At 70.5% G+C, this 225,765-nt stretch carries 205 protein-coding genes, 1 tRNA gene and 3 pseudogenes (2 of these 209 only partly in view); 83 read left to right on the forward strand and 126 right to left on the reverse strand.

The features are described 5' to 3' along the window. From ACH4DZ_RS01390 to ACH4DZ_RS01410, 5 genes are all read right to left on the reverse strand, one after another. On the reverse strand, positions 1 to 30 hold the beginning of the coding sequence (locus tag ACH4DZ_RS01390; RefSeq protein ID WP_398284823.1) for an ABC transporter ATP-binding protein. 957 nt of this gene lie to the left of the window's left edge; the window shows 30 of its 987 coding nt (coding positions 1-30); its start codon is at positions 28 to 30; the stop codon falls past the left edge of the window. Next, positions 27 to 914, reverse strand: a complete 888-nt coding sequence (locus tag ACH4DZ_RS01395) for an ABC transporter permease (RefSeq protein WP_398284824.1) — start codon at positions 912 to 914, stop codon at positions 27 to 29. The genes ACH4DZ_RS01390 and ACH4DZ_RS01395 overlap by 4 nt, the downstream gene beginning before the upstream one ends. Further along, positions 911 to 1,849 (reverse strand): ABC transporter permease, encoded by a 939-nt coding sequence (locus ACH4DZ_RS01400; protein WP_398284825.1) that lies wholly within the window; start codon positions 1,847 to 1,849, stop codon positions 911 to 913. The genes ACH4DZ_RS01395 and ACH4DZ_RS01400 overlap by 4 nt, the downstream gene beginning before the upstream one ends. Before the next feature lie 40 nt (positions 1,850 to 1,889). Continuing rightward, positions 1,890 to 3,443, reverse strand: coding sequence for an ABC transporter substrate-binding protein (locus ACH4DZ_RS01405; RefSeq protein WP_398284826.1), 1,554 nt, complete (start codon positions 3,441 to 3,443; stop codon positions 1,890 to 1,892). A gap of 175 nt (positions 3,444 to 3,618) precedes the next feature. After that, positions 3,619 to 5,706, reverse strand: a complete 2,088-nt coding sequence (locus tag ACH4DZ_RS01410; protein ID WP_398284827.1) for a prolyl oligopeptidase family serine peptidase — start codon at positions 5,704 to 5,706, stop codon at positions 3,619 to 3,621. Between the two features lie 66 nt (positions 5,707 to 5,772). Here ACH4DZ_RS01410 and ACH4DZ_RS01415 point away from each other — a divergent pair, with 66 nt between their 5' ends. The 8 genes from ACH4DZ_RS01415 (at position 5,773) to ACH4DZ_RS01450 (ending at position 16,683) form a co-directional block, all read left to right on the forward strand. Next, the gene (locus tag ACH4DZ_RS01415; RefSeq protein ID WP_398284828.1) at positions 5,773 to 7,158 is read left to right on the forward strand and encodes an acyclic terpene utilization AtuA family protein; all 1,386 of its coding nucleotides are present in this window, start codon (positions 5,773 to 5,775) and stop codon (positions 7,156 to 7,158) included. Next, positions 7,159 to 7,548, forward strand: a complete 390-nt coding sequence (locus ACH4DZ_RS01420) for a hypothetical protein (RefSeq protein WP_398284829.1) — start codon at positions 7,159 to 7,161, stop codon at positions 7,546 to 7,548. Positions 7,549 to 7,552: 4 nt separating this feature from the next. Further along, positions 7,553 to 8,794 (forward strand): amidohydrolase family protein, encoded by a 1,242-nt coding sequence (locus ACH4DZ_RS01425; RefSeq protein WP_398284830.1) that lies wholly within the window; start codon positions 7,553 to 7,555, stop codon positions 8,792 to 8,794. A gap of 91 nt (positions 8,795 to 8,885) precedes the next feature. Continuing rightward, positions 8,886 to 10,307, forward strand: coding sequence for an aldehyde dehydrogenase family protein (locus ACH4DZ_RS01430; RefSeq protein ID WP_398284831.1), 1,422 nt, complete (start codon positions 8,886 to 8,888; stop codon positions 10,305 to 10,307). Beyond that, positions 10,298 to 11,584 carry a diaminopimelate decarboxylase gene (gene lysA, locus ACH4DZ_RS01435; protein WP_398284832.1) on the forward strand — a complete coding sequence of 429 codons (1,287 nt, stop codon included), beginning with the start codon at positions 10,298 to 10,300 and terminating at the stop codon, positions 11,582 to 11,584. The genes ACH4DZ_RS01430 and lysA overlap by 10 nt, the downstream gene beginning before the upstream one ends. 101 nt (positions 11,585 to 11,685) lie before the next feature. Beyond that, complete coding sequence (locus ACH4DZ_RS01440; protein WP_398284833.1) at positions 11,686 to 12,531, forward strand: hypothetical protein; 846 nt, start codon at positions 11,686 to 11,688, stop codon at positions 12,529 to 12,531. Next, positions 12,528 to 14,042, forward strand: coding sequence for a GMC family oxidoreductase (locus tag ACH4DZ_RS01445; RefSeq protein ID WP_398284834.1), 1,515 nt, complete (start codon positions 12,528 to 12,530; stop codon positions 14,040 to 14,042). The genes ACH4DZ_RS01440 and ACH4DZ_RS01445 overlap by 4 nt, the downstream gene beginning before the upstream one ends. A gap of 319 nt (positions 14,043 to 14,361) precedes the next feature. Then, positions 14,362 to 16,683, forward strand: a complete 2,322-nt coding sequence (locus ACH4DZ_RS01450; RefSeq protein WP_398284835.1) for a beta-L-arabinofuranosidase domain-containing protein — start codon at positions 14,362 to 14,364, stop codon at positions 16,681 to 16,683. Between the two features lie 75 nt (positions 16,684 to 16,758). Here the strand turns inward: ACH4DZ_RS01450 and ACH4DZ_RS01455 are convergent, their stop codons facing one another. The 6 genes from ACH4DZ_RS01455 to ACH4DZ_RS01480 are packed head-to-tail and all read right to left on the reverse strand — an operon-like array spanning position 16,759 to position 22,834. Beyond that, positions 16,759 to 17,634: a phosphogluconate dehydrogenase C-terminal domain-containing protein gene (locus ACH4DZ_RS01455; RefSeq protein WP_398284836.1), complete on the reverse strand. Its 876-nt coding sequence runs from the start codon at positions 17,632 to 17,634 to the stop codon at positions 16,759 to 16,761. Next, entirely contained in the window at positions 17,634 to 18,443 is an 810-nt protein-coding gene (locus tag ACH4DZ_RS01460; RefSeq protein ID WP_398284837.1) for a sugar phosphate isomerase/epimerase family protein, read from the reverse strand. Before ACH4DZ_RS01460 ends, ACH4DZ_RS01455 begins: the two co-directional genes overlap by 1 nt. Then, positions 18,443 to 19,222 carry a triose-phosphate isomerase gene (locus tag ACH4DZ_RS01465; protein WP_398284838.1) on the reverse strand — a complete coding sequence of 260 codons (780 nt, stop codon included), beginning with the start codon at positions 19,220 to 19,222 and terminating at the stop codon, positions 18,443 to 18,445. The genes ACH4DZ_RS01460 and ACH4DZ_RS01465 overlap by 1 nt, the downstream gene beginning before the upstream one ends. Beyond that, a complete protein-coding gene (locus tag ACH4DZ_RS01470; protein ID WP_398284839.1) occupies positions 19,222 to 19,713 on the reverse strand; it encodes a ribose-5-phosphate isomerase in 492 nt (163 codons plus the stop codon). The genes ACH4DZ_RS01465 and ACH4DZ_RS01470 overlap by 1 nt, the downstream gene beginning before the upstream one ends. A gap of 11 nt (positions 19,714 to 19,724) precedes the next feature. Further along, entirely contained in the window at positions 19,725 to 21,470 is a 1,746-nt protein-coding gene (locus ACH4DZ_RS01475; protein WP_398284840.1) for a dihydroxyacetone kinase family protein, read from the reverse strand. Continuing rightward, the gene (locus tag ACH4DZ_RS01480) at positions 21,467 to 22,834 is read right to left on the reverse strand and encodes an MFS transporter (protein WP_398284841.1); all 1,368 of its coding nucleotides are present in this window, start codon (positions 22,832 to 22,834) and stop codon (positions 21,467 to 21,469) included. Before ACH4DZ_RS01480 ends, ACH4DZ_RS01475 begins: the two co-directional genes overlap by 4 nt. Positions 22,835 to 23,091: 257 nt before the next feature. On the opposite strand from ACH4DZ_RS01480, the gene ACH4DZ_RS01485 reads away from it, so the two are divergent. Further along, positions 23,092 to 23,856, forward strand: coding sequence for a FadR/GntR family transcriptional regulator (locus tag ACH4DZ_RS01485; RefSeq protein WP_398284842.1), 765 nt, complete (start codon positions 23,092 to 23,094; stop codon positions 23,854 to 23,856). A gap of 298 nt (positions 23,857 to 24,154) precedes the next feature. Here the strand turns inward: ACH4DZ_RS01485 and ACH4DZ_RS01490 are convergent, their stop codons facing one another. Together ACH4DZ_RS01490 and ACH4DZ_RS01495 are read right to left on the reverse strand one after the other, a co-directional pair. Further along, the gene (locus ACH4DZ_RS01490; RefSeq protein WP_398284843.1) at positions 24,155 to 24,787 is read right to left on the reverse strand and encodes a response regulator; all 633 of its coding nucleotides are present in this window, start codon (positions 24,785 to 24,787) and stop codon (positions 24,155 to 24,157) included. Continuing rightward, on the reverse strand, positions 24,784 to 26,076 hold the full coding sequence (locus ACH4DZ_RS01495; RefSeq protein WP_398284844.1) for a sensor histidine kinase: 1,293 nt from the start codon (positions 26,074 to 26,076) through the stop codon (positions 24,784 to 24,786). The genes ACH4DZ_RS01490 and ACH4DZ_RS01495 overlap by 4 nt, the downstream gene beginning before the upstream one ends. A gap of 237 nt (positions 26,077 to 26,313) precedes the next feature. On the opposite strand from ACH4DZ_RS01495, the gene ACH4DZ_RS01500 reads away from it, so the two are divergent. Further along, the gene (locus ACH4DZ_RS01500) at positions 26,314 to 26,880 is read left to right on the forward strand and encodes a heme-binding protein (protein ID WP_398284845.1); all 567 of its coding nucleotides are present in this window, start codon (positions 26,314 to 26,316) and stop codon (positions 26,878 to 26,880) included. Between the two features lie 80 nt (positions 26,881 to 26,960). Next, on the forward strand, positions 26,961 to 27,452 hold the full coding sequence (locus ACH4DZ_RS01505; protein ID WP_398285439.1) for a nucleotidyltransferase domain-containing protein: 492 nt from the start codon (positions 26,961 to 26,963) through the stop codon (positions 27,450 to 27,452). 82 nt (positions 27,453 to 27,534) lie between these two features. Here the strand turns inward: ACH4DZ_RS01505 and ACH4DZ_RS01510 are convergent, their stop codons facing one another. From ACH4DZ_RS01510 to ACH4DZ_RS01535, 6 genes are all read right to left on the reverse strand, one after another. Continuing rightward, positions 27,535 to 29,151: a glycoside hydrolase family 13 protein gene (locus ACH4DZ_RS01510; RefSeq protein ID WP_398284846.1), complete on the reverse strand. Its 1,617-nt coding sequence runs from the start codon at positions 29,149 to 29,151 to the stop codon at positions 27,535 to 27,537. Positions 29,152 to 29,364: 213 nt separating this feature from the next. Further along, positions 29,365 to 30,240, reverse strand: a complete 876-nt coding sequence (locus tag ACH4DZ_RS01515) for a carbohydrate ABC transporter permease (protein WP_398284847.1) — start codon at positions 30,238 to 30,240, stop codon at positions 29,365 to 29,367. A 20-nt stretch (positions 30,241 to 30,260) separates the two neighbouring features. Then, positions 30,261 to 31,223: a carbohydrate ABC transporter permease gene (locus ACH4DZ_RS01520; RefSeq protein WP_398284848.1), complete on the reverse strand. Its 963-nt coding sequence runs from the start codon at positions 31,221 to 31,223 to the stop codon at positions 30,261 to 30,263. A gap of 74 nt (positions 31,224 to 31,297) precedes the next feature. Further along, a complete protein-coding gene (locus ACH4DZ_RS01525; RefSeq protein ID WP_398284850.1) occupies positions 31,298 to 32,716 on the reverse strand; it encodes an ABC transporter substrate-binding protein in 1,419 nt (472 codons plus the stop codon). A 233-nt stretch (positions 32,717 to 32,949) separates the two neighbouring features. Further along, entirely contained in the window at positions 32,950 to 33,963 is a 1,014-nt protein-coding gene (locus ACH4DZ_RS01530; protein WP_385832030.1) for a LacI family DNA-binding transcriptional regulator, read from the reverse strand. Positions 33,964 to 34,030: 67 nt separating this feature from the next. After that, positions 34,031 to 38,317, reverse strand: a complete 4,287-nt coding sequence (locus ACH4DZ_RS01535) for a discoidin domain-containing protein (protein ID WP_398284852.1) — start codon at positions 38,315 to 38,317, stop codon at positions 34,031 to 34,033. 524 nt (positions 38,318 to 38,841) lie between these two features. Between ACH4DZ_RS01535 and ACH4DZ_RS01540 the strand changes: the two genes are divergently transcribed. From ACH4DZ_RS01540 to ACH4DZ_RS01560, 5 genes are all read left to right on the forward strand, one after another. Then, a complete protein-coding gene (locus ACH4DZ_RS01540) occupies positions 38,842 to 42,288 on the forward strand; it encodes a CARDB domain-containing protein (protein WP_398284853.1) in 3,447 nt (1,148 codons plus the stop codon). A 227-nt stretch (positions 42,289 to 42,515) separates the two neighbouring features. Beyond that, a complete protein-coding gene (locus ACH4DZ_RS01545; protein WP_398284854.1) occupies positions 42,516 to 44,189 on the forward strand; it encodes a PP2C family protein-serine/threonine phosphatase in 1,674 nt (557 codons plus the stop codon). Next, the gene (locus ACH4DZ_RS01550) at positions 44,186 to 45,328 is read left to right on the forward strand and encodes a B12-binding domain-containing protein (protein WP_398284855.1); all 1,143 of its coding nucleotides are present in this window, start codon (positions 44,186 to 44,188) and stop codon (positions 45,326 to 45,328) included. The genes ACH4DZ_RS01545 and ACH4DZ_RS01550 overlap by 4 nt, the downstream gene beginning before the upstream one ends. Beyond that, complete coding sequence (locus tag ACH4DZ_RS01555) at positions 45,325 to 45,756, forward strand: STAS domain-containing protein (protein WP_398284856.1); 432 nt, start codon at positions 45,325 to 45,327, stop codon at positions 45,754 to 45,756. The genes ACH4DZ_RS01550 and ACH4DZ_RS01555 overlap by 4 nt, the downstream gene beginning before the upstream one ends. A gap of 55 nt (positions 45,757 to 45,811) precedes the next feature. Continuing rightward, on the forward strand, positions 45,812 to 46,345 hold the full coding sequence (locus ACH4DZ_RS01560; RefSeq protein WP_398284857.1) for a MarR family winged helix-turn-helix transcriptional regulator: 534 nt from the start codon (positions 45,812 to 45,814) through the stop codon (positions 46,343 to 46,345). 12 nt (positions 46,346 to 46,357) lie between these two features. On the opposite strand, the gene ACH4DZ_RS01565 is transcribed toward ACH4DZ_RS01560, so the two are convergent. After that, a complete protein-coding gene (locus ACH4DZ_RS01565; protein ID WP_398284858.1) occupies positions 46,358 to 47,023 on the reverse strand; it encodes a response regulator in 666 nt (221 codons plus the stop codon). A gap of 9 nt (positions 47,024 to 47,032) precedes the next feature. Then, entirely contained in the window at positions 47,033 to 47,974 is a 942-nt protein-coding gene (locus tag ACH4DZ_RS01570) for a HAMP domain-containing sensor histidine kinase (protein WP_398284859.1), read from the reverse strand. Between the two features lie 249 nt (positions 47,975 to 48,223). On the opposite strand from ACH4DZ_RS01570, the gene ACH4DZ_RS01575 reads away from it, so the two are divergent. The 3 genes from ACH4DZ_RS01575 to ACH4DZ_RS01585 are packed head-to-tail and all read left to right on the forward strand — an operon-like array spanning position 48,224 to position 49,807. After that, on the forward strand, positions 48,224 to 48,550 hold the full coding sequence (locus ACH4DZ_RS01575; RefSeq protein ID WP_398284860.1) for a TraR/DksA family transcriptional regulator: 327 nt from the start codon (positions 48,224 to 48,226) through the stop codon (positions 48,548 to 48,550). A gap of 46 nt (positions 48,551 to 48,596) precedes the next feature. Further along, positions 48,597 to 48,989: a TraR/DksA family transcriptional regulator gene (locus ACH4DZ_RS01580; RefSeq protein ID WP_398284861.1), complete on the forward strand. Its 393-nt coding sequence runs from the start codon at positions 48,597 to 48,599 to the stop codon at positions 48,987 to 48,989. Then, the gene (locus ACH4DZ_RS01585; RefSeq protein WP_398284862.1) at positions 48,986 to 49,807 is read left to right on the forward strand and encodes a hypothetical protein; all 822 of its coding nucleotides are present in this window, start codon (positions 48,986 to 48,988) and stop codon (positions 49,805 to 49,807) included. The genes ACH4DZ_RS01580 and ACH4DZ_RS01585 overlap by 4 nt, the downstream gene beginning before the upstream one ends. Here the strand turns inward: ACH4DZ_RS01585 and ACH4DZ_RS01590 are convergent. Next, positions 49,799 to 50,626 carry an MHYT domain-containing protein gene (locus ACH4DZ_RS01590; RefSeq protein WP_398284863.1) on the reverse strand — a complete coding sequence of 276 codons (828 nt, stop codon included), beginning with the start codon at positions 50,624 to 50,626 and terminating at the stop codon, positions 49,799 to 49,801. The two genes, ACH4DZ_RS01585 and ACH4DZ_RS01590, sit on opposite strands and share 9 nt — an antisense overlap. Before the next feature lie 301 nt (positions 50,627 to 50,927). Continuing rightward, positions 50,928 to 52,184: an MFS transporter gene (locus tag ACH4DZ_RS01595; protein WP_398284864.1), complete on the reverse strand. Its 1,257-nt coding sequence runs from the start codon at positions 52,182 to 52,184 to the stop codon at positions 50,928 to 50,930. Positions 52,185 to 52,350: 166 nt separating this feature from the next. On the opposite strand from ACH4DZ_RS01595, the gene ACH4DZ_RS01600 reads away from it, so the two are divergent. Continuing rightward, positions 52,351 to 53,271 carry a LysR family transcriptional regulator gene (locus tag ACH4DZ_RS01600; protein ID WP_398284865.1) on the forward strand — a complete coding sequence of 307 codons (921 nt, stop codon included), beginning with the start codon at positions 52,351 to 52,353 and terminating at the stop codon, positions 53,269 to 53,271. 157 nt (positions 53,272 to 53,428) lie between these two features. Here the strand turns inward: ACH4DZ_RS01600 and ACH4DZ_RS01605 are convergent, their stop codons facing one another. Further along, entirely contained in the window at positions 53,429 to 54,886 is a 1,458-nt protein-coding gene (locus tag ACH4DZ_RS01605) for an MFS transporter (protein WP_398284866.1), read from the reverse strand. Between the two features lie 181 nt (positions 54,887 to 55,067). Here ACH4DZ_RS01605 and ACH4DZ_RS01610 point away from each other — a divergent pair, with 181 nt between their 5' ends. The 7 genes from ACH4DZ_RS01610 (at position 55,068) to ACH4DZ_RS01640 (ending at position 62,476) form a co-directional block, all read left to right on the forward strand. Next, positions 55,068 to 55,520 carry a MarR family winged helix-turn-helix transcriptional regulator gene (locus ACH4DZ_RS01610; protein WP_398284867.1) on the forward strand — a complete coding sequence of 151 codons (453 nt, stop codon included), beginning with the start codon at positions 55,068 to 55,070 and terminating at the stop codon, positions 55,518 to 55,520. A gap of 466 nt (positions 55,521 to 55,986) precedes the next feature. Beyond that, positions 55,987 to 56,415, forward strand: coding sequence for a DUF485 domain-containing protein (locus ACH4DZ_RS01615; RefSeq protein ID WP_398284868.1), 429 nt, complete (start codon positions 55,987 to 55,989; stop codon positions 56,413 to 56,415). Further along, positions 56,412 to 58,022, forward strand: coding sequence for a cation acetate symporter (locus ACH4DZ_RS01620; protein ID WP_398284869.1), 1,611 nt, complete (start codon positions 56,412 to 56,414; stop codon positions 58,020 to 58,022). The genes ACH4DZ_RS01615 and ACH4DZ_RS01620 overlap by 4 nt, the downstream gene beginning before the upstream one ends. Positions 58,023 to 58,335: 313 nt before the next feature. Next, positions 58,336 to 59,280: a FecCD family ABC transporter permease gene (locus ACH4DZ_RS01625; protein ID WP_398285440.1), complete on the forward strand. Its 945-nt coding sequence runs from the start codon at positions 58,336 to 58,338 to the stop codon at positions 59,278 to 59,280. Then, on the forward strand, positions 59,277 to 60,398 hold the full coding sequence (locus ACH4DZ_RS01630; RefSeq protein WP_398284870.1) for a FecCD family ABC transporter permease: 1,122 nt from the start codon (positions 59,277 to 59,279) through the stop codon (positions 60,396 to 60,398). Before ACH4DZ_RS01625 ends, ACH4DZ_RS01630 begins: the two co-directional genes overlap by 4 nt. Positions 60,399 to 60,469: 71 nt before the next feature. Further along, the gene (locus tag ACH4DZ_RS01635) at positions 60,470 to 61,360 is read left to right on the forward strand and encodes an ABC transporter ATP-binding protein (RefSeq protein WP_398285441.1); all 891 of its coding nucleotides are present in this window, start codon (positions 60,470 to 60,472) and stop codon (positions 61,358 to 61,360) included. Positions 61,361 to 61,447: 87 nt separating this feature from the next. Further along, positions 61,448 to 62,476, forward strand: coding sequence for an iron-siderophore ABC transporter substrate-binding protein (locus tag ACH4DZ_RS01640; RefSeq protein ID WP_398284871.1), 1,029 nt, complete (start codon positions 61,448 to 61,450; stop codon positions 62,474 to 62,476). Positions 62,477 to 62,479: 3 nt separating this feature from the next. On the opposite strand, the gene ACH4DZ_RS01645 is transcribed toward ACH4DZ_RS01640, so the two are convergent. Together ACH4DZ_RS01645 and ACH4DZ_RS01650 are read right to left on the reverse strand one after the other, a co-directional pair. After that, positions 62,480 to 63,553: a dipeptidase gene (locus tag ACH4DZ_RS01645; protein WP_398284872.1), complete on the reverse strand. Its 1,074-nt coding sequence runs from the start codon at positions 63,551 to 63,553 to the stop codon at positions 62,480 to 62,482. Continuing rightward, on the reverse strand, positions 63,550 to 64,860 hold the full coding sequence (locus ACH4DZ_RS01650) for an amidohydrolase family protein (RefSeq protein ID WP_398284873.1): 1,311 nt from the start codon (positions 64,858 to 64,860) through the stop codon (positions 63,550 to 63,552). Before ACH4DZ_RS01650 ends, ACH4DZ_RS01645 begins: the two co-directional genes overlap by 4 nt. A gap of 175 nt (positions 64,861 to 65,035) precedes the next feature. Between ACH4DZ_RS01650 and ACH4DZ_RS01655 the strand changes: the two genes are divergently transcribed. The 4 genes from ACH4DZ_RS01655 to ACH4DZ_RS01670 all read left to right on the forward strand — a co-directional run bounded on the left by ACH4DZ_RS01655 (position 65,036) and on the right by ACH4DZ_RS01670 (position 68,756). Beyond that, a complete protein-coding gene (locus ACH4DZ_RS01655) occupies positions 65,036 to 65,827 on the forward strand; it encodes an IclR family transcriptional regulator (RefSeq protein WP_398284874.1) in 792 nt (263 codons plus the stop codon). Beyond that, positions 65,824 to 66,774 carry an ornithine cyclodeaminase family protein gene (locus ACH4DZ_RS01660; RefSeq protein WP_398284875.1) on the forward strand — a complete coding sequence of 317 codons (951 nt, stop codon included), beginning with the start codon at positions 65,824 to 65,826 and terminating at the stop codon, positions 66,772 to 66,774. The genes ACH4DZ_RS01655 and ACH4DZ_RS01660 overlap by 4 nt, the downstream gene beginning before the upstream one ends. A gap of 162 nt (positions 66,775 to 66,936) precedes the next feature. Next, positions 66,937 to 68,169, forward strand: coding sequence for an FAD-dependent oxidoreductase (locus ACH4DZ_RS01665; RefSeq protein WP_398284876.1), 1,233 nt, complete (start codon positions 66,937 to 66,939; stop codon positions 68,167 to 68,169). A gap of 128 nt (positions 68,170 to 68,297) precedes the next feature. Continuing rightward, positions 68,298 to 68,756: a hypothetical protein gene (locus tag ACH4DZ_RS01670; RefSeq protein ID WP_398284877.1), complete on the forward strand. Its 459-nt coding sequence runs from the start codon at positions 68,298 to 68,300 to the stop codon at positions 68,754 to 68,756. 24 nt (positions 68,757 to 68,780) lie between these two features. Here ACH4DZ_RS01670 and ACH4DZ_RS01675 read toward each other — a convergent pair whose 3' ends face one another. From ACH4DZ_RS01675 to ACH4DZ_RS01710, 8 genes are read right to left on the reverse strand one after another with little or no spacing between them, the layout of a single operon-like run. Further along, positions 68,781 to 69,419, reverse strand: coding sequence for a dihydrofolate reductase family protein (locus ACH4DZ_RS01675; RefSeq protein WP_398284878.1), 639 nt, complete (start codon positions 69,417 to 69,419; stop codon positions 68,781 to 68,783). Then, complete coding sequence (locus ACH4DZ_RS01680) at positions 69,416 to 69,892, reverse strand: SRPBCC domain-containing protein (protein ID WP_398284879.1); 477 nt, start codon at positions 69,890 to 69,892, stop codon at positions 69,416 to 69,418. Before ACH4DZ_RS01680 ends, ACH4DZ_RS01675 begins: the two co-directional genes overlap by 4 nt. Continuing rightward, entirely contained in the window at positions 69,889 to 70,227 is a 339-nt protein-coding gene (locus ACH4DZ_RS01685) for an ArsR/SmtB family transcription factor (RefSeq protein ID WP_398284880.1), read from the reverse strand. Before ACH4DZ_RS01685 ends, ACH4DZ_RS01680 begins: the two co-directional genes overlap by 4 nt. A gap of 54 nt (positions 70,228 to 70,281) precedes the next feature. After that, positions 70,282 to 71,232 (reverse strand): YihY/virulence factor BrkB family protein, encoded by a 951-nt coding sequence (locus ACH4DZ_RS01690; protein ID WP_398284881.1) that lies wholly within the window; start codon positions 71,230 to 71,232, stop codon positions 70,282 to 70,284. Further along, on the reverse strand, positions 71,222 to 71,812 hold the full coding sequence (locus ACH4DZ_RS01695; RefSeq protein ID WP_398284882.1) for a hypothetical protein: 591 nt from the start codon (positions 71,810 to 71,812) through the stop codon (positions 71,222 to 71,224). The genes ACH4DZ_RS01690 and ACH4DZ_RS01695 overlap by 11 nt, the downstream gene beginning before the upstream one ends. Then, positions 71,812 to 72,954: a DUF6286 domain-containing Asp23/Gls24 family envelope stress response protein gene (locus tag ACH4DZ_RS01700; protein WP_398284883.1), complete on the reverse strand. Its 1,143-nt coding sequence runs from the start codon at positions 72,952 to 72,954 to the stop codon at positions 71,812 to 71,814. Before ACH4DZ_RS01700 ends, ACH4DZ_RS01695 begins: the two co-directional genes overlap by 1 nt. Next, positions 72,951 to 73,136, reverse strand: a complete 186-nt coding sequence (locus ACH4DZ_RS01705; protein ID WP_398285482.1) for a hypothetical protein — start codon at positions 73,134 to 73,136, stop codon at positions 72,951 to 72,953. Before ACH4DZ_RS01705 ends, ACH4DZ_RS01700 begins: the two co-directional genes overlap by 4 nt. A gap of 42 nt (positions 73,137 to 73,178) precedes the next feature. Continuing rightward, positions 73,179 to 73,688 carry an Asp23/Gls24 family envelope stress response protein gene (locus ACH4DZ_RS01710; protein WP_398284884.1) on the reverse strand — a complete coding sequence of 170 codons (510 nt, stop codon included), beginning with the start codon at positions 73,686 to 73,688 and terminating at the stop codon, positions 73,179 to 73,181. 313 nt (positions 73,689 to 74,001) lie between these two features. Between ACH4DZ_RS01710 and ACH4DZ_RS01715 the strand changes: the two genes are divergently transcribed. From ACH4DZ_RS01715 to ACH4DZ_RS01725, 3 genes are read left to right on the forward strand one after another with little or no spacing between them, the layout of a single operon-like run. Next, a complete protein-coding gene (locus ACH4DZ_RS01715) occupies positions 74,002 to 74,586 on the forward strand; it encodes an RNA polymerase sigma factor (protein ID WP_398284885.1) in 585 nt (194 codons plus the stop codon). Then, a complete protein-coding gene (locus ACH4DZ_RS01720) occupies positions 74,583 to 75,206 on the forward strand; it encodes an Asp23/Gls24 family envelope stress response protein (RefSeq protein ID WP_398284886.1) in 624 nt (207 codons plus the stop codon). The genes ACH4DZ_RS01715 and ACH4DZ_RS01720 overlap by 4 nt, the downstream gene beginning before the upstream one ends. Beyond that, entirely contained in the window at positions 75,206 to 75,598 is a 393-nt protein-coding gene (locus ACH4DZ_RS01725; protein WP_398284887.1) for a hypothetical protein, read from the forward strand. Before ACH4DZ_RS01720 ends, ACH4DZ_RS01725 begins: the two co-directional genes overlap by 1 nt. Before the next feature lie 68 nt (positions 75,599 to 75,666). Here ACH4DZ_RS01725 and ACH4DZ_RS01730 read toward each other — a convergent pair whose 3' ends face one another. Both ACH4DZ_RS01730 and sigK read right to left on the reverse strand, forming a co-directional pair. After that, complete coding sequence (locus tag ACH4DZ_RS01730) at positions 75,667 to 76,419, reverse strand: anti-sigma factor domain-containing protein (protein ID WP_398284888.1); 753 nt, start codon at positions 76,417 to 76,419, stop codon at positions 75,667 to 75,669. Further along, positions 76,416 to 77,036 carry an ECF RNA polymerase sigma factor SigK gene (sigK, locus tag ACH4DZ_RS01735; protein ID WP_398284889.1) on the reverse strand — a complete coding sequence of 207 codons (621 nt, stop codon included), beginning with the start codon at positions 77,034 to 77,036 and terminating at the stop codon, positions 76,416 to 76,418. The genes ACH4DZ_RS01730 and sigK overlap by 4 nt, the downstream gene beginning before the upstream one ends. Positions 77,037 to 77,277: 241 nt before the next feature. Between sigK and ACH4DZ_RS01740 the strand changes: the two genes are divergently transcribed. After that, complete coding sequence (locus ACH4DZ_RS01740; protein ID WP_398284890.1) at positions 77,278 to 78,042, forward strand: alpha/beta fold hydrolase; 765 nt, start codon at positions 77,278 to 77,280, stop codon at positions 78,040 to 78,042. On the opposite strand, the gene ACH4DZ_RS01745 is transcribed toward ACH4DZ_RS01740, so the two are convergent. After that, positions 78,020 to 78,754: a VOC family protein gene (locus ACH4DZ_RS01745; RefSeq protein WP_398284891.1), complete on the reverse strand. Its 735-nt coding sequence runs from the start codon at positions 78,752 to 78,754 to the stop codon at positions 78,020 to 78,022. The genes ACH4DZ_RS01740 and ACH4DZ_RS01745 overlap by 23 nt on opposite strands. 365 nt (positions 78,755 to 79,119) lie before the next feature. Between ACH4DZ_RS01745 and ACH4DZ_RS01750 the strand changes: the two genes are divergently transcribed. Next, positions 79,120 to 79,311 (forward strand): hypothetical protein, encoded by a 192-nt coding sequence (locus ACH4DZ_RS01750; protein WP_398284892.1) that lies wholly within the window; start codon positions 79,120 to 79,122, stop codon positions 79,309 to 79,311. A gap of 201 nt (positions 79,312 to 79,512) precedes the next feature. Here ACH4DZ_RS01750 and ACH4DZ_RS01755 read toward each other — a convergent pair whose 3' ends face one another. From ACH4DZ_RS01755 to ACH4DZ_RS01775, 5 genes are all read right to left on the reverse strand, one after another. Continuing rightward, positions 79,513 to 80,061 carry a hypothetical protein gene (locus ACH4DZ_RS01755; RefSeq protein WP_398284893.1) on the reverse strand — a complete coding sequence of 183 codons (549 nt, stop codon included), beginning with the start codon at positions 80,059 to 80,061 and terminating at the stop codon, positions 79,513 to 79,515. 162 nt (positions 80,062 to 80,223) lie between these two features. Beyond that, positions 80,224 to 81,069 carry an ABC transporter ATP-binding protein gene (locus tag ACH4DZ_RS01760; protein WP_398284894.1) on the reverse strand — a complete coding sequence of 282 codons (846 nt, stop codon included), beginning with the start codon at positions 81,067 to 81,069 and terminating at the stop codon, positions 80,224 to 80,226. Then, positions 81,056 to 82,111 (reverse strand): ABC transporter substrate-binding protein, encoded by a 1,056-nt coding sequence (locus tag ACH4DZ_RS01765; protein WP_398284896.1) that lies wholly within the window; start codon positions 82,109 to 82,111, stop codon positions 81,056 to 81,058. The genes ACH4DZ_RS01760 and ACH4DZ_RS01765 overlap by 14 nt, the downstream gene beginning before the upstream one ends. 90 nt (positions 82,112 to 82,201) lie before the next feature. Beyond that, positions 82,202 to 83,068 carry an ABC transporter permease gene (locus ACH4DZ_RS01770; RefSeq protein WP_398284897.1) on the reverse strand — a complete coding sequence of 289 codons (867 nt, stop codon included), beginning with the start codon at positions 83,066 to 83,068 and terminating at the stop codon, positions 82,202 to 82,204. Between the two features lie 421 nt (positions 83,069 to 83,489). Further along, positions 83,490 to 84,251: an AraC family transcriptional regulator gene (locus ACH4DZ_RS01775; RefSeq protein WP_398284898.1), complete on the reverse strand. Its 762-nt coding sequence runs from the start codon at positions 84,249 to 84,251 to the stop codon at positions 83,490 to 83,492. A 54-nt stretch (positions 84,252 to 84,305) separates the two neighbouring features. On the opposite strand from ACH4DZ_RS01775, the gene ACH4DZ_RS01780 reads away from it, so the two are divergent. After that, complete coding sequence (locus ACH4DZ_RS01780; RefSeq protein WP_398284899.1) at positions 84,306 to 85,529, forward strand: MFS transporter; 1,224 nt, start codon at positions 84,306 to 84,308, stop codon at positions 85,527 to 85,529. Here the strand turns inward: ACH4DZ_RS01780 and ACH4DZ_RS01785 are convergent. After that, positions 85,519 to 85,812 (reverse strand): hypothetical protein, encoded by a 294-nt coding sequence (locus ACH4DZ_RS01785; RefSeq protein ID WP_398284900.1) that lies wholly within the window; start codon positions 85,810 to 85,812, stop codon positions 85,519 to 85,521. The two genes, ACH4DZ_RS01780 and ACH4DZ_RS01785, sit on opposite strands and share 11 nt — an antisense overlap. A 411-nt stretch (positions 85,813 to 86,223) precedes the next feature. Then, on the reverse strand, positions 86,224 to 87,144 hold the full coding sequence (locus tag ACH4DZ_RS01790) for an alpha/beta hydrolase family protein (protein WP_398285442.1): 921 nt from the start codon (positions 87,142 to 87,144) through the stop codon (positions 86,224 to 86,226). Between the two features lie 200 nt (positions 87,145 to 87,344). On the opposite strand from ACH4DZ_RS01790, the gene ACH4DZ_RS01795 reads away from it, so the two are divergent. Further along, complete coding sequence (locus ACH4DZ_RS01795; RefSeq protein ID WP_398284901.1) at positions 87,345 to 87,941, forward strand: TetR/AcrR family transcriptional regulator; 597 nt, start codon at positions 87,345 to 87,347, stop codon at positions 87,939 to 87,941. 171 nt (positions 87,942 to 88,112) lie between these two features. Next, positions 88,113 to 88,835, forward strand: a complete 723-nt coding sequence (locus tag ACH4DZ_RS01800) for a PH domain-containing protein (protein ID WP_398284902.1) — start codon at positions 88,113 to 88,115, stop codon at positions 88,833 to 88,835. Here the strand turns inward: ACH4DZ_RS01800 and ACH4DZ_RS01805 are convergent. Next, positions 88,753 to 89,484 carry an alpha/beta fold hydrolase gene (locus tag ACH4DZ_RS01805; RefSeq protein ID WP_398284903.1) on the reverse strand — a complete coding sequence of 244 codons (732 nt, stop codon included), beginning with the start codon at positions 89,482 to 89,484 and terminating at the stop codon, positions 88,753 to 88,755. The two genes, ACH4DZ_RS01800 and ACH4DZ_RS01805, sit on opposite strands and share 83 nt — an antisense overlap. Positions 89,485 to 89,743: 259 nt before the next feature. Between ACH4DZ_RS01805 and ACH4DZ_RS01810 the strand changes: the two are divergent. Continuing rightward, a pseudogene (locus ACH4DZ_RS01810) lies at positions 89,744 to 89,920 on the forward strand (ABATE domain-containing protein); the annotation flags it as partial. Positions 89,921 to 90,071: 151 nt separating this feature from the next. Next, positions 90,072 to 90,185: pseudogene (locus ACH4DZ_RS01815) on the forward strand (CGNR zinc finger domain-containing protein); the annotation flags it as partial. 173 nt (positions 90,186 to 90,358) lie between these two features. Here ACH4DZ_RS01815 and ACH4DZ_RS01820 read toward each other — a convergent pair. Then, complete coding sequence (locus ACH4DZ_RS01820) at positions 90,359 to 90,856, reverse strand: PaaI family thioesterase (protein ID WP_398284904.1); 498 nt, start codon at positions 90,854 to 90,856, stop codon at positions 90,359 to 90,361. Positions 90,857 to 90,957: 101 nt separating this feature from the next. Here ACH4DZ_RS01820 and ACH4DZ_RS01825 point away from each other — a divergent pair, with 101 nt between their 5' ends. Then, a complete protein-coding gene (locus ACH4DZ_RS01825) occupies positions 90,958 to 91,425 on the forward strand; it encodes a winged helix-turn-helix transcriptional regulator (RefSeq protein ID WP_398284905.1) in 468 nt (155 codons plus the stop codon). Between the two features lie 199 nt (positions 91,426 to 91,624). Here the strand turns inward: ACH4DZ_RS01825 and ACH4DZ_RS01830 are convergent, their stop codons facing one another. Next, entirely contained in the window at positions 91,625 to 92,230 is a 606-nt protein-coding gene (locus tag ACH4DZ_RS01830) for a GPP34 family phosphoprotein (protein ID WP_398284906.1), read from the reverse strand. Between the two features lie 205 nt (positions 92,231 to 92,435). On the opposite strand from ACH4DZ_RS01830, the pseudogene ACH4DZ_RS01835 reads away from it, so the two are divergent. Further along, positions 92,436 to 92,734 (forward strand): annotated as a pseudogene (locus tag ACH4DZ_RS01835) (LysR family transcriptional regulator); the annotation flags it as partial. Between the two features lie 170 nt (positions 92,735 to 92,904). Here the strand turns inward: ACH4DZ_RS01835 and ACH4DZ_RS01840 are convergent. Continuing rightward, positions 92,905 to 94,122, reverse strand: coding sequence for a glycosyltransferase (locus ACH4DZ_RS01840; protein WP_398284907.1), 1,218 nt, complete (start codon positions 94,120 to 94,122; stop codon positions 92,905 to 92,907). 107 nt (positions 94,123 to 94,229) lie between these two features. Here ACH4DZ_RS01840 and ACH4DZ_RS01845 point away from each other — a divergent pair, with 107 nt between their 5' ends. Continuing rightward, entirely contained in the window at positions 94,230 to 96,953 is a 2,724-nt protein-coding gene (locus tag ACH4DZ_RS01845) for a Tat pathway signal protein (RefSeq protein WP_398284908.1), read from the forward strand. Between the two features lie 221 nt (positions 96,954 to 97,174). Here the strand turns inward: ACH4DZ_RS01845 and ACH4DZ_RS01850 are convergent, their stop codons facing one another. After that, entirely contained in the window at positions 97,175 to 97,735 is a 561-nt protein-coding gene (locus ACH4DZ_RS01850; RefSeq protein WP_398284909.1) for an ester cyclase, read from the reverse strand. A 507-nt stretch (positions 97,736 to 98,242) separates the two neighbouring features. On the opposite strand from ACH4DZ_RS01850, the gene ACH4DZ_RS01855 reads away from it, so the two are divergent. The 6 genes from ACH4DZ_RS01855 (at position 98,243) to ACH4DZ_RS01880 (ending at position 109,123) form a co-directional block, all read left to right on the forward strand. After that, positions 98,243 to 99,007 carry a serine/threonine protein kinase gene (locus tag ACH4DZ_RS01855; RefSeq protein ID WP_398285443.1) on the forward strand — a complete coding sequence of 255 codons (765 nt, stop codon included), beginning with the start codon at positions 98,243 to 98,245 and terminating at the stop codon, positions 99,005 to 99,007. Between the two features lie 19 nt (positions 99,008 to 99,026). Further along, entirely contained in the window at positions 99,027 to 100,574 is a 1,548-nt protein-coding gene (locus ACH4DZ_RS01860; RefSeq protein ID WP_398284910.1) for a protein kinase, read from the forward strand. Positions 100,575 to 100,682: 108 nt separating this feature from the next. Beyond that, entirely contained in the window at positions 100,683 to 101,957 is a 1,275-nt protein-coding gene (locus ACH4DZ_RS01865) for a hypothetical protein (RefSeq protein WP_398284912.1), read from the forward strand. A 237-nt stretch (positions 101,958 to 102,194) separates the two neighbouring features. Then, complete coding sequence (locus tag ACH4DZ_RS01870) at positions 102,195 to 105,224, forward strand: family 16 glycoside hydrolase (protein WP_398284914.1); 3,030 nt, start codon at positions 102,195 to 102,197, stop codon at positions 105,222 to 105,224. 198 nt (positions 105,225 to 105,422) lie between these two features. Next, positions 105,423 to 106,859, forward strand: coding sequence for an erythromycin esterase family protein (locus tag ACH4DZ_RS01875; RefSeq protein WP_398284915.1), 1,437 nt, complete (start codon positions 105,423 to 105,425; stop codon positions 106,857 to 106,859). A gap of 227 nt (positions 106,860 to 107,086) precedes the next feature. Next, positions 107,087 to 109,123: a hypothetical protein gene (locus tag ACH4DZ_RS01880; protein WP_398284916.1), complete on the forward strand. Its 2,037-nt coding sequence runs from the start codon at positions 107,087 to 107,089 to the stop codon at positions 109,121 to 109,123. A 102-nt stretch (positions 109,124 to 109,225) separates the two neighbouring features. Here ACH4DZ_RS01880 and ACH4DZ_RS01885 read toward each other — a convergent pair whose 3' ends face one another. Continuing rightward, positions 109,226 to 110,185, reverse strand: a complete 960-nt coding sequence (locus ACH4DZ_RS01885; protein ID WP_398284917.1) for an alpha/beta fold hydrolase — start codon at positions 110,183 to 110,185, stop codon at positions 109,226 to 109,228. Positions 110,186 to 110,346: 161 nt separating this feature from the next. Between ACH4DZ_RS01885 and ACH4DZ_RS01890 the strand changes: the two genes are divergently transcribed. Continuing rightward, positions 110,347 to 111,087 (forward strand): GntR family transcriptional regulator, encoded by a 741-nt coding sequence (locus ACH4DZ_RS01890; protein ID WP_398284918.1) that lies wholly within the window; start codon positions 110,347 to 110,349, stop codon positions 111,085 to 111,087. Between the two features lie 25 nt (positions 111,088 to 111,112). Here the strand turns inward: ACH4DZ_RS01890 and ACH4DZ_RS01895 are convergent, their stop codons facing one another. The 6 genes from ACH4DZ_RS01895 to ACH4DZ_RS01920 all read right to left on the reverse strand — a co-directional run bounded on the left by ACH4DZ_RS01895 (position 111,113) and on the right by ACH4DZ_RS01920 (position 116,949). Then, a complete protein-coding gene (locus ACH4DZ_RS01895; protein ID WP_398284919.1) occupies positions 111,113 to 111,922 on the reverse strand; it encodes an SDR family NAD(P)-dependent oxidoreductase in 810 nt (269 codons plus the stop codon). 70 nt (positions 111,923 to 111,992) lie between these two features. Continuing rightward, a complete protein-coding gene (locus ACH4DZ_RS01900; RefSeq protein ID WP_398284920.1) occupies positions 111,993 to 112,520 on the reverse strand; it encodes a carboxymuconolactone decarboxylase family protein in 528 nt (175 codons plus the stop codon). A 41-nt stretch (positions 112,521 to 112,561) separates the two neighbouring features. Beyond that, positions 112,562 to 113,980 carry a carboxylesterase/lipase family protein gene (locus ACH4DZ_RS01905; protein WP_398284921.1) on the reverse strand — a complete coding sequence of 473 codons (1,419 nt, stop codon included), beginning with the start codon at positions 113,978 to 113,980 and terminating at the stop codon, positions 112,562 to 112,564. Beyond that, positions 113,977 to 115,224, reverse strand: a complete 1,248-nt coding sequence (locus tag ACH4DZ_RS01910) for an amidohydrolase family protein (protein WP_398284922.1) — start codon at positions 115,222 to 115,224, stop codon at positions 113,977 to 113,979. Before ACH4DZ_RS01910 ends, ACH4DZ_RS01905 begins: the two co-directional genes overlap by 4 nt. Beyond that, positions 115,224 to 116,069, reverse strand: coding sequence for a fumarylacetoacetate hydrolase family protein (locus tag ACH4DZ_RS01915; RefSeq protein ID WP_398284923.1), 846 nt, complete (start codon positions 116,067 to 116,069; stop codon positions 115,224 to 115,226). The genes ACH4DZ_RS01910 and ACH4DZ_RS01915 overlap by 1 nt, the downstream gene beginning before the upstream one ends. A 4-nt stretch (positions 116,070 to 116,073) precedes the next feature. Continuing rightward, positions 116,074 to 116,949, reverse strand: coding sequence for a fumarylacetoacetate hydrolase family protein (locus tag ACH4DZ_RS01920; protein ID WP_398284925.1), 876 nt, complete (start codon positions 116,947 to 116,949; stop codon positions 116,074 to 116,076). Positions 116,950 to 117,057: 108 nt separating this feature from the next. On the opposite strand from ACH4DZ_RS01920, the gene ACH4DZ_RS01925 reads away from it, so the two are divergent. Together ACH4DZ_RS01925 and ACH4DZ_RS01930 are read left to right on the forward strand one after the other, a co-directional pair. Beyond that, on the forward strand, positions 117,058 to 117,858 hold the full coding sequence (locus tag ACH4DZ_RS01925) for an SDR family NAD(P)-dependent oxidoreductase (protein WP_398284926.1): 801 nt from the start codon (positions 117,058 to 117,060) through the stop codon (positions 117,856 to 117,858). 145 nt (positions 117,859 to 118,003) lie between these two features. Next, complete coding sequence (locus ACH4DZ_RS01930) at positions 118,004 to 118,783, forward strand: SDR family NAD(P)-dependent oxidoreductase (protein ID WP_398284927.1); 780 nt, start codon at positions 118,004 to 118,006, stop codon at positions 118,781 to 118,783. Between the two features lie 60 nt (positions 118,784 to 118,843). On the opposite strand, the gene ACH4DZ_RS01935 is transcribed toward ACH4DZ_RS01930, so the two are convergent. The 3 genes from ACH4DZ_RS01935 to ACH4DZ_RS01945 all read right to left on the reverse strand — a co-directional run bounded on the left by ACH4DZ_RS01935 (position 118,844) and on the right by ACH4DZ_RS01945 (position 122,894). Continuing rightward, a complete protein-coding gene (locus tag ACH4DZ_RS01935; RefSeq protein WP_398284928.1) occupies positions 118,844 to 120,178 on the reverse strand; it encodes an NAD-dependent succinate-semialdehyde dehydrogenase in 1,335 nt (444 codons plus the stop codon). Between the two features lie 83 nt (positions 120,179 to 120,261). Further along, entirely contained in the window at positions 120,262 to 121,377 is a 1,116-nt protein-coding gene (locus ACH4DZ_RS01940) for an alcohol dehydrogenase catalytic domain-containing protein (protein ID WP_398284929.1), read from the reverse strand. After that, entirely contained in the window at positions 121,377 to 122,894 is a 1,518-nt protein-coding gene (locus ACH4DZ_RS01945; protein WP_398284930.1) for an APC family permease, read from the reverse strand. Before ACH4DZ_RS01945 ends, ACH4DZ_RS01940 begins: the two co-directional genes overlap by 1 nt. A gap of 202 nt (positions 122,895 to 123,096) precedes the next feature. Here ACH4DZ_RS01945 and ACH4DZ_RS01950 point away from each other — a divergent pair, with 202 nt between their 5' ends. Next, entirely contained in the window at positions 123,097 to 123,747 is a 651-nt protein-coding gene (locus ACH4DZ_RS01950) for a TetR/AcrR family transcriptional regulator (protein WP_398284931.1), read from the forward strand. A gap of 188 nt (positions 123,748 to 123,935) precedes the next feature. Here the strand turns inward: ACH4DZ_RS01950 and ACH4DZ_RS01955 are convergent, their stop codons facing one another. Beyond that, complete coding sequence (locus tag ACH4DZ_RS01955) at positions 123,936 to 124,385, reverse strand: DoxX family protein (RefSeq protein WP_398284932.1); 450 nt, start codon at positions 124,383 to 124,385, stop codon at positions 123,936 to 123,938. Positions 124,386 to 124,904: 519 nt separating this feature from the next. On the opposite strand from ACH4DZ_RS01955, the gene ACH4DZ_RS01960 reads away from it, so the two are divergent. Further along, positions 124,905 to 125,081, forward strand: coding sequence for a hypothetical protein (locus ACH4DZ_RS01960; RefSeq protein ID WP_384796837.1), 177 nt, complete (start codon positions 124,905 to 124,907; stop codon positions 125,079 to 125,081). A gap of 79 nt (positions 125,082 to 125,160) precedes the next feature. On the opposite strand, the gene ACH4DZ_RS01965 is transcribed toward ACH4DZ_RS01960, so the two are convergent. Next, positions 125,161 to 125,667 (reverse strand): CGNR zinc finger domain-containing protein, encoded by a 507-nt coding sequence (locus ACH4DZ_RS01965; RefSeq protein WP_398284933.1) that lies wholly within the window; start codon positions 125,665 to 125,667, stop codon positions 125,161 to 125,163. 108 nt (positions 125,668 to 125,775) lie between these two features. On the opposite strand from ACH4DZ_RS01965, the gene ACH4DZ_RS01970 reads away from it, so the two are divergent. Continuing rightward, positions 125,776 to 126,642 carry an alpha/beta fold hydrolase gene (locus ACH4DZ_RS01970; RefSeq protein WP_398284934.1) on the forward strand — a complete coding sequence of 289 codons (867 nt, stop codon included), beginning with the start codon at positions 125,776 to 125,778 and terminating at the stop codon, positions 126,640 to 126,642. Between the two features lie 58 nt (positions 126,643 to 126,700). Here the strand turns inward: ACH4DZ_RS01970 and ACH4DZ_RS01975 are convergent, their stop codons facing one another. The 5 genes from ACH4DZ_RS01975 to ACH4DZ_RS01995 all read right to left on the reverse strand — a co-directional run bounded on the left by ACH4DZ_RS01975 (position 126,701) and on the right by ACH4DZ_RS01995 (position 132,832). Next, positions 126,701 to 128,125 (reverse strand): glucoamylase family protein, encoded by a 1,425-nt coding sequence (locus ACH4DZ_RS01975; protein ID WP_398284935.1) that lies wholly within the window; start codon positions 128,123 to 128,125, stop codon positions 126,701 to 126,703. A 185-nt stretch (positions 128,126 to 128,310) separates the two neighbouring features. After that, positions 128,311 to 129,513 (reverse strand): glycoside hydrolase family 1 protein, encoded by a 1,203-nt coding sequence (locus ACH4DZ_RS01980; RefSeq protein WP_398284936.1) that lies wholly within the window; start codon positions 129,511 to 129,513, stop codon positions 128,311 to 128,313. Positions 129,514 to 129,687: 174 nt separating this feature from the next. After that, positions 129,688 to 130,575, reverse strand: a complete 888-nt coding sequence (locus ACH4DZ_RS01985; protein WP_398284937.1) for a carbohydrate ABC transporter permease — start codon at positions 130,573 to 130,575, stop codon at positions 129,688 to 129,690. Continuing rightward, positions 130,572 to 131,552, reverse strand: coding sequence for a carbohydrate ABC transporter permease (locus ACH4DZ_RS01990; protein WP_398284938.1), 981 nt, complete (start codon positions 131,550 to 131,552; stop codon positions 130,572 to 130,574). Before ACH4DZ_RS01990 ends, ACH4DZ_RS01985 begins: the two co-directional genes overlap by 4 nt. Positions 131,553 to 131,587: 35 nt before the next feature. After that, positions 131,588 to 132,832 carry a sugar ABC transporter substrate-binding protein gene (locus tag ACH4DZ_RS01995; protein ID WP_398284939.1) on the reverse strand — a complete coding sequence of 415 codons (1,245 nt, stop codon included), beginning with the start codon at positions 132,830 to 132,832 and terminating at the stop codon, positions 131,588 to 131,590. Between the two features lie 544 nt (positions 132,833 to 133,376). On the opposite strand from ACH4DZ_RS01995, the gene ACH4DZ_RS02000 reads away from it, so the two are divergent. Next, a complete protein-coding gene (locus tag ACH4DZ_RS02000) occupies positions 133,377 to 134,357 on the forward strand; it encodes an acetylxylan esterase (protein ID WP_398284940.1) in 981 nt (326 codons plus the stop codon). Positions 134,358 to 134,515: 158 nt separating this feature from the next. Here ACH4DZ_RS02000 and ACH4DZ_RS02005 read toward each other — a convergent pair whose 3' ends face one another. The 10 genes from ACH4DZ_RS02005 to ACH4DZ_RS02050 all read right to left on the reverse strand — a co-directional run bounded on the left by ACH4DZ_RS02005 (position 134,516) and on the right by ACH4DZ_RS02050 (position 144,791). Further along, complete coding sequence (locus ACH4DZ_RS02005; RefSeq protein ID WP_398284941.1) at positions 134,516 to 135,601, reverse strand: LacI family DNA-binding transcriptional regulator; 1,086 nt, start codon at positions 135,599 to 135,601, stop codon at positions 134,516 to 134,518. 131 nt (positions 135,602 to 135,732) lie between these two features. Continuing rightward, the gene (locus ACH4DZ_RS02010; protein WP_398284942.1) at positions 135,733 to 136,137 is read right to left on the reverse strand and encodes a VOC family protein; all 405 of its coding nucleotides are present in this window, start codon (positions 136,135 to 136,137) and stop codon (positions 135,733 to 135,735) included. Positions 136,138 to 136,140: 3 nt separating this feature from the next. After that, on the reverse strand, positions 136,141 to 137,208 hold the full coding sequence (locus tag ACH4DZ_RS02015; protein WP_398284943.1) for an ABC transporter ATP-binding protein: 1,068 nt from the start codon (positions 137,206 to 137,208) through the stop codon (positions 136,141 to 136,143). After that, positions 137,205 to 138,020 carry an ABC transporter permease gene (locus ACH4DZ_RS02020; RefSeq protein WP_398284944.1) on the reverse strand — a complete coding sequence of 272 codons (816 nt, stop codon included), beginning with the start codon at positions 138,018 to 138,020 and terminating at the stop codon, positions 137,205 to 137,207. The genes ACH4DZ_RS02015 and ACH4DZ_RS02020 overlap by 4 nt, the downstream gene beginning before the upstream one ends. Before the next feature lie 14 nt (positions 138,021 to 138,034). Continuing rightward, positions 138,035 to 138,889, reverse strand: coding sequence for an ABC transporter permease (locus ACH4DZ_RS02025; RefSeq protein WP_398284945.1), 855 nt, complete (start codon positions 138,887 to 138,889; stop codon positions 138,035 to 138,037). An 18-nt stretch (positions 138,890 to 138,907) separates the two neighbouring features. Next, positions 138,908 to 139,924, reverse strand: coding sequence for an ABC transporter substrate-binding protein (locus tag ACH4DZ_RS02030; protein WP_398284946.1), 1,017 nt, complete (start codon positions 139,922 to 139,924; stop codon positions 138,908 to 138,910). Between the two features lie 190 nt (positions 139,925 to 140,114). Next, entirely contained in the window at positions 140,115 to 141,527 is a 1,413-nt protein-coding gene (locus ACH4DZ_RS02035) for an FAD-binding oxidoreductase (RefSeq protein WP_398284947.1), read from the reverse strand. 99 nt (positions 141,528 to 141,626) lie between these two features. Continuing rightward, on the reverse strand, positions 141,627 to 143,012 hold the full coding sequence (locus ACH4DZ_RS02040) for an FAD-binding oxidoreductase (RefSeq protein WP_398284948.1): 1,386 nt from the start codon (positions 143,010 to 143,012) through the stop codon (positions 141,627 to 141,629). Continuing rightward, the gene (locus ACH4DZ_RS02045; protein ID WP_398284949.1) at positions 143,009 to 143,974 is read right to left on the reverse strand and encodes an amidohydrolase family protein; all 966 of its coding nucleotides are present in this window, start codon (positions 143,972 to 143,974) and stop codon (positions 143,009 to 143,011) included. Before ACH4DZ_RS02045 ends, ACH4DZ_RS02040 begins: the two co-directional genes overlap by 4 nt. Continuing rightward, positions 143,967 to 144,791, reverse strand: a complete 825-nt coding sequence (locus ACH4DZ_RS02050) for an SDR family NAD(P)-dependent oxidoreductase (RefSeq protein ID WP_398284950.1) — start codon at positions 144,789 to 144,791, stop codon at positions 143,967 to 143,969. Before ACH4DZ_RS02050 ends, ACH4DZ_RS02045 begins: the two co-directional genes overlap by 8 nt. 238 nt (positions 144,792 to 145,029) lie before the next feature. On the opposite strand from ACH4DZ_RS02050, the gene ACH4DZ_RS02055 reads away from it, so the two are divergent. Genes ACH4DZ_RS02055 through ACH4DZ_RS02070 form a run of 4 tightly spaced genes read left to right on the forward strand, consistent with a single transcriptional unit; the run spans position 145,030 to position 148,445 of the window. Continuing rightward, a complete protein-coding gene (locus ACH4DZ_RS02055) occupies positions 145,030 to 146,442 on the forward strand; it encodes a hypothetical protein (protein ID WP_398284951.1) in 1,413 nt (470 codons plus the stop codon). A 2-nt stretch (positions 146,443 to 146,444) separates the two neighbouring features. Then, positions 146,445 to 147,047: a carboxymuconolactone decarboxylase family protein gene (locus tag ACH4DZ_RS02060; protein ID WP_398284952.1), complete on the forward strand. Its 603-nt coding sequence runs from the start codon at positions 146,445 to 146,447 to the stop codon at positions 147,045 to 147,047. 13 nt (positions 147,048 to 147,060) lie between these two features. Next, positions 147,061 to 147,816, forward strand: coding sequence for a CoA transferase subunit A (locus ACH4DZ_RS02065; RefSeq protein ID WP_398284953.1), 756 nt, complete (start codon positions 147,061 to 147,063; stop codon positions 147,814 to 147,816). Next, positions 147,816 to 148,445 carry a CoA transferase subunit B gene (locus ACH4DZ_RS02070; RefSeq protein WP_398284954.1) on the forward strand — a complete coding sequence of 210 codons (630 nt, stop codon included), beginning with the start codon at positions 147,816 to 147,818 and terminating at the stop codon, positions 148,443 to 148,445. Before ACH4DZ_RS02065 ends, ACH4DZ_RS02070 begins: the two co-directional genes overlap by 1 nt. A 9-nt stretch (positions 148,446 to 148,454) precedes the next feature. On the opposite strand, the gene ACH4DZ_RS02075 is transcribed toward ACH4DZ_RS02070, so the two are convergent. The 3 genes from ACH4DZ_RS02075 to ACH4DZ_RS02085 form a co-directional block, all read right to left on the reverse strand. Beyond that, positions 148,455 to 149,531 carry an enoyl-CoA hydratase/isomerase family protein gene (locus ACH4DZ_RS02075; protein WP_398284955.1) on the reverse strand — a complete coding sequence of 359 codons (1,077 nt, stop codon included), beginning with the start codon at positions 149,529 to 149,531 and terminating at the stop codon, positions 148,455 to 148,457. 193 nt (positions 149,532 to 149,724) lie between these two features. Then, positions 149,725 to 150,081: a PRC-barrel domain containing protein gene (locus ACH4DZ_RS02080; RefSeq protein WP_398284956.1), complete on the reverse strand. Its 357-nt coding sequence runs from the start codon at positions 150,079 to 150,081 to the stop codon at positions 149,725 to 149,727. Positions 150,082 to 150,324: 243 nt separating this feature from the next. After that, positions 150,325 to 150,486 carry a hydrophobic protein gene (locus ACH4DZ_RS02085; RefSeq protein WP_210885851.1) on the reverse strand — a complete coding sequence of 54 codons (162 nt, stop codon included), beginning with the start codon at positions 150,484 to 150,486 and terminating at the stop codon, positions 150,325 to 150,327. A gap of 154 nt (positions 150,487 to 150,640) precedes the next feature. Here ACH4DZ_RS02085 and ACH4DZ_RS02090 point away from each other — a divergent pair, with 154 nt between their 5' ends. Then, complete coding sequence (locus ACH4DZ_RS02090; protein WP_398284957.1) at positions 150,641 to 151,264, forward strand: flavodoxin family protein; 624 nt, start codon at positions 150,641 to 150,643, stop codon at positions 151,262 to 151,264. Between the two features lie 29 nt (positions 151,265 to 151,293). On the opposite strand, the gene ACH4DZ_RS02095 is transcribed toward ACH4DZ_RS02090, so the two are convergent. From ACH4DZ_RS02095 to ACH4DZ_RS02130, 8 genes are all read right to left on the reverse strand, one after another. Continuing rightward, a complete protein-coding gene (locus tag ACH4DZ_RS02095; RefSeq protein WP_398284958.1) occupies positions 151,294 to 151,986 on the reverse strand; it encodes a response regulator in 693 nt (230 codons plus the stop codon). Next, positions 151,983 to 153,248 (reverse strand): sensor histidine kinase, encoded by a 1,266-nt coding sequence (locus ACH4DZ_RS02100; protein WP_398284959.1) that lies wholly within the window; start codon positions 153,246 to 153,248, stop codon positions 151,983 to 151,985. The genes ACH4DZ_RS02095 and ACH4DZ_RS02100 overlap by 4 nt, the downstream gene beginning before the upstream one ends. Before the next feature lie 74 nt (positions 153,249 to 153,322). Beyond that, entirely contained in the window at positions 153,323 to 154,927 is a 1,605-nt protein-coding gene (locus ACH4DZ_RS02105; RefSeq protein WP_398284960.1) for a SpoIIE family protein phosphatase, read from the reverse strand. After that, positions 154,924 to 156,378: a sensor histidine kinase gene (locus tag ACH4DZ_RS02110; protein ID WP_398284961.1), complete on the reverse strand. Its 1,455-nt coding sequence runs from the start codon at positions 156,376 to 156,378 to the stop codon at positions 154,924 to 154,926. The genes ACH4DZ_RS02105 and ACH4DZ_RS02110 overlap by 4 nt, the downstream gene beginning before the upstream one ends. A 15-nt stretch (positions 156,379 to 156,393) precedes the next feature. Continuing rightward, on the reverse strand, positions 156,394 to 157,461 hold the full coding sequence (locus tag ACH4DZ_RS02115) for an ATP-binding SpoIIE family protein phosphatase (RefSeq protein WP_398284962.1): 1,068 nt from the start codon (positions 157,459 to 157,461) through the stop codon (positions 156,394 to 156,396). After that, the gene (locus ACH4DZ_RS02120; protein WP_398284963.1) at positions 157,449 to 157,871 is read right to left on the reverse strand and encodes an ATP-binding protein; all 423 of its coding nucleotides are present in this window, start codon (positions 157,869 to 157,871) and stop codon (positions 157,449 to 157,451) included. The genes ACH4DZ_RS02115 and ACH4DZ_RS02120 overlap by 13 nt, the downstream gene beginning before the upstream one ends. Further along, the gene (locus tag ACH4DZ_RS02125) at positions 157,868 to 158,239 is read right to left on the reverse strand and encodes an STAS domain-containing protein (protein ID WP_398284964.1); all 372 of its coding nucleotides are present in this window, start codon (positions 158,237 to 158,239) and stop codon (positions 157,868 to 157,870) included. Before ACH4DZ_RS02125 ends, ACH4DZ_RS02120 begins: the two co-directional genes overlap by 4 nt. Beyond that, entirely contained in the window at positions 158,236 to 159,087 is an 852-nt protein-coding gene (locus tag ACH4DZ_RS02130) for an STAS domain-containing protein (protein WP_398284965.1), read from the reverse strand. The genes ACH4DZ_RS02125 and ACH4DZ_RS02130 overlap by 4 nt, the downstream gene beginning before the upstream one ends. Before the next feature lie 427 nt (positions 159,088 to 159,514). Between ACH4DZ_RS02130 and ACH4DZ_RS02135 the strand changes: the two genes are divergently transcribed. After that, the gene (locus ACH4DZ_RS02135) at positions 159,515 to 159,889 is read left to right on the forward strand and encodes an ATP-binding protein (RefSeq protein WP_398285445.1); all 375 of its coding nucleotides are present in this window, start codon (positions 159,515 to 159,517) and stop codon (positions 159,887 to 159,889) included. A 50-nt stretch (positions 159,890 to 159,939) separates the two neighbouring features. Here ACH4DZ_RS02135 and ACH4DZ_RS02140 read toward each other — a convergent pair whose 3' ends face one another. After that, complete coding sequence (locus ACH4DZ_RS02140; RefSeq protein ID WP_398284966.1) at positions 159,940 to 160,983, reverse strand: LacI family DNA-binding transcriptional regulator; 1,044 nt, start codon at positions 160,981 to 160,983, stop codon at positions 159,940 to 159,942. A gap of 296 nt (positions 160,984 to 161,279) precedes the next feature. Between ACH4DZ_RS02140 and ACH4DZ_RS02145 the strand changes: the two genes are divergently transcribed. The 8 genes from ACH4DZ_RS02145 (at position 161,280) to ACH4DZ_RS02180 (ending at position 172,856) form a co-directional block, all read left to right on the forward strand. Further along, entirely contained in the window at positions 161,280 to 162,428 is a 1,149-nt protein-coding gene (locus ACH4DZ_RS02145; RefSeq protein WP_398284967.1) for an ABC transporter substrate-binding protein, read from the forward strand. Next, a complete protein-coding gene (locus ACH4DZ_RS02150; RefSeq protein WP_398284968.1) occupies positions 162,429 to 162,596 on the forward strand; it encodes a hypothetical protein in 168 nt (55 codons plus the stop codon). 68 nt (positions 162,597 to 162,664) lie between these two features. After that, the gene (locus ACH4DZ_RS02155) at positions 162,665 to 163,549 is read left to right on the forward strand and encodes a carbohydrate ABC transporter permease (protein ID WP_398284969.1); all 885 of its coding nucleotides are present in this window, start codon (positions 162,665 to 162,667) and stop codon (positions 163,547 to 163,549) included. Between the two features lie 4 nt (positions 163,550 to 163,553). After that, positions 163,554 to 164,405 carry a carbohydrate ABC transporter permease gene (locus tag ACH4DZ_RS02160; RefSeq protein ID WP_398284970.1) on the forward strand — a complete coding sequence of 284 codons (852 nt, stop codon included), beginning with the start codon at positions 163,554 to 163,556 and terminating at the stop codon, positions 164,403 to 164,405. A gap of 78 nt (positions 164,406 to 164,483) precedes the next feature. Further along, complete coding sequence (locus ACH4DZ_RS02165) at positions 164,484 to 167,084, forward strand: family 78 glycoside hydrolase catalytic domain (RefSeq protein WP_398284971.1); 2,601 nt, start codon at positions 164,484 to 164,486, stop codon at positions 167,082 to 167,084. A 477-nt stretch (positions 167,085 to 167,561) separates the two neighbouring features. Then, positions 167,562 to 168,512 (forward strand): DUF4241 domain-containing protein, encoded by a 951-nt coding sequence (locus tag ACH4DZ_RS02170; RefSeq protein WP_398284972.1) that lies wholly within the window; start codon positions 167,562 to 167,564, stop codon positions 168,510 to 168,512. A gap of 266 nt (positions 168,513 to 168,778) precedes the next feature. After that, positions 168,779 to 169,639, forward strand: coding sequence for an alpha/beta hydrolase family protein (locus tag ACH4DZ_RS02175; protein WP_398285446.1), 861 nt, complete (start codon positions 168,779 to 168,781; stop codon positions 169,637 to 169,639). A 277-nt stretch (positions 169,640 to 169,916) separates the two neighbouring features. After that, positions 169,917 to 172,856: a LuxR C-terminal-related transcriptional regulator gene (locus ACH4DZ_RS02180; RefSeq protein WP_398284973.1), complete on the forward strand. Its 2,940-nt coding sequence runs from the start codon at positions 169,917 to 169,919 to the stop codon at positions 172,854 to 172,856. 46 nt (positions 172,857 to 172,902) lie between these two features. Here the strand turns inward: ACH4DZ_RS02180 and ACH4DZ_RS02185 are convergent, their stop codons facing one another. The 3 genes from ACH4DZ_RS02185 to ACH4DZ_RS02195 form a co-directional block, all read right to left on the reverse strand. After that, positions 172,903 to 173,697 (reverse strand): SDR family NAD(P)-dependent oxidoreductase, encoded by a 795-nt coding sequence (locus tag ACH4DZ_RS02185; RefSeq protein WP_398284974.1) that lies wholly within the window; start codon positions 173,695 to 173,697, stop codon positions 172,903 to 172,905. A gap of 577 nt (positions 173,698 to 174,274) precedes the next feature. Further along, positions 174,275 to 175,318 (reverse strand): SGNH/GDSL hydrolase family protein, encoded by a 1,044-nt coding sequence (locus tag ACH4DZ_RS02190; protein ID WP_398284975.1) that lies wholly within the window; start codon positions 175,316 to 175,318, stop codon positions 174,275 to 174,277. A 226-nt stretch (positions 175,319 to 175,544) separates the two neighbouring features. Next, a complete protein-coding gene (locus tag ACH4DZ_RS02195; RefSeq protein ID WP_398284976.1) occupies positions 175,545 to 176,507 on the reverse strand; it encodes a zinc-binding dehydrogenase in 963 nt (320 codons plus the stop codon). 111 nt (positions 176,508 to 176,618) lie between these two features. Between ACH4DZ_RS02195 and ACH4DZ_RS02200 the strand changes: the two genes are divergently transcribed. Continuing rightward, positions 176,619 to 177,251, forward strand: a complete 633-nt coding sequence (locus ACH4DZ_RS02200; protein ID WP_398284977.1) for a TetR/AcrR family transcriptional regulator — start codon at positions 176,619 to 176,621, stop codon at positions 177,249 to 177,251. A gap of 41 nt (positions 177,252 to 177,292) precedes the next feature. Here the strand turns inward: ACH4DZ_RS02200 and ACH4DZ_RS02205 are convergent, their stop codons facing one another. Beyond that, complete coding sequence (locus ACH4DZ_RS02205; protein ID WP_398284978.1) at positions 177,293 to 178,408, reverse strand: DNA alkylation repair protein; 1,116 nt, start codon at positions 178,406 to 178,408, stop codon at positions 177,293 to 177,295. A 126-nt stretch (positions 178,409 to 178,534) separates the two neighbouring features. Next, complete coding sequence (locus ACH4DZ_RS02210) at positions 178,535 to 178,987, reverse strand: ATP-binding protein (protein ID WP_398284979.1); 453 nt, start codon at positions 178,985 to 178,987, stop codon at positions 178,535 to 178,537. Between the two features lie 176 nt (positions 178,988 to 179,163). On the opposite strand from ACH4DZ_RS02210, the gene ACH4DZ_RS02215 reads away from it, so the two are divergent. From ACH4DZ_RS02215 to ACH4DZ_RS02225, 3 genes are all read left to right on the forward strand, one after another. Then, positions 179,164 to 179,529: an STAS domain-containing protein gene (locus ACH4DZ_RS02215; protein WP_398284980.1), complete on the forward strand. Its 366-nt coding sequence runs from the start codon at positions 179,164 to 179,166 to the stop codon at positions 179,527 to 179,529. A gap of 116 nt (positions 179,530 to 179,645) precedes the next feature. Then, a complete protein-coding gene (locus ACH4DZ_RS02220; RefSeq protein WP_398284981.1) occupies positions 179,646 to 180,827 on the forward strand; it encodes an epoxide hydrolase family protein in 1,182 nt (393 codons plus the stop codon). A 100-nt stretch (positions 180,828 to 180,927) separates the two neighbouring features. Beyond that, a complete protein-coding gene (locus tag ACH4DZ_RS02225) occupies positions 180,928 to 181,263 on the forward strand; it encodes a YnfA family protein (protein ID WP_398284982.1) in 336 nt (111 codons plus the stop codon). Positions 181,264 to 181,466: 203 nt separating this feature from the next. Here ACH4DZ_RS02225 and ACH4DZ_RS02230 read toward each other — a convergent pair whose 3' ends face one another. The 18 genes from ACH4DZ_RS02230 to ACH4DZ_RS02315 form a co-directional block, all read right to left on the reverse strand. After that, positions 181,467 to 182,621, reverse strand: a complete 1,155-nt coding sequence (locus ACH4DZ_RS02230; protein ID WP_398284983.1) for a DUF475 domain-containing protein — start codon at positions 182,619 to 182,621, stop codon at positions 181,467 to 181,469. A 259-nt stretch (positions 182,622 to 182,880) separates the two neighbouring features. Next, positions 182,881 to 184,581 carry an alpha-amylase family protein gene (locus tag ACH4DZ_RS02235; RefSeq protein WP_398284984.1) on the reverse strand — a complete coding sequence of 567 codons (1,701 nt, stop codon included), beginning with the start codon at positions 184,579 to 184,581 and terminating at the stop codon, positions 182,881 to 182,883. After that, complete coding sequence (locus ACH4DZ_RS02240) at positions 184,572 to 185,576, reverse strand: TIGR03885 family FMN-dependent LLM class oxidoreductase (RefSeq protein ID WP_398284985.1); 1,005 nt, start codon at positions 185,574 to 185,576, stop codon at positions 184,572 to 184,574. The genes ACH4DZ_RS02235 and ACH4DZ_RS02240 overlap by 10 nt, the downstream gene beginning before the upstream one ends. A 155-nt stretch (positions 185,577 to 185,731) precedes the next feature. Continuing rightward, a complete protein-coding gene (locus ACH4DZ_RS02245) occupies positions 185,732 to 187,093 on the reverse strand; it encodes an NAD(P)/FAD-dependent oxidoreductase (protein WP_398284986.1) in 1,362 nt (453 codons plus the stop codon). Positions 187,094 to 187,276: 183 nt separating this feature from the next. Beyond that, positions 187,277 to 188,215 (reverse strand): SGNH/GDSL hydrolase family protein, encoded by a 939-nt coding sequence (locus tag ACH4DZ_RS02250; RefSeq protein ID WP_398284987.1) that lies wholly within the window; start codon positions 188,213 to 188,215, stop codon positions 187,277 to 187,279. A 218-nt stretch (positions 188,216 to 188,433) separates the two neighbouring features. Then, a complete protein-coding gene (locus ACH4DZ_RS02255) occupies positions 188,434 to 189,015 on the reverse strand; it encodes a tellurite resistance TerB family protein (RefSeq protein WP_398284988.1) in 582 nt (193 codons plus the stop codon). Between the two features lie 150 nt (positions 189,016 to 189,165). Further along, positions 189,166 to 189,723: an NADPH-dependent FMN reductase gene (ssuE, locus tag ACH4DZ_RS02260; protein WP_398284989.1), complete on the reverse strand. Its 558-nt coding sequence runs from the start codon at positions 189,721 to 189,723 to the stop codon at positions 189,166 to 189,168. A gap of 63 nt (positions 189,724 to 189,786) precedes the next feature. After that, positions 189,787 to 190,575: an alpha/beta hydrolase gene (locus ACH4DZ_RS02265; protein WP_398284990.1), complete on the reverse strand. Its 789-nt coding sequence runs from the start codon at positions 190,573 to 190,575 to the stop codon at positions 189,787 to 189,789. Between the two features lies 1 nt (position 190,576). After that, positions 190,577 to 191,605, reverse strand: coding sequence for an LLM class flavin-dependent oxidoreductase (locus ACH4DZ_RS02270; RefSeq protein ID WP_398284991.1), 1,029 nt, complete (start codon positions 191,603 to 191,605; stop codon positions 190,577 to 190,579). A 52-nt stretch (positions 191,606 to 191,657) separates the two neighbouring features. Beyond that, positions 191,658 to 193,499 carry an FAD-dependent monooxygenase gene (locus ACH4DZ_RS02275; RefSeq protein ID WP_398284992.1) on the reverse strand — a complete coding sequence of 614 codons (1,842 nt, stop codon included), beginning with the start codon at positions 193,497 to 193,499 and terminating at the stop codon, positions 191,658 to 191,660. A 16-nt stretch (positions 193,500 to 193,515) separates the two neighbouring features. Continuing rightward, positions 193,516 to 194,856: an LLM class flavin-dependent oxidoreductase gene (locus ACH4DZ_RS02280; RefSeq protein WP_398284993.1), complete on the reverse strand. Its 1,341-nt coding sequence runs from the start codon at positions 194,854 to 194,856 to the stop codon at positions 193,516 to 193,518. 68 nt (positions 194,857 to 194,924) lie between these two features. Then, a complete protein-coding gene (locus tag ACH4DZ_RS02285) occupies positions 194,925 to 195,797 on the reverse strand; it encodes an ABC transporter ATP-binding protein (protein ID WP_398284994.1) in 873 nt (290 codons plus the stop codon). Next, on the reverse strand, positions 195,794 to 196,693 hold the full coding sequence (locus ACH4DZ_RS02290) for an ABC transporter ATP-binding protein (protein ID WP_398284995.1): 900 nt from the start codon (positions 196,691 to 196,693) through the stop codon (positions 195,794 to 195,796). The genes ACH4DZ_RS02285 and ACH4DZ_RS02290 overlap by 4 nt, the downstream gene beginning before the upstream one ends. Then, positions 196,693 to 197,580 (reverse strand): ABC transporter permease, encoded by an 888-nt coding sequence (locus ACH4DZ_RS02295; protein WP_398285447.1) that lies wholly within the window; start codon positions 197,578 to 197,580, stop codon positions 196,693 to 196,695. The genes ACH4DZ_RS02290 and ACH4DZ_RS02295 overlap by 1 nt, the downstream gene beginning before the upstream one ends. A gap of 2 nt (positions 197,581 to 197,582) precedes the next feature. Further along, complete coding sequence (locus ACH4DZ_RS02300) at positions 197,583 to 198,611, reverse strand: ABC transporter permease (protein WP_398284996.1); 1,029 nt, start codon at positions 198,609 to 198,611, stop codon at positions 197,583 to 197,585. A gap of 52 nt (positions 198,612 to 198,663) precedes the next feature. Then, positions 198,664 to 200,235, reverse strand: coding sequence for an ABC transporter substrate-binding protein (locus ACH4DZ_RS02305; RefSeq protein WP_398284997.1), 1,572 nt, complete (start codon positions 200,233 to 200,235; stop codon positions 198,664 to 198,666). A gap of 538 nt (positions 200,236 to 200,773) precedes the next feature. Further along, entirely contained in the window at positions 200,774 to 201,658 is an 885-nt protein-coding gene (locus tag ACH4DZ_RS02310; RefSeq protein WP_398284998.1) for a DsbA family protein, read from the reverse strand. A gap of 71 nt (positions 201,659 to 201,729) precedes the next feature. Beyond that, a complete protein-coding gene (locus ACH4DZ_RS02315) occupies positions 201,730 to 202,191 on the reverse strand; it encodes an RrF2 family transcriptional regulator (protein ID WP_398284999.1) in 462 nt (153 codons plus the stop codon). Between the two features lie 138 nt (positions 202,192 to 202,329). Between ACH4DZ_RS02315 and ACH4DZ_RS02320 the strand changes: the two genes are divergently transcribed. Continuing rightward, on the forward strand, positions 202,330 to 202,872 hold the full coding sequence (locus ACH4DZ_RS02320) for a cupin domain-containing protein (RefSeq protein ID WP_398285000.1): 543 nt from the start codon (positions 202,330 to 202,332) through the stop codon (positions 202,870 to 202,872). A gap of 57 nt (positions 202,873 to 202,929) precedes the next feature. On the opposite strand, the gene ACH4DZ_RS02325 is transcribed toward ACH4DZ_RS02320, so the two are convergent. Beyond that, positions 202,930 to 203,361, reverse strand: coding sequence for an ankyrin repeat domain-containing protein (locus ACH4DZ_RS02325; protein WP_398285001.1), 432 nt, complete (start codon positions 203,359 to 203,361; stop codon positions 202,930 to 202,932). Next, positions 203,358 to 203,759 carry a hypothetical protein gene (locus tag ACH4DZ_RS02330; RefSeq protein ID WP_398285002.1) on the reverse strand — a complete coding sequence of 134 codons (402 nt, stop codon included), beginning with the start codon at positions 203,757 to 203,759 and terminating at the stop codon, positions 203,358 to 203,360. The genes ACH4DZ_RS02325 and ACH4DZ_RS02330 overlap by 4 nt, the downstream gene beginning before the upstream one ends. 385 nt (positions 203,760 to 204,144) lie before the next feature. Between ACH4DZ_RS02330 and ACH4DZ_RS02335 the strand changes: the two genes are divergently transcribed. Continuing rightward, positions 204,145 to 204,711 (forward strand): AAA family ATPase, encoded by a 567-nt coding sequence (locus ACH4DZ_RS02335; RefSeq protein ID WP_398285448.1) that lies wholly within the window; start codon positions 204,145 to 204,147, stop codon positions 204,709 to 204,711. 118 nt (positions 204,712 to 204,829) lie between these two features. On the opposite strand, the gene ACH4DZ_RS02340 is transcribed toward ACH4DZ_RS02335, so the two are convergent. Further along, a tRNA-Met gene (locus ACH4DZ_RS02340) sits at positions 204,830 to 204,903 on the reverse strand. A 192-nt stretch (positions 204,904 to 205,095) separates the two neighbouring features. On the opposite strand from ACH4DZ_RS02340, the gene ACH4DZ_RS02345 reads away from it, so the two are divergent. Both ACH4DZ_RS02345 and ACH4DZ_RS02350 read left to right on the forward strand, forming a co-directional pair. Next, positions 205,096 to 205,695 (forward strand): cysteine hydrolase family protein, encoded by a 600-nt coding sequence (locus ACH4DZ_RS02345; protein WP_398285003.1) that lies wholly within the window; start codon positions 205,096 to 205,098, stop codon positions 205,693 to 205,695. A gap of 10 nt (positions 205,696 to 205,705) precedes the next feature. Then, positions 205,706 to 206,614, forward strand: a complete 909-nt coding sequence (locus tag ACH4DZ_RS02350) for a GlxA family transcriptional regulator (protein ID WP_398285004.1) — start codon at positions 205,706 to 205,708, stop codon at positions 206,612 to 206,614. Positions 206,615 to 206,746: 132 nt separating this feature from the next. On the opposite strand, the gene ACH4DZ_RS02355 is transcribed toward ACH4DZ_RS02350, so the two are convergent. Beyond that, positions 206,747 to 207,937, reverse strand: coding sequence for a hypothetical protein (locus ACH4DZ_RS02355; RefSeq protein ID WP_398285005.1), 1,191 nt, complete (start codon positions 207,935 to 207,937; stop codon positions 206,747 to 206,749). A 5-nt stretch (positions 207,938 to 207,942) separates the two neighbouring features. Beyond that, complete coding sequence (locus ACH4DZ_RS02360; RefSeq protein ID WP_398285006.1) at positions 207,943 to 208,959, reverse strand: STM4015 family protein; 1,017 nt, start codon at positions 208,957 to 208,959, stop codon at positions 207,943 to 207,945. 300 nt (positions 208,960 to 209,259) lie between these two features. Between ACH4DZ_RS02360 and ACH4DZ_RS02365 the strand changes: the two genes are divergently transcribed. The 3 genes from ACH4DZ_RS02365 to ACH4DZ_RS02375 all read left to right on the forward strand — a co-directional run bounded on the left by ACH4DZ_RS02365 (position 209,260) and on the right by ACH4DZ_RS02375 (position 212,211). Next, entirely contained in the window at positions 209,260 to 210,126 is an 867-nt protein-coding gene (locus ACH4DZ_RS02365; protein ID WP_398285007.1) for a GAF and ANTAR domain-containing protein, read from the forward strand. Positions 210,127 to 210,229: 103 nt separating this feature from the next. Further along, positions 210,230 to 211,018 carry a TetR/AcrR family transcriptional regulator gene (locus tag ACH4DZ_RS02370; RefSeq protein WP_398285008.1) on the forward strand — a complete coding sequence of 263 codons (789 nt, stop codon included), beginning with the start codon at positions 210,230 to 210,232 and terminating at the stop codon, positions 211,016 to 211,018. Beyond that, positions 211,015 to 212,211, forward strand: coding sequence for an FAD-dependent oxidoreductase (locus ACH4DZ_RS02375; RefSeq protein ID WP_398285009.1), 1,197 nt, complete (start codon positions 211,015 to 211,017; stop codon positions 212,209 to 212,211). Before ACH4DZ_RS02370 ends, ACH4DZ_RS02375 begins: the two co-directional genes overlap by 4 nt. A gap of 21 nt (positions 212,212 to 212,232) precedes the next feature. On the opposite strand, the gene ACH4DZ_RS02380 is transcribed toward ACH4DZ_RS02375, so the two are convergent. Then, positions 212,233 to 213,702: an ADP-ribosylglycohydrolase family protein gene (locus ACH4DZ_RS02380; RefSeq protein WP_398285010.1), complete on the reverse strand. Its 1,470-nt coding sequence runs from the start codon at positions 213,700 to 213,702 to the stop codon at positions 212,233 to 212,235. A gap of 184 nt (positions 213,703 to 213,886) precedes the next feature. Here ACH4DZ_RS02380 and ACH4DZ_RS02385 point away from each other — a divergent pair, with 184 nt between their 5' ends. Next, positions 213,887 to 214,282, forward strand: coding sequence for a ribonuclease domain-containing protein (locus ACH4DZ_RS02385; RefSeq protein WP_398285011.1), 396 nt, complete (start codon positions 213,887 to 213,889; stop codon positions 214,280 to 214,282). A 9-nt stretch (positions 214,283 to 214,291) separates the two neighbouring features. Here the strand turns inward: ACH4DZ_RS02385 and ACH4DZ_RS02390 are convergent, their stop codons facing one another. The 9 genes from ACH4DZ_RS02390 to ACH4DZ_RS02430 all read right to left on the reverse strand — a co-directional run. Next, the gene (locus tag ACH4DZ_RS02390) at positions 214,292 to 215,104 is read right to left on the reverse strand and encodes an ABC transporter ATP-binding protein (RefSeq protein WP_398285012.1); all 813 of its coding nucleotides are present in this window, start codon (positions 215,102 to 215,104) and stop codon (positions 214,292 to 214,294) included. Between the two features lie 141 nt (positions 215,105 to 215,245). Then, positions 215,246 to 216,265: a FecCD family ABC transporter permease gene (locus ACH4DZ_RS02395; protein ID WP_398285013.1), complete on the reverse strand. Its 1,020-nt coding sequence runs from the start codon at positions 216,263 to 216,265 to the stop codon at positions 215,246 to 215,248. Positions 216,266 to 216,288: 23 nt separating this feature from the next. After that, the gene (locus tag ACH4DZ_RS02400; protein ID WP_398285014.1) at positions 216,289 to 217,326 is read right to left on the reverse strand and encodes an ABC transporter substrate-binding protein; all 1,038 of its coding nucleotides are present in this window, start codon (positions 217,324 to 217,326) and stop codon (positions 216,289 to 216,291) included. Positions 217,327 to 217,429: 103 nt separating this feature from the next. After that, positions 217,430 to 221,791: an amino acid adenylation domain-containing protein gene (locus ACH4DZ_RS02405; protein WP_398285015.1), complete on the reverse strand. Its 4,362-nt coding sequence runs from the start codon at positions 221,789 to 221,791 to the stop codon at positions 217,430 to 217,432. After that, positions 221,778 to 222,035, reverse strand: a complete 258-nt coding sequence (locus tag ACH4DZ_RS02410; RefSeq protein WP_398285016.1) for a phosphopantetheine-binding protein — start codon at positions 222,033 to 222,035, stop codon at positions 221,778 to 221,780. The genes ACH4DZ_RS02405 and ACH4DZ_RS02410 overlap by 14 nt, the downstream gene beginning before the upstream one ends. A gap of 37 nt (positions 222,036 to 222,072) precedes the next feature. After that, positions 222,073 to 223,683: a long-chain-fatty-acid--CoA ligase gene (locus tag ACH4DZ_RS02415; RefSeq protein ID WP_398285017.1), complete on the reverse strand. Its 1,611-nt coding sequence runs from the start codon at positions 223,681 to 223,683 to the stop codon at positions 222,073 to 222,075. Between the two features lie 62 nt (positions 223,684 to 223,745). Further along, positions 223,746 to 224,273: an FcoT family thioesterase gene (locus ACH4DZ_RS02420; protein WP_398285018.1), complete on the reverse strand. Its 528-nt coding sequence runs from the start codon at positions 224,271 to 224,273 to the stop codon at positions 223,746 to 223,748. Then, positions 224,270 to 225,160 carry a TauD/TfdA dioxygenase family protein gene (locus ACH4DZ_RS02425; RefSeq protein ID WP_398285019.1) on the reverse strand — a complete coding sequence of 297 codons (891 nt, stop codon included), beginning with the start codon at positions 225,158 to 225,160 and terminating at the stop codon, positions 224,270 to 224,272. The genes ACH4DZ_RS02420 and ACH4DZ_RS02425 overlap by 4 nt, the downstream gene beginning before the upstream one ends. Positions 225,161 to 225,245: 85 nt before the next feature. Beyond that, positions 225,246 to 225,765 carry the final stretch of an MFS transporter gene (locus ACH4DZ_RS02430; RefSeq protein WP_398285020.1) on the reverse strand. 863 nt of this gene lie beyond the right edge of the window, so only the last 520 of its 1,383 coding nucleotides appear in the window; its start codon lies off the right edge, out of view — the gene reads right to left on this strand; the stop codon is at positions 225,246 to 225,248.

Consider the following 225,765-nt stretch of genomic DNA (forward strand, 5'->3'; position numbering starts at 1 on the left):
GATCTCGATCACGCGTTCTGTACGAGTCATGACTTGATCCGATCGTCCAGGCCGTCCCCGATCAGGGCCAGGCCCATGCCGATCAGGGCGATCGCCGCTCCGGGGGCCGCGATCAACCACCAGTTGGTCTGGATGACGCTGCGGCCCGACTGGATCATCGAGCCCCACTCCGGGGTTCCCACAGGGATGCCGACGCCCAGGAAGGACAGGGTCGAGATCGCGACGACGGCCAGCCCGACATCGACGAAGAAGTAGACGATGCTCTGGCCGATGGCGTTCGGCACGATGTGCCAGGCGATCACCCGCCGGCGCGGCAGGCCACCCAGTCGCGCGGCCCGGATGTAGTCCATGGAGCGCACCCTGCGTACCTCGCTGCGCAGCAGCCGGGCGTACACGACCCAGGAGATGACCGTGAAGCCGATGATGAGCGGCAGTTCTCCGGGGCCCAGGAACAGGAAGCCGGTGCCGGGGCCGAGCAGGCCGACCAGGGCGATGAAGAAGATGAACAGCGGGAGCGAGACGACGATGTCGGAGGTGCGCATGATCGCCGCGTCCAGCCACTTGCTGCCGAGGCCCGCCGCGATGCCGATCAGGCTGCCCAGGACGGCGGGGATGAGCGAGCCGAGCACCGCCACGCGCAGGTCGATCCGGATCGCGTGGACCAGTCGGGTCCATTCGTCGCGGCCGAGCTGGTCGGTGCCGAGGATGTGGGCCCGGGAGGGCGGGGCGAGCCGGTTCAGCAGGTCCTGGTCGGCGGGGTGTCCGCTGGTGATGAGCGGTGCGAAGACCGCGGCCAGGACGAACAGTCCGACGATGACCGCCCCGACGGCCAGCTTGCCGTCACCGCGTCGGCGCAGGCGGCGCGAGGGCTCGGTGTGCGGTGCGGCATCCTCGATGACAGACAGGTCGATCATGTGCTCACGGTCCTCGGATCGAGCAGCGAGACGACGGTCTCGCCGAGGATGTTGGCCAGCACGACCCCCGTGGCGAACAGCAGCGTGATGCCCTGGACCGTGTAGACGTCGCGTTTGGCGGACGCCTCCACCAAGGCGCTGCCCAGGCCGGCGATGTTGAAGGTGGCTTCCAGGATGACGACTCCGAAGAAGAGGTAGCCGACGTTGAGTGCGAGGAGGGTGAGGACCGGGCCGAGTGCGTTGCGCAGCACGTGCCGGACGATCAGGGTGCGACCGCCCACGCCGAGGGACCTGGCGACCGCGATGTACTCGGAGTCGAGCACGTCGATCAGGCTGGACCGCAGGCTCCGTACCAGGACGGGCGTGAGGATGATCGCTCCGGTCACGGAGGGCAGGACCAGCGAGCGGAGCAGTTCCGCCGGGCTCGTCCCCAGGTCCGCGACGGGGAACCAACCGGTGGGGATGGCCACCAGTCTGATCAGCAGGAAGCCGACCCAGAACGCCGGCAGGAACAGGGCCAGGAGTACGCCCAGCCTGATCACGTGGTCGACGGGGCGGTCCCTGAACCAGGCGGCGGTCCAGGCGAGTACGAGTGAGGTCGTGACCGCGAGCACCAGGGTGCCGAGCAGGAGCCACAGTGTGTCTCCGATGCGTTGGCCGATGATGTCGCTGACGCTCTGTCCGTCGATCGACGTCCCGAAGTCGCCGTGCAGCACCCTGGTGACGTAGTCCAGGTACTGGTGCGGGAGGCTGCGGTCGAGGCCCAGTTGATGGCGCAGTTCGCTCACCGCCTCGGGCGAGGCTCGTGGTCCGAGGCGCAGCCTGGCCGCGTCGCCGGGCGCGATCTGGGTCAGTACGAACACGACCAGTGTGACCGCGAGCAGGACCAGCAGCAGCTGTAGCAGCCGGGCGAGCACCGTTCTCGTCGCTACCACGAATTTCCCTCCCTTCCATGGAGAGTGCCGGACACGGTCGTCAGCTCCTGATGTTCAACTCATCCGCGCAGTACGCCTGATAGGGCGCCGCGACGAAGCCCTGCACCCGGTCGGCCACCGCGTCGAGTGCGTTGGGCACGGCCAGGGGAAGCACGGCGTGACCGGCGTTGGCGGCCGCTTCGAAGTCCTGGACGGCGGCGCTCACTTCGGACCGGTCGCTCGCCGCGTGCACTGCGGCCAAGGCCTTGTTCGCCGGTCCGGGGTCGGACTGGGAGAACGCGACGCCGGTCGCCCCGAGGAAGCCGAGAGGGTCGATCGGGGTGGGTGCGAGCGCGCTGTAGGTGACCATGCCGAGCTGGAAGGAGCCCTTGCCCAGATCGTCGATGAGCGAGCTGGTGGGGACCGGGCTGACGGTGGCCTTGATGCCCGCTTCGGCCAGCATCGGGGCCAGGGCCTGTGCGGCGAGTTTTCCGGGTCCGCCGTCGCTGGGCACGATCAGCTCGATGTTCCGGCCGTCGTAGTCGGACGCGTCGACCAGCTTCTTCGCGGCCTTCACGTCGGTGGTGGACCAGGTGCACTTGGGGCATTTGGTGACGCCGGGGACCTGTTGCGGCAGCAGTGATGTGGCCACGCTCGCCTCGCCGACGTATCCGCCGCGGACGAGCTTGCGGTAGTCGATGGCCAGCGCGATCGCCTTCCGGAGGCGGACGTCCGCCAGGGGTCCGGACTTCGTGTTCATGGTGAGGACGCTGACGCCGGTGGACGGCGCGCCGACGATGTCGTCCTTGGGGTACTGGGCGGCGGATTCGAGTTCCACGCCGTTGACGACATCCAGGGAACCGCTCTGGAACTGCAGGAGTTGCTGTCCCCCGTCGGCGACTACCTTGTAGTCGATCTTGTCCAGGTAGGGCAGACCCGAGCGGTAGTAGTGCGGGTTGCGGGTGAGGGCGATGGACCGTCCCACGGTCTCACCGCTGATCGCGAACGGCCCTGCCCCTACGGGCTTCTTCCAGTACGCGGCGGCGCTCCGGCCGCCGTACTTGTCGGGGAAGATCGCGGCGTTGGCGGTCGACAGGACGGCGGGAAGCGTCTCGTCCGGCTGGGAGAGGTGGAAGACGACGGTGGTCGGGGAGGGCGTGTCCACGGACTTGATGGAGGAGAAGTAGCTGCCGTACAGCTCTCCCTTGCTCCACAGGCCTTCCGAGAACTTGACGTCCGCGGACGTGACGGGTCTGCCGTCGCTGAACTTGGCGTCCGGGCTCAGGGTGAACTTCAGCGTCTTGGCCTTCGGATCCGCCTTGTAGGACGAGGCCAGGGCCGGCTGAAGGGTCTTGCCGTCGGGCGTGGAGCGCAGGAGCGAGGCGTAGACCTGGGGGAACACCCGGTAGCTCTGGGTCGCCAGCGCCTTCTGGGGGTTCCAGGTGTCGATCGCGCTGCTGAGCGACATCGCGAGCGAGCCGCCCCGCTTCGCGGGCGAGGAGGCGGTTGCGGACGAGGACGAGTTCGCCCCGTCGGCGCTGCATCCACTCAGGAGGAGGGCGGTGGCCATCAGCGCCGTACCGCACGCGGTGGTCCCGGCTGTCGACTTGCGCATAACTTCCCTCGCAGTTTCGTAAGTTATCTACCAAGTGACGCCCTCAATCTACGCCGGGTTCCGTCGCTCGTCTAGGTGGCTGGAAAAAGCGGGCGCCGACCGGGCTGACATCCAGTGAACACCAGCCGTCCACCTGCGGTTTTGCACAAGGTCAGACGATTTCGGGACCAGCACGTCAGTTGTCCGCGTCGTGCTGCCGGGCCTGATCGCATCCCTGCACATGCCGCACCATCCAGTCGACAAGCGCCTCGTTCTGCGCTCGCCGGGACGGCACAGGCCCCGAGATCGCCCCTTCGTGGGAGGCGTCCGGCAGCATCAGCAGCTCTGCGACGCAGCCGGCCCGTCGCAGCACCGAGTAGAACTGCTTGCTCTGCTCGGGCGGGCACCGGTGGTCGGCCTCACCCTGGATCAACAGCGTCGGCGTCGTGCAGGTGTGCGCCGTGGTGATCGGCGACAGCCGCCGGTAGCGCTCGAAGTCGGTCTGCGGCAGCGCCTCCAGCACCGCGGGCAGGAAACTGAGCCCGACGTCGCTGGTCCCGTACATGCTCCAGAAGTTCGTCAGGGGATTCTCGATCACGGCGGCCTTGAACCGGTGGGTGTGGCCGACGATCCAGCTCGACATGTAGCCGCCGTACGACAGCCCGGAGACCCCCAGCCGGTCCGGATCCGCCCAGCCCTCGTCCACCGCGAAGTCCACCGCGGCCATCAGGTCGTGGAAGTCCTTGTTGCCCCAGTCGCCGATGATGGCATCGGCGAAGTCCGTGCCGTAGCCGCGCGAGCCGCGGGGGTTCACCATGAGCACCCCGAACCCGGCACCGGCCAGGACATGGGCGTCCGTGACGTAGGCCTCGCCGTAGGCCGACCTGGGGCCGCCGTGGATGAGCAGGACGGTCGGCAGCGCGCCGACGGCGTTCGCGGGCCGCAGCAGTTTGGCCTGGACCGTCGAGCCGCCTCCGATGGGAACCCGGAAAGTGGTGACCGTGCACGGCACTGCGCAGGACCGGTTGTGGGCCGCGGTGTCGGTGACGCGTATGTCGTCGCCCGTATCCAGGTCACGGAGCCACAGGTCGGGCGGACCGGTGAGCGTGCCGTGGCCGTACAGCAGGCGCTGCCCGGCGACCGCCAGCGGGTAGAAGCAGCCCGTGCCGGCCAGCACCGGATCGGCCTTCGGCCCGCCGTCCAGCGCGATGCGGTGCACTTCCAGGCGGTCCTCGACCTGTACGCGCAGCACGGCGTCTCCCCCGTGCAGGAGCAGCCTCGTGTCGGGGTCCATGAACGGAACGGCTATGTCGCCCAGGACATCACCCTGGAGATCGAGATCCAGACCTGCGGCACGGTCGGTCCGCCGCCAGGGCGCGTGGTCCGCGACCTCACCGTCGGCGGGTCGCAGAGTCCACAACTGCCCCACCGAGTGCGGCTTGGCGCCGGAGGACGTCACCGCGATCCGTCCGTCGTCCAATCCCCTCACGGAAAGGATGTCGAGCGCGCGCAGGTGCTCGACGGGAGTCGCGTCGCCCCCGTCGGCGGCGACCGAGCGGACGGCGGCGACGCTCTGTTGCCACTGATCGGGCCCGAGACCCGCACGGTAGGCGATCCGCCAGGAAGACGAAGGGCCGGCCCCGTCCCCACCGGTGCCCGGGGCCGGCAACCACGTGGGCTGGCTGTTGACCCACTCGTCGTCCGTGAGCCGGGTGTGCGTCCCCGTGTCGAGGTCGTGGACGAAGATGTCCGCGGTCACGTCGTCCACGAGGCCGAGCCGGTCCACCCAGCCGATCACGCGGGTGATCCGGTACGGCGCCCCGGCAACGCGCGTCCGCCGCGTCGCCGCGTAGGCGATACGGCGGCCGTCGGGACTCCACGCCGGCTGTCCGAAGACCGAGCGGTCCGGCGCCTGAGGGTCGACGAGCACCTCGAACTCGAAGTCGGGCGCGTCGGCGGGACGGACGAGGACGATGCGCGTGACGGGCCCGTCCTGGGAGAGGAACGCCAGCCGGCTGCCGTCCGGCGAGAAGAGGGGGGTGTGGTCGGAGTCGCCGAACTCCACGGCGGCGGTCATGGCGGCGGAGGGCGCGGCAGCGGCGGCCGGGGCGCCCTTGGCCACTTCGGTGAGGCGCAGACCGCGCCGCTCGGTGTCCCCCTCGATACGGGACGAGGACCACGCCACGAGCGTGCCGTCCGGGCTCAGGTCGGCACTGTGCAGTAGCTCCATCGTCTCGACGGCCTGGGTGATCGCCCGGTGCGATCCGGTGTCGGTCGGGGACATGACTACTCCTCGGTCGAAGTTCGTAAAAATATTACCAGTTACAAAAAATGTATGTACACTCCGAACATGGTCAATCTTCAGGCCTCGGGCGGCGAGCGGGGCGCGTTGCGCATCGGCTCCGGTGCCGGTTTCGCCGACGACCGCATCGAGCCGGCCGTGCAACTGGTCGAGTCCGGCGACATCCAGTACCTCGTCTTCGAATGCCTGGCCGAACGCTCGGTCGCGCTGGCAGAACTGGAGCGGCGCCGCGACCCCGCCCGCGGATACAACCCCTGGCTCCCCGACCGCATGGCGGCCGTCCTGCCGGAGTGCGCGCGCCGGGGGATCCGCGTCATCACCAACATGGGCGCGGCCAATCCGCCGGCGGCGGGCGCGCTCGTCACCGAGCTCGCGCGGGGCAGGGGACTGCGTGGACTGTCGGTCGCCGTGGTGACGGGCGACGATGTACTCGATCGCATCCTTGAGCGACCCGATCTCCCGCTGCTGGAGCGTGAGGGAACCGTCGGCTCCCTCGGCGACCGCGTGGTGTCGGCCCACGCCTACCTGGGATGCGAAGGGATCACCCACGCTCTGAGCCAGGGCGCCGATGTAGTGATCACGGGCCGAGTTGCGGACCCTTCGCTCTATATTGCACCCCTTGTCCATGAATACGGCTGGGACACCAGCGACTGGAACCTGATCGCCAAGGGCGCCTGTGCGGGGCACCTGATGGAATGCGGGGCCCAGATCACGGGCGGCTATTTCGCGGACCCCGGCTACAAGGACGTTCCCGCACTCGCCGATCTGGGTTTCCCGATCGCCGAGGTGCACGGTGACGGGACCTTCAGCATCAGCAAGGTGCCGGGGTCGGGCGGCCTGGTGACGCCCGCCACGTGCACGGAACAGTTGCTCTACGAAGTGCACGACCCGTCCGCCTATCCGTCGGCCGACGTGGTGGCCGACTTCTCCGAGGTCCGGTTCGACGAGCGCGGCCACGACACCGTGCTGGTCCGGGGAGCGCGTGGCCGACGGCGCCCGGACGACCTGAAGGTCTCGGTCGGCTATCGCGACGGCTTCACCGGGGAGGGCCAGATCTCCTACGCGGGTCCCAACGCACTGGCCCGGGCCCGGCTGGCGCTGGACGTCCTGCGAGCGCGGATCGAGAAGCAGGGCATCGCCTCAGGGGCGGCGCGCTACGAACTCGTCGGGGTCGACTCCGTCAGCCGCGGCCTCGGCCCCGGTCCCGGCACGGGTGATCCGGACCGGCTGAACGAGGTCCGTGTCCGTGTCGCCGGCCGGACCGAGTCCGCCGACCAAGCCCGCCGGATCGCGCACGAGGTGAGCGCGATGTGGCTCAACGGCCCCGCCGGCGGCGGTGGAGTGGTCTGTTCCGTCACCGAGCGGATAGCCATCGCGTCGGTCTTCCTGCCCCGCTCCGACGTCACGCCGTCGGTCACGTTCGCGGAGGTCTAGATGCTCCTGCACGAACTCGCCCACGCCCGGTCCGGCGACAAGGGAAACATCTCGGACATCACCGTCATCGTCTACGACGCACGGGACTTCCCCTTCCTGCGGGGACTCGTGACCGCCGAGAGGGTTCAGCGACATTTCTCCGCCTTCCTCGAAGGTGGTGAAGGCGACGTCCGGCGGTACGAGCTGCCGCACCTGGGCGCGCTGAAATTCGTCCTCGAAGGCGCGCTGGACGGTGGGGTCACCCGCAGCCTCAGCCTCGACACACACGGCAAATGCCTCGGTTCCCTGCTCCTCGCCATGGACATCGGTGATGTCCTCGGCCCGGATCCGGGGTCGGGGCCGGCTCCGGAGTCGTCGGGAACCAGCACTTCGCACGGCACACGGAGGTAGCACGATGGGTTCGATCGAGCGTCCGGCAAGCCCGCGGCGGGTCCTGTTCCGGGGCGGCCTCGTCGCCGACGGCACAGGCGCGGAGCCGCGGCACAGCGACGTGGTCGTGGAGGGTGCCCGGATCGTCGACGTCGGGACCGGTCTGGACGGCGACGTGGAGGTGGACCTGGAAGGGAAGTCCCTCCTGCCGGGTCTCATCGACTGCCACGTCCACGTGATGATCGGCAGCATCGACACCGTGGACCGGCTGCAGACCCCGTTCTCCTATCCGTTCTTCCAGGCCGCCCGGCATCTGCGTACCCTGCGCCGGATCGGGATCACGCACGCCAGGGACGCGGCGGGCGCCGACCTGGGTGTCAGGACCGCGCTGGAGGACGGTCTGATCGACGGGCCCCGGCTGCAGATCGCCATCTCCATGCTCAGCCAGACCGGCGGGCATTCGGACGGCTGGCTGGCCTCCGGGAACTGCGTCGAGAACAGGATCGCCCATCCCGGGCGGCCCCGTGGAGTCGTCGACGGCGTCGACGAGATGCGCAAGGCGGTCCGCGAGATCATCCGGGCCGGCGCCGACGTCATCAAGGTCGCCGCCTCCGGCGGAGTCATGTCGCCGCGCGACAACCCCCACCACGCGCACTTCGGTCTCGACGAACTGACCGTCGCCGTCGTCGAGGCACGGGCGGCGGGTCTGCCGGTGATGGCCCACGCCCAGGGCTCCGTCGGCATCAAGAACGCGCTGCGTGCGGGAGTGCGGTCCATCGAGCACGGAATCTTCCTCGACGACGAGGCCATCGAGCTGCTGCTCGAACACGAGGCGTTCCTCGTGCCCACCCTGCTGGCCCCGAGGAGTGTGCTGGAGGCGGCGGCCAACGGCGCCCGGCTGACCGACGCCACACTCGCCAAGGCCCGCGAGGTCGCCGACACCCACCTCGCCTCGTTCAAGAAGGCGTGCGACGCGGGCGTCACCATCGCCATGGGCACCGACGCGGTCGGGCTCGCTCCGGGCCGCAATCTCGAAGAGCTGGAGCTGATGGCGGCCAACGGCCTGAGCCCCGCGAAGGTGCTGCGCGCCGCCACCCTGGACGCCGCCCGCCTGCTGGGTGTCTCGGACCGGTACGGCAGCATCGAGCCCGGCAAGCGCGCGGACCTGGTCGTCGTGTCCGGCGACGCCTCCGACTTCAGCTGCCTGGCCCACCGGATCGACGCCGTCTACATGGACGGCGCGCTGGTGGAGTCGCGGTCCGGGTGACCGGCCGCCGCCTCCGCGCGCAGGACCGACCGGTGTGCGCGGCAGTACCGACCAGTGTTCGAAGTACGAGCAGCACGACAGGAGTTCCCGTATGACCGACCATGTCGTCAACTTCATCAACGGCGCCCGCAGCGAGGCCGCCGGGCGGTCGCCCCTGACCGATCCGCGTACAGGACAGGTCCGCGGCACCGCCGTGGTCTCGCGGACCGATGAGGTGAACGCCGCCTTCGACGCGGCGGCCGCGGCCTTCACGGCCTGGAGACGCAGCACTCCCGGGGAACGCCAGACAGCGCTGCTCGCCGTGGCGGCCGAGATGGAGGCGCGGGCGGACGAGTTCGTCGCCGCCGAGTGCGGGGAGACCGGCAAGCCGACCGATCTCTTCCGGGCCGAGGAACTGCTGCCCATCATCGACCAGCTGCGGTTCTTCGCGGGTGCCGCCCGCATGCTGGAGGGGCGCGCCGCGGCGGAGTACGTGGCGGGCCACACCTCCATGATCCGCCGTGAACCGGTCGGTGTGATCGCCTCGATCGCCCCCTGGAACTACCCGCTGATGACGGCGGTCTGGAAGCTGGCTCCGGCCGTGGCGGCGGGCAACACGGTGGTCTTCAAACCTGACGCGGCCACCCCGTCCAGTGCGCTGCTGTTCGCCGAGATCTGTGGTCACCACCTCCCACCGGGCTGCGTGAACCTCGTCTGCGGGGACCGGGAGACGGGCAAGCTGGTGGCCGGGCATCCGCGCGCGGACATGGTCGCCCTCACCGGTTCGAGCCGCGCCGGGAGCGAGGTGGTCCGTGACGCCGCCCACGACCTGCGCCGCACACACCTCGAACTGGGCGGCAACGGCCCCGTCCTGGTCTTCGAGGACGCCGACGTGGCCCACTGCGCGGAGCTGATCGCCGAGGCCGCCTTCTACAACGCGGGCCAGGACTGCACCGCTCCGTCGCGCGTACTGGCGCACGCCGACGTCCATGACGAACTCGTACGGGCCCTGGCCGACCACGCCCGGTCGTTCGCGCGCGTGGACCGGGGGAACACCCGGGACGGCAGGAGCCCACTGATCAGCCGGGCCCAGCTGGAACGGGTGGCGGGGCTCGTCGAACGCCGACGCGGCACCGCCCTGACAGCCGCCGGCGGGAAGGTGGAGGCCGGTCCGGGCTTCTTCTTCGAGCCGACCGTCATCACCGGGGTCGAGCAGGCGGACGAGATCGTCCAGGAGGAGATCTTCGGCCCCGTGCTGACCGTGCAGACCTTCACCGACGAACAGACGGCGATCACTCTGGCCAACGGCGTACGCCAGGGCCTCGCGTCCAGCGTGTGGACGCGTGACGTGGGCCGCGCCCTCCGTGTCACCGGCGCGCTCGACTTCGGGATCGCCTGGGTGAACACCCACATCACGACGGCCGCCGAGATGCCGCACGGCGGCTTCAAGGAGACCGGCGAGGGCAAGGACCTGTCCCTGTACGGGCTGGAGGCCTACACCCGGATCAAGCACGTGATGCTCGCATGGGCGTGAACCCCGACATCCTGGAGCTGTTCCCCGAGGGGACGACCGTCGAGGCGGACCGCGGCCTGACCGTCGGCGGCGTCGCCCTGTCCGAGGTCGCCGATAGGTTCTCGACCCCCGCCTACGTCGTCGACGAGGCGGGCCTGCGCGCCCGGATCCGGCGTTACCAGCAGGCGCTGAGCGCCGGTTGGCCCGACTCGCGGCTCGTGTTCGCCTCCAAGTCCTTCCCGTGCGTGGCCGCGTACAGACTGATGGCGCAGGCGGGGATCGGCGTGGACGTGGCCGGGCTGGGTGAGCTGGCCGCCGCCCTCCGCGGGGGTGTCCAGGGCCGGAACCTGGTCCTGCACGGCAACGCGAAGACCGGTGCCGAGATCGAGATGGCGGTGGCCGCCGGCGTCGGCCTGGTCGTGGTGGACAACTTCGACGACATCGACCGCCTGGAACGCGCGGTGGAGCACGCGGTGGCCGGCCGCCAGGACGTCCTCGTGCGCGTGCTGCCCGAGGTCCGTGCGGACACCTACGAGGCGGTGGCCACCGGGCAGAAGGGATCCAAGTTCGGACTCCCCCTGGACCAGGTGCCGCGAGCCGTCGAGCGCATACGTGCCAGTGCGAAGCTGCGCATGGCCGGCGTGCACACGCACGTCGGCAGCCAGATCCTCGACGTGGAACCGTTCTCGGCCGCGGTCCGGGCCCTCGCCGGTCTCGGGGAGTTCGAGACCTACAACCTCGGTGGCGGCCTGGGAGCGCGCTACACCTACACCGACCACCCGCCCGAACCGGAGGAGTGGATCGGCGCGATCACCGACACCGCCCGGCGCCATCTGCCGGGTTCCTCGCGGCTGATGATCGAACCGGGGCGCAGTCTGGTGGCCCGCTCCGGGGTGACCTTGTACCGCGTGGTCAACGTCAAACGAGGTGACCGCGTCACCGTCGCCGTGGACGGCGGCATGGCGGACAACATGGAAGTCGCGCTCTACGGGCAGCGGTTCGAGGCCACCCTGGTCGACAGGGTCGGCGGCGGTGAACGCGTCGACATCGTGGGACGGCACTGCGAGTCGGGCGACCGGATCAGTTCCGGCGTGACACTGCGCTCACCACGGGTCGGCGATGTCATCGCGGTACCCGTGACCGGGGCGTACTGCCACACCATGGCGAACAACTACAACGGGGCGCTCAAGGCACCGGTCGTCTTCTGCGCCGACGGCGAGGCACGCGAGGTGGTCCGCCGCGAGACCCTCACCGACTTCTTCGCCCGCGACACCTCGGAGTGGATCGACGTGTCATGACGCGGACGCGCAGGTCCGGGTCGGTCCCGACAGCCCCGAACAAGCGACGAACCCCGATGGTAAAATTCTTACGATCTCGCGATACGGAGTACGCTGGCCGCATGGTGGATACCCCGAAGGATGGCGCGACGAAGTCGACGCGCACGAAGTCGACCGGCCCCAAGCGCCCTCAACGCCGGCACCGCCCCCGTGAGGAAACCCGAGCCATGCTGCTCGACGCGGCGACGAACCTCGCCATCGAGCGGACCCGCCCCGAGTCGGCGAAACGGCACAATCCCCTCGCGGACATCCGTATCTCCGATGTTCTCGTCGAGGTGAACCGGCGCAATCCCGACGACAAGAAACTGACAACGGGAGCCTTCTACCAGATCTGGCAGGATCAGGCCGCTTTCCAGCGGGAACTGATGAGCCATGTGATGGACGAGATCGCCACGCCCGGAGCAGGACAGATCCAGGCCCTCGCATTCGAGCTGGTCGCCGACGGGGAAGCGCCCGAGGAGATCTTCCGTCAGATCAGCGAGGCCGACTTCCGGTGGACGAGCGCGTCACCGGAACTGTTCCTGGCCCTCGGACTGGGGGCGCTGGCACCGGTCGACATGGTGCGGGACGCACAGGCCGGTGCGAACGAACGCTATGTCAACGCGACGAGTCACCTGCTGGGCATTCTGCTGCGGTACTCGCGCCGCCGCCTGAAGGCCGACCGCACCATGGAGGACCTGATCTGGGCCATCGAGGCCCTGTCCGTGGGCTACCTGCTGCGTTCGCGCACGCATCCCGACATTCCCGGGCGGACGGACCGTGACGGCTGGACCGTCCAGGCGAGCGCCTATCTCGGAGTGGTCCACGCGTTCAGCGAACCGATTCCCGACGCGATCGCCGCTGCCGGGCCCGACTCCAGGCGTGACGACATTCCCAACGGTACGGAAGAACCCGAAAGGTCCCGATGAACTCGGTCAGATCGCTGCCGGAGCGGACAGACACCATCGTGATCGGCGGTGGCACGGCCGGCTGTGTCATCGCGGCGCGGCTCGCCGCGGCCGGGCGGACGGTGCTCGTCCTGGAAGCCGGCCCCGACTACGGCCCGCTCGCCGACGGCGACTGGCCCGCGGAGCTTCTCGACGCGGCCGAACTGCCCACGACACACGACTGGGGATACCGGGGCGCGGGGGCCGCCGGGCAGCCGTTGGCGTACGACCGCGCACGGGTCATCGGCGGGTGTTCCGCACACAACGGATGCAGTCAGAGCGCCGGTTGGGCCGGTGACTACGACGCCTGGGCCGCCGCCGGCTGTCCGGGCTGGAGTGCCGCCGACCTCGCTCCCCTGTTCACGGCCGCCGCCGAGCTCCTGCGGTTCCGCCGCTACACCCAGGAGGAGATCCAGCCGTTCCAGCGCGAGTTCATCCGCGCCTGCCGGCAGTCGGGAGTACCGGCCCTGGACGACCTCGACGATCTCGGGGCGTCGCAGAGCGTGGGCTGCGCGCCCGTGAACGTCCGCGAACTGACCAGGATCAACACCGCGTTCGGCTACCTGGACGCGCAGCGCGCCCGGCCGAACCTCACCGTCGCGGCCGACGCGCTGGTCGAGCGGATCCGTTTCCTCGACGGCGCCGTCGAGTCCGTCCAGGTCACCCGGCACGGCCGGACCTCCAGGATCGGTGCCCGGGAAGTGGTCCTGGCTGCGGGCGCGTACGGAAGTCCGGAGGTCCTGCTGCGTTCGGGCATCGGGCCCGCGGCCCACCTGGAGGACCTGGGCATCGCCCTGGTCAGCGACCGTCCGGGAGTCGGCGCCAACCTGCACGACCACCCCGCGGCCCTGCTGGAGTTCGCCGGCACCGCCGAACTGCGACAGGATCTGGCCGCGTTCTCCGGGGGCGGCTGGCTGCCCCAGGAGCAGAGCATCGCCAAGCTCCGCTCCCCCGTCTCCGACGGACCGTACGACCTCCACGTCTATCCGTGGGTGGAGCCCGATCCGACGCAGGAGTACGGCTGGCGGTGCATCCTGCCCATCAGCCAGCTCCGTCCGCGCTCGCGCGGCACCGTACGGCTCGCGTCGCAGGCCTCCGGTGTACGGGCGACCGTCGATCCCCGCTTCTTCAGCGACGCGGCCGGCGCCGACCTCGAAAGTGTCCGCCACGGCCTGCGCTGGACGGCCGAGAACGTACTGCCCCGCATGGACCGCCACCTCGGCACTCCCCTGCACAAGCCGGTCCCACCGGACGACGAGGGCATGAACGACTGGATCAGGCGTCACCACTCGCACTACTGGCATCCCGCCGGTACGTGTGCCATGGGCGCCGCCGACGATCCGATGACGGTCGTCGACCATCAGGGAAGGGTCGTCGGAGTCACCGGACTGCGGATCGCCGACGCATCGGTGTTCCCCGACATCCCGCGGGCCACCCCGGCACTTCCGACCGTCGTGGTCGCCGAGCGGATCGCCGCTTTCATGACCGACTAGGCTACCCGGTCGGCCGCCGAGCGGCTCACGGTCTGCTGACGTGTCGCGTGAAGTGCCCGCAGCACGAGGCGAATTGACGGCCGTCGACGAAAAACGCGGTCCGAAGGGTGTTGGCGGCGTCGTCCGCACGCCTATCATCCGTGCTTGTCGAAGAGTCGACCATTGTTCGACATGACGAACAGCAGCGCACAGTGTGCGCGGGTGAGCCGCCCGCGAGAAACCGGAATCCGCTTCAGCGCCGAGGCGCCGCACCCGCGCGTACCGCATCCCGGCGCCCGCCGCCCCACCGGCCCATCGACCCATCCGGAAAAGGTGCAAGATGTCCTCTTCGCTCAGCAGACGACGCCTCCTGCAAGCGGCCGGGGCGACGGTCGCCGCCTCCACGGCCGGCCCGGTCGTCGGCGCCTCCCCGGCTCAGGCGGCCGTCCCTCCCGCCCGTGCCGACATCGGGGTCTCCGCGTACTCCTTCGGTTTCGGCCAGGTGCGGCTGACCGCGAGCCGGTGGCTGGACAACCAGAACCGTACGGCCGCCTATCTGCGGTTCGTGGACGTGGACCGGCTGCTGTACGTCTTCCGCGCCAACCACAAGCTCTCCACGGCCGGCGCGGCGGCGAACGGCGGCTGGGACGCGCCCGACTTCCCCTTCCGCAGCCATGTCCAGGGGCACTTCCTCACCGCCTGGGCGCAGTTGTACGCCGTCACCGGGGACTCGGTCGCCCGGGACAAGGCGGTCCGTACGGTGGCGGAGCTGGCCAAGTGCCAGGCCAACAACAGCGCCGCCGGATTCGGCGCCGGCTATCTCTGCGGCTACCCCGAGTCGGACTTCGCCGCCCTTGAACAGGGCACCCTGAGCAACGGCAACGTGCCGTACTACACGATCCACAAGACGCTCGCCGGGCTGCTGGACGTGTGGCGTCTGCTCGGCAGCACCCAGGCCCGGGACGTGCTGCTCGCCCTGGCAGGCTGGGTCGACACCCGTACCGGCCGGCTCACAGGTCAGCAGATGCAGACGATGCTGGGCGTGGAGTTCGGCGGCATGAACGACGTGCTGTGCGACCTCTACCAGCAGACGGGCGACGCGCGGTGGCTGACCGTCGCCCAACGCTTCGACCACGCCGCGGTGTTCACCCCGCTGGCCGCGAACTCGGACCAGCTCAACGGACTGCACGCCAACACCCAGGTCCTCAAGTGGATCGGCGCCCTGCGCGAGTACAAGGCCACCGGCACCACCCGCTACCGGGACATCGCCACCAACGCGTGGAACATGACCGTCGGGACGCACACCTACGCCATCGGCGGCAACAGCCAGGCGGAGCACTTCCGCGCGCCGAACGCGATCGCCTCGTACCTGAGACAGGACACCTGCGAGAGCTGCAACACGTACAACATGCTCAAGCTCACCCGGGACCTGTTCGCCGTGACCCCGAACCGGGCCGAACTGTTCGACTTCTACGAGCAGGCATGGCTGAACCACATGATTGGCCAGCAGAACCCGGCCGACGCCCATGGCCACGTCACCTACTTCACGCCGCTCGATCCGGGCGGCCGGCGCGGTGTGGGTCCGGCCTGGGGCGGTGGCACCTGGAGCACCGACTACAACAGCTTCTGGTGCTGCCAGGGCACCGGCGTGGAGACGCACACCCGGCTGATGGACTCCGTCTACTTCCACGACGGGGGCTCGACGCTCACCGTGAACCTGTTCGTGCCGTCGGTGCTCACCTGGTCCCAGCGCGGTATCACCGTCACCCAGACCACCACGTTCCCGACCGGCGACACGACCACGCTCAAGGTCACCGGCAGTGCCGCCGGAACGTGGGCGATGCGCATCCGCATTCCCGGCTGGACCACCGCCGCCACGGTCAGCGTCAACGGCGTGGCGCAAACCCTCACCACCACCCCCGGCACCTACGCCACCCTGACCCGGGCCTGGACCTCCGGCGACACCGTCACGGTACGTCTGCCCATGCGGGTCGTCGTGCGGCCCGCCCCCGACAGCGCGAGCACCGCCGCGGTCACCTACGGGCCGGTCGTGCTGGCGGGCGACTACGGCGACAGCACACCCGGCGGGCTGCCGCTGCTCGACACCGACACCATCACACGCAGCAGCGGCAGCGCACTCGCCTTCACCGCGACGGCGAACGGCTCCGCCGTGGATCTGGGCCCCTTCCACGACGCGCACGGCTTCAACTACACCGTCTACTGGAACACCAGCGGCATCGCCCCCGCGTATGTGCGCCTCGCCAACGTCGCCAGCAACCTGGTACTGGGCATCCAGGACATGTCCACCGCCGACGGGGGCCTCGCCCTCCAGTGGACCGACAGCGGCACCGCCGACCACGACTGGGAGTTGATCGACGACGGGGCGGCGGTCCGTATCCGGAACGTCAACAGCGGCAAGGTCCTCGGGGTGCGGGACATGTCCACCGCGGACGACGCGAGCGTCCTCCAGTGGGCGGACAACGGCACCTCGGACCACCTGTGGACACTGCTCGACCAGGGTGACGGCACGTACAAGATCCGTAACGTCAACAGCGGCAAACTGCTCGCCGTCGCGGGTGGCTCCACCGCTGCCGGGGCCTTCGCGGTCCAGTCGCCCGACGACGGCACCGCCGACAACCGGTGGCGCATCGTGCGGATATGACACAGGCTCTCGACGAGCCGGAGCCGGTGCGGGCCCGTCAGGTGGCCGGCACCGGCTCCGGTGGACCGGGACGCGTCAGCGGTTGATCTGCTTGATCTTCAGCATGCGCGTGATGACCTTGTCGAGCTCGTCGTCCTCGAAGACCTTCTTCCAGTCGTCGCGCACGATGGACTCGCGGCCGTAGTCCATGGCGATCAGGCAGGCGTCCGAGAACGGGTTGGAACCCTTGAGGGTGTTGGCCAAGGCGACCTGGGTGTGGCCCAGGAGCATCGCGCGGGCCGCCTTCTCCGGGACGCCGACGGTGTGGACCGTCTCGTGCAGCGCCTCGGTGAGGAGGGCGCCGACCATGCAGGCGATCGTCTCGACGAGCGTCGGCTCCAGGACGGCGAGCTGCTTGACGGTGACCCAGTGGACGTCGACCACGGGCGCGTACATCACGCGGATGACCGAGTCGGCCAGCTCCTGCTTGGCCTCGTCGCCGCCCTCGTACGCGGCGACGACCTCCTGCGGGGCGGCGATACCGCCGAAGGTGTCCTGCCACTCCTCCTTCGTCGTGCGCTCCAGGAACACCGACGGGTGGCAGGGGTGGGCACACGCGTAGTGGATGTCGGCGCGGTCGAACAGCAGACCCGCGTACGCGGCGGCCGGGTCGAGGGTGAGCACTACCGTGCCGGGCCTCATCAGCGGGACGAGTTCCTCGGAGACCTTGCCGAGGACGACGTCCGGGACGGCGAGGACGACCACGTCGGCCTCGGCGACGGCGTCGGCGGACCCGGTCAGTTCGCGGCCGAGGCCGCGGATCAGCTCCTGGCCCTTGGGCGAGGCCTCGCTGAAGAGCACCCGGAAGTCGCTCTCGACCAGGTTGTTGGAGACACGCTGGCCCATCTTGCCGGCGGCCCCGATGACGGCGACGGTCCTGACGTCGACCTGGGTCTGGATCTCGGTGGCCATTACTCGCTCCTCAGAAGGGTGTTGATGCTGTGCTGTGTCCACTGGTCTTCGAGCCGGGCGGTGGCGTCGAAGCCCTCGTCGTACCACGGGAGCCAGTGCTCCACGATCTGGTTGACGCCGTCCGCGTCCGGCCGGGCAGCCCGTACGGCGGCGATCATCGCGTCGTAGTCCAGGAGGCCTTCTCCGAGGGGGCAGCCGGCGTAGGTGAAGCCGACCCAGCCGTCCCTGCGGGTGAAGGCGAAGTCCTTGACGTGGATGTTCACCACGTGCGGCGCGGTGGCGGCCACCACGTCCGCGGGGCGTTCCAGGCGGGCCACGCTGTTGCCCGGGTCCAGGACGACACCGAGCCGCTCGCTGCCGACCCCGCGTACGACAGCCAGCAGGTCGTCGGTCGACACCTGCTCGTAGGTCTCCAGGCCGAGGGTCACGCCCGCGTCCTCGTAGCGGGGCACCGCCTCCTTGAGGAGGGATACCGCCTCGGTGGTGTCCGGCCGGTGGTCCGCCGTGTTGAGCATGGAGCGGACCAGTGTGACGTCCAACCGCCGTGCCATGTCGAGGTACTTGAGCAGATGGCCGGGGCGGACGCCGCGCGTGCCGAGTTCCAGGCGCAGGCCGAGGTCGTCCGCGGTCGCGCGTACGTCTGCCAGCTGTGCGGAGTCGTACGACTCGATGGGCGCGTAGTCGCAGATCTGGAAGACCTGGCCGCCCAGTCGGGCGGTGTCGCGCAGCATCTCGGGGAGCGTCATCGGCCGGGGTGCCCGGTCGGAGAAGCGCCAGAAGTACGCGTACGTACTGATGCCGTGGGCCATCACGCCACCGCCGCGTCGGCCGGGGCGCTGATCTCGTCGAGGATCGCGCGGACGTTCTCCGGGTCGTGGGCGAAGCGGCCGAGGAAGAGGCCGTCCGCCGTTCCCGCGAGGCGGGTGAGCAGGCCGGGGCCCGCGCTGCCGCCGTAGATGACCTGTGAACCGGCGTGCCGGGGGCGGGTGTTCAGCCAGTCGCGCAGGGCTGTGCAGACGGCGGCGATGTGTTCGGCCGAGGCCGGTTCCGGTGCGCCGATGGCCCACTGGGGCTCGTAGGCGAGGACGACCGTGCCTTCCAGGCCGTGCAGGAGGCGGGCGGCCTCGGCGACCGTGCGTTCGGCCGCTTCCCGGGGTGTCCCCCGGTCGCGTTCGCCGATGCACAGGACGGGGGTGAGGCCGTTGCGCAGGGCGGCGGCCGTCTTGGCGGCGACGACCGTGTCGCCCTCGCCGTACAGGCGGCGGCGTTCTGCGTGGCCGACCTCGGCGTAGCGGCAGCCGATCTCCTTGAGGAGGGGGCCGCCGACCTCGCCGGTGTACGGGCCGGTGTCCTCGGTGGCGATGTCCTGGGCGCCGAGCGCGATGCCGTACGGCGCGAGGATTCCGGCGGCCGGGATCAGGGTCGGGAAGGCCGGCAGGACGAAGAGTCGGGCCTCGCCGGAGGTCACGGCGGGGTGCTCGGCGGCCAGGGTGGCTATTTTCCGGGCCCAGTTGAGCGTCTGGTGGTGGCCGAAGTACATCTTCAGGCTCACCCCCAGCAGGAGGGGCGGCCGGGTCGGGGCGGGCATCAGGCCGCCGCCCCGGCGTCGGATGCCTCGGTGGCGTCCTCGTAGTCGCACATGAGCTGCACCTTCGCCGCGGACGCGGACGTCTCGTCGAAGCGGTAGGTGAGCCATTCGGCGGCGAGGCGGCGGGCGAGTTCGAGGCCGACGACGCGCTGGCCGAAGGTCAGGATCTGCGCGTTGTTGGAGAGGACCGCCCGCTCGACGGAGAAGGAGTCGTGGGCGGTGACGGCGCGGATGCCCTTGACCTTGTTGGCCGCGATGGCCACGCCCAGGCCGGTGCCGCACACCAGCAGGGCGCGGTCGGCCTCGCCGCGGGCGACCATCTCGGCGGCGGCGATGGCGACCTTGGGGTAGGCGGTGTGTCCGTCGGCGTCGACGCCGACATCGGTGACCTCGGCGACCAGCGAACTGCCCAGCAGGTCCTGCTTGAGGGCTTCCTTGTACTGGTGGCCTGCGTCGTCGGATCCGACGACGATACGGAGCTTGTCGGTCATGGCGGCTTTCCTCAGTGCTGGTCGAGCGGGTGGTCGGGCAGGACGCCGTGTACGGCGCGGGTGATGAGGGCGAGCGAGTGGGCGCCCGCGTCGGGGGTGCCCAGGGACTTCTCGGCGTGCGGCCGGGCGCGGCCCTTGCGGGGCAGCAGGTCCGCGGTGGCGGCGGCTGCCTTCTCGGCGGCGAGGGCGGCGCGCTGCCAGGACTCGGTGAGCGGCAGGCCCTCGCCCGCGGCCTCGCCGAGGGTGTCGGCGAAGGGTACGAGGACGTCGACCATCGTCTTGTCGCCGACCTCGGCCCCGCCCAGGCGGCGTACGGCGTCGGAGGCGTCCGAGGCTCCCCGGGCGACCGCGGTGGCGGTCGGGGCGTCCTGGTCACCGAGGCGCGTACCGAGAGAGCGCAGGATGGTGCCCCACAGGGCGCCGGAGGTGCCGCCCGCCTTGTCGGCCCAGGCGTCTCCGGCGTGGCTCAGGACGGTTCCGGCGCCGGCGCCCAGGTCGTGGGCGCGGACGGCTGCCCGCAGGGCGGCGGTGGAGCCGCGCCGCATGCCGATGCCGTGGTCGCCGTCCCCGGCCACCGCGTCGATGCGGCCGAGTTCGTCGGCGTGGGTGTCGACGGTGTCGGCCAGGGCGTTCAGGGCCGCCAGGACATGGGCGGCCGAGCCGCGGGACTCCTCGGTGGCGTCCGGGACACGGGTGTCGTCGATGTCCTCGACGAGGAGCACTGCCTCGGCCGCCGACTCCTGTGCGACGGGGGCGCCCTTGCGGTAGGCGGGGGTGTCGGCCGGGGCGCGCCACAGTTGCTCAAGTCGGTCGTCGAGCCAGGTCAGCGTGAGGGACACGCCTGCCATGTCGAAGCTGGTGACGAGTTCGCCCACCTCCGGGTCGACGATGTCCACGCCCGCGTCGCCGAGCAGGGCGGCGACCTTGCGGTAGACGACGAACAGTTCCTCGTACTTGACCGAGCCCAGGCCGTTGAGTATCACGGCGGCGCGCTGTCCGTCGGGCGTGTCGACGCCCTCGGGAAGTTCCTTGAGGAGGCTGGCGACCATGAGCCGTGCCGCCTCGTCGGCGGTCGGCAGGGATTCCTCGCCGATGCCGGGCTCCCCGTGGATGCCGAGGCCGACCGCCATCCGGGCCTCGGGGACGGTGAACAGGGGGTGGTCGGCGCCGGGCAGGGTGCAGCCGGAGAAGGCGATGCCGAAGGAGCGGGTGCGGGCGTTGGCGTGTTCGGCCACGCGCAGCACCTCGGCGAGCGGCAGGCCCTCCTCGGCCGCGGCTGCGGCGGCCTTGAAGACGGGCAGGTCGCCCGCGATGCCGCGCCGCTTCGCCGACTCCTCCGGCGCGGCGGAGGAGATGTCGTCGGTGACGGCGAAGGTACGGGCCTCGATGCCGTCGCCGGCCAGGCGTTCGGCGGCCTGTCCGAAGTGGAGTACGTCGCCCGCGTAGTTGCCGTACATCAGCAGGACGCCCGCGCCGCCGTCGGCGGACCGTGCCACGGAGCGGATCTGCTGGGCGGAGGGCGAGGCGAAGACGTTCCCGACGGCGGCGCCGTGCGCGAGGCCGCGGCCGACCAGTCCGGAGAAGGCCGGGTAGTGGCCCGATCCGCCGCCGACGACGACGGCGACCTGCCCGGCGGGGGTCCCGGCGGCGCGGACGACGCCTCCGGTGACGGTTCGCACCCAGCCGCGGTGGGCGGCGGCGAAACCTTCGAGGGCCTCGTCGGCGAAAGCCGCGGGGTCGTTGAAGAGCCGGGTCATCGAAGGGCCTCCATGGGCTTGTTCTCTGCAGCGGGGGCCGGCTCCGCGGTGCCGCCCCGGGCGGAGAGCCAGATCATCAGGACGGCGGACAGGAGCATGAAGAAGCCGACCAGGTAGAGCGGCACGTAGTAGTCACCGGTCCAGTCCTTGAGCCAGCCGGTGATGTAACTGGACGCGAATCCGGCGACGTTGCCCGCGGTGTTGATGAGGGCGATACCGGCGGCTGCCGCGGCTCCGGTCAGGAAGCGGGAGGGTACGGACCAGAAGACGGGCAGGGCCGCGAAGATGGAACACGCGGTCACGGTGATGACCGCGACCGTGGCGGTCGGGGAGCCCATGTAGAGGGCGAGCGGGATGGTGACACCGCCGACCACGGCGGGTCCGGCCACGTGCCAGACGCGCGTGCCGTGCTTGGTGGCGTGGCGCGTCCAGAAGAACAGGACGATCGCGGCGGGCAGGTACGGGATCGCGGTGATCCAGGCCTTGTCCATCACGCTGAACGTGGTGTCGTACTGCTCCTGGAAGCCGTCGATGATCGTCGGCAGGAAGAACGCGAGGGCGTACAGGCCGTAGACGAAGCCGAAGTAGACCATCGCCAGTACCCAGACACGGCCGTTGGTGAAGGCCTTCTTGAGGTCGCCCTTGGCGTGCTTGTCGTCGTGGCCCGTCTTCCGCGCGTTCTCCGCGGCGAGTTCCTCGGTCAGCCAGGTGCGTTCGGCGGGCGTGAGCCACTTGGCGTCGGCGGGCTTGTCGATGAGGTAGAACCACGCGATGACGCCCAGGAGGATGGCCGGCACCGACACGAACAGGAACATCACGCGCCAGCCCTCAAGGCCGAACAGACCGTGGTGGCCGATGAGCCAGCCCGCCAGCGGGGCGCCGAGGACGGTGGTCAGCGGCTGCGCCAGGTAGAAGAGCCCGAGGATCTTGGTGCGGTGCCGTGAGGGCACCCACTGGCTGAGGAAGAGGATCGCTCCGGGGAAGAAGCCCGCTTCCGCCACACCGAGCAGGAACCGCAGGGTGTAGAGCTGGCCCGTGCTGTCCACCCAGGTGAACAGGAGGGAGACGATGCCCCAGGTCACCATGATCCGGGCCAGCCAGCGGCGGGCGCCGAAGCGGTGCAGGGCCATGTTGCTGGGGACCTCAAGCACGATGTAACCGAGGAAGAAGATCCCGGACGCGAAGCCGAACTGGGCGGCGGTGAGCGCCAGGTCCTGGCCCATGCCGTTCGGCTCGGCGAATGAAACGGCTGTGCGGTCCAGGTAGTTCACGAAGAACATCAGTGCCACGAACGGCACGAGGCGGACTGAGACCTTCTTGATGGCAGTTCTTTCGACTGCCGCGGATGGCGTGTCGGCAACCATGGCGACTCCTCGGCTCGCCCGGACAGCTCCGTCCGGGGTGGGTCAGGCCGGACGGCTCGCCGCAGGGGTGGCCGACCGGAACGGTTTCACGCTATGCCGACTCCTCAAATTGGTCACCAATTTACCAATGTGAGGACGGTCTCATATTCGACCCTCTCGCAACTCTTGACAAATCCGTCCTTCGGCACGACTTCGACACGTCCTTGACACGGAGGAACCGGCTGGTCAGCCCGCTGGGCGGCCCATCTGGTTGACTGGTGACCGTGACCAGTCAGCCCGACGATCAGACCTCCGGGGCCGTCCCCGACCTCGCCCGACTCCTGCGCCCCGTGGTGCGTGAGTCCTCCGTCAGCGAGGTCGCCAAGCGGCTCCTCGACCACCTGTCGGCGGGCGACATCAAGCCCGGCACCCGGCTGCCCGCCGAGCGCCAGCTCGCCGAGGCGCTCGGCGTCGCCCGCTCCAGCGTCCGCGGGGCGCTGTCCGCGCTGGACGTGCTCGGCATCATCGAGATCCGCCCCGGCTCCGGCTCGTACGTGCGCGAGGGAACGTCGGAGTTCCTGCCCCGGGCGATCAACTGGGGGCTGATGCTGGGGCAGCGGCGTACGCAGGATCTGGTGGAGGTGCGCACGTATCTGGAGGCGGTGTCGGCCCGGCTGGCCGCGGAGCGCGCGACGGACGAGGACCTGGCACGTCTGGAGGAGCATCTGCAGCACATGCGGGCGGCCGGGGGTGACGCCAAGGCCTTCATCGATGCCGACATCGACTTCCACCTGGAGCTGGCCCGCATCGCGCGCAACAGTGTGCTGAGCGACATCCTGCACAGCATCCGGGCGTTGCTCCAGGTGTGGATGGAACGGGTCAGTGACATCGAGGGCACGGTCAGTGGGACGTTGTGTGAGCATGACGCGGTGCTGGGGGCGTTGCGGGCGCGGGATCCCGAGGGGGCGGATCGGGCGATGGCCGAGCACATGGTGATGGCCAGCCGGCGGCTCCGGGAGTCCGTCGACGCGGAGACCCCGTAGCCGGCTCCGGCCCGGCTGTGCCCGCCCCCAACGGCGCCGCCCGTTGTGGCAGGCGTACACGATTGCGCAGTTCCCCGCGCCCCTGAACAACGCCCCCTGCCCTTAGGGGCGCGGGGAACTGCGCGACCAGCCACCACCGGCCCACAGACAAAAGACAGCCGATCACCCCCCAGCCTTCAGGGGCGCGGGGAACTGCGCGGCCAGCCACCGTCGGCCCGCAGGCGAAAGACAGCCGGTCAGGTCCCTGTTCCGGCCGTCGCCGGTCGGCGGGCGGCAGGCGGTCGGTCGGTCCCCCCGGTCACGGGAGAACGCGGCGCTCCTTCGCGACGGACACCGCGCCCGCCCGCGTATCGACGCCGAGCTTCTCGTAGATGCGCCCCAGATGCGTCTTCACCGTCGCCTCGCTGATGAACAGCGCCCGAGCGATGTCCCGGTTGCCGAGCCCGTGGGCCAGCTGCCCGAGGATGTCCCGCTCGCGATCGGTCAGCGCGGCCCGCGGCGCCCGCAGATTGGCCATGACCCGGCCGGCGACGGGCGCCGACAGCGTCGTACGCCCCCGCGCCGCCGCACGGATCGCGGCGAACAGCTCCTCCGGCCGCTCGGCCTTCAGCAGGTAACCCGTCGCTCCGGCCTCGATCGCCCGGGTGATGTCCGCGTCGGTGTCGTACGTGGTCAGGACCAGGACGTGCGGGGCGGCCGAACCACTGGTCAGACGGCGGGTCGCCGCCACGCCGTCCATGCCCTCGCCGAGCTGCAGGTCCATCAGCACCACGTCGGGACTGAGCCGCGCGGCCAGCGCGAGCGCCTCCTCGCCGGTGCCCGCCTGGCCCACCACCTCGATGTCGGGTTCGCTGTCGAGCAGGGCGAGCAGCCCGGCGCGTACGACGGCGTGGTCGTCGCAGACCAGGAGGCGTACAGGCAGGTCGGTCATCGCGGTGTCTCCTCGGTGTGCGGGGCGACCGGGACGGTGGCGGTCAGTACGGCGCCCTCCCCCGGCGTGGACTCGATGGTCAGGGTGCCGCCGAGCTGCCGTACCCGGGCCCGCATCGCCCGGATCCCGTGTCCGCGCTCGCCGGACGGAGCATCCGAGACGGCGGCGGGGTCGAAGCCGCGCCCGTTGTCGGCGACGTCGAGGACCACCTGATCGTCGAGCCGGGTGAGCGTGAGCGCGGTGGCCGTGGCGCCCGAGTGCTCCCGGACGTTGGCCAGTGCGCCCTGGGCGATCCGCAGGAGCGCGGACTGCGCGCGGTCGGGCAGTGGGACCGTACCTCCGCCGCCGCCACCGCCGTCACCGTCGATGTGTACGCGGACACCCAGCCCGGCGCCGGACTCGCGCGCCGCGAGCGTGCGCAGCGCCGCTTCGAGGCCGCCGCCACTGGCGAGGTCGGCAGGCGCCAGGTCGTGCACGAAACGGCGCGCCTCGGCGAGGTTGTGCTCGGTGACGGACGTGGCGGTACGGACGTGCTCGCGGGCCTTGGCCGGGTCGGTGTCCCAGGTCCGCAGGGCGGCCTGGAGCAGCATCTGCTGGCTCGACAGCCCCTGGGCGAGGGTGTCGTGGATCTCCATGGACAGCCGCTGGCGCTCGGCGAGGACGCCCGCGCGGCGCTCGGTGGCGGCCAGTTCCCGGCGGGTGCCGATCAGGTCGTCGATGAGAGCGCGCTGTCGGACCGCCTGCCGCCGCATGTGCACGAAGACCGCGGTGGCGAGGGTGGCGACGGCCGCTGGGCCGACGACCAGGTCGAGGCTGAACCGCGGCGCCAGCGCGAGCTGCGCGGAGACGACGAGGAACGTGAGGAACGCGACGAGGAGGTACGCGGCGACGGGCGGCAGGGCGCGCAGCGCGGCGTAGAACAAGGGCACCGCCACCCACGCGAGACTCGGCGCGCCGACGACGAGCACCGCCCAGGTGGCGACGACCGCTCCCAGCCGGATCAATCGTGGCGCGGGTGGCCATGAACCCGGGTCGCGCGACGGGGGTGTCCCGCCGGTCACGACGGTGTCGATCGCGTAGAGGACCGCCAGTACGACGGCCAGGCCGACCACCCAGGGAGCGCGTGGCTCCTCGGCGTGGCGCTGGACGAAACGGGTCAGGGAGGTGGCCAGCAGCACGAAGAAGACGACATGCATGACCAGTGCCAGTCTGCGCTCGTCCGGATCGCCGGCGGGAACCGCGTCGCCATGACGCGGATCCGGGGGCGAACCGCTCTGATCGGACCGCACGTAAGCCTCCTGAACTGGGTAAACACCTCCATTGTTGCCCAACGGGACGGTCCGGGGGTCAACCGATCGGTTGATGCCCGTGTCGGCCGTTCCGCGCGCCGCGTGCAGCCGATGCACCGACCGCCGGGCGCCCTTCCCGGACCCACGATGGATGACGGGGAAGGGCGGCCCGCACAGCCGGGGCCCGCCATCTCCACCCCTACACATCCATCCGCGCACCTTGAGGAATGGGCAGCCATGAAGCACGTCGAGAAGGTCTCCCGCCGTACCCGCGTCGTCACCGGTGGCGCCCTCGTCGCCGCCGTCACCCTCGGCGGTTACGGCGCCTATTCGGCGAGCGCCGCTTCGTCGGTGCCCGCCGCCCAGGCAGCGGTGAAGGCCGACGCCTCGAACAAGAACCTGACGCAGTCCACCCGACTGACGGTCGACGCCGCGAGCCGGGCCGCGCGGGCGGCGCTCGACGCGGCGGGCAAGGACAACCAGCGCGTCTCCGTCGCCGTCGTCGACCGCGACGGCAACACCGTGGTGACCCTGCGCGGCGACGGCGCCGGCCCGCAGTCGTACGAGTCCGCCGAGAAGAAGGCGTACACGGCGGTGTCGTGGAACGCGCCGACCTCCGAGCTGGCCAAGCGCCTGGAGCAGGCCCCGAACCTGAAGGACATCCCGGGCACCCTGTTCCTCGCGGGCGGGGCGCCGGTCACCGCGAAGGGCGCGCCGATCGCGGGCGTCGGCGTGGCGGGCGCGCCGTCCGGCGACCTCGACGAGAAGTACGCCCGGGCCGGTGTCACGGTGCTGGACAAGTAGGTTCCCGGCTGCCGGCAGCTTGCCGACTGCCCCGAATCCATTCGTCCGCCCAGTCGTTGAGCGGCTACCGTACTCGCGTGATGACCGCTGACGACGTACTGTCCGTGCTCGCCGTGTTGCGTGAGGCAGCCGTCGATGTCTGGGTGGGCGGGGGGTGGGGTGTCGACGCTCTCGTCGGGGAAGAGACACGTCCGCACCGCGACCTGGACCTGATGCACCGGAAGGACCAGGAGCAGACCGTCGTGGCGGCCCTCGCCGGGGCCGGTTTCGCCGAGACGGTGGACTGGCGTCCCGTGCGGTTCGTGGTCACGGACCCGCACGGCCGCGAGATCGACCTGCACCCACTGGCCTTCGCGTCGGACGGGTCCGCGGTGCAGGCCTCCCCGGACCCGCACCGCCCGTTCGTCTATCCCGCCCCGTGCTTCGTCGGCGGCACGATCCGGGGGACCGCCGTCCCGTGCCTGTCGGCCGACCAGCAGGTCTACTTCCACCAGGGGTACGAGCCGACCGACCGCGACCGTCATGACATGGCTCAGCTCCGGCGGGTCTTCGGCGTCGCCACGCACTTCTGACCGCACATTTGACCGCACATTTGACCGGACTCCTGACCGGACTCCTGACCGCACTTGCGGCTTCGTACCGGCTGATGTGTTCTCAACTCCGCAGCCACACCGCCGTGTCGGAGGGCAGCCTGCCGTCGACGTCCAGTGGCCCGCTGGCGAGAAGCACCTCCGTGTGGTCCGGCAGGGCGGCCGGACTGTCGGCCAGGTTCACCACGCAGGTGAGGTCCGGGGCACGGCGGAAGGCGAGGACGCCGTCGGAGGAGGGCAGCCAGCGCAGGGGGCCGTCGCCGAGGGCCGGGTCGGCGCGGCGCAGTTCCAGTGCGGCACGGTAGAGGTTGAGCATGGAATCGGGGTCGTCGGCCTGGCGGTCGGCGGCGTACGCGGGCCAGCCGTCGGGCTGGGGCAACCAGGGTTCGACCGCTGAGCCGAAGCCGGCGTACGGGGCGTCGGCCGTCCATGGCAGCGGGACCCGGCAGCCGTCGCGGCCCGGGTCGGTGCCGCCGGAACGGAAGTGCATCGGGTCCTGGATGCGGTCCCGGGGGATCTCCGCCTCGGGCAGGCCCAGTTCCTCGCCCTGATAGAGGTAGACGGAGCCGGGCAGGGCGAGGGTGAGCAGGGCGGCGGCGCGTGCCCTGCGGGTGCCGAGCCGCAGGTCGGTCGGCGTGCCGTAGGTCTTGGTCGCGAAGTCGAAGCCGGTGTCCTGACGCCCGTAGCGGGTGACCGTGCGGGTGACGTCGTGGTTGCACAGCACCCAGGTAGCCGGAGCGCCCACCGGGGCGTGTTCGGCGAGGGTGTCGTCGATGGCCGCGCGGAGTCTGTCGGCGTCCCAAGGGCAGGACAGGAAGCTGAAGTTGAACGCCGTGTGCAGTTCGTCGGGGCGGAGGTAGCGGGCGAAGCGCTCGGAGTCCGGCAGCCACACCTCACCGACGAAGACACCCCCGTACTCGTCGGCGATCCGCCGCCAGGAGCGGTAGATCTCGTGCAGGTCGTCCCGGTCGATGTACGGGTGGGGGTCGCGGCCCTCCACGAACTCGGGCAGGTCGGGGTCCTTGGCGGGCAGTGCGGCGGAATCGATACGCACGCCCGCCACGCCGCGCTCGAACCAGAACCGCAGCACCTCCTCGTGTTCCTCCCGCACGGCGGGGTGGGCCCAGTTGAGGTCGGGCTGCTGCGGGGTGAACAGGTGCAGGTACCACTCGCCGTCCTCGACCCGGGTCCAGGTCTGGCCGGAGAACTGCGAAGGCCAGTCGTTGGGCGGCAGTTCGCCGTGTTCGCCGCGGCCGGGGCGGAAGTGGAAGAGCTTGCGCTCGGGGCTGCCGGGTCCGGCGGCGAGTGCGGCCCTGAACCAGGCGTGCTGGTCGGAGACGTGGTTGGGCACGATGTCCACGATGGTGCGGATGCCCAGCTCGCGGGCCTCGGCGATCAGCCGCTCGGCCTCGGCCAGGTCTCCGAAGGCCGGGTCGATGGTGCGGTAGTCGGCGACGTCGTAGCCGCCGTCGGCGAGCGGGGACAGGTACCAGGGGGTGAACCAGATGGCTTCGACGCCCAGTTCGGCGAGGTAGGGCAATCTCGACCGTACGCCCGCGAGGTCCCCGGTGCCGTCTCCGTCGCCGTCGGCGAAGCTGCGCGGGTACACCTGGTAGATGGCGGCTCCGCGCCACCAGTCGTCGGTGTGTCCGGGGGTCGTTCCGGGCTGAGGGGCTGCCACGTGTCGGTCCTTTCGGGGCAGGGGTGGTTCTCCGCCGCCGCCCCGGACAGCGAGGCGTCGGGAACGGGGCGGCGGCGGAGGATCGGTGGGGGCGCCTGCGTGGTGTTCACTGCGGGTGACACCCGGAACGCGTGTGCACCCGGTACTGCGGGTGACACCCGGACTGGAAGTGGTGCCCGGACTGGGAGTGGTGCCCGGACTGCGGACGCTCGGTCAGCCCTTGAGGCCGCCGGCCGTCAGTCCGCTCATGATGTTGCGCTGGAAGATGAGGAAGAGGATGAGCGTGGGCAGGGACGCGATGGTCAGGGAGGCGATCAGGACGTTCTCGGGCACGCTGGTCGCCAGGGAGTAGATGCCGACGGCGAGGGTCTGCTTCGACGGGTCGGGCAGGACCAGCATCGGCCAGAGGAAGTCCTTCCAGACACCGACGACGGCGAAGATGGACACCACGCCGAGGATGGGCCGGGAGACCGGCAGCACGATGGACCACAGGACGCGCAGGGGGCCGGCGCCGTCCATCGAGGCCGCGTCGAGCAGTTCCCTGGGGATCGAGTCGAAGAACCGCTTGAGCAGGAAGATGTTGAAGGCGTTGGTGACCGACGGGAGCCAGATCGCCCAGGGCGAGTTGAGCAGGTTGCGCTGGACGATGGGCACGTCCAGCGCCGTGAGGTACTGCGGTACGACGAGGACGGTCGCCGGGATCATCAGGGTGGCGAGCATCAGGCCGAGGATCATCTTGCCGAGCACGGGCCGCAGTTTGGACAGCGAGTAGGCGGCGGCGACGTCGAGCACCAGCTGGAAGGCGAGTGCGCCGAACGCGTAGTAGAGGGTGTTGAGGAGGAGTTTCGCAAGGTCCATCACCTCCCAGGCCCGCTTGTAGTTCTCCGCGTGGACGGAGCCTGGCACCCAGGTGGGCGGGGTCTGGACGGCTTCCTGGGTGGTCTTGAGTCCGCTGGTCACCATCCAGTACAGCGGGGCGAGGAAGGCCAGCGTGAACAGGACGACGACGAGCGCGAAGCACACCCAGTACACGGCCTTGCCGCGCGGGCGGGCCAGTTGGGCGGGCGAGATCAGCGTGCGAGTGGACATGTGCGTGTCTCCCCCGGGTCCTAGTCCTGGTCGGCGCGGTTGAGTTTGGTGTAGACGGCCGAGAAGCCGGCCAGCAGGACGAGCAGGACCAGACCGAGTGCCGCCGCGGCTCCGTAGTTGTTGAAGTTGAAGGCGTACTGGTAGATCAGGTACACGACGGTGGTGGTGGAGCCCTCGGGCCCGGCGCCGCCGGTGAGCAGGAACGGCTCGATGAAGACCTGCATGGTGGCGATGATCTGCATGAGGAGCATCAGCAGGAGGATGAGCCGGGTCTGCGGGACGGTGACGTGCCAGACCTTGCGGAACAGTCCCGCGCCGTCGAGTTCGGCGGCCTCGTACAGCTCGCCGGGTACGCCCTGGAGTGCGGCGAGGTAGATGAGTGTCGCGCCGCCCATGTTCATCCAGGTCGAGGCGACGACCACGGAGAGCATGGCGGTGTCCGGGTCCTGGAGCCACTGCTGCGCGGGGACGCCGAAGACGCCGAGTACCTCGTTGAACATGCCGTACCCGGGGTCGTACAGGTACTTGAAGAGCAGGACCGACGCCGTCGGCGGGAGCATCACCGGCAGGTAGACCAGCAGTCTCAAGTAGCCCTGTCCGTGCCGGAACTCATTGATGATCAGGGCGGTGACGAACGGTACGACGAAGCCGAGGAGCAGGGCCAGCACGGTGAACCACAGGGTGTTGCGCCAGGCCTGGCCGAAGGCCGGGTCGTTCCAGACGGTGACGAAGTTGTCCCAGCCCACCCAGCTGACGTCGCCGTCCTCGGTCTTCTGGAAGGCGAGGAGGAACTCCCGGACGATCGGATACCAGGAGAAGAAGGCGAAGCACAGCACCGCTCCGATGAGGAAGCCGTGGGCGGTGAGGTTGCGGCGCAGGGTCTTGCCGAACCCGCCGTCCGGCAGGTGCGGCGCACCCGTGCGGGACTTGCGGGGACGGCGGTCCTTGACCGCCGGGTCCTTGGTGAGGGTGGGGGCCGACATGCTCGCTCCTTGACGTGCTGCGGCGGCGCGCGGGCGGGCCGGGCGGTGATGTCACCCGCCCGGCCGCCGCACGGTCACTGGGTGGCCAGGACCTGGTTGACCTGGGACTCGGCGGTGGACAGGAGCTTGTCGATGTCGGCGTCCTTGTTGGTGAGGATGCCCGACATGACGTTGTCGAGGACCTTGTAGATCTCCTGTGCCTTCGGCGGTTCGGCCTTGCCCGGGACGGGGTTGTCGGTGAACGCCTTGAAGTTCTCCACCGGCATGGTGGCGAACTCCTTACGGGCCGCGTCGTCCTTGCTCTTGGAGCCGTTCAGCCACAGGTTGGGCTGCGGAAGCCCCACGGGCAGCGCGTCGGCCTTGGACCGCTTCCAGTCGTACTGACCCTTGCCCACTGTGGTGAACTTGAAGTTCAGCCAGGCGACGGAGGCCTTGACCTTGTCGGCCGAGATCCCCTGCTTGATCATGTAGTTGTTGCCGCCGGCGAGGGTGTTCTCACCGCCCGGGATCGGTCCCATGCCGAAGTTCTCGTACTTGGCGCCGAGTTGCTGGACCATGTACGTGACGTCGTCGGGCGCGGCGAGGAACATGCCCAGCTTGTCGGTGGCGATCTGCTTCTGGAGGTCGCCCCACTTCAGCAGCTGGGTCTTGCCCATGGAGTCGTCGTCCCAGCGCATGGCGTGCAGGTTCTCGGCGACCTGCTTGCCGGTCTCGTCGTTGAAGGCGGCCTTCTTGCCGCTCGCGTCGACGACATCGCCCCCGAGGCTGTACATCTGCGCGGTGAAGTGCCAGCCGCCGGTGTTGGCCGCGCTGTACTCGCCGAATCCGGCGACACCGCCGCCGAGGCCCGCGATCTTCTTGGCCGCGGTACGGACGTCCGCCCAGGTCGCCGGCGGGGCGTCCGGGTCGAGCCCCGCCTCCTTGAAGAGCTTGCGGTTGATGAGCAGACCCATGCGGTAGTTGCTGGTGGGCAGCCCGTAGAGCTTGCCGTCCTTCTTCAGCGAGTCCAGGACGTCGGGGTCGATGTCCTTGAGCAGCGGGACGCTCTTGTCGTTGACGTACGCGGTGATGTCCTGGGCGCCGTCGTTGTCGAGGACCTGCGGCAGGTCGGTGAAGTACGTGTAGAACACGTCGGGTTGGGACTTCGCCTTGAGCATCGCGGTGAAGCGCGGCGGTTCCAGACACTGGCCCGGTGTGGAACGTCCCTTGATGGTGACGTTCGGGTACTTCTTGTTGAACTCCTTGACGTCCTCGTTCCACTGCCTGAGCTCGGCCGCCTTCGCCGCGGGGGGCATGCAGTCGATGGAGATGGACACCTTCGTCTTCGGGTCCAGCGGTGCGGCGGGATCGGCTTTCGCGCCGTTGCCGGAGCCGTTGTCGCCGTCGTCGCCGCTGCTGCTCGTACCGCAGGCGGCGAGTGCCGTCAGCGTGAGCGCGGAAGCGAGGGTGACCGCGCCGGCGCGGCGGGTGCGGCGGAACCGAGCTCTTCTCATGGGTGGTCCCCTTCGGGCATGAACGTGGAAGGCGCCCTCATCGCCGGTGCGATGTGGGGCGCCGCACACTCAACCACCGCGAACAGATGACCGCAATATCTCGCGCAGCTTTCGTAAATGATTGACAGTACGACGCATATGGGTGATCTCGGAGAGAGGCGTGCGCGCAAGCAGAAGCGCGCCGGGGCCGGGTGTGCCTCGCCGCGCTTCTGTCGTGGGAATTGCCGTACGGGTTAGCCCCGGGGAGCCTGTGTCGTCGAGCCGCGGACCACCAGTTCCGGCTCGAACAGCAGCTCGCCGGGCTGGACTTCGGCGCCCTGGATCTGGGCGCACAGCAGGTCCACCGCGGCCCGCCCCATGGCCTCGACGGGCTGGCGGACCGTGGTCAGCGGGGGCTCGGTGCAGTTCATGAAGGCGGAGTCGTCGTAGCCGACGACCGAGACCTGCTCGGGCACCGCGAGGCCCCGCCTGCGGGCGGCACGGATGGCACCGAGGGCGAGCGGGTCACTGGCGCAGACGACACCGGTGACACCGCGGTCCAGCAGGCGGGTGGTCGCCGCCTGGCCGCCCTCCAGGGAGAACATCGACCGCTCCACGTACGCGTCGGGCAGGGACCCGCCGGCCGCCTCCGCGGCGACTCGGGCCGCGGCCAGCTTGCGCCGCGAGGGGATGTGGTCGCTCGGGCCGAGGACCACGCCGATGCGCTCGTGACCCAGCAGGGTGAGGTGGCGCCACGCCTGTTCGACCGCCACGGCGTCGTCGCAGGAGACACAGGGGAAGTCGAGCCCCTCGATCGGGGCGTTGATCAGCACGACCGGGATACGCCGTTCGGCGAGCTGCCGGTAGTGGTCGTGCGGCGCGTCCGCCTGGGCGAACAGGCCGCCGCCCGCGAACACCACGCCGGAGACGTGCTGCTGGAGCAGCAGCTCCACGTAGTCCGCCTCGGAGACACCGCCCTTGGTCTGGGTGCACAGCACCGGGGTGAGCCCCTGCTGGGCCAGCGCGCCACCGATGACCTCGGCGAACAGGGGGAAGATCGGGTTCTGCAGTTCGGGCAGGACCAGGCCGACCAGACGCGCCCGCTCGCCGCGCAGCTGGGTGGGACGCTCGTAGCCGAGGACGTCCAGCGCGGTGAGCACCGACTGCCGGGTGCTGTCCGACACTCCGGGCTTGCCGTTGAGGACCCGGCTGACCGTGGCCTCGCTGACTCCAACCTTCTTGGCTACCTGAGCAAGTCGTCGCGTCATGAGCGCAAGGCTAGCGCAAGCCGCGCAAACGGCTTGCGCCAGCCTTGTGGCCTCCTTCCAGGCTGCCTCAGGGGTTGATGTTGATCTTGAAGGTGGAGGTGGTGTTCCGTACGTCCACGGCGTTGCCGCTGAACCTCAGACCGTTGAAGGTGACCTCACCGACCGCCGGACCCTGACCCTGTTCCGGCAGCTCGTTGGCCCACAGTCCGAAGCCGGACTTCGCGTCGTAGGCGTCTCCGCTCCTGCGGGCACCCGTCACCGAGATGTCCGTGAGGATCGTGTCCTTGATCGGGTTGATGGGCCGCCCGCCGGCGTCGTACTGGGTCTGGAACATGATCCCGCTGTAGGTCGGGTCCACGATGTCCACGTCGTTGACGCGGATGCCCTGGAAGACCTTCGAGGCGGAGAACAGCCAGATGCCGGGGAAGGTCTGGTTGCCCCAGAAGTGACCGCCGGAGCGGACCACCGAGACGTTCTCGACGGTCGTCGGAGATGTGCCGAAGCCGTTCATGGGATACCCGAAGTCCAGCGAGCTGATGGTGATGCCCGAGTAGACCAAGGTGTCGGCGATGTGGATGTTGCGGAAGGTGTTGTCGTAGCCGCCGTAGACGGCGATGCCCGCGGCCCGCCAGGTGAGGATCGAGGTCAGGTTCTCGTAGAGGTTGTCCTTCATGTCGGCGCCGCCCGCGTCGATCGCGGAGAACAGCGCGAAGCTGTCGTCGCCCGAGGCCCGGGACTCGTTGTTGACCACGTGGTTGTCCGTCGACCCGTTGGTCATGTTGATCGCGTCGGCGAACGTGTTGCGGATCCGTGCGTCGCTGATCGTCACCCGGTCGGTGTTGGCTCCCCAGTAGAGGCAGACCATGTGCTCGGTCCAGGTGTTGTCGATGACCATGTCCGACACGTTCGCGAAGTCGAACACCTTGCCGGGCCCGTCGATACGGGAGGTGTAGTTGCCGAAGTAGGCGAAGTTCTTGAACGAGGACCCCTTGGCGGAGTTCTCCGCCCGGAAGCCGATGTCGGTGTTGTCCTGGCCCGAGGGGGCGTGGAACTGCGTGTACCAGGGCCCGGCTCCGACCACCTGCACGGCCTTGCCGTACACCTGGAACTTGCTCGACGTCTCGTAGTCACCGGGCGGAAGGTAGACACCGGTGAGCTTGCCGGTGGTGTCCATGCGCACCCGGTCCAGGGCGTTCTGCACGTCCTGGTGACCGAAGCCGGCCGGGACTGCGTACGCGGCCGGGTCGGGGTTGGCGACCGGTGAGACCTGCTCCAGGCTGACGAAGTCGATCGCGTACTTGGAGGTGTTGGCCGTGTCCTTCTGCAGCCGGATCCTCGCCCCCTCCGGGACGGTCTCGCCCAGCATCAGGTGCGCCTCGTCGTAGATGTGGCGCGGCGCGCCCGCGGACGGCGCGTTGCCGGGACCGGCCTCCGCCCCGTACAGCCAGGCGTACTTCGAGGTGAGCGGCAGTGCCTTGCGGAAGGTGCCGTTGACGTAGACGTTGAGGGTGGCGTCGATCCCGCCGCCGCCCGCGGAGTCGGGGATGGAGAAGCGGGTGACCAGCGTGTTGGTGGCGGCCTTGGTGGTGAACTCCACGTACTCGCCGGTGCTGTTGAGGGTGACCGCCTTGCGGCCGGACGCCTCCCCCGCGAGGTCGCCGACGGTCCGGTTGGGCCCGACGGTCGCCGCGCCGCCACCGGTGCTGCCGTCCTCCGCCTCGTACGTGTCGTAGGGCATGTTGGCGCCGCGTCCGACGAACAGGGACTGGCTCGCCGTGTTGTTCTCCCGCTTGACCGGGAGTTCGTTGGCGTCGGCGGCGACCGTGGTGCGTACCGTGTACGAGCCGTTGGCGGCGGTCCAGGTGCCCAGCGTGACGGCGCCGGTGGTGGCATCGGCGGCGATCGTGCCGTCGTACGAGCCGGTCAGGGTCCGTACGGTGGCGCCCTTGGAGTCGACCAGCGCGACGGTGAGGCCGTGTGCGCCGCCCGCCGAGGCGGTGGTGCCCTGGTTGCGCACGGCGACCTTGAAGGTGACGGTGTCGCCGTCCGCCGGGCCGGACGGTGTGGTGGTCAGCACCGGCACGAGGTCGGAGCTGGAGACCGGTCGCACGACGAGCGAAGTGGGGCTGGTGTAGGTGTTGTTGGTCTCGTTCTGCTCGATGACCGCACCGGCGTCGTCGGCCACGGCGCTGAGCTGGTAGGTGCCCGCGTCGCGCGCCCCGACGGAGGCGCCGACGGTCCGTGTCGCGCCGGCCGCGAGGGCGGGGACGGCCGCCGTGGCGACCTTGGTGCCGCCCAGGCGCAGTGCGACGGCGCTGGCGGGTGCGGCGGCCTCGCCGCTGTTGCGGACGGTGGCGGTGAGGGTGATCTCGTCGGACTCGACCGGTGAGGCCGGGGACGCGGTCAGCGCGGTGACCTCAAGGTCGGGGTTGGGTGCGGCGGTGCCGATCACCTGGAACTCGGCGATCTGCCCGGCCGGGGCGCCCGAGTTGGAGGTGAAGCGCAGCTGCACATCGGCCACGCGCGCGGTGACGGGCACGGTGACACTGTTGCCGCTCGACGGGTTGAAGGCGTAGTCCTTCGCGGCGACCAGACTCGTGAAGCCGGAGGCGTCCTGCTCGCGGCCGAGGACCTGGATGTTCTGGGTGCGGGCGCCCCAGGAGCTGTCCGGGTTGAGCTTGAGGACGAGCGACGTGACGTCGGCGTTGGCGCCGAGCTTCACGGTGAGGGTGGCGGGGTGTCCTGAGCCCTCCCAGTAGGTGGAGGTGCTGTTGTCGTTGGCGTTCTCGGCGGCGAAGGTGTGCACGGTCGAGGAGGCCGTGATCGCCTTGCCGACCGCGAGGTTGGAGCCGGGGCCCGAAGTGCCGTTGCGGGTCACGGTGTTGCTGTCGCCCGAGACGTTCCCGGCCGCGTCCTTGGCCCGCACGAAGTACGAGACCGTGGCACTCGCGGAACGGTTGTCGGTGTACGTGGTGACCGTGCCGCCGACCGTGGTGAGCAGGCTGTTGTTGGCGTACACCTCGTAGCCGGTGACGCCGGTGTTGTCGCTGGAGGCGTTCCAGGCGAGGCGGATCTGACCGGCGGCCGGTTCGGTGAGGGCCAGGTTCGCGGGCGCGGTGGGTGCCTGGGTGTCGCCGCTGTCGCCGCGGCGGGTGACGGTGTTGCTGTTCCCGGAGACGTTGCCTGCCGCGTCCTTGGCCCGCACGAAGTACGAGACCGTGGCGTTCCCGGGACGGTTGTCGGTGTAGGTGGTGACCGTACCCGCGACGCTGGTCAGCAGCTCGTTGTCTGCGTACACGTCGTAGCCGGTGACTCCGGTGTTGTCGTCGGACGCCTTCCAGGCCAGCCGGATCTGGCCGGTGGCGGGCTCGGTGTAGGCGAGGTCCGCGGGCGCGCTCGGCGCCTGGGTGTCGCCGGTCGCCGGGCCGTAGACCTCCAGCTCGGACAACTGTGCCGCGGCCTGCACGGTGTTGGCGGTGACCAGGACGCGTACGTACCGGGTGGTGGTCGCGTCGAAGGAGATCGTCACCGAGTTTCCGTCGCCCGGCGCGAAGGCGTAGGCCTTGGAGGCGGTCAGGTCGGTGAAGTCGGTGCCGTTGGCGCCGCCCTGGATCTTCAGGGTCTGGCTGCGGGCGCCCCAGCCGTCGGGCAGGCGCAGCACGACCCGGTTGACGCGCACGGAGGAGGCCAGGTCCACCTGGATCCACTGCGGCAGGTCGTTGTTGCGGCTCTCCCAGTAGCTGGCCTTGTTGCCGTCGGCCGCGTTGGCCGGCACATAGGTCTCGTTGTGACTGGCGGCGGTGAGGGTGCGACCGCGGGCCAGGTTCGCCGAGGTGTCACCGGCCTCGTGGACCTCCAGCCCGGAGAGCTGGGCGGCCTGCCACCCGGTGTTGGCGGTGATCTCGATCCGCACGTGCCGCGCCTGTGCGGCGGGGAAGGTCACCGTCACCGTGTTGGCGCTGCCGGGGCTGAAGGCGTAGGACGCGGAGGTCTTCAGCGTGGTGAAGCTCGTGCCGTCCGCGCTGCCCTGGACGGACAGGGTCTGGCTGCGGCTCTCCCAGCCGGCCGGCAGTCTCAGCACCACCTCGTCCACGCGGGCGGTGATGCCCAGGTCCGTCTGGATCCACTGGGGGAGGCTGCTCCCGGCACTCTGCCAGTACGTTCCCTGGTTGCCGTCGGTGATGTTGCTCGCGGCGTATTCGGCGTGGGCACTGCTGGCGGTGGCGGGCCGTCCGGCGGCGAGGTCGGGCCCCGCGGCCACCGCGGCGGCGGTCAGCGCCGGCCAGCCCAGCAGGAGCAGAGCGGTGGAGAGAACGGCGGCTATCCCCCGCCATCCCCGGCGTTGCGGTCTCATATGTCCCCGATCTCCGCCCCGGTCCGGAGGTGGGCGGCCCCGGGCGGCTGTGTGGGTGGGCTTCCGTGGGGGTCGGCGCATCGCGCTTCAATGTGCGGTGAAGAGCACTCTCTTTTGCGTCGATCGATCAGAGAGTTGCAGAGAGTTGACGGTACGTCTATGGCGTGAGCATGTCCGAAACGCAACCTCGCGCGGCGCTCGCACCTGCTGTGGCACCGGGCCAGCCGCTTTCGTGCGGACTGTCGAAAAACGCAAGTGGGACCGCAAGCGATGCAAGCGGCTTCCACGTCAACTACCGGTAGTACCGGGACCGTTGACAAAGTGGAGACAGGCTAGAAACCTGTGGGCGTAGTTTCCGCAAAGAATCGACTGAGCAGCTCAATTTACGCGCAAGGCCGGTGCATTCCTCGTCGGACACTCCCCTCCCTCTCCCGCACCCCCCGTGCCTGCCCCGGTGTGCCCAGCCCGACTGCCGTGCTCCCGCTCCCCCACGGAACAAACGGAACAACGGAACAGAGGACCCCATGAGATGGAGACCCCTCGGCCGCCGGTCACTGACCGGTGCCGTCATAGCCGCGCTCATGACGACCGGGCTGATACCCCTGGCCCTCACGTCGAGCGCCCGGGCCGCCACCGCCCCCGACACTGAGCGGACGAAGGCGGCGGCCGCCGTCAACCTCGCGCTCGGCCGGCCGGCCACGGCGGGCGGCTCCAACGGCTCGTACACCGCCGGAAACGTCACCGACGGTGCGCAGGCCTCCTACTGGGAGGGGCCGACCGGGTCCTTCCCGCAGTGGGTCCAGGTCGACCTCGGCGCGACCCGCACCGTCGACCAGGTGGTGCTCAAACTGCCCGCCGCCTGGGAGAGCCGCAGCCAGACGCTCTCCCTCCAGGGCAGCACCGACGGCTCCAGTTTCAGCACAGTCGCGGCCTCGACGGGCCGGGCGTTCAACCCCGCGCAGGCCAACACCGTCCCGGTCACCCTCGCCTCCCCCGCCACGGCACGGTACGTGCGCGTGAACATCACCGGGAACACCGGCTGGAACGCCGCTCAGCTCTCCGAGCTGGAGGTGATCGGCGACGACGGCGGCACCACCCCTCCGCCCACGGGCACCAACCTGGCCCGCAACAAGCCGGTCGAGGCCACCTCGTCGGTGCAGAACTTCGTCGCGGCCAACGCCACCGACGACTCCACCTCCACCTACTGGGAGGCGGCCGGGCACCCGTCCGACCTGACCGTGAAGCTCGGCGCCGACGCGGACGTCACCGCCGTCGTCGTCAAGCTCAACCCGGACCAGGTGTGGGGCGCCAGGACCCAGGGCATCCAGGTGTTCGGCCGGGAGAACGCGGCGAGCGGCTTCACCTCGCTGCGCGACCGCGCCGACTACGCCTTCAGCCCCTCCCGGGACAACAACTCGGTGACCATCCCGGTCACCGGCCGCTGGTCCGACGTCCGGCTCCGGTTCTTCTCCAACACCGGGGCGCCCGGCGGGCAGGTCGCCGAGTTCCAGATCGTCGGGACCGCCGCACCCGCGCCCGACCTGACCGTCACCGGCCTGGACTGGACACCCGCCTCGCCCTCCGAGCGGGACGCGGTGACCGTCAACGCCACCGTCCGCAACGCGGGCACGGCACGCTCGGCCGCCACGACCGTCGAGGCCAGTCTGGAAGGCGCGGTCGCGGGCAGCGGAAACGTACCCGCGCTCGAAGCTGGCGCGTCCGCCACCGTGGCCGTCGCCGCGGGCACCCGGCCGGCCGGCAGCTACGGCGTCTCCGCCGTGGTGGATCCGCGCAACACGGTCGCCGAACTCGACGACAGCAACAACAGCCGCACCGCCGCGGCCCGGCTGGTCGTCGGCCAGGCTCCCGGCCCGGACCTCGAAGTCAGCGGCATCACCACGAGCCCGGCCAACCCTGCCGTCGGCTCGCCCGTCTCCTTCACCGTGGCCGTGCACAACCGCGGCACCACCGCCGCCTCGGCCGGCTCCGTGACCAGGCTCCAGATCGGCTCCACCACGCTCAACGGCACCACCGGCCAGGTGGCGGCCGGGGCCACGGCGAACGTGGCCGTCAGCGGAACGTGGACGGCGACCGCGGGCGGGGCCACCCTCACCGCGACCGCCGACGCCACCGGAGTCGTCACCGAGACCAACGAGAACAACAACGTCCTCGCCAAGTCACTCGTCGTGGGCCGGGGCGCCGCCGTCCCCTACACCGAACTGGAGGCGGAGGACGGCCGCTACCAAGGCACGCTGCTCACCGCCGACGCCAAGCGGACCTTCGGCCACACCAACTTCGCCACCGAGTCCTCGGGGCGCAAGTCCGTCCGGCTGGGCTCCACGGGCCAGTTCGTCGAGTTCACCTCGACCGCCTCCTCCAACTCCCTCGTGGTGCGCAACTCCGTCCCGGACGCCGCAAGCGGCGGCGGAGCGCAGGCCACGATCAGCCTGTACGCCAACGACACCTTCGTGCAGAAGCTCGACCTGTCGTCGAAGCACAGCTGGCTGTACGGGACCACCGACGACCCCGAGGGGCTGACCAACACGCCCGGCGGTGACGCACGTCGGCTCTTCGACGAGTCGCACGCGCTGCTGGCGCAGACCTACCCGGCGGGCACCAAGTTCCGTCTGCAGCGGGACGCGGGCGACACGGCCGCGTTCTACGTCATCGACCTGGTCGACCTGGAGCAGGTCGCGCCCGCGGCAGGCAAGCCGGCGAACTGCACGTCCATCACCGAGTACGGGGCGGTCCCGAACGACGGGCTCGACGACACCGACGCCCTCCAGCGGGCGGTCACCGCCGACCAGAACGGCACGATCTCCTGCGTGTGGATCCCGGCCGGGCAGTGGCGCCAGGAGCAGAAGATCCTCACCGACGACCCGCTCGACCGCGGCCAGTACAACCAGGTCGGCATCCGGGACGTCACCATCAAGGGTGCGGGCATGTGGCACTCCCAGCTCTACACGCTCACCCCGCCGCACCAGGCCGGTGGCATCAACCACCCGCACGAGGGCAACTTCGGCTTCGACATCGACCACAACACCCAGATCTCCGACATCGCCATCTTCGGCTCGGGCACCATCCGGGGCGGCGACGGCAACGCCGAGGGCGGTGTGGGTCTCAACGGCCGCTTCGGCAAGGGCACGAAGATCACCAACGTGTGGATCGAGCACGCCAACGTCGGTGTGTGGGCCGGCCGCGACTACTCCAACATCCCCGAACTGTGGGGCCCCGGCGACGGGCTGGAGTTCTCCGGTGTCCGCATCCGCAACACCTACGCCGACGGCATCAACTTCGCCAACGGCACCCGCAACTCCACCGTGTACAACTCGTCGTTCCGCAACACCGGTGACGACGCGCTCGCCGTGTGGTCCAGCAAGTACGTGAAGGACACCTCGGTCGACATCGGCCACGACAACCACTTCCGCAACAACACCATCCAGTTGCCGTGGCGGGCCAACGGCATCGCGGTGTACGGCGGTTACGGCAACACCATCGAGAACAACGTCATCGCCGACACGATGAACTACCCCGGCATCATGCTCGCCACCGACCACGACCCGCTCCCGTTCACCGGGCAGACCCTCATCGCGGGCAACGCCCTGCACCGGACGGGCGGCGCGTTCTGGAACGAGGACCAGGAGTTCGGCGCCATCACGCTCTTCGCACAGGGTCAGGACATTCCCGGCGTGACGATCCGTGACACCGAGATCCTCGACTCGACCTACGACGGCATCCAGTTCAAGACGGGTGGCGGCTCGATGCCGGGCGTGAAGATCACCGACGTGAAGATCGACGGGTCGAGGAACGGCTCCGGCATCCTCGCGATGAGCGGCGCCCGCGGCAGCGCAATCCTGACCAACGTCACCATCACCGACTCCGCCGAAGGGAGCGTACTCATCGAGCCGGGCTCGCAGTTCACCATCACCGGCGCGCCCGTCGGGGCGTCCGCCGCCCGCCTCAACCGCTGAACCGCCGAACCGCACGAACCGCCGACCGACTGAGCGGCTGAACGGCTGAACGGCTGGGCTGAACAAAGGGTCTCCGGCTCCTGCGACAGGGGCCGGAGATCCTTCCTTTGCGGTGCGGTGGACACCACGCGTGGTTGCCATGAGCGACGACATGGGAGATTGTTGCCGTGAGGCAATGTTTTCCACGAGTTGTGAGGTGAGGGATTCGCCCAGCGGGTCCTCTATTTTTGGTCTCCACCCAAGCGCAAACCGGTGCCGGCACGCAGCAGGCGTCCCTGTGGGGCGATGCCCCGTATCCCGTCCTGGTCGCTGACGACCAGGGCGAGGTCGTGCTGCACAACGATGCCGCGCACGTTCTGCTGCCCGGGATCCGGCCCGGTACACGCTTCGCGGACGCGGTCCCGGCCTGGCTGTCGGCGGCGCACGACGCGTTGCGGACACCTGGACGGGCATCCGCACCTGGTTCACCCACCGGCCCGGAGGCGGACGCGCCGGTGACGGGTGAGATCGGAGAGCGCACCTTCGAGGCCCATCCCAGCCCGCGGGACGACGGCACGGTGGCCTGGTGGCTGGTCGACGACACCGATCACCTGCTCGCGCGGAAGGCTCTGCGCATGGAACGGAAGCGGACCGCGTTCCTGTCCGAGGCGTCCAGCACGCTGCTCTCCTCCCTCAACCTGGGACGCTGCATGGATGTGACCGCACAGCTGGCCGCGGAGCATCTCGCCGACGCGGCACTGGTGATCGCGCCGACACACGGGCGACGGCTGCCGGTGGTGACCTGCCTGCGCGGGGGCACCCCCGTGCTGGCCCACGAATCGGTGGACCCCGACGACGTGCCGGGGCTCGGTGAGGCACTGCGCGGATTCCCGCCGGTGCCCTCGCGGTGGATCGATCCGTCCACCGCGCCGGTCTGGATGGTGCCCGAGGGTTTCGGCACGGTCGGCTCGATAGTGATCACCCCGCTGCCCGGCCACGGCGTCCCGGCCGGTGCCCTCGTCCTGCTGCGCCGATCGGGCGGGGCGGCGTTCACCGACAGCGAGGAGGTCTTCGCCCGGCTGTTCGCCGCGCGTGCCGGGGCCGCGATGTCGGCCGCCCGCCTGTACGCGGAGCAGACCTCGATCACCGAGGTGCTGATGCGCGAGCTGCTGCCGCCCTCGCTCCACCAGATCTCGGGCGTGGACTACGCCGGCGGCTACCGGCCTTCGGCGGACCACGAACGGGTCGGCGGCGATTTCTACGACGTGCACCCGGCCGCCGTCGAGGGCGAGGCGTCACTGGTCGCACTGGGGGACGTGTGCGGCAAGGGGCTGGAAGCGGCCGTACTGACCGGGAAGATCCGCAACACCCTGCACGCGCTGCTTCCCCTGGCCGACGACCATCAGCGGATGATCAGCCTGCTGAACACCGCGCTGCTCAACTCCCACCACGCCCGGTTCGTGACCCTGGTCCTGGCCTCCGCCGTACGGGAGGGCAACGCGGTGAGCCTGCGGCTGACCAGTGCCGGACATCTGACCCCGCTGATCGTGCGCGCCACCGGCACGGTGGAGGAGGCCGAGACCCGCGGCACCCTGGTGGGCGCCATGCCGGAGGCCCCCGCCCACACCACCGCCCTCACCCTCGCGCCCGGGGAATCGTGCGTGCTCTACACCGACGGGATCACGGAGGCCGAGGGCGGGCCGATGGGCGGCGTCCAGTTCGGCGAGGAACGGCTCAAGCGCGTCCTGTCGGAATGCGTGGGCATGCCGTCCGAGAGCATCGTGGAACGCGTCCAGATGCTCGCCGCCCAGTGGGTCGGCAAGGGACGCCACGACGACATGGCCGTCGTCGTCATCTCCGCGCCTCGAACGCACCACCTCAGTGCGGTGAACGGCCACACCCGGGGCAGGTTCACCGCATGAGCACCCGTACGCCGCACCGGCCTCCCACCACCAGGACCGTCAGCGAAACCGCCGCCGGGACCGTCGCAGCGACGGGTGAACCCGCCGTCGAGCAGTTGGCCGACGAGCTGTGGGACGCCGTCTCCGTGGCCGACGAGTACACGGCCGTCGAGGTGGTGCTGGGCGCCCTGGAGCGCGGTGTCGACCCGGAGAGCGTACTGCTGGACGTCATCGCCCGCGTACAGGGCAAGGTGGGTGAGGAATGGGCCGCCAACCGCATCGGCGTGGCCCAGGAACACGCGGCGACCGCCATCAACGAGCGGGCCGTCGTCGCGCTCTCCCTGCATCCTGCCGCGCGCACCACGCCCACTCGCGGCAGGATCACGGTGGCCTGTGTCGACGGCGAATGGCACGCATTGCCCGCCCGCCTCCTCGCCGAGGTGCTGACCCTGCGCGGCTGGCAGGTGGACTACCTCGGCGCCCAGGTGCCCGCCCCGCACCTCATCGCCCATCTGCACCGCACCGACTCCGACGCGGTCGCCCTCTCCAGCTCCATCGCCACCCGGCTGCCCACCGCGCACGCCGCGATCACCGCCTGCCAGGCCATCGGCGTTCCCGTACTCGTCGGAGGCGCCGCCTTCGGGCCGGACGGCCGTTACGCCTCTCTGCTGGACGCCGACGCGTGGGCGCCCGACGCCCGCGCCGCGGCCGACCGGCTCGCCCTGGGGCCGCTGCCCCGTCCGCGGGGCGACCACCAGCAGATGGACGACCTGCCCCACCTGGCCGACCAGGAATACACCCTGATCACCCGCAACAGCGCCTCGCTGGTGCGCGGCGTCTTCACGGCCCTCCAGGACGCGTTCCCCGCCATGCGTACGTACAGCGAAGTGCAGCTTGAGCGCACAGCCGAGGACCTCGCGCACATCGTGGACTTCCTCGCCACCGCCCTGTACCTCGGCGACGAGGACCTCTTCGCCGGGTTCATCACCTGGACCGCACAGATCCTCACCGCCCGCGGCGTACCCGCGAGCAGCCTGCCGCCGACCCTGGCCGTCCTGGCCCGTGAGCTCAAGGACTTCCCGCGGGCCACCCGCATCCTCGAACGCGGCGCCGAGGCCTTCACCCCTGTCGACCACAGCACCGCCGAGAGCCGCTCATGACCATGCTGCCCCCCGCCCATCTGCGTCTCACCACGGTCGACACCGAGGACACGGTCCGGATCGAACTCGACGGAGAGCTCGACTACGAGACCGCCGACAGTCTCCTGACCGCCGTCATCGCCGTCCTCACCGCGCACCCGCGTCTGCACGACCTGCATCTGCACTGTGGCGGGCTCGACAATGTCGACTCCATGGGCCTGTCCGTCCTGCTGATGATCCGCCGCCACGTCGATCAGGCCGGTGTCCGGCTCCATCTGGACGACCGTCCGACCACGTTGGAGCGGCTGCTGACCATCACCGGTAGCCTGGAGTACCTCACGACGTCCCCCACCGGCACCGCGAACTCCTCCCTCGGTACGGGAGAGGATCCCCGCACGAGCGGGGAAGCGATGACGGCCCGCCCCACCGGACCGGACAGCACCACCTGACGTCCTTCCCCGCCGGCCGTCCGCGGCGCGGAAGCCGCACACCGACGGGGAGCCCATGCCAACACCAGACTTCGCCTCGCGCGAGGCCGCCCGGTCCGCCGGGGGCGTCACCGAGCTCCTCGACCTGATGTGGGAGCGGACCGGACGAGCCACCGCCGGGGCTCCGGCCTCTCCCTCCCAACTGCGCCTTATGTACCTCGTCGAAAGCGAGGAGGGGGTACGGATGCGGGTCGTGTGCGAGCAGCTCGCCGCCGCGCCTCCTTCGGTCAGCCGGCTCTGCGACCGTCTGCAGGCCATCGGCTTTCTGGAGCGGCTGCCGTGTCCCGCCAGCGGACGGGAGGTCACCCTCCGGCTGACCGCGGCGGGAAGAACCCATCTGCGGCGCGTACGTGAGCAGCGCGAGACCATGCTCCGCCAGGCCATGGACGCCATGTCCGACGCCGAACGGCACGCGCTGGCCGAAGGTCTGGCCGGACTGCACGCCCAACTCATCGCGGTCAGGGGCGAAGCCGGCGCATCCGGTGCCCACGCCGGCGCTTCCGGTGCCAACGGCGCGGCCGGCCTCCCCGGCGGGTCCTCCGCCGCCTGAGCGCCCGGGAGTTCAGGCTTCTGTCAGGCCGACACGGATGGCGTAGCGGGTGAGTTCCAGGCGGTCGCGCAGGCCGAGCTTGTGCAGCACGTTCGCCCGGTGCCGGTGGACCGTCTTGATGCTGATGAACAGCATCTCGGCGATCTCCTTCGAGGAGTGGCCCTCGGCCACGAGTTTGAGGACCTCCTCCTCGCGTGCGCTCAGCACCTGGCCGGGCGGCTCCTCGCCGTGGCGGACCCGGTCGAGGTAGTTGCGGATCAGCGCGGTGACCGCGCCCGGGTACAGGAAGGGATCGTCGCGCATGGCGGCCCGGCAGGCGGCCACCAGGTCGCGGTCGGCCACGGACTTCAGCACGTATCCGCTGGCGCCCGCCTTCAGTGCCTGGAAGAAGTACTGCTCGTTGTCGTGCATCGTCAGCATCAGCACCCGCACGCCGGGCTTCAGCGCGGCGAGCTCGCGGGCGGCCTGCAGACCCGTCATCCGGGGCATGGCGATGTCCAGTACGGCCAGGTCGACCTCCTGGGTGCGGGCCAGCTCGACGGCCTGGGCGCCGTCCCCGGCCTCGGCGACGACCTGGAGGTCCGGTTCCCCGTCGAGGATGAGCCGCACTCCGCGGCGTACCAGCGCGTGGTCGTCGGCGAGGAGGATACGGATCAAGGGAGTGTCGGGCGTGGTCATGGCTGCTTCCTAGAGGACGGGCACGGTCAGCCGGACCTGCGTACCCGCGTCCGGCTCGGAGGTGACATCCAGCGTGGCGCCGATCAGCAGGGCCCGCTCGCGCATTCCGCGGATGCCCGCCCCTTCGCGGGCGACGCCGGAGCCGCGGCCGTCGTCGCTGACGTCCAGCACCACCTTCCCGCCGACGTGGTGCAGGCTCACCTCGACCCGGCCGGCCTCGGCGTGGCGGGCCGTGTTGGTCAGGGCCTCCTGGGCGACGCGGTACAGGACCAGTTCCGTCTGCGGGGCCAGCATGGGCAGGCCGGGGTCGAAGCGCCGCACCACGCGCAGACCGGCGTGGGTGGCGAACTCGGTGGTCAGCGAGGTCAGCGCGCTGATGAGGCCCAGATCCTCCAGCACGCCCGGCCGCAGTCGGCGTACCACACGGCGCACCTCGTCCAGGCTCCCCCGGGTGATCTCCTGCACCTGCCGCAGTTCGCCGCGCAGGGGCTCCTCGGCTTCGTCCGCCGCGCGTTTGAGGACCAGCAGGATCGCGGTCATGCTCTGGCCCACCTCGTCGTGCAGTTCCTGGGCGATACGGCGCCGCTCCGCCTCCTGCCCGACCAGGACGCGGGCGCTGCTGGTGGCCCGTTCGTGTTCGAGGCGCTCGACCATGGCGTTGAAGGCGCGGATCAGTTCGGCGGTCTCGCCGCGGCCGTGTTCCGGCAGCCGCTGCCCGGGCCGCAGCAGGTCGACGGTGGTCATCAGCCGGGTGAGCCGCTCCAGCGGGGCCAGGCCGATCCGCAGCAGGGCCGCGTTGGCGACCAGCATGACGGCCAGGCCGGAGACGAGGATGACCGCCTCGGTCAGCACCACCGGCACGGAGACGGTCACCGGAGCCAGCAGCAGCAGCGCGGTGGCGATTCCGAGCACCACCGCGTTGAGCGCGAAGATCCGCCAGAACAGGGACAACGGGATGACGCCTTTCCTCGTGCGACGATCTTCCGCCCAAGCCTGCCTGCTCCCGGTTCCACCGTCGATGGGCAACAATGCCCATTTCCGCGATCCGGACTGCCCACTGCCCGATGGGTCCCGGAACCGGCCGCGGATGGGTATCGCGCCCGATGGGATTCGTACGGCGCACCGGCCAGGGTGGGACAGGACCGACCCACCTGGATCCTGACCCTCGTCAAGGTTCATCCTCGTCAAGAAGGACCCGCCATGTCACTCGACACACCCCGGCCCGGAACCCGGCTTGAGCGCCTGCCGACGCACGAAGCCCTCCAGCGCCTCGAACACGAACGCAACTCCCGCCTCACACAACTGCGGGCCCTCGACGAGGCGGGGGCGGACGCGGAGGAACACGTGGTGTCCGCGCAGAAGGACACCGTCCGGCGGGTCCTTGCCGAGGTCGAGGCCGCCTTCACCCGTGTCCGGGACGGCAACTACGGCAGCTGCCTCGACTGCGCCGAACCCATTCCGGTCGAGCGACTGGAGATCCTGCCGTACACGCGGTTCTGCGTCCCCTGCCGACGCGACACCGCCTGACGACAGCCGGTCCGACCTCCGATATCCGTCCTGCCCTGGGGGTGACATGGTGACCGACCGAATCATCGACGACCGCGACACGACCCTGTCGGCCGACGACCTCGCCGCGCTGCGCGAGAACCTGTATGAGCAACGCGCGTTCCGCCAGGAGCAGCTGAAACAACTGCGGCCGGCACAACAGCTCCCGGCCTCCGCCACGAACGGCGCCGACGCGCCGTGCGACCGCCGGGCCGGCCCCCAGGCCGAGGTCCGCGGCCAGCTCGCCGCCTCCGCCCGTGTGGTCCTCGCCGACATCGAGGCCGCGCTCGCGCGCATGGACCGGGGCGGCTACGGCATCTGCGATGTGTGCCGGGTGCCCATCGGCCGCGCACGACTGACGGTGGTGCCGCACGGCCGCTACTGCACCCGGTGCCAGCAGGTCAGGGAGGCCGGACGATGACCACCGCACGAGACGCCCGCCGCCTCGCGGGCCGGCACCGCTCCTGGCCCTGGTGCCGGCACTGCTCGGGCATCGCCCTCGACCTGGGCAGCGCCCGCACCCGTGCCTGGACGTCCGGACGCCGGATGATCCTCGACGTGCCCACGGTGACCTTCCCCGGCGGCGGCGCCACGTACCCCATACAGCGCGGCGCCATCGTCGACACCCCCGGTACCTCCCGGATGCTGGACCGGCTGCTCGGCCACCGGCTGCCCCGTCCCGGCCGCCCGCTGCTCATCCTCACGACACCCGTGCTGGGCGGTGTCGCCTACCGGGCAAAGGCCCGCACCGCCGTCGAGGTCCTGCGCCCGCGTACGGTGCTGACGGTTCCCACCGCACGCGCCGTGGCCGTGGCCGTGGACGCCGACCTGACCCGCCCGTTGCTCGTCGTGGACATCGGGGCCCATCTCACCGAGGTCACGCTGCTCGCCGACGGCGGTGTGGTGGACGCCCGCCACACCGTGCTGGGCACCGGCGACCTGGACGGACACACGCCACCCGCGCTGATAGCCGACGCCATCGTCGCCATGGTGACCGGCATGCTGGAACAGGACCGCACCCCCGTGACGCTCGACGCCCTCCGGCGGGGTGTGCTCCTGGCGGGCGGAGGCGCCCTGCGCCCCGACATCACGTACCGCCTCGCCGGCCGGCTCCACGCTCCCGCGCGGCCCGTGCCTGCCCCGCACACCGCGGCGGTCCGCGGCGCCGCGCAACTCCTGCGAAGGGCCCACGCCCACCCGTCGCTGCCGGGCATGGGCGTCGGCCCAGGGTCAGAGTGAGGGCCAGGACGCGGTGGGTCGCGCGTCCGCGACGGGCGCGGACTCGGACTCATGGGCCTGGAGGTTCTGTACGGGTTCGTTGCCGACCAGCATGTCGGGATCGAACATGACGATCACGGCCGCCAGGACCAGTACGACGATCGGTCCGCCCACCATGGGGATCAGGGAGAAGAGCAGGTCCATCGAGGACTGGCCCTGGACCCTGGAGCCCGCGTCGACGTGCACGCTCATGGCGGCCATGCCGGTGTAGTGCATGCCCGTGACGGCGACGCCCATGATGACGCTCGCGGCCGCGGCGGACGCCAGGGTGTGCAGGGACACGGCGGCCCAGAGTGCGGCGGTGGCCGCCGTGACGGCTATCAGAACCGACAGGCCGACCGTCATGGGGTCGAAGGTCATGTGCCCGGCGAACTTCATGCCGTTCATTCCGATGTAGTGCATCGCCGCGACGCCCGCGCCGGTGACCACACCGGCCACGCCCAGATTGAGGGGCGAGGCGCCGCGGTACCCCACGATGAACACGCCGAGCAGGACCACGGCCACCGCGACACCGAGGCTGAGGAACGTGAGGGCCGGGTCGTACCGGATCGACGCGCCGTCGATGGTGAACCCGATCATGGCGATGAAGTGCATCGTCCAGATGCCTGATCCGATGCAGATCGCGCCCAGTGTGAGCCACGGGCCTCTGCGGCCCCGCGCGCCCATGCGAACCGACCGTGTCGTGCAGCGCAGACCGAGCGCCGCACCGGCGCAGGCCATCAGGAACGCGACGACCGGAGTGATCATTCCGTAGTTGAACTGGCTGACTGTGCTGTTCACCGAACGCCTTTCGGACCGTAGGACCCGTACGGGGCCCACGTTGCAGGAACCTTTCCGCAGAACCGTCCGGGCGGGCAGACGAGCCGAGTTCATGGCACCTGTGTCTACCGCGCTCCGGAACCGACCCTGGGGGCGGACGGCGGCACAGGACATGACGTTCCGTCATGCCATGGCCTCGGGGGGTGAGCGGGTGGCCAATGTTAGGTATGCGCCTCCCGCTTGTCACTCCGAGATCTGTGACGCAATCAAATTGAGACTTGTACAGGCATATTCCTCCTGCATGCCATCGCGTGCATTGCCCCTATATCCCACCCTTGGTCCCGGTCAACTGGTCTTCGCTTTTCGGGTACCGGTCCGTGCGGCGCGGGAGCAGCAGCGGGGTGGCCAGAAGAACGACTCCGGCGACCGCGATGGCGGTACGGGGGCCGATGAGGGCCGCCAGCAGACCCCACGCGGCCGTCATGGCCGCGATGGCGGCGCTGCTGCTGACCGACCAGGCGGTCAGCGTGCGGGCGACCCGGCCGGGGTCGGTGTGATCGAGCCGGTAGGTGGCCAGTACCGGGTTGAACACACCGCAGCAGGTCACCAGGCCGAGTTGGACGACGATGATGAGAACGATCCCGGGGACACCGGGCTGGACGAACGCCAGGCCGAGAGGCCAGCACGCCCGCAGCGCCCCGGCGGTCCGGAGCACCCGGTGCCGACCGAAGCGCGCCACGAGCCGGTGTGCGAGGCGTGCGCCGACCAGGCCTCCGACGCAGGGCGCCGCGAACACCAGGCCGTACTGCCAGGGGGCGAACCCGAGGCCGTCCAGCAGGAGTACGGCGAGCAGCGGCTCGGAGGCCATGATCAGGCCGTTGACCAAGATGGCGTTGAGGAACAGGGGGCGCAGCGCGGGGTGGGCGAGGATGTGGCGCCAGCCTTCGAGCAGATCGCGGGCCCGCAGCCGCGGCGCACCGGTGCGCGCGGGAACCGGCTCACCGCCGCCGCCGATGGCGCGGATGCCCAGTGCCGAGAGCAGGTAGCTGACCGCGTTCGCCACCAGGGTCGTCACCGGGCCGAACAGCCCGATCGCGTATCCGCCCAGCGGTGGTCCGACCATGGTCGCGGTCCAGGTCGTGGACTCGAACCGGCTGTTCGCAGCCAGCAGGTCCGCCGGCGGCAGAAGTCCCTTCAGATAGGCGCCGCCCGCCGCCCTGAACGCGATGTCGGCCGTCGCGACCACGACGGAGACGGCGAGGAGCTGGGCGAAGCCGAGCCGGCCGAGCGCGAACGCGGCGGGGACGCTCATCAGCGCCGCGAACCGGGTCAGGTCCATCGCGATCATGACCGGCCGTTTACGGCGGAACTCCACCCATGGGCCGAGCGGCACCGCCACCAGGGCGCCCACGGCCCGGCCCGTGGCGGCCAGCGTCGCGACCTGGGCCGGTCCGGAGTGCAGCACCAGGACCGCGATCAGGGGAAACGCGCCGAACCCGATCCCCGTGCCGTACGAGCTGACGGCGAAGGCCGCCCACAACCAGTTGAAGCGCCGCCCCAGCGTCCGCCCACCCGCCATCCCCGATGCACCCCTCGCCGATCCGAACGACCACACGCTGACCGTCGGCATCAAAGCGAGTAGCAGATCACGAGATCAAACAACCGGATCACCGGGACCGCACAACCGATGGTTGTGGGGGTCGCCGGGCGTTGGTGACAGTCGCCGTGCCACTAAGGTCGTCGGTGTGGATCTCGATGCCGTGCGTACCTTCGTGGCCGCAGCGGACATGGGCCGGTTCCAGGACGCCGCCGACGAGTTGGCGATCACCCAGCAGGCCGTCTCCAAGCGGGTGGCCGCGCTGGAGAAGGCCCTCGGGGTGCGGTTGTTCGCCCGTACCTCGCGCGGAGCGAAGCTCACCGTCGACGGCCAGGCGTTCCTGCCCCACGCCCGCGATCTCCTGCGGGCCGAGGAGCGGGCGTTCGACTCCGTCCGGCCCGGCCGCCGCGCACTGCGCGTCGATGTGATCGGCCGACGGCTGGCGCCTGCCAACCTGGTGCGCGACTTCCATCGTGCGCACCCCGGGATCGGGCTCGATGTCGTGACCCTCTTCGACGCCGACGCGGCGATCGACGCGATCCGGTCCGGCACGGTCGACGCGTCCTTCCGCGCCGTCACCAGGGGACAGCTGCCGGCCGGTATCGAGGTCGCCCGGACCTTCGACGAGCCCATCCAGCTGCTCGTGGGGCCGGGCCACCCACTCGCCGACGGCGCCGCGGTCACTCCCGCCGAGCTCGCGGGTCACCGGATCTGGATGCCCGGCATCGTTCCCGGCACCGAGTGGGCCGCCTATTACGGCGATCTCGCCGCCGCGTTCGGGCTCACGATCGAGGTCACCGGACCCGACTTCGGCGTCAAGCCCCTGCTGGACACTCTCGCCGACTCCCCGTCGCTGGCCACCTTCGTCGGCGCGCTGACCGGTTTCGGCTGGCCCGCCGACCAGGGGCTGCGGCGGCTCGCGGTGAAGGATCCGACCCCGGTCTATCCGCACTCGCTGTTGTGGCATCGCGACAACGCCCACCCGGCGCTCGTGACGCTCCGCGACCACCACTGCTCGGAGTCGCGTGGACACTCCGGTGCGGGGACCTGGACACCGGCGTGGGCGTAGTGGCCCCGCTACCGGGGCCGTAACCGCGCGTCATGAGGCGGCTGCCATGACTGACGCAGGCCGGAAGAGACTGCGCGGTCCGCGATCGACACGTCCGGCACGCGGCGGCCCCGGAACTCCCGCGGGAGTTCCGGGGCCGCTGCGTGCCGGACGGGCGTCAGGCCTTCACCGCGGCCTGCTCGGACTCGTCGAGTCGGTCGGCAGGGGCCGGGTGGGCCGCCACCGGACGGGCGGCCGGGATGAGGGCCGCGATGACGGCGGCCACCAGGGCGACGGCGCCGCCGATGATCAGGGCGGTACGGAAGCCGTCCTCCGAGGTGATGTTGAAGCCGCCCATGGTGACGGTCATCTGGGAGAGGACCACGCCGACGACGGCGGCGCCCACGGAGGTGCCGAGCGAGCGCATGAGGGTGTTGAAGCCGTTGGCGGCGGCGGTCTCGGAGAGCGGGACCGAACTCATGATCAGGGCGGGCATCGCCCCGTAGGCAAGGCCCACACCGCTGCTGGTGATCATGAGGACGAGCATCAGGCCCCAGGCGGAGCCCATCAGCGCGAGGGACGCGCCGTAGCCGGCGGCGATGACGAGGATGCCGCAGATCAGCGTGAACTTCGGGCCGCGCGCGTCGGTCAGCTTTCCGCCGAGCGGGGAGACGACCATCATCATGATGCCGCCGGGCGCCATCCACAGGCCCGCCGCGAGCATCGACTGGCCCAGGCCATAGCCGGTCGCCTCGGGGAACTGCAGCAGCTGCGGAACGATCAGCATGCCGGAGTACATGCCGAAGCCGACGAAGAGCGAGGCGAGGTTGGTGAGCAGGACCCGGGGGCGGGCCGTGGTGCGCAGGTCGACCAGGGGATCCCGGGTGCGGGTCTCCCACACGCCCCAGGCGAGCAGCACCACGACGGCGGCGGCGAACAGGCCGAGCGTCGTCGCCGAACCCCAGCCCCACTCGGCGCCCTTGGAGACCGCGAGCAGCAGGCAGACCAGACCGACGCCGAGCCCGATCGCACCGGGAGCGTCGAAGCGCTGCCCCTTGGCCCCGGCGGGGACGTCGGGGATCAGGAACCAGATCAGGGCGGCGATCGCCACGGCCAGGACGGCGGAGCCCCAGAAGAGCACGCGCCAGCTCGCGTACTGGGCGACCGCGGCGGCGATCGGCAGGCCGAGACCGCCGCCGATGCCCATGGACGCGCTGACCAGCGCGATGGAGGAGCTGAGCTTCTCGGCCGGGACCACGTCACGCAGGAGCGCGATGCCCAGCGGCACCATGCCCATTCCCATGCCCTGAAGGCCGCGGCCGACGATCATCGGGACGACGGACGAGGAGAGCGCGCAGACCACCGAACCCACGATGAGGGGCACGGAGCAGGCGAGCAGCATCCGCCGCTTGCCCAGCAGGTCACCCAGGCGTCCGGTGACGGGCACACAGACAGCCGCCACCAGCAGGGTGACCGTGATCACCCACGCCGTGTTCGAGGACGAGCTGTGCAGGATCTGCGGCAGGTCCGCGATGAGCGGCGTGACCAGGGTCTGCATGATCGCCGCCGTGGTGCCGGCGAAGGCCAGCGTGGCTATCACGCCAGTGGTGTGGCGGGACGTCGGTGGGGCTCCCATCAAGGGACTCCTTGCATCTCTTTCGGAGCATCTCTTTCGGACTACTGGGAATGCAGTGTACATACCTTATGCATCATGCATGACATGTGCGCATTGCACAGCCTGTGCGAGGATGGGGGCGGGGCCCGGCGCGGAAATGTGCCGCGTCGGCCCTGTTCGGGACAGTGGGAGGCAGTGGCACATGGGCAGGCCGACGTACGAGGTCGAGTACGAGCAGATGCTGCTCAGCAGGCACGCGCTCGCGGCGCACGGCGGGCGCAGCAAGGAGAGCGTCCTGGAGCGGAGTTCCTATATCTTGCTCAGCCGTATCCGCGTACAGGGGCCCATGTCGATCGGTGAGCTGAGCGACGCGTTCGGGCTCGACGCCTCCACCCTCAACCGGCAGACCGCCTCGGCCATGCGCGCCGGACTCGCGGAGCGCATTCCCGACCCCGACGGCGGACTGGCCCGCAAATTCCGCATCACGGACAAGGGGGCGCGGATCCTCGACGAGGAGCGCGAGCGGACCGTCGGCTCCCTGGACCGGGTCATGGCCGACTGGTCCGACGAGGACATCGCGGAGTTCGCCGGCTATCTGCGGCGCTTCAACACCGGCATCGAGCGGCTCGGCGGCCGGCCCTGGCCGCGCCCCTGACCTTCGCCGGTGCCGGTCGGCCGCTCGTCGACGTCGGCCGGCACACCGGAACCTCCGGCCGATTCCCCCGACTCCGCACTCAACTCCCGCCCCAGGGACGGCAGTAGGGACGGCGACGGGTTCATGGCGCCCGCGGAGGGGTACTCATGAGCCCTATGAGGGACACCGGAAGATACCAGGCGCGGGGGCCCTGCGACCCGGCAAGCGCCCTGAAGACCGAAAGCCCTTGCCCCTAAGACGCCGATCGGCCCCCGCCGGCCCTCACCTGCCCCTACACGCTCACCTCTCACCAGTTTACGGGCCCACCGTCCGAGGCCGGCACCGCTGACACGCGCAAACGAGCCAGATCGACCAAAAGGCCTCGCTTGACGGTCCCGCCGAATAGCGTGCGAGAAATCGAACACCTCTCCCCACCTCCCTGCGGTCCGCGCATGCCACGGACCCCTGCCGCGCTAGGAGAACCGGGATGTCCGACGACCCCTCGGATGCGTACGCCCCGCAGCCCCACCGGGCCAGGCACCCCACCGCCCCGCCCGCCTGGGCCACCACCGAAGAACACTTACCCGAGCGCATCACGCACCCCTCCACTCCCGGACACCACCGTGACCTGCGCATTCTGCGCCGGGCCTACCGCAGACAGCGCCGGGTCGCCACCTTCACGGTCCTCGCCTACTTCACCGCCTTCCTGATCCTCTCCGCCCGCGCCCCGTCCTTCATGACGAAGCCCGTCACCGGCGGCCTGTCCACCGGCATGGTGCTCGGCCTGGTCCAACTCCCCGTCACCTGGCTGGCGATCGTGCTCTTCGAGTACACGGCGAGCCGGTACGTCGATCCGCTCGCCCGCCGTATGCGGCAACGCACGGCCCTGCTCGCCGAGCGGGAGCCCGGACAATGACGGAGTTCAGCGGCACCGCACAGACCTGGTCCCTGGTCGCCTTCTGCACCGTCGTCACCGTGACCCTGCTGCTCTGCGTCATCGCGGGCCCGGACCGGGACGATCTCGACGAGTTCTACACCGGCTACCGCTCGCTGTCCCCGATGCGCAACGGCCTCGCCATCGCGGGCGACTACATCTCCGCGGCCACCGTCCTCACCATCGGCGGTGTCATCGCGCTGTGCGGCTACGACGGTGTCGTCCTCGCCCTCAGCACCCTCCTGTCCCTGCTGCTCCTGATGTTCCTGCTGGCCGAACCCCTGCGGAACACCGGCCGTTTCACCACGGGGGACGCCATCGCCCGGCGGATGCCCGGACGTGCCGTGCGCATCACGACGTGTGTCGTGACCATCGCCTCGCTGATGCCGATGATGCTGGTCCAGCTCGCCAGCACCGGGCAACTGCTCGCCTTCATCCTCGGCTTCAGCAGCGCCACCATGAAGACCGGGTGTGTCATCGGGGTCGGCGGCCTGATGATCACCTACGCGGCCATCGGCGGGATGAAGGGCACCGCCCTCATCCAGATCCTGAAGATGGTCATGCTCCTCGGCTCGGGGTCCGTGGTCGCCTTCCTGATGCTCCGCGCCTTCGCGTGGGACCCGGGAGAACTGTTCCGCACGGCCGCCGAACACAGCGGGGCGGACGAGGCGTTCCTGCGCTCCGGCCTGCAGTTCGCCGGGGGTCCGCACGCCGGCCTTGACATGATCAGCACGCAGTTCGCCATCGTGCTCGGCGGCGCCTGTCTGCCCCACGTCACCATGCGCATGTTCACGGCGGACAGCGCACGGCAGGTACGCCGCTCGATGTCCTGGGCGGTGTCGTCGGTGGCCCTGTTCATGCTGATCATCACCATCGTCGCGATCGGGGCGACCGCGCTCCTCGGACGGACCGGGATCACCTCGGCCGACCCGCGCGGCAACACGGCCTATCTCCTGGGCTCCCGGGCGGTCTTCGGCACCCATGTCACACGCGCCGAGACCTTCCTGTTCACCACGGTCACGGCGGCGATCTTCCTCACCCTGCTCGCCTCGGTCGCCAGCATGATCCTGGCCTGCGCCAACTCCCTGGCCCACGACGTCTACGCCAGCCGCGCCACCCCTCATTCGCCGGTCCGGGAGATGACCGTCGCCCGGGTCTCCGCGCTCGCCGTAGGAATCCCGACCATCGTGCTGGCGGGCCTCATCCAGCACCGCAGTCTCCAGCCCCTGGCGACGCTCTCCTTCTGCCTGGCCGCCTCGGCCATCGCCCCCGCGCTGGTCTACAGCCTCTTCTGGCGCCGCTACACCCGAACCGGCCTGCTGAGCACGCTCATCGGCGGCTCACTCGCCGTCCTCGTGCTGATGCCGGGCACCCGGCTGGTCTCCGGGACACCCATGGCGGCCTTTCCCCAGGCCGACTTCAACTGGTTCCCGTTCACCACGACCGGCCTGGTCTCCATTCCGCTGGGCTTCGCGTTCGGCTGGCTCGGCACGATGGTCTCGGGACGCCGCGAGACCCAGCGGCGGAAGAAGGACTACGAGCGGATCGAGGCCAGGATCCTGGCGGGCCCGGAGCCGAGGCCGAGATGACCACGCCCGGCTGAGATGACTCCCGCCGGACCGGGTGTGTACACCATCTTTCTTGGTGTTAGGTTTGGCTTACCTTACTGAACGGAACTCGCAGTTCCGTACCACTGCGCTGCCCGCGAGCGGGCGGACAAGGACGACCTCACGTGCGCTTCGCCCCGTCGCCGTTCACCCGCGGCACGCACCCTCGGATACGCGTCGCGTGACCGTCTCCCTCTCCCCGCCCGAACCCGTCGACACCGCGCGCGTCCGCCGCCGTCACGGCAGACCCGCCCTGAGCGCGGGTCTGCTCGCCGCGGCCCTGGCACTGGCCGCCATGAGCGCGCTCAGTCTCGCAGTGGGTTCGGGCGACGTGGCCCTGCACGACCTGGTGGCCGGGGTGTTCAGTCCCGACCGTTCCGTCCACGGCCAGATGATCATCCAGGAGGTCCGCCTCCCCCGCACGCTCGCCGGTCTGCTCGCCGGTTCGGCGCTCGGCATCGCCGGCGCGCTGATGCAGGGCATCGCGCGCAACCCCCTGGCGGATCCGGGCCTGTTGGGTGTCAACGCGGGCGCCTCCGTCACCGTCGTCTTCGCCATCGGCGTCCTGTCGCTGACCGAGCCCGCGCAGTACATCTGGTTCGGTTTCCTCGGGGCCTGTGTCGCCGCCGTACTCGTCCACGGCATCGGCAGCCTGGGCCGCGAGGGCGCGACACCGGTGAAACTGGCGCTCGCCGGAGCGGCCACCACCGCCGTGCTGGGCTCCCTGACCAGCGCCATGCTGCTCAGGGACAGCCGGACGTTCGACCAGTTCCGGTTCTGGCAGGTGGGCGCTCTCAACGGCCGTGACATCGATGTCCTGTGGCAGGCGCTGCCCTTCATCGCCGTCGGCGGAGTGCTGGCCCTGCTGCTGGGACCTTCCCTCAACGCCCTCGCCCTCGGCGACGACATCGCGCGCGGCCTGGGCCAGCGCATCGTCGCGGTGCGGCTGGCCGGCGCCGTGAGCGTCGTACTGCTCTGCGGCGCCGCCACGGCGATCGCGGGGCCGATCGGGTTCCTGGGCCTGGCCGTTCCGCACGCGGCACGTCTGATCACCGGCCCCGACTACAAGTGGATCCTTCCCTACAGCGCACTGCTGGCACCGGCCCTGCTGCTCTTCGCGGATGTCGTGGGACGCCTGATCGCGCGGCCCGGCGAGGTGCAGGTCGGTGTGATCACCGCCGCGCTGGGCGCCATCCCCTTCGTCCTGCTCGTCCGCCGCCGGAACGTGGTCGAACTGTGAACCGTAAGACCACGTCCGCGGGCGGTACGACCACCGCGTCCCCGGAGCCGACCGGCGCGACCGGTCGCCCCTCCCCCGCCGCCACGCACGACGCCGTGACCCGGCTGGTCCGCGTCCGACGCCGTGGGCAGGCCCGTGGCGCCCTCGTGAGCGGCATCCTGCTCGCCGTCGTACTCGCGGCGTTCGCCCTGTCCCTCACCACCGGCGACTTCGTCATTCCGCTCGCCGACGTCCTCGCCACCCTGGCCGGGGGCGGCGACGCGGGAACCCGGTTCGTCGTCCTCGAACTGCGCCTGCCGCGAGCCCTGCTGGCCCTGCTGGTCGGCAGCTGCTTCGGTTTCTCCGGAGCGGTGTTCCAAGGTCTGCTGCGCAACCCGCTGGCCAGCCCCGATGTCATCGGTGTCAGCGCGGGGGCCAGCGCGGCAGCCGTCCTGGCGAGCATGGTCCTCGGCCTGAGCGGGATCACGCTGTCGGCGGTCGCCCTGGTGGGCGCGCTGCTGACAGGGGCCGCCGTGTATCTGCTGGCCTGGCGCAAGGGGATCAGCGGCTACCGCCTGGTCCTCGTGGGCATCGGCATCGGTACGGGCCTGTCGAGCGTCGTCTCGTACGTCATGACGCGGTCCGACGTCACCGAGGCGCAGAACGCCTTCCTCTGGCTGACCGGCAGTCTCAACGGCCGTTCCTGGACGCACTTCTGGCCCCTGTTCGGCGGGGCGGCCGTGCTGCTGCCCCTGGCGCTGGTGGCCTCGCGCGCCCTGCCCGCGCTGCAGTTGGGCGACGAGGCCGCCGGCGGTCTGGGAGCACGGGTCGAACACAGCCGACTGGCGATGCTGGCCTGTGCGACCGCCCTCGCGGGTCTGGCGACGGCGGCTGCCGGACCCGTCGGATTCGTCGCCTTCGTGTCCCCGCCCATCGCCCGGCGCCTGCTCCCCGGGCACGGCGCGGCGCTGGTGCCCTCGGCCCTCGTCGGCGCCGCGCTGGTCCTCCTCGCCGACTACGCGGCCCAGCACCTCATCCCCGGTACGCAGTTGCCGGTGGGGATCGTGACCAGCCTCGTCGGTGCGCCCTACCTGCTGTGGCTGCTCGCACGCGCCAACCGCGTGGGCAAGGGCGGCTGACCGTGACGCACCCCTCGGACGAAGGTTCCGGCGAGGTCCGTGAACCGCTCGGCACCCTCAAGGAGACGACGGTGACCTCCCCGCACGCCCCGCACATCCCGTACACCCCGCCCGCCTCGCACACCCTTCAGGCCCGGGACCTCACGCTCGGATACGGAGAGCGCGAGATCATCTCGAAGCTCGACGTCGATCTGCCTCCCGGCCGCATCACCTGCATCGTGGGCCCCAACGCCTGCGGCAAGTCCACGCTGCTGCGCTCGATGGCACGACTGCTCGTGCCCTCGGCGGGCGCTGTTCTCCTCGACGGCCGCAGCATCCAGGAGCTGCCCACCCGTCACGTGGCCGCCACCCTGGGCGTGCTGCCGCAGTCCCCGGTCGCGCCGGAAGCCATCACCGTCGCCGATCTGGTCGGCCGCGGCCGGTATCCGCACCAGGGCTGGTTCCGGCGCTGGACGGCGTCCGACACCGAGGCCGTCGCCGCGGCCATGCTCGCCACCGACGTCCTCGACCTCGCCGACCGGCCGCTGGACGAACTCTCCGGCGGACAGCGCCAGCGCGTCTGGATCGCCATGGCCCTGGCCCAGGAGACCGACATCCTGCTGCTGGACGAGCCCACCACCTACCTCGACATCAGCCACCAACTGGACGTCCTGGACCTGCTGACCGACCTCAACCGGCAGCGCCGTGTCACCCTCGCCGTCGTCCTGCACGATCTCAACCTCGCGTGCCGGTACGCCGACCACCTCATCGCGATGAAGGACGGCCGGGTCGTCGCCGAGGGCACCCCGACCGCGATCGTCACCGAGGCCCTGGTGCACGAGGTGTTCGGGCTGCGCAGCGCGGTCGTCCCGGACCCGGCGTCGGCCACACCCCTGATCGTTCCGATGGGGCGGCACCACATCAAGGCGCCACCGGCCGACGACACCCCGCTCGCCCCATCCCCGTCCCCGTCCCCTTCCTAAGCCCCTGAACCCCTTCCTCCCCTCACCCCTTCGCCCTTCTCACCTCTGTCGAGTACCTCGATGAACCTCCCGGAAAGAGCACCCACCATGTCCTCTCGTCCCGCCGACTCCGGCTCCCGACGCCGCCCGGGCCGTACCCGCCTGCTGACCGGCGCCCTCGCGCTCACCCTGATGGGAGCGCTGGCCGCCTGCGGTTCGTCCGACGAGTCCGGCAGCCAGGACAGCGCCGCGCAGACGTCCGGCGGCGCGTTCCCGGCGAAGGTCGCCACCAAGTTCGGCACGGTCACCGTGGACGAGGCGCCCAAGCGCGTGGTGGCGCTCGGCTGGGGCGACGCCGAGGCCGCGCTCTCGCTCGGCGTGCAGCCGGTCGGGGCCAGCGACTGGCTCGCCTTCGGCGGCGACGGCCTCGGCCCCTGGGCCGAGGGCCTGTACGACAAGAGCCCGCAGAAGATAGGCACGCTGGAGCCCGAGTACGAGAAGATCGCGGCCCTGAAGCCCGACCTGATCCTGGACACCAAGTCCAGCGGCGACCAGACGCGTTACGACACCCTGAGCAAGATCGCGCCGACCGTCGGAGTGCCGAAGGGCGGCGACCAGTACAAGATCTCCTGGGAGAAGCAGACCACCATGGTCGCCCAGGCCCTAGGCCTCTCCGACGACGGCAAGAAGCTGATCGCCGGGACCGAGAAGAAGTTCAGCGACGCCGCGAAGGCGCACCCTGAGTTCGAGGACAAGACCATCACGCTCGGGTCGCGGACCGCTTCCGCCTGGGGCGCGTACGTCCGCGGCACGGGCCGGGTGGACTTCGTCGAGCGGCTGGGATTCGAGAACAGCCCCGCCATCGAGGCCAAGGCCGGGTCCGCGTTCTCCGTGCCCGTCTCGGAGGAGAACCTCGACCTCCTCGACGCCGACCTGACCGTGATGGCCCCCATCGGCGTCACCGCGAAGAAGATCGGCTCGGACCCCCTCTTCAAGGCCGTACCGTCCGTGAAGAAGGGCCACTCCGTCGTCTTCGACGACAAGAACATCAGCTCGGCCTTCGCGATGGACTCCGTACTGTCCGTCGACTACGCGCTGGAGCACGTGGTGCCGCTGTTCGCGACGGCGCTCAAGTAGTCCTCACGTGGTTCTCGCCCACACCCGGTCCGCGTAGTCGAGGAAGTTGCGTCCGAGGATCTTCTCGATGCGTCCGGAGCGGTATCCGCGCCGTTCCAGGAGGTGGATCAGCTCCCTGAACTGGTCCACCCCGCGCAGGTCGAGGACGAAGGGGAGCGTGTCGGCGCGCTCCCCCGCCGCGCCGACCCCGGCCGCCCGGCGCAGGGCGACGTGTTCGGCGAGATCGGCGCGGTAGGCGTCGAGGTCGTCGATCGAGGTGACGGGCCCGTCGGTGCCGATGCCGACGTGGTCCTCACCGCACACGTTCACGGCGTGGTCGATGTGCTCGACGACGTCCGCGGCCGTGGCATGACCGGACACGCTGAGGAACGGCATGAAGTAGATGCCGACGAACCCCCCGCGCGAGGCGACCAGCCGCAGTTCCTCGTCGGTCTTGTTGCGGGGCAGATCGGCCAGCGCCCGGCATCCGGTGTGGTTGATCGACACCGGCGTACGGGAGAGGGCCGCGGCCTCCAGACAGGTGCGCTCTCCGCTGTGCGAGAGGTCGACCATCAGGTCGTGTTCGTTGAGCGCCTCGACCACGCTGCGGCCGAAGTCGCTCAGGCCCCGGTTGGCCGGTGCCATGGAGCCGTCCCCGATGTGGTTGGCCTGGTTGTAGGTGAGTTGCACGACGCGCACGCCCAGCTCGGCGAAGGTGGCGATGCGGCCGGTGTCCTCGCCGACCGCGACGGCGTTCTGGAAGCCGTAGACGACACCGATGCGGCCCGATTCCCGTGCCCGGTGGAGATCGGCGACCGTGCGCACCTTGAGCAGGTCGGACGCGTGCTCCCGCACGATCCCGTCCCAGACCTCGATCTCGTTCAGCGTGTGCTCGTACGGGGGCAGGTCGCCCATGGTGTAGCCGAGGGTGATGTTGACGGCGGTGAGGCCCGAGGCGCGGGCGTCCGCCAAGGTGCGGGCGTCGATGGTGAGTTGTTCGCTGGTCTGGTTGAGCTGTGCGGCGGCCTCGGCGGACCGGGGCGCGTTGGGGTTGTCGAGCTGCCCGAGCGCGTTGATGATCATGGGAGTGAGGGTCATCGGGCTTCCTCGTACGCGCTTCGCTCGAAGCGGTGTCCTCGTTTGACGGTCAGGGTGACGCTGCGCAGGTGGTCGATGTCGAGCAGCGGATTCTCGTCCAGGACGACGAAGTTGGCGAGCTTGCCGGGTTCCACGCTGCCCATGACGTCCTCGGCTCCGGCGCTCCGGGCGCCGATCAGGGTGGCCGAGCGCAGCACCTCCTCGGGCGGGATGCCGCAGCGGCGCACGAGGAACGCCAGCTCCTCGAACAGGGCGGGGAAGGGGTCCTCGGGGGCGGTCTCGTAATCGGTGCCCGTCGAGAGGTCCACACCGGCGCGGTACGCCTGAGCCGTGATGTGCGCGGCGAGTCGGGCGTTGGCCCGCGCGCGTGCCGCGTCCTCGGGCCCCTCGCCCGCCAGCTCGTCGCTCTCCCACATGCCGACGGTCGCGTCGAGAACGGTTCCGCGGCGGCACATCAGGGCGAAGAGTCCGTCGAGGTGCGGATCGTCCTCGGCGGCGAACCGCTGGTGGTCGACCCTCGGTTTGTCCTTGTACGTCGTCAGCGGCTCGTCGGCGCCCTCGAAGGCGAGCAGCGTGACATGGGAGACGCTGTCCACACCGGCCTCGACGACCTGTCGGGGTGTCGCCGGGAAGACGGCGGCGTGGGCCCAGACGGGGATGCCCTGGCGGTGCGCCTCGGCGGTGATCGCGGCGACCGTGACGTGGTCGAGGTCGGCGTACACCTTGATGGCGGCGGCGTGCGTGCCGCGCGCCAGGGCCACCGCCACGCGCAGGTCCGTGTCCGGGGTGATGGCCTGCATCCACGGCACGGCGCCCGGGGTCTCGCCCTGGGAGACTTGGTGGGTGCGCGGGTCGTCGAAGAAGCCGGGTCCCGCCATCAGCGCGGCGTAGCGGATGTCCGGGCCGGGGATCTCGCCGACGAGGGTGGCCCGCGCGAGGTCGCCGACCTGTCGCAGGTCGTCCGCCATGTCCCGGATCGCCGTGACGCCGCTGTGGACGAGGCGGTCGAGCACCGCCTCGGCGGCGGGCCGGTCGGGCGGTGTGGCGATGTGCTGGTGGGAGTCGATCAGGCCCGGCATGACGAAGCGCCCGTCGAGGTCGTGTACGCGCGCGTCGGCGGGCACGGAGGCGGCGATCTCGGCGTCGTCACCGACGGCCCGGATCGTCGCGCCGTCGACGACGATCGACGTCGACGGCCGGGGCGGCCGTCCGGTTCCGTCGAACAGCGTGGCACCGCGATACACGGCGACCGTCCCCGCGGGTGTCGGGGCGTGCGGGGCCTGCGCTCCCGAAGCCTCGTTCGTCATCTTCGCCTCTCGCTCATCGTGCTCATCCGGCTCGGGTGGTCGTCCGGCTCGGCTGGTCTGCCGACTCAAGGTGGTCTGGGCCGGGTTGTTGCGCTGTACGTAACAGATGTAACGTCTCCCGCAACACGCATCACCGTACGCCGCCGTCCCCCGACGCCACAAGGAGTGGTCGGACTTGCCCGAAGCACCCCGCACCGCCGTGGACAAGGCCCTGGACCTGGTCGAGGCCGTCGCGCGGGCACCGCAGCCGCCGCGCCTGACCGACCTGGCCGAAGAGGTCGGACTGCACCGCGCGACCGCCTACCGCGTCCTCCTCGATCTCGTGCGCCGGGGATGGGTGCTGCGGGCCGGCGACCGCTATCTGCCCGGCACCGCGGTGCTCCGGCTGTCGTCGTCGGCGGCCCAGAACTCGCTGACGGCCATCGCCCGGCCGGTGCTCACCGAACTGTCCGCGCGCACCGGCATGATGGCCAACCTCCAGGTCCTGGAGGACGACCGGTCACGGGTGATCGACGCGGTACGGCCCGAACGGCTCGCGATGATCACCGACCTGATCGGCGAGGGCCTGCCCGTCCACCGGTTCGCCGGACCCCTCGCGCTCGTCGCCGCGCTCGCCCCCGCCGCCCGCGCCCCCTACCTGCGTCCCGCCGAAGCGGCCGGGCACCCGCTGGAGGGTCCCGACGGGCTGCTGGCCGACATCGCCCGCGCGGAGCGGACCGGATTCGCCGTCGAACACGGCCGCAACGAACAGCCCGTCGCCTCGCTCGGCCGCGCCGTCTCACCGACGTCCGGCGCGCCGGTCTGCGCGGTGACCGTCGTCGGCCTGGACGCCGAGTTCACGCCCTCCCGCCTCCCCGCACTGCGGGAGCACCTGCGCGAGGCCACCGACGCGCTGCAAGCGCTCCTGACCGCCCCGGGCGTATCCACATCCGCAACCTCCTCCGAACCCGCGAACGGACCGGTATGAGTGGTGTCCTCGTTCTCGACCGCGCCCAGACCCGCGCCGCGCTCGACCCGCACCGGGTCATGGACGCCGTGGCACAGGCGCTGATCGCCGTCAGCCGGGGCGAGGCCTCCGCACCACCGCGCGTCGCCGCCCGCGCCCCGGGCGGGCTGCTGGGCGTCATGCCCGGTTACGTTCCCGGACTCGGGCTCGCGGCCAAGCTCGTCTCCGTGTTCGCGGACCCGGCGCAGGCCGGACGGAGCAGCCACCGTGGCATCGTCGCCCTCTTCGACCCCGAGGACGGCCGGCCGCTGGCCCTCCTAGACGCCGAGTCCCTCACCGGGACACGGACGGCCGCGGCAGCGACCCACAGCGCCCTCGCCCTGGCCGCGCCCCGTCCCGGCCGCATCGCCGTTCTCGGTGCCGGAGCCCAGGCGCGGGCCCAGATCTCCCTGCTCGCGCTCCTCGATCCCACGACACCCGTCACCGTGGCCGGGCGGGACCCGCGGCGGGTCCGCTCCGCCGCCGGTCTGCACCCCGCGGCCGAGCCCGCGCCGAGCGCCGAAACGGCAGTACGCGGTGCCGATGTGGTGTTCTGCTGCACCGGCGCCGTCCGTCCGGTGATCCGCCGGGACTGGCTCGCTCCCGGCGCCCATGTCAGCTCGGTGGGTGGCTCCCACGGCCCCGAGGTGGACGCCGACACCGTCCGGGACGCCCTCCTTTTCGCGGAGTGGCCCGGCGCCCGCGCCGCCGCACCGCCGGCAGGCGCGCACGAGCTGCAGGACCTGCCCGAGGAGAAGGCCGTCACCCTCCTCGGCTCCGTCCTCTCCGGTACGCACTCCGGCCGCCGGGGCGAGACAGGACTGACGCTGTTCAAGTCCACCGGGCACGCTGCCCTGGACGTGGCCGCGGCACATGTCGCCCACGCTGTCGCCGTGCGCGAGGGGTGGGGCACGACCGTCGACCTGTGAGCGTCCGCTGCCGACCCGACGCCGACGGCGCGTGTCGGTCACCTGTGGACAGCCTTCGAGCGCTGTCGGTCCGGTGTCGGCGGCCTGTCGGCGCGGACTGAAACCTTGCTGGAGATCCGCCGGGCGCACATCCGGCAGGCGTACGACAGGCAAGGAATCACCATGACCACTCAGGCCGCCCCCAACACTCAGAGCGCTGACAGCGCTGGGAGCACAGAGAACAGTGGGAGCACTGGTAGCACCCGCGTCACGATCATCGGCGCCGGGCTCGGCGGGCTCACGCTGGCCCGCGTCCTGCACGTCCACGGCATCCCGGCCACGGTCTACGAGGCCGAGGCCTCACCGACGGCACGTGCGCAGGGCGGAATGCTCGACATCCACGACTACAACGGCCAACCGGCACTGGAGACGGCGGGCCTCACCGACGAATTCCGCGCCCTCGTCCTTGAGGGCCGCGAGGCGATACGGGTGCTCGACGTGGACGGGTCCGTCCTGTTCGACAAGGCCGACGACGGCACGGGCGTCCGCCCCGAGGTGCTGCGCGGCGAGCTTCGGCAAATGCTGCTCGACTCGCTCCCGGCCGGCACGGTCCGGTGGGGGCACAAGGTCGGCGGTACCCGTGCGCTCGGCGAGGGACGGCACGAGGTAACCTTCGCCGACGGCACCACCGTCGTCACGAGCCTGCTGGTCGGCGCGGACGGCGCATGGTCCCGGGTCAGGCCGCTGCTCACCGCCGTCACCCCGGAATACGCCGGCATGTCGTTCGTCGAGACCTACCTGTTCGACGGCGAGACCCGGCATCCGGCCAGTGCGAAAGCGGTCGGCGGCGGGTCGATGTTCGCGCTCACGCCGGGCAGGGCGATCCTGGCCCACCGGGAGAGCGGCGGCACCCTCCACACCTATGTGATGCTCAGCGAGTCGCGGGAGTGGTTCGCGGGCATCGACTTCAGCGACTCCGCCGCGGTCACCGCGCGGATCGCGAAGGAGTTCGACGGCTGGGCACCGGAGCTCACCGCGCTGATCACCGACGGTGAGACCGCGCCGGTCCTGCGTCCCCTCAACGCCCTGCCCGTCGGGCACCGGTGGGACAGGGTGCCGGGGGTGACCCTGCTCGGCGACGCCGCCCACCTCTCGGTCCCGAACGGCGAGGGCGCCAACCTCGCCATGTACGACGGCGCCGAACTCGGCAAGGCCCTGGCCGCCCGCCCCGAGGACGTCGAAGGCGCCCTCGCCGAGTACGAGCAGGCCATGTTCACCCGCGGCGCCGAAGCCGCCGCCGAGGGTACCGAACTCCATGAACTCCTCTACGGCGACAAGACACCCCACAGCCTGATCGCCATGTTCACCGCAGACACCGCAGGCATCACAGACACCGCAGACGACCGGACGCCGTGAACCGCGGGCGATCACCGGGCCGAGGGCGCTACGGGCACGGACAGCGCCGGCAGGCTTCGTCCGCCATCCGGGCACTCGTACCGCCGAAGCGGCATAGGTGTCCGCGTTCCGCGGGCATGCGGCAGAGCATGAACCAACCGAACGACGGTCCTGACCGCGCCCATCAGCGCCCCGAGGGAGTCAGTGACAAGACCGTGGAAGCGCTCGGTGCGCTGTCCAAGGCACTGGAGACCACCGAGCGGGCCCGGGGGCACCTGTACTCCTTCCACCAACTCACCGGAGGGGCCGACCTGGAGCTGGACCGCGCGACCGGGCTCCTCCGCGAGGCGGGCCACACCGAGTACGCCGACCGTGTGGAGCGCGAGGTCCTGGGCCGCAACGTCATCCCCGGCCACTGGACGTTCCAGATCGTCGAGGCCTACGACGGGACCTACTACCAGCCGTTCAGGGATCTGGAGCGACGTGCTGTGCGCGACCTCGCCGACGGACGCGACCACCTCTACGAGGCGGAGATGAAGGAGAACCGCCGCACGACGGGCCACCGCGACCACACCGCGCGCCCCGACAGCCCGGACACTCCGTCCTAGGCGGTTCCTCGGGCCTGTCTCCCCTCAGGAAGATGTCCCGAGGAAGTCGGTGACGCCCTGGTACTCGCCGGTGGACGCCTGCCCCGTTGTCTCGTATTCGAGGAGCAGCAGGCCGTTCGGCGTCGCTTCGTGCTGGACCAGTCGCAGGCCGGACGGTGCGCCCGGGCCGGTCAGCAGTCGCCGGCCGGTCCGCAGCACGGTGGGTGCGACGACGAGGCGCAGCGTGTCGATCAGACCCGCCGCGAGCAGCGCCTCGCCCAGGCGGGCGCTGCCGTGGATCTGGAGTTCCCGTCCCGGTCGCGACTTCAGCTCGGCGACCGTCCGGAGCGGGTCGCCGCCGAGCACGGTCGTGGGGTGCCAGGTCCCTTCGGTGAGGGTGTTCGAGACGACGTACTTCGGCAGTGAGTTCATCCGCCCGGTGAAGGGATCGTCGGGGTCGGTGATCTTCGGCCAGTCACGGGCGAACGCCTCGTAGGTGCGGCGGCCGAGCAGCAGTCCGTCGGCGAGGTCGAGCCAGTCGGAGACGCGCCGGACGAACGTCCCGTCGATGTGGGGTACGAGCCAGCCGCCTCGGGTGAACCCGTCGCTGGTGTCCTCGTCCGGTGAGCCGGGGCCCTGGCAGACACCGTCGAGCGTGACGAACTCGGTCAGAGTGATCTTCATCGCGGGGCCATGCTCTCGGCGAACGCGGCGAGTTGGCCCGCGACCGTGCCCCAGCCGTCGGCGAAGCCGAGCTTGTCGTGACGGGCACGGGACTCCGGGTCGCCGTGCCTCACGAGCATCCGGTAGTCCGTGCCGTCCGGATGCTCGTGCAGCGTGATCGTGGCGGTCATCGTGACCGGGGCGGGGTTCACCGGACGCCAGGTGCTGTCGACGGCGTTGGTGAACACGATCCGCTGGAGTTCGTCGACGGCGAGGAAGCACGCGTCCAGGTGGGGGACGAACTCGGTGTCGTCGTCGCTCATCCGCGTCACGAACGCCCCGCCGGGCCGCAGTTCCAGATGGTCCACCCGACAGCGCAACGGGGCCGGGAGCCACCACTTCTCCAGCCGGGAGGGGTCGGCCCAGGCGCTCCACACGGTCGCGCGCGGGGCGCGGATGATCCGCTCCAGGCTGAGATCGAGGTCGGGGTTCATTGTCTGTTCTCCTCCGGGTCGGTGACGAACTGTTCGAGGCGGTCGGTCCGCTCCTCCCATGTCCGGCGCTGCTCCGCGAGCCAGTCGTCGACGAGGGCGAGCCGGTCGCGATTGAGCACACAGGTGCGGACCCGGCCGGACTTGACCGTGCGGATCAGCCCGTTAGCTTCGAGCGTGCGCACATGCTTCATGAACGAGGGAAGGGTCATGGGGAACTCGCGGGCGAGGTCACCGACGCTCGTGGAGCCGCGACCGAGACGCCGGACGACGGCGCGCCGGGTCGGGTCCGCGAGCGCGACGAACACGCCGTCCAGTTGCGCCGAATACTGTGCCATGCGGCTAAGCATTGCGAGACATGGAGGTCGGCGCAAGGGATCACGGCACAGGACTCAGGCGGCTTCGGGGGAACCTTCTGCCTGCGGCGGGGCCGGACGCCCTTGCCTGCTCAGCCCGCTCAGTTCAGCGGTGAACTGCGCTCCGGCGAGCAGGGCGAGGTTGGACAGCCACAGCCAGATGAGGAAGACCACCGCGCCCGCGAGGGAGCCGTAGAGCTTGCTGTAGGTGCCGAGCGCGGACGTGTACAGGGCGAAGCCTCCGGAGACGACGAGCCACAGGCCCGCCGCCAGGATCCCACCGGGGACGCTGTGCTTTCGGCGGCGGGCCGGTACGGGTCCGGTGTGGAAGACGATGACGACCAGCAGCGCCACCAGGCACAGCAGGAGCGGCCAGCGCAGCAGGTTCCAGGCCCACGCCGCCACCGTGTCGAAGCCGAGGAGACGGCCGGCGGTCTCGGCGATCGGCCCGGTCAGCAGCAGGAGAAGTGCGCTGACGAGCAGCAGGCCCAGGAGGGCGAAGGCGGTGAGCAGGATGCGGGGTGCCGTGTGCCAGGGCGACCGGTGGTCGGCCTCGTGGTGCATCCGGTGCAGGGCGCGGCGGAAGACGGCCAGGTAGCTGGAGGCGGACCACAGGGCGCTCACGATGCCGCCGCCCAGCAGCGTCCAGGCGGCCGAGCCGTCTCGCAGCGTATGGGTCAACACGTCGTGCAGCTGGGTGCCGGACTGGTCCGGTGCGTAGGCGGTGACGTGGGCGATGAAGTCCTCGGCGGTGCCCGGGCTGATCATGCTGAAGGCGATGACGGTGACGAAGAGGGAGGGCAGGACCGCCAGGATCGCGTAGTAGGTGAGGGCGGCCGCGTAGTCGGAGACGTCGTCCCGCCACATCGACAACGGCGTACGGCGCAGCGCGACGCCCCAGGCAGCCGGGGTCCGGGGGCCGCGCCATACCGGCTCCAGTGCGCGCGGGCCACCGCCGGTGACGGCGGGCCGTGGTTCAGCGGACATGAGGCCTACGGTGCGAACGGTGCGAGCGGGTGGAGAAGCGGACGCGCATGCGCACGCTGTACGGGGTGAGGGAGCTCTCCGTCCGGCCGGCGAGCTCGGCGAGGGCGGGTAGGACGGCGGCCGGGGCAACGTCGGGCCGGAGCCGGACACGCAGGCGCACCTGCACCTGCGTGTGCCGTGCGAGCACTCGGGTGCGGCAGTGGCCGACGCCGCCGATCCCTACCGCGTGCCGGGTCACGACGTCCTCCAGGGCCCGGGTCCGCAGCGTGCTGCCGGGTGCGGGCAGCGGTATCGACGGGCGGGCCCCGCCGCGCAGCAGGCGGACGCACCCCAGAGCGAGCAGTGCGGTCGCGGCGATCGACGCGGCCAGGACCGAGGGCGTCCACCAGTCCGTGGAGCGCAGTTCGGCGAGGGCGGCCGGATCCAGCAGCACGGTACGGGCGCCGGGCTCCGCCCACCGGGCCGGAAAGCGCGTGGCCCAGGGTGCCCCGGTGAGGGCGAGCCAGGTACCACCGAGGAGGAACACCAGGCCGACCACGGCGAGGGCGGTCCGGTCGAGGACCGTACGGGAACGTCGCATCAGCGGGTGACTCCTTCGAGGGCCGTGTCGTCGGCACCGGCCGTGAGCGTACGCTGCGCTCCCCCGCCGTCCCCAACCGTCGTACCGGGATCCCAGGCGGCCCCGGGCCGGATCCGGACGCGCAGTCTCGGCGGGCGACGCAGGTTGCAGCTCTCCAGTGCCCTGCGTGCCATGTGCCGCGCCTCGTCGAGCGCGAGTGCGCGGTCGCCGAAGGCGAGCCGGGCTCGGACGGTGACTCTCCTGCGGCGTACCCGAACCTTCACGGAACCGATCCCCTGCGTCTGGCGCACCGCGTCGCTGACCAGCGCGGCGATCGCCGAACGGTCCAGCGCCGCCAGCAGGTTCGGAGCGGGCGCGGTGATCGTGAGCAGTCCGCGATGTCCTGGGGTGAGGGCCAGGACGACCATCAGCAGGCCGAGGAGCGCGACCGCGGCGGCGCAGGCCGTGACGGTCGCGTCACCGGGGCCGTGCCGCGCGAGCCAGTGCAGTGCGTCGGTGCGCCAGACCGCTGCCGACCGGCCGGCAGCGTGCACCAGGATCAGGTCGACCGCCAGCGCGCCGCAGACCACCAGGGCCGACAGGGCGAGCAGCAGGGTCGGCAGCCGTCGCCCGGACCACCACCGCAGCGGCGTCCGCGAGTCCGCCCACGCCTGGGCGGGCTCGTTCACACGAGGCATGTTCGTGTCAGGCCTGTCCGTAGCGGCCCTGTCGGCGGCAGGCCTGTCCGGCGGCACGCTGTTCGCCGCGACCGGTTCCGGGACCGTGACCGGTTCCGTGACCGGCCCGGGGACCAGAGCGGTGACGCCGACGTGTGCTCTGGTGACGTCGAGGCCGCTCAACTGGTGTGTACGGGCGGTGACATGGTCCTGGAGCCGGCGGACGGCCTCCGGCAGTGGCGCAGGGTAGGGCAGGGTGACGTCGACGCTCACGTCCGCCTGGCGACCGTGCACGGCGGCCGAGCCCTTCGATGCCCGGGCCCGGGTGCCGGCTCCGCTCCCGGCACCGGTTCCTGTCCCCGCCCCCGTCCCCGTCTCTGTCCCGGTTCCCGCGTCCGGCACGGCCTCGGTGGCCGCCCGCTCTGCGATCCTGCGGACCGCCTTTTCCGAGACGGTCGTGGTGCCGCGCCGGTCCGCGGTGGTCATCGACGGCTCCGCTCATAGCCGTCGCGCAGATCCTGGAGGCGGCCTCCGCCGTCGAACCAGTGGCCCACGGCCCAGCCCAGGCCGCCCAGTGCGGCCACGAGCAGGAACGCCCCGAAGCCTCCGAAGAAACCGGCGAAGGCCAGTGCCATCCCTGCGATCATCCCGACAAATGCTCTGGTCACGTGGTCACATCCATGTCCTGGCCTCTTTCACCATGTGCCCGCTCACTCCACGCGGGAGTCCGTCGTCGGCGCCTCGCCGTCCTCCTCGGGCAGATGCACGTCATTGACCGTGACGTTCACCTCGACCACGTCCAAGCCGGTGACGCGCTCCACCGCGGAGATCACGTTCTCCCGCACCTCGCGGGCCACGTCCGTGATCGGAACGCCGTACTCCACGACCAGGTCGAGGTCGATGGCCGTCTGCCGTTCGCCGACCTCCACCTTCACTCCGCGCCCCACGTTCGGCCGGCCGCCCGGCACCCGGTCGCGAACGGCGCCGATGGTGCGGGAGAGGCCGCCGCCCATGTCGTACACACCCGGGATCTCCCGCGCCGCGATCCCCGCGACCTTCACCACGACGACATCGGCGATCGACGTGCGTCCCCGGTCCGCCGCCGGCTGGTCGGCGCCGGTGACACCGCCGGACAACGCCGTCGTCTGGGCCATCGTGCTGCCCTGCGGGGCCGATACGTCCTTGCCGGTCGACGCGGTCGGTACGGTCTGCGTGGTCATGGCACGTCCTTCTTCCTGTAGCCGGTCGGCTGCTCTCACTCCGATGGACCCGCCGCGGCCACGCCTGTGACGCGGATACCCGGAAAATCTCCGCTCAGCTGCCGGCACCCACGTCCGTCCCACCGATTGGGCCCGCATGAATGTCCGACCGTGCGCGGGCCACCCGCAGAGGTGCCGGCAACGGATCATTCGTGAGGACACACCTGTCCCCCGGCCGTCTCGCGGGATCACGCGTAACAAGAGACGGCACTCGCGTAACAGCGGGCGGCACCGACGTGTCCAACCTGCGGAACCGGACGAGAGGAGCCACTCAGTGGCGGGGGCCCGCAGAGAGAACGCGCCACCGGACGCCCGGGGCGAGACCGACGACGCCCTGCTGACGGTAAGGGCCGCGGAAGGGGACGAGGACGCCTTCGCCGTTCTCGTACAGAGCCATGCCCCGGCACTGATCCGGCTGGCCACCCGCCTGCTCGGCGGACGGGCGGAAGCGGAGGACGCCGTGCAGGACGCGTTCATCAACGCCTGGCGACGGCTACCGGAGTTCCACCACCGGTCCTCGTTCGGCACCTGGATGTACCGGATCGTCACCAACCGCTGTCTGAACGTGCTGCGCGCCCGCAAGCCGGTGGCCCCGCTTGAGGCCGCGCGAGATCTGGCGGCGCCCGAGCACTCGGCCTCCCCGGCCCGGATCGCCGAGGCACGGGACGCGGTGCGTGAGCTGGGCGAGGCTCTCGACCAACTGTCGGTCGAGCAGCGCGCCTGCTGGGTGCTGCGAGAATTGGACGGCCGGTCCTACGAATTCATCGCGGACACGGTCGGTATCAGCCAGGAGGCTGTGCGCGCCCGTGTCTTCCGCGCACGACGCTGCCTGACACAAGCAATGGGGGCCTGGCGATGACCGCTCACACCGACCCGCCCAACGCGTCCACCGGCGGCGTCGACGACGAGCGCCTGCCGTGCGGCAGGCTGCTGTCCCGGGTCTGGGACGACTGGGAGCAGCAGACCGACGACCCGCATCGGCAGACCTGCCCGCACTGCCGGCAGGCCGTCCTCGATCTCGACGATCTGGAGGTCGCGGTGCGCGGCCTGCGTGACGAGACGGCGGACGGCTACGCATCCGAGGCGACCTCGCTGACCCGGCGCGTCATGGAGGTCGTGCGTCTCGAACTGCGTCCGGGCCGCCCCGTGCCCCTCGGCGAGCCCGACGAGGATCTGTGGATCATGGAAGCGGTCGCCGCCCGCGCCCTGCGTGCGGCGGCCGAGACCGTGACCGGCGTACGCGCGGGTTCCTGCCGTCTCCTCTCCCTCTCCACCACCGACACCGCGGACGGGTTGATCGAGGTCCGCCTCGGCATTCACGCCCCGGCCGACGTCTCGCTGCCGGAACTCGCCGAAGAGGTGCGCAGGAGGGTCCGGGAGGCGGCGGACCGTGAGCTGGGCGTGGCCGTGTCGACGATAGACGTCCATGTCACCGACCTGATCGACACCGCGGACGACAGCCAGGAAGGTCGTACCTGATGACCCGCGACACCGCACACACCTCGCTGACCGAGGAGATCGCCCGGGCTGTGGAGACCGTGCCGGGAGTGGCTTTTCTCAGGCCTGGGCTCGCCGGCCGGTTGCGCTCGACCCGGGTACGGGCGCAGCGCGGCAAGGACGGGGGTCCGCCGGTCGGAGTACTCAGCACGGGAGTGCCGCCCACCGAAGTGCCGACGGCGGGGGTACGGCTGAGTCGGCCGGACGGCAGCGGGCGCCGGCACGTCGAGATCCACCTCGTCGCGCTCAGGCAGGCGCGAGCACTGGACGTGGCCCGCACCGCACGTCGTCGCGTCGAGGCCCACCTGGTCGAGAGATTTCCCTCGGAGCCCGCACCGGCGCGGGTCACCGTGACCGTCACCGGCCAGGTGTGACGCCGGGCCGGTGACGCTTAGCCCCCGGCCAGGAAGCCCGCTTCCTGGCCGCGGGCTGGCCTTCTTCGTCACGCGGGGAGGTTCAGCAGGGCGAGCGGGGTGGAGGTCGGTTCCTCGGAGCCGCCCTTCGGTTCGACCGTGACTCCCATGCCCGACGCCCCGCCCACGGCGCCCTGCATCAGCACGGCCTGGCTGGTGCGCGCCGGGTCCATCAGACCGGCGGACCTCATGGTGCCGTCGTCGTCGAACCAGAGCTGGTAGACCTTGCCCCGAGGCGGCTCGGTCATCCCGGAGGCCATGAAGACGGCCCTGTCACGGCTGTCGGAGACGACGACGGTGCCCGTGGCGCCCCCGGCCAGTTTCGTGGTCCGGCTCCTGGCGTCCGGGTCCGTGAGCACAGCCGCGATGTCGTCCGCTCCCCGGTCGGCCCGGCGCGCCTGCTGCAAGGCGTCCTCCGCACGTTCGTGCTGCCACACCGCGGTCCCGCCCAGCGCGGCGGCCACCGCGAGACAGGCGGCAAGTGCCCAGCGCGACACCGGACGCCCGCGCGATGTCGTACGTGCCCGGCGCGGCATGGCCCGGCCACCGGGACCCTCCTGCCGGACGGCCTTGATCTGTCGCAGTACGTGATCTCGCATGGCGGGGCGGGCCGGCAGGGAGACGGCGAGGCCCAGACGGGCAGCGGTGGCGGACAGCTCGGCCGTCTCCTGGGCACACGGCTCGCACTCCCCGAGGTGCCGCTGGAATGCCTCGCGTTCCTCGTCGGACAGGGCGTGCAGGGCGTATGCGCCGGTCAGTGTGTGCAGATCCGCGGTGGTCACGCGGTCACCCCCAGGCAGTCACGCAGTCGGATGAGGCCGTCCCGCAGCCGGTTCTTGACCGTGCCCAGCGGAAGCGCCAGGACCTCGGCCACCTCGCGGTAGGTGAGCCCGCGGTAGTACGCGAGGTCGACGGCCTGGCGCTGGATGTCGGTCAGGGTGCGCAGACAGCGCCGCACCTGTTCCCGTTCCAGCCGTGCCTCCACCTGCTCGGTCACCTCGTCGTACTCGGGCGTGCGGTCCAGTTGGGCCGCCTTGTGGTCCCGGGCGGCGGCGGCCTCCACCGAGCGCACCCGGTCGACGGCCCGCTGGTGGGCCGTCGTGAGGATCCAGTTGATGGCCGTGCCGCGGTCGGCGCGGAAGCGCGGGGCCGTGCGCCACACCTCCACCAGAACCTCCTGCGCCACTTCCTCCGACTGGGCGCGGTCCCGCAGGACCGCGCGGACGACACCGAGGACCGGGCTCACCACGGCGTCGTACACCGAGGCGAACGCCCGCTCGTCGCCCAGGGCCACACGCCGCAGAAGTTCCTGCAGATCAGGTTCAGCCGAGTGGTGTCTGCCGATCTGGGCGACTTCGTTCACCGGGGTCCTCCGTCGTCGGAACGTCCGTCGGGACATCCGTGGGACATCCGTCGGGACATCTCCTGACGTAATCCGACGCCGACGCCGCGCCGGATTGGTCCCTGCCATCCATGAAATCGCAGGTGAGGCCGGACTGCGCGGGCAGGCGGACGTCAGGGCGTACGGTGCTGTCCCGGTCGGCCGGCCGACCCGCCGACCAAGCCGGCGGCCGGTCGGCAACGAATAACGGGTGAGACAGGTCCGGTGAGCTGCGGCGGCTCGACAGGCGGGAGCGGGAATGACAGTGCACGAACAGGCGTCCACGGATCAGTCGGCGAGCGCGCGCACCCCCGCGCCGGCGGTGCGGCACCTGCCCCGCTCGCCCCGTGCCGCCGTCCTGTTCTTGCACGGCGGCAGGTCGGACAGCCGTGCCCCGTCCCGTCCCTGGCACCTCGCGGCCGTACGCATGAAGCCCTTCGTACGCGCCGTCGCCCGTGCGGTACCGGACGCCGACGTCCTGCTGGCGGAGGTGCGTTACCGCGTACGGGGATGGAACGGCGGTGACGCCGACTCCCTGCGGGACGCGCGGCGGGCGCTCGAAGAGCTTCAGCGCCTCGCTCCGGATGTCCCGGTCGTTCTCGTCGGGCACTCGATGGGTGGCCGGGCCGCGCTGCGCGCCGCGGGCGCGGCACAGGTCCGCGGCGTTCTCGCGCTGGCTCCCTGGTGCCCCGAGGGCGAGCCGGTGGCCCAACTGCGGGACAAGGAGGTCGTCGTGCTGCACGGAGACCGCGACCGTGTCACGGACCCCCGCCTGTCCAAGGCGCTCGTGCACCGTGCCCGTGCCGCGGGCGCCCGCGCGGCGTTCGTGGGCATGGCGGGCGGCGACCACGCGATGCTCCGCCACGCCAGGGACTGGCACCGCACCGCGGTCTCCACCGTCCTCGGGATGGTGCCGCCCGCCACCGGGACCACCGGAGCAGGCGGATCCACCGGGGCTATCGGACCTACCGGGGCTACCGGGGCTACCGGGGCTACCGGGGCTACCGGGGTGTCAGGACACTGAACTCGTTGCCGTCGGGGTCGGTCATAGCCACGCCGCCGGGTCCCCCCTGGCCGGTGTCGAAGCGCTTCGCCCCCAGCGAGAGCAGCCGCTCGACCTCCGTCGCCACGTCACTGTGGGCGGTGGGAGCGAGGTCGAAGCGCAGCCGGTCCCTGCCTGTCCTCGGCGCCAGGGGCGGCCCACCCCATGTGATCTTCGGTCCGCCGTGCGGAGAGCGGATCGCGGTCTCCTCATCCTGGTCCCAGACCAGGGGCCAGCCGAGTGCCTTGCTCCAGAAGTAGCCGACCTCCTGCGAGCCGTCGCAGGCCAGCGCTCCGATGAAGCCGCAGTCGGCGAGGAAGTTGTTGCCCGGCTCGATGACGCAGAACTCGTTGCCTTCCGGGTCCGCGAGCACCACATGCTCCTCTTCCGGGAGCTGGCCGATGTCGATGTGCTGTGCGCCGAGTGCCAGCGCCCGCTCCACCGTCCGCCGCTGGTCCTCCAGAGACGTACTCGTCAGATCGAAGTGGATCCGGTTCTGGCCGGCCTTCTGCTCCTGGGACGGCAGGAAACGGAGGCGGAACCCGGTGTCGTCGCTGGGCAGGAGCACGATGCCGTCCTGCGGGTCGTCGACCGTCTCCCAGCCGAGAAAGCGTGACCAGAACCGCGCGAGACTCACCGGTTCGCTCGCGTCGAAGCAGAGCGCGAACAGCTGACAACACGTATCCCGGTCCATGTCCGGTCCCCCTGACTGGCGCTGACGGCGAGGCGCGGTCGGCACCTCGCACGCGAGCCTAGGCGTGCGCCCACCTCACCCGCATCCGGGTTTTCGCCGACGCGCCGCGCACCGGCGCTCAGGGCACGGTCCACCGGGCTCACACCGACGCGTCGGCGTCTGGGTAGGCGTCTGAGTCGGCGTCGGTCGAGTGCAGGGTCCCGTGCTGGGTTGGGTCCGGTCGGGCCGGACACCCACATGGACCGGTTCCCTCGTCAGGCGTCAGGCGTCAGGCGTCAGGCGGGCACGGCCGCGCAGACCGTAACGCTCCACGCGGTCCCTGGCCAGCTGGAGGCGTCCCGCGGACGCGGTGGCACGCCCAGTTGGTGGCGGGACGCTGCCCGCGGGCAGCGGGCGCAAGGGTCGTCGAGACCGCGCCGAGCGAGGTGTTCGCGGCCGAACTCGCGGTGCGGCCGGGCGACGAACTGCGGGTGCGGCCCGGCAGCGGCCCGCAGGCGCGGATGGCGGGGCTGTACCAGGCGGGAGCGGCCACAGCCCGGCCGTCTGGGCGAGCCTGAGCCCGACCTTTGGCACGCCCGACTCCACGGCACGCGGTTCCACGCACTGCTCCGGGCACGCGTCCCCCGCTCGACTCGCCGGTCTCGCCCCCGGCCCCCGATACGGCCAGCCGCAGTATGGGACTTGCCGTCCGAGGCCCGCAATCGTCAGGCAGGGCCTGGGGGGGATGAGGTCCGTGGCCAGTGTGGTCCGGACCGTGGCTACTCGGGGAGTTCGAGCATGGGTTCTCCGCAGGACTGGCACTCGGCGTAGACGTCGAGCTCGTTGAGTATCTCGGCGTACTCGGAATGGCCCTTGAGGGCGGCCACGGCGGCGAGCAGGTAGCGGGTCGAGACCTGGTCGTGCTCCGCCGCGGCCAGTGTCTCGGCCAGCAGACCCAGGGCTTCGGGAAGGGCCTGTCGGTAGGCCTCCGCGATGTCGTCGGGCAGGTCTTCGGGGACCTCCCCGAGATCGCCGGAGCAGATGGCCACGAGGCCGACGACGTACAGGTAGTCGTCGCGCTCGGACCGGGCCGCGGGGAGGCCGCGCGCGAGATTGACGAGGTGGGGCACGGCGGCGTAGGCGGCAGGCCAGGCGGTTCCCTCGGAACACAGGTAGGGCCACAGGTCGGTGAAACACTCCCCGTTCGTGGGGTCCGCCGCCAGCTGCCGCAACTCGTCCGGGACGAAGGGTGCGTCCGGCACACCCCGTCCTTCCGACCAGCCCCGGTGGTCGAGGGCGGGCCAGCGCGGATCGTCCAGTGAGATCATGGGCGAGAGTGTAAACGGGGACCAACTGGCGCCTTACCACGGGCTGTTGCGACCTCTCCTACCACGGGCTGTTGCGACCTTGTGAGGCCGCAGCCCGAGGTGGGGGGGCAAGCTTCCCGCCGGCCGCCCTCGCGGACAGCCGGCGGGTCGCAGAGAGAGGCATCAGGCCGCGGCGGCTGACTTGACCGCGTGGGCGACCTGCGCGCGCAGGTCGACGAACTCGCGCGACTCGCGCAGTTCGTCCGCGTCGACGGCGCCTCGCGGAAGCGTGATCGGCAGGTCCAGCGCGACGGTGCCTGGGCTCTTGGTCAGGACCACGATGCGGGAGCCGAGGAACACCGCCTCGTCCGCGGAGTGGGTGACGAACACCGTGGTCCGTCCCGTCTCGGCCGTCACCTGTCGTACGTCCTCCTGGAGCCGCTCGCGCGTCAGTGCGTCCAGTGCCGCGAACGGCTCGTCGAGCAGGAACAGCGGGTTCTCGGCGGCGAGGGCGCGGGCGATGGCGACACGCTGCTGCTGACCGCCGGATATCTCCCACACGCGCCGCTTCCCTGTCCCTTCGAGGCCGACGCGGGCCAGCAACTCCGCCCGCCGCTCCGGCCATTGGGCGCGTTCGACCCCCGCGTACCGCAGCGCGAGGTCGATGTTGCCCTGCACCGTCCGCCAGGGGAACAGCCGAGGTGTCTGGAACACCACGCCTGCCGTTTCGCCCGGTCGGGGCTCCGCGCCGGAGACGCGCACCGAGCCGTGGGTGGGCTGCTCGAATCCGGCGATCAGCCGCAACAGTGTGCTCTTGCCGCAGCCGGACGCGCCGACGAGGACCAGGAACTCGCCCGCCGGGACGGTCAGGTCGACCGGCCCGACGGCCGTGACGGCCTCGCCGCCCCGGCCGTACCGGTGGGTGACACGGTCGAGCCGGACGGACCCGGCCCGTTCGCCGTCCCGCACCTCCGTCCCTTTGCCGGCTGCCTTGCCAACTCCCTTGCTCACGGTCTCACTTGAGGACATCGGGAAGTCCCTTCAGATAGAAGGCCTTGCGGACGGCGTCCTCGGACGGCGCGGCATCGATCTGCTTCTGGCCGGCCAGGAAGTCAGCGGTGTCGGTGACATAGGTCAGCAGTTTGCCCGGGCTGCCGTCGGTGCCCAGCCAGTCGGCGGAGGCGACCTCGTCCGGGGTGAGGAACACCCCCTGGGCGAGCTGGGCCCTGGCGTCCGCCGCGCTGATGCCCAGCTCGGCGGCGACGGCCTTGACCGAGCCGTCGGGATCGGACTTGAGCAGGCGCAGGGCCTGTGCCTCCACCTTCCGCCAGGTGTCGATCGCCTTCGGGTCCCTGGAGATCAGTTCGTCGGAGACGACGGCCAGGTCGAGGGTGGGCTTGCCCGCCGCGCCGATCTCCTTGCTGCTGGTGAGCTGGGTGCCGGTCTTGCGCAGCTCGTCCAGGGTCGGCAGCCAGACGTAGGCGGCGTCGATGTCACCCCGCTGCCAGGCGGCGATGATCGCCTGCGGTTGCAGATCCACCAGTTTGACGTCGGACGTCTTGAGACCGGCCGTCTCCAGCGCCGCCAGCAGGCTGTAGTGCGAGGTCGAGGCGAAGGGGGTGGCGACCGTCTTCCCCTTGAGACCGGCGACGTCGGATACACCGGCGTCCTTGCGGGCCACCAGGGCCTCGTTCTCGCCCGCCACGTCGAGGACGAACGCGACCTTGTACGGGATCGGTGAACTCCCGGAGATGCCGCGGGCGAACGGGCTTGAGCCCAGCGCGGCGATGTCCAGGGATTTGCCGAGGAAGGCCTGGTTGACGCTGGCGCCGGAGTCGAACTTGATCCAAGTGATCTTGTAGTCCGGCAGCTCCTTCTCCAGCAGCTTCTTGTTCTTCACGAGCAGGTCGCCACTGGGAAAGGCGAAGTAGCCGATGCGCAGCCGCTTGGAACCGCCGGACGAGGATGCCTCGCTGTCCGAGGAGCAGCCGGTGGCTGCCGCGGACACCGCTGCCAGTGCGCCGGCGAGCAGCAGGCGTCGGGAGGGGCCTTGCGGGGTGGAGCGAGACATGGCGGGGCCGTTTCTGTAAGAGGAGGCAGGAGACAGGCGGCAGGAGTCGAAGGGGCCGGGGGCTGTCGGCGGATCTCGGTCCGAAGCTCCCTAGACGTGTCCGCGCCAGGGCACGACAGCGCGCTCCAGCCGGAGCAGCAGTCCGTCGATGACTAGTCCGGAGATCCCGATGGCGATGATGCCGACGAGCACCACCGGGGTGTTGTTGTAGTTGGCGGCGTCCTTGACCATGCCGCCGATACCGGGCAGTCCGTTGACCAGCTCGGCTGCGACGAGGGAGGAGTAGGCGACGCCCACGGCCAGTCGGATGCCGGTCAGTGTCTCCGGCAGGGCGGACGGCACGATGACGTCCTTGACGACGTCCCACCGGGATCCGCCGAGGGCACGGGCCGCCTCGATCAGGCTCTGCGACACGGCGGTCACCGCGGTGGTGGTGGACACCGCCACCGGCGGGAAGGCCGCCACGGCCAGCAGTGTGATCTTGGGTTCCTCGTTGATGCCCAGCCAGATGATGAGCAGCGAGAAGTACGCCAGCGGCGGCAGGGTCCGCAGGAAGGTGATCCAGGGCTCGAAGAGTGAACGGACCCAGCCGACGGTGCCCATGACGAGACCCAGGACCACCCCGAGCGCGATGCCGATACCGGCGCCGAGCGCGATGCGTCGCAGGCTGATGCCGAGGTGCTCGATGAGGGTGGTGCCGTTGTAGCCCCGTACTCCGTCGTGGGTCGTGGACACGTCGATGAACGCGCTCCAGACCTTGGCCGGCGGCGGGACGAGTGTCTCGCTCCAGGTTCCGCTCGCCGCCAGCAGTTGCCACAGGAGGAGGAACAGCAGGAGCGAGCCGAAGGGCAGGGCGATGTGGCGTACGCGGGCTGTGCCGCGGCGACGGCGGCGCACCGGCGGTTCGTCGGGCAGCGGAGTGAGGTCGGTCCGTGGCAGGGAGGGGATGGTGGACATGGGGACGGGGCCTCCATGGGCGCCATGGGCGCAGGAAGATGAGCGGTCGACGCAGGCGGGACCGGGGATGACTCGGAGAACGCACCGAGGTGCGGGAGAACGGACAACCGGGGGCCGCCGCCGGGCACATGGCCGGACGACGGGGCGCGTCAGAAGCGCGAAATCAACAACATGAACAAAATCAACAACATGAACAACACGAAACGGGGCGTCGGCACAGGTCGATGACCAGGCGTCGCACCAGCGGTTCGTGATTCATGGGGCCCATTTGTACAGCAGCCGAGGCACTTCACCAAGAGGTGTCCCAATACCTGGGACCAAGTACCGCCGCGGGTACGGCCGCAGGGCCGTGCGGCAGGTGTGCCGACGTGACAGGTGTGCCGACGTGACAGGTCTGCTGGGGGATGTTTCGACAGTCCCCCTAGCGGGACTGCTCCGGTGAGTGGGACCGGTGACTTCCCGGAGTGTGTCCGAAGGCGCGGCGGAAGACGTCGATGAACGCGCTCGCGGACGACCAGCCGCACCTGTGGGCCACGACCGTCACGGGGGTGTTCTCGGCCAGCATGATCAGCGCGTGATACAGGCGCAGTTGGGTGCGCCACTGCGGGAAGCTCATGCCCAGATCCGCCTTGAAGAGGCGGGAGAGGGTGCGGTCGCCGGACCCTACCTCGCGGCCCAGGGCGGCCAGGGTGCGGCCGTCGGCCGGATCCGCGTGCAGGATCTCGCACACGGCCTTCAACTGAGGGGAGTTCGGGGTCGGCAGATGCAGGGGCTGCTGCACCGAAGCACGTAACTGGTCGAGGAGTACGGCCCGCAGCCGCCCTCGTTCGGGGCTGTCGTCGTGCGGGGCGCGGGTGTAGGCGAGGATCAGTTCCCGCAGGAGGGGGCCGACTGCCAGCACGGTCGGCTCGTCCAGACCGAGCGGGTTGTCGTTCGCGCTCACGCCGACGAGATGCAATTCGAGTTCGCCGTGGGCCTGGTGCGCGTGCACGGTGCCGGCCGGCACCCAGATGGCACGCGTGGCCGGTGCGATCCAGGTGCCGGCACCGGTCGTGACGGCCAGCACTCCCCTGCCCGCGTAGACGATCTGGTGGTCGTCGTGGCGGTGGGCGTCGATGGCGGCTCCCGAGGCCATCGACCGGGTGCGGGTCGGCGCGACAGGTCGGTGGCGGATTTCTGACATCACCCGGCAGGTTATCGGAAGCGCGACACCCGGCCCGGCCATGACGATGAGGACGTGTCAAGAAGAAGAGCCATCACTCTGCTGTCGGTCGGCCACGCCTGTGTGGACATCTACCAGGGCGCGGTCGCGTCCCTCGTCCCCTTCTTCGTCGCCGAGCGCGCGTACGGCTATGCCGCGGTGTCGGGCATCGTACTCGCCGCGTCCATGCTGTCCTCGGTGGCCCAGCCGGTGTTCGGCCTGCTCACGGACCGCTGGGCGATGCCCTGGCTCCTGCCGGTGAGCACAGCCCTCGGCGGTCTTGGTATCGCCCTGAGCGGCCTGAGCGGTTCCTACCCGCTGACGCTGCTGTTCGTGGCGGTGTCCGGCGTCGGGGTCGCCGCCTACCATCCCGAGTCCGCCCGGGTGGCCCGACTCGTCAGCGAGGGCAGTCACAGCGCGATGGGCTGGTTCTCCGTGGGCGGCAACCTCGGCTTCGCCGCCGCGCCGCTCATGGTGACCGCCGTCGTCTCGTCCGGCGGCCTGCGCATGTCACCACTGCTCGTACTGCCGGCCCTCGCGGGCAGCGTGCTGTGCCTGCCCGTCCTGCATGCCCTGCGGAGAACACGCCACGACACCTCGCGCACCGCCGCGACCACGCGGGGTACGGACGTCAACACGCGGGGTACGGACGACAAGGCGTCGTTCCTGAGACTGTCCCTGTCCGTGATCCTCCGGTCCGTCGAGTTCGTCGGTCTGAGCACCTTCATCGCGCTCTACGCCCAGCAGCGCCCGGGAGGCAGCACGGCAGCGGGCACCCTGGCACTGTTCGTGCTGTACCTCGGCGGCGCGGTCGGCTCGGTGGTGGGCGGCAACCTGGCCAACCGCTGGGACCGGGTCGCCGTCGCGCGCTGGGCCTACCTCTCCACGATTCCCGCCCTCGCGGGCACCTTGTTCGTCCCCGGCCCGGCGTTCTACCTGTTCGTGGCACTGACCTCGATCGGCCTGTACGTCCCCTTCTCCCTGCACGTCACCCTCGGCCAGGACTACTTGCCCACACGCGTCGGCACCGCCTCCGGGATCACCCTCGGACTGACCGTCAGCGTCGGCGGGCTGGTCACGCCCCTCATCGGCACCGTCGCCGACGCGACCTCCCTGCGCACCGCCCTGTCACCGCTGATCCTGCTGCCGGCGCTGAGCTGGCTGCTGTTCCGCGGACTACCGGAACCGACGGCACCGACGGCACCGACGCCCTTGGCATCCACCGCGCCGAGCGCCGTCACACAGCGGTTCAGGCGTTGACGTGACGGCGGGCCGGTGTCCCGCGCGGAGCGGCGTGGTGCGCGGCCTCGCCCGCGCCCGTGCCCTGCAGACGGTGCAGCCACAGGGACGTCACAGCCAGCAGACCCATGAACACCAGCATGAAGAGCGCGGACACCCACATCTGCCGGCTCCCTGGATGCTGCCAGCCCACCCAGGCGGCCGACGCCGCCCACAACAGGACGGCGGCCGCGTAGAAGGTGCGCATCCGGTGCAGCTGCCGTACGGCCCTCAGGGGCATGGAGTGATCTTTCTTCGGTGCCATGCCGGGCCGTGTACCCCCGATGCTCCCCGATTCACCGGTCATCGGCCTGGGTTGCCCCGGTTCCCGATCGACCGCCACGACGTTCGAAGTCACGCCGTATTGCCGCGCCTTCGTCCTCGACAAGACCGGACGGATCCGGGAGTTCGAGTACGGCCCTGCAGTGCTCGCACACCGTGGCGTTCGCGGCGGGCCTGCTGCCGCATACCTTGCACCGGCGGTGTGTTTCGCGATCACTGTCGTTCTCCGTCATGACATCTCCTGCTCGCGGTCGGGCCGGTCATCGTGCGGAGGCCGGGTTCCCCGGGAGCGAGCCATGACTCCTCCGAAGCCGTCGCGTCGGACCACTCGGAGACCGCTGTTATGACTGCTCGGCGGACTACTCGGAGATCGCTCCGAGGCCTGCTCGGTGGACTACTTGGTTTCGACCCGACCCAACGGCTTGTCGCCGGTCGTCAGCGCGTCCCGCGTCTCCTGCCACGCGTCGTCAGCGGGGTGGAACCGCGTGCGGAGATAGGCCGCGGTGAGCCGCCCGACCGCGGCGACCCGCTCGGGGTTCTCGTCCGTGGTCTCGGCGACGTCGTACCCGGCGATCCCACCGAGCCCGTGTTCGGCGTCGAACAGGGTGAGCAGGGCCTTGGGTCCGGGTGCGAGGGTGTACGGGTCCGCGTGCCAGTCCGGCCCCATGTCCGTGAAGTGCCGCGAGTCGTCCTTGTCCCCGGCGACGACCAGCGTGGGCGTGGTCATCGTGGAAAAGTCGACGACCTTGAAGAACGGGATCCTCTCGGCCATGGGGCCGTTCAGCACGTCACCGCCCCTGCCGGGGGCGGCCAGCAGCACACCCGCCTTGATACGGGGTTCGGCGAGGTCCACTTCCTCACCGCTGTCGGGGTCGGTGACGCGGGCCCCCAGCAGGAGACCGGCGGTGAAGCCGCCCAGCGAGTGACCCGCGACCGCGACCTTCTCGTGGTCGATCCGCCCCGCGAGCCGCGGAACGGCGGCCTCGATCGCATCGAGCCGGTCGAGGACGTGCGTCATGTCCTCGGCACGCGAGCGCCAGAAGAAGGGTCCGCCGGGGGCGCCGGCGAGCACCTCGCTCAGCGTCCTGGAGCTGAGGTGGGTCGGCTGGACGACCACGAACCCGTGCGCCGCCCAGAAGTCGGCGAGCGGCGCGTAGCCGTGCAGCGAGGAGAGGTGGTTCGACCCGCCGTGACCGTGGGAGAGGAGGATCACCGGCAGCTCGGTTCCGGTCGCCGGCGCGGAGACACGCACGTGCAGGTCCACGGGCCGTCCGGGCACGGACAGCACCACCGGGCCGTACGAGAGGACGGGCACGGGCGAGCCGAGGCCACCGCCTGCGTCGGTGTCGGTACCTGCGTCGGTGTCGGTGTCGGTGTACGCACTCAAGATGAGCGGTTCCCTTCTGGTCGGGTGGTCAGGTACGTCCGCTCTCGGCTAACCTGAACCGGAACGTTGCTCCGCATAGTATTCGGAACAGCGCTCCGCTTTGTCAACCGCAGCCGGAAGGAAGCCTGGTGTCGACCGACAACCCCACCGGGAAGGCGGCGGCCCGCAACAAACGGGCCGACGCGGTGCGCAACCAGCAGACGCTGCTCGCCGCCGCCGCCGAGGTCTTCGTCACCTCGGGCGTCGACGCGCCGATCCGCCAGATCGCGGCCAGGGCGGGTGTCGGGATGGGGACGATCTACCGCCACTTCCCCACCCGCGCGGATCTCGTCGCCGCCGTCTACCGCCACCAGATCGAGGCGTGCGCGGAGGCCGGCCCGCGACTGCTGGCCGAGGCCGACACACCGTTGGACGCCCTCCGTCAGTGGATCGACCTCTTCGTCGACTTCCTGGTCACCAAGCACGGACTCGCCGACGCCCTCCAGTCGGACAGCAGCCGCTTCACCGCGCTGCACACCTACTTCCTCGACCGCCTGGGACCCGTCTGCACGGAACTGCTCACGGCCGCGGTCGACTCCGGGGACATCAGGCCCGGCACACAGCCCTACGAGCTGATGCGCGGCATCGGCAACCTCTGCATCGGACGGGACAGCGACCCGCGCTACGACCCACGGCGACTGATCGAGCTGCTCCTCCTGGGACTGCGGCAACCTCGGCAGACCTGAGCCGAACGGCCCCGCACCAGCACCCGGGTCGAAAGTACGTCACGGCAATCTCCCAAGGCTGTCGAGAAACCCCAAATGCCCCTGGACACAACGGAGTTGGGCCCTCACCATGGTGCGCACATCATGGGTCGGCGGTGTGCTGACGACCGCCGGGGCGAGCCGGGGGTGGCCATGGGATACGAACGATTGCCGCGCGAGTACCGGATGAGACGGTCCCGGCAGCACGCCTTTCTCTGGGTGATCGCCATCGCCACACTGAGCCTGGTGCTGCCCCTGTGGACTGCCGACGACCTGCCCGCCTCGTTCCGGTACCCCTTCCTCGCGGCATGGGTGGCCCTCATGGGGTGGCTCTTCTACGCCACCCTGCGCTGCCGGACCGCCGTGGACATCAAGGCGATCCATGTGCGCGGCATGGCCAAGCGCCGACGGCTCGCCTGGGAGGACATCCAAGACATCAGGGCGGAGCGCAATCCGGCCTCGGCGGTGCAGAGCGGCGCGGCCGACGTCCTGGTGCACGCCTACGGCAGGGACGGCAGCAAGGTGCTGCTGCCGTTCGTCGACGACCTTCATGTGAACGTCGAACGCGAACTGGAACTGCTGATCGGCGCGTGGGAGGAGTTGCGCGGCGAGGACTGGGCCCCGGATCCGCAGGCCGCCTTCCTCATCGACCGGCGCGATGCCCGCCAGGCGGCCTTCATGATGGGATTCGCCGCCGTGATGCTCGCGGCCCTCCCGCTGACCGTACTGATGCTGCTGCCCCTCTTCGTCGACCTGCCGGAGTGGCTGGCGTCGGCCCTGACACCGTTCCTGGTCATAGGAGTGGGAGCGCCCCTGGTCTTCGTGCTCGCCGCGACAGCCTCGTACCGCAGCCGTCGGAGCGGCAGCAGCGGCTGAGGGGAATCAGCCATCGGGAGGCCGGGAGCCGATCGGTGCGTGCGGCCGCAGCAGCACCGGCCGACCGGCCAGTCGGCCTCAGGGCGACACCGAGGACCGGCATGGCGAGCGGATGCTGCTTGCGGCGATCGTTCTGGGCCATGTTGTCGTCGGTGGCCCGGTAGTAGTCGAAGCCGACCCGCAGTGCTTCGGGGTCGCGGGCGGTGGTCTCGACGTAGAAGTCGACCGCCGAGTCCGGCAGCGGTCGCACGGCCTTGTGGCGGAACCGGTCCTCGTAATAGATGTGTTCACGGCCGCGGACGAGTTGTTCGTCGACGGATCGTCTGCGGTTGAAGGCGAAGTGCCACAGCATGTCGTTCTGCGCCTGCGGACCGAAGACGGTTAAGGCGGGCGCGAGACCAGGGATGGTGGCGTCGATCAGGGCCAGGCGGTCGACCGAGGCGCCGTGGTCCGAGGCGAGGGCGTAGCCGATCCACATGCCGACGTCGTGTCCGGCCATGGCGAAGCGTTCATGGCCGAGCATCCGCATGAGCGCGACGAGTTCGGCGGCCACGGTGCCGGTGTCGTATCCCCCGTGGGGCTTGTCGGACCGTCCGACGCCGCGCGGGTCGACCGCGACGACTCGGAAGTGTTCCGCCAGACGCGGCATGACGAAGCGCCACACGTACCAGTTCTGTGGCCAGCCTCCGACGAGGAGGAGGAGGAGGAGGAGGGGTTGTCCGGTGCCCCCTGGACGGTGTGCAGTGCGACCTCGCCGACGCACACGAGGGAGCTCTCGAAGACCTCGGTGATGCCGTCGGGCAGCCACGGGACTCCGCTCACGGTGCCGCATCCGGCTCGGCAACGAGTCTCTCGCGTTCCGCCTCGTCGCCACGCTCGGGGAGCGGCGGGCCGAGCCGCTGGAGCGGATCACGACACCGGAGCAGTTGCGGGCGCGGTTCACGGCCGACGAACTCGGCGACACGGACATGCCCGTCTCCAACGCACTCCTGCGGGACGCCCGCGAACTGCGCGAGGCCATTCACCGGGTCGGCGGCGCCGTCGCCTCGGGCGGCGCACCGGATCCGGCGGACGAGGAACTGCTCAACCGCTGGACCGCGCGTCACCGGGCACGGCTCGCACTCACCGGCGGACAGGCGCAGTGGCATCTCCCTGACACCGACCGCGCGCGCCGTCGTCGCACTGGACGCCGTCGCACTGGACGCCGTCGCAACGCTCGGCGGCCACCGCGACGGCGTGATCAAGCGGTGCGAGCAGCCCACCTGCGGAGGGCTCTTCATGGACACCAGCCGCGGCGGACGACGCCGGTGGTGCTCCATGGCAACCCGCGGAAACAAGATGAAGAAGGCCAACCTCAAGGCGGCGCGCGCCGGGGCCGGGGCCGGGCGCTGGACCGGCGTCCGTTTTCCGGAACGGCGGCACTTTCGCCGCGCATGGCGCGCCGGCCCGTACACCTCCTGTACGACCCCTGCCGCACAGGTCCGGCCGGACCAGCCATCCGCTCGCCCGGCCGGCCGGCGCGATCAGCTTGCCGCAGGCATCGGGAAGAGCAGGCAGCTGCTGGTGGCGTGGGCGAGCAACCGATCGGCGGAGTCGAGGAGTTGGGCCTGCGCGAGGGCGGTTCTGCGACCGCTGTTCAGGAGGGTGCCGACAGCGCGGACCTTGCCCGTGTCCACGGTGATCGGGCGCAGGAACTTCAAGGAGAGGTCGAGCGAGGTGTACGCCATGCCCTGGGGCAGCACCGACTGGACGGCGCAGCCGGCCGCCGAGTCGAGCAGCGTGGCGAAGACGCCGCCATGGACGCTTCCGATCGGGTTGTAGTGCTCCTCGCCCGGAGCCAGGACGAAGACGGCCCGTCCGTGCTCGACCTCCTCCAAGGTGAAGCCCAGGGCGGCGGAGACGGGCGGGGCGGGAAGGCGTCCGGCGACGATGTCGCGCAGGAAGTCCAGGCCGGCGGCCTTGCCCACGGCGCCCGCCGAAACGGCCGGATCCTCCCAGGTGAACGTTCGCGATCTGTCCATGACCCCTTCTTCACCAGTCATTTCACCAGCTGACTATTTTTATCGAAGCTAGCCAGTCCGCCCTCTGGCTGTCAATGGTGAAGCTGGCCTAGTGTCGTCTCATGGAGTGGGTCGAGGTCAGTACCGAGAACTGCACGGTCCAGCGAACGCTGGATGTGGTCGGCGAGAAATGGTCGCTTCTCGTGCTCCGGGACGCCATGAACGGAGTCCGGCGCTTCGACGACTTCCGGCGGCACATCGGACTCTCGGACGCGGTGCTCGCGGACCGGCTGCGCAAGTTGGTCGGAGCGGGGATCCTGGACACCGTTCCCTACCAGGAGTCCGGCCGGCGCACCCGGCACGAGTACCGGCTCACGAAGAAGGGCTGGGACCTGTGGCCCGTGATGCTCGCCCTCAAGGGATGGGGAGACCGGTACACCGCCGACCCGGAGGGGCCACCGCTCGACGTCTTCCACGCGGACTGCGGCGAACCCGTACAGGCGGTCGTCACCTGCACCCACAGCCACGGCCCCCTGCGCCCCCAGGAGGCACGCACCCGCCCCGGGCCCTCCGCTCGGCCCTACGCGTAGGCCTTGTGCGTCGCTGCGCCGGACATCGGCCCGGCGCTCCACGACAACACCCGACGCCTCGGCTCGCTGTGGGCGAACTGGCTGGCCCTGCTCGGTGTCCGCACGGCCGGTGAGGTCACGGTCGGAGTCCGACCCCCACCGCAGGACACATGGCCGTGGCGGCCACGCGGGCTCTCGTCACTTCCTCGTCATTTCCTCGTCACTGGCCGCGCCAGATGTTGTCGAAGGCCGCGTTTTCGATGCTCCGGCGCTGCCGTACGGCCTCCAGTTCCCGCACCGCGTCGTTGACCGCGGCCAGTACGGTCACCACCCTGTCGTCGACGAGGGTCGCGGCCTCTTCCGCCGGCTCCTCGTGGACGCCCACAGCCGCCGCGAGGAAGGCGAGAACGGGCTCGCCGGACGTCCAGCGGTCGGCCGCCCGGCGACGGGCCGGTGAGTCGGTCAACGTCGCCGCGTCACTCCGGAACGGGATCCACTGGTGGCGCGGGCGGGTGGTCCCCCCTTCCGCGCTCAGGGCGTCGAGATAGGCCGAGGACAGACCACGGCCCCGGCGCCACAGCCAGTCCTCGACGGTCTCGTACGGCGCCTCGCGGGTGAGCGCCGAGGCGGCCTCGCTCAGCAGGCGATCCTCAAGGGGCCCCTGCGGGCCGGGCACGATGCGGTCGTCGTCCAGAGTGAGGGCCTGGGCCTCGCCGAGATCGATCAGCTCGGCCCCCGCGAGGGCAAGCGACAGGTCACCCTGCCCGACGGGACCGCTGGACGCCACGTCCATGGTGATGATCAACAGGTCGCGCGGTGTGGTCATGACGAGCTCCATGTCAGAGGCATCTGTGTCAGAGGTACGGGTGTCGGAGGAATCGGTGCCGCAGGTATCGGTGCCAGGGGCATCGGTCCCGACGTCACTGTAGGCTCCCGCCGCTGGTAGGCGTGGCCTCTCACCCACGTGGCATGACGCACAGGGAGCTGCGCCGGCTGCGGTACTTCGTCGCGGTCGCCGAAGAGCTGAACTGGCCGCCCGGATCGCCGACGGCAGCCTGGACCTCGCCGTCTGCTGGGTCAGGACCGAGGACCTGGAACGACGCGGCCTGCGCGCCCGGCCCATCGGCGCCGACCGGCTCTACGCCGAGCTGCTGGCACGGGACACCGGGGTCCGTACGGTACGCGTCACCGACGGCGGGATCACCGGCCCCGCGTTCTTCGACCATGTCCGCCGCAGCCGCCGCCCGGTCTTCAACTCGCCCAGGAGCAGACCACTCCCCTGCCGCCCGACCTGGTCCGACGCCCGGTCGTCGCACCCGGGATCCATTGGGGTAGGTCGCCTCACAAGGGGAGTCAAAGGTCGACGGGGCCCTGGCCAGGACCGGTTCTCTAGCGGTTGATAGGCGCAGGTCGAGAAACGTTCCAAATCTTTCAGCCCAGTTGAGTCGCTTGCTGCCGACCAGAAGCTGTCGATCCGTCGCTGTCGATCAGCCGCGTCGATCAGTCACCGTCGGCCAGCAGAAGCCTGGCGGCCACCGCCGCCCCGTCGGTGCGGATCGTACCGGCCACGGCGGTGGCCCGTACGCGCGTCTCGGGAGTTAGGGCCGTCCTGAGAGCGACCGACAGGGAGTCGACGGTCGGAGCAGGACCGTCGTGGGCCGCACCGATCCCCAACTCGGCCGCACGGGCGGCGAAATAAGGCTGGTCGCCGCCCTGGGGCACCACCACCTGAGGTGCGCCGGCCCAGGCGGCCGTCGTGGTCGTCCCCGCACCGCCGTGGTGGACGACGGCGGCCGCCCTGCCGAACAGTGCCTGATGGTTGGTCTCACCGACGACGAAACAGTCGTCGGGGCCGTCGACCGGGGCCAGTCCGGCCCAGCCGTGGGAGACGATCACGCGACGGCCCTGCGCACGGACCGCTTCGACGGTCACCCGCGCCACCTCCTCCGGATCGCCCATGGGAACGCTGCCTAAGCCCACGTACACCGGCGGTGTGCCGGCGTCCAGGAACGCCGACAGCGGGGTGGGCAGCGGGCGTTCGTCCGGCACGAGCCATGCGCCGGTCTGCACCACTTCCAGGTCCGACGGCTGCGGCCACGGGGCCAGAACCGGATCGGAGGCCAGCCACGGGCGGCCGGTGAAGACATGATCACGGACGTTGCCGACCGGTGGCAGACCTATCGACACGCGGTGGGTGTTGACCGCGTCGCCGAACACGGCTTGCGCGTCACGGGCGTCCTGGTCCCAGAGCGCCTGGTTGTCGGTCACGTCCGCCGACAGCGGCTTCCCCGGCCGCGGGATCGGCCGGTGGTGGGGTGACGGCAGGCTCACCGGCTGGTAACTCGCGTACACATAGCGGATGCCCCGCTTCTCGGCGGCCGACTTCACGCCCGCCACGGCCGGTACGAGGCCGGTCGCCATCAGCACATCGGCCCCCGCGCCGGCCGCCATGACGTTGTCGTGGAAGGCGGCGACCAACTCGGCCGCGCGCTTGGGGACTCCCCCGGCCGTGGGCGGTGTCCTGCCGGTCACCAACCGGCGCACCGACTGCCCGGTCGGCACCATGTCCACCCCGACCCCGGCCAGCCGCTCCGCGAACTCCTCGTCGGGCGGCGCGCACACGCGCACCTCCGCACCGAGTCCCAGCAGTTCCACCGCTAGTGCGACGAGCGGTTCGACCCCGCCGCGCGAATCGTAGGCCGCCAACACCACACGCATTCCGTACCCCTGCCTCAACGGTGCCTTCAGCCCCTGATTACTCACGAGTGTTGTGTCACACCTGTGTGCGACTATCACCACAACGACCGAGAACCCAGGGGGGTTTCATGTTGGACGGCAACTTCAGCCTGCCCGCGAGACAGGGCCGGGCGGCTGTGGCACCGGCCGTGTTCGCCGCTCTCGTCGCACTGTTCGCCTCACTGTTGATCCTGCCCGGGGCGAGCCCCGCTGCGGCCTCGGACGCGGTGGCCGCCGACGAGGAGTGCGCGCCGCTCGCGCTCGCGCCCTTCGGCGATCCGGGCAGTGCCGTCGGCAGGGCGACCGTCGCACCCGACTCAAGCGTCTGTTACACCGTCAGCGTCGAAGCCGCGGGGCTCTATCTCGCACCGGCGCTGGATGCCAACGGCAACAAGATGACCAGGGAACTGCTCGCAGCCGACGGCGGCAAGGTGGACTGCTACGGCGACACGTACACCACGAACGACATGTGCGCGGTGCCCGCGGCCGGCACCTACACGCTGAAGGTGTTCAACACCGGCTGGGAGGACGAGAACACCTCGGTCACCCTGGTACCGCTCGGCTCGACCCGGGGCTGCGCGGACAAGGTCGGGACCAACTGGGACCAGCCGGAAGCCGGCCGTACGACCGTGAGCCCGGTCGAGGTCGACTGCCAGCCCTTCGAGGGGAAGCGCGGCGACCGCGTGCGGCTCACGCACGGCTCCAGGTCGTCCGGCGAATCGCTCGCCTGGATCACCGATGACACCGGCGCCCGTATCTGCGAGCGCTTCCCCGAGGACAACGAGGACAGCTGCGTCCTTCCCGGCGACGGTCCCTACCGGGCCATCTCCACCGTCCGGTACACCGAGAGCGGCTTCCCCGCGCAGTACGCGGTGAAGGTGCGCCGACTCAGCGACCCGCAGGGCTGCACCACGGCCCCGGTCCGCCCCTACGGCCCGCTGGAGCAGCAGGACTTCGTCGTCAACCCGTGCTTCACGTTCACGGCCGGCGCGGCAGGCCCGTACACCGTGCACTCCGTGGACGAGGACCGTGAGGTCGGCGTGGCCCGGGTGTACGACGCGGCCGGGCTGAGTGTGTGCCGCTACGAGGCCGACCCGTGCACGGTCAAAGCGGCGGGTACCTACACGGCCGTCCTCGACGGCACCTATCCCTTCCGTGACACCCGCGCCGATCTGATCGTCCTCGACCGGGCTTCCGGCGCCGGTTGCCTGGCAGCCGAATCAGGTCTGTACAAGGGCGAGTTGACGTCGGCAGGACAGTACGACTGTCTGACGCTGGACGCTCCGCAGGGTGCCAGGATCGCCGCGCTGACCGCGCTCTCCGCCCCCGGCGTGGACGCCGACGTGGAGGTGCTCGACCGGGACGGCAAGATCCAGTGCGGCGCGGCCGATCTGGCCGGCGGCACCTGCGCGCTGACCGGTGCGGCTCCCTACCGGGCGCTCATGCACACCACGGACAGCGGTGACGGCGCGACGGGCCCGTACTCGGTGGCGTTCCACCGCACCGACGCGGCGAACGACTGCCGCGTGCTGCCCGCGGGCAGCTTCGCCGCAGACGGCGCCAAGGTCACGCTCGACACCGGCGACGGTGTCTTCTCGCACTGCCTGAGTGTTCCGGCGGGTGCGCACACGAAGTCCGAGCTCTTCCACCTGACCGCCGCCCCGGGTGGTGTGGCGGCGAAGTTCTCGGTACTGGACGACACCGGCAAGAAGGTCTGCGACCGCACTGCCACCACCGACGGCTGGACGCTCTGCCCGCTGACCCCCGGGGCGGCGCACACCGTGCTCGTCACCGGCCGCGACCAGGCCGCCACCTACACGCTGGCCAGGCGTGATGTCACCTCGACCGCCTCCTCGGCGGGTTGCGTGCAGTCCGGCGCCTCGAAGGTCGGCGGCCCGTCCGTACTTGGTTCCTACGGCGCCCCCGGCACCCTGAACTGCCACCAGATCACCACCGACGCGGCCACCGATGTCCTGCACCTCGACGTACGGGACGCGCTGGGCACCGCCAACATCGTCGTCCTCGGCGGTGACGGCACCGCCGAGTGCTCGTTCCGCAACCGCTCCTGCGCGGCCACCGGCTCCACCACCCACCAGGTCGTGGTGCAGACTCCGGCCACACTGAAGGCGGCACCGGAGTACCACCTGGACGCCCTGCGCATCGCGACCGCGGAAGGCCCGGCCGCGGAGTGCACCAAGGTGCCGTCCGTGTCGTACGGCTACGGGCCGATCACCGGCACGCTCGACGAGTCGCACTCCGCGGTGTGCGCGGCCCTGCCCACCGGCGGATTCGACCGCTTCAACGCCGAGATCACGGACACCACCGGCGCCACCGCCACCGCGGTGCCGGCTCTGTACAACAGCGCCTGGAGCAACGGCTGTACGCCGACGTCCTCCGGCACTCCGTGCTCGGTGGGCGGTTCGTCCTCGGCCGCCAGTCCGACCGTGTTCGTGCTCGGCCTGCCGGAGAAGGCGTCCAGCACCGCCTACAGCGCAAAGCTGGTCTGTTCCTCCACGCCGTGCGGCACGGACCAGGTGAGCGTCACCGGGGTCGCCCCGGACACCGGGGCCGTCGGCGGCAAGGTCACGCTCACGGTGACCGGCACCGCGCTGCCCGCAAGTGCCACCGTACGGCTGAGCCGGAGCGGCAAGACCCTCACCGCCACGACGCAGTCGGTCTCCGCCGACAACCGGACACTCACCGCCACCCTCGACCTGACCGGTGCCGCGACCGGCACCTGGAACGTCAGTGTGTTCGCCGGCTGCTGCGAGTACCAGCGCGGCACGTTCACCGTCACGGCGGCCGCGAAGTGATCCGGCACGGCTGACGGGAAGGCCGGCGGGAGGAGGGGGTGGCGACGGCGCCACCCCCTCCTCCTGTTCAGGCCACCGGCTGTCACCCTGGCCGCGCCTGCCTGCCTGCCTGCCTGTCAAGCGGGTCATGCCCTGCGTTGGGGCAGACGGCCCGGTCCTGGACCTGGCCGCCGAGGAGCGCGCGCATGGTCAGCGTCGCGTCTCCCGCGTCCGGGGGCCGGTCATTTGACGAAGTCGGGCGGGGTGGTGTCGACGAGTCGCGGATCCGGCTTGCCGCCCGCCATGGACAGGACTCCCCTGACGATGCGGGCGAGCTTCAGCAGACCGCTCGGCTTGCGCTTGTCGACGCCCGCCACCAGCTGTTTGAGGATGGTCAGCTGGTCGAAGTAGATACGCTCGGTGACGAGGTTCTCTTTCTCGTCGAAGACGAAGAACGCGTTCATGCGCGTACGGTGCCGGCCTCCTGTGGGCGGGATTTGGCCCAGGGGGCCGAGGTGTGTGCCCAGCAGCCAGAACTCGACGATGACGGCGTCGACGCTGTGGCGGAACGCGATGATCTCGTGCCGCTGGTCGGGGAAGGCTATGCGTGTGTCGTCGTAGTAGGCGCGCACGTCCGAGTCGCCGTCGTGCACCTTCATCTGCGCGATGAGTTCGTAGTGCGGGTGCGGGAAGGTGGACAGGGTGGCGTCCCAGTCCTGGGCCACCTCGTCGCGGAAGTGGTCGAGGACGAGTGTCTCCCGGGCGCGAAGCACGGACTCGTCGGGCAGCACGAAGCGGTTCATGGTCGGGCTCGCTAACGGGTGTAGGCCGGGGGGGGTAGGTGGGGGCGTGCGTGGTCTTGATGGTGTCGGCGCTCGGGACGGCCTCGTGCTCCCACTCGCGGCGGGGCGGCGTCACGGCCTCGACGGCTCCGGGACGGGTCGTGGTCAGGCGCTGCCGGCTGGTGCTCATCATGCTCCGGGTCGGGTCCGAGGACAGACATGATCACAGGTCGTCGGCCGCGGCGCAGCTTCGCACAGCACTATCGCGCCACGCACCGACCACACAGAGGGCGCTTTGCGCACATGTGCCGCGGAAAGCGTTTTCCCTCCACCGAAGCCACGCGATTCATCCTTCTCAGGTGCCCTCCCAGGGAACTACTCCCGCGCGCCCGGCGTCAAACGTATCGGGCTTGCCACCCCAGCACTTTGCTTGACATTTCGCCGAGAACCGAGCATGCCTCGCATTCACCCTTCGGCACCGTGTGCCGAATGCCCGTCGAGCCGCTGACCATTTGGGGACTATTCGCAGTGACCACCGTAATCGTGCAGCTTTCCGACGCCGTCGTCCGCCACTCCGACGCCCCCAGGCCCGAGCCGCGTCTGGTGCGGCTGAGCCCTGGCCAGAGCGCCGAGTTCGGGCGGGGGAAGCCCGGGACACCGCTGCCCATACCCTTGCGTGACCCCGCGGTGTCGCGTTGCGCCGGACAGGTCACCGCCGTGGAGGACTACTGGCGCCTTTCCAATTACAGCGCCGAGGCGACGTACGTCGTGGAGAACCTGGAAGGCGCGGGGGAACACATCCGTGTCGCACCGGGACGGATTGGTGCACCCGTCCCGTTCGAGCTGTCCCGGGTAATTCTGCCCGCAGCTGAAAGCCCCATGGAATTCAAGGTGTTCGCACCCCAGCACGCGTATACGGAAGCAGGGTGCGACAGCTCCGCCGGGGAACCGACCACGAGCCCCTTCTCGCTGAACCCCACGTCCAAGTATTTCCTGGTTCTGCTGGCTCTGTGCGAACCTCGGCTGCGGTCCCCTTCGAGCGCCGCCGTCCCGGGGGTGGGGGAGGTTCTCGACCGGCTGCGACCGCTGCCGAGTTGCCACGATCTGACCCGGTCCGCGCTCAATTACCACATCGACTATCTCGCCGACACGAAGCTGCGGCTGCGGGAGGGCCCGGGAGGCTCGCACGGCGAGGCGGGAGGCAAACGCGAACGGCTGGTCAGCCTCGCACTGCGGTTCAATCTGGTCCGTGAAGAGCACTTGGCTCTGCTCCCCCCAGCCGTCAGACGCTGATCCGAAAGGCCCACCCAGGATGAACCACTCGCACACCACTCCCCCGCTCGACCCCGCGCCGGGCTACCGGATCTCGGACTGGGAGATCACGGGCCTGATCGGCTCGGGCAGTTGGGGCAGCGTGTACGCCGCGGAGAAGGTCGTCGACAGTGCCGCGGGCGGCTCGGCCGTCGCCATCAAGCTTCTGCGCACCGACCTGCTGACCCCGGGACAGCGTGCGTCGATGGAGGAACTGGCCCACAAAGAGGCACAGTTCAGCACGGAGGCGGACCACCCCCACCTCGTGCGCACCCATGCGGTCGTGATCCTGAGGGACCCCGAACGGCCCGAACTGGACGGCATGACGGCCCTGGTGATGGACCGGGCGGAACGGAGCCTCCAGGATCTGCTGGCGGCCGGCGGAACCGGGCGCCCGCTGCCGGAGGCCGAGCGGATCCTCAGCGGGGTGGCTTCCGGACTGGCACACATGCACACGCACGGCTGGATCCACGCGGACCTCAAGCCCGCGAACATCCTCCTCGGTCCCGAACAGGCCGTGTGGCTCGCGGACTTCGGGCTCACCGTGGAGCTGGAGGGCACGCACGCGTACGTTCCGCCGCTGGGGTCGCTCGACCACGTGCCCCCGGAGTGGTGGTCGGAGCGCACCGGCGTCCACGGCACGACCGTACGCAAGACGGCGGACATCTGGGCGTTCGGTGTGCTGGCGCACCAGGTACTGACGGGTGGCCTGCATCCGTTCCCGGGCGGGACGGCCCGGGCTCGCTCGCTGGCCGCCCAGGCCTATGCCAACGGTTCGGCCCCGCTCCGCCTGGACGACTCCCTTGAGCCGGAGTGGCGCAAGCTGATCATGGAATGTCTGGCTCCCGATCACGCCTCACGAGCGTCCTTGGACGCGGCCGAACTGTCGCGCCGGGTAGGGGCGTTGCACATCGAACGCCTCCCCCGACCCGTGTACCGGCGTCCGGTGGTCCTGCTGGCCGCCGGTCTCACCGCGTGTGCCGCCGTCGCCGGCACCTTAGTGGCCTTCGTACCCTCCGACGGCGAGGACGCCCCGGAGAAGTCGAAGTCCTCGGCGACCGCGACCGCGCTCGCCGACACCGCGCTGCCCGGAGCCATCCCCGCCGACTCCGATGTGCCGGTCCCGCTGCGGCGGATCATCACCGACGCCGCGAAGCGGTGCACCGACGCGGAGGTCACTCCGGCGTTGCTCGCCGCGATGCTCAAGGCCGAGAGCGGTTTCGACGCGAAGGCGTCCCGGCCCGCCACCGGCGAGCACGGCATCGCCATGTGGACGCCCGCGGTGTTCAAGGCATGGGCGGTGGACGGTGACCGCGACGGGGACAAGGACTACATGTCACCTGCCGACGCCATCGGGACGATGTCCGTGTTCACCTGCTGGCTCGACCAGCGCTTCAAACAGAACGACCTGCGGAAGAACCTGCCCGGGCTGATAGCGGCCGGTTACCGCACGAGTGACCGGACCGTCATCGAGGCCGGTGGTGTACCGAAGGCCGTGCAGCCTTACGTGGACGAAGTCCTCGCCAACCTCAAGGAGTACACGGCCTGACACAGCGGGACCAGGGCCGCCCCTGACATGCGTCAGGAGCGGTCCCGGCCGCCCCCGCATAGCGTCGCGGATCAGTCCGTCACCGTACGCAACAGGGGGCATCTGATCATGCGGCACTTCTCATCCCTCCGCAGCGGGCCGGGAGCGGCCGTCCGCAGCGGGCCGAAGGCGGCGCGGCGGGCACTGCTCTCGGTGAGCGCCCTGCTGCTGTGTCTGGCGACAGCGGCCACGACCGCGTCCGCCGCTCCTGCCGCGCCGGGGGGCGCGACAGCCGGCGGCGGGGGCACGGCGTCCCCCGCGACCGCCCAGGTGGAGGTCCCGGCCGACGTCACCGCCGGTGTCGCGGTCTACGACCGGCAGACAGGGACGTTCACCGAACAGCTGAACACGAGCATGCAGTTCCGCTCGGCATCGATCGTCAAGCTGCTGCTGGTGCTCGACTTCCTGCGGGACCGCGGTCCGAACTACACGATCCCGGCGGCCGACCGCGCCCTGCTGGAGCCGATGCTCCGCAGCAGCTACGACGACGCGGCCGATCACTACTGGGAGGTCAACGGCGGCCCGGCGATCATCGAGCGCATGAAGAAGGACCTCGTTCTGAGCGACACGGCCGGTCCGCCCGCCGGATACGAGGGCTACTGGGGGTACACCGCCCTCTCGGCCCGGGACACGGTCAAGATCTACCGCTACATCCTGGAACAGGCCCCGGCGCCCGTACGGGAGTTCATCATGTCCAACCTGCGGCAGTCGACGCGCTGCGCCTCGGACTCCTTCGACCAGCACTTCGGCATTCCCGGCGCCTTCGACCGGCCCTGGGCCGTCAAACAGGGCTGGTCGGGCGAGTACGAGGACGGCACCTGCGGCCCCGGCGGCGCGAGGAACGCGGCATCGGCGTCGCAGTCCGCGGGCCGGGAAGCCACCGGAGTGACGTCCGCGGGTGCGAAGTCCGCGGCGGCGGTGAACCTGTCGCGGCCGGCCCTGCACACCACCGGTACGGTCGGCGCGGGTGACCGGACCATCGTCGCCGTCCTCACCCTGCACCCGCTCGGCACCACCTACGGCAAGGCCTACACCGACATCGGCAGGCTGACCCGCGGTCTCGACGTGCCGGGCGCGACCAGGCCGGCCGGGAAGTGGTACGGCACCTGGGGCGAGCAGGTCCACGTCCGGGCGGCGGCGACCACCGAGTCGGGCTCCATGACACGTCTGCCCGCCGGTGCGGAGGTCCTGATCAGCTGCCAGAAGCAGGGCCAGACCGTCTCCGTGCCGCCGTACACCAACAACTGGTGGGCGTACCTGCCCCAGTACGGCGGCTACATGTCCAACATCTATGTCAGCGCTCCGGACAACAAGCTGCCCGACGTGCCGGTCTGCGCCTCCTGACCTTCGGCGGGAACAGGACAGCATCTGCTTGGTCAGCGCCGTGGGGGCCACCGCTCGAACGCGGTGACCCCCACGGCTCGTTCGCGGGCCGGTCGGCAGTCGGGGACTTTGAACACTCACAGTACAAAGTATGGACATGCCAAGTGAAAGCCCCGTAGGTTGGCGGCGCATCGCAGCCACACCAGAGAAGACCGGAACGCAATCCGGCACGGTCCGGTCCCGCTTCATGGAGGACCGTTGTCCAACCATCAGTTCCTGCGTGCCCGAAGACTTCTCACCTCCCTACTGACCGGGGCCGTCCTGACCGGCGGCCTCCTGGCCGCACCAGCGTCCTCGGCGGCAACCGACGCCGCCACCGACGCCGCCGCGGCCGTCCCGCCCCAGGAGCCCGGGGTCACCCTGCGCGTGTTCGACGTGCAGACGCCCCTGAGCAAGCTGTGCACCCTCAAACCCGGGCAGACCCCCAACCACGACGCGCTCAAGTCGACGGTGGACTGGTCGACGACCGATGACTTCGGCGGCTTCTCCGACCGGTTCGTCTCGGAGGTGACCGGCTATCTGGTCGCGCCGAGCGACGGTACCTACGGCCTGCGCCTCACCAGCGACGACGGCTCCCGGCTGAGCATCGACGGCGCCACCGTCATCGACCACGACGGACTCCACGGCGCGGAGCCGAAGGACACCTCCGTCCAGCTCACCGCGGGCTCGCACCCCCTGCGCATCGAGCACTTCGAGCGCGACGGCGGGCAGGAGCTGCGATTGGCCTGGCAGCCACCGGGCGCCGACGCCTTCACGACCGTGCCGCGCGAGGCGCTGAGTACGGATGCCGGCGTCGTGCGGGTCACGGCCCCCGGACGCAAGGAGTGCGAGGGAGTCAACGACACCCCCGGCGACGGCCTCCCCCTCACCGAAGTACGCCCCGACCTGACGCTCACCGACCTGCGCCCCGACGGTTTCGAACCGCAGGTCACCGGAATGGACTGGCTGCCCGACGGACGGCTGGCGATCAGCACCTGGGGCGGCTCCGACAACGTTGCCGGAGAGGTGTACCTGCTCGACAACGTGACCGGCGAGACCAGCAAGGACAAGGTCACCGTCAAGAAGGTGGCGAGCGGGCTGCGGGAGCCCATGGGCATCAAGTACGTCGACGGCTCGCTGTACGTCTCGCAGAAGCACCAGCTGACCCGGCTCGTCGACAAGAACCACGACGACGTCACCGACGAGTACCGCCAGGTCGCGACCTGGCCGTACGGCGGGAACTTCCACGAGTTCGCCTTCGGACTCCTGTACCGCGACGGCTACTTCTACGTGAACCTGTCCGTCTCCATCAACCTCGGTGGCGCGACCACCGTTCCGCAGCCGGCGCCGGGCCGCGGGACCACGTACAAGGTCAGCAAGAAGACCGGGAAGATCAGTCCGGTCGCGGGCGGACTGCGGACGCCGAACGGGATCGGCTGGGGTCCGGAGGGCGAGATCTTCGCCACGGACAACCAGGGCGGCTGGCTGCCCTCGTCGAAGCTGGTCCACGTCAAGCAGGGCCGCTTCTTCAACCACTACACCGAGCCGTCCGGTGCCTTCGACGCGGCCACCCCGACCGCGCCGGTGCTGTGGCTGCCGCAGAACGAGATCGCCAACTCGCCCTCCACGCCGCTGTATGTGAAGAAGGGCCAGTTCAAGGGCCAGATGCTGATCGGCGACGTGACCTACGGCGGTCTGCAGCGCGCGTACCTGGAGAAGGTGAAGGGCCAGTACCAGGGCGCCGTGTTCCGCTACACGCAGGGCCTCGAAGCCGGTGTGAACCGCCTCAGCTACGGTCCCGACGGCTCGATCTACGCCGGTGGTCTGGGCGCCGACGGCAACTGGGGCCAGGAGGGCAAGCTCAAGTTCGGTCTGCAGAAGCTCACGCCCAACGGCGGCAACACCTTCGACATCAAGACGATGCGCGCCGTACCGGGCGGCTTCGACCTGACCTACACCCAGCCGGTGTCCGCGAAGACGGCCGAGGAGCTGGCCAAGCACTACAAGGCCGAGCAGTGGCGCTACACGCCGACCTCCGACTACGGCGGCCCGAAGATCGCCGAAGAGATGCTCCCCGTGCGGTCGGCCGAGCTGTCCGAGGACAAGCGCACCGTGAAGCTGCGGCTGGACGACCTGAAGCCCGGCCGGGTCGTGCACCTGCGCTCCCCGCGCCCCTTCACCTCCGAGTCCGGTGAGTCGCTGTGGAACACCGAGGCCTGGTACACGCTCAACGCCATGCCCGGCAAGCAGCCGCCCGCCGCCACCCTGTACGAGGCCGAGGAGGCGCGTCTGACGGGCACGGCCGGTATCGCCACGGACCACACCGGCTACTCCGGCAGCGGATTCGTCGCGCGGTACAACACGGAGGGCAAGGTCGGCACGACCTTCGACGTACAGGTCAAGAAGTCGGGCACCTACGACGTCAACCTGCGCTACTCCAACGGCCCCAACCCGTTCGAGGGGACCAAGTCGCTCTCCCTGTACGCCAACGGGAAGAAGCTGCGGCAGGTCAAGCTCGCCTCCACCAGCAACTGGGACACGTGGTCCACGCAGACCGAGAAGGTGGCGCTGCGCAAGGGGAACAACACCATCTCCTACCGCTACGAAGCCGGGGACACCGGCCATGTCAACCTCGACCTGATCACGGTCCGCCCCCAGGGCGCGTCCCTCGCGCTCTTCGACGGGACCGCGGCCTCGCAGTCGCAGTGGCAGCACACGGACGGCCGACGGCTGGAGTGGCCGCTCGCCGACGAGAAGTCCATGGAGGTGTGCTGCGGTGACATCCGGACCATCGACGCGTACCAGGACTTCAAGCTGCACGCCGAGTTCCGGGTTCCGCTGCTGCCCGACGACGTCACCGGACAGAACCGCGGGAACAGCGGGATCTTCATCCAGGACCGCTATGAGCTGCAGATCCTCGACTCCTTCGGTGACACCACACTGGACACCAACGAGGCCGGAGCCATCTATCTGAAGAAGGCGCCCGACGTCAACGCGGCCAAGGCGCCCGAGACCTGGCAGACGTACGACATCGTCTTCCGTGCCGCCCGCTACGACGACAGCGGCAAGAAGACCGCGGATGCCCGGCTGACCGTGGTCTGGAACGGCCAGAAGGTGCACGACGACATCACCCTCGACAGCCCCACCGCCTCGGGGCGGGCCGAGACGCCGTCGGCGGGACCGATCCGCCTGCAGGACCACGGCAACAAGGTCCGGTTCCGCAACATCAGACTGGAGCCCCTCACGTGACCTGAAGTGGTGTGCAGTGAGGTGAAGTGAGGTGAACTGATCCGAGGCCGGGCCCGGTTGACGCCGGGTCCGGCTCTCGTACGTGGGGTCTGCTCTCGTACGTGGGGTCTGCCGGGGCCGGCGGTAGTGCCTGCGGTACCTCGGGGTGGGCAGCGTATGGGTTCGTGGCGCCCCCTGTCCGCGCGGGAATCTATGGGCATGACGCGAAGCAAGGCAGTAATCATTCCCTCGGTCCTCCTCTCCCTCGGCGCCCTGGCGGTCGCCACCCCTGCCCTCGCGGACGCGCTGAAGGGCTCGCCGACTCCCGCCCCGGTCTCGGCATCGGCACCGGCACCGGCACCGGCCATCACCACCGCATCACGGGCCGCGGCCTCCGGGCAGAGCCTGGAGAGTGTGGTCGACGCCATCGAGCGCAGTGCCCGCACCCTGAAGAGCACGCATCCAGAAGGCAGTCTGCGGGACCTCGACGCGCTGGGCCGCATGGTCGGGGACGCCAACGTGGTGGGCCTGGGCGAAGCCACCCACGGTTCGCAGGACTTCTTTCAGATGAAGCACCGGCTCTTCCGCTACCTGGTCGAGAAGAAGGGCTTCCGGACCTTCTCCCTGGAGCTGCCCTGGAGCAGCGGCGTGCGGGTCAACGAGTATGTGCTGTACGGCAGGGGCGACTTGAAGGACATAGCGCGCGAGGAGTTCCAGGGCGCGTACCGGATCTGGAACAACCAGGACTACATCGACCTGATCGAGTGGATGCGCGACCACAACCGCAGCCATCCGAAGGACCCGGTGCGGTTCATGGGCAACGACATGGGCTACGCGGGGCCGGAGTCGTACGCGCGGGTGACGGACTATGTGGCCCGCGAACACCCGCGGCTGCTGGACCGTGTCACCGAGCTCTACCGCGGGCTGGCCCCGACCACCGACGCCGGCACCTACAGCGAGCAGTACCTGCAACTGCCGCTCGCCGAGCGTGCCGAGCGGGCGGAGCGGACCCGGAAGGTGTACGAGCTGCTGAGGGACCAGCGGCCGGCGCGCGGCGACCGGCAGGCGCACCTGTGGGCCGTGCAGCACGCCAGGGCCATCCATCAGATGGCGGAGGGCTACTCCTTCGACGTGACCGACGACGCCGAGGTCACGAAGATGATGAGGATGCGCGACGAGGTGATGGCCGAGAACGTGGCGTGGTGGCGCAAGCACACCGGCGACAGAATCCTCCTGTCGGCACACAACACCCATGTGTCCTACGACTCGTTCGACGAGCGGTACCCCAAGACCCAAGGGGCCTTCCTGCACGACGCGTTGGGCAAGGACTACGTCAGCATCGGCTTCAGCTTCCACCAGGGCGCGTTCGCGGCGTTCGGCGCCGAGGACAACGTGATGCGGACCTACCGGGTGGGGGCAGCTCCGGCGGGTTCCAACGAGGACACCCTGGACAAGGTCCGGCAGGAGGACTACATCCTCGACATGCGTACGGCTCCGAACGCCGCCCGTGCCTGGCTGGCGAAGCCGCGCCTCACGTACAACATCGGCGCGGGCTGGCCCGACCCGACGACGTACAGGATCGGCCTCGGCAAGGCGCACGACATCCTCATTCATCTGAACGAGGTCGAGGCCACCGAGTACCTGGGCACCCCCTGATCCGTCGGATCATTCAGCTCCCTGGACCACACTCACTAGTGTCGCCAGAAACTAGCTGTGTATCTGCGTCGCACCCCTTGTAGGCCCTGAAGTGTCGACAGTACCGTGCAGTCGAACCTCGCCTGCAGGCCTTCTCCATGGGTTCGCCCGCCGCCGTCACCCGTGCGTCCGCCGCACCGGTGACGGTCGGCCATGCCCGAATGCACTGGACGACAAGGGAGTTCACAGTGGTACGCAGAAGCAGCACAGGTGCGAACCGGCCGGCCGGGGCGTCCGTGATGGACCAGGACGTCACCTACCGGGCCCGCCCCCGCGCTCTCCTCGTGGCGGTCGCCGGACTCGCGGTCACCCCCGCGCTGACCACCCCGGCCTCGGCACATTCCACGAAGCACACGGCGGCACACTCCACGAAGGACGGCAGGACCCTCGTCGTCGGCTCCGGGGAGACCCTGGAACTCACCGGGACCACCACGGTGAGCCGGCTCGTCATCAGGGAGGGCGGGGTCATCGCCGCCCCGGAGGGGTACCGCCTCACCCTCACCGTCAACGGCGTGGAGACGGGCGCCGAGCTGAGGGAACTGACCGACGGATACGGCGGGTTGGCCACCGCTGTCGCCGCCGGAACCTACCGGGGCAAGGTGGTCCTGGACGTCGCCGTGGCCAACGACGTCGCCTTCGGCGACCTCAGCTTCCCGATCCGGCAGGCCCTCTACGTCGACGCGTCCGGCGTGGACGAGTCCAGGTCCGTGCCCTCCAACGTACGCGGTGGGACCGTCACCGACACCGCCGCGCGCGGCATCACCCTGCTGTCGAACGGCGAGTCCTACAACGGCGTGTACGTCGCGGGCGGCGGCTCCTACACCCTGATCCGGCCGAGGATCGCCTTCGACGGCAACGGCCGCTGCGACTTCATCGGTTACGGCGCCTCCGTCGTCGGCACCGGAGAGGGCACCACCCTCGTCGTGGACGGGGCCGTCATCAGGAACGAGGGCGTGGTCCGCACCGCGGTCATCGCCGACGCCACCGCCAACGTCGTCGTCAAGAACTCCACACTCCACTGCGCCGACGGCAGCCACGTACCCGCCGAGTACCCGGAGACCGGCACCGGCGACACCCGGTACATGATCACCGTGCCGTGGATGCTGGGCCTGTCGGGCAACGTACGCACCACCAACCTGCTCGGCGCGAGCACCCGGGCGTCGTACGTCAACTCCTCCATCACCTCCGAGAAATGGGGTGCCCTGTCCGTCGACGGCGGCAGCAAGTGCACCCTCACCGCGATCAACAGCCACATCGGCAACACCAAGGGCCAGGGCTACGGCTCCTACGCCATCGGGAGCGTCACCGAGCACTTCCTCGGCTGCACCTTCGACGTCGGCGACTACGCCCTCATCCACTGGGGTGCCTCGGCGCACTACGGCGACAGCACCAAGGAAGCCGTCGCGGCACTCAACGACTCACTGGAAATCGGCCTCAGCAAGGCCGAGTTGAAGAAGCTCCCGGTCCGCCCGACCGTCATCGACGCGGGCCGTTTCATGGTGCTCTGGTACGCGGCCGGTTCGGTCACCGTCGACGGGGGCACCCAGGTCAGGACCGGCAGGACCACCTTCATGTGCAAGGCCGTCGCGGCCCAGGTCACCGTCGACGGCTCCGAGGGCGCCACCCTCAAGCCGGGCAACGGCGTCATCTTCCAGCTGATGGACACCGACCGGCCCAGCAGCGTAACGGTCACGGGCAAGCCCTGGAAGACCGAGATGACCGGCACCTACACGGAGCCCACCGGATCCCCCGCCAAGTCGTCCACGTGGGTCACCACCAACACCCAGGCCACCGACGCGACGGCCTCCTTCACCGACATCGAGCTGAGCGGCGACTTCTACAACGCCGTCCGGGGCGGCGGCAACGCGAGCCTCCAGGGCCAGAACCTGGTCCTGGACTTCACCCGTACCACCCTCAAGGGCGTCATCTCCGCCACCACCACGAAGCACCGGGTGCCCACCATCACCATCGCCGAGTACCGGGAGATCAGCGAGGTCACCAACACCGTGTCCCCGGTCGTCAACAACGGTGTCGTGGTGACCCTGGGCAGCGGCTCCAGCTGGACGGTGACCGGCACGTCCTACCTGAGCGCGCTGACCCTGGCCGCCGACGCGACCGTCAAGTCCCCGCAGGGCAGGACCGTCACACTGACGGTCGACGGCACACCCACCGCCATCGAGGCGGGCCACTCCTACACGGGGGCGCTCACGCTGACGGTGGCGTGAACCGGCTCTGACCGGCTCCGACCGGCTCTGACCGGACGGGCCCGGACGTGGACCGGCCCCCGGGATGTCACCACATCCCGGGGGCCGGAGTCGCGGGCCGTACTACTTGCGGCTGTGCTTCCTGAGGAACGTGACCAGAAGGCGGTTCCAGGCGGCCGGCTGTTCCCAGTGCGGGTTGTGGCCCGCCTCGTCCACCACATGGGTCCGCGCCCTGCGCAGGTGCCGGGCGTTGAGGCGCATGACGGACGGCGGGCTGTACAGGTCGCCGTCCCCGGTGATCAGCTGGACAGGGAGTGTCAGCGTTTCCAGGCCCGCCCAGGTGATGGTGTGCGCGAGGGACTGCGCGAAGGCGTCGGCGGTCCGGGCGCGGGCGTTGATGGCCAGCCAGGCCGCCACACCGTCCGGATCACCGCCCCGATAGGAGGGCCCGAGCTCCTTGACGGCCACGGGCAGGTCCCCGAACGGGTCAGGCTGGAGCGCCTCGGTCAGCTCCAGATACTCGGCGTCCTGTACGCCCATGATGCTGCCGGAGACGGTGAGGCTGAGCAGCCGGACCTCGTGCGAGAGGGCGTAGTCGATCGCCAAGGGGCCCCCGGCGGCCGAGCCGGAGAGGTGGAAGCGGTCGAGTCCGAGATGGTCGGCGAGCGTGTCGAGGTCCCCGGACGCGGTGTCGGCCTCCGCCTTGGTGCCCGCGACGGAACGGTACGCGCCCCGCCGCGAGTAGCCGATGACGCGGTGACCGGCGGCGGCCAGGACGGGTTGCTGGTACGGCCAGCTCTCCCCGCTGCCCGAGGCGGGGTGCAGCAGCACGACCGGCTCGCCGCTGCCGCCGGTGTCCCAGCACCACAGACTGCCGCCGCCGGCCACGGGCACCTGGTACCCGGTGACCGGCCGCTGGGCGGGCACCGGCACCGGATGCCAGGGAAGGCCCGTACCGGTGGTGGCACGGGCGGTTCCCGCGAGCGCGCCGGTCGTCGTCAGCGCGGCGAGGCCGGCGCCGCCGACCACGGCCCGTCTGCTGAGGGCCGAGGGATTTGATGAAGTCCTGCTGTCCTTTTCCACTCTTCTCCTCCCATACGATACGTACGGATCGCTTGCGTTTCCTCACAGGTGTCGACAGGGGGTATCTGATCGCCGCCAGGAGTGATCTCCGAATGCGGTAGTGTCGACACCGTTGAGCCACCTTTGGATATCTCCGGACCCGAAACAGGGGGACACGGCGCATGTCGGATCAGGACACGCACCTGGTGCTGGAGCGGCTGCTGCGGCTACGGGACCGGCGGGAACCACTGGTGGCGCAGATCGCCGAGTGGGTCGGCGCCGGCATCATCGAGGGCCGGCTGCAGCCGGGGCAGGACCTCAACAGCGTCGAGCTGTCCCGCCGGTTCGACACCAGCCGCACCCCGGTGCGCGAGGCCCTGATGCTTCTCGAACAGGAGGGCCTGGTCGAGATGAAGGCCCGGCGCCGCCCTCGGGTCGCCGCCCCCTCCCTCACGGACATCAAGGACATCTATCAAGTACGCCGTCAGCTGTTGTCGATGCTCGCAGGCCTGCTGGTCCAGCGGGCCACCGACACCGAGTTGGCCGAGCTGCGCACCCGGGTGGAGGCGATGCGCGAACTCGCCGACGCCGCCGACGTGGACGCGTACTTCTGGAGTCATGTGCTGCTCCAGGAGCGGATGACCGAGATCGTGGGCAACACCACCCTCAAGCAGATCCTGGACTCGCTCGCCCTGCGGACCCTGATGCTGCGGCACCTGAGCCTGACCCGCCCCGGCCGCCTGGCGTACAGCGTGGACGACCAGGAACGGCTCATCCAGGCCTGCGAGGAACGGGACGGGGAGCTCGCCTCGGCTCTGATCGCCGGTGCGACCGTGCGGGCGCTGCGGGCCGTGGAGGAGCAGATCGAGCAGGACACCCCGGGCAGCGGCAAGGCCGCACGCAAGCGCCGCTCGGCCGACTGACACCTGCCCCACCCCGCCCCGCCATTCACTTGGCGAGCACTCCGCCGTCCACGGGGAAGTTCCCGCCCGTCACCCAGGTCGACTCGTCGGACAGCAGATAGACGGCGCACCAGGCGATGTCCTCGGGCCCGCCCACCCGCCCCAGCGGGATACGGGCCAGCAGTGCCTCCTGGGCCGCGCCCTCGTGCGCCCCCGCCGACTCGGTGGCGGGAGTACGGACCATGCCCGGTGAGATGGTGTTGGCCCGGATCCCCAAGGGCCCACCCTCCACGGCGAGTTGACGTGTCATCCCGAGCACGGCGCCCTTGCCCGCGCAGTGGGCGACCATCCCGAAGGTGCCGCTGCCCCGAAAGGCGTTGACGGAGGCGAAGTTGACGATCGAACCGCCCCCGGACGCCTCCAGGTGCGGCCAGGCGGCCTGCACCGGCAGGAAGACCACATCGACCTCGCCCCGCAGGGTCGGCGTCCACTGCGTGTCGAAGTCCATCTCGGCCGCGGTGGCCATGTGCGGGGCGATGGCACCGGCGGTGACCAGCGCGTCCACCCGGCCGTGCAGTGCGAACGCCTCGTCGGCGAACCGCCGGGCGTCGGCCGGATCGGTCATGTCCAGCGGGGCGAGCACCTCGACGGTGAGACCGCGGTCGGCGGCGAGCTTGCGGGTGCGCTCGGCGGCGGCCGGGTCCACGTCGCAGCCGACCACCGTGGCGCCCTGCTCGGCGAAGAGCAGCGCGCATCCCTGGCCGATACCGGCCCCTGCGCCGGTGACGAGGGCGACCTTGCCGTGCAGCCGGCCGGTATCGGGCTCTGCCGTGGGCCCGGAGCGGGGAGCGGTCACGTTGTCCTCCTGAGAAAGACGTCCTGAGAAAGAGGTGGGAAAGGGGTGGTGGGGTGGGGGCCGGTGGCAGTCATCCGCCGGTGCCCGTCGGCAGCTCCACCTCCAGCGCGACCAGAAAACGGGAGACCATGCTGTACGCGGCTGCCGTGACGGTGAGTTCGACCAGCCCGGCCGGGTCGAAGTGCGGGCGCAGGGCGTCGAAGACGTCGGCGGGGACGTGGACGTCACCCGTCATGGCGTCGGTGTAGGCGACGACCCGGCGCTGCCGTTCGTCGAGGTCGGGATGGGTGGCGGCGTCCTCGGCGCGGAGTGCGTCGAGGTGCCGTTCGTCGAGTCCGGCAGCGCGTGCGTCGCGTTCGTGGGCGACCCACTCGTAGGGGGCCCGGTTGAGCACGGCGATGCGCAGGACGATGAGTTCGCGGATGTCGGCGGGCAGGGTCATACGCTGCCGGACGGCGCCCAGCAGGCTGTTCCAGCCGTCCGCCACCTGCGGACTGTGGAGCAGCATCCGGTCGAGGGGGCGCAGTGTGCCGCCGCGCCGCTCGCGGATGCGCTCCGCGATGTCACCGGCTCCGTCGGTACCCGGGAGTCGAGCCACGGGCCGTTCCCTTCTTAGTCTCCAGGTCTCCCCGTGCGTGCTCACACGGGTGGGGCGGCGGGCCGGCGCAGGACGTCCTGGCGCACGGTGTCGCCGAAGAACATGGCGGGTGAGGTGTCGGGGCCGGTGAACCGGGGCCAGGGCGGCAGGTCCGACTCGCTCCCGGCACCGGTACGGCCCGGATCGCCCGTGGTGACGAAACGCGCCCAGGTGTCGGCCATCAGCGCGGCCAGTCTCCGGTCGGTGTCCTGCCAGGGCCAGTCGGGCCGCCGGTCGAGGTTGTCGAGGACGTACGGGAGTTCGGCGGTGTGGTAGACGCCCGGGTCAGGATGGCCGCTCCTGTCGGGTGCGTCGGCCGGGCCGGGCGGCAGCGGAGGCCGCCGGTCGAACCGGTACATCCAGGTCGGTGTCCCCGTGGCGGCGTGGGACCGGGCCCACTGCCAGACGGGCCCCACGAACCGGGCATCGCCCACGGCCCCGGCGTCGGCGTCCTGGTCCCCGGAGGCGTAGACCGTGCCCTCGTCGCGGTTGGTGCCCACCAGCAGCGGGACCCGGTGCTGGCGGCCCGTGGCGAAGACGTCGTCGGTCGGTTCGGTGAGGATCCTGCCGTCGACGACAGGGCCGAAGTGGCCGCGCACGATCAGTTCGACTCCGGAGACGCGGCGCAGTGCGTCGATGCCCCGGCCGCCGAACGCGTCCGCGTAGGCCAGTCCCCGTTTCTGTGCCTCGTCCTGACCGGGCAGCGGACCCTCCGCCCGGCCCACACCCGAGGCGCTCTGGCCCAGGGCCGCCCGGAAGTGGGGACGGGCCGCCGGTGCGGCCATCAGGTGGCAGATATGGGCGGCTCCCGCGGAGTTGCCCGCGAGAGTGACCCGGTCGGGGTCGCCACCGAATGCCGCGATGTGGGTGCGGACCCAGGTGAGGGCGGCGGCGATGTCGAGGAGGCCGTAGTTGCCGGAGGCGTCGACATCGTCCTCGGCGGCCAGACCCGGGTGGGCGAGGAACCCCAGGGCACCGAGGCGGTGGTTGAGGGTGACGGCCACCAGGCCCCGGCCGGCCAGGGCGCGGCCGTCGTGGATGTCCTGGGATCCGTGTCCGTACCGGTTGCCGCCGCCGTGAATCCACACCATGACGGGGAGGCCCGTGCCCGGCGCCGGATCGGGTGTCCACACATTGAGGTACAGGCAGTCCTCGCTCATCACCAGCGCGCGCCGGTCGGCGAAGTTGGTCCGGTACATGACCGAGTCGCTCGGCGGCTGCGGTTGCAGGGGCGCCGGACCGAACTCCGCCGCCCTGCGCTCGCCGTCCCAGTGGGCGGCGGGCCGGGGTGGCCGCCAGCGCAGGTCGCCGACCGGGGCTTCGGCGAAGGGGATACCGCGGAACACGGCGACCGGGCCGTCCCACTCCCCCACCAGCCGCCCGGCACCGGTATGCGCCCTGGGGGCGCCGGGGCCGCTCACGCCGGGGCCTTGTACAGCGAGCCGTTCTTCATGATCGCTACGAGTCGGTCCCGGTCCTGGAGGATGCCGATGTCGTCCAGCGGGTCGCCGTCGACCAGGACCAGATCGGCGAGGAACCCCTCCCGGATCAGGCCCAGTTCGTCGCCCATGCCCATCACCTGACCGCCGTACTCGGTGGCGGCGCGTAGTGCCTGGGCCGGGGTGAAACCGAACCAGTCCACGAACAGTTGCAGGTCGCGGGCGTTGCGGCCGATCGGGTTCCAGGCGAACCCGTAGTCGCCGCCCGGGACGACACGGATCCCGCGCCGGACGAGTTCGGGGACGACCTGCCGGACCGCCTTCTGGGTGGCCTCGACCTCCATGCCGGGCTCGGGCTCGCTGTCGGCCTCGTGCAGGTTGGCGTGGATGATGCCGGGGGTCGGTGCCACGAACAGCCGGTCGCGCGCGGCTTCCAGCAGGTCGAGCGCTTCCTCGTCGGCGAAGGTGCAGTGGTAGACCGCGCGGATGCCGTGGCGTACGGCCATTTTGACCGACTCGGCCGCGTGGGCGTGGGCCGTCAGCCAGACGCCGCGCTCACGGGCCACCGCCGCTGCCGCCGCGACCTCCTCCTCGGTGAACTGCACGATCCGTGAGGTGCCCTGCACCACCGCGCTCTCGCCCGACAGCGACAGCTTGACGATGTCGACACCCAGGTCCGCCATCTCCCCGACGAAGCGGCTGACCGACTCGGGGTCGGAGGCCCGGCCGTCGATGCCCGGGAAGTCGTACACCCCCGGTTCGACCATCCCGGCGGTGCCTTCCCAGGAGGCCGCCTTGAAGCGCGGTCCCGGCATCCAGCCCTCGTCGAACGCCTTGCGGGCGGCCGTCTCGGTACGGGGCAGACGGTTGCCGCCGGAGTACGCGCTGGTGAAGCCCTGGTCCAGCAGGACGCGGCCCGCGTGGGCCACCAGCAGGGCCTTCTCCTCGTCGGGCTCGTCCCGGCGGCGGGAGCGGTGCTCGACGGTGGACCCGAAGCCGAGGTGGGTGTGGGAGTCGACCAGACCGGGGATCAGCGTGCCGCCCGAACCGTCCACGACCCGGGCGCCGGCCAGGCCGCCGGCCGGGATCCGGGGGGCGACGGCGGTGATGCGCTCGCCCTCGACCAGGACCTCGGCGGGGAAGGGATCGCGTCCCGTCCCGTCGAAGACCCGGACTCCGGTGAAAACGGTCCTGCCACTGGTCCTGACACTCGTCCTGTCGCTCATCATGCGCTCCTGAAGGTGTGCCGCATCTCGCCCAGGTCTCCGATCCTGCTGACGAGGGTGTCACCGGACCCTATGAAACGCTGGGGCGTACGGCGGTTGCCGACTCCCGCGGGGGTCCCGGTGAAGATCAGGTCGCCGGGGCGCAGCGGACAGATCGCGCTGAGGTGGGCGACCAGCCGCGGCACCGGGAAGATCATGTTCGAGGTGCGGTCGTGCTGGACGGTCTCCCCGTTCAGTGCACAGGTCAGTTCCAGGTCGTCGCGGTCGGCGGGCTCATCGACACTCACCAGGGCGGGCCCCACCGGGCCGAAGCCGGGAAAGGACTTGCCGAGGGAGAACTGGGCCGGGCGGCCCGCGAGTTGGACGATCCGCTCGGACAGGTCCTGTCCCACGGTGAGCGCGACGACCGGGTCCCAGCCGTCCTCCTCCGGCACCCGGTAGGCGTCGCGGCCGATGACGGCGACCATCTCCAGTTCCCAGTCGACATGACCGGGCGGCAGGTCGATGGTGTCGTAGGGGCCGGTGAGACAGCTGGGGAACTTGGTGAAGACCAGCGGCTCGGCCGGCTCCTCGTAACCGGCTTCCGCCGTGTGCGGGCGGTAGTTGAGGGCGACGGCGAAGATCTGGCGCGGCTCGGGGACGGGCGCGCGCAGGTCGGACTGCTTGTACGGGACGGCCGTCGCCGGGTCGACCTCGGCGGACCAGCGCAGCAGGGCGTCCCACTGGTCGAAGACGGCACGCGGGTCGGTGTCGAAGCCGCCGTCGGACACGTCCACGGCACCCTCGCCGCCGCGGCCGTCGTCGGTCAACAGGGCCAGGCGGCCCTCAAGGTTGACGATCCGCATGCCCTCACACCACCCACTGCTCTGCGGGCGGTTCGGGTGTGCCGTACGCGTCCTGCCAGGAGACGACCCTGTTGCGCAACACGCCCAGGCGCTCGATCTCGGCCTCGACCACGTCCCCGGGCTTCAGGTAGTGGGCGAAGGGGTCCTCGGTGCTCGCCGCGACTCCGGCGATGGTGCCGGTGGTGACGATGTCGCCCGCGCTGTAGGTCTGCGGGGAGTGGTAGGCGACCAGCTGAGGAATCGACACCGACATACGGGAGGTGTTCGACTTCTGCCGTACGTCGCCGTTGACCCGCAGTTCCATGTCCAGGTCGTGCGGGTCGTCGATCTCGTCCGCGGTCACGATGTAGGGGCCGATCGGGCAGAAGGTGTCGATGGCCTTGGAGAAGGAGAAGACACCTGACTCCATCTCCTTGCGCTGGATGTCGCGCGCGGTGATGTCGTTGAAGACCAGGTAGCCGCCGATGTGCTCGACGGCCTGCTCGGCGGTGAAGAACCTGCCGGGTCTGCCGATGATCACGGCGAGTTCGAGCTCGTAGTCCAACTCCCGGGTCAGGTTGGCCGGGTACACGACCGGCTCGTCATGGCCGATGATCGCGTCCACGTTCTGGAAGAACACGATGCCCTTGTTGACCGGGTGCGACCAGTCGACCCGTACCAGGTCCTCGTGGTGCTCGCGGAAGTTGCCGGCCGTGTGGAAGAACTTCTTGGGCACGATCGGCGCGCGCAGCCGGACGTCGGCGAGTGGATACGTCCGCCCGGTCTCGGCGACCTGACCGTCGCGCTCGAAGAACACCCGGGTCGACGCAACGTCGAGCTCGATCACCGTGTCGCCGTCCAGGCGGCCCACAAGTCCGTCGTCGAACGTCACCAGTTTCATCTGACCTCCTCGTAACTGTCGACACTCACCCTCCATGATTCCGGCATTGACGTCAACAGTGGCGTCAAGTGTGGACACATTGCGCGAAGGTCGATTACGGTCCGGAGCATGAAGACGACGTGGAACTTCACCGGCACACGCGCGCTCGTGGCCGGTGCGGGCGGGATCGGCTCCGCCGTGATCGAGGCTCTGGCGGACGCGGGCGCGGACGTGGTCGTCCTGGACCGGGACGCCGGACAACTGGCCGAGGTCACGCGCACGGGCGGAAGCGCGGGCGAAGGCACAGGCGGAAGCGCGGGCGGAACAGGTGGCCCCGGCGGCACGGTGCGCGGCCTGAATGTGGACCTCACCTCCGCCGACGCCTGCCATGACGCGGTCACGGACGCCGTCGGCTTCCTGGGCGGTCTTGACGTGTTCGTGCACGCCGTCGGCACCAACGACCGCCGGCCCGTCCTGGAGACGCCCGACGAGGTCTGGGAACGCCTCGTCGCCATCAACCTCAGCAGCGGCTTCTGGCTGGGCCGGGCCGTGGGCAACGTCATGGTCCCCGGCGGCTACGGCCGCGTCGTCTATCTGTCCTCCGTGTCCGGACTGCTGGCCCATCGCGACCACGCGCCGTACGCGGCGACCAAGGGCGGCATCAACCAACTCATGCGGGTCATGGCCCGGGAATGGGCGCCCCACGGCGTCACCGTGAACGCGGTCGCCCCCGGCTACACCGAGACCGACCTGACCCGCGCCTACCTCGCCAAACCGGGCATGCGTGCCTCGATGGAGGCGCTGGTGCCCGCCGGACGACTGGGCCGCCCCGGGGATCTGGTCGGCCCCACCCTGTTCCTCTCCTCCGCCGAGGCCGCTTTCATCACCGGACAGGTGCTGTACGCGGACGGCGGCCGGACCCTCGTCTGACGCACAGCACACCCGCCCGCAGTCGTAGAGCCGCGTCCCCGATCCGACAACAAGCCCACCCCGCATCCCAGCCGTGCGACACCCAGAGACGTGTGACACCCAAGCCGTGCGACATCCCAGACGTGTGACACCCCAAGGAGCCGTCATGACCACCTCGCAGCGATTCACCGACAAGACCGTGCTCGTCACCGGCGCCGGTACCGGATTCGGTGCCGAGATCGCCGTCCGGGCCGCCCAGGAGGGCGCCGATGTCGCGATCCACTACCGCGGTTCGCGGGCGGGCGCGGCGGCCACCGCCGAGCGGGTGACCGCGCTGGGCCGCAAGGCCGTGATCGTCCAGGCAGACATAGCCGAGCACGACCAGATCCGGCGTATGGCGGACGAGGTGTGGGAGGCGTTCGGCCGGCTCGACGTGGCGGTCAACAACGTCGGTGACGTGGCCCGCGAGCAGATGTCCTGGCGGGACCTCACCGAGGAATCCGTCGACCATGTCCTCGCGGTCGACATCAAGGGCACCCTGCTCTGCACGCACGAGTTCGGCGCACGGATGCTGGAGCAGGAGGGGGGCGGCTCGATCGTCAACATCGGGTCGACGGTGGTGGCGCGGGGCAGTGCGCGGGCACCTCAGTACGCCGCCGCGAAGTACGGGATCATCGGCCTGACGAAGTCGTACGCACACGCCTTCGCCCCTGCTGTCCGGGTCAACGTCTTCGCGCCCGGCTTCATCGAGACGCCCGCGACGCTGGGCCGGGAGGACTGGAAGAACGGGCGCGGGGAGCAGCTGCGCAAGGCGACACCGATGGGGCGCATTCCGGGACCGGAGGAGCTGGCGGGAGCCGCGCTGTTCCTGGCCACGGAGGACGCGCACCACATCACCGGCGGCTTCCTGATCGCCGACGGCGGCTACAACATGATCGGCGCGTGACGGGACGGCGCTTCTCCCCGCGCCCTCCCGTCACGGTTCACGCCGTCCCGACACGGTCCGCTACGCCACCGTGCGGATCAGCTTCTTGTTGACGAACTCCTCGATGCCGGGACGGCCCAGCTCGCGTCCGAAGCCCGAGCGCTTGATGCCCCCGAAGGGCAGTTCGGCACCCTCGGCGCCGACACCGTTGACGAAGACCATGCCGGCCTCGATCCGGTCGGCGACCCGCTGGGCCTGGGCCGGATCGGTGGTGAAGACGTAGGAGCCGAGGCCGTACGGCGTGTCGTTGGCGATCCGGACGGCGTCGTCCTCGTCGGTGGCGGCGAAGACCATGGCGACCGGGCCGAACAGTTCCTGCCGGGCGGCGGTGTCCTCGGTGGTGAGTCCGGTGAGGACCCCGGCCGGGAAGTGGGCCCCGTCGCGTCGGCCGGTGCTGTGCAGGGTCGCGCCCTCGGCGACGGCCGCGTCGACCTGGCGGCCGAGGTTCTCGGCGGCGGCCACGGACGACAGGGGCGCGCCCGTCTCCCCGGCGAGGAGCCGGGCGCTGAACTTCTCGACGAACTGCTCGTACAGCCCCTCGACGACCACGAAACGCTTGGCCGCGTTGCAGGCCTGGCCGGTGTTGTCCAGCCGGGCTGCTACGGCGGAGTCGACGACCGCGTCGAGGTCGTCCGTGGACAGGACGACGAACGGGTCGGAGCCGCCGAGTTCGAGGACGACCTTCTTCAGGTGGCGGCCGGCGATCTCGGCGACGGCGGAGCCCGCCCGCTCCGAGCCGGTGAGCGAGACACCCTGGACGCGCGGGTCGGCGATCACATCGGCGATCTGCTCGTTGGTCGCGTAGACGTTGACGTAGGCCCCGGCCGGGAACCCGGCCTCGGCGAACAGCTTCTCCAGCAGGGCGGCCGTGGCGGGGCACTGCGGGGCGTGCTTGAGGACGATGGTGTTGCCGATCGCCAGGTTCGGGGCGGCGAAACGGGCGACCTGATAGGCGGGGAAGTTCCACGGCATGATGCCGAGCAGGACACCCACCGGGCTGCGCCGGATGACAGCACTGCCCGCTCCGGACGTGACGTCGAGCGGTTCGTCTGCGAGGAACTCCTCGGCGTGGTCGGCGTAGTAGTGGTAGATCTCGGTGCAGAAACCGACCTCGCCCTCCGCCTCCGCGAGGGGTTTGCCCATCTCACGCACGATGCTCGCGGCCAGTTCGTCCTGGTGCGCGGCGTGCAGGTCCCCGAGCCTGCGCAGCAGCGCGGCCCGCTCAGCGACCGCACTGGAGCGGCCCCACGCGGCAGCGGCGTGGGCGGTGTCGACGGCAGCCGCGACCTGGGAGTCGGTGGCGGTCGGGTAGGTCTCGACGACCTCTGCGGTGGCCGGGTCGGTGACGGCGTACATGCGATCTCCAGGTGCTGCGTGGTGACGGTCGGGCGGGGTGGCGGGCTGCGGCCGGACCGCGGGACACGGGCCGGGCCACACCCTCATGGTTCGAGGATCGTCCGCACTCCGGTGTTCGACCGGAGGTCGTCGAAGGCGAGGGGTGCCTCCTTCAGCGGCCGGACCTTCCCGACCAGTTCGTCCAGCGGCAGGCGCCCGGCGAGGTGGAGACGGGCCAGTTTCGGGATGTCCAGCTCACCGACACTGGAACCATAGTTGCAGCCCAGGATACGTTTGCCCTGGTCGGCGAGGTCGAAGAGGTCGAACGAACCGGTGGCGCCGGTGGCCGCCATACCGACGAGGACGGCCGCGCCGCCGGACGTGAGCATGGCGGGGAGCGTCTCGACGACCTTCGGGCTGCCGATCGCCTCGAAGGCGTAGTCCACTCCGCCCAGCTCGTCCTGGCACCAGGCGGCCACGTCGTCGCGCGCCCCGTCGAGGGTGTGGGTGGCGCCGAACCTCCGTGCCGCTTCGAGGCGTTCGGGCGAGAGGTCGACGGCGATGATGGGATCGGCGCCGACCAGGGCCAGACCCATCACCACGGAGAGCCCGACTCCGCCGGTGCCGATGACGACAGCGGACTCGCCGGGCCGTACTCCGGCGGTGTTCACGACCGCACCGATCCCGGTCGTGATGGAACAGCCGAGCAACGCCCCGATACCGAAGGGCAGTTCCTCGGGGACCTTCACCGCGGCCGTCTCCGGGACCACCAGGCGGTCGGTGAAGGCGCCGAGACCCAGGTAGGGCCAGACCGCCTCGCCGTCGGCGTCGGTGAACGGGGTCGTGCCGTCGGGGAGGGTGTTGGCGACGGCCTTGGTGCCGGTGCACAGCCAGCCCTGACCGGCCACACACTTGCGGCAGCGGCGGCACGGCGCGAACCAGGACAGGACCACGTGGTCGCCGGGCCGCACGGAGGTGACACCGGGGCCGACCCCGGTGACCACACCCGCCGCCTCGTGCCCGAGGACGAGCGGGCGGTCGGTGGGCCAGTCGCCGGACACGATGTGCAGGTCCGAATGGCACACGCCGGCGGCGCGGACCTCGATCTCGACCTCGCCGGGACCAGCGGGGCGCAGGGTGACCTCGCGCGTACCGAGGCCCGCCGCGGGGTCGAAGACGATGGCCGGGGAGGACAGGGCCGGGGAGGATTTCGACGGCATCAGGACGCCTTCACTTCTTCTGCGGTCGGGCCGTCCATGGCCGGACGCGGGGCGAGCTCGGTGTGGGGTTTGGCGACCACGACGTACACGAGGCCGATGACGAACAGCGCGGAGAAGACCAAAATCACGGCCCAGACCTGCATCCAGCTGCCGCCGACAGGGGCGAGTTCGGTGCGCGGCCAGGCGATGTTGACCGCTTCGAACAGGAGCCACAGCACGGCGAGTACGTTGACGACGAGCCCGGTGCGGCCGAGCCGCAGTTGGCCCGCGGCGGGGTTCCAGCGTCCGGAGAGCCGCGCCACGAGGGCCACGACGGCGACCGCGAGGAAGACGAAGTAGAAGCCGCCTGAGCCGAACGCGATCAGGGTGGCCGCCGCGTTGCCGTTCAGCCCCAGCAGCAGGCCGAGCCCGGCGAGGACGGCGGTCGCGATGAGGGAGACGTACGGGATCTGCCGGGGGCCGACGGTCGCGAGCGTCGTGGAGAAGGGCAGTTGGCGGTCGCGGGCGAAGGCGTAGACGGCGCGGCCGATGTAGGTCTGGATGGAGATCGCGCACGCGAAGAACGCGATCAGGACGACGACGATGAACGGCTTCTCGCTCCAGCCGCCGAGCCCCTGGGTCACGGCCTCGAAGACGGGGTCGACGATCGCCCCGGAGACGGCGTCCTCGGGCCGGCGCAGCGCGAGCGTCACGGCCAGGCCGGTCAGCAGGACGGTGAAGGCGACGAAGAGGTAGGCGCGCAGCAGGGCGCGCGGCACGCTGCGGCGGGGCTGTTCGGTCTCCTCGGCCACCTGGGTGGTCGCGTCGAAGCCGAGGAACGCCCAGCCGGCGACCGCGAGGCAGGTCAGCAGTCCGGCCGTCACGGATCCGCCGGAGACGTCCTGCGCTCCCAGGGTCTCGAAGAGGATCCCGAAGCCGTTGTGCCGCACGAAGAGCAGGAGGATCAGGCTCACCGCGATGGACGCGACGCCCTCGGCGATGATGCCGGCGTTCAGGAAGTGCTTCACGGGGTTGACCCCGAGCAGGTTGATGCCAAGGGCCACGGCGACGAAGACCACGCCGAGGAGCACGTGCAGGGCGGGCGAGGGGACGCCGTCACCGGCCAGCATGTACAGCCAGGTCGCTCCCAGGTAGGCCACGGTCGTCAGTGAGGCGACGGCCGCGGCGAGGTAGATCCAGCCCACCAGCCAGCCCAGGCGTGGGCCGCCCAGTCTGCGCACCCACTGGTACACGCCTCCCGTGATCGGGAACTGGGAGGACAGCTCGGCGTAGACCACGGCGACCAGCAGCTGGCCGAGGAAGGCCACGACGACCGCCCAGATCCAGGTGGGGCCCGCGAAGACGAAGCCCAGCTGGACGACGGCGTAGATGCCGACGACGGGCGAGATCGTCGCGAACCCGATCGCGAAGACGGCCCACGCGGACAGGGTCCGTTTCAGCTCCTGCTGATAGCCGTACTCGGCGAGTTCACCGGCATCGGTGCGGGTGTCGTCCACGATCGTCTCCTGACGGTTCATGACGGTTCCTGAAGCTTCTTGACGGTGATGCGCGTGCGGACGGCCGTCCGGCCGTCCCGGTCCGTCGTGGCGTGACACCGAGGGGCGATTTTCGGACCACGGCCGACGGTTCTCGGACCGCTGCCGACGGTATTCGGACAGCAACGCTTATTGGGCGCATGACCAATTGCTTATTGGTCGCATACTCAATAACATTCGCGGCATGACGTCAAGAGGTCCGAGCAAGCGGGTCCGCAAGGCTCCTGCCGAGCGCCGGCACGAGATCGTCGCCGTCGCCGCGCAGGTCGGCCTCGTCGAAGGGCTTGAGTGCATCACCCTGCGCAGGGTCGCCGACGAACTCGGTGTCCGGCCCGGACTCGTCGGCCACTACTTCCCGGCGGCCGACACCCTGGTGGCCGAGGCCTTCACCGCCGCCACGATGGCCGACCTGGACACACTGCTGCCCGAGCGGCCGGACGGCCCCGGTGACGACGCTCCGCGGGCGGTCCTGCGGCGTTTCTTCACGCTGATGTCCAGCACAGAGTTCGACAACGTGAGCAGGCTCTGGCTCAACGCACGGCACCTCTCGCGCTACCGCCCCGGGCTGCGTGACCACGTCGTGGCCCAGGAGCTGCTGTGGTGCACGCGCATGGAGAAGGCGATCACCGCCGGTACTCGATCAGGGGATTTCGTCTGCGCCGACCCGCGGGCCGCGGCCGTACGCATCCTGGTGGCGATCGACGGGGCCAGCGCCTACATCAACACCAGCGCCGATCGGCGCGGAGCCCCGATCGCCCACTTGGCCAGGACCGTGGCGGAGGCTGAACTGGGGCTCGGTGCGGGGGCGTTGGAGCAGGCGCGCGAGCCGTCCTGAGTCGCGGCAGCACCGGTACGGGTGCGGTGGATGCGGTGCTGCCGCGAGTTGTTTACCAGCCGTCTCGAAGGCTGTACCGAAAGCCGTCCCGAAAGCTGTCCCGAAGACTGCTTCAAAGGCTGTTGCGATGGCAGCCTCAGAGGCTGTTGCGAAGGCAGCCTCGAAGGCTGTCTCGGAGGATCAGGCGGTCATCGGGATTGTCCGGCCACCGGGCCGGTGACGGGAAGGGCCGCACGCTCGCGTCCTGCCAGGCGTTCGAGCGCGAAGGCGCCCGGGCCGAAGAACACGATGAGCAGGAACCCCCAGCAGAAGAGCACCGGGGCCAACCCGCCGTTCTGCAGCGGGAAGAGACCGTCCGGCTGGTGCTCCGTGAAGTACGCGAACGCCATGATCCCCGAGCAGAGGAACGCAGCGCCACGGGTGACGGCCCCGAGGAGAACGAGAGCGCCGCACACCAGCTCGATCACCCCGGCGTACCAGAAGGGCCAGTCGCCTGTCGGACTGGCCTTGCGGTCCAGCACCCCGAAGACCGTGGCAGCACCTTCGGCGGTGAACAACAGACCAAGGACCATTCGGAACAGGCCCAGTACGAAGGGCTGGCGCGACGTCAGCCAGTCGCCGAGGCGCGAAGCGGTCATCAGAACTCCTCAGAGGTCAGTAGGTGATCGAAGGTCAGTGAGTGACCGACGGAATGACGGTATGAGGGGGAAATGGACCACGGAGTCCGGGTCGCGTCCCTCAGTCGTCCGTACGTGCGCGGGGCGCCCCGGGTTCAAACAGATGCGGAGGTCGTGGGCCCTTGACCGCTCCCCGCCTGCGGCCCGGCCTTCGTGACGGGGCCGGTGTGGCCGGTTCGACGTGAAGCGCTTCAAGTAGCGGAGGCTACTCGCATGCCAGCGACCGAACAGCAAGCCGCGAAGAGTCCAGTGACCATCGCCGGCACGGGCCGCGACCGCTGACTGAGACGATCGTGGCGACGGCGACGGTGGCGGTGGCGGTGGCGGTGGCGGACAGCCTGATCAGGGAGGGCCTGACCCTGCCGACGGGCGACGGCCGCCGTCTCAGACGGGCTCGGTTCCCAGCACTCCTGGCTCAGTTGTCCCGATTGCCGCGGTGACCCGGCTAGCCTGGGGGTTTCGCCATCGAGAGGAGCCGCCATGCCGGAGGAACCGACACCGGGAGGCCCGTTGGGCACAGCGATGCGCAAGGTCACGTTCCCGGACGGGTCGCGCGGGATCATCCTGGTAAAGGCGGGCACCTCGCAGGAGGAAGCGGATCTGCAGGCGGCGCAGGTGTGGGCCGAGCGGTCGGAGCGGGGCCAGGCCAACAGCTAGGACCTGGCCGGAGGCGGAACTCCGCAAGCGCGGCACAGCTCAAACGCCGCAGCTCAGGGCACTACCGGGCCTCAAGGCACTACTCGGGTCCGGAGGTCTCCCGGGTACGGGCCTGGTGCCGGCGGGCCTTGAGCCGGTTCCCGCAGGTCTTCATCGAACACCACCGCGCGGTGTTGGCACGACTGCGGTCCAGGAGGAAGAGGCGGCATTCCGGGTTCTCGCACGGCCGCAGCCGGCCGGGCATACGCTCCCTGACGTCCGCCCACGCGAGTACGAGTTCCGCGGCGAGCCTGCGTTCCGTCGGCGCCTCCAAGTGCCACTCGATGCCCGACGCGCCGGGCTGAGGAACCTTGTGAACGCCCGCGAGGAGCTCGATCAGCCGGGTCTCCGCCGACGTGGCCGACGCCACCGCCTGCAGCGCGTCCCGGGCGGTGCGCAGCCACTGGCGCTCCTCGTCGCCGCCGAGACCGCCGTGCTCCCGCGCCCACCTGTCCAGCTCCTGGTCGGCACGCCACAGATCCTGGCGTCGGCCGTCCACGACAGGGGTGCTGTTCAGCGCCTGCATCAGGGCCTGGTCGTCCAGCACGGGTCCCACCTCACCGACTAACTCCATTGAGACGTTTGACAGGTTACCTCAGATGCGGTCTACTGAACACCGAGGAATAACCAGCATGAACATCCGAAGGGGTTAGCCATGGTCGAGATCCGCCATCAGTACGCGACAGTGCGGGGACATCGCGTCTTCTACCGCGAGGCAGGCCCCCGCAAGGCCCCCACCCTCGTGCTGCTGCATGGATTCCCCACCAGTTCGCGCATGTTCCGCCACCTCATCCCGGCGCTGGCCGACCGCTTCCACGTCATCGCCCCCGACCACCTCGGCTTCGGCAACTCCGACGCCCCGCCCGTGGACGCGTTCACCTACACCTTCGACTCCCTGACCGACATCACCGAAGCCCTGCTGGACCAGCTCGGCGTCACCCGCTATGCCGTGTACGTCCAGGACTACGGCGCACCCGTCGGGTGGCGGCTGGCCCTGCGCAACCCGGACGCGATCACCGCGGTGATCACCCAGAACGGCAACGCCTACGAGGACGGCTTCGTACCGGAGTTCTGGAAGCCCGTGCGGGCCTACTGGGACAACCCGGGGCCGGAGACCGAACCCGCGGTACGCGCCGCCCTCACGCTCGACGCCATCCGCTGGCAGTACCTGCACGGAGTGGACCGGCCCGAGCTGGTCGATCCCGACACCTGGGCCGCCGACCACCGCGAGGTCAACCGCCCGGGCAACGACCTCGTACAGCTCGCCCTGTTCGGCGACTACGCCAGCAACCCGCCGCTCTATCCCCAGCTGCACGCCTACTTCCGGGAACGCCGGGTCCCCCTCCTCGCGGTCTGGGGCGCGGGCGACGAGATCTTCGGCCCGGACGGCGCGCGCGCCTTCGCGCGGGACCTGCCGGACGCGGAGATCCACCTGGTGCCCGGGGGCGGCCACTTCCTGCTCGAAAGCCACCTGGACACCGTGGCCGGTTACCTCCGCGGGTTCCTGACCGTCAACGGCTGAGTACAGCCCCCGGCAGACGAACCGCAGACGAACCGATAGACGAACCGATAGACGAACCTTAGATCGAGAATCGCTCCTTGCGCAGCAGCGGACGTACCCGGGAGTTGAAGCCCGCCGTGCGGAACGGCGTCTGGAGCAGGCCGGGACGCAGGTGCTGAGCGATGGCCGCGGTGATCATGCCCTGGTCCAGGGCCAGTACGTAGTCGCTCACGCGGCCGGTCGTCACGTCGACCGAGTCGCGGAAGCCGTAGCGGTCGTCGTAGGCGCCGAAGGCGCGGTCCAGGGCGCGGAGGTTGGAGAGGGCCTCCGTCGGGGCCTGGGGCAGGGCGAGGAAGGAGGCGTGCGGGGTGACCACGCCCAGTGAGTTGTAGCCGTCCTCCTGCATACCGATGGCGTCGACGCCGTACTCACGGTAGCCGCCGGCGGGTATGGAGGCCGGGGAGAAGCCCCAGTATCCCAAGTCCTCCTCGATCAGGCCGTGTTCGATGTGACTGCGGACATAACGCCGGTGGGTGGTGCCCCAGGAGCGCGGGGACCACTCGGACTCTGGCACGAACAGCGGGACCATCAGCGCCTCGAACATGGAACCGCCCCAGGTGGGGACGAGGTCCCGGCCGCGGTAGGTGTAGTGGCCCTCCCACACACGTACGCCGTCGATCTCGACGTACTCGCCCCGCGGTTCCTGTTCCTGGCCCATACCCGGGAGCATGGTGCGGAGCAGGTGCCAGTAGTGCTCGGTGGGCAGTGAGCCGTCGGCGATCCCGAGGTAACTGGCCATACGGGGTTCGGTGTTGAGGGCGCCGTAGTGGTGGCCTGTGGGCTCGCCCTTGCCGGGCTTGTCCGGCCAGAAGCCGCCGCGCAACTGCCCGGGACCGGCGACGGGGTCGGCCGGGTCGTAGGGCGTGTAGTAGTACGACCAGTCGGCGTCGGCGAGGAGGGCGGCGACGCGCGGGCGCAGTTCGGGGACGGCGTCCGCGGCGATCCGCAGGCCGGTCACCAGCCACGCGTTGTCGACGCTGGACAGGAACGGCCGTATCGGGTCGCCGGTCTCGGGCCAGGCCGTCAGCAGTGCACCGTCGTGCGCGTCGTACCAGTTGAACCAGAAGCCGTGGGCGCGTTCCAACCGTTCCACGGCGGCGATCGTGCGGGCCAGCCGGCGGTGCATGGTGGCGGCGGAGATGACTCCGAGTCCGGCGGCGGCGACGGTGGACCACAGGCCGCAGCCGATGTTGGTCGGTGAGGTCTGCGCGGACGGGACCGGCGTACCGCTGCCGCTGACGTCGATCTTGTCGGCGGCGAGGCCGAGTTCGGTCGTCATGGCCTCCGTCGAGCGGTGGGTCGCGACGAACCAGTCGCGCAGCAGGCGGCGTTCGGTATCGGTTCGCCCGGCCGGGGCGGCGTGGGCCGTCCCGGTGAGGGACGTGGCACAAGTGGCGGCGGCTGTGGTGGTCGCTGCGGCGGTCAGGAAGCTACGACGGTTCATGCGGCTCTGGCTCCTCTGCGGTGAGCAGGCAGGCGGAAGGGTGCGTGTCCGTGGTGCTGAGCGGCGGTACAGGGGTGAGGCAATGGAATGGGGGTGGCGCAGTGAAGTGGAATTGGAGCTGGGGGTGGGGCGGGAGCCGGCCGGTGTCAGGTGCCGGCCGGCTCCCGGTCTGGGGAGGGGCGCGGTCAGACCGTGGTGCGCGGCAGGACGCGGTCGCGGCCGAGGCTGCCGAGCCACACCGCGGACGGCTTCGCCGTGCGCTCGAAGGTGTGCGGGTCCACGGCGATGAGCCCGAAGGTCGGCTTGAACGAGCCCCATTCGTAGTTGTCGAGGGCGCTCCACGCAAGGTAGCCCTGCACGTTCAGGCCGTCCTCGATCGCGGCGGCGACCTCGCCGAGGGCGCCGGTGTAGTAGTCGACGCGACGGCTGTCGTCCGAGGCGGCGATGCCGTTCTCGGTGACGATCAGCGGGGTGCCGTCGCCGATGACCTCGGCGGTGTGGCGCAGGGCGTACCCGACGGCGGCCGGGTAGTACTCCCACTGCGTGAGGGTGCGTTCGACGTCGTCGGGCGCCGGGACGGGCCCGGTCTCGGCGATCTTGGTACGGGTGTAGGACTGCACGCCGATCCAGTCGTCCCCGCGGGCGGCCTCGATGAAGACGTCCTCGCGGGGGTGGCGGTAGTCGGCGGTGACCCGCTCGGCGCCGGGCAGAGCCTGGTAGACCTGGTTGGCGATGGTCCAGCCGACCCGGATGTCGGGGTGACCTGCGCGGATGACCTTGACGGCCGCGTGGTGGGCGGCGATGACCGCGCGGGTGGTCTCCTCGTCGGGGGTGGGCAGACCGGCGGGCGGGAAGCCCTGGTTGCCGGTCTTGGCGAGGCCCGCCATGACGGCGATCATGTTCGGCTCGTTGATGGTGCACACATGCCGGACGCCGTCGGCGATGACGGGCGCGCACTCCTCGACGTACCGGGCGAAGAGCTCGACCGCGCCGTCGGCGGTCCAGCCGCCGAAGTCCTCGAACCACTGCGGGACGGTGAAGTGGTGCAGGGTGACCATCGGGCGCAGCCCGCGGGCGAGGGCGCCTTCGACCATCCGGCGGTAGTGGGCGATCTCGGCGCGCGAGAAGGTGCCGCGGACCGGTTCGATGCGGGCCCACTCGATGCTGAACCGGTAGTCGGTGAAGCCCAGTTCGGCGAGCAGGTCCATGTCCTGCTCCCAGCGGTGGTAGCTGTCGCAGGCGTCCAGGCTGGGCTCGGCGATCCCGGCCGCGGGGTCGTGCTCCTTGCGCCACCAGTCGCTGTTGACGTTGTTGCCCTCGATCTGGTGGGCGGCGGTGGAGGCGCCCCACAGGAAGCCGTCGGGGAAGCGGGTGGTGGAGTGCGTCATCGTCCGTCTCTGTCTTTCTGGTGTGGGGGTGGAAGTGGGGAGTCCCGGTGGCGGTGGCATGGCGATCCGGCCCAGGGGGTCGGCGGAAGGACCGATCGACCGGCGGGTGCGGGAGGCCGGGAGAAGCGGATGGGCGGAGGCCGGGGGCAGATGCTCCCCGGCGGGCCCGGTGGGCTACTTCAGGCCCGCCGTCGCGATGCCCTGGGTGAAGTGCCGTTGCAGGACGGCGAAGACGGCCAGGACCGGCAGTACGACGAGGAGCGAGCCGGCCATCAGCATGCCGTTGCCGCCGCCGACCGTGCGGTTGGGATCGTTGGCGAAGGTCGCGAGCGCCACCGGCAGGGTGTACTTGTCCGGGTCGTTGGTGGCGATCAGAGGCCAGATGAAGTTGTTCCAGGAACCGAGGAAAGTGAAGATCGTCAGCGTCGCGAGGGCGGGCTTGACCAGCGGAATCACGATCCGCCAGAAGATGTACCACTCCCCCGCGCCGTCGAGGCGGGCCGCCTCCAGCAGTTCGTCGGGCACGGACTGCATGAACTGCCGCATCAGGAACACCCCGAACGCGCCCGCCGCGAAGGGCAGGACCAGTCCGGCGTACGTGTCGATGAGGCCGAGGCCGTTCATCAGCACGTACAGCGGCAGGATCATGAGGTTGCCGGGGACCATCAGGGCGGCCAGCACGAGCGCGAAGACCTTGGAGCGCCCGGTGAAGTCGAGCTTGGCCAGCGCGTAGCCGAGCATGGAGCAGAACAGCAGATTGCTGACGGTCACCAGGACGGCCACGATCAGCGAGTTCAGGAAGTACTGCGGCATGTCGAGCTGGTCGAGCAGCGACGTGAAGTTGTCGAGCGTCCAGCGGGAGGGGATCCACACGGGCGGGTTCGCCGTGAGGTCCTGCTTCGTCTTGAACGCGGACAGCGCCATCCACAGGAACGGGGCGGCCATCAGCAGCAGGGCGACCGAGGCGATCACGTACAGCAGCGGCGTGCGCCCCCGGCCGGTGCGGCGGCGGGCCGGGCGGGCCGGGGCCTCGGGGGTCTTCTCGGCGGTCTCGGCGGTCATCGGGTGTTGTCCTTCAGCAGTCGGAGCTGGAGCACCGTGATGCCCATGATCACGACGAACAGGACGTACGCCATGGCGCTGGCATAGCCCATGTGGAAGAAGTTGAAGCCCTCGCGGTACATGTCGAGCGACACGGTGAGCGTGGAGTCGGAGGGGCCGCCCTGGGTCATCACGAAGGGCTCCTCGAAGACGTTCAGGTAGCCGATGGTGGTGATGACCGTGGCGTACAGCAGGGTGGGGCGCAGGAGCGGGACGGTGATGCCGCGCAGTTCCTGCCAGGCTCCGGCGCCGTCGAGGCGGGCCGCTTCACGGACGTCCGCGGGGATCGCTTGGAGGCCGGCGATGCACAGCACCATGACGGTGCCCAGGTTGCGCCACACCGCCATGGTGATCAGGGACGGCATCGCCCAGGTCTCCGAACCGAGGAAGTCCGGGGCGGTCAGGCCGACTTCGGAGGCGAGGGAGGCGATCAGTCCGTCGGACGGGTCGAGCACGAAGCGCCAGACGACGGCCACGGCGACGATGGTCGTGACGACCGGTGCGTAGAAGCCGACGCGGAACAGGGTGCGGGCCCGGTCGATGCCGTTGTTCAGCAGGATCGCCGCGAGCAGTCCGAGGACGATGGTCGCGGGTACGCCGACGACCACGAAGTAGCCGGTGTTGAACAGGGCCTTGAGGAACTTGTCGTCCTGGAACAGCTGGGTGTAGTTGTCCAGGCCGACGAACTCCGCCTCCAGCGGGCGGGTGACGTTCCGGGCGCCGAAGTCGGTGAAACTCATCAGGAGCGTGGCGACGATCGGGAAGAGCATGAAGACGCCGAAGAGCACCAGGAACGGTGTGGAGAAGAGCCATCCGGTGAGGTTGTGCTTGCTGAGCGAGCGGTTGCCGCGGCGGTTGCGACCTGTCCTGCCGCCGCCGTGCGGGCTCTTGTCGACGGCCGCCGCCTGCGGGGCGGCCGGTCCTGTGGTGAGGGACATGAGGGGGACTTTCTCCTACGGCCTCCTGCTGCCTGCTACTGCACGAGGCCTTCGATCTCGGACTGGGCCTTGTCCAGCGCTTCCTTCGCGGAGGACTTGCCCTGGGTGACCGACTCAATGGCGGTGTCCACCTTGGAGGTGATCTCGGTCAGCTTGGGCTGGGAGGGGGTGGCGCGGGCGGTGTCCATCTGCTGCCGCCACACCTGCATGGTCGGGTCGTCGGCGAGGTCACCGGTCGTCCAGGCCTCGGTGTTGGCGGGCAGGTCGTTGGTCCGCTCGAACCAGTCGGTCTGCCCCTTTGCGCCGGTGAGGTAGGCGACCAGTTCCTTGGCGGCGGCCTTGTGGTCGCTGTCCGCGGAGATGGCCAGGCTGGAACCGCCGGCCATGGACACGGACGCCGCGTCGGCGGGTACGGGGGCGACGGCCCACTTGTCCTTGAGGTCGGGGTAGTTCTCGTCGATGAGGTTCGTGAGCCAGGGGCCACCGAAGAACATGGGCACGGCGCCGGTGTTGAAGTCCTTGGTGACGTCGTAGCCGGGGCGTACGGACTTCTCGCTCAGGCCCTTGTCGAAGTAGCTGCCGTAGTTCTCCAGCGCCTTGACGGCCGCGGCGGAGTTCACGGCGGCCTTGCCGTCGTCGTCGATGATGGCGCCGCCGGCGGAGTACAGGAACTGGTAGAAGCTCTGCACGGTGTCGAGGCCGCCCGGCTGGATGGACAGGCCCCACTTGGTGCCGGCCTTCTTCTGGTACGCCTCGGCGGCACTCTGCAGTTCGGCCATGGTGGCCGGGGCCTTCTCGATGCCTGCCTTCTTGGCGAGGTCGGTGCGGTAGAAGAGGACGCGCGTGTCGACATACCACGGGGCGCCGTAGGTCTTGCCGTCGTAGGAGCCCTGCTGCCAGGCGGCCGGGAAGTAGTCGGTCTCGTGGATGGTCTTGCTGTCGACCGGCTCCAGGACGCCCATGTCGGCGAACTCGCCCAGGTAGCTTCCGCCCATCTGCACCACGTCAGGCAGCTTTCCGGCGGCAGCGGCGGCGACCAGCTTCTGGTGGGCCACGTCCCAGCCGATCGGGGTGACCTTGACCGTCAGGTTGGAGTGGGACTTCTCGTACTCCTTGGCCACGTCGCCGAGCTTCTCCCCCTCCGTGCCCATCGCCCATACGGTCAGGGTCTGCTTGGCGTCTGCTGCCACGCCCGCGCCACCCGAGCCGCCACAGGCGGTGAGGGTGAGCGCAGACGCCAGGGTGAGTGCGATCGACCCGGTTCCGACGGCGCGGTTCATGAACGGCTCCTCCTTGAGCTTTACGGTCGAGCTTGACGGCTCTGGTTCACGACTGAGCCTCGTGACTCGGTTTCACGACTGGACTTCACGAGTGGATTTCGTGATGTATGCGCTGCCTGTAAGCGCATACATCACTCTGTGGCAGCAATTCCTGACCTGGCAAGAGGGGGCTTGGTCACACTCCCGTAACGGGCGGGACATCCGGTGGGCGGTTCGCGGTGCTCCGCCGCCCCGGATACGGGGGAGTCTGTGCGGGAGCAACGTCTGTGCGGGAGCAACGCGCAACGGATCATTGCATGGGTGGGCGCTCCGCTTGGGGTGGGGATGGGGGTGGGGGTTGTGGGGGGGTAGTTGCGCCGTTCCCCGCGCCCCCTTTGCAGGGGGGGACGGACCGTTGCCGGGTGCCGGTAGTGGTGGGCTGGGCGCGCCGTTCCCCGCGCCCCCGGGGGGACCGGATCGTTGCCGGGTGACGGTAGTGGAGGGCTGAGCGCGTCCTTCCGCCGATCCTCGGGGGCGGGGTGTCAGGGGTGGTTACAGTCGCCGTGTGACTTCTTTTCTCCATTCATCCTTTGGGTTCGATCCGGGCTATGGGTACGGGCTTGAGGATCTGTTGGCTGTGGGGGCGCCGGGTGGGCCGGTGGACTTCGGTGCTTTCTGGCGGGGGCGCCGGGACGCGGCGGCGCGGGTGGATCCGCGTCCACTGCTCGGCGATGTCGCGGAGGAGCGCGACGGCTTCCGCGTGCACGAGGTCGCCTACGACGCGCTCGGCGGCAGGTGTAACGCTTTGCTGGCGCTACCGTGCGACGGGCCCGTACGCCATGGTTTCGTCATCGGGCACGGCTACGGCGGACGCCAAGAAGTCGGCCCGGACATCCCGCTTCCGCTGCCTCAGTCCGCTGCGATCCTGCCGATCGCGCCCGGCCTTCCCGCTCTCGGTCTGCGGCCGGGGGTGCCCTCGAACCCGGACGGGCACGTGCTGCACGGCATCGGTTCGCGGGACACCTACCTCATCGGCGACTGCGTCGCGGCCGTGTGGGGCGCCGCCTCGGCCCTGCTGGAACTGGTTCCCTCGCCGACGCTGGACGGCAGGCGTCTGGGATACCTCGGCGAGAGCTTCGGCGGCGGGATCGGCGCGCTGGCGCTGCCCTGGGACGACCGGTTCGCCGCGGCCGGGCTGACCGTGCCGACCTTCGGGAACCATCCACTGCGGTGCACCCTGCCCTGCACCGGCAGCGGCGAGTCCGTGCGTACGCACGTGCGCCGGCATCCGGAGGCCCTCGATGTCCTCGCCTACTTCGACGCGGCGACCGCGGCGGCGCACCTGCGCATCCCGGTGCTGTCCGCCTGCGCCCTGCTCGACCCCGTGGTGCCGCCGCCGGGCCAGTTCGCCGTGCACAACGCGCTCGCCGGTCCACGCCGACTGGAGGTTCTGGACGCCGGACACGTTCCCTACCCTGGCGAGCCGGAGCAGCGACGACATCTGGGACAGGTCACGTCCGAGTTCTTCGGATCATGGATGAGGTGAGGACGGGTATCAGGTGACCGGTCATCCGGAAACGGCTGATGCCACGACGGCTCGTGCACACTTCCTCCCGTGACGACGAACCCGACGCTCGACGGTCGACAACTCGACATGGCCGTGACCGGGCACCCGGCACCGGGCCGTGGGCGGCCGGACAAACGTCAACCGACCGTCGGCAGGACCGTCGTCTCCTCACAGCCGCAGCTCGCCCGGCGGGCCACACTGACCGGCAGCATCAGGGACACGGGCTCCCGCGGAGGCTGTCCGCTCAGCCGTCGTACGAGCAGGTCGACGGCCTCCTCCCCCATGCGCACCATCGGCTGACGCACGGTGGTCAGCGCGGGGCGCACCATGCGGCTCAGCGGGATGCCGTCGAAGCCGGTCACGACGATGTCGTCGGGTACGCGCAGACCTTGGCGTTCGAGCGCCTGGAGGGCGCCCACCGCCATCTGGTCGTTGGCGAACACGAACGCCTCGGGCCGGTCGCCGTTTCCCTCGCACAGCAGGCGAGCGGCGCGGGCGCCCTCGGCCTGGGTCATCATCGGCATGCGCAGGGCCGGTGCGACGTCGGCCTCGACACCCGCCTCGACGCAGGCCCGGCGGAAGCCTCGGAACCGCGCCTCGACATCCGGTGAGTCGTCGACGAGTCCCACGTAGGCGAGGCGGCGCAGCCCGTGGTCGTGGAGCAGGTGCCGGGTCAGCTCGTACTGGCCGTCCTCGTTGGCGACCTCGACGTGGTCGAGATGGTCCAGGGAGGGGTCCTGCGCACGGGGGCCGGCCAGCATCACCACCGGCCGGCGCCGGGAGATCGCTTCGAGTTCCTCCGTCGGCACCGTGCGAGCCATCACGGCGAAGCCGTCCACCCGGCCGGCTACCTGGGCCACCAGACTCTCCGGACCTCCGGCGAGGGAGGCCGCGATCAGCAGCGCGTACCCGTGCCGGCGGGCCGCGCGTTCCATGCCCCGGATGATCTGGTCCGAGTAGAGCATCGCGGCGTCGTCGTCCTCGGCGCCGACCGTGTCGGGGTCGGAGTAGTCCGGGAAGCACAGGCCGAGGACACCGGTGGAACGGCTGGCGAGACCACGGGCGTTGCCGCTCGGCACGTATCCCAGTTCGCCCGCCGCCGCCAGCACGCGTTCGCGGGTGGCGGCGCGTACCGAGTCGGGGCTGCGGTACACCCTGGACACCGTGGCGATGGACACTCCGGAACGTTCGGCCACGTCGTACACCGTGGGGATCGCGTTCACGATGCGGCGCCGTTCATGGGTCAGGCCCCCGTCTGTTGTGATGCATGCATGTCGATGAAAGCGCATTCACTCTAGGGGCGTGCACGTCTGTGAGGCAACCGGAGGGCGCGGCCGACCACGCCCCTGGATCGTCAGTCGCGGTCGAGCAGTTCGATGAGGTTGCCGTAGGGGTCGGTGACGAAGGCCATCACGGCCCCGGGGCGTGGGGCCGGTCGCGGAGACATGCTCACCCCCGCGCCGGCCTCGACGAGCCGTGCGAACTCCGCCGCGACGTCCTCGACGCACAAGCACATATGGCCGAAGCCGTGTGTGCCCGCCGCGTCGAGGGCGCTGCCCGGTGTCGGGCCCGGGCGGGCCGAGGGGCGGTGCAGCAGTTCGATGCGGTAGCCGCTGTCGTGCAGGAGCATGACCCCCCGCAGGTCGGTGCCCGGGATCGCGAACACCGGGGCCGCGGTGAGGTCCAGGGCATCGCAGTACCAGGCGGTGGCGGCCTCCAGGTCGGGCACGGAGATGCCCACGTGGTCGAAGCGGGTCATCGCTCAGCGCACCGCCCGTCCGGTCTTCTCCCGGGCCGGGCCGTCGCCCCGCCGGTCGCCGCCCGTGGTGTCGCCGGACGACCGGTCGTGCGCGGGCTCATCGGACACCGGCTCATCGGGCGCCAGCCCATGAGACGCCGGCCCATCGGGCACCGGCTCCCCGGGCGTCTGCTTCCCGGGCGTCGGATCGCTCCGCGCCGCGGTCCCCGCGGCCGAAGAACGCCCCCGCCCCTGGCCCTGGCCCTGGCCGTGTGCCTGGCCCTGTGCCTGGCCCTGTGCCTCGCGGATCATGGTCAGGACCCTGGTCCGCAGGTCGGTGAAGCGGTGGTCGGCGCGGGTGGTGATCTGGTCGCGGTCGGCGCCCAGGTCGACCCGGAGGTTGTCGACGACCGTGGTCGGACGGCCGCCGATGACGACCACGCGGTCGCCGAGGTAGACGGCCTCGTCGATGTCATGGGTGACGAGGACGACGGTGATGCCGAGGTCGGCGCGGAGCGAGAGTGTCAGGTCCTCCAGGTCGAAGCGGGACTGGGCGTCGACCGACCCGAAGGGCTCGTCCATCAGCAGTACGGGCGCCTCGTAGGCGAGTCCGCGGGCGATGGCCACCCGCTGCTGCATACCGCCCGAGAGCTGCCAGGGGTACTTGTCGCCGACGTCCGCCAGGCCGACGGCGTCCAGGCATTCCTCGGCCCGCCGGTTGCGTTCGGCGCGCCTGACTCCCATCCCCTCCAGGGGGAAGGCCACGTTGTCCCGTACCCGCATCCAGGGCAGCAGGGAACCGCGGTAGTCCTGGAAGACGACCGCGATGTCGGCGTGCGGGCGGGTGAGGAGTTCGTCGCCGTAGCGGATCGTGCCCGTGGTGGGGCGGATCAGACCGGACAGACAGCGCAGCAGGGTGGTCTTGCCCGCGCCGGACGGGCCGACGACGCAGACGAACTCGCCGGGGTCGACCCGCAGCGACAGTCCCTCGATCACCCGGTGCTCGTCCGCGCCGTGGCCGAACGTCTTGCCGACGTCCTCCACGACCAGGCTGGATCCGCCCCCGCCCGACTTCACGTGTCGCTGCGTCATGTCTTGGCCTCGCTTCGGGACATGGCCCGCCGGGCGCGCGGCGGACGCTGGTGGTACCAGCCGAGCAGGGTGTACTCGGCCGCCAGGAGGAGCACGCTCAGGCCGTAGCCGAGGATGCCGATCAGCACGGTGCCGGCCCAGGTCTCCGGGACGGCGAAGCTGGAGCCGCTCTGCAGGATGAAGTTGCCCAGGCCCACGGGCGATCCGTAGATCTCGCTGACGACCATGAGGACGACCGCGATCGAGAGGGCCACGCGGATACCGGCGAAGATCTGCGGCAGGGCTCCGGGGAGCACCACTTTCAGCAACCTCAGTCTCCAGGGGATGCGGTAGCCGCGGGCGGTCTCGTGCACGGCCGGGTTGATGCCGTGCACGCCGCTGACGGTGTTGAGCAGAATCGGCCAGAGCGAACCGAGGGCGATGAGGAAGATCTTCGGTCCCGAGCCGATGCCCAGGGTCAGGATGATGACCGGCACGAAGGCCACCGTCGGGGTGGCCCGGGCGAAGTCCAGGAGCGGGCCGGTCGCCTGCCGCAGCAGGTCGATCTCGCCGATGACTAGGCCCGCGCCGACTCCGACGACCGTGGCGAGGGCAAGACCGAGTGCGATGTTGCGCAGGGAGAACAGCAGGTCGCCGACGAGTCCGCCGTGCAGGAGTTCCCGCCACAGGGTGCCGAGCACATCGGTGGCCGGCGGGAAGTAGAAGCTGGTGCTGCCCGCGGTGGCGAGCAGGAGGACGGCGACGCACAGGACCGGCAGCCACAGCTGCTTGAGCAGGGACTGCCAGAGGGCGCCCGGGGAACGTGTGGACATGGTGTCTCCCCTCGTCAGTCGGTGTGGGCCGGCGGACGCCAGCGCAGCAGGCGTCGTTCGGCGAACTGGGACAGCAGGTTGATCGAGTAGCCGATCGTGCCCGCGGTGATGATGTAGGCGTACGCCCGAGCCGCGGCCCCGCCCTGCTGTGCCTGCACGACCTCGTGGCCGATTCCCGGCAGTGTGGTGAGCACCTCGACGCCGATGGCCACCAGTACGGAGGTCGTCGCCGCCAGCCGCAGCCCGGTCATGACCGAGGGCGTGGCACTGGGCAGGATCACCTTGCGGAAGCGCAGCTGCCGGGGGACGCGGTAGCTGTCCATGGTCTCCGCGATCATCGGGGTCACGGACCGGGCGCCGTACTGGGCCTGGAGGAAGACGGGGAAGACGCAGGCGAGGAGGACGACGGTGGTCTTCGTCGTCGGCGTGGACCCCAGCACCAGCAGGAACACCGGCAGCAGGGCGATGACCGGGAAGGACCGCAGGACGTCTACGAGCAGCCGGGACGACTCCTCGGCCGCCGCGTAGGTGCCGGTGACCAGGCCGAGCGGAACGCCGATCACGGCGGCGGCGACGAAGCCGGTCACGGCTCCGTTCAGGGTGTCCCCCACCGCCTGCCAGTAGACGGGGTCGCCGAACAGCTCCGGGAACTGCCCGAACACCTCCGTCGGTCCGGGCAGCGCGGTCGCGCTCGCCAGTCGGGCCGCCGCGAGCGCCGCCCAGATCAGCAGGACGGCGAGGACGGCGGAGAGTTGGAGCATCAGGAGCACGCGGCGCCCCGGGTTCCCTGCCCGGGTGCGCCGCGTGTGCCGGGCGGGGCGCTTGCGGTCCGGGGCCGCCGGGCGCCGGTCCGTCGTGGAGATGGCCATGGTGTACCTCTGCCGCTCTCAGCTGCCGGCGGTGACCGTCGGAGCCTTGTCCCAGTAGATGGCGTCGTCCTTCGGGGCGCTGCTGAGCAGGTCGTAGCCGTGCATCTTCGTGATGACGGTACGCATCACGGTGGTGTTGATGTTCTTGTCGTAGTACGCGATCTGCGATTTCTCGATGTAGTCCGCGGGCAGCTGGGTGTACTTCTTGTCGATCGCCTTGACGGCGTCGGGGTGCGCGTTGGCGTAGGTGATCGCCTTGGCGACGGCGTCGGTGAACTTCTTCGCCGTGGCGGAGTTCGAGGACAGGTACTTCTGGGTGGCGAAGAGTACGCCCTGGGTGATGCCGGGCAGGTCGTTCATCCCGTGGCCGATCGAGCGCAGACCTGCCTGCTCGCCGGCCGCGAAGAAGGCGCCGAAGGAGTAGACGGCGTCCGTCTTGCCGGTGGTGGCCGCGTCGGTGAGCGAGGTGGTCGGCAGGGAGACGAACTTGACCTTGGTGGGGTCGCCGCCGTCCTTCTCGACCAGGTACTCGACGATGAACTGGATCGTGCCGCCGAGGGCGGACAGCCCCACGGTCCTGCCCTCCAGGTCGGCGAACCCCTTGATGGAACTGTCCTTCTTGACGAGCAGGCCGTCGGTGGGGTCGGTCTTCGTGGTGGCGGACACCAGCCCGGTGGCGATGCGGATGGGCATGTTCTTCGCGGCGCCCTTGAGGAAGCCGGAGCTGTCGGTCATCGCGAACTGGGCCTCGCCGTTGAGGACGGACGGGGCGTTCTGCGAGGTGTCCTGGGCGCCCGCCTTGATGGTGACGTCGAGGCCCGCGTCCTCGAAGTAGCCCTCCTGCTCGGCGATGTACAGCGGCTCGAACAGCGCGCCGTTGGAGCGCAGCACGGTGATCTTCGCCGACCCGTCGCTGCCTGCCGACGTGGCGTCGCCCGACCCGCAGGCGGCGAGCGGGGCGGCGACCGCGAGCACCACCAGAGCGGTGGCGAGGCGACCGAACGGGCTTCTCGTACTTCTGCTGCTCTTCGGCATGAGGGTGTGCTCCTTTGCACAGTTGCGGCGGCCTGTGGACGCGGCCCCGCGGGTGAATGCGGCTCTCCGGGCGACGCGGTCGCCCGTACAGGTGGCGGGCCGCACAGGCCGTAAGGCCTCAGGCGCGGCGTTCGTCAGGCGCGAGGGACGAGGGGCGAGGGGCGAGGGGCGACGCACAACGCGTACGGCGTCACGCGCGGCCGGCGACCGCGTAGGCGGTGGTCGACTCGGCCGGGGTCATATAGGTGCGGAAGAGTCCGTCGGGGTCGTGGACGGCACGGATCCTCTCCAGCCGTGCGGCGTTCTCGGCACTGAGCCCGAGGTCGAAGCGGTCGGCGAGGTTGTTGTCGGAGAACTGCAGGCCCCGGGACAGGTGTTGTACGGCGGACAGTGACCCGTGCACCCAGTTCTCGTGCGCGAGGTCCTCGGCCGGGTCGTACCACCCGGCGTTGGGCGAGAGGTAGGCCTTGGCCTGGGCCGACCAGCAGGCTTCGGGGCGCGGCGGGTGGTGGCCCCACAGCATCCACAGTACGAAGCTGGTGCCGTCGGGGATGGTGTCCAGCACCGGCCGGGCCGCGCCGACGATCTCCTCGGCCGTGCCCTCCACCCAGACACCGTCCACGGCCCAGCGCAGGCCCTCGGGGTTGAGGCGGTCGGCGATGTCGTACAGCTCGTCGATGGTGGTCGGTTCGCCGGCCACGGCACGCAGGGCCCGGTCCCGGAAGGGTGCTTCCTCCAGGGGGGCCAGGGCCTCGGGTCCGTGGGCCGGGGTGCAGAAGGCGGTGGCGGTCAGGGAGATCGCCGGGGTGCCGAGGCCGGGGGTGAAGCCGACCTTGGCGGAGAACTCCACGGTGCTGGGCAGTCGTTCCAGGAGGTCGTAGGACCAGGCGAGCACTTCGTCGCGCAGGGCCAGGGGATAGCTGTGCACCGTCCGCCGGATCTCGGTGGGCCGTTCGTGGACGTCCAGGTGGAAGCGGGTGACGACACCGAAGAAGCCGGGGCCGCTGCCCCGTGCCGCCCACAGCAGGTCGGGGTGGGTCTCGTCGGTGGCGTGCACCAGCGTGCCGTCGGCGAGGACCACGTCGATCGCTCGGATGCTCAGACAGGCCGGTCCCAGGTGGCGGGAGTTCCAGCCGTAGCCACCGCCGAGGATGAAGCCTCCGATGCCGACGGTGGGTGCGTGACCGGTGGGGAAGAACAGCCCGTGCGGGGCGAGGGCCCGCTGGATCGCCGGCCCTTTGGCGGAGGGCTGGACGGCGGCGGTGCGACCGTGCGGGTCGACGCTGATCCCCTGGAGACGGGACAGGTCGATCAGCAGGCCGCCCTCCCGTACGCCGTTGCCGACCCAGCTGTGCCCGCCCGAGCGGACGGAGACACGCAGCCCTTCGGCCCGGGCCAGCCGTACGGCCAGGACGACGTCCCGCTCGTCCTCGGCGACCACGACGACTTCGGGGAACCGGTCCGGCTTGCGCGCGTTCCACACGGCGTCGAGACGGGTCTTCTCGTAGCTCGCGTCGCCACGGCGGAGGAGAGCTCCGGTGAAATCTCCGCCGACAGCTCCACGCGGGGACGGGGCAGGATGGGGATCGGGCGTCCTGGGCAAGTGTGGCTCCTTGGGTGGTGCAGACATTCCGAACGGTACTGTCGACACAAAACGGAGGTCAAGAGGCTGTACGCCGATAATTTCGGCTTTCTGTCGACACTAACGGCGTTTGGTTGGCTGCCTGTCCTGGCCCCGGTGCGCGGCCAGCGCTGTGGTCGACTCCTCGGGCGACAGGTACGAGCGGAACAGCCCCTCGGGGTCGTACCGGCGCCGCAGTTCCTCCAGTCGCACGGTCTGCCGCGGTTCCAGCCCGTGGTCGGGACGGTCGGCCGGATTGGCGTCGGCGAACTGGGTGCCGTGCGCGACCGGGGCCATGGCCCGCAGCGCGTCGTGCGCCCAGCTCTCGTGGCGCAGGTCGTCGTCGGGGTCGCGCCAGACGGCGTTCGGCGAGAAGTACAGCCGGGCCTGGGTGGACCAGCAGGCGTTCTCCCGGGTCGCCTGGCCGCCCCAGAGCATCCAGAGCAGGAAGCTGTCCGGGCCGGGCAGTCCGTCCAGCACCTCGCGGCCGGCGTCGAGCACGTCATGGACCGGGGCGTCCGTCCACACTCCGTCGACCGCATAGCGCCTGCCCCGGGGAGTCAGACCGTCGGAGAGGGCGTACAGGTCGTCCAGACTCGACGGCACCCGCTCCACCCTGCGCAGCGCATGGCGCAGGAAGGGGGCCTTCTCCAGGGGTGCCAGCATCTCCGGGCCCTGACCCGGGGTGCAGAAGGCGGCCGCCGTGATCATCGTGGTGGGCCGCGGTACCCCCGGCGTGCGGGCGACCTTGGCCGACATCTCCAGGGAGTCGGAGATCCCCGGCACGGCCTCGTAGGTCCAGGCGAGCACCTCGTCGCGCAGTTCGTGCGGGAAGACGTACGCGCTGCGCAGGATCTGGTCGTAGGCCGGATACACCCTCAGATGGAAGCGCGTGACCACCGCGAAGAAGCCCGGTCCCGAGCCGCGTACGGCCCACATGAGGTCCGGGTGGGTCTCATCGGTGGCGTGGACCTGGCTGCCGTCGGCGAGGACGGCGTCGACCGCCTCCACGCTGAAGCAGGCCGGTCCCAGCGCCCGGGAGTTCCAGCCGTAGCCGCCGCCTATCAGGAAGCCGCCCACGCCCACGGAGGGGCAGTGGCCGCTGGGGAAGACCAGCCCCTCGGCGGCGAGCAGCGCGTTGAAGCGGCTGCCCTGGACGGCGGGGCGCACGGTGGCCCGGCACCCGGGGGCGTCGATGGTCACCTCGTCCAGCGCGGAGAGGTCGATCAGCAGGCCGCCGTCCCGTACCCCGTTGCCGATCCAGCTGTGACCGCCGGAGCGGACGGAGACGCGCAGTCCGCGGGCCGCGGCCCAGCGCACCCCTTCCTGGACGTCGCGGTCCCCGGCGGCCACGAGAATGGCGTCGGGGCGGCGGTCCGGCTTGCGCAGGTTCCAGACGGCGGCGAGCCGCGCTTCCTCGTAACCGGGGGCGTCCCGGGTGAGAAAGGTGCCGTCGAAGTCGCTCATGTCTGCTCCACGTGCGGGTCGGGCGGATCGGGCAGGTCGGGCGGGTCGCCGGGGTCGGTCGGGAAGTCGAAGAGTTCGGCCGCGTTGTCGACCATGACCCGGCGCAGGAGGACGGGGTCGGGCGCGATGTCGGCGAGCAGGTCCACGAGCAGCCCGTCGTCCGGCGCGGCGGCCCGGATGTTGACGTGGGGGTAGTCGGTGCCCCACACGACCCGGTCGGGTGCCTGCCGCACGAAGGACGCGGCCAGGGCCACGGCGTCCGCGTAGGGCGGCCCCTGGCGGGAGACCCGGTCCACCCCGCTCGCCTTCAGCCAGACGTCACCGGAGTCCAGGAGGCGGCGCAGGCTGCGCAGGGCGGGACTGTGCGGTCCCTCGCCGAGGTCGACCCGCGCGAGGTGGTCGATCACCACCCGGCCGGGCAGGGAACGGATGAGCGCTTCGTGGTCGGCGACCTCGGCCCCGGTCAGGTGGAGTTCGCAGGCCCAGCCGAGTCCGTCGACGCGTTCCAGCACGGAGTCGATCTCCTCGCGGGTGGGCGCGATGCGCAGGTGCGGCAGGAAGTTGAGCCGGAACGCGCGGACTCCGGCACGGTGGAGTTCCTCGATCTCCACCCGAGTGGTCCGTTCGCCGACGAGGGCGACTCCGCGCAGCGTGCCACGCCCTGCTGTGAGGGCGTCCAGGAGCGTGCGGTGGTCATGGCCGTTGCAGGACGACTGGACGACGACCGCCCGGGACAGGCCAAGGTGGGCGTGGAGGGCAGCGACCTGTTCCTTGGGGGCGTCGACGGGGGTGAAGGTGCGCTCGGGGGCGTAGGGGAAGACCGTGGCGGGGCCGAGGATGTGGCAGTGCGCGTCACAACTGCCCGGCGGCAGGACCAGGATGGGTCTGCGGGGGGCCGGGTGCGGGGGCGGGCAGCCCGGCGAGGGGGCCGGGTGCGTCGCGTGGAGGGCGGGCTCAGTCACAGCGCGCCGTCATTCCGCCGTCGACGACGATCTCGGTGCCGGTGACGAACCGGGCCTCGTCGGACGCCAGGAAGAGCGCCGCGTACGCCGTGTCCCGGCCGTCGCCCATGAATCCCAGCGGGATACGCGCCTGCCGCTGGGCGAGCAGTTTGTCCACGTCGCCGTCGGCACGCTGATGGGCCAGGCGCGCCTCGACCATCGGGGTGTGCAGCTGTCCGGGGACGACGGTGTTCACACGGATGTGGTCGGGCGCGTACTGGACGGCCGTCACGCGGGAGAGCTGGATGACGGCGGCCTTGGCCGCCGCGTAGCCCACCTGTGCCGCGCCGGTCCAGCGCAGACCGGACGCCGAGGCGGTGTTGACGATCGAGCCACCGCCCCCGCGCCGCATGATCGGGACGGCGTGTCTGCAGGCCAGGAAGGCGCTGGTGAGGTTGGTGCGCAGTTGGCTGTCCCAGTCCTCCAGGGACAGTTCGGCCGCTCCTCCCGCGCGGGAGCCCCCGACGTTGTTGACCAGGATGTCGATGCGTCCCGCCTGCCCTTCGGCCTCCCGGAAGTAGTCCTCGACGGCGTCCGGTTCGGTCACGTCGAGCAGGTGGGTGTACGCGGTGCCGCCCTCCGCGCGCACGCGGTCCGCGGTGATGTCGAGGGCTTCCTTGTCGCGGTCGGTGAGGTACACGGTGGCGCCCTCGCGGGCGAAGATCACGGCGGTGGCACGGCCGTTGCCCCAGCCGGGGCCGACGCTGCCGGCGCCGCTGATGACGGCAACCCGCCCGGCCAGGCGGCCGGGCCGTGCGGAGGGCACGTCCTGGGTCACGGAGGTCTCCCTTGGTTCGAGCCCGGTCCGGGCATGGGGTGGAACGTCGGCCCGAGCGTGACGCCGCCGGAGCGGCCGACTGTCGGCAGTTTCACCTAGTGTCGACAGAAAGTAAACAGGGGCGGGGAAACACGCAGTGCACCGCCTATGATCGACGCCTAGTGTCGACAGGTGATCGTGAGTAATGCTTGAATGGCGCTCAGCCCGTTGGCGTACGTTTCCGTTTCCGGAGGGATCCATGGACAAGCCGGCCGTCTTCACCGACGAGGAGATCACCCGCTTCCGCGCGGAGCTGGCCGACAAACGCTCGCCGGGCGCGTACGAACCGGGCCGCTGGTCGGTGAGCCCGCTCACCCGCCGCCCCGACGTACGCGGGCCGATGCCCGGGTCGGTGCGGCTGCGCGACGCCACCCTGCGATCGGTGGAGACCCTGCCCGGTGTCGTCGCCTCCACCGAGGCGAAGGAGGCGTATATGCGCCGCCTCACCGGTGCCGGGGTCCGCGAGGTGGTCACGGCCGGGCTTGCCGGGCGCGACGACAAGGCGTTGCGCGCGGAGGTCGAGGTCATCAAAGGCGAGGACCCCGACTGCCGGGCGGTGCTGCCCCTGCTGCGCACCACCGCGGACATCGACCGCGCCGCCCACGCGGGCTACGACGCCGTCCAGATCTGGGTCCAGGGCCTCGGCGAGGCGTCACTCATCTACAACCCGGCCGTCTACCAGCGGGCCTGGCGGGGCGAGGACTGGCGCGATCCCGCGACGCCCCGTGGGCGTGCCGACGTTCTCGCCCGCGCGTTGCCCCTGATCCGGCACGCCCGCTCGCGCGGACTCGACGCCGTCGTCCCGATGCTGATGGTCTCCTACCTCACCGACGAGATCCTCGACGAGTCGGTCGCCGCGCTGACGGGCGCGGGCGCCACCGAGCTCACGCTCTTCGACGGTCCCGGCGCCATGAGCCCCGAGGCGTACGCCCATCTGGTCACCCGCGCCAAGGAACTCGCACCCGGGGTCGAGGTCGGTCTGCATCCGCACAACACGTTCGGACTGGCGGTCGCCTGCGCCGTCGCCGCCGTCCGGGCCGGCGCCGATGTCGTCGAACTGTCGGTCAACGGCTACTGCGGCGGCCCCGGCAACGCCGACCTGGCCGCCACCGCGCTGGCCTTCGAGGCGCTGTACGGGGTGCGCACCGGGATCAGAACCGAGCGTCTGACCGAACTGGCGCGCGCGGGTGAGGAGTTGACCGGGTACCACCTGGCCTGGAACCACCCGGTGACCGGCACCAGCGCCTTCTCCTGGGGCGGCATGGACCTCATCACCCAGGAGACCGCGGTCGATCCCCTGCTGCACAACTGCCTGGAGCCGGCTCTCGTCGGCAACGCGCGCACAGTCCCCTTCACCCCCGACAGCGGCCCGTACACACTCGCCGACAAGCTGACCGCGCTGGGTGTCGACACCACCGTCGCCCAGGTCGACGAGATCCTGCGCAGGGCCCGTGTCCTCATGACGCGGGAAGCCCGGCTGCTCACCGACACGGACCTGGCAGCCCTCGCGCACGAGGTGACCGAGACGACTGAGGTGGCCGAGTCGGCCGAGGTGACAGAGGTGACAGAGGTGACAGAGGCTGCAGAGCCTCCGGCTCGTACGGAGCGATGACGATGCCCTCGAACCCACCCGCCCCCGGCAGCCGTCTGCCCCTCCTGCACCCCGACAGCCTCTCCCCCGCCCAACGGCTCCTGTACGAGGAGATCACCGGCGGCCCCCGCTCCGACGGTCCTCAGCTGTTCGCTCTCACCGACACCGAGGGACGCCTCAACGGCCCCTTCAACGCGATGCTGTTCAGCCCAAGGCTGGGCCGCGACCTTCAGGCGCTGGGCGCGGCGATCCGCTACCGGACGGACCTGTCACCCCGGGTGCGCGAGACTGCCGTCCTCGTCGTGGCCGCCCTCTGGGACAGCGACTTCGAGCGGTACGCCCACGAACCGCTGGCCAGGGGCGCCGGGCTCACCGAGGCGGATGTGCGCGCCCTGCGCGAAGGATCCGATCCGGGCTTCACCGACCCGTACGAGCGCGCCGCGTGGTCGGCCACCCGTGCCCTCGCCAACCCCTCGGAGCCGCTCGACGACGACTGGTACGCGGCTGCCCGCACCGCCCTGGGCGAGGCCACTCTCTTCGAACTCTCCACGCTGGTCGGCTACTACGCCACGCTCGCCCTCCAACTGCGCCTGTTCCGCGTACCCGTGAAGGAGTCCCGTCCGTGAAGGAGTCCCGTCCGTGAACAAGGTGCACCTGACCGCCGCCGAGGCGGTCCATGACATCGCCGACGGATCGTCGCTGGCCGTCGGCGGGTTCGGACTGAGCGGCGTGCCGAACGTCGTGATCGACGCGCTGCACGCCCGCGGCAGCACCGGGCTGTCCGTCGTGTCCAACAACTGCGGGGTGGACGGCGCGCGCCTCGGCGTCCTGCTCGCCTCCGGCCGGATCAGCCGGGTGACCGGCTCGTACGTGGGCGAGAACAAGGAGTTCGCCCGGCAGTACCTCTCCGGTGAGCTGGAGGTCGAGCTGGTGCCCCAGGGCACGCTCGCGGAACGGCTGCGCGCCGGGGGCGCCGGTGTCCCGGCGTTCTACACCCCGGCCGGCGTGGGCACCCAGGTCGCCGACGGCGGACTGCCGTGGCGGTACGCGACCGACGGTTCGGTGGCCGTCGCCTCGCCGGTGAAGGAGACCCGGACGTTCGCCGGCCGGTCGCACGTCCTCGAACACGGCATCACCACCGACTTCGCCCTCGTACGCGCCTGGCGCGGGGACGCCCACGGCAACCTGGTCTTCCGCAGGGCCGCCGCCAACTTCAACCCGCTGGCCGCCATGGCCGGCCGCGTCACGATCGCGGAGGTGGAGGAACTCGTCGAGCCGGGGGACATCGCTCCCGACGAGGTGCACCTGCCCGGCGTGTTCGTCCAACGGGTCGTACCCCTGACCCTCGAACAGGCCACCGCCAAAAGGATCGAGAAGAGGACGGTGCGCGGCTGATGGCCTGGACCCGTGAGCAGATGGCGGCCCGTGCCGCCAGGGAGCTGACCGACGGCTCGTACGTCAATCTGGGCATAGGGCTGCCCACGACGATCCCGGACCATCTGTCCCCGGACGTACAGGTGACCCTGCACTCGGAGAACGGCATCCTCGGCACCGGCCCGTACCCCTCCGAGGGGGAGGTGGACCCGGACCTGATCAATGCGGGCAAGGAGACGGTGACCGTCCTGCCCGGGGCCTCCTTCTTCGACTCCGCACTGTCCTTCGGCATGATCAGGGGTGGCCACATCGACACCGCCGTCCTGGGCGCCCTGCAGGTCTCCGCCGGGGGCGACCTGGCCAACTGGAGCGTCCCGGGGAAGATGATCAAGGGGATGGGGGGTGCCATGGACCTGGTCCACGGTGCCCGCCGGGTGATCGTGCTGATGGAGCACACCGCCAAGGACGGGACGCCGAAGCTCGTCGGCACGTGCACGCTGCCGCTCACCGGCCGCGCCTGCGTCCACCGCGTCATCACCGATCTGGGTGTCTTCGACATCACGGCGGACGGGCTGAACGTCGTGGAAAGGGCGCCCGGCGTGACGGCCGGGGAGGTCGCGGCGCGTACGGGGGCGCCGGTACGGGGCTGACCACTCGGCTCAGAGTCCTGCAAACCCGAGTTCGTCCCGGTTCCCGTTCCCGTTCCCGTCCTCGTCGAGCGGCTCGAAGAAGCGTTCCACGTCGGTGTCGGTGACCTCGGCGAGGGCGGGCGGCGACCAGCGTGGGGTGCGGTCCTTGTCGATGACCTGGGCGCGGATGCCCTCGATCAGGTCGGGCGTGGTCAGGGCCGCGCAGGAGACGCGGTACTCCTGCTCCAGCACCCGTTCCAGCGAGCCGAGCCGCCGGGCGCGGCGCAGAGCTGCCAGGGTGACCTTCAGCGCGGTGGGCGACTTGGCGAGCAGGGTCTGTGCCGTCTCCTTCGCCGCCGGATCGCCGTGGTCGAACAACCGCCGGACGATCTCCTCGACGGTGTCGGCGGCGAAGCAGGTGTCGGTCCACTCCCGCTGCCCGGCCAGTTCCCCCTCCGGCGCGGACCGCGCATGCCGGTCCAGCGCTTCCCGTACGGGCAGCTCGGCGAGGTCGTCGACGAAGCGCGGAAGCGACGCCGACGGTACGTAGTGGTCGGCGAGCCCGCACAGCACGGCGTCCCCGGCGCCGATCGCCGCGCCCGTCAGCGCGAGTCGGGTGCCCAGTTCACCCGGAGCGCGAGACAGCAGGTAGGTGCCGCCGACGTCGGGCACGAAGCCGATGCCGGTCTCGGGCATGGCGATCTTCGACCGTTCGGTGACGACCCGGACGCTGCCGTGCGCGGAGATGCCGACACCCCCGCCCATGACGATGCCGTCCATGAGGGCGACGTACGGCTTGGACCAGCGGGCGATACGGGCGTTGAGGCGGTACTCGTCGCGCCAGAACGCGGCCGAGGGGGTGCCGTCCCCGTCCCGGGCGTCGTCGTGGATGGCACGGATGTCGCCGCCCGCGCACAGGCCGCGCTCCCCCGCTCCGGTGACGACGACCGTCTCGACTGCGGAGTCGTGCTCCCACGCGGTCAGTGCCTCGTCCACGCGCCGCACCATGGCGTGGTCGAGGGCGTTGATGGCCCTCGGGCGGTTGAGGGTGAGATGGGCGGCCCGGCCGGCCCTGTGCAGCAGGACGGAGTCTTCGCTGCCGGTCATCCGCATACCTCCGACAGGCCGCGGGCCACGATGACGTGCATGAGCTGGTTGGTTCCTTCCGGGATCCGATGGATGCACACTACGAGCGATCTTCTCAATGCCGTGTGCGGGCCGGGCGGACCGGGGCAGCGCGACGGCCCCGGAACTCCTGGAGGAGTCCCGGGGCCGCGGCGTGATGCGGAACAGGTCCGGCTCAGATGTGCGGGCCGCCGGTGCCGTAGTACGTGCCCAGGTCGTCGCGGTAGCCCTGGTCGCCCAGGTGCTTGTCGCGGTCGAACTCCGGAGCGTCCTTGATCTGCTGCTTGGTGCGGTCGACGACGATCCTCTGCTCGCCCTGGTCGATGCTGACGACCGTGCTGGCGGGGAGCAGGACCTCCTTGCCGAAGATCCACACACCGGTGTCCACCACCAGGTAAGCGTCACCGACCTCGTCGGAGTGCTTGTCGACCTTGCCGATACTGCCGTCCGTGGCCTCGACCTTGTAACCCGTAAGGTCGACACCCGCCGGACGACCCGCGGTCGACTTGTAACCCCATACATTTTCAGTCACGCGAAAACAACTCCTCCGGTAAACAGAGGGCAGCGGGGTTCCCCACCGGCCCTCTCTTTTTCCGTACGTCGTGCACGGCGATTTCCGTAACCGCCGTCTTTGCGGCGGGTGCCCCTCGTCCGGGGCTTCACGCACCCAATTCAGGCCGGGATTCTCTCCGACTTCCCGGAGGGGGCGCGCACTGCCCCAACATCGCGGACCAGGCGCCACCACATACTGCCCGACCTGCACCGATGCGGTCGGCTACCAGCGGTACCAGCGACCGCTGCCACCCTTCGGGCGAGCGACGAAACCGATCAGCCACAGGACCAGTACGACGATCGCGACCCACCACAGAATTTTCAGCGCGAAACCCGCACCGAAGAGGATCAGGGCCAGCAAGAGAACAAGAAGCAGGGGAATCATGTTTGTCAACCTCCGAAGCACCGTGTGCCCAGTTGATCTCCATCCACGCACACGAATTCACGCGTCGCGCACATTCCACCGCCGACACACCGCCGGGCCTCCGCCTCTCCGGTGAACTTGGGTATGCGGCCGGAACGAGGGGTACTCCTGCGCCATGACCATCACAGAAACGACCCCTTTGCGGGCTGTCGCCCTCGTCTGCACCCTGTCGCCGTCGCCCGCCGCCTCCAGTTCGCAGCTGCTGGCCGAGCAGACCATGGCGGCGCTGGGCGAGCACGGTGTCACCGGCAAGGTGATCCGGATCGCCGACCACGACGTCCGCCCCGGAGTGGAGACCGACATGGGGGACGGCGACGGATGGCCGGCGATCCGGGACACGGTCCTGGGCGCCGACATCCTGGTCCTGGCCACGCCGATCTGGCTGGGCCACCCGTCGAGCATCGCCCAGCGGGTCATGGAGCGGCTGGACGCGGAGATCTCCGAGACGGACGACGAGGGACGGCTGCTCACTTACGGGAAGGTCGCCGCGGTGTGTGTCGTCGGCAACGAGGACGGGGCCCACAAGGTGAGCGCCGACCTCTTCCAGGGGCTCAACGACGTGGGTTTCTCGCTCGCTCCGAACGCGGTCACCTACTGGGTCGGTGAGGCCATGCAGGGCACCGACTACCAGGACCTCGACAAGACCCCCGAGGCCACCTCCGCCACGACGGCGACCCTCGCGGCCAACACGGCCCATCTGGCCCGGCAGCTCAAGGCGTCCCCGTACCTCCCGAGTTGACCGGAGTCCGAGTCGACCGGAGCCCGCGCTCAGTCGTGGGCGCCGACCAGGCCCACCCGGTGGGCCAGTACGACGGCCTGGACCCGGTCCCGCAGATCGAGCTTGGTCAGGATGCGGGACACATACGTCTTGACGGTCTCGCGGCTGATGACCATCCGGTCGGCGATCTCGGTGTTGGACAGGCCCTCGGCGATCAGCTTCAGCACTTCCGTCTCGCGCGGCGCCAGGGCGGCCAACGCCGTCGCCGCGGGATGCCGTTGCGGTCGGCGGAGCCGGTCGGCGAACCTGCCGACGAGTTGCCGGGTGACGGCGGGTGCCAGCAGTGACTCGCCCGCGTCGACCGTCCGGATGCCGTTCACCAGGTCGCGCGGGGGTGAGTCCTTGAGCAGGAAGCCGCTCGCCCCGGCCCGCAGCGCCTCGTACACGTACTCGTCGAGGTTGAAGGTGGTGACGACCAGGACCCGCATCGGATCGACGACGCCGGGGCCCGCGAGCAGCCGGGTCGCCTCGATGCCGTCGAGTACGGGCATGCGGATGTCCATCACCACCACGTCCGGGCGCAGCCGTCGCGCGGTCTCCACCGCCGTGCGGCCGTCCCCGGCCTCTCCCACGACCTCGATGTCCGGCTGCGCGGTGAAGATGGTGACGTAGCCGGTCCGTACGAGTTCCTGGTCGTCGCAGACCAGGACCCTGATCGGCGCCGCGGCACCTGGCCCGGTCATACCTCTCCCTTGTGCGCCGCGGCTTCGCCGTGTCCCGCGGACGGTATGCGCGCGTGAACGCTGAAGCCGCCGTCCGGCCGGTTGCCGGCCGACAGTTCGCCCCCGAACACACTCACCCGTTCGCGCAGCCCGATCAGACCGTGCCCGCCGCCCCGGCCCAGCGGCCTGCGCCGTTGGGCGGTCGCTGTGGCGGGCGCTCCCTCGGTGGTCACCTCGACCTCGACATCCTTGCGGCCGTAGTGGACCTGGACGAGCGTCCGGTGGCCCGGGGCGTGTTTGAGCGCGTTGGTCAGCGCTTCCTGCACCACGCGGTACGCGGCCAGTTCCACGGCGGTGGCCAGGTCCTGCCGTTCGCCGCGCTCCGCCAGTTCCACGGGCTGTCCGGCGGTCCGGGTCTGCTCGACCAGATCGCTCAGTCTGCCCGGCTCCGGGGTACGGTCCGGCGCGGGCGGTGCGCCGGCGGGGTCGTCGTCGGCCGTGCCGTCGGACGGGTCGCCGGACGCGTTCAGTACGCCCAGCAGATGCTGGAGGTCTCTCAGGGCACGCCGTCCGGAGTCGCTGATCGCTCCGAGTCCGGTCTCCACCCGCTCGGGCGCGTCGGCGAGCAGGAACTGGGCGGCGTCCGCCTGGACCACCATCGCGGTGACATGGTGGGTCACCACGTCGTGCAACTCCCGTGCGATACGGGCGCGTTCGCGTGCCGTCGCCGCCTCCACACTGAGCCGGCGACGTTCCGCCTCCCCGTCCTGCCGGGCCCGTACCGCCGTGCCCACGGCCCAGCACACCACCAGGATCAGGAACATGAGGACGAAGTCGGGCACCTGCTGGGGCGAGCCCCTGTGGTGCAGCCCGAGCGCGAACAGCGTGAACGCCGTGATCGCGACGGCGACCGACAGAGCGCGGCGCACACCGCCGGCGCGGTTTCCGTGGGCTCCCAGGCTGTACAGCGCGATGTACAGGCCCAGGCTCGCGCAGGTCTGCGGATAGCCGACGAGTTCATGGACCGCGAACGCGCCGGCGATCAGCGCGAGACACCCGACGGGCCACCTGCGCCGCAGCACCAGCGGGAGCCAGAGAGCGGCCGTCACCAGCACCCCCGGCAGTCCTGGCGGGCGTTCCGGCAGGTCGCCGAACTGTGCGCCGATCGGGGCCGTCACCGGCGCGAACACCAGCGGGGCGAGCAGCACGGTGAACACCGCGTCCCGGCTCACCACACCCAGCGCGCCCCAACGGGACGCGAAAACAGGTGTGTTCTTCCTCAAGTCCGACCCCGCTGATCCGAGCACAGGCAGAGCCTAGCCGCCTGCCGGACCCCGGATGATCCGGCCGCGGAGCCTTATGTGAACAGTGCGGTGATCAGGGCGATGTCGTCGTCCTTGTTCTGCCCGAAGCGCGCGAGGAGCAGGTCGCACATCTCCTCCAGGTCGGCCGGCCCCTCTGCCACGGCCTCGCACAGCTCGGCGAGGGTGGAGTCCAGATGGGTGGCCCGCACCTCGACGAGGCCGTCCGTCACCAGGAGCAGCCGGGTGCCGGGCGGGGCGTCCACCACGGTGGGCGGCGGATGCGGGAGGCCGAGACCGATCAGCGGACCGTGGGGTTCGTGGAACCGCGGCCCCTTCTCCGGGTCGATCACCAGCGGGGGGATGTGGCCCGCGTTGGCTATGTGCAGGCGGCGTTCGTCCGGTTCGACCAGGACGAGGCACAGGGTGACGGTGATACCGGGCTGGGACTGGCCCAGCAGCGTTTCCAGCCGGTCCAGTATGTGGTGCGGAGCGTGCCCTTCGATGGCGTAGGCCCGCAGGGCGTGGCGTACCTCGCCCATGACGGTCGCGGCCGTCACCGAGTGCCCGACGACGTCTCCGATGGCGAGCAGCAGGCCGTTGACCGTCCGCACCGCTTCGTAGAAGTCTCCCCCGATCTCCGCGTGTTCGGAGGCGGGGAGGTAGCGGAAGGCCAGCTGGACGCCCGGGACGGTCGGCAGCTCCTTGGGGAGGAAGGAGCGCTGCAGGGCCAGGCCCAGGGCGTGTTCCTCGTTGTAGGTCCGCAGCGCTTCGAGGGCGAGGGCGCTGGCGTTGGCCAGTTGCTGCAGGAGCTGCTCGTCGTCGGCGCTGCGCAGGGCGGTCACGGGGACGGCCAGGCAGACGGGTGGACGGCCGCGTTTGGTGCGGGCCACCGCGAGCGCGACATCCCCGGAGAGGTGGTCGCCGGGCAGCATGGCCTGCCATTGACCGTGCGGGACACGGACGATAGCGACGCCGGTGTCCTGGCTCAGGCTGTGGCCCGCGAGCTGCTTCAGGAGGCCCGGGTGCGCGGGACGGATCCGTACGGTGGCCTGCGCGTCGTCGGTCATGCTGTGGACGGCCTGTGTCTGGGGCGAGAGGAACACCGCGCTGGCGGGACTGTCCAGGACGGCCGCCGCGCCTCCGGTGGCCGCCGACGCGAAGGAGTGGAAGCCGACGGCGCTGTAGACGTCCAGCGTCGCCTGGTTCAGCGCTATGAGGCGGTGCGCGAGCTTCTCGGCGCGCTGCCGGGCCCTGGCGTAGCGCAGGGTGGCGGAGACGGTGGCGAGGAGTTCGCCGGGATCGATGGGCTGGTCGAGATAGGCGTCCGCGCCCCGTCTCAGCCCTTCCGCGTGATCGTCGGGGGTGATGGCGGCGGCGGAGATCTGGATGATCGGCAGATGGGCGGTCCGCGGGCTGTTCTTGACCCGTTCGCTGACCTCGAAGCCGCTCATGTCGGGCAGCCGGACGTCGATGATCGCGATGTCCGGAAGCACGCCCGGCACGCCGTGCAGCCGTTCGAGGCCCTGCTCTCCCGTGCTGGCGCTGATGACGGAGTGTCCGGCGCGCTGCAGCCAGCTGGTGAGGACGTAGAGGTTCGTCTCGTTGTCGTCGACGACCAGGACGGTCGCGGGCAGACGCTCCTGGGCACTGTCGGTCACGGCCCGCCCTTTCGGTTCTGCGATCGCTGCGTGTACTCGTGGCCGAGATCCGGCAGGCGAACTTCCACCTTGGTGCCGACGCCCACGGTACTGGTGAGGGTCAGGGTGCCGCCGAGCAGTTCGGCGAGCGTACGGGCGTAGGGCAGGCCGAGGCCGGTGCCGGGCCGGCCGCTCTGGTGGGGGCCGCGGACCTGGTAGAAGACCTCGAAGACCCGGCCGAGTTCTTCGGGCGGGATGCCGATCCCCGTGTCCGTGACGGTGAACAGCACGGCGGGGGCCGAGGGTTCGGGGTCGAGGTCGATCTCCAGGCGTACCTCGCCGCGCTCGGTGAACTTGAGGGCGTTGGAGAGGAGGTTGCGCAGAATGCGGACCAGCAGCGTCTCGTCGGTCACCAGGGGCGGCTGCTGTTCGGGACGAGGTGTGACGAGGGTCACCCGCTCGTGTCCGTGGCTGCTCAGGATGAGGCCTCTGAGGTGGGCGACCAGCAGACGCAGATCCACCGGTTCCGGATGGATCTCCAGGTGACCGGCCTCGGCCTTGGCGACGTCCAGCAGATCGCTCACGAGCGAAAGAAGCGTGTGGCCGGCCGACCCTATGAGTTCGACCTGCTCCCGCTGCTCGACGGTGAGGGCGGGGGAACTGGGGGCCAGCAGCAGGGTGGAGAGGGCCACCACGGAGTTGACCGGGGTGCGCAGTTCGTGGCTGATGTTCGTCCAGAAGCGGGTCTTGGCCTCGCTCGCCTCCTGCAGCTGGTGGCGCTTGTCCTCCAGTTCGGTGTGCAGCGCGAGAACACCGCTGTTGGTGGTCTCCAGTTCCTGCGTCAGCTCGGTGTACAGCGCGAGGACACCGCGGTTGGTCTCCTCCAGCTCCTCGTTGAGATGGCGCAGTTCCTCCCGCTGGGCACGGGTCTCCTCCAGGGCGGCGATCAGGTCGCGGGTCCGGGCGCGCAGATCGTCCGCCTCGGTCGACCGGGAAGCGGCCTTGAGGACGTCCGTCAGCCGGGCCTGCTGCTCGGCCGCGCCGCCGGCCTCCGGGGCGAGCGGCTGGCTGACGACGATCCGGCCGCCTGCCGGGGCGGCCTCGTACTCGATCCCTACGAGCTTCGCGGCCAGGTCGAGCGTCTCCTGCGCCGGGGGCGGTCCGCCGGTCCACACGAACGTGACGACCAGGGCCGTCGGCCGGCCCGGTGGGACCAGGCCGAAGGAGACCTCCAGGCCGCGGCAGCCGAGCCGGTCCCGTCCGAGTTCGCTCAGCGCGGTCGCCAGCCGTACCTGGTCCTGTCGCTCCAGCGACATGGCCGCCGCCGCCTGCTGGGCGGTTCTCCGCAGGCCGAACACGTCCTGGGACGAGGACAGGGCGAAGGGCGCCGCCGTCGGGGCAGGACCGACGGCGGACGAGCGCTCGTGCCGGGGCCCGTCGCCGCGAGGGCCCGAGTCAGACACCACGCTCATCCCGCCCCTCGCCGGTCACCATGCTCCCTTGACCACGACGACGCCGGCGTCGTCCCGTCGCACTCCTGCCTCTCGCAGCAACTGGCCGGCCATGACGAGCGGTATGTGCTGCAGCAGACCTGGCAGGGTACCGGGGTCCCAGCGTTCGGTCAGACCGTCGGAGTGCATCACCAGGGCGCCGTGGGCCGGGAGCGGTTCCTCGAACGTCCGCAGTCGCCGCATGTGCGCACCGACGATACCGGGTGCCGACAGCAGGGCCCTGCGGCCGTCGTCGCCCACGAGGAAGCCGCTCACGTTGCCGATTCCGCAGTACAGCACCCGTCCTGCGGCCGGCTCGATCCGTGCCACGGCGACCGCGCCGCCGCGTGTGCCCCGCAGGGCGAGGTGGATCGCGTCGAGGGCGCCCGCCGGACTGAGATCACGGGTCTCCTGGAACGCTTTGACCGCTGCCTGGCTCGCGCGCGCGGCGAGGGGGCCGTGACCCAGTCCGTCGCAGAGCATCACCAGGATCGCCGGGCGGCCCCCGGCGGAATCGCTGTCGTCGGTGCGTACGGCCCACGCGTCCCCGCACACGGTCTCACCGCTGATGGGCCGCGTCACCCCGGTGGCCGTGGACAGGTCCCGGGAGGCGACGACGGCTCTGCCGTCCGCGGTGCGCGGCCAGAACTGCGCGGCCATGACCGTGCCGCGGCCCGGCACGGAGTGCAGGTCGAACTGGTCCGCGAGGCGGGCGACCGCGCCCAGGCCGATGCCCAGCGTGCCCGCGCTGGACGATCCGTCGGCCAGCGCGGCGGGCACGTCCGTCATCCCGGGCCCCGAGTCGACGGTGAGGAACTCCACACCGGCCTGGTCCCCGGATCGCACCACGCGCAGCAGCAGGGCTCCGTCGTCGGCATGCCGCTGAACGTTCGTGGCGGCCTCGGTGACGGCGAGGGCGACCTCGGCCGACCGGTGGCTGCTCAGTCCGATGCGCCTGGCCAGGGTGGCGGCCGCGCCCCGGGCGGCCACGGCCAGTGAGGCGCCGTCCCTGAACCACGCGACGTCCTCGCAGTTCAGGGCGACGGCGGTGTTCACCGCACCCACTTGATGATGGTCACGGTCGTCCCCTCGCCGGGCGCGGTGACCAGCTCGAAGTCGTCGACGAGGCGCCGGGCACCGCTGAGGCCGAGCCCCAGCCCGCCGCCGGACGTCCAGCCGTCCGTCATCGCCTGTTCGACATCGGCGATACCGGGGCCGGAGTCCTCGAAGACGGCGGCCACGCCCCTCTTGCCGTTCGCGCTGACCAGTCCGGAACTGACCGTGCCGCCGCCTCCGTAGATGAGGGTGTTACGGGCGAGTTCGCTCGCCGCGGTGATCATCTTCGTCTGGTCGACCAGGGACAGCCGGCACTTCTGGGACAGCCCCCGGATGGCCTGCCGGATGTGCACGAGATCGCCGCTGCGCGCGATGGGGTGGACCTGCGGGTCTTCGCCCGCAGCCCAGGGCGCTGTCACCGCAAGACCGAACTGGTGGTGTGACGGAGCTTCGCCAGCCCTTTCTCAAGGTCGAGGGCAGTGCTGACCCCGCCGAGCGAAAGACCCAGCTCGACCAGGGTGATGGCCACGGCGGGACGCATGCCCACCACGACCGTCCTGGCGTCGAGCACGCGTGAGATGGCGGCGACCGTCGCCAGCATGCGCCCCACGAAGGAGTCGACGATCTCCAGGGCGCTGATGTCGATGATGACGCCCCGGGCGGACTTGGCGACGATCTCGTTCGCCAGGTCCTCCTGGAGGTTCAGCACCATCTGGTCCTCCAGATCGAACTGGACGGACACCAGCAGGATGTCTCCGATACGCAGAATCGGCAGGCGCTCGCTCATCGCTGCGCACCCTCGTGGGCGACGAGGTCCACACCGGACCGGCGCAGCGCCAGCTTGAGGGCGTCGGCCAGGCTGGCCTTCGTCACGATGTCGTCGAACTCGATGCCGAGGGCGACGATGGTCTGCGCGATCTGCGGGCTGATGCCGGACACGGTGCATTCGGCGCCCATGAGCCGGGCGGCGACGATGGTCTTGAGCAGGTGCTGGGCGACCTGGGTGTCCACCGCGGGAACACCCGTGATGTCGATGATCGCCTGTTCCGAGCCCGTGTCGACGAGCGCCTGCAGAAGCTTCTCCATCACCACCTGCGTGCGCGCCGAGTCCAGCGTGCCGACGAGCGGCACGGCGATGACCCCGTCCCACAGGCGCACCACCGGCGTGGACAGCTCCAGGAGCTGCTCGGCCTGCGCGGTGATGAGCTCGTCGCGCGTCCGCGTGTAGGTCTCGATCACGAAGAGCCCCAGACCGTCGAGGATGCCGCCGAACTCCAGATAGGCGCGGATCTGTTCGGCGGTGCCGTTCTGCAGGACGGGTTCGAGGACCCGCTTCAGGGCGAACACACTGATCGCGGTCTCACTGGGCGAGAACCCCTGACGGGCCCTGTTCCTCGACAGTTCCGTCAGCAGAGCACGGACTTCGGACATCTGTTCCGAGTGGACGTCGGTGGCCCCCTGACGCAACGCGTCCACCAGGGCGTCGTACAGCTCCCGCAGCTCGCGGTCGAGTTCGGCGGCGCCGATGCGTCCGCCCAGCGACCCCGACACCTCCCGTACCCACGCCCCGGCCAGGTCCTGACCCTCGATCGTCAAGAGCCCTACCAGGTCCGCAGCGCTGTCTCGCTTCGCCATTCCGGCGCTCCTTCAATGTTCATATTTACGTGCCAGGGACGACTTGCGCAGCCTACGGCACCTGCCCACACGGACAGGCGCGACCTCGGGACCGCCCTTGACGGCGAACGCCGGCGTGCGCAGCGCGTCGCCGACAGCGGATCGGGACACCGGCAGATGGCCGGACCGGGCGGGAAACGCGTCTGTCACCATGTCCTCGACCCGGTTTGCCGATGCGGCTCAGGCCGGAGTTCGCGCCTGAAGCCTGCCCCGATGACACGGGCCGTCCGCTCGAACAGGTGGTCGATCCCAGCGGAAGCAGCATGTGTCACGCCAAACAGGGTAGCCGCGAACGGACAACGGGAACGAAGGTGGACAAAAAGTGGAGTCAGTCGGGAGAGGCGGCGCGGGGCCGTCGGAGGCCCATGCCATAGCCGCCTCCGTCTCCATGAACGGGGGCGGCGCCTGCATCGCCGAAGCACGACGCTTCGCGGCCGACTTCCTGGCCCGCGCCGGAGCGGACCACGGCGTACCCGTCTCCGCCCGCGCGAGCGACCTCACGCAGCTGGTGGTCAGCGAACTGGTCACCAACGCACACAAGTACGCCCCCGGCCCTCTGCTGATGGAGCTGCGCATCACCGACTCCGTGGTGGCGGTGAGCGTGCACGACAGCGTCGGAGCCAGGCCCGTGGCCCGCTCCGTCGACCCGCACAGGGTCGGCCAGCACGGCCTGGAGATCGTCATGGCGGTCGCCCAGGAGTTCCGGGTGGACCTCGAACCGGCCGGCAAACGCGTCACCGCGTCCATCGCCCTCACCGGCTGAACCGGCCGCCGGCATCCTCCGGCGTCACCGGGTCCCGGTGAACCGCTCCCTCAGGCCGCCGACGGCGCCGAGGTGCTCCCCCGGACGACGAGACGCGGCGTCATGGTCGTCCGGACGGCGTGGTCACGCCGGCCCTCCACCCGCTCGATGAGCAGCCGTGCGGCGGTCGCCCCCATGTTGTGCCCGGCCTGGTCGACGCTGGTGAGCTGCACGGTGGCGAGGTCGGCGATGGCGGTGTTGTTGTAGCCCACGAGAGAGACGTCCTCGGGGACCCGCAGGCCCAGTTCGTGGGCCGCCCGCCAGACACCGAGTGCGGCCACATCGGCTCCCGTCATGATCGCGGTGGGCCGGTCCGCCGCGGTCAGCAGACTCATACCGGCCTTGTAGCCGCCTTCGTCGGAGTACGACGTCCGGCAGATCCGGGTGTGCTCCGCGAGGTGATGGCGGCCCATCGCCTCGGCGTACCCGTCGCTCAGGACGATCTCCGGTGTACGGGCCCATTTGCTCGACCGGGTCCCGGGAGAGGAGACCAGCGCGATGTTGCGGTGCCCGAGGGACACCAGGTGGTCCACGACGAGGCCGGCACCGGAGCCGTCGGCGTCGACGACGGAGTCGTGCAGGTCGGAGGCGTCGTGGTGGCCGATGACCACCGTGGGTGTCGACTGGGCGGTGGACAACACCTCGGAGCGCCGGGTGCTGGGCGCGATCAGGACGAGGCCGTCCATCTGACGGTCGACCATGGACCGGATGGTCTTGTCCTGGGCCTCGGCGTCGAAGCCCGCGGCACCGATCAGCACGGTGTACTCGCTGTCCCGCAGTTCGTCGCGGACGCCGTCGAGGATGTCGGCGAAGAAGGTGTTGCGGATGTTGTCCAGCAGGATGCCGATGGTGTATGTCCGGCCGCGCATTCCGCGCGCGGCGGCATGGGGGCGGTAGTCCAGCTCCGTCATGGCGGCCCGGACCTTCTCCTGCATGGCCGCGCTGACCCCGTACGCGTTGCGCATGACCTTGGAGACCGCGGCGGTGGACACTCCCGCGTGACGCGCGACATCCGTGATCGTCACACGCTTCTTCCGCTGCGATCCCTGCTCCATGCGCGCTGCCCCCTGGGGTGCCGTCCTACCGAGGACAACGTTCTACAGGATGATCCGGTTCGGACGCCAGATGCGGGCGGCTTTTCGGCGAAGTTGCGGGGCAGTTGCGGCGCGATGTCTTGACGAGGGCTTTCGCCGCGTGCACTGTGGTGCGCACTTCGACGTAGAGAACGTTATACAAACTCTCGTTCAGACACTCCGCGCAAGGCCTTCGCCGTGCGTCTCCGTCCCGCCTCCGTCCCGCCTACGTCGCGCCTCCGTCGCGCCTCCGTTCAACGATGACAGGGAGCCATGCTGTGACCACCTCCTCGACCTCCGTCAGAAGGGCCCGCCTCGCCGGCCCGACCGCGAGCGCCGCCGTCATGGTCGTCCTCGTCTCCGCCTGCGGAGGCACGGGCGGAGGTTCCGCTTCCGCGCCCGAGAACTTCAGCTACCTGAGCGTCACGGAGAACACGACCGTCAAGACGGCGCTGACCACCCTGTCCAAGGGTGAGTGCAAGGCCGCCGAGGACGGTCTGCCGCTCAAGGTGGAGACCGTTCCGCAGGCGAGCCTGGACCAGAAGCTGCAGCTCCTCGCCGGGCAGGACGCGCTGCCGGTCCAGTTCGCGGCGGGCAACGCCCCGGCGCTGACCCAGCAGTTGTACAAGTCCGGCAAGGTCGCCGATCTGGAGGCCGAACTGAAGTCGCTCGGTGTCTACGACCAGTTGGAGCCCGCGGCCGTCTCCACCGTCAAGGCGCTGTACGGCGGCAAGGTGGAGGTTCTGCCGTACGAGTACAACATCGAGGGGATCTTCTACAACAAGAAGGTCTTCAGCGCCAACGGGCTGACCGTGCCCGCCACCTGGACCGAACTGGTCTCCGCCGCAGGCACGTTGGAGGCCAAGGGCATCCAGCCGTTCTCGGCCTCCGGTCAGCAGGGCTGGCCCCTGACCCGGCTGATCAGCGGCTATCTCTACCGCAGCCTGGGCCCTGACGCCCTGCAGGCCGTGGCGGACGGCCACGCCGAGCTGACGGACCCCGAGTACGTCGAGGCCGCCCGGGAAGTAGCCGCCCTCGGCAAGAAGGGCTACTTCGGCAAGGGGGTCGGCTCCATCGACTACGACACCTCGATGAACGAGTTCCTCAACGGCAAGACCGGCATGCTCTACATGGGCAGCTGGGCGCTGGCAAACATCGCCGACGAGAAGCAGAACAAGGTGGGCGCCGAGAACGTGGGCTTCATGCCTTTCCCGGCCGTCGAGGGCGGCAAGGGCTCGATCGAGCAGTACCCCTCGAACGTCGGCCTGGGCATCACCCTCGGCGCCAAGTCCTTCGACAAGAAGACCGGCGCCTGGGTGTCCTGCATCGCCGAGAACTACGGCAGCACCGCCCTCAAGGACCAGGGGGCCATCTCCGGTTTCAAGGTCAACACACCCGTCGAGGACAGCAACGAGGTCACCGGGTAGGTGCGCAGGACGATCAGCGGGTCCCAGCAGAACGTGCTCTGGTTCGAGGCCCTGTTCTCCACCAAGGCGACCACGGTCAGCCAGAGCAACGCGGCCGGCCTGGTCACCGGGAGCCTGAGCCCCGAGAAGTTCATGCGGACCGTGCAGGACGCCCTGGCCGAGAAGTGAAGCGGACGGAGCCCGGCGACGGGCCCCCGCCGACGACAGCCTGACACCTCACGAACTGGACACCCTCCATGCACCGCGTACTCGGTGACCGCAAGGCGGTCCTGATCCTCCTCGGTCCCGCCCTGCTCGTCTACTCCCTGATCATGCTGGTCCCCATGGTGTGGTCCTTCGGGTACTCGTTCACCAAGGGCAACACCATCGAGGGCTTCACCGGCAACGGCCCGGGCAACTTCCAGCGCCTGTTCTCCGACCCCGCCGTACGGGACGCCCTGTGGTTCACCGCCAAGTACGCGGTCGTCGTGACCGTCGGCCAGGTCGTCGCCGGCTATCTGCTGGCCCTGCTGTATGTGTTCTTCCTGAAGCGGGCCTCCGCGCTCATCCGTACCCTCGTGTTCTTTCCTGTCGTCCTGCCCACGGTCGCCGTCGGCCTGCTCTTCCAGAAGTTCTTCCAGGTGGCCCCGCAGACCGGCCCGGTCAACTCCCTGCTCAACGCGGTGGGTCTGGACTCCGTCGACTGGTTCGGCAGCGCGGGACACGCCTTCTGGGTCCTGATCGTCATGGACATCTGGCGCTCCATGGGCTTCTACGCCGTGCTGCTGTTCGCCGGCCTGGTGGACATCCCCGAGGAGGTGCTGGAGTCCGCCCGCCTCGACGGCGCGTCCGGTCTGCGGCTGGTGCGGCACATCGTCCTGCCGATGTCGTTCCCCGTGCTGATGTCGTCGGTCATCTTCAGCGTCAACGGCACGCTCAAGGTCTTCGACTCGATCGTGGCTCTGACCAACGGCGGTCCCGGCAGCGGGACCACACCACTGACCCTGTACATGTTCCAGACGTCGTTCACCTACGGCGACTACGGCTATGGCAGCACGATCGCGCTGCTGCTGACCGTCGTCTGTCTCCTGGTGACCCTGGTCGTCTTCCACGTCTCGCGGCGCGACCTCACGGAGGGCTGAACGCATGGCCATCGACACGTCTGTCAGGATCCGGCGTCCGCGCCGGCTGTGGGTCAAGCTCGTCTTCGCAGGTCTCCTGGTCGTCGAGGTCTATCCGCTCATCTGGATGTTCCTGACCTCGCTGAAGTCCAACGACGACTACCTCAACAACTCCACCTGGTCGCTGCCCACCACCTGGGAGTGGGGCAACTACACCGATGCCTGGACCACCGGGCACATCGGCCTGTACGTGCGGAACAGCCTGCTCGCCGTCCTGCCGGCGCTCGCGCTGATCCTGCTGCTGGGCACCGCCGCCGGCTTCGCCCTCCAGGTCATGGTGTGGAAGGGCCGCGGTCTGACCCTGCTGGTCTTCCTCACAGGCATGATGGTCCCCGCCCAGATGATCCTGCTGCCCCTGTTCACGGTGTACTTCCGGAGCGGACTGTCCGGCACCCTGTGGCCGCTGATCCTCACCTACACGGGCACCGGTCTGCCCCTGACGGTGTTCATGATGGCCACCTACTACAAGACCGTCCCGCGTGAGCTGTTCGAGGCCGCCACCATCGACGGCGCGGGCATCCTGCGCGCCTTCCGGACCATCGGTCTGCCCATGGTCCGCAACGCGATCCTGACCGTCGGCCTGGTGCAGTTCTTCTTCATCTGGAACGACCTGCTGATCGCGCTGACCTTCACCAACAGTCAGGACCTGCGCACCATCCAGGTCGGCCTGCTCAACTTCACCGGCGACTTCGGCGCCACCCGGTACGGCCCGCTGTTCGCCGCCATCTGCATCAACGTCTTCGGCACCCTGGTGATCTACCTCTTCCTCAACCAGAAGGTGATGAAGGGCCTCACCTCGGGAGCCGTCAAGGGTTGACGGCCGCGCCCCCACAGGGATTCCGCTCCGGCCCGGCGCCGGCCGTCCGCACCCGTATCCATGGAAGGTCCCCCACCCATGTCCTCTCAGCCTGCCCCGGTCACCTTCGAGCACCTGCCCGACGGCCTCGGAATCGGGGTCGCCCGGCCACGCCTGACCTGGCGCCTGCCCCGGGGAGCCGCCGTCCAGGACGCCTACGAGATCGAACTGGACCGGGACGGCGTCCTCCACCGCACCGGCCGGACGGCCCACGCGGAACAGGTCCTCGTACCGTGGCCCGGCGAGCCACTCGACTCCCGTGAACGGGTCGACGTACGTGTACGGGTGTGGGTGGACGGAGACACGGACCCGACCGGCTGGAGCGAGCCCAGCACGGTCGAGGCCGGGCTCCTGGACGCCGCCGACTGGAGCGCCGTACCGGTCGGCGCGGCCTGGCACGAGGACCCCGGCACCGACCGGCGCCCGGCCCGCGTCCGCCGCACCTTCACCCTGGACGCCCCGGTGCTCAGGGCCCGGCTGTACGTCACCGCCCATGGTGTGTACGAGGCCGAGATCAACGGCCGCCGGGTCGGTGACGACATCCTCTCGCCGGGGTGGACCGTGTACGGCGAACGCCTGCGGTACTACACCTACGACGTCACCCAGCACCTCGTACCGGGCGCCAACACCGTCGGTGCCTGGCTCGGGGACGGCTGGTACCGCGGCCACATCGGTTTCGACGGCGGCTACCGCGACCTCTACGGCAGCGACCAGTCCCTCCTCGCCCAGCTCGAAGTCACCCTGGCCGACGGCACCACGACGGTCGTCGCCACCGACGGCACCTGGCAGGCCGCGCCCGGGCCGATCCTCTTCAGCGGCCTCTACGAAGGCGAGACCTTCGACGCGCGTCTGCACGACACCGACTGGTCGGCCCCTCAAGGCGGCCTGAACGAGGCGGAGTTGTGGACACCGGTCGCCATCCGTACCCGCGACCCACGCACCCTGGTCGCACCCAAGGGCGCCCCCGTCCGCTGCACCCAGGAACTCTCACCCACCACCGTCACCGCCGCGGGCGACGGCCGTCATGTCCTCGACTTCGGCCAGAACCTCGTCGGCCGGCTGCGCATCACCGTCGACGGACCGGCGGGCACGACCATCGCCCTGCGCCATGCCGAGGTCCTCCAGGACGGCGAACTCGCCATCCGTCCCCTGCGCGGGGCGGCGTCCACCGACACCTACGTCCTGGACGGCTCCGGTGAGCAGACCTGGGAACCGCGCTTCACCCTGCACGGCTTCCGTTACGCCGAAGTCAGCGGCTGGCCGGGTGAGTTGACCGACAACGACGTGACGGCCCGGGTGTACCACACCGACATGACCCGCACCGGCTGGTTCGAGTGCAGCGACCCCATGGTCAACCGGCTGCACGAGAACGTCGTGTGGAGCATGCGCGGCAACTTCGTCGACATCCCCACCGACTGCCCCCAGCGCGACGAACGCCTCGGCTGGACCGGCGACATCCAGGTCTTCGCCCCCACCGCGTCCTTCCTGTACGACTGTGCCGGCATGCTCGACTCCTGGCTGGACGACGTCGCCGTCGAACAACTGCCCGACGGGACGATCCCCTGGTACGTGCCGGTCATCCCCGGCGGCCCCCAATGGACGCCGATCCGGCCGGGCGCCGCCTGGGGCGATGTCGCGACCCTCACGCCGTGGGCGCTCCACCAGCGCTTCGGCGACCTGGAACTGCTGCGCCGTCACTTCCCCATGGGCCGCGCCTGGGTGGACCTGATGGACCGGCTCGCGGGGGAGAGCCGGCTGTGGGACACCGGGCACCAACTCGGGGACTGGCTGGACCCGATCGCCCCGCCGGACGACCCGGCGGGCGCCCGCACCGACCGCTACCTGGTGGCGACCGCGTACTTCGCCCACTCCGCCCGCCATCTGCAGTGGTCGGCCCAGGAACTCGGCCACCCGGAACTGGCCGCACGGTACGGGCGGCTCGCGGACGAAGTGACCCGCGCCTTCAGGGCCCGCTATGTGCGGCCGGACGGCCGTATGACCAGCGACGCCCCGACCGCGTACGCGGTGGCTCTGGTCTTCGGTCTGCTGGACGACGACCGGCAGCGCCGCGAAGCGGGTGACCGGCTCGCGGAACTGGTGCTCCAGGACGACGCCCGGATCGCCACCGGCTTCGTCGGCACCCCGCTGATCTGCGACGCGCTGACCGACACCGGACACCTGGAGGTGGCGTACCGGCTGCTGACCCAGACGCAGTGCCCGTCCTGGCTCTACACCGTGTCCATGGGCGCGACCACCATCTGGGAGCGCTGGGACAGCCTCCTCCCGGACGGCACGCTCAACTCCGGTGGGATGACGTCCTTCAACCACTACGCGCTGGGCGCCGTGGCCGACTGGATGCACCGGGTCGTCGCCGGGCTCGACCTCTCCTCCCCCGGTTACCGCACACTGCGCTTCCGGCCGCGTCCTGGCGGTGGCATCACCTGGGCCGGGGCCCGCCACGAGACGCCCTACGGCGAGGCGGCCATCTCCTGGGAACTGACCGTCTCGGGCATGACCGCGGAGGTCACGGTCCCCGACGGCTGCCAGGGCGTGGTCGAACTCCCTGGGCACACACCGCTGACCGTGGGCCCCGGCCGGCACCACCTCGACACCCGCGACCTCGAACGCAGCGCCGCCTGAAGCCTGTCCGCGCTGCCCGACCCCACGCACCGCCGGGCCTCCCCCAATCCTCGGTGTCACACCTCGGTGGCAGACTGCGGCACACGAAGCTTCGGACGAGCAGTGGGGGGGGGGGGGGGGGGGGGGGGCGGCCGGCCCGCCCCGCGGGGGGGGGGGGGGGGCGGGGCGCGGGGGGGGGGGGCGGGGGGGGGCCCCCCCCCCCCCCCCCGGCACCCCCACCGCCCGCCCGCCCGCGCCCCCGGCCCGCCGTGCCGCGGCCCCTGCGCCCTGCCGCCGGGGGGGGCGGCCCCCCCGCCCCCCCCCCCCCCCCCCCCCCCCCCACTGCTCGGGGGTGGCCGGTGCCACGGGGGGAGACGCGCGGCTGTGATCTTCGACAGTCTTGATGTGTCGTACGGCGACATGTGGGGTTCCCATCGGGGAACGACCCATCCGGACCCGATATCGCGCGCGCTCGCGGCACGCAGACATGCCGCCGGGATGGATTACGCGGTTCTGCTGTCCGCACGGGAGCGACCGCTGGCACTGGTCGAATACTGGCCGCGCCGGATGTGGCGTGTGTATCTGTTCGACGACAGGTCCTGGCGCATGCAGATGATCGACCTCAAGCCGCACAGCACGGGGATGTTGTGGGCCCACCGCAACACCCGATGGCAGTTTGCCGGCGAGCAGGAGCACTTGTACTCGAAGTGGGAAGTTCAGGAGACCACGACCGTCTCGGCCGATGGGCGGGTCGAGGTGAGGTCCGAGTCCGCCGGGCCGAGGGGAGCGTCGACGGAGCCACTGCACACTCGGACCTCCGGCCCGTCGAGCGTCCCCGTGCGGCGGTTCCTGGCGCCCGTCGAAGGCTTCCTCTGCCCCGTACCGGAATTCGGCGACTGGCAGGTGTTCGCGCCGTTCCTCACCCAGCAGGGCCACGAGCCCGCCACGACCGTAGTCCTGAGGGACGTGTCGGTGGACGAAGGATCGGGGCCGCTGCGCGCCACCGGCATCGAGCAACTGTTCAGTCCGGGCACGTGCGACACCCGGGACGGGCCGGCCGTCGTCGAGCTCGTTGACGCCGGCCTGCTGCGGATCACGTCAGGGCAGCTGGCGGTCTCGGACCCCGGCTGGATCGGAGAGACCCCGCGGACCGTCGCCGTGCCACCGGGCGAGTTCCCGGTCACGCTGTCGCTTGTGCGCACGACACTCGGGGCCAGTGTCGCCGCGGCCAGGGTGACGTTCCTGGACGTCCCGCCCCGCGCGTGGGAAATGGTGCTCCTACCCGGCGAGGACCCCGGGCTGCTCGGCGAGCGCCAGTTCTACGGGGTCGGTGTGGACAGCGGCACGGCGGCTTTCATGGATGCGACCACGTACCACCGTGCTCTCCTTGCGGCACCGTACGCGTGCACAGCAACGTCGAGTGACCCGGGTCCCGGGGCCGTTTGTTGAAGACCGGTGATATTGCCGATGGCCGCGCCCTCCTCCCGGCCGGACAGTGGCACGGCCGACCACCGGTCGGCGCCGTCGGCAGAGCTACCGCCACGTGCCACACGGGCCCTCCGTGTGCCGCGTCCGGTCCGGCGGCTCGTCACGGCCGAGAGGACGACTTCGTCGTGCAGCAGCACTCGCAGAACAGCTCGCTCACCCCCGGGACAGTCCCGCCCGGGTCCGCCGTCCACAGCCGCCGCGACCGCAGGGGGAGGACCGCGAAGCGGATGACCGGTGCCCTCGCGGCGCTGGCCGCCGTCGTGGGTCTCAGTTCTCTGGCGACTCCCGGGGCGCATGCCGCGGACAACCCCTACGAGCGCGGCCCCGCCCCCACCACGTCGAGCATCGAGGCGGCACGCGGTTCGTACAGCGTGTCCCAGACGACCGTCTCCTCGCTGTCGGTCACCGGCTTCGGCGGCGGAACCGTGTACTACCCGACGAGCACCAGCGACGGCACGTTCGGAGCGGTGGCGATCTCCCCCGGGTACACCGCCAGCCAGTCCTCGATCTCGTGGCTGGGCCCACGGCTGGCCTCCCAGGGCTTCGTCGTCTTCACCATCGACACCCTGACGACCCTGGACCAGCCCGACTCGCGCGGCCGTCAGCTGCTGGCCGCGCTGGACTACCTCACCGGGCGCAGCAGCGTACGCACCCGGATCGACAGCAGCCGGCTCGCGGTGGCGGGGCACTCGATGGGTGGCGGCGGCAGCCTCGAAGCCGCCAAGTCCCGCCCGGGCCTCCAAGCGGCGATCCCGCTGACCCCCTGGAACACCGACAAGTCCTGGCCCGAGGTCAGCACACCCACCCTGATCTTCGGCGCGGACGGTGACACGATCGCCCCCGTCGCCTCGCACGCGGAGCCGTTCTACGGAAGCCTGCCGTCGTCCACCGACAAGGCGTACCTGGAACTCAACAGCGCGACGCACTTCACGCCGAACTCGTCCGACACGACGATCGCGAAGTACAGCATTTCCTGGCTCAAGCGGTTCGTGGACAACGACACCCGCTACGAGCAGTTCCTCTGCCCGCTGCCGCGGCCGAGCCTGACCATCGATGAGTACCGGGGCAACTGCCCGCACACCTCTTGAGGTCGGCACCCCGATAAGCAGCCGGTGGGCGGTCGTGTGGGGAACACGGCCGCCCATCGGCGCTGTTCGGGTGCGGCCGTGCGGGTCGGCTGTGCGCCTGCGATTGCGCGCGTGCGGCTGTGCGGGTGCACAGATCTGCGGTGACGGCGTTGGGCGGACGTACACGGGAATCCCGGCCCTAGACCGTGTCGGCGCAGGTGGGAGAGGGAAACCGCGTGACGGGAGTCGCCGGAGGGAGCGCTTCCGCCTCTCGCCGCGCGAAAGTAACGTCACAGGGATGACCGGACGGACGAACGCGCCCCAGTCTCCCCCACCGCGGTCCCCCGCACCGCAGCCGCCCCCACCGCGATCACTTCCGCTGCACGGCCGGAGCGCGGAACTCACCGCCCTGGACGCCGTGTTGGACCTGTCCGCCGCGGACGCCCCGGTGCTCGTACTGACCGGGGATCCGGGCCTCGGCCGTACCGCGCTGATCACCTGGGCGGCCCGCTCCTTCACGGCCGGACCCGTGCTGCGCGTACGGGCCAGTCGTGCGGAGTCCGCATTGCCACTGAGCGGAGTGCACGCGCTGCGGTGTGCCGCGGGCGCACTGCCGGGAGGGCGGAGCGTCGGCGTTCCGGACGCCGGGGCGGCACCGGAACGGCTGCTCCGATCGCTGAGCGCCGCCGCCGCGGGCTCGCCCCTGCTGGTGTGCGTCGACGACGCGCACCTGTGGGACGCTCCCTCACGGGCCGCCCTGGGCTTCGCCGCCCGGCGCCTGCCCGCGACCGGGCCGGTGCGCCTGCTCCTCACGGTCGCCGGGCAGCACACGGCCGATCCCGACTTCGCCGCACTGCCCGTCCTGACGCTCGCACCGCTGTCCTCGTCCGCCATGGACGCGCTGCTCGACGACACGGCGTGCGGGCCCGTCGACCCGGCCGTCCGCGCGGAGCTGCTGGACGAGGCCGAAGGCAATCCGGCCCTGCTGCGCGCCCTGGTGGCGGGGCTGTCCCCCGCGGAGCTGTCCGGCGAACACCGGCTGCCGTGGCCGTCGGCCGACACCGAAGCGCTGCGGAGTGTGGTCGGCGCGCATCTGGCGGGGTACTCCGCCGCCGCGGGCGAACTCCTCCTGCTGGTGGCGGCCGCGCACGAGCACGATCCCGAGGGCGCCGACGCCGACCTGGTCCGCGGGGCGGCGGCACGGCTCGACCGGGCACCGGCCGCACTCGGTCCGGACCGGCTCCCGGACGTCCTGGTGCTGTCCGGCGGCCGGTTCCGCTTCACCAGTTCCCTGGTCCGCAGAGCCGTGCGTGCCTGTGCTTCTCCCGACCGGCGGCGCGCCGCGCACCGGGCGCTCGCCTCCGTTCTGGAGAGCGAGGGGCACGGGCTCGTCGCGCTGCTCCATCGGGCCTGGTCGGTCGCCGGGTACGCCCCGCCGATGGCGGATCAGCTGTCCGCCGCCGCGGCGGACCCGCGCGTCGTCGCGTCGGGCGCTCAGCGTTCGGCGGCGTACGCCCGGGCCGCGGAGCTGACGGCGGACGGGTGCGAGCGGGCGGAGCACCTGACCGCGGCGGCCGGGCAGGCGCTGCTCGCGGGCCGGGCGCGGGTGGCCCGCCGGTTGATCGGCCGGGCCCGCGACGGCGCGCTTCCCGCCGTCGTCCGGGGCCGTTCGGCCTGGGTGCGGGGAATCCTCGCGTTGCGTGACGGCCCCGCGGCCGACGCCGGTGAGACCCTGCTGCTCGGCCACGCCCTGCTCGCCGACGACGATCCCGCGCACGCCCTGCTCGCGGGGCTCGCCGCCGCGGAGGCCGCCTGGGCCACAGGGGACGCCGTCGCCTGTCTGCGGGCGCTGGACGCGGCGGACCGTACCGCGTCGGCGACGTCGACGACCGGGGCGATCGTGCACGGCCGCGCGGTCGCGGAACGGCCGGCCGTCCCCGTCGCCCCGTCGCGGGCCACCACCGTCGCCCACTCAGCCACCCGTTCCGGGGTCCCGTCCTCGGCGGCCCCCGCCACCCAACCGGACAGCCTGCCGCGGGACTACCTGCACGGCATGCGGGCGATGCTGGAACGGGACTTCGGCCGGGCCATCCCCCGGCTGCGACGCGTGGTCGAACACGCCTGGGAGGAGGACGGGCCGGAGCGGCTTCTCTGGTCGGGCGCGGCGGCCCTCCTCCTGGGGGATGTGCCCGCCGCCTGCCGGATCGGCGCGCGGACCCTCGCGGCGGCCCGCTCCAGGGGCCCGGAGGCATCCGTGCCCCGGGCACTGGAGCTGCTGGCCTACGCGGAGTTGAGGACGGGGCAGCACGCGCGGGCCCGGGCACACGCGGAGGAGGGACTGCGCACCGCCCACCGTTACGGGCAGAGCAACGTGGCCGCCCACCACCATGCCGTGCTGGCCCTGGCGGCTTCGATCGCGGACGAGTCGACGCTCGTCGCGCACCATGCGGGCGCCGCGCTGAGCACCGCACGGCGGCACGGGCTGATGCAGGCCACGACCCTCGCCGAATGGGCTTCGGGCCGCGCCGACCTGGGGCGCGGGCGTCCCTTCGAGGCGGCTGCCCGGCTCGGCCCGCTGGTCCACCCGGGCCCGGACGGCGGCCACTTCGCCGTACGCATGCTGGTCATGCCCTGCTATGTGGAGGCCGCGGTGCTCGCCGGACAGCGGGAGGACGCGCGCGCCGTCGTCGAGGAGTTCGCGCTGTGGGCGCACTTCGGCGCGGATGCGCAGGCACCCGCCCAACTCGCCCGGTGCCGGGCACTGGTGGCCGACGCGGACCGGGCCGACGCGTTGTACGAGGACGCCCTCGCCCTGCACGCACAGGCGGGCGGCGACTTCGAGCAGGCGCGTACGCAGCTGTTGTACGGCAAGTGGCTGCGCAGGCGGCGCAGGCTCCGGGAGGCAGGCGGCTGTCTGCGGGCCGCGCTGGTCGCCTTCGAGCGCTGCGGCGCCCGTATCTGGGCGGACCAGGCGCGTGCCGAACTGAGGGCGAACGGGGCGGCTCCGGCCGCGGCGCGGGCCGGTGCGCTGGAAGGCCTCACCCCGCAGCAGCTGCGGATCGCGCGCTGTGTCGCCGAGGGTGCCACGAACCGGGAGGTGGCGCTGCGCCTGGCCGTGAGCACCCGCACGGTGGACTACCACCTGCGGAAGGTGTTCGCCGTGCTCGGGGTGCGCTCACGGGTGGAACTGTCCCGGATGGTCGAACAGACGGACCGGAACGGGACGTGTCCTGCCTGAGCGGCCCGCCTTATGACAGGACGGCGCGTCACGGCAGGACGGCGCGTCACGGCAGGATGGAGTCGACGTATCCGCCGTCGACCCGCAGCGCGCCCCCCGTGGTGGCCGACGCCTGGTCGGAGCTGAGGTAGACGACCATGTTCGCGATCTCCTCCGGCTCGATCAGCCGCTGCAGCAGGGACTGCGGTCGGTGCTCCTTCATGAAGGCACGCTGGGCCTCGTCCCAGGGAAGGTCACGGTCGACGAGCCCGTACACGAAGTCCTCGACCCCTCCCGTGTGCGTGGGGCCGGCGATGACCGAGTTCACGGTGACGCCGGTGCCCGCCGCCTGCTTCGCGAAGCCGCGGCTCACCGCGAGCAGGGCGGTCTTCGACATGCCGTAGTGGATCATTTCCGCGGGGATGACCACCGCCGAGTCGCTGGCGATGTTCTGGATGCGCCCCCAGCCCCGCTCCGTCATGCCTGGCAGGTAAGAGCGGATCAGTCGCACGGCCGCCAGCACATTGACCTCGAAGTAGCGGCGCCATTCGTCGTCGGTGATCTCCAGCGGGTCCGCGGACCCGAAGATCCCGAGGTTGTTGACGAGAATGTCCACCCGCGGCAGGGCGTCCACCACCTGCGCGGCCCCTTCTTCGGTGGTCACGTCGGCCGCCACGGGCACCACGTCCGCGCCGGGCACGTCCTTGGCCAGTTGGGCCGCGCTCTCCTCGGCACGCTGTTCGCTCCGGCCGTTCACGGCGACACGGGCGCCGGCCCGCGCGAGACCGGCGGCGATCGCCGCGCCGATTCCCTGGGTGGACCCGGTGACCAGTGCCGTGCGGCCGGTCAGATCGATGCGCATCTCAGACGCCCCTTCCTCTGCGTTCGTCGGCCGGGTACCCATTCAGCCACTCCTGCAACAAGGGACGCCTGCTCAGAACCCCCAGATGGTCGCCAGATCATCGCTTCGGCGGAGACGGGCGGTTCGGCCGTCGCGCGAGTTGCCCTCCTGGCAGCCGGACGAGACGGCGGGAATTACCTCGCCGACGCGCCAGGAGGGCGGGGCCGGAACCACGAACGATGTCGGCGATGCGGCTCCGGCCGGCCTCGGCAGTCGGTCGGGGCTCGGGGGCCGGGAGCCTGCGGTGCGGCCGAGAACCCGACCGCGCCTGCGCCGAGCCTAGAGGAGGAGGGGCGATGATCGGAAGCAAGGCCGGTGACATGGCTGGGGGTGACCACGGGCGCGGATGCCCCGGCGGGTGGCGGAGCCCGTGTGCCAGGCCCGGTTCACCGTCGACCGACGTGGCGGCCGGGATTCCTCGACAGGGTGCCGGGGCACCGGCGCTCGGGTTCGGGTCGGTCGGGTTCGGGTCGGTCGGGTTCGGGTCGGTCGGGTTCGGGTCGGTCGGGTTCGGGTCGGTCGGGTTCGGGTCGGTCGGTCAGCTTTCGAGGAGGGCGATGCGGATGGCGCGTTCCACGTGTGCGGCGGTGTTGGCGTGTCCGTCGGCGTTGGGGTGGACCAGCGTGATCCGCTTGTTGATGACACGGCAGTCCAGCGGAGTGCCGGGGAGGTTGCCGGGCCAGTAGTCCTCGGCGTCTCCGCAGATTCCCTCGACCCACTTGGTGTCGGCCGGCTGGCAGGCGTCGTGGCCCACGCTGGAGGAGTACACGTCGACGTAACGGTCGCCGAAGAAGTCCGAGACCTGCCTGATCGTGTTGTTCAGCGGCTTGAGGACGTCGTCACGGAGCCAGTCGACATCCGCGTGGGCGATCGAGCCGAGCTCGCTGAGGGAGAGGCGGTTGCAGGCGCTGCCCTCCTCCGGCAGAACGGCCGGGTAGCCGACCGTGACCACCTTGGCGTTGGGCGCGGCCTGATGCACGTCGGCCAGCATGTGGATGTACTCGTCCTGGACCCGGGCGAGCTTGTCCTGGATGCTCTCCTCCCCCTCGGGCGGATCGGTGTAGTGGTCGCGGCAGGACGTGCCGGTCGCACCCTGGGTGAGGCAGGTGAGGAGCATGCCGCCGAAGGGCAGGCTGTTGCCGCCGACGCCGATGGTGACGACGTCGGTCCGGTCGTTCAGGCCGGCCCGCTTGATCTGCGGGTCCACCGCGGGCCAGCCGCCGGCGGGTGGCCGGACGGGGCTGATCGGCGTCTGACGGGCGTCGGCGATGTCGGAGATGGTGGCGTTGCCGCAGCTGACGTTGGTCAGATGGACGTACCTGCCCGGCGGGAACTCGTCCAGCTCCCGCTCGACGACGCCGGGATAGGCGTCGGCGGTACGGTCGCAGCCGTCCCGCGACGCGTCACCCAGTGCGGGCTGCGGGGCTCCGACGAACCCTCCGGCGGTGTACGAGTCGCCCAGCGCGGCCCACTCGTACGGGTCGGCCGCGCCGGCTGAGCCCGAGGGCGCGAGCACGGCCACGATCAGCGCGAGTCCGACGGCCAGTGCTCGCTTTCGCGGGCGGGAGACCGGGTGTCGCATGGATCCTCCAGGATCTGCAAGAGACGCCCGGGCCGGAACGTGAGCCAGGGCGCGAAGCACCTCGGCCAAGAGCATCCACGCCGCTGGTCGGCCCCTTTCGACGAATGGCGTCCACCACCCCCCGATCGAGCTAATAGATCAGATCTTCGCGCCACCGCCGGACACCGCCGGACCTCTCCCCGATCGCGACGCGCTTTTCGAGTTGACGCCGTCGCTCCGTGCGGGGTTACGGAGTCAGCACGATCCGGCCGAAGACCTCGCCTGCGTCCATCTTCCGGTGGGCCGGCACCGCCTGGTCCAGCGGCAGCAGCTCGTGCACGACCGTCTGCAGCTCACCGCGGACCGCGGCGGCGAACTGTTCGCTCCGCACGGCATGCCGGTCGGCCGAGGCGACGGTGTCCGCGCTGAAGGTGGCGAAGGACAGCGACTTGCGGAACGCGGCCATCAGCTTCGTGCCGAAGTCAGCCGGTGGCTGGCCCGCCACGACACCGACGGCGACCAAGCGGCCGTTCGGGTTGAGCCTGTCAAAGAACGACGGCATGTCGTCACCGGCGACGATGTCGATGATGACGTCGTAGCCGGCGGGAGTGTCCTGTCCGCCCTCGCCCAAGCGGTCCAGTACATGGGTCGCGCCCAACTGGCGCAGCCGCGCGCCGCGTTCGGCCGACGACGTGGTGACCGCCACCGCGGCGGCACCGCCCCGGGCCGCCAACTGGACGGTCATGATGCCGATGCTGCCGGCCGCGCCACGCACCAGGACCGCCTCGCCGGCGGCGAAACGGGCATGCGCCAGCGCGTGGTGCGCGACGACTCCGGAGCTGCCGAGCGTCACCGCGTCGACGGCGGAGAGGTCATCGGGGAGGGGATGAATCTCCTGCACCGGGACGACGGCCTGTTCGACATAGCCGCCGCCCGTACCGGTGAACCCCCACACCCGTCGGCCGATCCATGACGTGTCGACGCCGTCACCCACCGCGGTGACCGTGCCCGCCACCTCGCTGCCGGGGACATGCCCCTCCTTGAATCCGTAGGCGGCCAGCGCGCCGCTTCGGATCACGGCGTCGACGCCGCCGACGCCCACCGCCTCCACGGCGATCACCACTTCCCCGGCGGCCGGTACGGGTGCGGGCAGGTCGACCACGGCCAGCCCTTCGGGGCCTCCGTACGTCCGGATCTCAATTGCCTTCAATGCCGTCTCCACCTGCTCGGACCGATGCGCCGCACCCTGATGACCCGGGCGGCTGCTTCCACCTCCCGGACGTTAACGGACGCCCCCGTCCACTTGGGTAAAGTGAGAGGGGTGACCGGTCATTTGCCTCACACCCTGCGCTCCGACGCCCTGGACAACCGCGAACGCATCCTCGACGCGGCCAGGAGACTGTTCGCGACCGAGGGCCTGGACGTGCCGATGCGGGAGATCGCCCGGCGCGCCGCCGTCGGACCCGCCACCCTGTACCGCCGCTTCCCGACCAAGCAGGCGCTGGTCACCGCGGTCTTCGCGGACCAGTTGCGCGCCTGCCGTGACATCGTCGACGAGGGGTGCGCCGATCCCGATCCCTGGCGGGGCTTCTGCCAGGTGATCGAGAAGGTCTGTGAACTGCACGCCCGCGACCGGGGATTCACCGAAGCCTTCATGTCCACGTTTCCTGGCGCGACGGACGTGGACGCGGGCCGTGAGTACACGGTGCGAGCGGTCGCCGGACTGGCCCGGCGCGCCAAGGAGGCCGGGCGCCTGCGTCCCGACTTCGTCCTGGACGACCTCGTTCTCATGCTCATGGCCAACAAGGGGATCCACACCGCCTCGGCCGCGGCCCAGGTCATGGCCTCCCGGCGTTTCGCGGGGTTCGTCATCCAGGCCTTCGAGGCCTGCCCACGGCATGCGCCGCTGCCGCCGGCGGCGCGGCTGGCATCCGCGGAGCCCGATGACAGCTGACGGCACCTGACCACACCTGGCCGCTACATGCGGCGAGCCGCTCATGGCGTGTCCGGGGCCGCCAGTTCGAAGTCGGCGCGGGGTGTCGCCACCCCGTTGATCTGCAGGGAGATCGCGTGCGGCCCGGGATGGTAGCGGCGCGTGGTGATCGGCCGGAACGAATGCTCCCGTGCGATGTCGATCCGCTCGCCCGGTGCGAGGGTGCGGGTGGTGAGCTTGAAGGTCTTGCCGGTCTGCCCACCATTGGCCTTGCGATGGTGCACGACGTAATCGATCGTCAGCCGCGCCTGGACGTCCCCCGCGTTGCGGATCGAGGCCGTGAAGCGGACCGTGCCGCCGAACGGCACGGTGTCCCCGTCCAGTTCGGGTCCCTCGACCTCCAGGGTCGCGGGAGCGAAACCGAGCAGTTCCAGGGCACCGGGGTGGCCCCGCTTGACCAGGGTGCGCAGCCCGTGGCGCACCAGGCGCTCAGTGGTGGCGGCGGGGCTCGCCAGCCAGCGGCGGGCCGTGTCGACGACGACTTCGGGATGGTCACGGCTGAGGTCGTTGAGATGGTTGGCGACCGAGCGGCGTACGTACTCGCTCTCGTCGCGGTACAGGGCGTCCAGGATGGGCACGGTCACCGCGGGACGGGCCAGGATGTCCGGGACCCGTACCGCCCAGGGAAGGTAGGGGCGGGTGCCTTCGGAAGCCAGCCTGCGCACGTCGGCGTCGGCCGACCCGGTCCAGGCGCCCACGACGATGCCGAGGGCCCGGTCGAGATCGTGCCGCAGCAGGGTCCTGATGGCGAACTCCGAGGACAGACGCCCGGTAAGGCTCGCGAGAAGGTCCATCGCGTCGTCGAAGGCCGCCGCCCCGCCCTCCTGTACGGCGCGGGTGGCGAGAGCGCTGGTGACCGGCCAGATCAGCCAACCGGTGAACTGCGGCGCGTCGTCGCGGGCCGTACGTACTGTCCGGGCCAGCGCCGCGTAGTCGCCCGGAAGGTCCGCGAGCAGCGCGTCGCGCAGCAGATCGGCGCGCTCCCGCAGGGACAAGGGGTCGATCAGCCCGGGCGCCGCGCGCAACGCCGTGAGTTCGGCATCCGGGGCGGCGGCCTGAACGGCGCGGGTGAGGCTCTGAACGGTGTGGCGACCGATGAGTTCGTCGGCGAACGGCATGGCAGTCCCTCTGTCAGGCTGTCGGGCTGTCGGGCGGGGTGCTGCGGGACGCTGGTGAGCCGCCGGCACGGCGAGGGCACGGACACGGATCGGACAGGGGACGGTTACGGGTCGGGCCTGGGACGGTTACGGGTCGGACAGGGCGATGCGGGCCGTTATCCGTTTCCCGACCGGCTCCCGGTGGATCTGCAGGTCCTGGGCCACGGCCTTGACGATCTCCAGGCCGTGCTGTCCGACCCTGCCCGCGTCGGCGGCATGCGCCTCGGGGACCGTCGGGTCGCTGTCCCACACGATGACGTCCACGGTCTCGGAGGTGACCCGAAGCTCCATCAGCGCGGGACCGGGAGCGTACTTGCAGGCATTGGTGACCAGCTCGCTGACCACCAGCTGGGTCAGATCCATCACGCGGGCGGTCACGGCGCAGTGCTGCTCGGTGCGGACCCGTTCGAGGAAGGCCGCGGCGTGATGGCGGGCATCGGCGATGCATCCGTCGTCCCCGCCTATGGCGTAGCCGGTCTGCATCATGTGTCTGTCCGACCCCGTACAGCCGTCACCGTCGTCGTGGCGTCCCACCGGCATCGCCCTCATTCTCCGTTCACAGGCGCTCCGCTACCCGTCGTCCCGTCATTCATGCATCGTACAAATGTGCTCTCCGGCACAGCTGTGTGGGTGCGGGAGGTGGAGCGTTCGGGCACAATGGCCGGGCACCTCGTGGCCGGGGCGAGTCCGGACACACCACCGCAGTCGAGGAGACGGTGACCCCCATTCAGAGCGTGGATCAGCCAGGGCGGCTCTCCGTCGAGCACTCCCGGATCGGCGACATCCGTGTCGTGACGGTACGGGGCGAGATCGACCACACCGTCAAGGACATGCTGGGCAAGGCCCTGCTGTCGCCCGACAGCGCGACGCATCCGCGGACGGTGGTCGACCTCAGCGGGGTGACCTTCATGGACTCCAGCGGGATCAGCGTCTTCATCGGCGCGTACCAGGCTGTGAGTGGCACACAGGGCTGGCTACGCATCGCCGGTGCCCAGGAATCCGTGCTGCGGATCCTGCAGATCGTCGGGATGGACACGTTGATCAGTTGCCACCCCACCGTCGAACAGGCCGTGAACGCCTGACAGCCCGACCGCCCGACCGCCTGACTGCCTGACTGCCCGACCGCCTGTCCGGGACCTTCTCCGGCCGGAACTCTCCGCAGAAGAGCGGACCGGGTGCGCCACGTAGCATGCGTGGCATGTCGGACGCATCGCCTCGGCCGGAGCCGTTCACCCCGTACACCGAGCCCGCGGCGCTCGAAGACCTCCGTACGCGGTTGCGGGCGACACGCTGGCCGGACGCGCCCGAGGACGCCGGATGGTCGCTCGGGACCGAAGTCGACTACCTCCGTGAACTCGTCGCCCACTGGGCGGACGGGTTCGACTGGCCGGCGCAGGAGGCCGCGCTCGCCCGGCTGCCCCGCTTCCGCGTCCGGCTCGGCGGCCTGGGCATCCACTTCGTGCACGCCCGGGCTGTCGCTCCGGCCGGCCCCGTACTGCCCCTGGTACTCAGCCACGGCTGGCCGGACTCCTTCTGGCGTTACTCGAAGGTCGTCCCGTTGCTGACCGATCCCGGTGCGCACGGCGCCGACCCCGCCGACGCGTTCGACGTGGTCGTGCCGGACATGCCGGGCTACGGCTACTCGGACCGCCCCACCGGCCCCCCGCTGGACTCCATCGGTGTCGCCGCCCTGTGGGCCGAACTCATGGATGTCCTCGGCTACGCGCGGTTCGGCGCGGCGGGCGGGGACATCGGCAGCCACGTGAGCCGCTATCTCGCACTCGACCACCCCGACCGGGTCGTGGCCGTCCACCGCATGGACGGCGGGCTGCCCGTGTTCACCGGCGACCCGGCCGAACTCACCCCGGAGGAGCGCGCGTGGTTCGCGAACGCCGCGGCATGGGGCGCGAGCGAGGGTGCCTACGGCGCCATGCACCGCACGAGGCCCCAGACCGCCGCCGCCGGACTCAACGACTCACCGACCGGGCTCGCCGCGTGGATCGTCGAGAAGCTGCGGGCGTGGAGCGACTGCGACGGCGATCTGGAGCGGAGCTTCACGAAGGACGAGATCCTCACGAACGTCACCCTCTACTGGCTCACGGGGACGATCGGCTCGTCGATGCGTATGTACAACGCCAACGGCGCGCTCCCGCCCGAGCAGCTCACCCGCCGGGTCGAGGTGCCCTCCGGTTTCTCGCTCTTCCAGGGCGACATCGTCCGCCCGCCGAGGGCATGGCTGGAACGCACGACGAATGCCGTGTACGTGAACGAGCCCGCGCGCGGTGGGCACTTCGCACCGTTCGAGGAGCCCGAGCTCTACGCGCAGGAACTGCGGACGTTCTTCCGTCCGTACCGGGCGGCGGCAGCGGCGAAGAACTGAAAACCCTGCCAGCCGCAGATGCCGTAGCCGCGCGGGCTGCCCGCTGTCACAGGCGGCGGCCGGCCCGCCGCGCGTCGGGCCGCGGGTAGGGTCGGTCGGTATGATCGTCGCTCGTTCCGTCGCCCTGTTCGCCGTCGCCGCCCTCTTCGAGATCGGCGGCGCCTGGTTGGTGTGGCAGGGCGTCCGCGAGCACAAGGGCTGGATCTGGATCGGCGCCGGCGTCATCGCCCTCGGTCTCTACGGCCTCGTCGCCACCTTCCAGTCCGACGACGACTTCGGGCGCATCCTCGCCGCCTATGGCGGGGTCTTCGTCGCGGGATCGATCGCGTGGGGCATGGTCGCCGACGGCTACCGCCCCGACCGTTACGACATCATCGGCGCCGTGGTCTGCCTCACGGGCATGGCGGTGATCATGTACGCTCCCCGCTCCCACTGACTCCGGACACCCGCTGTTGTCCGGCCGAGAGCAGGTCGCGGCCCGCGGCCGAGGTCAGCGCTGTCGCACCGCCGACGGCGACACTCAGCGCGTATCTTCTCCGGCCCCGCCGAATCGGTCCATGGCCCCACCCTCGCCGTCGGCGGCAGGGTGGGGCCATGGACAGAGATCCCCGGTGACAGGGCGGAAGTGCTGCCGGGGTTTCAGGAGCCGGTCGCGGCCCCGGCCCTGTCCTTGTCCGGATCGGCCGGACCCCCTGCGCCCTTCTTGGCGAGTGCCTTGTTGCGGCGTACGGAGGACAGGAAGGACCAGCCGATCAGGACGACGCCGACGAGACCGGTGATCACCTCGTTGATCTCGTACTGGATGGTGACGAGGAGGATGACGGACAGGGCGCCGATGGCGTAGTGGGCGCCGTGCTCCAGGTAGACGTAGTCGTCGAGGGTGCCCTGGCGGACCAGGTACACGGTGAGCGAACGGACGTACATCGCGCCGGTGCCGAGGCCCAGCGCCATCAGGACGATGTCGTTGGTGATGGCGAAGGCGCCGATCACCCCGTCGAAGGAGAAGGACGCGTCCAGGACTTCGAGGTAGAGGAACATGAAGAACGCGGCCTTGCCGGCCAGGACGACCGCGGAACGGGGCCCGCCACTGCGTTCGGCCTCTCCCTGCGCCTCCTGCTCGCGTTCCTCGTCCTCTTCGATCCGGTTCTCGAAGTGACCCGAGAGACCGCCCACGATCATGTACGTGACCAGGCCCGCGATACCGGAGAGCAGGACCGTCTCCGCCTTGTCGGCGTGCACACCGCCGTGCTGGTGGGCATGGGCCGCGAAGGTAAGGGAGGCGATCAGCAGGACGATCAGGGCGATGCAGACCGACAGCATGTCGACCTTGCCGAGCTTGGCGAGCGGTCGCTCCAGCCAGCCGAGCCATTTGATGTCCCGGTCCTCGAAGATGAAGTCGAGGAAGATCATCAACAGGAAGATGCCACCGAAGGCCGCGATCGACGGGTGGGCGTCGGTGACCAGTTGCTGGTAGCGGTCCTTGTCCGTGAGGGCGAGGTCGACGGCTTCGATCGGGCCCATGGAGGCGCTGACCGCCACGATGACGACGGGGAAGACCAGTCGCATGCCGAACACGGCGATGAGGACACCGACGGTGAGGAAGATCTTCTGCCAGAAGGCACTCATCTTCTTCAGGATTCCGGCGTTGACGACCGCGTTGTCGAACGACAGGGAGATTTCGAGGATGGCGAGGATCGCCACGATGCCGAAGCCGGTCCACCCTCCGTAGAAGACCGCTGCGACCAGGGCGAGCGCGGTGACCGCGAACGACCAGCCGAAGGTTTTCAAAAGCACTGGTTACCCCATCGTGTGGTGGGGGCCGTGGGCCCCGTTGCGCTGTTGTGTGGTGGGCGGTGTCCGCGTGGTGCGTGGGAGGTGACGGGCACGTCGATGGTACCCACGGAGCCCTTGCTGTTCTCGCGGTGATTCACGGGGGTTGTTGCGGTGATTCTCAGGCGCTCCCGCGATGATGCGCGCCAGGGCCGGACGGAGGCCTGATCAGGACGGGTCAGGATGGGTCAGGACCGTGCAAGGACCTGACCAGGCCCCGGTGTCAGTCGGCCACCACCGTCTCGGGATCGTCCGCCTGGGTGCCGACGCGAAGCCACCGGTATCCGTAGGCGGGCAGCTCGACTTGGAACAGCCCGTCGTCGGGCACCGTGAGACCGGCGTGCCCCTCGTCGAGCAGATCCGTCAGCCTCCCGCCCGGCCCGGCCTCGGACAGCCGCAGCCGTACGGTGACCGGTTCGCCGGCGAAGTTGTGCACCGCCAGAACGGTCCCGCCGGTGGTGCGGCCGACATGCGCGAGGACCGACCTCTCCCCCGTGTCGACCAGTCCGTGTTCGCCCCAGGCCAGCTCGGGTGCCTCCCGGTAGCGCTCGGCGAACAGCCGGATACGGCTCAGCAGCGAGCCCGGATCGCGGCTCTGCTCGTACACGTTGACCTTCTGGCAGCCGAACGCGCCCTCCACCAGCGGGTTGGGGAACGCGTCAGGGCCGGCGGTGGAGAAGCCCGCGCCCGCTTCCGGAGTCCACTGCATGGGCGTGCGCACGGCCTGGCGTCCCTCGGCCGCCAGGTTCTCCCCCATGCCGATCTCCTCGCCGTAGAAGAGGACGGGGGTGCCCGGCAGGGTGAACAGCAGGCTGTAGGCGAGTTCGACGCGGCGACGGTCGCCGTCGACCATGGGCGGCAGCCTGCGGCGCAGCCCCCGGTCGTACAGCTGCATGTCCTTCTCGGGGCCGAAGGACGCGAACACCTCGGCCCGTTCGGCGTCGCTCAGTTTGTCGAGGGTCAGCTCGTCGTGGTTGCGCACGAACGTGGCCCAGTGGGCGTCCCGCGGTGCGGCAGGCCGTTCCCGCAGTGCGGCGGCCAGCGGTCCGGCGTCCTCGCGCGCCATGGACAGGTACATCTGCTGCATCGCGACGAAGTCGAAGCACATGGTGAGTTCGTCGCCGCGGTCCGAGTCGGGGTCGCCGAAGAACCGGGCGAGGCCGTCGTAGGGCAGATTGACCTCGCCGAGCAGGATCGACTCGCCGTTGCGGCGGCCGAGGAAGGCGCGGAGATCGGCGAGGTACTCGTGCGGGTCGGGCAGCGCTCCGGCGTCGTCCTGTCCGTCGGTCTCCAGCAGGAAGGGCACGGCGTCGACGCGGAAGCCGGACAGTCCGAGCTGTGTCCAGAAGCCCATGACTCGGGCTATCTCCTCGCGGACCTCGGGGTTGGCGACGTTGAGGTCGGGCTGCTGCTTGTAGAAACGGTGCAGGTAGTACTGGCCGCTGCCCTTGTCGTACTCCCACAGGCTGTCCTCCGCGTCGGGGAAGACCACGCCCTCGGGGCCGTCCTCGGGCGGCTCGTCCGCCCAGACGTACCAGTCGCGGTGGGCGGAGTCGCGGCCGGAGCGGGCGTCCTTGAACCACGGGTGGTCCTCGGAGGTGTGGTTGACGACGAGGTCGGCGATCACCCGGATGCCGCGGTCCCGGGCGGTGCGGACGAATTCGGTGAAGTCGCCGAGGGTGCCCAGGCGCGGGTCGACGCCGTAGAAGTCCGTGATGTCGTATCCGTCGTCGCGTTCGCGGGTCGGATAGAACGGCATGAGCCATACGCAGGTCACACCGAGGCGCGCCAGATGGTCGATGCGCTGGGTGAGGCCCGCGAAGTCACCGGTCCCGTCGCCGTTCCCGTCCTGGTAGGTCTCGACGTCCAGGCAGTACACGACCGCGTTCTTCCACCACAGGTCGGAGGTACGGGTCAGACGCATCGGTACTCCTTCGCCGTGGCGGGCAGGGGGCGCGTGACGTCGAGCCGCGGCAGCACCTCGGCGGCGAACGCGTCGATGAACGGGCCCTGCGCACGGCCCACGTGGTGGAGCATCACGGCGTCGAAGCCCAGCTCGGCGTACTCCTGCAGCCAGGCGGTGTGCCGGCCCAGGTCGGAGGAGATGTTGACGGTCTCGGCCACCCGGTCGGGGGTGACGTGCTCGCTGACGGTGTCGAACAGCTCCGCGGAGTCCAGGTCCCAACTGGCCGGGGGCCCGTGCACGTTGGTGCGCCACTGGTCGTGCGCCAGCGCCACCGCCTCCTCCTCGCCGGGCGCCCAGCTCAGGTGCGCCTGGAGGTGCAGGGGGCCTCGGCCGCCCGCGTCGCGGTACGCGCCGACGATCTCGCGCAGCTGCTCCCTGGGGGCGTTGACCGTGATCAGGCCGTCGGCCCATTCGGCGCACCAGGCGGCGGTGGCCGTGCTGCAGGCGGCTCCGATCAGCGGCGGGACCTCGGGCGGCAGGGTCCACAGCCGGGCCCGGTCGACGGTGACCAGGCCGTCGTGGCTGACCTCCTCACCCTGGAGCAGTGCGCGGATGATCTCTACGCATTCCCGCAGGCGTGCGTTGCGGACGTCCTTGCGGGGCCAGCCCGCTCCGGTGATGTGCTCGTTCGAGGCCTCGCCGCTGCCGAGCGCCACCCAGAACCTGCCCGGGTACATGGCGGCGAGACTGGAGACGGCCTGGGCGACGATCGCGGGGTGGTAGCGCTGGCCCGGCGCGTTCACGACGCCGAACGGCATCCGGTCGGTGGCCTGGAGGGCGGCTCCGAGCCACGACCAGGCGAACCCGGACTCCCCCTGACGGACGCTCCACGGGGAGAAGTGGTCCGAGCACATGGCGGCGGTGAAGCCCTTGCGTTCCGCGTGCACCACGGCGTCGAGCAGGTCCGCGGGCGGCACCTGTTCGTGCGAGGCGTGTAATCCGTAGACGGTCATGCCACGGCGGGTACCCCTCGGACGGCCCCTCACCGAAGTGATGGGCGCACGCCGCGAATTGGCGTGCGCCCCACCTCGGTACGCCCCGGGACCGCCCGGGTTCTACGTCACCTTCCCGGCACCGGACCTTCCCGGCACCGGCACGGATGCGCTCGTCACCCGGCCTCGGTGCGCTCCCGGATCTCCTCCGGGGTCAGATACGCGTTCGTGTACTCGAAGTCCCGCAGCGTCGCGGGCGTACGCGACTGGAACCCGGTGCGTACGAAATCGTCGCCGGCCAGAGCGTTCAGCACCCAGTTCGTCGCCACCCTGGCCTTCGCCACGTTGGTGCGCAGCGCCCCCCAGTGGTAGCCGCGGGCGGCGACCAGGGCGGGCAGGCCGCGCAGCTCGACGCCGAGCGGCTTGGACACGGCGTCGAAGCCACCGAGGTCGACGACGAGTCCCAGGTCCTTGTGGACGTACGGCGTCATCCGCTGCCCGCGCAGCGAGGCGATGACGTTGTCGGCGACGTGCTTGCCCTGGCGCATCGCGTGCTGGGCGGTCGGCGGGCAGACGGCGCCCTCCACGTCCTTGGCCTCGTCCGGTACGGCGGCGGCGTCACCGAGTGCGAAGACGCCGTCGTGACCGCGCAGGGACATCTCCGAGCTGACCGCGAGGCGGCCCTTGATCGTCTCGGCGCCCAGGGTCGCGATGAGCGGGCTGGCCGCGACTCCGGCTGTCCAGATCAGCGTGTGCGTCGGGATCACCCGGCCGTCGGTGAAGGTGACCTCGTCGGGGCCCGCCTTCTCGATGGACACGCCCAGTGAGACGTCGATGCCCCGCCTGCGCAGGATCTGCAGGGCGCTGTCGCCGAGTTTGTCGCCCAGTTCGGGCATCAGCTTCGGTGCGATGTCGATCAGATGCCACTTGATCAGCTTCGGGTCGAGCCTCGGGTAGCGCTTGATGGCGTTGTGCGTCAGGCGCTGCAGGCACGCGGCCGTCTCGGTACCGGCGTAGCCGCCGCCGACCACCACGAACTGGAGCCGGGCCGCCCGCTCGGCCTCGTCGTGGCTGGCGTCGGCGATGTCGAGCTGCGAGATCACATGGTCACGGACGTACGCGGCCTCGGCGAGCGTCTTCATGCCGCGGGCGTGGTCGACGAGACCCGGGATGTCGAAGGTACGGGTGACGCTGCCCGGTGCCAGCACGATCTGGTCGTACCGCTCGTTGACGATCTCGCCCGTGATCTTGCGGACGACGCAGACCTTGGCCTTCACGTCCACACCGATGGCACCGCCGGGAATGATGCGGGTGCGGTACCTGCGGCTGCGGCGCAGCGACACGGCGATCGACTGGGGGGTGAGCACCCCCGAGGCGACCTGCGGCAGCAGTGGCAGGTAGAGCTGGTAGGAGAACGGTGTCACCAGCGCCAGGTCGGCCTCGTCGGGTCCCAGCTTGCGCTCCAGGCGGCGGACGCACTCCACTCCCGCGAAGCCCGCTCCCACCACCAAGATCTTCGGTCGTACCACGATGTTCATCCCTTTCACCGGCCGCGTACTGTCGGGCTTCCCCCACTCCCCTGTGCCCCCGAGTCCCCTCATCGCACATGGTGATCCCTCAACGAGACGAGCCGACGTACCTCCTGCGTCCGGCGAGTCGGCCTCCGGCAGAGAAGGACAGGGCAGGGCAGACGCGGGCAAAGGGAAGAAAGGAAGCGCCCGTCAGTGGCCGTGCCCCTTGCGCAGCTGCTTCAGGACGGCGACCGCCATGGCCGCCTCGCCCTTGGCGTTGGGGTGTGCCGGGGCCGCGGGCGAGGCCGGTTGCAGGGGCTCGATCCAGCGGACCGCCGGGGCCTTGCACATGTCGTGCTCGATCGTGGGCCCGTACGTGTCGACGTATTCCGCGTGGTTCAGCTTCGCCACCGCACGCATCATCAGGTTGAGGCGCTTACCGGTGTCGCGCAGATAGGGGAAGTCCTTCGCCGCGAACGGTACCGATGGGTAGCAGCCGCTGCCGTCCTCCGGCAGGAGATTCGGGTAGCCGACGACGAGCACGCGCGCGTGCGGCGCCCTGGCGTGCACGGCCCGCAGTACGGCGGCGATCTTGGGAGCGGTGTCGAGGATCTTCAGCGTCAGCTGGTCGGCGCCGGACGACGACGTGTAGTGACGCTGACACGGATTCCCCGAAAGGTCCTGCGCACTCACCTGCGCGCAGGTGCCGATGACGGAGCCGAACCCGAAGTCGTTGCCGCCGATCTGGACGGTCACCAGGTCGGTGCCCCGCTGCAGGGCGTTGAGCTGCGGAGGGTTGGTGCCCTGGGCCTTCCACATGTGCTCCGTCGTGGCGCCGCCGCAGCTCACGTCCTTGAACGTGGACACTTTTCGCTCCGCGGCGACGAGTGAGGGGTAGTTGCGGTCGGAACGCGCGCAGTTCGCGTCCACCTGCTTCGGTATGAGCGGGCCGGAGGTGTAGGAGTCGCCCAGCGCGGCGTAGTCCGTACCTTTGCCGTGCCCGCCGCCGTGCCCTGCGCCATGGCCGCCGTGTGCCGCGACGGGTGCCGCGGAGGCGACGACGAGGGCGCAGCCGCTGACGGCTGCCGCCATGGCGGTCGCCCGGCGGCGGTTCGATGCGGGCCTGTCGTACTGGGTGCGACGGTTCATCGAGGTTCCCCCTGGGGTCCGGACGGCGCGTGACTGCCCTTGTATACCGGCCAGTTCAGTCCGGGACCAGTGGTGGGGGGCCCTGGTGTTGTCGTCTGCGGCGCCGTCGTGGCCGAGCGCGCAGTTCCCCGCGCCCCTAAAAACGGGGCTGCGCCCCTGCTTTTCGCCCTTCAGGGGCGCGGGGAACTGCGCGGCCGGCCACGACGGCGTCGCACCCTCTAGACGCCGAACTCCGTGGGCGACAGCCCCAGCGCCGTGCACGCCTCACGAATCACGTACTGCTCGGACGCCTCGAACTGACCGTCGGCGCCCGCGACCACCATGCCGGTCTGGACGACCGCGCGGGCCTCCGTCGGCTTCTTGGCCGCCTTCGCGATGTCCCGCAGCGCCTCGGCCTTGCCCTGTTCGAAGTTGGCCGTGAGCCGGTCCACGTGCTGGTTGAAGCGCTGACGCAGTTGGTCCGCGGGGAAGTTCTGCAGCACCTCGTTCGAGGCGATCAGCTCCTCCACACGCTGCCGCTCCGCCGGGTCGACCCGCCCGTCGGCCGCGGCCACCAGGGCGCACATCGCCATGCTGGCGTCCCGGTAGGAGCCGCTCTTCAGCTCTGCCTTCGCCGACGCGAGCTGGGACTTGAACAGCCCGAGCAGCTGAGTCTTCGAGCCACCGGAGGAGCCCGAGGAACCGGCGGAGGACGAGCCGGGCGCATGGCCACCGTGCTGTCCCTGACCCGTCCCTCCCCCGCCGCTCCGGGACTGCTGGAGGTTCTTCGCCTGCTCCTTGAGCCGGTCGAACATCGCCACTACTGCCACCTCGGCTTCTGCTGTTACCTGTGCGCGGTTGATTCCTGCACGCGGTCCGTCAGATGAACGGATGCCGCGTCCGGAGAGGTTCCCGATTGGCAAAGGTAACGTAAAAAGATCATGTGCAGGGCCGAGACGGGCGAACCCGGTCTACCCGACGGGCGCCAGCAGCGTCGTACGGCCTCCGAGCGCGACGGAGAACTGGTCCGTGACCTGGGCCAGGGCCTCCGCAGCACCCGGCGCGACGGTCAGGCTGCCGTCGTCCCCGGCGGTGATGTCCTTGTCGAGCGTGAACCAGCCCTGGACGATGTGCGCGGCCCCCATGGAACTCAGCACCGGGCGCAGCGCGTAGTCGATGGCCAGGACGTGGGCCGTGCTGCCGCCGGTGGCGAGCGGCAGTACCGTCTTGCCGGCCAGGGCGTACTGCGGGAGCAGGTCCAGCAGAGACTTCAGCAGTCCGGAATAGGCGGCCTTGTAGACGGGGGTGCCGATCACCACTCCGTCCACCTGCTCGAACAGTGCCGTGGCCTCGACGACGGCCGGGTGCCGGAAGTCGGCACCGAGCAGTGCTTCGGCGGGCAGGGTGCGCACCTCCAGGGAAATGACGTCGTGACCCTGGTCCCGTAGCCGGCCGTCCAGGTGGCGCAGGAGTCGCGTGGTGCGGGAGGTGGCCGAAGGGCTTCCGGAGACGGACAGAATCGCGGCCATGAGGCGACCTTTCAGGATTCGGGGTTCGGACGTGGCACGTGGAGGGGGTGGGGTGGGGCCCGCTCACCAGTCGCTGGTCTCCACGGCGATGAGGGGCACCAGGTCGTTGCGCAGGGTCTCCAGGAAGGTGACGATCTCGGCCGCCACCGAGCGGTGCTGCAGGTCGTTCAGCACGTCGTGGTGGCCGCCCCGGACGGTCGACAGACGGGCGCGGGGCAGGGACTTGGCCGTGCGGACGAGCGTGTCGTGGTCCGCGAGCGGATCGGCGTCGCCGACGAGGATCAGGGCCGGCACATCGGCGTCGCTGCCGTGGGCCGCCGCGAGCAGGGCCTCCGGCACCGACTCGGCGAGTGCTCCCCGGCGAACCTGGGTGTCGTCCGTGAGCCTGCCCCGGTGTGCGGGGCAGGAGGTGCGTACGTCGAGTTCGTCGTCCCAGGTACCGATGGCGTCGACGGCACCGGTGGTGTGGCCCGGAAGCCCGGCCAGTACGACGGCGTCCGGTCGCAGGCCGGTCGGAGTGCCGACCGCGCCGGCGAGCGCGGCGACGGCGAGGGCGCCGGTGTCCGCGCCCACCAGTACGACCGGGCGGACGATCCCGCCCTCGGTCCCGTTCTCACCCGCCGTCCCGTCACCGGCGGCGGCCAACCGGGTTCCGAGGTCGGCCAGTTGGCCGTCCAGGTCGTCGGCGTCGATGTCCGGGGCGTCGACGACACGGACCCGATAGGCGTCGGCGGCGAGTCGCCTGCCCAGCCGGGTGTAGGTCTCGCGGGTCTCTCCCCTGCCGGGTACCACGATGACGGTGCCGCGCGTGCGCAGGCCCTCGGGGGCGTGGTGGTCGGTGTATTCGGTCATGTCAGACTCCTGCGAGTGCGGGCTCGGTCGCGGGCTGCCAGCCCAGGGCGGGTGCCACCTCGGTCGCGATGAGTTCGAGGGCGCGGACGGCGGTGTCGTGGTCGAGGACGGCGGGGTTGAACTGGGTGATCAGATCGGTCGCGAGGGGCAGCACCTTCTCCTGCCGGAGTTCCGCGACGATCTCCTCGGTGGAGCCGTAGAAGCAGTGGAAGCGGCGCAACGCCTCGTCCGGGGCGAGACCCTCGGGGAAGGCGCCGCTCCCGGCCATCCGCAGCGCCGCCCGGTGCACGTCGTCACCGATGTACCGGAGGGCCGTACGCCGGTCCTTCGCCGGGAACACGAACCGGGACAGCCCGATCCGGGGGCGACGCGGCCGGTCCCACGCGTCCAGGTAGGTGTCGGCCCAGGGCCGCTGTATCTCATCGGTGGGCGCGTCGAAACCGTACGCCGCCCGGTTGAGCAGCAGGTTCGAACCACCGGCGGCGGCGTGCTGGGCGCCGGGCCCGCTGAAGACGCCCTGCCAGACGCGGTCGGAGAAGTCCCCGGGCGCGGGCTGGACGCGGAATCCTGGCGTACGCACCTCTTCGCCGGCCAGGGCCGTGCGCAGCACGCTCAGGTGCTCGGTGGTCAACTCGCGTTTGCGGGCGGGGTCCCGGCCGAAAGCGGCGTACTCCAGCTCGCTGTAACCGCTGCCTACGCCGATCTCGACACGGCCCCCGCTGAGCGTGTCGACGACGGCGACGTCCTCGGCGAGGCGGACCGGGTCCTCCAGCGGCAGCACCGTGATGGCCGTACCTAGGCGGATGCGGCTGGTCCTCGCCGCGGCGTGGGCGAGGAACGTCCAGGGTGAGGAGAGGCCGCCGCCGCTGCCGGAGACGTGGTGCTGGGCGACCCAGCCGACGTCGAAGCCGAGTTCGTCGGCGACGACGAAGAGTTCGGTCGCGTCGCGGTAGGTCCGGGCCAGGTCGGTGTGCCGGCCCTGGACGTGGGTGAGGAAGCCGAGTCTGAAGCGTGGCGTCCCGGTGGTCATGAGGTGCTCGCCTTTCGAAGTCGCTTGGTGCGCCGCCGAGTTGTCGGGCGGTTCACAGTTCGGCTCCGCGTCCGGGACCGCTGACGGCTCCGCCGACCGCGACGAGTCCCGAGGTGCCGGTGGCCTCGCTGTCGGTGTCGTCGGTGTCGGTGTCCGTCTCCCGGTCGCCGCCGGCCCCCAGTACCCGGTCGAGGACCGCGCCGGCGCCTCCGCCGGGGAGTTCGGTGCCACGCCAGGCGACGTGCTGGTCAGGACGTACGAGGACGTTGCCGGTGCCGTAGACCGCCCGGGCCTCGGGGTGGGTCAGGTGGATCACCGCGAAGGGCAGCGCCCGTGCCGCGGCCTCCGTGGTGAAGGCCTGCTCGACGTCACGGTCCTCGGTGAGGACGAGCAGGGCGAGGGAGACACCGACGCGGTCGTGGAGTGTGCCGCCGTACGGATCGACGTGTCCGTCCGGGGCGCGGTGGCCCGGTCGCGGATCGTCCTCGTAGACGTCCGCGCGCCAGCGGGGCTCGGAGTCGAGCTGACCGGGTTCGTACCAGATGGCACTCGACGCGTCGTAGCGCTCGTCGAAGGTGACGCCCGCCGCCGGGTCCCGGTCCTTGCCGAGCCGTTCGCCGATCTCCCGCCGGCGCCGCGCGGCCTGCGGACCGAGGTCGGCGTCGTCGGGGATGCCGCCGCGGCGGATCTCCGCGAGGGTCGACTGGGTGCGGCGGGCCCGCTGGAGGGAGTGGTCTGCGATCCGCCAGTTGTGTCTGCGGCGCTCCTCGTCGTAGGAGTCGAGCAGCGTCCGGGGCGCGTGGCCGCCGATCACCGCGGCCAGTTTCCAGCCGAGGTTGACCACGTCCCCGAAGCCCTCGCCGAGGTTGCCGCCGGGGGTACGGACATGGGCGGCGTCGCCGGCCAGCAGGACCCGGCCGCGGTGGAACGTCTCGGCGATACGGGTGGCGTGGTAGAAGGTCGTCGCCGAGACCAGTTCGAGGTCCAGGTCGAACCCGAACGCGGCCCGGCCGATCTCCAGCAGTTCGCCCTCGGTGGGCTCGTGGTCGAGCGGGTACGGGCCGGCGTAGACCCGCCACTCGCGGGTGCTCACCGCCGCCAGGAAGCCGGACGCCTTCGGGTTGACGACGATGTTGCTGCCGCTCGGCGCCGCTCCGACCCGGTCGCTGATGTCGCCGGTACGGACGATGAGCCGCAGCCGCTTCTCGGTGGCGTGCTCGCCCTCGCGGCCGATGCCGGCCAGCCGCCGGGTGGTGCTGCTCCCTCCGTCGGTGCCCAGCACATACGTGGCACGGACAGTGCGACGCTCACCCCCGGCCACACCATCGTTAACGTCACCGGTCACGCCGCCGTCCACGCCGACGATCTCGGCGTCGATGCCGTCGGCGTGCTCCCGCAGCGCCTGGAGCTCCCAGCCACCCGCGACGCTCACGCCCTGTTCCCGCAGCCGGTCGAGGAAGACCTGCTGGAGCACGGTCTGCGGCCGTCGCAGGGCTTCCTCCGACGCGTACGAGGTCGTGGGGCGCCGGGAGTTGAACGAGGGGCGCGGCAGCGGGAGCAGTTCGTGCCCGGCCAGGGAGGTGACCAGCCTGGTGCCCTGGTTCCACTCCGGTGGGTAGGTCCAGGCGTCCCGGATGCGCTGGAGCAGCCCCCAGCGCCGGAAGTGCTCCACCACGCGGGGGGTGTGTCCCATCGCTCCGGCCCGCACCAGTGTCGCGGTGCGGGCGCGGTCCACGACGGCGACGCGGACGCCGCGTCCGGCCAGTTCGACCGCGGCGGAGAGACCGACGGGGCCCGCGCCGACGATCAGCACGTCCACCGTGTCCGGTGGGGTGGCGGCCGGGAACCGGACCGTGTGGACGTCACGCCCGCCCGTCACCGACAGTTCGCTCATCTCGCTGTCCTCGTCCTCAGTGGTCCGCGAGGCTGGGCTCGCGGGTGTTGCGGTTGGCGGGGACCGGCAGGCCGAGGTTGCCGCGCAGGGTGTCGGCCGCGTACTCGGTGCGGAACAGTCCGCGCTTCTGGAGGATCGGGACGACGCCGTCGACGAAGAGCTCCAGGTCGGCGTTGTTGCGGAAGGCGAGGTTGATGCCGTCGAAGGTGCCGGCGTCGAACCACTCCTCGATGGTGTCGGCGACGGTCCCCGGCGCTCCGACGAACGGCGAGCGCCGGAACTCACTGACGGATTCGGCAACTTGACGCAGTGTCAGGTTTTCCGCCTTGGCCCGCTCGATCAGCTTGGACGCGCCGGTGCGGCCGCCCTTCTCGGCGAGGTGCGCCACGTCCGGGAACGGCGCGTCCAGGTCGTGCGCGCTGAAGTCGTACGCGCCGAAGGAGCGGCCCAGGAGGGCGAGGTTGCCCTTGAAGTCGTTGTCCTCCTCGAAGATCTCCCGCTCGCGGCGCTTGGCGGCCTCGTCGGTGGCGGCGACGACCGGACCGCCGTGGATGAAGATCTTGATGTGCTCGGGATCTCGGCCGTACGAGGCGGTGCGCTTCTTGATGTCGGCGTAGTAGTCCTGCGCCTGCCGCAGTGAACCGCCCGGCGCGTAGATGCCCTCGGCGACCCGTGCGGCGAGGTCGCGCCCCTCCTCCGAGACGCCGGCCTGGAAGATGACCGGCTGGCCCTGCGGCGAGCGGGAGAGGTTGAGCGGTCCGGCGACCTTGAAGTGCTCGCCGTCGTGGTTGAGTTCGTGCAGTTTGGCGGGGTCGAGGAAGACGCCCCGCTCGACGTCGGCGGGGAACGCGTCGTCCTCGTACGAGTCCCACAGACCCCGGGCGACCTGGACGAACTCCAGGGCCCTGCCGTAGCGGGTGGTGTAGTCGAGGTGTTCGTCGAGCCCGTAGTTGCGGGACGTACCGGTGTCGAAGCTGGTCACCACGTTCCAGCCGGCCCGGCCGCCGCTGATGTGGTCGAGGGAGGCGAACCGGCGGGCGAGGTTGAAGGGTGAGTTGTACGTCGAACTCGCCGTGCCGACCAGGCCGATGTGCCGGGTGTGGGTGGCGACCGCCGACAGCAGCGTCAGCGGTTCGAGCCGGTTGAGGTAGTGCGAGGGGTAGGTCGCGTTGATGAACTGGCTGTCGACGACGAACAGGGCGTCGAAGAGGGCGTGTTCGGCTGCCTGGGCCTGCTTGATGTAGTAGTTGATGTCGATGCTGGCGTTCTTCGCGACGCTCGGGTCCTTCCAGAGGCCGTGCTGGCCGGGGCCGCCGACGCCGTAGGGGTGCAGCGCGAGGTGGATCGTGCGGGGCATGCGGATTCCTCTCGGTGGTGCGGAAGTTGAGGGGGCCGGGGTTCGCCGGTGTGCTGGGGTGTGCGTGCTCAGGCGTGCAGCAGCGCGCGGAGCCGGTCGCGTTCGGCCCGGTCGGCCGAGGCGCTGCGCAGGGTGGGCGCGGAGCCGACGAGCAGCCGGGTGTAGACGTGCTGGGGGTCGGTGATGACCTCGCGGGCCGCGCCGACCTCGACGAGTTCGCCCTGGTAGAGAACCGCGATGCGGTCGGCGATCCCGGCTACGGACCCCAGGTCGTGGGAGATGAAGACGAGGGCCACACCCGCGGCGCGCAAGTCCTTGAGGATCTGCAGGATCTGTACGCGGTTGGCGGAGTCGAGGGCGCTGACCGGCTCGTCGAGGATGATCAGCTTCGGCTCGGTGACCAGCGCCCGGGCCACCGCTACCCGCTGGCGCTGACCGCCGGACAGCTCACCCGGCAGCCGGTCGAGCAGGCCCTCGGAGAGCTGGACGCGGGCGAGGAACGCTCGGGCCCGGCCGGCCGCTTCCTGGCGTGCGACCCCCTGGATGAGCAGCGGCTCGATCAGCGACTCCTCGATGGTGAGGTCGGGGTCGAGGCTGCGCAGCGGGTCCTGGAAGACGTACTGGACGATGCCGCGGCGGCGCAGGCTGCGCCACTGACGGCTGCCGTACGCTTCGACGTCCTCACCGCCGATGACGATCCGGCCCGCGGAGGCGCGTACCAGGCCCAGGACCGTGCGGGCGAAGGTGGACTTGCCCGATCCCGTCTCGCCGATGATGCCGACGGTCTCCCCGGGCGCGACGCTCAGTGAGACGTCGTGCAGGGCGCGGCGGCGCTGCCTGCGGGGCCCGTAGTGCACGTCGAGGCCGGTGACCTCCAGGACGGCACGGCCGTCCGTCCCCGCGTCGGCCGGCCGCTGTTCCCGCGCATGCTCGGTGGTCACGATGTCTCCTGCGGCGTGAGGAACTTCTCCAGGCCGTACTGGTCGTGCTCGGCGATGAGCAGTCGGGTGTACTCGTGGCGCGGATGGTGGAGTACGTCGCTCGTCGTGCCCTGTTCCACCACCTCGCCCTCGCGCATGACGAGGACCTCGTCGCACAGCTGGGCGACGACGGCCAGGTCGTGGGAGACGACCACCAGGGCGAGACCGGCCCGTTCGCGCAGTTCGGCGAGGAGGTCGAGGATCTCGGCCTGGACCGTGACGTCGAGCGCGGTCGTCGCCTCGTCGGCGATGAGGATCCGCGGGTCGGCGGCGATCGCGGCGGCGATCAGGACGCGCTGGAGCATGCCTCCGGACAGCTCGTGCGTGTACTGGCCGTAGACCAGCTCCGGATCGCGCAGTTGGACGGCCTGGAGCAGTTCGACGGCACGGTGGCGTGCTTCGCGCCGCTTCAGCCCCTTCTTGACGCGGATGACCTCGGCGATCTGCGCGCCCACGCGGATCGAGGGGTTGAGGTAGGACGCCGGGTCCTGGAAGACCGCGCTGATCGTGGCGCCGCGCAGGGCCGTCCACTGCTGGGGTGTCAGGGTCGCGATATCGGTGCCGGCGATCTCGATCGAGCCGGCCGAGACCTCGAAGTGCGGGGGCAGGATGCCCAGCGTGGCCCGGCAGGTCAGGGTCTTGCCGCTGCCCGACTCGCCGACGATGCCGACCGTTTTCCCCGGGGTGAGTTCGAAGCTCACCCCGTGGACGATCTCGCGGTCGGTGACCTGGTCACTGATGCGCACGCCCCGCACGGCGAGCACGGGCGCCGCCGGCGCGACCGCCGTGCGGGGCCCGGCGGCACTCAAGGTGATGCCGGGAGCGGCGTTGTCTGACAGTTCGGACAGCGTCGTCATCAGGCACCTCCGGTGGATACGGGGTCGGGCTTGCCGAGTCGATTGGCGCGGGCCCTGCGGGTGTTGACGAAGGCGCGGCCCGCTTCGCCGGAGACATCGCGGATCGCGTCGGCGAGCAGGTTGCTGGCCCAGACGGTGATCATGATCAGCACGGCGGGGGCGAGGGGCGCCCAGGGCTGGTAACTGAGGTAGCCGAGGTCGGAGGCGAGCAGCCCGCCCCAGGTGGGTGCGGGTGGCTGGACGCCGATACCGAGGAAGGTCAGGCTGGAGACGATGATGAAGCCGACGCCGATGGTCTGGGCGAGCGCGACGGCGATCGGCGGAAGCACCTTGACCCAGACGTGACGGCGGACGATCCAGCCGGTAGAGGCACCCGCGACGAGCGCGGCCTCCACGTACGGCGAGCGGGCGACGGCCAGGGTGGCGGCTCGGGCCACCCGGTAGAAGAGCGGCGAGACCAGGGCGCCCGTGACGAGCATGGCCTGCGTGATGCCGTTGCCCAGGAGCGCGATGACCGCGACCGCGAACAGCAGGAACGGCAGGGCGACCAGTGTGTCGGCCAGACGCAGGGTGAGCCATTCGAAGGTCCGGCCGAGGTAGACCGACAGGATGCCCGGGATCGCGCCGACGACCAGCGCCATCACGGCGACTTCGAGGGAGCCGAGCACGCTGACGCGTGAGCCGTCCAGGAGTCGGCTGAACACGTCCCGGCCGAGGTAGTCGGTGCCCAGCCAGTGGGACCCCGACGCCGAGGCAAGGGTGTTGTCGCTGGTGGCGAGGGGGTTCTGCGGGGCGAGCAGCGGTCCGAGGACCGCCAGCAGGGCGATCACGAGAAGGATGACCACGGCGATCCGGCCGGAGGTCAGGGTGAGGACGCGGCGCACCATGGTCATACCCCCCGCTGGGATGCCGGCGTGACACGTGCCAGCACCAGGTTGACGATCAGGTTGAAGAGGACGACCAGGACGATCGACACGACGAGCACGCCCTGCACGGCCGGTACGTCACCGGCCTGGGCGGAGTCGTTGGCGAACCGGCCGAAGCCCTGCAGACCGAAGATCCACTCGGTGACGACGGAGGCGCCGACCAGTGCGGGGAACTTCAGGCCGAGGGTGGCCAGGGCCGGGCCGATCCCGTTGCGGAGCACATGGCCGAGGAAGATCCGACGGGGACTCAGGCCCCGTACGACCGCGCCCGTCACGTAGTTCTCGCGGAAGGCGGCGACGAGACTGCCGCGCAACTGGCGGGCCACGTCCGCGACCACGTCGAAGCTGAGCGCGAGCGCCGGGAGCGTGATGTGCGCGAGCCAGGGACCGAAACCCTGCTCCGCCGGGATGTAGCCGGCGGAGGGGAACAGGTGCAGTCCCACGGCGAAGACCGCGACCAGCACGATGCCGACGACGAAGGCGGGCATCACCGAGATCAGGGTGACGAAGCCGGTGACGGCCCGGTCGATCCAGGTGGTGCGCTTGAGCGCCGCGAGCGTGCCGAGGGTGAAGCCGAGGACGACACCGATGATCAGCGCGAAGGTCGCGACGGACAGGCTCACTCCGAGGCCCAGGCCGATGAGCGTGGAGATGTCGGCGCCGTTGGTCCAGCTGGTGCCGAGCTGTCCGTGCAGGACACCGGTGAACCAGTCCCAGTACTGGACCAGGAAGGGCCGGTCGAGACCCCACTGGGCCTCGACCCGCGCGATCGCCTCGGGGGTCGCCTCCTCGCCCAGTTGGATCCGCGCGGGGCTGAGTCCGCTCATCGACCGCAGTGCGAAGGTCACGAAGGTCGCGACCAGGAAGACGGGCACGAAGATCGCGACCGACCGGGCCAGGGTGACCAGGAGGCGGCCGAGCGTGTGCCGCACCCTGGTCCCGACGACCCCGCGACGGCGGGCAGGCGGGGCCTGTTCCGCGGTCGTCGTCATGGGCTTGCCCCTCTCTTGTGGTGGGTTCTGTGCCGGGCGTACCGGGCGGGTGTCAGCTGCCGGAGATGGTCACGCCGGTCCAGTCGATGTGGGCCGGGTTCTTCGGCAGGTCGGAGATCGACTTGCTCTTGGCGATGAGGTTCGGCTGGGAGTAGGTGAAGACGAGTGCCTTGCTCTCCAGGCCCGCCCGGGTCGCCGCCTGGAGCACCTGCGTGTAGTCGGGGGCGTCCAGCGGGGTCTTGCGCACCTTGGCGATGGCGGCCTCGAAACCGTCCGGCTCGTAGGGGGTGCTGAGGTTCAGCGGGCCGTTGGGGCCGAAGTGGGCGGTGAGGGTCTGCGCCGCGGAGTCACGGCCGGTGGTCCCGTACAGCGAGAACGTCAGGTCCTTCGCGAAGAACGGGGTGGCCCAGTTCTTGTCGATCTTGATGGTGACCTTGATGCCGACCTCGGCCAGCTGCGACTGGACGATCTCCGCCTGGGGGTCCTCCGCCGGGATGACCAGGTTCAGCTTGAGGTCGCCGGACTTGTAGCCCGCCTCGGCGAGGAGCTTCTTCGACTTCGCCGGGTCGTAGGGGTAGGCGTTCTCCGACTTGGGGTCGTAGGCCTCGTACCCCTTGGGGAACGGCTGGTCGGTCACCTCGCCGTAGCCGAAGGTCAGCTTGTCGACGAACTCCTTGCGGTTGACCGCGTGGCGTACGGCGTCGACGACCTTGTCGTTGTCGAAGGGCGCCTTGTTGACGTTGAGGCTGAGGTTGGAGGCGTTGAAGCCCGGCTGCACGAAGACGTCCAGGCCGGCCTTCTTGGCGGCGGACGCCTGGCTCGGGTCCAGGTCGGCGAAGTTGTAGACACCGGTCTGCAGTCCGGAGACGACGGTGGAGGCGTCGGGGGCGGAGGTCAGCTCGACGTTGTCGATGTGGATGTTCTTCGCGTCCCAGTAGTCCGGGTTCTTCTTCAGGAGCGCCTTGGTGCCCGGGATCACCTGGGTGACGACGAACGGGCCGGCGCCGACCGGGTTCTGGTCGAGCTTCTCGGGGTTCTTCGCCGCCTTGGGGCTGGCGATCTGCAGTACCCGCTGACCGAGCAGCTGGGGGATCTGGTAGTCGACCTGGCTGAGGTGCAGGACCGCGTCGAGGCCGTCGGCGTCCACCGACTTGATGGAGGTCAGGTCGCCGAAGAGCGCCGAGTTCTTCTGCTTCTGGGCCCGTTCGATGGCCGCCTTGACCGCGGCGGCGTCGACGGGCTCGCCGTCGCTGAACTTCAGGCCGGAGCGCAGATGGAAGGTGATCTCGTCACCCCTGTCGTTGTACTCCCAGCTCTTGGCGAGGTCGGGAACGGCCTTGCCGCTCTCGTCCGTACGGGTCAACGAGGCGTAGGCGAGGGCGAGTTCGCGGAACTGCGCGCCGCTGCCCCCGACGACCGGGTCCCAGTGGGTCGGGAAGTACGAGGAGGTCCACTTCAGCGTGGAGCCGCCGCCCGAGGCGGCGGAGTCACCGCCGCAGGCACTCAGGACGGGAGTCAGCACGGCGACGAAGGCGGTCGCGAGGGCTGCGGCCCGCAGGCGGCCTGCGCCTCGGGACGAACGGCGGTCCGCTCCGGGGCGGCGGGTGATGAGGTGAGCGGGCATCTCGTTCTTCCTTTGGCGGGCTCCGGCCGGGGCCGGGGCGGAAGGAGCAAGGCAGGAGGACCGGACCCGCCGCGTGCGGAACGTCGACTCGGGCCCGGACGGGCAGCACGGACATGCCGGGGCAAGCGCCGGCGCGCACTCGGGGCGCGCGGCGCTCAGGGCAGGAGCGTGCGGGATCGCGGGACTACCGGGCTGGAGGAGTCGACGGGCGCGCGGAGGGGCGGGCCAGGAGGCGAAGAAGGTGTGCCACGGGGCACGGAGAGGGCGACGCAGAGGCGGGCACGGCTCGGTCGAGCACTGGAAAGCCAGTGCCGGCGGCGGCGGTCAGGCGTCTGCGGACCGGGGACGGCGAAGGGTCAGCGACAGAGTGCGCTGCTGGTGCGCCGCAGGTCCACGTAGCGGCACACCACACCGGGGTGCGTCGTAAGCATGGTGCTCATCCTGGGGGCTCCCGCAACCGACTGTCAATGGACACCAATTGGTGTCTCATTGGGCGGGACGGCGTCCGTCGCAGATCACAGCCTCGGCCGCCACGGATTCAGGGCACGGCGGGGTGTGTCGCCGCCTCGTCGGGGTGCAGCCACAGGGGCCCGCCCGCCGTGTCCACGCGTACGGCACCCGGGGGCGGCCAGGGCCCTTCCGTCAGCAGCGACCGCTCCGGATCGGTCAGGCTGCGGTAACGCTCCAGCGCGTGCACCGGAGAGAGCGGCACGGGGGCCGCCGACAGCCCGGGACTCAGTTCCTCGACGGCTGCCACGTACTCCTCGAAGGGCCGCCAGCCGGGTACGACGCGGTACTCGCCGGCGGTCCGGACGAGCAGGGTCGGCAGGGCGTACCGGTGCCCGCCCTCGGCGGTCTCCTTCGCCCCGCCCGGATGCGGCGACCCGCCTTGCACGGAGAGCACTCGGGCCACTGGACGGCGGGCTTCCAGCCGGTCGGCGCGCACCTGTTCCAGCACCGCCCCGGAGGCGGCGTCGACCGCCAGCCGCCGCGCATCCAGATGGGGTACGCCTTGGACCGCGGCCAGCGCCGACCCGAGGGTGTCCGCCGGTTCGCCGAGCACGAAGACGCTCTCCCGCAGCCGCCGCAGCACCCGCTCGGCCACCTCTTCGCCCTGCGGGACGGCGGCCTTGGCGACGAGCGAGGCGGGCCAGGAGTCGGCCGGCATACGGCTGAGCCGCACGGGGCGCGGGGCCCGGCTGTGTGAGCTGATCTCCTCGACGTAACGCGCGTACCAGGCCGTCTCCGCCGCCGGGTCGGGCGGCGGATCGTCGTCGTGGTCGAAGAGGATCGCGTACGCCCGCCGCCACCGGACCCGGCCGGCCAGTGCCGCCCGCAACGCGCGGAAGACGGGCTCCGATCCCCAGGCCCAGGGGCACAACGGGTCGGTGTACTCGACGACTTCGACCTGTTCCGGTGCCAACGCCGGTGGCTGCGGCAGTGGTTGCGGTTGGGGTAGTGGTTGCGGCTGCGGTTGCGGTTGCGGGCCGGCTGTCACGCGGCGCCTCTCCGAGCGAGTGCTTCGGTCGCCGCCGCCGCTCCCGTCACGCCGGTCGCCCCACTGGTGAGCAGCGAGGTCAGCGTCACCCCGCCCAGGACCGCCGCGGCACTCGCCTCGACCTCTCGCCACACATCGGGCAGACCTGTCGCGGGGCCCGGATAGTCGAGGCCCGCCAGCGGCTCACCGCGCAGGGTGATCAACTCACCGTCCACGGCACGCGTGACATCGAGCAGGGTGATCTCCTCGGCGGCCCTGCCGAGCCAGTAACCGCCCTCGCAGCCGCGCTGGCTGCGCACCAGGCCGGCTCTGCGCAGTTCACCCACCACGGACTTCAGGAAGCGGAACGGGATCTCCTGCGAGGAGGCGATGGCTTCACAGGTGAGCGGACGGGAAGGTTCGCGGGCGAGCTCCAGCAGCGCCCTCATGGCGTAGTCCGCCTTCGCGGAAATATGCATGCGCACATCATGCCTGAGGAGCGGGTCGGCACGCCGGGCTTCGGCGGCTTGTTTCCTACATTGCGGGAACATTGCCGCAGGTGAAAGCCAAAGGACACCTCTTGACATCCTTTTCGGGACCGCTCTAGCGTCGCGGCCATGAGCGAGCCGCTGACGACCCCCGGTGAGGGCTTCCACCCGCACCTCCACGACACCCCGGACCAGCCGGTCACCCCTTTGCGCAGCCGTCTGCACCACATCCGCGCCGACTCCCTGGACGGCGACACCGCGCAGAGCGGCGGCATGCGCAGGTTCGCGGCCGTCAGCGGGAAGACCGTCGGTTCCGAGAAGCTGTGGATGGGCCAGACGCATGTGGCCCCCTCGACGGCTTCCTCCGACCACCACCACGGTGAGTCCGAGACCGCCATCTACGTGGTGAGCGGGCACCCGGAATTCGTCTTCATCGACGATTCGGGCGAGGGCGGGGGCCAGAGCGGGGAGGGGCGCGAGAGCAAGGAGCCGCGGGAGATACGCCTGCGGACCTCCCCCGGCGACTACATCTTCGTACCGCCGTTCGTCCCGCACCGGGAGGAGAACCCGGACCCGGACGACGAGGCGGTGGTCGTCATCGCCCGCAGCACGCAGGAGGCGATCGTGGTCAACCTCCCCCAGCTGTACGCGCTTTCGCCGGACCGGTCCTGAGACAGCGAGCGGTCCTGCGACATCGAGCGGTCCCGGGGCCTTCGGACATGGAGTGAGTCAGGTGACCTGGCCGGACGGCTGGGCGCCCGCGGCGAGAAGCACGTCGATCGTCTCCGGGTGGGGCCCGGCCATCGCCCACTCCAGCGGGGAACGGCCCGTTCCGTGGTCCTCGCGGAGCTGGGGATCGGCACCGTGCGCCAGAAGCGCACGAACCGTCTCCGCGTATCCCCAGCAAGCGGCCCCGCACAGGGGTGTGCCTTCCGCACCGCGTCCGCTCTCGGTGTCGGGCCGGGCCCCGGACGCCAGCAGGCGGAGGACATTGCCGGTGGCACCGTGGACCGACGCGGCGTAAAGCGGCGTGGTGCCTTCGGGGTCGGCCGTCTCGGGGTCGGCACCGGCTCGCAGGAGAGCGTCGATCCCGGTGCTGTCGCCGAAGGTCGCCGCGTTGACGAGCCGTTGGGACAGTTTCTTCTGCCGGCGTCTGTTCACGATGCTTCCGACCTCACATCCGAACCCGCGGGAGTCTCCCCGACCGCGTGGAACTCATGAATGACCTGAATCCGGCCGACGATGTGCGCGTTGAACTCGTCGAGTTCCTCGGCCGGTACCCACAGCTCAAGGATCGTCCGGCCGCCCACTTGTTGGACCGGGTACCTGCGCAGGAACTCGGAGTCGACGTCGAACCGGGTGACGAAGCCGGCGCCGTCGTGCTTGACGTTCCAGTCCCGCGCGATCCTGACGGCGTAGTCCTCGTTGAGGACCGGGTAGAAGATGGGCTGTTCGGGGAGCCGGGGCGGCCAGGCACCCCAGTCCAGCTCACGGACCAGCTCCAGCTCCTTGGGGCCGGTGGGGCGCCACAGGGTCGTCGTCGCTCGGAGGCTGGTCACGGGAATCACTCTCTGGATGAGGCGGGACGAGGCAACCGCTGCCGCGGCCTGCCGGGAGCCCGACGGTATCGACAGCTCCGGCGCAACGGCCACCGGGTTTCCGAGCGGGCGGCAGCCCGGCCGTCGAACCGCCGTGGACCACGCCGTCGGTGATGGGCGCGGCCTCCGAACCGGGGACGCCGGCGGAGGGCAACCGCTCTGCCGGACAGCCGGGAAGCGGGGAAGCGGGTGGTGACGATCGTTCCCGGCGCTCTGGAGCCGAGCACCGCACCAAAGCCGGGGCGGTGCGACCGTAGTAGCGCGCGAGCCTCCGCGATCGTGCCACATGCTGATCCGGCATGCCGGGCCCGATCCGCGGGCGCGGCGACGGGGCGAGGAGATCGCGTTGATCGTCTGGGTGAACGGGGCATTCGGCAGCGGAAAGACCACACTGGTCGACGAGTTGCGCCCGCGCCGACCCGAAGCGCTGGTCTACGACCCGGAGATGGTCGGGTATGTGCTGAGGGAGATCGTGGAGGTCCCGACCGGCGATTTCCAGGATCTTCGGCTGTGGCGGCGCCAGGTCGCCGACCTGGCGGTGGGACTGGTCGAGGAGTACCGACGCCCGGTCCTGGTTCCCATGACCCTGGTCGATCCCGGCTATGTCGACGAGATCTTCGGCACGCTGAAGGACGCGGGCGTCGACGTTCACCACTTCTTCCTCAAGGTCTCCCGGGAGGTACTGGAGAGGCGGATCGACGGTCGGATCCATGCCCCGGACGATCCGGAGCGGGAGGAGCGGGTTCGGCGCTGGTGCAAGGACAGGATCGGTCCGTGCATGGCCGCGGCCGACACCCTGCCCGGCGACACGGTGTTCCTGGACGGCGAACTGCCCCCGCAGCAATTGGCCGACCAGGTCCTGGCCCGTATCGGCGCGGGGACGGACCGGTCGCCGGGCGCTCGACGCCGCTGATCTCCGCGACGCGCCGCCTGGGGTTCGTCGCGACCGGCCGGGCCCGCGTTCGGTGGCGGGCCTCGTTCCAGCAACGCAAGAGGGTCCGGACCTCAAAGGTCCGGACCCTCTTCGACAGTAGCGGGGACAGGATTTGAACCTGCGACCTCTGGGTTATGAGCCCAGCGAGCTACCGAGCTGCTCCACCCCGCGTCGACATCGCCTACCGTACGCCATCATCGAAGGCCTCGATGACCACTTTCCGCGACCACGGGGCTTCCGTCGTGTTGGTGGCACTGCCTCGGCTACTGGACCGCCGCGTGGCTGGGCCGGTGACCGAATCGGTCCGCTTCGGGACCCGATGCGGCATGTCGCGGCGCCCCTCGCGTGGCTCAGACTCTGGGCATGAACCGCGCACTGATCGTCATCGATGTCCAGGAATCCTTCCGCGCCCGCCCGCTGTGGGCGACGATCTCCGATCCGAAGATCGCCGATCAGGTGAACCGGCTGGTCCGGATCGCCCGCGAGGCCGGGGACCTCGTGGTGTGGGTACTGCACCACGAGCCCGGCAGCGGCGATGTCTTCGACCCGGCCCTCGGCCATGTCCGGCTCATGGAGGAACTGGAGCAGGCGGAGGGTGAGCCGCTGATCCACAAGACCTCGCACAACGCCTTCACCACGACCAACCTCCAGCAGATGCTCACCGAACGCGGTGTCCGCGAACTCGTCGTCTGCGGCATCCGCACCGAGCAGTGTGTGGAGACCACCACCCGTGTCGCGAGCGACCTCGGCTACCAGGTCACGTTCGTCACCGACGCGACCGCGACCAACCCCATCCCGCACCGCGACGCTCCCGAAGACCAGAGCGTCGCCGACCTGCTGGCCGACCCTCGTACGCTCTCCGCCGACGAGGTCATCCGGCGCACCGAGTACGCGCTTGCCGGACGCTTCGCCACCATCGCGACGGTCGACGGTCTTGAGGCCGCGGCAGAGCATCAGGCATGATGACCGGATCGTGAGTCACATCGTCTTCTTCCTGGTGCCCGGAGTCCATCTGCTGGACCTGGCCGGCCCCGCGCAGGTCTTCTCGACGGCCGACGACTTCGGGCACCCGTACACGCTCTCCTACGTCGCCGAGCGGCCGCAGGTCCCCACGGCGCAGGGGCTGCCGCTGGTGGCCCGGCTCGACTGGCCGGAGCTCGGGCCCGAGGACCTGGTCGTGGTACCCGGCTGGCGGGCGGGCACCCTGGCCGACAGCCCAGCCATCGGTACCGCTTCTCTGCAGGCGCTCCGGGACCACCACACCAGGGGCGGCACGGTGGCCAGCGTCTGCGCCGGGGCCGAGGCGCTCGGTCTGGCCGGTCTGCTGGACGGCCGCCGCTGCACGACCCACCATGACGTGCAGGAGGAGCTGGCTTCGCGTCATCCGCGGGCGCTGGTCGTCCGGGACGTCCTGTTCACCACGGACGACCGGGTGGTCACCTCGGCCGGTATCGCCAGCGGCATCGATCTGGCCCTGCACCTGGTCGCGAACCGGCACGGCCCCGCCGTTGCCGCCCAGGTGGCCCGGGAGATGGTCGTCTACGCCCGCCGCAACGGCCACGAACCGCAGTCCAGCGCGATGCTCCGGCACCGTTCCCACCTCGACGACACCGTGCACCGGGCCCAGGACCTCATCGACGAACGCTTCGACCAACCACTCCCCCTGCCCACCGTGGCCTCGGCCGTGGGCGTCAGCGAACGCACCCTCACCCGTCTCTTCGGCCGCGCCACCGGGCTGACCCCCCTGCGCTATCAGCAGACCCTGCGCCTCGAACGTGCCCAGCACCTCATCAGCCACGGCGCGACCATGGACGCCGCCGCCCGTTCCGTGGGCTTCGAGGACCCGCGCATGCTCCGCCGCCTGCGCGCCCGCACCCCCTGACCACGACAGCCGGGCACCACCGCAGGCCGTCACAAGGCGGTCATCGGCGTCATTGATGTCGTCGATGTCGTCGATGTCGTCGGTCTCAGTGCAGGTCGGGGAGACCAGGTCAAGGGGATCAAGTCAGGAAGATCAGGTCAGGGAGCCTCGCACCTCCGGTCGCACCTCCGGGTAGGTCACCTCGTCGGGCAGGCGGTGGCCGAGAGCGGTCAGGCGTGCTGCCACGTCCGCCGGGCTCCGTCCCGTCAGGCTCGCACTGCGCAGGACGTGCTCCAGGTGAACGTCGTCCAGGAACGAGCGGTCGACCGTCGCCAGCAGCCGGATGTCCGCCGCGTCGGCGACGGCCGGCAGCTTCGCGTTCTCATGCAGCCAGTGCCCCAGCTCCGCCAGCCTCTCGGCGATGTCCGCGGGACTTCGACCGGTGGCCAGAGCCGCGCGCAGGATGTGGGTCACCGACAGCCCGACGACCGTGTTCCTGCCCAACCAGGGCCCCCGGCCGTTCAGTTGCTCACTGAGGATGGTCAGGTCGTCGGCGTCCGGGGTTTCAGGTACGACCGGTCGAACGCAGCCGAGTTCCTCCAGCCGGGCGGCGATCTCCACCGGCGGGCGTCCCAGCTCCTGTGCGACGGCGAGGACGTGCCCGAGCGGCGGTTCCCAGTAGAGCCATCGGGCGGCGCTGCCCTCTCCGGAAGACTTGAGGAGCAGTTCGTCGGTGGGTTCGGGAGTGAACGGCAGCCGGATGGCGAGGGCCATGAGGCGCACTGCGGCGGCGTACGGACTGCATCTCAACTCCCGTGCCGCACTCAGCACTTGGTGTGCCCGGATCTCGTCGCCCCAGTCGAGCCACCTTCCGTAGCCACCGCGGTCGGTGTTGATGAGCACCGGGTCGCCGCGATGGGCAGTCCCGGGCAGCGACCGGTCACCGCCACCCGGCCGGAAGCCGAGGTCGGTCAGACGCCGTGCGACATCGGCGGGGCCGCGGCCGGCCTGCCCCGCCGCTTCGAGTACCTGGCGCAGCGGCACCGGCTTGCCGACATCGAGCCAGGAGACGCCGTACTCCGCGCTCACGTCCCGGATCAACGGGATGTCGTCCGGTGCGACGGCGTCGGGCACAGGCGCCTCGGGGAGCTGGATGTCGATGTGTCCCAGGGCGGTCAGCCGTGTCACTACGGCGGCGGGCCCACACCTCAGCAGGGCGGCGGCGTGCAGCACATGCCCGTACGGCACTTGGTGGTCGGGGTTCAACCAGGGGGCGCGGCCGTTGAGTTCACGACTGGCGACCCGAAGGTCGTACGGGTCCCGGGATTCGGGTGCCTGGTACATCGCGTTCACTCGCCGACCGCGATGTACCGGCCGTGCCTGCCGTGTGTCTCTTCCCCGTCAGGATCGCGGTCGTCGTCCTCCTGCCGGGCCGTCAGGTCGACCCGCACTCCCTTCGGCTCCAGTTCCGTCCAGAGCCGCAGCATCATGGCGTGGCTGAGGAAGTGGTGGGAAAGGTCCAGTCGCCGCAGGTGGGTGAGCGGCTGGCCCTGCAGCAGGGACTGCGCGCCCTCGTCGGTGAGCGTGCCCAGTGCCAGGCTCAGGGACGTGAGCCTGGGCACGACGGGCGCCGAGGCCAGTGCGGCGGCCAACTCGTCCTGGATCGGACTGTTCTGCAACCCGAGATGCCGCAGCGCGGGCTTGTTCTCACCGGTGAGCAGCGGGGCGATGTCCTCGACCGTCGTGCCGCCGCCGTAGTCGTCGTCGCCCAGCCACAGGTCCAGGCTCCGCAGCGCGGGCAGATCGGCCGCGGCGATCTGCGCGGCCGCCTCAGCGGGCAGTCCGCCGGACTCGACGCGCAGCGAACGGAGTTGGGCATGGCCCGACTCGGGAAACTCAAGGCCCTCTCCACCGCGCAGGGCCAGCTCCCGCAGACCGGGGAACGCCTCCAGGACGGGCGCGACCGTGCCCAGCCATATGGTGGAGATCATCGCCTGCTCGTCCTCCAGATCGCCGAGGAAGAGCCCTTCGAGTCCCGTCAGGCGGGCACTGAGACCGAGCAGCCAGTCGTCGGGCAGGCCGCCGTCGGCGTCGTACCAGGGTTGGCCGAATACCAGTGCCCGCACCTTCTCCAGCTCCACCGACTCGGTGAAACGCTCGCAATAGGCTTCCACACGCGCTCCGTGGTCGGCCTCGCGAGGTAACTCCCCGCACTCAAGCCGCCAGGCGACGGAACTCGGATCGGGCAGGTTTGCCGGGTCCACGTACGGTGAGTACGTGTAGGTCGGCAGCCCGTGGAACTGCTCGACATGACACACATAGGACAAGGCATGGCTCCCGACGCTCCGAACCCGACAACGGTTCACTGTGTTCTATCAGTCACCTCTGTCAGTCACGTCTGTCAGTCACCTCTGTCAGTCACGTCTGTCAGTCACCTCTGTCAGTTCTGTCAGTCAGCTCCGTCAGTTACTTTTGCCATGTCACCTATGACACTCGTCCGACGCTCTTCCGTCACAGCAGACACTGCGTCGTTAAGAGGTGACATCTGCGGGTAAAGTTGTGCCGGTGCTTGGGCCATAGGCACGCGTCCTCCATGAACCTCACCGTCGGAACGTGAGACTCATGCGAGGTCTCCGTCGCGCCCAAGTTGTAAGGAAGACCGTGCCGTGAGCCAGGAATCCCCTCACCCACTCCCCCGCAACACCCCACATTCCGCCGCCGTACCGGAAACGGTCACGCCGGAACCAGGTGAGACGGCGGGGGAGCGCAATCGACGTCTGGCACACATCGGAGTCGCCCATGCTCAGCGGGTGCTGACCGGCCGTTACCACCTCGCCTCACAGCAGGAGGCGTTCGAACTGCTGCGGCGGACCTCCCAGCAGTGCAACATCAAGCTGCACACACTGGCCGATGCCGTACTGCACACCGCGGCACCTGACACGGACGCCGAACTGTGGTTCCCCAGACGCGCCCGCTACAGCCCGCCGCCGCTTCCGTACCTGGCGGTGGACGAGGCGAGCCGTACCAACCACGGAGTGGTGCTGAGGAACGCGATGCGGCGCGTCCTGCACATCACCGAGACCACCATGGGCAACGTACAGCTGTCGGAGCAGGGCATGCTGCGCATGGAGAAACACACCGGGCTGAACCAGGAGTTCACCGAGTTCTTCACCTTCGTACGGGATTCCACGACGTCCTGCGCGCAGGCCGCGGAGCAGCGCCAGCAGATCACGGTGAAGGACGTCGCGGTCGCGGACGTCTTCGACGACAAGTCCCGGCACGCGATCCTGCAGACAGGCAGCCGGGCCGCGCACAGCGTGCCGCTGGTCGCCCGCAACGACCGGCTCGTGGGCATCATCTCAAGCCATCACGAACAGCCCCTGACCGACTTCACCCGTGCGCAACTCGCCGCCCTGGAAGCCGTCGGGACACAAGTGGGTCGCTGGTTGCTCTGGCACCGGCACACCATTGTCCTGGACGCACTGGAACAACTCCATGCCGCCGCCACCGCCCAGCGCGCCCAACAGGACTGACCCACACCCTCGCGTCGCTATTGGCGGTCCGAAGTCCGCCGGGTGTCACGAACGCGTTCGCTACGACCTTGTTCGTAACGAACATGTTCGTTACCCTGGTGGTGTGACTGAACGCCCCGAGAGATCGACCAGCAGGCGGGAGCGGCCGGCCAAACCGGCGCTGACCCGCGAAGGGATCATCGCGACCGCGGTCGCCCTGATGCAGGCGGAGGGCCTGGAGAAGGTGACCATGCGGCGGCTGGCACAGGAGCTGGACACCGGCCCGGCCTCGCTGTACGTGTACGTGGCCAACACCGCCGAACTGCACGCGGCCGTCCTGGACGAGCTTCTCGGCGAGGTCGAACTGGGTCCCGCCGAGGCCGAGGCCGAGGGCCAAGGCGGAGGTGGTGGCGGTGGCGGCTGGCGCGAAGGGCTTACTAGGGTGCTCGCCTCGTACACCGACATGCTCTTCGAGCACCCGGCGCTGGCCCGCTCGGCCCTGACAGCACGCCCCAGCGGCAAGCACTACCTGCGGCTGCTGGAACGGCTGCTGGCCCTCCTGGACGAGGGCGGCGTACCCCGTACGCAGGCCGCGTGGGGCGTGGACGTGCTGCTGCTGTTCGCCACCGCCACCGCTGCCGAGCACTCCACCCGCTCGCAGGCCCCCGAAGCCGCGGACGAGTGGGACGCCCTGACCCGCGCCGTCCACGGCGCACCCGCGCAGACCCACCCCCACCTCAACATCCTGGCGGGAAGCCTTCTGTCGGGCTCGCCCGAGGACCGGATGACGTGGTGCGTCCAGATGCTCATCAACGGCATCGCCCACACGCCCACCCCGGCACCCGAACCATCCCACCACCCCGACCACCCCAACCACCCCAACCACCCCGACCAGCGCGAGGAGCAGACATGACCGACACCGGTCCGACTCAGCCCGCCCAGCCCCACCAGCCCGCTCAACCCGTCCCGCACCACCCGATCGCGATCATCGGCGGCGGCCTCGGCGGTCTCACCCTGGCCCGGGTGCTGCACGTCAACGACATCGAGGCGACCGTCTTCGACCTGGAGGCCTCCGCCGAGGTCCGCGGCCAGGGCGGCATGCTCGACATCCACGGGGAGTCCGGCCAGGCCGCGCTTCGGGCCGCCGACCTGTACGACGGATTCCGCGCACTGATCCATCCCGGCGGCGAAGCGCTGCGCCTCGTCGACCCGCAGGGCACGGTACGTCTGGCGGAGGAGGACGACGGCAGCGGCGACCGCCCCGAAGTGGACCGCGGGCAGCTGCGCGGCCTGCTGCTGGACTCGCTTCCCGCGGACACGATCCGCTGGGGGAAGCGGGCGACCGGCGCACGGGCCCTGGGCGGCGGCCGTCACGAGGTGGCCTTCGCGGACGGCACGACGATCACCACCGATCTGCTCGTCGGCGCGGACGGCGCCTGGTCGCGCGTCCGCCCCCTCCTCTCCGACGCCCTCCCCGCCTACACGGGGATCTCCTTCATCGAGACCGACCTGCACGCGGCCGCCACCGACCACCCGGCCTGCGCGGCACTGATCGGCAGTGGGTTCTTCATCTGCCTCGGCGACCACAAGGGGTTCCTCGCCCACCACGAGGCCGACGGCAGCATCCACGTCTACACCGCGCTCAGGACGGCCGAGGGCTGGCTCGACACGATCGACTTCACCGACCAGGAGGCGTCGAAGAAGGAAGTGCTCACCCACTTCGACGGCTGGCACGAAGACCTGCGCGCACTGGTCGCCGACGCGGACGAGCCCCCGGTGCCCCGCCGTATCCACGCCCTGCCGGTCGGCCACCGCTGGGACCACCGCGCCGGTGTCACCCTCCTGGGCGATGCCGCGCACCTGATGTCCCCTTTCGCAGGTGAGGGCGCCAACCTCGCCATGCTGGACGGCGCCCGGCTCGGCCGGCTGATCGCCGACCGGGCCGACGACACCGAGTCCGCCCTCATCGCGTACGAGCTGGAGCTGTTCCCGCGCAGCGAGGCGTCCGCCGCCGAGTCCGCCGCGAGCCTGGAGCTGATGTTCGGCGACGACGCCATGGCGGGCCTGCTCGACCAGTTCGCCTCGCAGCCGCACGCCGCCACCTGAGAGCGCCGCGCGACCAGCGGCTCAGGTGACCGGCTGCGTGGGTTCCCGCCCGCCGTCGGCTGCTTCGGCGCGGCGCAACCCGTTGTAGCGTTCCCACAGTTCAGGTCGCGTGTCGTCCATGTACCAGGCGCGCAGGAAGAGTTCCAGGAAGGCGCTCTCCGCCTCGTCGCCGCCGCGGCGGTAGATGTCGGGGTCCGACTCGACCCATGCGGCCACCGGCCGCCAGCCGTCCGGCTCCTCCGCCACGGTCACCCGGAAGACTGCGTTGCCGGTCCAACTGCGGTGCAGCGACAGCTGGTTGCCCTCCAGGTACGCGTCCCACTTCTCCTCCATGCTCAGGGACCGCACTCCGTGCCGCACACGCTGCCACTGCCCCGGCGTCCACACCAACCGCGGCACCGGGATGCTCTCGGGGCGCCGCAGCGACGTCACTTCATCACCCAGTTCGGTACGGGTGAGGTCGTCGCCCAGTGCCTCCTCCGCCACCCACTCCGGCAGCGCTTCGCTCGCGGCCCGCCATGCGGCAGGGATGCCCGCCGTTCCCACGCGCGCGGCGATGATCCCACCGACGATCGCGCACGTGGTGTCCACGTCCCCGCCCACCGACGCGCACGCCCACAGCGCCTCCTCGTAGTCCTCCAGGTGCCGGGCCGCGCACCAGAGGGCGAAGGGCACGGTGTCCGCCGCGCTCACGCGCCGCCCGTTGCCCAGCCGATGCGCCGCGTACTCGGCGTGCGGCTGGCCCAGCAGTTCCCGGGCCTCGGCGACACCCGCCCGGATCCGGCCCGCCGGGGTCAGCTCCTCCACCGTCGTCAGCAGCTGGGCTCCGGTCACCGGCCGTACCCGCCCGCGGGTCGCGCAGGCGGCGGCCACCGCGATCGCGACGGCTCCGGCCACGGCCTCCGTGTGCGTATGGGTCACCCGTGCCTGCCGCCCGGCCTGCGCCGCCGCCTCGGCCGGATCCACGGCGAACCACGCCCCCAGGGGCGCCACCCGCATCGCGGCCCCGTTGCCCCACGATCCCTGGCCGTCGAACAGGTCCGCGGCCAGCTCCTGCCAGCTGCCGCCCTCCCGGACCAGCCGCAGCAGCCGGTTCATCGCCGGACCGTAGCCGCGGTCGAAGTCGTGCCGCTGGGCGAAACTCTGCGCGAGGTCGTACTGGTCCACGCTGCCGCGTCGGCGCAATACCTCGAAGACCGAACAGGCCATCTCCGTGTCGTCCGTCCACGGCCACCGGGCAGCGGGCAAGCTGCGCTCCCGCAGACCGGGAAGGTTCTCCGGCACGAAGAACTGGGCACCGAAGGCGTCACCGACCGCGAGGCCCCGCAGGGCATCACGGGCGGCGGAACGGTGGTCGAAAGAGTCGCTGTCAAAAGAACCGGCGCCAAAGGAACCGGTCTCGGAGGAACGGGCCTCGGAGGAACCGGTCTCGGAGGAACGGGTGTCGGAGGAGTCGGAGGAGGAGTCGAAGGAGGGGAGATCGGTGGACATCTGCCTCATTCTGCCAAGTTCGCCTGCCGCGACGCCACAGCGATTGCCTGCCGCCGCTTCCCCACGGCTCCCCCGATGCCGACCTGCGCGCGAGGTTAACTTCGAGAAAACTCATCCGCCGAGCCGGTGAAAATCTCGCACTTGTCATTGACATGCCAGCATCTACGCGCGTCATCATAGGGCCATGAGATTCCCCCCACGGATCACTCGCATCGGCGCCGCAGCCGCCGTTCTGTCCGCTCTTCTCGTCGGCGGCACCACAACCGCCAACGCCACGGGCACGTCCGCCTCGGCGGTCGGCAGCATCTGCTACGGCAGTCTGCCGTCCCAGGCACACGACACGCTGGACCTGATCGAGCAGGGCGGTCCCTACCCCTACTCGCAGGACGGCAGCGTCTTCCAGAACCGGGAAGGCATCCTGCCCGGCCAGTCGACCGGCTACTACCACGAGTACACGGTGATCACGCCCGGCTCCTCCACGCGCGGTGCCCGCCGCATCGTCACCGGTGAGAAAGTCCGGGAGGACTACTACACCTCCGATCACTACGTCTCGTTCAAGCTGGTCAACTACAGCTGCTGACCGGCACGTTCAGGAACCCTCGCCCCGCGGACCCCCCACTCCCACCGGCCGCGGGGCGAGTGGCCTGGCCGCGTACGTGACGCGCACGACGCCGTCCGCGTGTCTCTCCGTGTCTCCCCGTACGCCGAAGACCTCGTGCAGCAGTTCCGGTGTCAGGACCTTCAGGACCGGGCCCGCCGCGACGACGGCGCCTTCGTGGAGCACGACGAGACGGTCGCAGAGCCGTGCGGCCAGGTCGAGGTCGTGCAGGACCGCCAGGGTGGTGATGCCGGTGCTGCGGATGAGGTCCAGGAGTTCGAACCGGGCGCGGATGTCCAGGTGGTTGGTGAGTTCGTCCAGGACCAGCAGGTGCGGCTTCTGGGCGAGTGCGCGGGCCAGCAGGACACGCTGACGTTCACCGCCGGACAGGGTGGCGTAGTCCCGGTCCGCGAAGGGCCCGACCCCGCAGCGGTCGACCGCTTCGGCCACCGCCTGATGGTCCTCGGTGCCGTCCCTGTCCAGCAGACCGTGGTGGGGCGTGCGGCCCAGGGCGACGATCTCGGTCACGCTCAGGCCGGTCGTCGTGGCGGCGTCCTGCAGCACGGCCGCCGTCCGGCGCGCGGCCGTCCGGGACGACAGCGCCCATACGTCGTCGCCGCCCACCCGGACCACTCCCCCGGCCGGCCGCAGTGAGCGGTAGACCGTGCGCAACAGAGTCGACTTGCCACTGCCGTTGGGGCCCACGAGGCCGACGATGTCGCCCGGGGCGGCCTCAAGACTCACCTCGCGGAGGATCGGCCTGCGGTCCAGGGTGATGTGGAGTTGGTCCACGGTCAGTTTCATGCGCTGTCCGGCCCCTTCTTACGGTGCCCACCGGCTTCGTACCGTGTCTGTCGTTGCCCGTCGGTGCCTGTCGGTGTCCGTCGTTGCCCGCCGGTGTCCGTCGGCGTCTGTCGTTGCCCGTCGGTGTCCCTCGGTGTCCGTTCATGCCGTGTCCAGGCCCCTGTCGCGGCGCAGCAGCCACAGGAAGAACGGAGCGCCGAGCAGGGCCGTGAGGATGCCGAGCGGCAGTTCGTTGGGCCGGGTGAGGGTGCGGGAGAGCAGGTCGACGGCCACGAGGTAGACGGCGCCGAGCAGCGCGGTCAGGGGCAGCAGTCTGCGGTGGTCGGCCCCCGTCGTGAGCCGGACCAGGTGAGGGATCATCAGGCCGACGAAGCCGACGCCGCCCGCAACCGCGATGACGGTGCCCGTGAGCAGTGCGCTGATCACCAGCAGGACGGCGCGCAACCGGTTGACGTCGACGCCGAGAGCGGTGGCGGACTCGTCACCGGCCAGCAGGGCGTTGAGCCGCCGCCCGAACAGGGTGAGCAGGACGGTGCTCGACAAGACCACCACCGTGACGGTGGGCAGTTGGTCCCACTGGGCCCCCGCGACGCTGCCGAGCATCCAGAACATCACGGTGCGCAGTTCGGTGGGTGTCGCCATCAGCTGGACGAAGCTGGTCATCGACAGGAGGACGTATCCGACCGCGACCCCGGCCAGTACGAGCCGGGTGGGGGCGAGTCGGCCCCGTCGCTGCCCGAGCGCGAAGACCAGGGCCCCTGCCGCCAGGGCGCCGACGAACGCCGCGCCGGACACACCCAGTCCGCCGAGTCCGCCGAGGGCGGCGCCGCCGAGGGTGATGACCAGTACGGCGCCCAGCGAGGCCCCGTACGAGAAGCCCAGGACGACGGGGTCGGCGAGCGGGTTGGAGACCAGGGTCTGGAGGACCGCGCCGGCGACGGCGAGTCCCGCGCCGACCAGGGCCGCCAGGGCGACGCGGGGTGCTCTGAAGGTCCACACGATCTGGTCCAGCGCCGGGTCGCCGGTCGCTCCGCGGCCGGTGACGTGGTGCAGGAGGACCGACCAGACGTCGGCCAGCGGGACGGTCACCGCGCCGATGCTCACCGCCACCACCATGACGGCGACGAGGAGCACCAGCAGTCCGGCGGTCGCGAGCGACAACCGCACACGGTCGGGGAGGGACTTCAGAACCTGTCGGGGTGCAGCATCCCGGCGATCTTCGCTACGGCCAGGTCGTTGCTCGGGCCGAGGTACATCGAGTCCGACAGGGCCACGTACTTGTTGTTCTTCGCGGCCGGCCACTGGGGGAACTCCTTCAGCAGTTTCCTGGCGTAGGCCGCCGGGTTCGGGTCGTTGTAGCCGATGACGACGAGCGCGTCGACGTCGGTGGCGGCCACCTTCTCCTTGCTCAGGTCGGCGAAGGAGGTCCTGGACGCCGACTCGAAGGCGTTGGCGCCGCCCGCCTTGGCCAGGATGTCGTTGTAGATGCCCTTGGCGACGACCGAGCTGAAGTCGTTCCCGCCCATGGCCATGTTGGAGAAGAGGACCATGACCTTGGGCTGTTTCTCGCCCTTCACCTTGGCGGAGACGGCCGCGATGTTCTTCTCGGACGCGGTGATCAGCTGCTCGGCCCGGTCGCTGCGGTCGAAGACCCTGCCCATGTCCCGCAGGAGGGTGTAGCTGTCCGCGATCGTCATCTTCGAGGTGTCCTGGTCGCAGCCCTGCGGGGAGACGTAGGTGTTGGCCCCCACGTCCTTGAGCTGCTCGCGGGTGGCGAAGCCGTTCTTCTCGTCGAAGCCGTAGGCGGTCGTGGACAGCACCAGGTCGGGGCGCAGGCCGATCATCGCCTCGCGCGGGACGTCGTAGGCGTCGTTGAGCTTGACGCCTCCGTCGGGGAGGCCCTTGACGGCCTGGGCCCGGCCGTCGACCTCGGACATCCCGTAGCTCTGCTGGTTGGCGACGATGCTGTCGCCGAGGTCGAGGGCGAGCAGGGTGGAGACCTCCGCCACCGAGGCGCCGTTCATGACGACGACCCGGCTGGGTGCCTCGGCGAACTTCTGGGTCGCCCCGCAGTTTTCGAGGGTCACCGGGTAGCCCGACTCCGCCGCGGCGGCTGAGGCCTCGCCCGCAGCGCCGGTCTTGTCGGTCGCGTCGGCACAGGCCGTCGTGACCAGACAGAGGGCGCCGGCCAGGGCGACGGCGACCGGCCGTTTCTTCGACATGCGGGGCTCCTTGCTACATGGGTGATACGCGGGTCATTCGCCGGCGAGCGGCTCTGTTGCAGTAGTCGGAGGAGGGAACTCCTGAGTTCCCGAAGACCGGTGCCTACTTCGCAGGTGGGGGCAGCATTCCGCCGGCGACGCAGTGGTCGAGGTAGCGGAAGACGAGGTCCCGGTCGACGGGCGGGCAGGTGATGCCACTGCCCCGCAGACCGTTCTGCACGTTGTCCGAGCGGATGCGGCCCAGACGGAGGTCCGGTCCGGCGGGCCCTGTGTCCAGGGAGTCGAAGAAGGCGAGCGTGGTCGCCGCCGCCGAGGCCGAACCGCCTGAAGTGTCCGAAGAGCGCGCCAGTTCGGTCCGCCACCGGGCCGTCGTCATGCGGCGCAGCCGGTAGCCGTACTCCCCCAGCCAGTCGTAGAGGTCGCTCAGGCGCACCGGGTCGGTGGCCGCGTGGTGGAAGACGGTGGCGTTCGGAGGGCGGTGTACGAGGCTGAGGTGGACGAGGGCCCTGGCCACGTGGTCGACCGGTGTCCAGGTCTCCTCCTCGAACAGGTCGGGGACGATGCCCGCGGGCACTCCCGCGCGCAGCACGCTCCACAGGAAGTCCCGCTCGTTCACGTAACCGGTGGTGTACGGGCCGACGACCCGCCCGAGCCGGTGCACGGTGACGGGCAGGCCCCTCTCCGCGGCCTGTTCCAGCAGGCGCTCGGCCGCCCACTTCGACTGCTGGTAGCCGGACCGGAGTCCGGAGTGGGGCGGGAGGAAGGCTTCCGGTGTCTCGCGGCTGAGCGCGAGCGACGGGGCGACCGACAGGGTCGACACATAGTGCAGAGGGGTCGCATGCGCTGCCGCCATGCGCAGGAGGTCCCTGGTCGACTCGGTGTTGGCGGCGCGGAGAGTGGCGTACTCGCGCAGGATGCTGACGGTCGCCGCGTTGTGGAAGATCGCCCGGCAGGTACGCCCCAGTTCCGCGAAGTGCCGTTCGTCGAGGCCCAGTCGGGGGCGGGAGAGATCCGCGGGGATGGCGGTGATGCGCCGCAGCGCCGGGTCCGGCAGGTGGATCCGGTGGGCCTTCAGTGCTTCCTGGACACGGGCGGCGGCCTCCGCGGCGCTCTGGGCCCGGACGGTACAGACCACCTCCGGACCCACCTCGGGACCCACATCCGTACTCGCGTCCGTACTCGCGTCCGCACTCGCGCCCGTAAGGAGTTCGGCCAGCAGGTGTACGCCGACGAAGCCGGTGGCGCCGGTGAGGAGGATCCTGTCGGGCGTGTGTCCCGCCCGGGATCCGTCGCCGGGCCGGGGCCGGATGTCCGGGTCGAGGACGGTGTCCGTGAGCAGGGTGGCCGGAAGCCCGGCAGCGATGGACGGCTGTTGTGCCCGTGCCTGCCGTTCCAGGAAGCCCGCCAGCCCGGCGGGGGTCGGGTGCTGGAAGAGCCAGGCGACCTTCACCTCCCGGTGCAGTGCGGTACCGAGCCGGTTGGCGACCTGGATGGCCTGGAGGGACTGGGCGCCCAGGTCGAACACGTCGTCCCGCGCGGAGAGGGTGGTGATGCCGAGCGCCCGCTGCCAGACGGCGGCGACGGTCCGCTCCAACGGGTCGCCGGACGCGCCCTCGTACACGATCGATGGGCCCTCGGACGGGCCCGCCTGCGCGCCGGGGCGGGACGCCTTCCGCACCAGCGCGTCCCTGTCGGTCTTTCCTGCGCCGGTACGAGGCACGTGGTCCAGGAACTCGACGGCCGAAGGGATCATCGCGGCCGGGAGTGTCGCCCGGAGGTGGTCCCTGAGCAGGGTCGTCGCCGGTGGCGGACCGTCCGGGACGACGAACGCGATCAGGCGCCGTGTCCCGTCCTCCAGCACCTGTCCGACCACGGCGGTGTCGCGGACCGCCGGGTGGGCGAGGAGCGCGTTCTCCACTTCGGCGGGGTGCACGCGGTGACCGCTGATCTTGAACTCGGCGTCCGACCGGCCCAGATACCGCAGCTGACCGTCGTCGCCGAGACGTACCAGGTCGCCGGTGCGGTAGGCGCGGGGCGCTCCGGGGAGTCGGTCGAGTGGGGCGAAGCGGGACGCGTCCGGTGACCGGGCTCCCCGGTAGCCGAGCGCCAGGTTGTCGCCCAGGAGGTGGAGTTCACCGTCGACGACGGCGGCGCGGGTGCCGGGGAGCGGCAGTCCGATGGGGACCTCTCCCGCGGTGCGGGATGCGCCGTGCAGGTCGGCGACGGTGGCGACCACGGTCGCCTCGGTCGGCCCGTAGGTGTTCAGCAGTCGCACCGAGCTGCCGACCGCCTCGCGCCAGCGGTCGACCCGTTCGGGGAGGGCGGCCTCCCCGCCGATCACGACGGTACGTATCCCGGCGGGCAGGGCCGGGGCGTCGGCGGAGCCGGTCGAGAGCGCGTGGGCCAGTTCGTGCCAGTAGGCGGTGGGCAGGTCGAGGAAGCTGATCCGCAGCCGTACGCAGGCATCCAGGAAGCCGGGGATCGAGTCGGTCATGTCGTCGTCGCGGACGACGAGCGTGGCGCCCCGGCACAGGGTGAGGAAGACCTCCTCGACACTCGTGTCGAAGTGCAGGGGGGCGAACTGCAGGACGCGGTCCTCCCGGTGGAGGCCGTAGCGGTGGGTGGCGCCGGCGACGAAGTGCGCGAGGGCGCGGTGGCCGATCTCCACGCCCTTGGGACGCCCGGTGGAGCCCGAGGTGTGGAGGACGTAGGCGAGGTCGTCCGGCGCGGGTGCCGGAGGCTGCCTGGCGTCGGGCTCGTGGTGCGGCTCCTCCGGCACCGGTTCGGTGGTCAGGACGAGGGCGGGGCGTGCGTCATGCAGCAGTTCCGCTCTGCGGGCCGGAGTCGCGATCGGGTCGAGCGGGCAGTAGGCGGCTCCCGACAGCAGGACACCGAGGACGGTGGTGACGGCCTCGATGCCGCGCGGCAGGACAACGGCCACCAGATCGCCACGGACGATCCCCCGGGCGGTCAGCCGGCGTGCCGTCTCCCTTGCCGAGTCGAGCAGTCGCGCGTAGGTGACGGCTCGCCCGGCGTGCTCGACGGCGATGGATCCGCCGTGCAGGGAGGCGTGTTCGGCGATCAGGTCGAGGACGGGGCGGGCGGGGCAGGGCAGCGGACCTCCGTCCAGGACCTGGATGTCCGCACGGGCACGCGGGCCGCCGAGTGCCCCGTGGGGAGCGGCGAGCGCCTGGTCGAGCAGCAGGAGCAGTTCCTTCTGGAAGATGACGACGTCCGCCTCGTCGTAGAGGTCGGGGTTGGCGTCCACCGCGATGCGCAGCCCCCCGCCCTCGGCGCGGTCGTACACGTTCACGGAGAGATCGTCGACCGGACCCGCGGAGACGTTGTGGACGGTGCTGGGGTGTCCGGCGAAACGCAGGTCGTACGCGAAGGGCATGATGTTGACGCCCGGCCCGGACAGCCGGCGCTGTCCGCCGACGAGCTTGAGGTCGCGCCGCAGTCGCTCGTAGCGGTAGCGCTGGTGCGGCAGGCCAGCACGCAGTTCGGCGGAGATCCGCAGAGCCAGGTCACGCACGCTGTCCGACGCGGAGACGGCGACGCGCAGGGGCAGGATGTTGCGGACCATGCAGGGCACGCGCAGGGCGACGGAGCCGAGTCGGCCCATCGTGGGCAGGCTGAGGACGATCTCCGGTGCGCCCGTCGCGCGGTGCAGCCGTGCCGCCGTCACAGCCAGCAGGATCTCCGACCAGGTGACTCCCAGGTCCCGGGCGAGCGTACGCAGGGCCTTCGTCCGGGCCGCGCCGAGGTCGGCCACCCGGCGGTGGAAGGTGCGTGCGGGCAGGGCCGTACGGCCGGCCGGGGTGGCCACCGGCGGGCGGTCCGCGAACCGGCCCGTCCAGTAGGCGCGGTCCTCGGCGAAGCGGGGCGACTCCCGGTAGGCACGTTCCTCGTCCTGTACGGAGGCCAGGGTGCCGAAGCCGCTGTCCCCCGTCGGCTCACCCTTCGTCAGGGCTGTGTAGACCTGCGCGACCCGGCGGGCGACCAGCGCCAGGCCGAAGCCGTCGAGGGCGATGTGGTGCACTCGGTGGTACCAGAGGTGTTCCTCCGGTGCGACGCGCAGCAGGGCATGGCCGAAGAGCGGACCCTGTGTCAGGTCGACGGGGTGGGTCATGTCCGTGTCGATCCAGGCCAGGGCGGCCGCGTACGGTTCGGGCTCGGCGGTGAGGTCGGCGGTGTGCAGGCGCCAGTCCCAGGCCGGCGTTCCCCTCTGCCAGGGCCGGCCGTCCGCGTCGGCCACGAAGGAGACGTTCAGGGCGGGGGTCTCCGCGACGACCTGGTGCAGGGCGGAGTCGAAGACCGCCGGGTCCACCGGTCCGGCAATGTGCACGTACTCGGCCGTGTTGTACGCGGGGCTGTCCGCGTCCAGTTGCTGGCCGGTCCAGATGGCCTCCTGGGCGCCGAGCAGGGCGTGGCGGCCCGCCGTACCGTCGTCATACGTCGGCACGGTCCGCTCCCTCCTGCCGGGTGGAGAGCAGGTGCCACCACTGGGCGAACGAGGTGCACTCGGCGAGTTCGACGAAGTTCACGTCCACGCCGGTCTCGCGCCAGCGTTCGATGAGGGTGACGATGCGCAGGGAGTCAAGGCCGGCCAGGAGGGGGCTCTCTTCGAGGTCGATTTCGTCGGGCCGCTGGTACAGGAACTCCGCCAGGTCCGCGCGGAAACCGTCCAGGGTGAGGGGAGCAGGCATGTGGTCTCTCTCGTCGGCGCGTCGGGCTGGGCCGCGGTCAGTTGACCTTGCGGGCGGAGGTGCTCCAGAAGCGGTCGCGCAGTTCCCGGCGCAGGATCTTGCCGCTGGGGTTGCGCGGGACGCTGTCGATCAGCTCGTAGCGGGCCGGCAGCTTGAAACCCGCCAGCTGCGGGACGAGGAAGGTGTGCAGGTCCCGGGGTGTGGGCCGCTGCTCGGGGGCGGGGACGACGAAGGCGTGCACGTACTCGCCCCAGCGTGCGTCGGGGGCGCCGACGACGACGGCCTCGGCGACGCCGGGGTGGCCTTCCAGGACGTTCTCGATCTCGGCGGGGTAGACGTTCTCGCCGGCGACGAGGATGGCGTCCTTGATGCGGTCCCGGATGACGACGTATCCGTCCTCGTCGATGTATCCGGCGTCCCCGGTGTGGATCCAGCCGTCGACCAGGACCTCCGCGGTCTTCTCGGGCAGTCCCCAGTACCCGACCATGTGCGCGGGGGTGGCCAGGCAGACCTCTCCGACCGCGCCCGGCGGCAGCTCGCGGCCCTCGCCGTCGATCACTTTGCCGCGCACGCCCGGATAGGGCCGTCCGGCCGCCTGCATGAGGGAACCGCCGGGGACATGGGCGGCCGGTGGCAGGCAGACCGCGGTGTTGCCGGTCTCGGTGAGGCCGTAGATCTGGGCGAACTCGCAGTCCAGGACGGTGAGGCTCTCCTCCAAAAGTGCTTCGGAGACCGGGGAGCCGCCGTAGACGACCTTGCGCAGGGTGGTGAAGTCCCGTGCGCTCACGCCGGGTTCGCCGAGCATCATGCGGAGCATGGCGGGCACGACGCACGCGGTGGTGATGCCGAGGTCCCGGATGAGGTCGACAGCTTCACGGGCGCCGAAGGCGCGCATCGCGACCACGGTCGTCCCCGCGTTGAAGTTCTGGGTGGCCCACCACAGCCCGCCGACGTGGAATCCGGGGATGCCGATCAGTGCGATGTCGCCGGTACGCCAGTCGATCCAGTCCAGCCCCTCGCTCGCCAGGGCGTCCCGGATCGCGAAGAAACTGCGGTGGGCGAGGACGACCCCCTTGGGCAGTCCGGTGGTGCCGCTGGTGTAGAGCTGGACGACCGGGGTGTCGGGGGTGACGTGCGGCGCCGGGCCGATGTCCGGGCGAATGTCCGGGGTGCTGGCGGGGTCGTCAGTCAGGTCGGTGTCCTGGCGGGACGCCTTCCATGCGGAGAAGGTGGCGTCCAACGCGACGATCGTCTCGGGCGGCGCGGTCGGCATCCGCTCGACGACGGGCCCGAACTCGGCCTCCAGGAACAGCAGTCGGGCGCCCGAGTCCTGAAGGATGTGGCTGACCTCGGGCGGGGCGAGCCGCCAGTTGACGGGCACGAGGACGGTGCCGCTCTTGGCGCACCCGAACAGCACCTCGTAGTAGTGCTCCGACTCCTTGCCGAGGTAGGCGACCCGGTCGCCCGGTCCGAGTCCGGCGGCCCGCAGGGCATGGGCGACGCGATCGCTCTCGCTGTGCAGTTGCCCGTACGTCAGCGTGCGGCCCTCGCAGAGCACGGCGGGGGCGGTGGGCCGGTGCTCCGCGTGGAAGCTCGTCGTCCGGACGAGCGTCCGGAGCTGTGGATGGTGGAGTCTGTCCGTGGTCATGGAACCCTCGTCTCGTGTCAGGGGGCAGCCGCGGGTGGCCCCAGGGGTGTCCGCGTGCCGTGTCAGAGGACGTTGACGAACGCCAGGACCGCCTTGCCGTCGCACCGGCCCGATGCGGCGTCCCAGTAGCGGTACACGGTCTCCGCGTGCAGGAAGGGAGCGCCTGAGCCCAGGGCGCGCCGGGTGACGGACCGGAATTCCATCTCCCCGGAAAAGGAACGGGGGTCGACGGGACGCCGGAAGTTCGCGGCGAACCGGGCGATGAGGATGTCGGGGAGCTGATGCTTCCAGAAGTCGTCCAGCGTCCAGGACTCGAACCCCGTCAGCAGCCCCTCTTTCACGGACTTGGCGACGAGGTAATACATCATCTGGTTGTAGCAGATGTTCACCTCGACGGAATTCAGATGCCCTGTGTCGTCGATGTAGCACGACTGCGGTATCGCGAACTCGCAGCGGACGGACGCCTGTCCGGCGCTCTCGGACACGACGACGGCCGAACGCAGGTACTTGCAGTGGTCCTTGTAGGGCGTGAGCACCCGCGCCAACAGGTGCTCGTCCGTGGGGTGCCCGGCGGCGAGGAGGGCTGTCATGCCGCCCCGATTCCGTCGTGGAGTTTGCGTTCGTCGTGCACGGTGACGCGGAAGGAGACGGTCGGCTCGGGCGTGGTCGTATGCCGGGCGCGGTGGATGAGGCTGCGGTTGTCCCAGACCAGCAGGTCGCCCCGCTCGAAATTCTGCAGGTGGATGTTGTCGTGCTCGAAGGTCTCGTCGAGCTGGCCGGTGGCCTCGAACAGGCGCTTGAGCAGTTCCTCGTCGAGCGGCTTCCCGGCCCGGTCCTCGATGCCGACGGTGAATCCCTCACTGAGATAGAGAACGGTCTCGCCGGTCATGGGATGAGGGAAGGTGGTCGGCTGCGTGACGGCCGGAGTCTTCCGCTCGACCTCCTCGATGATCTCGGAGAGCGGCCGGTAGACGTCATGGGGCCGGATTTTGAAGTACTTGCGCACGGAGTGCCGGCAGTACGTTCCGTCGATCTCCTTCTTGAGGGAATCGGGCAGTCCGTCGTAGGCCCGGCCCATGTCGATGAAGTACGTGCCCCGGTTCTTCGCCGGAATCACCTGGGGGTATATCAAGGTGATTCCGAAGGGGTCCGGCATGAACTGGTAGTCGGCGTGCCAGAACTTGCCGGTCCTCGGTACGCCTATCTGCTGTCCGTTCTCCACAACGTTGGAGGAGACGAATATCTCCGTGACCTCCGGGTGGTGGTACATGGGCTCGTAGTAGGTCTCCGGGCGGCCCAGTCGCCTGCCGAGTGCCAGGAACTCCTGGGGAGAGAGGTCCTGCCCCTTCAGGACGGCGATCTTCTTCGTGTAGACGGCGTTCTTGAGGACGTCGATGTCCGCGTCGGAGGCGTCGGCGTGGTCGAATCCCTCGACGATCACGCCGATCGCGTCGCCGGGCTGGTCTTCGATCTGCATGGAGTTGCCTTTCTCGGGAGATCGGCCGGAATGCCGGCCGACTGCGCGTACTGCCGGCGATGTTCGTGCTGCTCGTGGGCGGTGCTCAGGACGTGGTGATGTCCGTCGTCCGGGGGCGGGCGAACAGCGCGAGGGCGCCGCAGCCGATGCCTGCCGCGATGACGAGGACGGCGGTACGGACGCCGTCGAGGAGGGCGGGGCCGGAGGCGTTCTGCCCGACGCCGCCGGCCACCGCGACCAGTACGGCGAGGCCCACGGCACCGCCGACCTGCAAGGCGGTCGACGCCATTCCGGAGGCGACGCCCTGGTCACCGGGGGCGACCCCGGCGGACGCGGCGATCCACATCCCCGTCCAGGCGGCTCCCTGGCCGAGGCACAGCAGGACGATCCCCGGCAGCAGCGCGGGATACGAGCCGTCCGAGGTCAGCGCCGGAGCCAGTGCCGCGGCTCCGGCGGCGCCCAGCGCCGTCCCGCCCACCAGCGTGCGGCGTACCCCGAAGACGGACACGGCACGCTCGCCGGCCCGCGTACCGACGGCGACCACCAGGGCGGGCACGAGGAACGCGAGCCCGGTGGCGGCAGCGCCGTACCCCTGGACGGTCCGG

This window comes from Streptomyces sp. NPDC017991 (assembly GCF_044328075.1).
Classification (GTDB): domain Bacteria; phylum Actinomycetota; class Actinomycetes; order Streptomycetales; family Streptomycetaceae; genus Streptomyces.

Bases quoted from the DNA above. Each gene is read 5' to 3' on its own strand.
- ACH4DZ_RS02020 (WP_398284944.1), bottom strand. From the start codon at position 138,020: ATGTCCACACGTTCCCCGGGCGCCCTCTGGCAGTCCCTGCTCAAGCAG.
- ACH4DZ_RS01685 (WP_398284880.1), bottom strand. From the start codon at position 70,227: ATGGCACAGTATTCGGCGCAACTGGACGGCGTGTTCGTCGCGCTCGCG.
- ACH4DZ_RS02130 (WP_398284965.1), bottom strand. From the start codon at position 159,087: ATGGCGAAGCGAGACAGCGCTGCGGACCTGGTAGGGCTCTTGACGATC.
- ACH4DZ_RS01860 (WP_398284910.1), top strand. From the start codon at position 99,027: ATGAACCACTCGCACACCACTCCCCCGCTCGACCCCGCGCCGGGCTAC.
- ACH4DZ_RS01865 (WP_398284912.1), top strand. From the start codon at position 100,683: ATGCGGCACTTCTCATCCCTCCGCAGCGGGCCGGGAGCGGCCGTCCGC.
- ACH4DZ_RS02375 (WP_398285009.1), top strand. From the start codon at position 211,015: ATGACCGACACCGGTCCGACTCAGCCCGCCCAGCCCCACCAGCCCGCT.
- ACH4DZ_RS01640 (WP_398284871.1), top strand. From the start codon at position 61,448: ATGTCCTCTCGTCCCGCCGACTCCGGCTCCCGACGCCGCCCGGGCCGT.
- ACH4DZ_RS02390 (WP_398285012.1), bottom strand. From the start codon at position 215,104: ATGAAACTGACCGTGGACCAACTCCACATCACCCTGGACCGCAGGCCG.
- ACH4DZ_RS02355 (WP_398285005.1), bottom strand. From the start codon at position 207,937: ATGTACCAGGCACCCGAATCCCGGGACCCGTACGACCTTCGGGTCGCC.
- ACH4DZ_RS01820 (WP_398284904.1), bottom strand. From the start codon at position 90,856: ATGGACAGATCGCGAACGTTCACCTGGGAGGATCCGGCCGTTTCGGCG.
- ACH4DZ_RS02235 (WP_398284984.1), bottom strand. From the start codon at position 184,581: ATGCGTCTGACCCGTACCTCCGACCTGTGGTGGAAGAACGCGGTCGTG.
- ACH4DZ_RS01470 (WP_398284839.1), bottom strand. From the start codon at position 19,713: ATGACCGACAAGCTCCGTATCGTCGTCGGATCCGACGACGCAGGCCAC.
- ACH4DZ_RS01645 (WP_398284872.1), bottom strand. From the start codon at position 63,553: ATGACCCTCACTCCCATGATCATCAACGCGCTCGGGCAGCTCGACAAC.
- ACH4DZ_RS02245 (WP_398284986.1), bottom strand. From the start codon at position 187,093: ATGAACATCGTGGTACGACCGAAGATCTTGGTGGTGGGAGCGGGCTTC.
- ACH4DZ_RS01980 (WP_398284936.1), bottom strand. From the start codon at position 129,513: ATGACGCACTCCACCACCCGCTTCCCCGACGGCTTCCTGTGGGGCGCC.
- ACH4DZ_RS02300 (WP_398284996.1), bottom strand. From the start codon at position 198,611: ATGACGACGACCGCGGAACAGGCCCCGCCTGCCCGCCGTCGCGGGGTC.
- ACH4DZ_RS01460 (WP_398284837.1), bottom strand. From the start codon at position 18,443: ATGGCCCACGGCATCAGTACGTACGCGTACTTCTGGCGCTTCTCCGAC.
- ACH4DZ_RS01515 (WP_398284847.1), bottom strand. From the start codon at position 30,240: ATGTCCACTCGCACGCTGATCTCGCCCGCCCAACTGGCCCGCCCGCGC.
- ACH4DZ_RS01445 (WP_398284834.1), top strand. From the start codon at position 12,528: ATGAACTCGGTCAGATCGCTGCCGGAGCGGACAGACACCATCGTGATC.
- ACH4DZ_RS01985 (WP_398284937.1), bottom strand. From the start codon at position 130,575: ATGACCGCCGAGACCGCCGAGAAGACCCCCGAGGCCCCGGCCCGCCCG.
- ACH4DZ_RS02075 (WP_398284955.1), bottom strand. From the start codon at position 149,531: ATGACCGGCAGCGAAGACTCCGTCCTGCTGCACAGGGCCGGCCGGGCC.
- ACH4DZ_RS01405 (WP_398284826.1), bottom strand. From the start codon at position 3,443: ATGCGCAAGTCGACAGCCGGGACCACCGCGTGCGGTACGGCGCTGATG.
- ACH4DZ_RS01665 (WP_398284876.1), top strand. From the start codon at position 66,937: ATGACCACTCAGGCCGCCCCCAACACTCAGAGCGCTGACAGCGCTGGG.
- ACH4DZ_RS01910 (WP_398284922.1), bottom strand. From the start codon at position 115,224: ATGAGCGACAGGACGAGTGTCAGGACCAGTGGCAGGACCGTTTTCACC.
- ACH4DZ_RS02110 (WP_398284961.1), bottom strand. From the start codon at position 156,378: ATGAGCGTGGTGTCTGACTCGGGCCCTCGCGGCGACGGGCCCCGGCAC.
- ACH4DZ_RS02070 (WP_398284954.1), top strand. From the start codon at position 147,816: ATGGCCTGGACCCGTGAGCAGATGGCGGCCCGTGCCGCCAGGGAGCTG.
- ACH4DZ_RS01850 (WP_398284909.1), bottom strand. From the start codon at position 97,735: ATGAACCGCTTCGTGCTGCCCGACGAGTCCGTGCTTCGCGCCCGGGAG.
- ACH4DZ_RS01775 (WP_398284898.1), bottom strand. From the start codon at position 84,251: ATGTCAGAAATCCGCCACCGACCTGTCGCGCCGACCCGCACCCGGTCG.
- ACH4DZ_RS01550 (WP_398284855.1), top strand. From the start codon at position 44,186: ATGAGCACCCGTACGCCGCACCGGCCTCCCACCACCAGGACCGTCAGC.
- ACH4DZ_RS02345 (WP_398285003.1), top strand. From the start codon at position 205,096: ATGAACCGCGCACTGATCGTCATCGATGTCCAGGAATCCTTCCGCGCC.
- ACH4DZ_RS01785 (WP_398284900.1), bottom strand. From the start codon at position 85,812: ATGGCACCGAAGAAAGATCACTCCATGCCCCTGAGGGCCGTACGGCAG.
- ACH4DZ_RS02040 (WP_398284948.1), bottom strand. From the start codon at position 143,012: ATGAGCGACTTCGACGGCACCTTTCTCACCCGGGACGCCCCCGGTTAC.
- ACH4DZ_RS01535 (WP_398284852.1), bottom strand. From the start codon at position 38,317: ATGAGACCGCAACGCCGGGGATGGCGGGGGATAGCCGCCGTTCTCTCC.
- ACH4DZ_RS01525 (WP_398284850.1), bottom strand. From the start codon at position 32,716: ATGAGAAGAGCTCGGTTCCGCCGCACCCGCCGCGCCGGCGCGGTCACC.
- ACH4DZ_RS01605 (WP_398284866.1), bottom strand. From the start codon at position 54,886: ATGGGAGCCCCACCGACGTCCCGCCACACCACTGGCGTGATAGCCACG.
- ACH4DZ_RS02270 (WP_398284991.1), bottom strand. From the start codon at position 191,605: ATGACCACCGGGACGCCACGCTTCAGACTCGGCTTCCTCACCCACGTC.
- ACH4DZ_RS02250 (WP_398284987.1), bottom strand. From the start codon at position 188,215: ATGAACCGTCGCACCCAGTACGACAGGCCCGCATCGAACCGCCGCCGG.
- ACH4DZ_RS01875 (WP_398284915.1), top strand. From the start codon at position 105,423: ATGACGCGAAGCAAGGCAGTAATCATTCCCTCGGTCCTCCTCTCCCTC.
- ACH4DZ_RS01995 (WP_398284939.1), bottom strand. From the start codon at position 132,832: ATGAACCGCGCCGTCGGAACCGGGTCGATCGCACTCACCCTGGCGTCT.
- ACH4DZ_RS01925 (WP_398284926.1), top strand. From the start codon at position 117,058: ATGAAGACGACGTGGAACTTCACCGGCACACGCGCGCTCGTGGCCGGT.
- ACH4DZ_RS01465 (WP_398284838.1), bottom strand. From the start codon at position 19,222: ATGCCCGCCCCGACCCGGCCGCCCCTCCTGCTGGGGGTGAGCCTGAAG.
- ACH4DZ_RS02305 (WP_398284997.1), bottom strand. From the start codon at position 200,235: ATGCCCGCTCACCTCATCACCCGCCGCCCCGGAGCGGACCGCCGTTCG.
- ACH4DZ_RS01625 (WP_398285440.1), top strand. From the start codon at position 58,336: ATGAGCGCGCTCAGTCTCGCAGTGGGTTCGGGCGACGTGGCCCTGCAC.
- ACH4DZ_RS01830 (WP_398284906.1), bottom strand. From the start codon at position 92,230: ATGACCACACCGCGCGACCTGTTGATCATCACCATGGACGTGGCGTCC.
- ACH4DZ_RS02265 (WP_398284990.1), bottom strand. From the start codon at position 190,575: ATGACCGAATACACCGACCACCACGCCCCCGAGGGCCTGCGCACGCGC.
- ACH4DZ_RS01530 (WP_385832030.1), bottom strand. From the start codon at position 33,963: ATGACGCGACGACTTGCTCAGGTAGCCAAGAAGGTTGGAGTCAGCGAG.
- ACH4DZ_RS01430 (WP_398284831.1), top strand. From the start codon at position 8,886: ATGACCGACCATGTCGTCAACTTCATCAACGGCGCCCGCAGCGAGGCC.
- ACH4DZ_RS02025 (WP_398284945.1), bottom strand. From the start codon at position 138,889: ATGGCCATCTCCACGACGGACCGGCGCCCGGCGGCCCCGGACCGCAAG.
- ACH4DZ_RS01455 (WP_398284836.1), bottom strand. From the start codon at position 17,634: ATGGCCACCGAGATCCAGACCCAGGTCGACGTCAGGACCGTCGCCGTC.
- ACH4DZ_RS02410 (WP_398285016.1), bottom strand. From the start codon at position 222,035: ATGCCTGCTCCCCTCACCCTGGACGGTTTCCGCGCGGACCTGGCGGAG.
- ACH4DZ_RS01710 (WP_398284884.1), bottom strand. From the start codon at position 73,688: ATGACCACGCAGACCGTACCGACCGCGTCGACCGGCAAGGACGTATCG.
- ACH4DZ_RS01575 (WP_398284860.1), top strand. From the start codon at position 48,224: ATGTCACTCGACACACCCCGGCCCGGAACCCGGCTTGAGCGCCTGCCG.
- ACH4DZ_RS01930 (WP_398284927.1), top strand. From the start codon at position 118,004: ATGACCACCTCGCAGCGATTCACCGACAAGACCGTGCTCGTCACCGGC.
- ACH4DZ_RS02385 (WP_398285011.1), top strand. From the start codon at position 213,887: ATGAGATTCCCCCCACGGATCACTCGCATCGGCGCCGCAGCCGCCGTT.
- ACH4DZ_RS02175 (WP_398285446.1), top strand. From the start codon at position 168,779: ATGACCGGTGCCCTCGCGGCGCTGGCCGCCGTCGTGGGTCTCAGTTCT.
- ssuE (WP_398284989.1), bottom strand. From the start codon at position 189,723: ATGGCCGCGATTCTGTCCGTCTCCGGAAGCCCTTCGGCCACCTCCCGC.
- ACH4DZ_RS01990 (WP_398284938.1), bottom strand. From the start codon at position 131,552: ATGTCCCTCACCACAGGACCGGCCGCCCCGCAGGCGGCGGCCGTCGAC.
- ACH4DZ_RS01760 (WP_398284894.1), bottom strand. From the start codon at position 81,069: ATGTCCTCAAGTGAGACCGTGAGCAAGGGAGTTGGCAAGGCAGCCGGC.
- ACH4DZ_RS02135 (WP_398285445.1), top strand. From the start codon at position 159,515: ATGAACGGGGGCGGCGCCTGCATCGCCGAAGCACGACGCTTCGCGGCC.
- ACH4DZ_RS01440 (WP_398284833.1), top strand. From the start codon at position 11,686: ATGGTGGATACCCCGAAGGATGGCGCGACGAAGTCGACGCGCACGAAG.
- ACH4DZ_RS01960 (WP_384796837.1), top strand. From the start codon at position 124,905: ATGCCGGAGGAACCGACACCGGGAGGCCCGTTGGGCACAGCGATGCGC.
- lysA (WP_398284832.1), top strand. From the start codon at position 10,298: ATGGGCGTGAACCCCGACATCCTGGAGCTGTTCCCCGAGGGGACGACC.
- ACH4DZ_RS02295 (WP_398285447.1), bottom strand. From the start codon at position 197,580: ATGGTGCGCCGCGTCCTCACCCTGACCTCCGGCCGGATCGCCGTGGTC.
- ACH4DZ_RS02220 (WP_398284981.1), top strand. From the start codon at position 179,646: ATGTCGGACGCATCGCCTCGGCCGGAGCCGTTCACCCCGTACACCGAG.
- ACH4DZ_RS01805 (WP_398284903.1), bottom strand. From the start codon at position 89,484: ATGCCGCGTCTGGCGGAACACTTCCGAGTCGTCGCGGTCGACCCGCGC.
- ACH4DZ_RS01800 (WP_398284902.1), top strand. From the start codon at position 88,113: ATGGGATACGAACGATTGCCGCGCGAGTACCGGATGAGACGGTCCCGG.
- ACH4DZ_RS01505 (WP_398285439.1), top strand. From the start codon at position 26,961: ATGACCGCTGACGACGTACTGTCCGTGCTCGCCGTGTTGCGTGAGGCA.
- ACH4DZ_RS02275 (WP_398284992.1), bottom strand. From the start codon at position 193,499: ATGAGCGAACTGTCGGTGACGGGCGGGCGTGACGTCCACACGGTCCGG.
- ACH4DZ_RS01890 (WP_398284918.1), top strand. From the start codon at position 110,347: ATGTCGGATCAGGACACGCACCTGGTGCTGGAGCGGCTGCTGCGGCTA.
- ACH4DZ_RS02415 (WP_398285017.1), bottom strand. From the start codon at position 223,683: ATGACCACGGACAGACTCCACCATCCACAGCTCCGGACGCTCGTCCGG.
- ACH4DZ_RS01620 (WP_398284869.1), top strand. From the start codon at position 56,412: ATGACGGAGTTCAGCGGCACCGCACAGACCTGGTCCCTGGTCGCCTTC.
- ACH4DZ_RS02090 (WP_398284957.1), top strand. From the start codon at position 150,641: ATGACCATCACAGAAACGACCCCTTTGCGGGCTGTCGCCCTCGTCTGC.
- ACH4DZ_RS02240 (WP_398284985.1), bottom strand. From the start codon at position 185,576: ATGACCGTCTACGGATTACACGCCTCGCACGAACAGGTGCCGCCCGCG.
- ACH4DZ_RS01395 (WP_398284824.1), bottom strand. From the start codon at position 914: ATGATCGACCTGTCTGTCATCGAGGATGCCGCACCGCACACCGAGCCC.
- ACH4DZ_RS02060 (WP_398284952.1), top strand. From the start codon at position 146,445: ATGCCCTCGAACCCACCCGCCCCCGGCAGCCGTCTGCCCCTCCTGCAC.
- ACH4DZ_RS01700 (WP_398284883.1), bottom strand. From the start codon at position 72,954: ATGACCACCGCGGACCGGCGCGGCACCACGACCGTCTCGGAAAAGGCG.
- ACH4DZ_RS01845 (WP_398284908.1), top strand. From the start codon at position 94,230: ATGTTGGACGGCAACTTCAGCCTGCCCGCGAGACAGGGCCGGGCGGCT.
- ACH4DZ_RS01450 (WP_398284835.1), top strand. From the start codon at position 14,362: ATGTCCTCTTCGCTCAGCAGACGACGCCTCCTGCAAGCGGCCGGGGCG.
- ACH4DZ_RS01920 (WP_398284925.1), bottom strand. From the start codon at position 116,949: ATGAAACTGGTGACGTTCGACGACGGACTTGTGGGCCGCCTGGACGGC.
- ACH4DZ_RS01675 (WP_398284878.1), bottom strand. From the start codon at position 69,419: ATGAAGATCACTCTGACCGAGTTCGTCACGCTCGACGGTGTCTGCCAG.
- ACH4DZ_RS01560 (WP_398284857.1), top strand. From the start codon at position 45,812: ATGCCAACACCAGACTTCGCCTCGCGCGAGGCCGCCCGGTCCGCCGGG.
- ACH4DZ_RS01425 (WP_398284830.1), top strand. From the start codon at position 7,553: ATGGGTTCGATCGAGCGTCCGGCAAGCCCGCGGCGGGTCCTGTTCCGG.
- ACH4DZ_RS01580 (WP_398284861.1), top strand. From the start codon at position 48,597: ATGGTGACCGACCGAATCATCGACGACCGCGACACGACCCTGTCGGCC.
- ACH4DZ_RS02010 (WP_398284942.1), bottom strand. From the start codon at position 136,137: ATGACCCGCTTCGACCACGTGGGCATCTCCGTGCCCGACCTGGAGGCC.
- ACH4DZ_RS01935 (WP_398284928.1), bottom strand. From the start codon at position 120,178: ATGTACGCCGTCACCGACCCGGCCACCGCAGAGGTCGTCGAGACCTAC.
- ACH4DZ_RS02205 (WP_398284978.1), bottom strand. From the start codon at position 178,408: ATGCCGTTCGCCGACGAACTCATCGGTCGCCACACCGTTCAGAGCCTC.
- ACH4DZ_RS01765 (WP_398284896.1), bottom strand. From the start codon at position 82,111: ATGTCTCGCTCCACCCCGCAAGGCCCCTCCCGACGCCTGCTGCTCGCC.
- ACH4DZ_RS01945 (WP_398284930.1), bottom strand. From the start codon at position 122,894: ATGAACCGTCAGGAGACGATCGTGGACGACACCCGCACCGATGCCGGT.
- ACH4DZ_RS01615 (WP_398284868.1), top strand. From the start codon at position 55,987: ATGTCCGACGACCCCTCGGATGCGTACGCCCCGCAGCCCCACCGGGCC.
- ACH4DZ_RS02290 (WP_398284995.1), bottom strand. From the start codon at position 196,693: ATGACGACGCTGTCCGAACTGTCAGACAACGCCGCTCCCGGCATCACC.
- ACH4DZ_RS01660 (WP_398284875.1), top strand. From the start codon at position 65,824: ATGAGTGGTGTCCTCGTTCTCGACCGCGCCCAGACCCGCGCCGCGCTC.
- ACH4DZ_RS01520 (WP_398284848.1), bottom strand. From the start codon at position 31,223: ATGTCGGCCCCCACCCTCACCAAGGACCCGGCGGTCAAGGACCGCCGT.
- ACH4DZ_RS02225 (WP_398284982.1), top strand. From the start codon at position 180,928: ATGATCGTCGCTCGTTCCGTCGCCCTGTTCGCCGTCGCCGCCCTCTTC.
- ACH4DZ_RS01480 (WP_398284841.1), bottom strand. From the start codon at position 22,834: ATGGTTGCCGACACGCCATCCGCGGCAGTCGAAAGAACTGCCATCAAG.
- ACH4DZ_RS01610 (WP_398284867.1), top strand. From the start codon at position 55,068: ATGGGCAGGCCGACGTACGAGGTCGAGTACGAGCAGATGCTGCTCAGC.
- ACH4DZ_RS02055 (WP_398284951.1), top strand. From the start codon at position 145,030: ATGGACAAGCCGGCCGTCTTCACCGACGAGGAGATCACCCGCTTCCGC.
- ACH4DZ_RS02095 (WP_398284958.1), bottom strand. From the start codon at position 151,986: ATGACCGGGCCAGGTGCCGCGGCGCCGATCAGGGTCCTGGTCTGCGAC.
- ACH4DZ_RS02170 (WP_398284972.1), top strand. From the start codon at position 167,562: ATGGATTACGCGGTTCTGCTGTCCGCACGGGAGCGACCGCTGGCACTG.
- ACH4DZ_RS01500 (WP_398284845.1), top strand. From the start codon at position 26,314: ATGAAGCACGTCGAGAAGGTCTCCCGCCGTACCCGCGTCGTCACCGGT.
- ACH4DZ_RS02320 (WP_398285000.1), top strand. From the start codon at position 202,330: ATGAGCGAGCCGCTGACGACCCCCGGTGAGGGCTTCCACCCGCACCTC.
- ACH4DZ_RS01475 (WP_398284840.1), bottom strand. From the start codon at position 21,470: ATGACCCGGCTCTTCAACGACCCCGCGGCTTTCGCCGACGAGGCCCTC.
- ACH4DZ_RS01420 (WP_398284829.1), top strand. From the start codon at position 7,159: ATGCTCCTGCACGAACTCGCCCACGCCCGGTCCGGCGACAAGGGAAAC.
- ACH4DZ_RS01745 (WP_398284891.1), bottom strand. From the start codon at position 78,754: ATGGACCGGGATACGTGTTGTCAGCTGTTCGCGCTCTGCTTCGACGCG.
- ACH4DZ_RS01555 (WP_398284856.1), top strand. From the start codon at position 45,325: ATGACCATGCTGCCCCCCGCCCATCTGCGTCTCACCACGGTCGACACC.
- ACH4DZ_RS01770 (WP_398284897.1), bottom strand. From the start codon at position 83,068: ATGTCCACCATCCCCTCCCTGCCACGGACCGACCTCACTCCGCTGCCC.
- ACH4DZ_RS01955 (WP_398284932.1), bottom strand. From the start codon at position 124,385: ATGACCGCTTCGCGCCTCGGCGACTGGCTGACGTCGCGCCAGCCCTTC.
- ACH4DZ_RS01690 (WP_398284881.1), bottom strand. From the start codon at position 71,232: ATGTCCGCTGAACCACGGCCCGCCGTCACCGGCGGTGGCCCGCGCGCA.
- ACH4DZ_RS01670 (WP_398284877.1), top strand. From the start codon at position 68,298: ATGAACCAACCGAACGACGGTCCTGACCGCGCCCATCAGCGCCCCGAG.
- ACH4DZ_RS01940 (WP_398284929.1), bottom strand. From the start codon at position 121,377: ATGCCGTCGAAATCCTCCCCGGCCCTGTCCTCCCCGGCCATCGTCTTC.
- ACH4DZ_RS02085 (WP_210885851.1), bottom strand. From the start codon at position 150,486: ATGATTCCCCTGCTTCTTGTTCTCTTGCTGGCCCTGATCCTCTTCGGT.
- ACH4DZ_RS02160 (WP_398284970.1), top strand. From the start codon at position 163,554: ATGGCCATCGACACGTCTGTCAGGATCCGGCGTCCGCGCCGGCTGTGG.
- ACH4DZ_RS02165 (WP_398284971.1), top strand. From the start codon at position 164,484: ATGTCCTCTCAGCCTGCCCCGGTCACCTTCGAGCACCTGCCCGACGGC.
- ACH4DZ_RS02155 (WP_398284969.1), top strand. From the start codon at position 162,665: ATGCACCGCGTACTCGGTGACCGCAAGGCGGTCCTGATCCTCCTCGGT.
- ACH4DZ_RS02210 (WP_398284979.1), bottom strand. From the start codon at position 178,987: ATGCCGGTGGGACGCCACGACGACGGTGACGGCTGTACGGGGTCGGAC.
- ACH4DZ_RS01720 (WP_398284886.1), top strand. From the start codon at position 74,583: ATGACCGCTCACACCGACCCGCCCAACGCGTCCACCGGCGGCGTCGAC.
- ACH4DZ_RS01725 (WP_398284887.1), top strand. From the start codon at position 75,206: ATGACCCGCGACACCGCACACACCTCGCTGACCGAGGAGATCGCCCGG.
- ACH4DZ_RS02180 (WP_398284973.1), top strand. From the start codon at position 169,917: ATGACCGGACGGACGAACGCGCCCCAGTCTCCCCCACCGCGGTCCCCC.
- ACH4DZ_RS02315 (WP_398284999.1), bottom strand. From the start codon at position 202,191: ATGCATATTTCCGCGAAGGCGGACTACGCCATGAGGGCGCTGCTGGAG.
- ACH4DZ_RS02380 (WP_398285010.1), bottom strand. From the start codon at position 213,702: ATGTCCACCGATCTCCCCTCCTTCGACTCCTCCTCCGACTCCTCCGAC.
- ACH4DZ_RS01680 (WP_398284879.1), bottom strand. From the start codon at position 69,892: ATGAACCCCGACCTCGATCTCAGCCTGGAGCGGATCATCCGCGCCCCG.
- ACH4DZ_RS01975 (WP_398284935.1), bottom strand. From the start codon at position 128,125: ATGAACCGTCGTAGCTTCCTGACCGCCGCAGCGACCACCACAGCCGCC.
- ACH4DZ_RS02400 (WP_398285014.1), bottom strand. From the start codon at position 217,326: ATGTCGAAGAAACGGCCGGTCGCCGTCGCCCTGGCCGGCGCCCTCTGT.
- ACH4DZ_RS02125 (WP_398284964.1), bottom strand. From the start codon at position 158,239: ATGAGCGAGCGCCTGCCGATTCTGCGTATCGGAGACATCCTGCTGGTG.
- ACH4DZ_RS01650 (WP_398284873.1), bottom strand. From the start codon at position 64,860: ATGACGAACGAGGCTTCGGGAGCGCAGGCCCCGCACGCCCCGACACCC.
- ACH4DZ_RS01740 (WP_398284890.1), top strand. From the start codon at position 77,278: ATGACAGTGCACGAACAGGCGTCCACGGATCAGTCGGCGAGCGCGCGC.
- ACH4DZ_RS01415 (WP_398284828.1), top strand. From the start codon at position 5,773: ATGGTCAATCTTCAGGCCTCGGGCGGCGAGCGGGGCGCGTTGCGCATC.
- ACH4DZ_RS01695 (WP_398284882.1), bottom strand. From the start codon at position 71,812: ATGCGACGTTCCCGTACGGTCCTCGACCGGACCGCCCTCGCCGTGGTC.
- ACH4DZ_RS02140 (WP_398284966.1), bottom strand. From the start codon at position 160,983: ATGGAGCAGGGATCGCAGCGGAAGAAGCGTGTGACGATCACGGATGTC.
- ACH4DZ_RS01950 (WP_398284931.1), top strand. From the start codon at position 123,097: ATGACGTCAAGAGGTCCGAGCAAGCGGGTCCGCAAGGCTCCTGCCGAG.
- ACH4DZ_RS01585 (WP_398284862.1), top strand. From the start codon at position 48,986: ATGACCACCGCACGAGACGCCCGCCGCCTCGCGGGCCGGCACCGCTCC.
- ACH4DZ_RS01915 (WP_398284923.1), bottom strand. From the start codon at position 116,069: ATGCGGATCGTCAACCTTGAGGGCCGCCTGGCCCTGTTGACCGACGAC.
- ACH4DZ_RS02030 (WP_398284946.1), bottom strand. From the start codon at position 139,924: ATGCCGAAGAGCAGCAGAAGTACGAGAAGCCCGTTCGGTCGCCTCGCC.
- ACH4DZ_RS02425 (WP_398285019.1), bottom strand. From the start codon at position 225,160: ATGCAGATCGAAGACCAGCCCGGCGACGCGATCGGCGTGATCGTCGAG.
- sigK (WP_398284889.1), bottom strand. From the start codon at position 77,036: ATGTCCCGACGGACGTTCCGACGACGGAGGACCCCGGTGAACGAAGTC.
- ACH4DZ_RS02420 (WP_398285018.1), bottom strand. From the start codon at position 224,273: ATGACAGCCCTCCTCGCCGCCGGGCACCCCACGGACGAGCACCTGTTG.
- ACH4DZ_RS01840 (WP_398284907.1), bottom strand. From the start codon at position 94,122: ATGCGTGTGGTGTTGGCGGCCTACGATTCGCGCGGCGGGGTCGAACCG.
- ACH4DZ_RS02185 (WP_398284974.1), bottom strand. From the start codon at position 173,697: ATGCGCATCGATCTGACCGGCCGCACGGCACTGGTCACCGGGTCCACC.
- ACH4DZ_RS01970 (WP_398284934.1), top strand. From the start codon at position 125,776: ATGGTCGAGATCCGCCATCAGTACGCGACAGTGCGGGGACATCGCGTC.
- ACH4DZ_RS01490 (WP_398284843.1), bottom strand. From the start codon at position 24,787: ATGACCGACCTGCCTGTACGCCTCCTGGTCTGCGACGACCACGCCGTC.
- ACH4DZ_RS02190 (WP_398284975.1), bottom strand. From the start codon at position 175,318: ATGCGACACCCGGTCTCCCGCCCGCGAAAGCGAGCACTGGCCGTCGGA.
- ACH4DZ_RS01595 (WP_398284864.1), bottom strand. From the start codon at position 52,184: ATGGCGGGTGGGCGGACGCTGGGGCGGCGCTTCAACTGGTTGTGGGCG.
- ACH4DZ_RS01540 (WP_398284853.1), top strand. From the start codon at position 38,842: ATGAGATGGAGACCCCTCGGCCGCCGGTCACTGACCGGTGCCGTCATA.
- ACH4DZ_RS02280 (WP_398284993.1), bottom strand. From the start codon at position 194,856: ATGCCCCGCACGATCCACCTCGCGCTGCACCCCTACGGCGTCGGCGGC.
- ACH4DZ_RS01825 (WP_398284905.1), top strand. From the start codon at position 90,958: ATGGAGTGGGTCGAGGTCAGTACCGAGAACTGCACGGTCCAGCGAACG.
- ACH4DZ_RS02015 (WP_398284943.1), bottom strand. From the start codon at position 137,208: ATGACGCAGCGACACGTGAAGTCGGGCGGGGGCGGATCCAGCCTGGTC.
- ACH4DZ_RS01565 (WP_398284858.1), bottom strand. From the start codon at position 47,023: ATGACCACGCCCGACACTCCCTTGATCCGTATCCTCCTCGCCGACGAC.
- ACH4DZ_RS01410 (WP_398284827.1), bottom strand. From the start codon at position 5,706: ATGTCCCCGACCGACACCGGATCGCACCGGGCGATCACCCAGGCCGTC.
- ACH4DZ_RS01755 (WP_398284893.1), bottom strand. From the start codon at position 80,061: ATGATCTCACTGGACGATCCGCGCTGGCCCGCCCTCGACCACCGGGGC.